The 230686-nt window shown below is 33.3% G+C and carries 208 protein-coding genes and 2 other RNA genes (2 of these 210 cut by a window edge); 123 read left to right on the top strand and 87 right to left on the bottom strand.

The features are described 5' to 3' along the window. Positions 1 to 149, bottom strand: partial view of a T9SS response regulator signal transducer PorX gene (porX, locus tag LB076_RS09030; protein ID WP_066331174.1) — the 5' end (the start) only. Its footprint begins 1405 nt before the window's first position; only the first 149 of its 1554 coding nucleotides appear in the window; it begins with the start codon at positions 147 to 149; its stop codon lies off the left edge, out of view. A gap of 329 nt (positions 150 to 478) precedes the next feature. Here porX and LB076_RS09035 point away from each other — a divergent pair, with 329 nt between their 5' ends. Beyond that, complete coding sequence (locus LB076_RS09035; RefSeq protein WP_066331167.1) at positions 479 to 1048, top strand: DUF1697 domain-containing protein; 570 nt, start codon at positions 479 to 481, stop codon at positions 1046 to 1048. Between the two features lie 48 nt (positions 1049 to 1096). Here the strand turns inward: LB076_RS09035 and LB076_RS09040 are convergent, their stop codons facing one another. Beyond that, positions 1097 to 1837 (bottom strand): Dph6-related ATP pyrophosphatase, encoded by a 741-nt coding sequence (locus LB076_RS09040; RefSeq protein ID WP_066331774.1) that lies wholly within the window; start codon positions 1835 to 1837, stop codon positions 1097 to 1099. A 138-nt stretch (positions 1838 to 1975) separates the two neighbouring features. Here LB076_RS09040 and LB076_RS09045 point away from each other — a divergent pair, with 138 nt between their 5' ends. After that, complete coding sequence (locus tag LB076_RS09045) at positions 1976 to 4042, top strand: M1 family metallopeptidase (RefSeq protein ID WP_066331771.1); 2067 nt, start codon at positions 1976 to 1978, stop codon at positions 4040 to 4042. Between the two features lie 30 nt (positions 4043 to 4072). Here LB076_RS09045 and LB076_RS09050 read toward each other — a convergent pair whose 3' ends face one another. Continuing rightward, positions 4073 to 4594 (bottom strand): DUF7935 family protein, encoded by a 522-nt coding sequence (locus LB076_RS09050; protein WP_066331164.1) that lies wholly within the window; start codon positions 4592 to 4594, stop codon positions 4073 to 4075. 134 nt (positions 4595 to 4728) lie between these two features. Between LB076_RS09050 and LB076_RS09055 the strand changes: the two genes are divergently transcribed. The 3 genes from LB076_RS09055 (at position 4729) to LB076_RS09065 (ending at position 8678) form a co-directional block, all read left to right on the top strand. After that, positions 4729 to 5499: a sulfite exporter TauE/SafE family protein gene (locus LB076_RS09055; RefSeq protein ID WP_066331161.1), complete on the top strand. Its 771-nt coding sequence runs from the start codon at positions 4729 to 4731 to the stop codon at positions 5497 to 5499. Between the two features lie 138 nt (positions 5500 to 5637). Continuing rightward, a complete protein-coding gene (locus LB076_RS09060; RefSeq protein ID WP_066331159.1) occupies positions 5638 to 7968 on the top strand; it encodes an ATP-dependent helicase in 2331 nt (776 codons plus the stop codon). Between the two features lie 89 nt (positions 7969 to 8057). Beyond that, a complete protein-coding gene (locus tag LB076_RS09065; RefSeq protein ID WP_066331158.1) occupies positions 8058 to 8678 on the top strand; it encodes an L-threonylcarbamoyladenylate synthase in 621 nt (206 codons plus the stop codon). 343 nt (positions 8679 to 9021) lie between these two features. Here the strand turns inward: LB076_RS09065 and LB076_RS09070 are convergent, their stop codons facing one another. The 4 genes from LB076_RS09070 to LB076_RS09085 form a co-directional block, all read right to left on the bottom strand. Beyond that, positions 9022 to 10269 carry a T9SS type A sorting domain-containing protein gene (locus LB076_RS09070; protein ID WP_066331156.1) on the bottom strand — a complete coding sequence of 416 codons (1248 nt, stop codon included), beginning with the start codon at positions 10267 to 10269 and terminating at the stop codon, positions 9022 to 9024. A 304-nt stretch (positions 10270 to 10573) separates the two neighbouring features. Continuing rightward, positions 10574 to 11407, bottom strand: a complete 834-nt coding sequence (locus LB076_RS09075; protein WP_066331154.1) for an OmpA/MotB family protein — start codon at positions 11405 to 11407, stop codon at positions 10574 to 10576. Positions 11408 to 11451: 44 nt separating this feature from the next. Next, on the bottom strand, positions 11452 to 12444 hold the full coding sequence (locus tag LB076_RS09080; protein ID WP_066331152.1) for a glycosyltransferase family 2 protein: 993 nt from the start codon (positions 12442 to 12444) through the stop codon (positions 11452 to 11454). Positions 12445 to 12499: 55 nt separating this feature from the next. Continuing rightward, positions 12500 to 12943, bottom strand: a complete 444-nt coding sequence (locus LB076_RS09085; protein ID WP_066331150.1) for a type I restriction enzyme HsdR N-terminal domain-containing protein — start codon at positions 12941 to 12943, stop codon at positions 12500 to 12502. A gap of 98 nt (positions 12944 to 13041) precedes the next feature. On the opposite strand from LB076_RS09085, the gene holA reads away from it, so the two are divergent. The 3 genes from holA to ettA are packed head-to-tail and all read left to right on the top strand — an operon-like array spanning position 13042 to position 15998. After that, on the top strand, positions 13042 to 14046 hold the full coding sequence (gene holA / locus LB076_RS09090; RefSeq protein WP_066331147.1) for a DNA polymerase III subunit delta: 1005 nt from the start codon (positions 13042 to 13044) through the stop codon (positions 14044 to 14046). Positions 14047 to 14098: 52 nt separating this feature from the next. Then, positions 14099 to 14275: a CAL67264 family membrane protein gene (locus tag LB076_RS09095; RefSeq protein ID WP_232505644.1), complete on the top strand. Its 177-nt coding sequence runs from the start codon at positions 14099 to 14101 to the stop codon at positions 14273 to 14275. 28 nt (positions 14276 to 14303) lie between these two features. Beyond that, positions 14304 to 15998, top strand: coding sequence for an energy-dependent translational throttle protein EttA (gene ettA, locus LB076_RS09100; protein ID WP_066331145.1), 1695 nt, complete (start codon positions 14304 to 14306; stop codon positions 15996 to 15998). Positions 15999 to 16053: 55 nt separating this feature from the next. On the opposite strand, the gene LB076_RS14125 is transcribed toward ettA, so the two are convergent. After that, the gene (locus LB076_RS14125) at positions 16054 to 16182 is read right to left on the bottom strand and encodes a hypothetical protein (protein ID WP_257785929.1); all 129 of its coding nucleotides are present in this window, start codon (positions 16180 to 16182) and stop codon (positions 16054 to 16056) included. Between the two features lie 316 nt (positions 16183 to 16498). Here LB076_RS14125 and LB076_RS09105 point away from each other — a divergent pair, with 316 nt between their 5' ends. Further along, on the top strand, positions 16499 to 17641 hold the full coding sequence (locus tag LB076_RS09105; protein ID WP_066331144.1) for a hypothetical protein: 1143 nt from the start codon (positions 16499 to 16501) through the stop codon (positions 17639 to 17641). Between the two features lie 115 nt (positions 17642 to 17756). Here LB076_RS09105 and LB076_RS09110 read toward each other — a convergent pair whose 3' ends face one another. From LB076_RS09110 to LB076_RS09130, 5 genes are all read right to left on the bottom strand, one after another. Next, a complete protein-coding gene (locus LB076_RS09110) occupies positions 17757 to 17945 on the bottom strand; it encodes a YgaP family membrane protein (RefSeq protein ID WP_066331138.1) in 189 nt (62 codons plus the stop codon). A 17-nt stretch (positions 17946 to 17962) separates the two neighbouring features. Next, complete coding sequence (locus LB076_RS09115) at positions 17963 to 18268, bottom strand: hypothetical protein (RefSeq protein ID WP_066331135.1); 306 nt, start codon at positions 18266 to 18268, stop codon at positions 17963 to 17965. Positions 18269 to 18281: 13 nt separating this feature from the next. After that, positions 18282 to 21518: an efflux RND transporter permease subunit gene (locus LB076_RS09120; RefSeq protein WP_066331132.1), complete on the bottom strand. Its 3237-nt coding sequence runs from the start codon at positions 21516 to 21518 to the stop codon at positions 18282 to 18284. A 147-nt stretch (positions 21519 to 21665) separates the two neighbouring features. Then, complete coding sequence (locus tag LB076_RS09125; RefSeq protein ID WP_066331125.1) at positions 21666 to 22745, bottom strand: efflux RND transporter periplasmic adaptor subunit; 1080 nt, start codon at positions 22743 to 22745, stop codon at positions 21666 to 21668. 116 nt (positions 22746 to 22861) lie between these two features. Beyond that, positions 22862 to 24175 carry a TolC family protein gene (locus tag LB076_RS09130; RefSeq protein ID WP_066331122.1) on the bottom strand — a complete coding sequence of 438 codons (1314 nt, stop codon included), beginning with the start codon at positions 24173 to 24175 and terminating at the stop codon, positions 22862 to 22864. A 392-nt stretch (positions 24176 to 24567) separates the two neighbouring features. Between LB076_RS09130 and LB076_RS09135 the strand changes: the two genes are divergently transcribed. Then, positions 24568 to 27987 carry a PAS domain S-box protein gene (locus tag LB076_RS09135; RefSeq protein ID WP_066331121.1) on the top strand — a complete coding sequence of 1140 codons (3420 nt, stop codon included), beginning with the start codon at positions 24568 to 24570 and terminating at the stop codon, positions 27985 to 27987. Positions 27988 to 28018: 31 nt separating this feature from the next. Here the strand turns inward: LB076_RS09135 and LB076_RS09140 are convergent, their stop codons facing one another. From LB076_RS09140 to LB076_RS09205, 14 genes are all read right to left on the bottom strand, one after another. Next, the gene (locus tag LB076_RS09140; protein ID WP_066331119.1) at positions 28019 to 29143 is read right to left on the bottom strand and encodes an ABC transporter permease; all 1125 of its coding nucleotides are present in this window, start codon (positions 29141 to 29143) and stop codon (positions 28019 to 28021) included. Positions 29144 to 29255: 112 nt separating this feature from the next. Beyond that, a complete protein-coding gene (locus LB076_RS09145) occupies positions 29256 to 30362 on the bottom strand; it encodes an ABC transporter permease (RefSeq protein WP_066331109.1) in 1107 nt (368 codons plus the stop codon). Positions 30363 to 30372: 10 nt separating this feature from the next. Then, positions 30373 to 31113, bottom strand: a complete 741-nt coding sequence (locus LB076_RS09150) for an ABC transporter ATP-binding protein (RefSeq protein WP_066331107.1) — start codon at positions 31111 to 31113, stop codon at positions 30373 to 30375. Then, positions 31110 to 32027 (bottom strand): ABC transporter ATP-binding protein, encoded by a 918-nt coding sequence (locus LB076_RS09155; RefSeq protein WP_066331104.1) that lies wholly within the window; start codon positions 32025 to 32027, stop codon positions 31110 to 31112. The genes LB076_RS09150 and LB076_RS09155 overlap by 4 nt, the downstream gene beginning before the upstream one ends. A gap of 25 nt (positions 32028 to 32052) precedes the next feature. Beyond that, positions 32053 to 32949, bottom strand: coding sequence for an HlyD family secretion protein (locus LB076_RS09160; RefSeq protein ID WP_066331101.1), 897 nt, complete (start codon positions 32947 to 32949; stop codon positions 32053 to 32055). Between the two features lie 54 nt (positions 32950 to 33003). Further along, positions 33004 to 34278, bottom strand: a complete 1275-nt coding sequence (locus LB076_RS09165; RefSeq protein ID WP_066331099.1) for a TolC family protein — start codon at positions 34276 to 34278, stop codon at positions 33004 to 33006. Then, positions 34275 to 34868 carry a TetR/AcrR family transcriptional regulator gene (locus LB076_RS09170; protein ID WP_066331098.1) on the bottom strand — a complete coding sequence of 198 codons (594 nt, stop codon included), beginning with the start codon at positions 34866 to 34868 and terminating at the stop codon, positions 34275 to 34277. Before LB076_RS09170 ends, LB076_RS09165 begins: the two co-directional genes overlap by 4 nt. A gap of 76 nt (positions 34869 to 34944) precedes the next feature. Further along, a complete protein-coding gene (trxA, locus tag LB076_RS09175) occupies positions 34945 to 35244 on the bottom strand; it encodes a thioredoxin (protein WP_066331096.1) in 300 nt (99 codons plus the stop codon). Then, positions 35237 to 35443, bottom strand: coding sequence for a hypothetical protein (locus LB076_RS09180; RefSeq protein WP_066331094.1), 207 nt, complete (start codon positions 35441 to 35443; stop codon positions 35237 to 35239). Before LB076_RS09180 ends, trxA begins: the two co-directional genes overlap by 8 nt. Continuing rightward, positions 35440 to 36276 (bottom strand): methyltransferase domain-containing protein, encoded by an 837-nt coding sequence (locus LB076_RS09185; RefSeq protein WP_066331088.1) that lies wholly within the window; start codon positions 36274 to 36276, stop codon positions 35440 to 35442. The genes LB076_RS09180 and LB076_RS09185 overlap by 4 nt, the downstream gene beginning before the upstream one ends. After that, a complete protein-coding gene (locus LB076_RS09190; RefSeq protein WP_066331085.1) occupies positions 36269 to 36568 on the bottom strand; it encodes a DUF202 domain-containing protein in 300 nt (99 codons plus the stop codon). The genes LB076_RS09185 and LB076_RS09190 overlap by 8 nt, the downstream gene beginning before the upstream one ends. An 89-nt stretch (positions 36569 to 36657) precedes the next feature. Further along, entirely contained in the window at positions 36658 to 38076 is a 1419-nt protein-coding gene (locus tag LB076_RS09195; RefSeq protein WP_066331082.1) for an MBL fold metallo-hydrolase, read from the bottom strand. Positions 38077 to 38165: 89 nt separating this feature from the next. Further along, a complete protein-coding gene (locus tag LB076_RS09200) occupies positions 38166 to 38951 on the bottom strand; it encodes a sulfite exporter TauE/SafE family protein (RefSeq protein ID WP_066331079.1) in 786 nt (261 codons plus the stop codon). A 70-nt stretch (positions 38952 to 39021) separates the two neighbouring features. Further along, positions 39022 to 39648: a Crp/Fnr family transcriptional regulator gene (locus LB076_RS09205; protein WP_066331770.1), complete on the bottom strand. Its 627-nt coding sequence runs from the start codon at positions 39646 to 39648 to the stop codon at positions 39022 to 39024. A gap of 275 nt (positions 39649 to 39923) precedes the next feature. Here LB076_RS09205 and LB076_RS09210 point away from each other — a divergent pair, with 275 nt between their 5' ends. Further along, positions 39924 to 40229 (top strand): rhodanese-like domain-containing protein, encoded by a 306-nt coding sequence (locus LB076_RS09210; RefSeq protein ID WP_066331076.1) that lies wholly within the window; start codon positions 39924 to 39926, stop codon positions 40227 to 40229. 257 nt (positions 40230 to 40486) lie between these two features. Here LB076_RS09210 and LB076_RS09215 read toward each other — a convergent pair whose 3' ends face one another. Together LB076_RS09215 and LB076_RS09220 are read right to left on the bottom strand one after the other, a co-directional pair. Continuing rightward, positions 40487 to 41536 carry a response regulator gene (locus tag LB076_RS09215; protein ID WP_066331075.1) on the bottom strand — a complete coding sequence of 350 codons (1050 nt, stop codon included), beginning with the start codon at positions 41534 to 41536 and terminating at the stop codon, positions 40487 to 40489. Next, positions 41533 to 42720 carry a PAS domain-containing sensor histidine kinase gene (locus LB076_RS09220; RefSeq protein ID WP_066331071.1) on the bottom strand — a complete coding sequence of 396 codons (1188 nt, stop codon included), beginning with the start codon at positions 42718 to 42720 and terminating at the stop codon, positions 41533 to 41535. The genes LB076_RS09215 and LB076_RS09220 overlap by 4 nt, the downstream gene beginning before the upstream one ends. A 199-nt stretch (positions 42721 to 42919) precedes the next feature. Between LB076_RS09220 and LB076_RS09225 the strand changes: the two genes are divergently transcribed. The 13 genes from LB076_RS09225 (at position 42920) to LB076_RS09285 (ending at position 54985) form a co-directional block, all read left to right on the top strand. Continuing rightward, a complete protein-coding gene (locus LB076_RS09225; RefSeq protein ID WP_066331069.1) occupies positions 42920 to 43378 on the top strand; it encodes a BON domain-containing protein in 459 nt (152 codons plus the stop codon). A gap of 383 nt (positions 43379 to 43761) precedes the next feature. Further along, positions 43762 to 44802: a glycoside hydrolase family 130 protein gene (locus tag LB076_RS09230; RefSeq protein WP_066331066.1), complete on the top strand. Its 1041-nt coding sequence runs from the start codon at positions 43762 to 43764 to the stop codon at positions 44800 to 44802. After that, positions 44799 to 47165, top strand: a complete 2367-nt coding sequence (locus LB076_RS09235) for a glycosyltransferase (RefSeq protein WP_066331063.1) — start codon at positions 44799 to 44801, stop codon at positions 47163 to 47165. The genes LB076_RS09230 and LB076_RS09235 overlap by 4 nt, the downstream gene beginning before the upstream one ends. Before the next feature lie 162 nt (positions 47166 to 47327). Beyond that, positions 47328 to 47603, top strand: coding sequence for a hypothetical protein (locus LB076_RS09240; protein ID WP_232505645.1), 276 nt, complete (start codon positions 47328 to 47330; stop codon positions 47601 to 47603). Positions 47604 to 47705: 102 nt separating this feature from the next. After that, a complete protein-coding gene (locus LB076_RS09245) occupies positions 47706 to 48464 on the top strand; it encodes an MlaE family ABC transporter permease (RefSeq protein WP_066331059.1) in 759 nt (252 codons plus the stop codon). A gap of 4 nt (positions 48465 to 48468) precedes the next feature. After that, positions 48469 to 49209 (top strand): ABC transporter ATP-binding protein, encoded by a 741-nt coding sequence (locus tag LB076_RS09250; RefSeq protein WP_066331057.1) that lies wholly within the window; start codon positions 48469 to 48471, stop codon positions 49207 to 49209. Positions 49210 to 49260: 51 nt separating this feature from the next. Next, positions 49261 to 50199: an MlaD family protein gene (locus tag LB076_RS09255; protein WP_066331054.1), complete on the top strand. Its 939-nt coding sequence runs from the start codon at positions 49261 to 49263 to the stop codon at positions 50197 to 50199. Between the two features lie 248 nt (positions 50200 to 50447). Continuing rightward, positions 50448 to 50909 carry a BON domain-containing protein gene (locus LB076_RS09260; protein ID WP_066331050.1) on the top strand — a complete coding sequence of 154 codons (462 nt, stop codon included), beginning with the start codon at positions 50448 to 50450 and terminating at the stop codon, positions 50907 to 50909. A 49-nt stretch (positions 50910 to 50958) separates the two neighbouring features. Further along, complete coding sequence (locus tag LB076_RS09265) at positions 50959 to 51177, top strand: SHOCT domain-containing protein (protein ID WP_335583355.1); 219 nt, start codon at positions 50959 to 50961, stop codon at positions 51175 to 51177. A gap of 23 nt (positions 51178 to 51200) precedes the next feature. After that, entirely contained in the window at positions 51201 to 51407 is a 207-nt protein-coding gene (locus LB076_RS09270) for a YgaP family membrane protein (RefSeq protein ID WP_066331046.1), read from the top strand. Positions 51408 to 51571: 164 nt separating this feature from the next. Then, entirely contained in the window at positions 51572 to 51949 is a 378-nt protein-coding gene (locus tag LB076_RS09275; RefSeq protein WP_066331044.1) for a hypothetical protein, read from the top strand. 73 nt (positions 51950 to 52022) lie between these two features. Next, entirely contained in the window at positions 52023 to 52334 is a 312-nt protein-coding gene (locus LB076_RS09280) for a hypothetical protein (protein WP_066331042.1), read from the top strand. 146 nt (positions 52335 to 52480) lie between these two features. Beyond that, on the top strand, positions 52481 to 54985 hold the full coding sequence (locus LB076_RS09285) for a cation-translocating P-type ATPase (RefSeq protein WP_066331039.1): 2505 nt from the start codon (positions 52481 to 52483) through the stop codon (positions 54983 to 54985). A gap of 211 nt (positions 54986 to 55196) precedes the next feature. Here the strand turns inward: LB076_RS09285 and LB076_RS09290 are convergent, their stop codons facing one another. The 14 genes from LB076_RS09290 to LB076_RS09355 form a co-directional block, all read right to left on the bottom strand. Continuing rightward, a complete protein-coding gene (locus LB076_RS09290) occupies positions 55197 to 55883 on the bottom strand; it encodes a hypothetical protein (protein ID WP_066331037.1) in 687 nt (228 codons plus the stop codon). Next, positions 55883 to 58858 (bottom strand): HsdM family class I SAM-dependent methyltransferase, encoded by a 2976-nt coding sequence (locus LB076_RS09295; RefSeq protein ID WP_066331035.1) that lies wholly within the window; start codon positions 58856 to 58858, stop codon positions 55883 to 55885. The genes LB076_RS09290 and LB076_RS09295 overlap by 1 nt, the downstream gene beginning before the upstream one ends. Before the next feature lie 371 nt (positions 58859 to 59229). Further along, positions 59230 to 59865 carry a nitroreductase family protein gene (locus LB076_RS09300; protein WP_066331033.1) on the bottom strand — a complete coding sequence of 212 codons (636 nt, stop codon included), beginning with the start codon at positions 59863 to 59865 and terminating at the stop codon, positions 59230 to 59232. A 39-nt stretch (positions 59866 to 59904) separates the two neighbouring features. Then, the gene (locus tag LB076_RS09305) at positions 59905 to 60792 is read right to left on the bottom strand and encodes a F0F1 ATP synthase subunit gamma (RefSeq protein ID WP_066331027.1); all 888 of its coding nucleotides are present in this window, start codon (positions 60790 to 60792) and stop codon (positions 59905 to 59907) included. Then, positions 60792 to 62342 (bottom strand): alternate F1F0 ATPase, F1 subunit alpha, encoded by a 1551-nt coding sequence (locus LB076_RS09310; RefSeq protein WP_066331025.1) that lies wholly within the window; start codon positions 62340 to 62342, stop codon positions 60792 to 60794. Before LB076_RS09310 ends, LB076_RS09305 begins: the two co-directional genes overlap by 1 nt. A 52-nt stretch (positions 62343 to 62394) precedes the next feature. Further along, entirely contained in the window at positions 62395 to 63183 is a 789-nt protein-coding gene (locus LB076_RS09315) for a F0F1 ATP synthase subunit B family protein (RefSeq protein ID WP_066331022.1), read from the bottom strand. Between the two features lie 11 nt (positions 63184 to 63194). Continuing rightward, positions 63195 to 63461 carry a F0F1 ATP synthase subunit C gene (locus LB076_RS09320; RefSeq protein WP_066331020.1) on the bottom strand — a complete coding sequence of 89 codons (267 nt, stop codon included), beginning with the start codon at positions 63459 to 63461 and terminating at the stop codon, positions 63195 to 63197. A 2-nt stretch (positions 63462 to 63463) separates the two neighbouring features. Next, a complete protein-coding gene (locus LB076_RS09325) occupies positions 63464 to 64174 on the bottom strand; it encodes a F0F1 ATP synthase subunit A (RefSeq protein WP_066331013.1) in 711 nt (236 codons plus the stop codon). Beyond that, a complete protein-coding gene (locus LB076_RS09330) occupies positions 64158 to 64472 on the bottom strand; it encodes an ATP synthase subunit I (protein ID WP_066331768.1) in 315 nt (104 codons plus the stop codon). Before LB076_RS09330 ends, LB076_RS09325 begins: the two co-directional genes overlap by 17 nt. Then, the gene (locus LB076_RS09335) at positions 64465 to 64785 is read right to left on the bottom strand and encodes an AtpZ/AtpI family protein (protein WP_066331010.1); all 321 of its coding nucleotides are present in this window, start codon (positions 64783 to 64785) and stop codon (positions 64465 to 64467) included. Before LB076_RS09335 ends, LB076_RS09330 begins: the two co-directional genes overlap by 8 nt. Positions 64786 to 64787: 2 nt before the next feature. Beyond that, positions 64788 to 65177 (bottom strand): F0F1 ATP synthase subunit epsilon, encoded by a 390-nt coding sequence (locus LB076_RS09340; RefSeq protein WP_066331008.1) that lies wholly within the window; start codon positions 65175 to 65177, stop codon positions 64788 to 64790. Between the two features lie 14 nt (positions 65178 to 65191). After that, positions 65192 to 66649, bottom strand: coding sequence for a F0F1 ATP synthase subunit beta (gene atpD, locus LB076_RS09345; RefSeq protein WP_066331006.1), 1458 nt, complete (start codon positions 66647 to 66649; stop codon positions 65192 to 65194). Positions 66650 to 66836: 187 nt separating this feature from the next. Beyond that, positions 66837 to 67916 (bottom strand): AI-2E family transporter, encoded by a 1080-nt coding sequence (locus tag LB076_RS09350; protein WP_066331005.1) that lies wholly within the window; start codon positions 67914 to 67916, stop codon positions 66837 to 66839. A gap of 371 nt (positions 67917 to 68287) precedes the next feature. Then, entirely contained in the window at positions 68288 to 69199 is a 912-nt protein-coding gene (locus LB076_RS09355) for a sterol desaturase family protein (RefSeq protein WP_066331002.1), read from the bottom strand. Positions 69200 to 69823: 624 nt separating this feature from the next. On the opposite strand from LB076_RS09355, the gene LB076_RS09360 reads away from it, so the two are divergent. Genes LB076_RS09360 through LB076_RS09370 form a run of 3 tightly spaced genes read left to right on the top strand, consistent with a single transcriptional unit; the run spans position 69824 to position 72847 of the window. Next, entirely contained in the window at positions 69824 to 70915 is a 1092-nt protein-coding gene (locus LB076_RS09360; protein ID WP_066331001.1) for an efflux RND transporter periplasmic adaptor subunit, read from the top strand. Further along, positions 70912 to 72168, top strand: a complete 1257-nt coding sequence (locus LB076_RS09365) for an ABC transporter permease (protein ID WP_066330998.1) — start codon at positions 70912 to 70914, stop codon at positions 72166 to 72168. The genes LB076_RS09360 and LB076_RS09365 overlap by 4 nt, the downstream gene beginning before the upstream one ends. Position 72169: 1 nt before the next feature. Further along, positions 72170 to 72847 carry an ABC transporter ATP-binding protein gene (locus tag LB076_RS09370; RefSeq protein WP_066330995.1) on the top strand — a complete coding sequence of 226 codons (678 nt, stop codon included), beginning with the start codon at positions 72170 to 72172 and terminating at the stop codon, positions 72845 to 72847. 95 nt (positions 72848 to 72942) lie between these two features. On the opposite strand, the gene ssrA is transcribed toward LB076_RS09370, so the two are convergent. Together ssrA and LB076_RS09380 are read right to left on the bottom strand one after the other, a co-directional pair. Continuing rightward, positions 72943 to 73339, bottom strand: a transfer-messenger RNA (tmRNA) gene (ssrA, locus tag LB076_RS09375). Between the two features lie 66 nt (positions 73340 to 73405). Next, positions 73406 to 74602 carry a serine hydrolase domain-containing protein gene (locus LB076_RS09380; protein ID WP_066330993.1) on the bottom strand — a complete coding sequence of 399 codons (1197 nt, stop codon included), beginning with the start codon at positions 74600 to 74602 and terminating at the stop codon, positions 73406 to 73408. A gap of 228 nt (positions 74603 to 74830) precedes the next feature. Between LB076_RS09380 and LB076_RS09385 the strand changes: the two genes are divergently transcribed. After that, the gene (locus LB076_RS09385; protein ID WP_066330990.1) at positions 74831 to 76033 is read left to right on the top strand and encodes an NAD(P)-dependent oxidoreductase; all 1203 of its coding nucleotides are present in this window, start codon (positions 74831 to 74833) and stop codon (positions 76031 to 76033) included. 292 nt (positions 76034 to 76325) lie between these two features. Here LB076_RS09385 and LB076_RS09390 read toward each other — a convergent pair whose 3' ends face one another. Both LB076_RS09390 and LB076_RS09395 read right to left on the bottom strand, forming a co-directional pair. Continuing rightward, positions 76326 to 77444, bottom strand: coding sequence for a GTP cyclohydrolase (locus tag LB076_RS09390; protein WP_066330988.1), 1119 nt, complete (start codon positions 77442 to 77444; stop codon positions 76326 to 76328). 38 nt (positions 77445 to 77482) lie between these two features. Beyond that, positions 77483 to 78424 carry a transporter gene (locus tag LB076_RS09395; RefSeq protein WP_066330985.1) on the bottom strand — a complete coding sequence of 314 codons (942 nt, stop codon included), beginning with the start codon at positions 78422 to 78424 and terminating at the stop codon, positions 77483 to 77485. A 117-nt stretch (positions 78425 to 78541) separates the two neighbouring features. Between LB076_RS09395 and LB076_RS09400 the strand changes: the two genes are divergently transcribed. The 6 genes from LB076_RS09400 (at position 78542) to LB076_RS09425 (ending at position 86400) form a co-directional block, all read left to right on the top strand. Then, positions 78542 to 78823: a DUF4834 family protein gene (locus tag LB076_RS09400; RefSeq protein WP_066330983.1), complete on the top strand. Its 282-nt coding sequence runs from the start codon at positions 78542 to 78544 to the stop codon at positions 78821 to 78823. A gap of 49 nt (positions 78824 to 78872) precedes the next feature. Next, complete coding sequence (locus LB076_RS09405; protein WP_066330981.1) at positions 78873 to 81299, top strand: YfhO family protein; 2427 nt, start codon at positions 78873 to 78875, stop codon at positions 81297 to 81299. Between the two features lie 72 nt (positions 81300 to 81371). Next, positions 81372 to 82658: a glycosyltransferase family 4 protein gene (locus tag LB076_RS09410; protein WP_066330979.1), complete on the top strand. Its 1287-nt coding sequence runs from the start codon at positions 81372 to 81374 to the stop codon at positions 82656 to 82658. A 36-nt stretch (positions 82659 to 82694) separates the two neighbouring features. After that, the gene (locus LB076_RS09415; RefSeq protein ID WP_066330976.1) at positions 82695 to 84155 is read left to right on the top strand and encodes an oligosaccharide flippase family protein; all 1461 of its coding nucleotides are present in this window, start codon (positions 82695 to 82697) and stop codon (positions 84153 to 84155) included. 413 nt (positions 84156 to 84568) lie between these two features. Beyond that, positions 84569 to 86005 carry an MBOAT family O-acyltransferase gene (locus tag LB076_RS09420; RefSeq protein WP_066330974.1) on the top strand — a complete coding sequence of 479 codons (1437 nt, stop codon included), beginning with the start codon at positions 84569 to 84571 and terminating at the stop codon, positions 86003 to 86005. 2 nt (positions 86006 to 86007) lie between these two features. Then, entirely contained in the window at positions 86008 to 86400 is a 393-nt protein-coding gene (locus LB076_RS09425; RefSeq protein ID WP_066330972.1) for a hypothetical protein, read from the top strand. A 42-nt stretch (positions 86401 to 86442) separates the two neighbouring features. Here LB076_RS09425 and LB076_RS09430 read toward each other — a convergent pair whose 3' ends face one another. Then, positions 86443 to 87288, bottom strand: coding sequence for an IS3 family transposase (locus tag LB076_RS09430; protein ID WP_099092434.1), 846 nt, complete (start codon positions 87286 to 87288; stop codon positions 86443 to 86445). A 50-nt stretch (positions 87289 to 87338) separates the two neighbouring features. Continuing rightward, the gene (locus LB076_RS09435) at positions 87339 to 87650 is read right to left on the bottom strand and encodes a transposase (protein ID WP_066337192.1); all 312 of its coding nucleotides are present in this window, start codon (positions 87648 to 87650) and stop codon (positions 87339 to 87341) included. Positions 87651 to 87666: 16 nt separating this feature from the next. Between LB076_RS09435 and LB076_RS09440 the strand changes: the two genes are divergently transcribed. Together LB076_RS09440 and LB076_RS09445 are read left to right on the top strand one after the other, a co-directional pair. Then, positions 87667 to 88305 (top strand): DUF1574 family protein, encoded by a 639-nt coding sequence (locus LB076_RS09440; protein ID WP_141672794.1) that lies wholly within the window; start codon positions 87667 to 87669, stop codon positions 88303 to 88305. Between the two features lie 383 nt (positions 88306 to 88688). Then, positions 88689 to 88985, top strand: coding sequence for a hypothetical protein (locus LB076_RS09445; protein WP_066330743.1), 297 nt, complete (start codon positions 88689 to 88691; stop codon positions 88983 to 88985). 77 nt (positions 88986 to 89062) lie between these two features. Here LB076_RS09445 and uvrA (LB076_RS09450) read toward each other — a convergent pair whose 3' ends face one another. Further along, the gene (uvrA, locus tag LB076_RS09450; protein ID WP_066330746.1) at positions 89063 to 91846 is read right to left on the bottom strand and encodes an excinuclease ABC subunit UvrA; all 2784 of its coding nucleotides are present in this window, start codon (positions 91844 to 91846) and stop codon (positions 89063 to 89065) included. Between the two features lie 398 nt (positions 91847 to 92244). Between uvrA (LB076_RS09450) and LB076_RS09455 the strand changes: the two genes are divergently transcribed. Next, positions 92245 to 92829 carry an RNA polymerase sigma factor gene (locus LB076_RS09455; RefSeq protein WP_066330747.1) on the top strand — a complete coding sequence of 195 codons (585 nt, stop codon included), beginning with the start codon at positions 92245 to 92247 and terminating at the stop codon, positions 92827 to 92829. A 308-nt stretch (positions 92830 to 93137) separates the two neighbouring features. Here LB076_RS09455 and LB076_RS09460 read toward each other — a convergent pair whose 3' ends face one another. The 4 genes from LB076_RS09460 to LB076_RS09475 form a co-directional block, all read right to left on the bottom strand. Then, positions 93138 to 94070: a transglutaminase-like domain-containing protein gene (locus LB076_RS09460; RefSeq protein WP_066330748.1), complete on the bottom strand. Its 933-nt coding sequence runs from the start codon at positions 94068 to 94070 to the stop codon at positions 93138 to 93140. 22 nt (positions 94071 to 94092) lie between these two features. After that, a complete protein-coding gene (locus LB076_RS09465) occupies positions 94093 to 94944 on the bottom strand; it encodes a substrate-binding domain-containing protein (RefSeq protein ID WP_066330749.1) in 852 nt (283 codons plus the stop codon). A 136-nt stretch (positions 94945 to 95080) separates the two neighbouring features. Then, positions 95081 to 95410, bottom strand: a complete 330-nt coding sequence (locus LB076_RS09470; protein ID WP_066330751.1) for a translation initiation factor — start codon at positions 95408 to 95410, stop codon at positions 95081 to 95083. 68 nt (positions 95411 to 95478) lie between these two features. Continuing rightward, positions 95479 to 96429 carry an isopenicillin N synthase family dioxygenase gene (locus LB076_RS09475; protein ID WP_066330754.1) on the bottom strand — a complete coding sequence of 317 codons (951 nt, stop codon included), beginning with the start codon at positions 96427 to 96429 and terminating at the stop codon, positions 95479 to 95481. A gap of 203 nt (positions 96430 to 96632) precedes the next feature. On the opposite strand from LB076_RS09475, the gene LB076_RS09480 reads away from it, so the two are divergent. Beyond that, positions 96633 to 96854: a hypothetical protein gene (locus LB076_RS09480; protein WP_066330757.1), complete on the top strand. Its 222-nt coding sequence runs from the start codon at positions 96633 to 96635 to the stop codon at positions 96852 to 96854. Between the two features lie 3 nt (positions 96855 to 96857). Here the strand turns inward: LB076_RS09480 and LB076_RS09485 are convergent, their stop codons facing one another. From LB076_RS09485 to LB076_RS09530, 12 genes are all read right to left on the bottom strand, one after another. Then, positions 96858 to 97304, bottom strand: coding sequence for a hypothetical protein (locus tag LB076_RS09485; protein ID WP_066330759.1), 447 nt, complete (start codon positions 97302 to 97304; stop codon positions 96858 to 96860). A gap of 196 nt (positions 97305 to 97500) precedes the next feature. Further along, positions 97501 to 97758 carry a hypothetical protein gene (locus tag LB076_RS09490; RefSeq protein ID WP_066330762.1) on the bottom strand — a complete coding sequence of 86 codons (258 nt, stop codon included), beginning with the start codon at positions 97756 to 97758 and terminating at the stop codon, positions 97501 to 97503. 246 nt (positions 97759 to 98004) lie between these two features. Beyond that, positions 98005 to 98595 carry a hypothetical protein gene (locus tag LB076_RS09495; RefSeq protein ID WP_066330765.1) on the bottom strand — a complete coding sequence of 197 codons (591 nt, stop codon included), beginning with the start codon at positions 98593 to 98595 and terminating at the stop codon, positions 98005 to 98007. Positions 98596 to 98612: 17 nt separating this feature from the next. Beyond that, positions 98613 to 99173: a hypothetical protein gene (locus LB076_RS09500; protein WP_066330767.1), complete on the bottom strand. Its 561-nt coding sequence runs from the start codon at positions 99171 to 99173 to the stop codon at positions 98613 to 98615. A 147-nt stretch (positions 99174 to 99320) separates the two neighbouring features. Next, the gene (locus LB076_RS09505; protein WP_066330769.1) at positions 99321 to 99875 is read right to left on the bottom strand and encodes a hypothetical protein; all 555 of its coding nucleotides are present in this window, start codon (positions 99873 to 99875) and stop codon (positions 99321 to 99323) included. Beyond that, positions 99868 to 100029, bottom strand: coding sequence for a hypothetical protein (locus LB076_RS13865; protein WP_157776677.1), 162 nt, complete (start codon positions 100027 to 100029; stop codon positions 99868 to 99870). The genes LB076_RS09505 and LB076_RS13865 overlap by 8 nt, the downstream gene beginning before the upstream one ends. A gap of 1 nt (position 100030) precedes the next feature. Next, positions 100031 to 100489: a hypothetical protein gene (locus LB076_RS09510; protein ID WP_066330774.1), complete on the bottom strand. Its 459-nt coding sequence runs from the start codon at positions 100487 to 100489 to the stop codon at positions 100031 to 100033. Positions 100490 to 100654: 165 nt separating this feature from the next. Next, positions 100655 to 101128: a hypothetical protein gene (locus LB076_RS09515; RefSeq protein WP_066330781.1), complete on the bottom strand. Its 474-nt coding sequence runs from the start codon at positions 101126 to 101128 to the stop codon at positions 100655 to 100657. Position 101129: 1 nt separating this feature from the next. Beyond that, positions 101130 to 101852, bottom strand: a complete 723-nt coding sequence (locus LB076_RS09520; RefSeq protein WP_066330788.1) for a hypothetical protein — start codon at positions 101850 to 101852, stop codon at positions 101130 to 101132. Between the two features lie 101 nt (positions 101853 to 101953). Then, on the bottom strand, positions 101954 to 102118 hold the full coding sequence (locus LB076_RS13870; protein ID WP_157776678.1) for a hypothetical protein: 165 nt from the start codon (positions 102116 to 102118) through the stop codon (positions 101954 to 101956). 266 nt (positions 102119 to 102384) lie between these two features. Next, positions 102385 to 102672 carry a hypothetical protein gene (locus tag LB076_RS09525; RefSeq protein ID WP_066330792.1) on the bottom strand — a complete coding sequence of 96 codons (288 nt, stop codon included), beginning with the start codon at positions 102670 to 102672 and terminating at the stop codon, positions 102385 to 102387. Beyond that, positions 102669 to 103832, bottom strand: a complete 1164-nt coding sequence (locus tag LB076_RS09530; protein WP_157776679.1) for a protein rep — start codon at positions 103830 to 103832, stop codon at positions 102669 to 102671. Before LB076_RS09530 ends, LB076_RS09525 begins: the two co-directional genes overlap by 4 nt. Positions 103833 to 104234: 402 nt before the next feature. Here LB076_RS09530 and LB076_RS09535 point away from each other — a divergent pair, with 402 nt between their 5' ends. Then, positions 104235 to 106151, top strand: a complete 1917-nt coding sequence (locus tag LB076_RS09535; RefSeq protein ID WP_066330797.1) for a DUF294 nucleotidyltransferase-like domain-containing protein — start codon at positions 104235 to 104237, stop codon at positions 106149 to 106151. Positions 106152 to 106153: 2 nt separating this feature from the next. Beyond that, the gene (locus tag LB076_RS09540; protein ID WP_066330800.1) at positions 106154 to 106750 is read left to right on the top strand and encodes a 3'-5' exonuclease; all 597 of its coding nucleotides are present in this window, start codon (positions 106154 to 106156) and stop codon (positions 106748 to 106750) included. 107 nt (positions 106751 to 106857) lie between these two features. On the opposite strand, the gene acs is transcribed toward LB076_RS09540, so the two are convergent. The 7 genes from acs to LB076_RS09575 form a co-directional block, all read right to left on the bottom strand. Continuing rightward, positions 106858 to 108765, bottom strand: a complete 1908-nt coding sequence (gene acs / locus LB076_RS09545) for an acetate--CoA ligase (protein WP_066330803.1) — start codon at positions 108763 to 108765, stop codon at positions 106858 to 106860. A 337-nt stretch (positions 108766 to 109102) separates the two neighbouring features. Beyond that, the gene (gene ilvC, locus LB076_RS09550; protein ID WP_066330805.1) at positions 109103 to 110572 is read right to left on the bottom strand and encodes a ketol-acid reductoisomerase; all 1470 of its coding nucleotides are present in this window, start codon (positions 110570 to 110572) and stop codon (positions 109103 to 109105) included. Positions 110573 to 110581: 9 nt separating this feature from the next. Further along, positions 110582 to 111109, bottom strand: coding sequence for an acetolactate synthase small subunit (ilvN, locus tag LB076_RS09555; protein WP_066330806.1), 528 nt, complete (start codon positions 111107 to 111109; stop codon positions 110582 to 110584). A 4-nt stretch (positions 111110 to 111113) separates the two neighbouring features. Beyond that, on the bottom strand, positions 111114 to 112808 hold the full coding sequence (gene ilvB, locus LB076_RS09560) for a biosynthetic-type acetolactate synthase large subunit (protein WP_066330809.1): 1695 nt from the start codon (positions 112806 to 112808) through the stop codon (positions 111114 to 111116). 125 nt (positions 112809 to 112933) lie between these two features. Then, the gene (gene ilvD, locus LB076_RS09565) at positions 112934 to 114607 is read right to left on the bottom strand and encodes a dihydroxy-acid dehydratase (RefSeq protein WP_066330965.1); all 1674 of its coding nucleotides are present in this window, start codon (positions 114605 to 114607) and stop codon (positions 112934 to 112936) included. Positions 114608 to 114888: 281 nt separating this feature from the next. Further along, positions 114889 to 116010 carry a 3-isopropylmalate dehydrogenase gene (gene leuB / locus LB076_RS09570; protein ID WP_066330812.1) on the bottom strand — a complete coding sequence of 374 codons (1122 nt, stop codon included), beginning with the start codon at positions 116008 to 116010 and terminating at the stop codon, positions 114889 to 114891. 37 nt (positions 116011 to 116047) lie between these two features. Next, entirely contained in the window at positions 116048 to 117211 is a 1164-nt protein-coding gene (locus tag LB076_RS09575) for a 2-isopropylmalate synthase (RefSeq protein ID WP_066330817.1), read from the bottom strand. Positions 117212 to 117366: 155 nt separating this feature from the next. Here LB076_RS09575 and LB076_RS09580 point away from each other — a divergent pair, with 155 nt between their 5' ends. Further along, positions 117367 to 118911 carry a hypothetical protein gene (locus LB076_RS09580; RefSeq protein ID WP_066330819.1) on the top strand — a complete coding sequence of 515 codons (1545 nt, stop codon included), beginning with the start codon at positions 117367 to 117369 and terminating at the stop codon, positions 118909 to 118911. A 79-nt stretch (positions 118912 to 118990) separates the two neighbouring features. Here LB076_RS09580 and rnpB read toward each other — a convergent pair. Next, positions 118991 to 119310, bottom strand: an RNA gene (rnpB, locus tag LB076_RS09585) — RNase P RNA component class A. A 125-nt stretch (positions 119311 to 119435) separates the two neighbouring features. Here rnpB and LB076_RS09590 point away from each other — a divergent pair. The 3 genes from LB076_RS09590 (at position 119436) to LB076_RS09600 (ending at position 121594) form a co-directional block, all read left to right on the top strand. Further along, a complete protein-coding gene (locus LB076_RS09590) occupies positions 119436 to 119747 on the top strand; it encodes a hypothetical protein (RefSeq protein ID WP_066330822.1) in 312 nt (103 codons plus the stop codon). A 126-nt stretch (positions 119748 to 119873) separates the two neighbouring features. Then, positions 119874 to 120947 carry a DNA polymerase III subunit gamma/tau gene (dnaX, locus tag LB076_RS09595; RefSeq protein ID WP_066330824.1) on the top strand — a complete coding sequence of 358 codons (1074 nt, stop codon included), beginning with the start codon at positions 119874 to 119876 and terminating at the stop codon, positions 120945 to 120947. 167 nt (positions 120948 to 121114) lie between these two features. Next, positions 121115 to 121594: a DNA polymerase III subunit gamma/tau gene (locus LB076_RS09600; RefSeq protein WP_232505646.1), complete on the top strand. Its 480-nt coding sequence runs from the start codon at positions 121115 to 121117 to the stop codon at positions 121592 to 121594. Positions 121595 to 121612: 18 nt separating this feature from the next. Here the strand turns inward: LB076_RS09600 and LB076_RS09605 are convergent, their stop codons facing one another. Together LB076_RS09605 and LB076_RS09610 are read right to left on the bottom strand one after the other, a co-directional pair. Continuing rightward, on the bottom strand, positions 121613 to 123385 hold the full coding sequence (locus LB076_RS09605; protein ID WP_066330834.1) for a MutS-related protein: 1773 nt from the start codon (positions 123383 to 123385) through the stop codon (positions 121613 to 121615). Positions 123386 to 123556: 171 nt separating this feature from the next. Beyond that, on the bottom strand, positions 123557 to 124396 hold the full coding sequence (locus LB076_RS09610; RefSeq protein ID WP_066330837.1) for a universal stress protein: 840 nt from the start codon (positions 124394 to 124396) through the stop codon (positions 123557 to 123559). A 291-nt stretch (positions 124397 to 124687) separates the two neighbouring features. Between LB076_RS09610 and mnmE the strand changes: the two genes are divergently transcribed. The 11 genes from mnmE (at position 124688) to LB076_RS09670 (ending at position 134615) form a co-directional block, all read left to right on the top strand. Continuing rightward, entirely contained in the window at positions 124688 to 126088 is a 1401-nt protein-coding gene (mnmE, locus tag LB076_RS09615; RefSeq protein WP_066330967.1) for a tRNA uridine-5-carboxymethylaminomethyl(34) synthesis GTPase MnmE, read from the top strand. A gap of 148 nt (positions 126089 to 126236) precedes the next feature. Then, positions 126237 to 127364, top strand: a complete 1128-nt coding sequence (locus LB076_RS09620; RefSeq protein WP_066330840.1) for a site-specific integrase — start codon at positions 126237 to 126239, stop codon at positions 127362 to 127364. A 410-nt stretch (positions 127365 to 127774) separates the two neighbouring features. Beyond that, entirely contained in the window at positions 127775 to 128080 is a 306-nt protein-coding gene (locus LB076_RS09630; RefSeq protein ID WP_066330847.1) for a hypothetical protein, read from the top strand. Between the two features lie 101 nt (positions 128081 to 128181). Beyond that, positions 128182 to 128469 (top strand): helix-turn-helix transcriptional regulator, encoded by a 288-nt coding sequence (locus tag LB076_RS09635; RefSeq protein ID WP_066330849.1) that lies wholly within the window; start codon positions 128182 to 128184, stop codon positions 128467 to 128469. 88 nt (positions 128470 to 128557) lie between these two features. After that, complete coding sequence (locus tag LB076_RS09640) at positions 128558 to 129772, top strand: primase-helicase family protein (protein WP_066330852.1); 1215 nt, start codon at positions 128558 to 128560, stop codon at positions 129770 to 129772. A 202-nt stretch (positions 129773 to 129974) separates the two neighbouring features. After that, on the top strand, positions 129975 to 130838 hold the full coding sequence (locus LB076_RS09645; protein ID WP_066330854.1) for a toprim domain-containing protein: 864 nt from the start codon (positions 129975 to 129977) through the stop codon (positions 130836 to 130838). A gap of 176 nt (positions 130839 to 131014) precedes the next feature. After that, on the top strand, positions 131015 to 131566 hold the full coding sequence (locus LB076_RS09650) for a BfmA/BtgA family mobilization protein (RefSeq protein ID WP_141672795.1): 552 nt from the start codon (positions 131015 to 131017) through the stop codon (positions 131564 to 131566). Further along, a complete protein-coding gene (locus LB076_RS09655) occupies positions 131563 to 131973 on the top strand; it encodes a hypothetical protein (RefSeq protein ID WP_066330864.1) in 411 nt (136 codons plus the stop codon). Before LB076_RS09650 ends, LB076_RS09655 begins: the two co-directional genes overlap by 4 nt. After that, positions 131973 to 133703: a DUF5712 family protein gene (locus tag LB076_RS09660; protein WP_066330867.1), complete on the top strand. Its 1731-nt coding sequence runs from the start codon at positions 131973 to 131975 to the stop codon at positions 133701 to 133703. The genes LB076_RS09655 and LB076_RS09660 overlap by 1 nt, the downstream gene beginning before the upstream one ends. A 48-nt stretch (positions 133704 to 133751) precedes the next feature. Next, positions 133752 to 134342 carry a ParA family protein gene (locus LB076_RS09665; protein ID WP_066330873.1) on the top strand — a complete coding sequence of 197 codons (591 nt, stop codon included), beginning with the start codon at positions 133752 to 133754 and terminating at the stop codon, positions 134340 to 134342. A 42-nt stretch (positions 134343 to 134384) separates the two neighbouring features. Beyond that, the gene (locus LB076_RS09670; RefSeq protein ID WP_066330875.1) at positions 134385 to 134615 is read left to right on the top strand and encodes a hypothetical protein; all 231 of its coding nucleotides are present in this window, start codon (positions 134385 to 134387) and stop codon (positions 134613 to 134615) included. 159 nt (positions 134616 to 134774) lie between these two features. Here LB076_RS09670 and LB076_RS09675 read toward each other — a convergent pair whose 3' ends face one another. After that, on the bottom strand, positions 134775 to 135284 hold the full coding sequence (locus tag LB076_RS09675) for a hypothetical protein (RefSeq protein WP_066330877.1): 510 nt from the start codon (positions 135282 to 135284) through the stop codon (positions 134775 to 134777). Positions 135285 to 135825: 541 nt separating this feature from the next. Between LB076_RS09675 and LB076_RS09680 the strand changes: the two genes are divergently transcribed. The 19 genes from LB076_RS09680 (at position 135826) to LB076_RS09770 (ending at position 158955) form a co-directional block, all read left to right on the top strand. Then, the gene (locus LB076_RS09680; protein ID WP_066330879.1) at positions 135826 to 139158 is read left to right on the top strand and encodes a helicase-related protein; all 3333 of its coding nucleotides are present in this window, start codon (positions 135826 to 135828) and stop codon (positions 139156 to 139158) included. Beyond that, positions 139158 to 142814, top strand: coding sequence for an Eco57I restriction-modification methylase domain-containing protein (locus tag LB076_RS09685; RefSeq protein WP_066330881.1), 3657 nt, complete (start codon positions 139158 to 139160; stop codon positions 142812 to 142814). Before LB076_RS09680 ends, LB076_RS09685 begins: the two co-directional genes overlap by 1 nt. Next, positions 142814 to 144688 (top strand): AAA family ATPase, encoded by a 1875-nt coding sequence (locus LB076_RS09690; RefSeq protein ID WP_066330883.1) that lies wholly within the window; start codon positions 142814 to 142816, stop codon positions 144686 to 144688. The genes LB076_RS09685 and LB076_RS09690 overlap by 1 nt, the downstream gene beginning before the upstream one ends. A gap of 178 nt (positions 144689 to 144866) precedes the next feature. Further along, positions 144867 to 145001 (top strand): hypothetical protein, encoded by a 135-nt coding sequence (locus LB076_RS14130; protein ID WP_255308024.1) that lies wholly within the window; start codon positions 144867 to 144869, stop codon positions 144999 to 145001. Between the two features lie 144 nt (positions 145002 to 145145). After that, positions 145146 to 145643, top strand: coding sequence for a helix-turn-helix transcriptional regulator (locus LB076_RS09695; RefSeq protein ID WP_066330895.1), 498 nt, complete (start codon positions 145146 to 145148; stop codon positions 145641 to 145643). Positions 145644 to 145696: 53 nt separating this feature from the next. Continuing rightward, positions 145697 to 145948 (top strand): nucleotidyl transferase AbiEii/AbiGii toxin family protein, encoded by a 252-nt coding sequence (locus tag LB076_RS13985; protein ID WP_198402039.1) that lies wholly within the window; start codon positions 145697 to 145699, stop codon positions 145946 to 145948. 76 nt (positions 145949 to 146024) lie between these two features. Next, a complete protein-coding gene (locus LB076_RS14175; protein WP_425598071.1) occupies positions 146025 to 146183 on the top strand; it encodes a hypothetical protein in 159 nt (52 codons plus the stop codon). Beyond that, positions 146180 to 146644: a hypothetical protein gene (locus LB076_RS09710; protein ID WP_066330908.1), complete on the top strand. Its 465-nt coding sequence runs from the start codon at positions 146180 to 146182 to the stop codon at positions 146642 to 146644. The genes LB076_RS14175 and LB076_RS09710 overlap by 4 nt, the downstream gene beginning before the upstream one ends. 207 nt (positions 146645 to 146851) lie before the next feature. Beyond that, complete coding sequence (locus tag LB076_RS09715; protein ID WP_066330910.1) at positions 146852 to 147502, top strand: hypothetical protein; 651 nt, start codon at positions 146852 to 146854, stop codon at positions 147500 to 147502. A 598-nt stretch (positions 147503 to 148100) separates the two neighbouring features. Then, positions 148101 to 148298 (top strand): type II toxin-antitoxin system Y4mF family antitoxin, encoded by a 198-nt coding sequence (locus LB076_RS09720; protein WP_066330912.1) that lies wholly within the window; start codon positions 148101 to 148103, stop codon positions 148296 to 148298. A 1-nt stretch (position 148299) separates the two neighbouring features. Then, positions 148300 to 148635: a HipA N-terminal domain-containing protein gene (locus tag LB076_RS09725; RefSeq protein WP_066330914.1), complete on the top strand. Its 336-nt coding sequence runs from the start codon at positions 148300 to 148302 to the stop codon at positions 148633 to 148635. Further along, complete coding sequence (locus LB076_RS09730; protein WP_176699263.1) at positions 148628 to 149581, top strand: HipA domain-containing protein; 954 nt, start codon at positions 148628 to 148630, stop codon at positions 149579 to 149581. The genes LB076_RS09725 and LB076_RS09730 overlap by 8 nt, the downstream gene beginning before the upstream one ends. A gap of 195 nt (positions 149582 to 149776) precedes the next feature. Next, complete coding sequence (locus LB076_RS09735; RefSeq protein ID WP_066330917.1) at positions 149777 to 150121, top strand: hypothetical protein; 345 nt, start codon at positions 149777 to 149779, stop codon at positions 150119 to 150121. A gap of 281 nt (positions 150122 to 150402) precedes the next feature. Continuing rightward, positions 150403 to 151911: a type I restriction-modification system subunit M gene (locus LB076_RS09740; RefSeq protein ID WP_066330919.1), complete on the top strand. Its 1509-nt coding sequence runs from the start codon at positions 150403 to 150405 to the stop codon at positions 151909 to 151911. Further along, on the top strand, positions 151908 to 153140 hold the full coding sequence (locus LB076_RS09745) for a restriction endonuclease subunit S (protein ID WP_066330922.1): 1233 nt from the start codon (positions 151908 to 151910) through the stop codon (positions 153138 to 153140). Before LB076_RS09740 ends, LB076_RS09745 begins: the two co-directional genes overlap by 4 nt. A gap of 4 nt (positions 153141 to 153144) precedes the next feature. Beyond that, positions 153145 to 154161 (top strand): virulence RhuM family protein, encoded by a 1017-nt coding sequence (locus LB076_RS09750; RefSeq protein ID WP_198402041.1) that lies wholly within the window; start codon positions 153145 to 153147, stop codon positions 154159 to 154161. Beyond that, positions 154154 to 157279 (top strand): type I restriction endonuclease subunit R, encoded by a 3126-nt coding sequence (locus LB076_RS09755; protein WP_066330928.1) that lies wholly within the window; start codon positions 154154 to 154156, stop codon positions 157277 to 157279. The genes LB076_RS09750 and LB076_RS09755 overlap by 8 nt, the downstream gene beginning before the upstream one ends. 54 nt (positions 157280 to 157333) lie before the next feature. After that, entirely contained in the window at positions 157334 to 157573 is a 240-nt protein-coding gene (locus LB076_RS09760) for a hypothetical protein (protein ID WP_066330930.1), read from the top strand. 392 nt (positions 157574 to 157965) lie between these two features. Next, positions 157966 to 158955 carry an alpha/beta hydrolase gene (locus LB076_RS09770; protein ID WP_066330936.1) on the top strand — a complete coding sequence of 330 codons (990 nt, stop codon included), beginning with the start codon at positions 157966 to 157968 and terminating at the stop codon, positions 158953 to 158955. 5 nt (positions 158956 to 158960) lie between these two features. Here the strand turns inward: LB076_RS09770 and LB076_RS09775 are convergent, their stop codons facing one another. Further along, on the bottom strand, positions 158961 to 160385 hold the full coding sequence (locus LB076_RS09775; RefSeq protein ID WP_066330939.1) for an ATP-dependent DNA helicase: 1425 nt from the start codon (positions 160383 to 160385) through the stop codon (positions 158961 to 158963). Positions 160386 to 160544: 159 nt separating this feature from the next. On the opposite strand from LB076_RS09775, the gene LB076_RS09780 reads away from it, so the two are divergent. Next, complete coding sequence (locus LB076_RS09780; RefSeq protein ID WP_066330943.1) at positions 160545 to 162713, top strand: endonuclease MutS2; 2169 nt, start codon at positions 160545 to 160547, stop codon at positions 162711 to 162713. After that, entirely contained in the window at positions 162713 to 163129 is a 417-nt protein-coding gene (locus LB076_RS09785; RefSeq protein ID WP_066330945.1) for a thiol-disulfide oxidoreductase DCC family protein, read from the top strand. The genes LB076_RS09780 and LB076_RS09785 overlap by 1 nt, the downstream gene beginning before the upstream one ends. A gap of 63 nt (positions 163130 to 163192) precedes the next feature. On the opposite strand, the gene glmM is transcribed toward LB076_RS09785, so the two are convergent. Next, a complete protein-coding gene (gene glmM, locus LB076_RS09790) occupies positions 163193 to 164590 on the bottom strand; it encodes a phosphoglucosamine mutase (protein ID WP_066330949.1) in 1398 nt (465 codons plus the stop codon). A gap of 102 nt (positions 164591 to 164692) precedes the next feature. Between glmM and LB076_RS09795 the strand changes: the two genes are divergently transcribed. The 11 genes from LB076_RS09795 (at position 164693) to LB076_RS09845 (ending at position 178271) form a co-directional block, all read left to right on the top strand. Further along, a complete protein-coding gene (locus tag LB076_RS09795; protein WP_066330955.1) occupies positions 164693 to 165280 on the top strand; it encodes an acyl carrier protein phosphodiesterase in 588 nt (195 codons plus the stop codon). Positions 165281 to 165437: 157 nt separating this feature from the next. Beyond that, positions 165438 to 167222, top strand: coding sequence for a chloride channel protein (locus tag LB076_RS09800; protein WP_066330957.1), 1785 nt, complete (start codon positions 165438 to 165440; stop codon positions 167220 to 167222). Between the two features lie 287 nt (positions 167223 to 167509). Then, positions 167510 to 170362, top strand: coding sequence for an excinuclease ABC subunit UvrA (uvrA, locus tag LB076_RS09805; RefSeq protein ID WP_066330959.1), 2853 nt, complete (start codon positions 167510 to 167512; stop codon positions 170360 to 170362). A 110-nt stretch (positions 170363 to 170472) separates the two neighbouring features. Beyond that, a complete protein-coding gene (locus LB076_RS09810) occupies positions 170473 to 171513 on the top strand; it encodes a tyrosine-type recombinase/integrase (RefSeq protein WP_066330961.1) in 1041 nt (346 codons plus the stop codon). A 195-nt stretch (positions 171514 to 171708) separates the two neighbouring features. Then, positions 171709 to 172248, top strand: coding sequence for a GNAT family N-acetyltransferase (locus LB076_RS09815; RefSeq protein ID WP_066330963.1), 540 nt, complete (start codon positions 171709 to 171711; stop codon positions 172246 to 172248). A gap of 198 nt (positions 172249 to 172446) precedes the next feature. Further along, entirely contained in the window at positions 172447 to 172830 is a 384-nt protein-coding gene (locus LB076_RS09820; protein ID WP_070786770.1) for a helix-turn-helix domain-containing protein, read from the top strand. Further along, positions 172782 to 173690 (top strand): IS3 family transposase, encoded by a 909-nt coding sequence (locus LB076_RS09825; protein ID WP_083319328.1) that lies wholly within the window; start codon positions 172782 to 172784, stop codon positions 173688 to 173690. The genes LB076_RS09820 and LB076_RS09825 overlap by 49 nt, the downstream gene beginning before the upstream one ends. Before the next feature lie 269 nt (positions 173691 to 173959). Further along, positions 173960 to 174955, top strand: a complete 996-nt coding sequence (locus LB076_RS09830) for a hypothetical protein (RefSeq protein ID WP_066336571.1) — start codon at positions 173960 to 173962, stop codon at positions 174953 to 174955. Between the two features lie 157 nt (positions 174956 to 175112). Beyond that, on the top strand, positions 175113 to 175883 hold the full coding sequence (locus tag LB076_RS09835; RefSeq protein ID WP_066336564.1) for an HNH endonuclease: 771 nt from the start codon (positions 175113 to 175115) through the stop codon (positions 175881 to 175883). A gap of 200 nt (positions 175884 to 176083) precedes the next feature. Beyond that, positions 176084 to 177010 carry a glycosyltransferase family 2 protein gene (locus tag LB076_RS09840; RefSeq protein WP_078055253.1) on the top strand — a complete coding sequence of 309 codons (927 nt, stop codon included), beginning with the start codon at positions 176084 to 176086 and terminating at the stop codon, positions 177008 to 177010. 766 nt (positions 177011 to 177776) lie between these two features. Further along, positions 177777 to 178271: a hypothetical protein gene (locus tag LB076_RS09845; protein ID WP_066336573.1), complete on the top strand. Its 495-nt coding sequence runs from the start codon at positions 177777 to 177779 to the stop codon at positions 178269 to 178271. Positions 178272 to 178475: 204 nt separating this feature from the next. Here LB076_RS09845 and LB076_RS09850 read toward each other — a convergent pair whose 3' ends face one another. Beyond that, a complete protein-coding gene (locus LB076_RS09850; RefSeq protein ID WP_066336575.1) occupies positions 178476 to 178709 on the bottom strand; it encodes a hypothetical protein in 234 nt (77 codons plus the stop codon). Positions 178710 to 180170: 1461 nt separating this feature from the next. Between LB076_RS09850 and LB076_RS09855 the strand changes: the two genes are divergently transcribed. The 6 genes from LB076_RS09855 to LB076_RS09875 all read left to right on the top strand — a co-directional run bounded on the left by LB076_RS09855 (position 180171) and on the right by LB076_RS09875 (position 186301). After that, positions 180171 to 181139: an alpha/beta fold hydrolase gene (locus LB076_RS09855; protein WP_066337197.1), complete on the top strand. Its 969-nt coding sequence runs from the start codon at positions 180171 to 180173 to the stop codon at positions 181137 to 181139. Between the two features lie 826 nt (positions 181140 to 181965). Then, complete coding sequence (locus tag LB076_RS09860; RefSeq protein ID WP_066335153.1) at positions 181966 to 182505, top strand: GNAT family N-acetyltransferase; 540 nt, start codon at positions 181966 to 181968, stop codon at positions 182503 to 182505. A gap of 824 nt (positions 182506 to 183329) precedes the next feature. Beyond that, a complete protein-coding gene (locus tag LB076_RS09865; RefSeq protein ID WP_070786777.1) occupies positions 183330 to 183908 on the top strand; it encodes a hypothetical protein in 579 nt (192 codons plus the stop codon). Beyond that, positions 183905 to 184063 (top strand): hypothetical protein, encoded by a 159-nt coding sequence (locus tag LB076_RS13875; protein WP_157776680.1) that lies wholly within the window; start codon positions 183905 to 183907, stop codon positions 184061 to 184063. The genes LB076_RS09865 and LB076_RS13875 overlap by 4 nt, the downstream gene beginning before the upstream one ends. Before the next feature lie 242 nt (positions 184064 to 184305). Beyond that, positions 184306 to 184869: a hypothetical protein gene (locus LB076_RS09870; protein WP_066331949.1), complete on the top strand. Its 564-nt coding sequence runs from the start codon at positions 184306 to 184308 to the stop codon at positions 184867 to 184869. A 145-nt stretch (positions 184870 to 185014) separates the two neighbouring features. Beyond that, on the top strand, positions 185015 to 186301 hold the full coding sequence (locus LB076_RS09875) for an HNH endonuclease (protein WP_066331947.1): 1287 nt from the start codon (positions 185015 to 185017) through the stop codon (positions 186299 to 186301). Between the two features lie 146 nt (positions 186302 to 186447). Here LB076_RS09875 and LB076_RS09880 read toward each other — a convergent pair whose 3' ends face one another. Continuing rightward, positions 186448 to 186693, bottom strand: a complete 246-nt coding sequence (locus LB076_RS09880) for a hypothetical protein (RefSeq protein ID WP_066331944.1) — start codon at positions 186691 to 186693, stop codon at positions 186448 to 186450. 2715 nt (positions 186694 to 189408) lie between these two features. Here LB076_RS09880 and LB076_RS09885 point away from each other — a divergent pair. The 3 genes from LB076_RS09885 to LB076_RS09895 all read left to right on the top strand — a co-directional run bounded on the left by LB076_RS09885 (position 189409) and on the right by LB076_RS09895 (position 191280). Continuing rightward, entirely contained in the window at positions 189409 to 189981 is a 573-nt protein-coding gene (locus LB076_RS09885) for an isochorismatase family protein (protein ID WP_066336521.1), read from the top strand. Between the two features lie 174 nt (positions 189982 to 190155). Further along, positions 190156 to 190665: a Crp/Fnr family transcriptional regulator gene (locus tag LB076_RS09890; RefSeq protein WP_066336517.1), complete on the top strand. Its 510-nt coding sequence runs from the start codon at positions 190156 to 190158 to the stop codon at positions 190663 to 190665. A gap of 54 nt (positions 190666 to 190719) precedes the next feature. Beyond that, positions 190720 to 191280, top strand: coding sequence for a DinB family protein (locus LB076_RS09895; RefSeq protein ID WP_066336515.1), 561 nt, complete (start codon positions 190720 to 190722; stop codon positions 191278 to 191280). A gap of 132 nt (positions 191281 to 191412) precedes the next feature. Here LB076_RS09895 and LB076_RS09900 read toward each other — a convergent pair whose 3' ends face one another. The 4 genes from LB076_RS09900 to LB076_RS09915 form a co-directional block, all read right to left on the bottom strand. Further along, entirely contained in the window at positions 191413 to 191625 is a 213-nt protein-coding gene (locus LB076_RS09900) for a hypothetical protein (protein WP_066336513.1), read from the bottom strand. A gap of 809 nt (positions 191626 to 192434) precedes the next feature. Beyond that, the gene (locus LB076_RS09905; RefSeq protein WP_070786771.1) at positions 192435 to 192659 is read right to left on the bottom strand and encodes a hypothetical protein; all 225 of its coding nucleotides are present in this window, start codon (positions 192657 to 192659) and stop codon (positions 192435 to 192437) included. A 543-nt stretch (positions 192660 to 193202) separates the two neighbouring features. After that, positions 193203 to 194048, bottom strand: a complete 846-nt coding sequence (locus tag LB076_RS09910; protein WP_099092434.1) for an IS3 family transposase — start codon at positions 194046 to 194048, stop codon at positions 193203 to 193205. 50 nt (positions 194049 to 194098) lie between these two features. Further along, positions 194099 to 194410, bottom strand: a complete 312-nt coding sequence (locus tag LB076_RS09915; protein ID WP_066337192.1) for a transposase — start codon at positions 194408 to 194410, stop codon at positions 194099 to 194101. 1261 nt (positions 194411 to 195671) lie between these two features. Between LB076_RS09915 and LB076_RS09920 the strand changes: the two genes are divergently transcribed. From LB076_RS09920 to LB076_RS09950, 7 genes are all read left to right on the top strand, one after another. Further along, entirely contained in the window at positions 195672 to 196628 is a 957-nt protein-coding gene (locus tag LB076_RS09920) for a hypothetical protein (protein ID WP_066336600.1), read from the top strand. Between the two features lie 42 nt (positions 196629 to 196670). Beyond that, the gene (locus LB076_RS09925) at positions 196671 to 197969 is read left to right on the top strand and encodes an alpha/beta fold hydrolase (RefSeq protein ID WP_066336601.1); all 1299 of its coding nucleotides are present in this window, start codon (positions 196671 to 196673) and stop codon (positions 197967 to 197969) included. A 3844-nt stretch (positions 197970 to 201813) separates the two neighbouring features. After that, positions 201814 to 202659, top strand: coding sequence for a hypothetical protein (locus LB076_RS09930; protein WP_070786772.1), 846 nt, complete (start codon positions 201814 to 201816; stop codon positions 202657 to 202659). 741 nt (positions 202660 to 203400) lie between these two features. Next, positions 203401 to 204219 carry a hypothetical protein gene (locus LB076_RS09935; protein ID WP_232505647.1) on the top strand — a complete coding sequence of 273 codons (819 nt, stop codon included), beginning with the start codon at positions 203401 to 203403 and terminating at the stop codon, positions 204217 to 204219. 3221 nt (positions 204220 to 207440) lie between these two features. Further along, complete coding sequence (locus tag LB076_RS09940) at positions 207441 to 208613, top strand: hypothetical protein (protein WP_070786774.1); 1173 nt, start codon at positions 207441 to 207443, stop codon at positions 208611 to 208613. Between the two features lie 150 nt (positions 208614 to 208763). Beyond that, entirely contained in the window at positions 208764 to 209510 is a 747-nt protein-coding gene (locus tag LB076_RS09945; protein WP_066333652.1) for a DUF6602 domain-containing protein, read from the top strand. A 9-nt stretch (positions 209511 to 209519) separates the two neighbouring features. Beyond that, complete coding sequence (locus tag LB076_RS09950; RefSeq protein ID WP_066333651.1) at positions 209520 to 210146, top strand: DUF4145 domain-containing protein; 627 nt, start codon at positions 209520 to 209522, stop codon at positions 210144 to 210146. 647 nt (positions 210147 to 210793) lie between these two features. On the opposite strand, the gene LB076_RS13880 is transcribed toward LB076_RS09950, so the two are convergent. Further along, positions 210794 to 210940 carry a hypothetical protein gene (locus LB076_RS13880; protein ID WP_157776681.1) on the bottom strand — a complete coding sequence of 49 codons (147 nt, stop codon included), beginning with the start codon at positions 210938 to 210940 and terminating at the stop codon, positions 210794 to 210796. A 48-nt stretch (positions 210941 to 210988) separates the two neighbouring features. Here LB076_RS13880 and LB076_RS09955 point away from each other — a divergent pair, with 48 nt between their 5' ends. From LB076_RS09955 to LB076_RS09970, 4 genes are all read left to right on the top strand, one after another. Beyond that, positions 210989 to 211234, top strand: coding sequence for a type II toxin-antitoxin system ParD family antitoxin (locus LB076_RS09955; RefSeq protein WP_066335192.1), 246 nt, complete (start codon positions 210989 to 210991; stop codon positions 211232 to 211234). After that, on the top strand, positions 211234 to 211533 hold the full coding sequence (locus tag LB076_RS09960) for a type II toxin-antitoxin system RelE/ParE family toxin (protein WP_066335188.1): 300 nt from the start codon (positions 211234 to 211236) through the stop codon (positions 211531 to 211533). Before LB076_RS09955 ends, LB076_RS09960 begins: the two co-directional genes overlap by 1 nt. Positions 211534 to 211718: 185 nt before the next feature. Next, positions 211719 to 212546 carry a DUF2971 domain-containing protein gene (locus tag LB076_RS09965; RefSeq protein WP_066335187.1) on the top strand — a complete coding sequence of 276 codons (828 nt, stop codon included), beginning with the start codon at positions 211719 to 211721 and terminating at the stop codon, positions 212544 to 212546. Between the two features lie 1483 nt (positions 212547 to 214029). Then, positions 214030 to 214332 (top strand): Bor family protein, encoded by a 303-nt coding sequence (locus tag LB076_RS09970; protein WP_198402042.1) that lies wholly within the window; start codon positions 214030 to 214032, stop codon positions 214330 to 214332. A 1023-nt stretch (positions 214333 to 215355) separates the two neighbouring features. Here the strand turns inward: LB076_RS09970 and LB076_RS09980 are convergent. Continuing rightward, positions 215356 to 215676, bottom strand: coding sequence for a hypothetical protein (locus LB076_RS09980; protein ID WP_070786776.1), 321 nt, complete (start codon positions 215674 to 215676; stop codon positions 215356 to 215358). A 197-nt stretch (positions 215677 to 215873) separates the two neighbouring features. On the opposite strand from LB076_RS09980, the gene LB076_RS09985 reads away from it, so the two are divergent. From LB076_RS09985 to LB076_RS10055, 16 genes are all read left to right on the top strand, one after another. Then, on the top strand, positions 215874 to 216452 hold the full coding sequence (locus LB076_RS09985) for a hypothetical protein (RefSeq protein WP_070786777.1): 579 nt from the start codon (positions 215874 to 215876) through the stop codon (positions 216450 to 216452). After that, the gene (locus LB076_RS13885) at positions 216449 to 216607 is read left to right on the top strand and encodes a hypothetical protein (RefSeq protein WP_157776680.1); all 159 of its coding nucleotides are present in this window, start codon (positions 216449 to 216451) and stop codon (positions 216605 to 216607) included. The genes LB076_RS09985 and LB076_RS13885 overlap by 4 nt, the downstream gene beginning before the upstream one ends. 215 nt (positions 216608 to 216822) lie before the next feature. Continuing rightward, positions 216823 to 217701, top strand: coding sequence for a hypothetical protein (locus tag LB076_RS09990; protein WP_066336578.1), 879 nt, complete (start codon positions 216823 to 216825; stop codon positions 217699 to 217701). Between the two features lie 1987 nt (positions 217702 to 219688). Continuing rightward, positions 219689 to 220576: a hypothetical protein gene (locus tag LB076_RS14070; RefSeq protein WP_066334585.1), complete on the top strand. Its 888-nt coding sequence runs from the start codon at positions 219689 to 219691 to the stop codon at positions 220574 to 220576. Then, positions 220576 to 221265, top strand: a complete 690-nt coding sequence (locus LB076_RS10000) for a hypothetical protein (RefSeq protein ID WP_066334583.1) — start codon at positions 220576 to 220578, stop codon at positions 221263 to 221265. The genes LB076_RS14070 and LB076_RS10000 overlap by 1 nt, the downstream gene beginning before the upstream one ends. 781 nt (positions 221266 to 222046) lie before the next feature. After that, positions 222047 to 222469: a hypothetical protein gene (locus tag LB076_RS10005; protein ID WP_066337148.1), complete on the top strand. Its 423-nt coding sequence runs from the start codon at positions 222047 to 222049 to the stop codon at positions 222467 to 222469. 163 nt (positions 222470 to 222632) lie between these two features. After that, positions 222633 to 223883 (top strand): amidohydrolase family protein, encoded by a 1251-nt coding sequence (locus LB076_RS10010; RefSeq protein ID WP_141672850.1) that lies wholly within the window; start codon positions 222633 to 222635, stop codon positions 223881 to 223883. A gap of 170 nt (positions 223884 to 224053) precedes the next feature. Next, the gene (locus LB076_RS10015; RefSeq protein ID WP_066337142.1) at positions 224054 to 224761 is read left to right on the top strand and encodes a hypothetical protein; all 708 of its coding nucleotides are present in this window, start codon (positions 224054 to 224056) and stop codon (positions 224759 to 224761) included. Positions 224762 to 224964: 203 nt separating this feature from the next. Beyond that, positions 224965 to 225549: a Panacea domain-containing protein gene (locus LB076_RS10020; protein WP_157776682.1), complete on the top strand. Its 585-nt coding sequence runs from the start codon at positions 224965 to 224967 to the stop codon at positions 225547 to 225549. Next, positions 225542 to 226075, top strand: coding sequence for a hypothetical protein (locus LB076_RS10025; RefSeq protein ID WP_066337141.1), 534 nt, complete (start codon positions 225542 to 225544; stop codon positions 226073 to 226075). The genes LB076_RS10020 and LB076_RS10025 overlap by 8 nt, the downstream gene beginning before the upstream one ends. A 146-nt stretch (positions 226076 to 226221) precedes the next feature. Next, positions 226222 to 226944, top strand: coding sequence for a hypothetical protein (locus LB076_RS10030; RefSeq protein ID WP_070786804.1), 723 nt, complete (start codon positions 226222 to 226224; stop codon positions 226942 to 226944). A gap of 761 nt (positions 226945 to 227705) precedes the next feature. Next, positions 227706 to 227954: a hypothetical protein gene (locus LB076_RS10035; protein WP_070786778.1), complete on the top strand. Its 249-nt coding sequence runs from the start codon at positions 227706 to 227708 to the stop codon at positions 227952 to 227954. 47 nt (positions 227955 to 228001) lie between these two features. Then, the gene (locus tag LB076_RS10040; protein ID WP_066335167.1) at positions 228002 to 228403 is read left to right on the top strand and encodes a DUF4288 domain-containing protein; all 402 of its coding nucleotides are present in this window, start codon (positions 228002 to 228004) and stop codon (positions 228401 to 228403) included. 203 nt (positions 228404 to 228606) lie between these two features. Beyond that, the gene (locus LB076_RS10045; protein ID WP_066337192.1) at positions 228607 to 228918 is read left to right on the top strand and encodes a transposase; all 312 of its coding nucleotides are present in this window, start codon (positions 228607 to 228609) and stop codon (positions 228916 to 228918) included. Positions 228919 to 228944: 26 nt separating this feature from the next. After that, positions 228945 to 229814 (top strand): IS3 family transposase, encoded by an 870-nt coding sequence (locus LB076_RS10050; protein ID WP_255308385.1) that lies wholly within the window; start codon positions 228945 to 228947, stop codon positions 229812 to 229814. A 748-nt stretch (positions 229815 to 230562) separates the two neighbouring features. After that, positions 230563 to 230686, top strand: the 5' portion of a protein-coding gene (locus tag LB076_RS10055) for an NACHT domain-containing protein (RefSeq protein ID WP_066336444.1). It continues 2033 nt past the right edge of the window; only the first 124 of its 2157 coding nucleotides appear in the window; it begins with the start codon at positions 230563 to 230565; the stop codon falls past the right edge of the window.

Below are 230686 nucleotides of genomic sequence, written 5' to 3' on the forward strand. Positions count from 1 at the left end.
ACATCAAAATTCTCATTTTCAAAAATAGCAATAGCATCCCTACCGTTATTACAGGTAGTTACGGCATAGTTTTTTTTCTCCAGAAACAAAATGTGCGGCTTTAAATAATCAATCTCATCATCCACCCACAGTATTTTTATCATGTTCATATAGTGTATCTACAAAAGGTTTTACCCTGCCAATTTACATTAATTACTTGGCTTTTTTGTTACTATTAGCATAAAATTTGCAACCTAATTTCAGAAAATAATTACAATAATATTTATTTGGGCGTGCCCTACGCAAAAGCTCCGGTCGGGCAGTTCACTACAAGTCCTCGTCCCGCAACAAAAGCGGGACTGTGGGCTTTTCGTTACCGTCCCTCACGCAATGGCGTACAAAACCATACCCCAATAATAAAATTGTAAATGGAAACAGAAACAAATACCTTTGAAAACCCAAAATAAAACCCAAAATAAAACCCAAAATAAAACCAACCATGACAACACACCTTGCATTACTACGTGGCATCAATGTTTCCGGACACAATAAGATTAAAATGGAGATTTTAAAAACCACCTTACAAAACATAGGCTTTCAGAATGTGGTAACGTACATCCAATCCGGAAATGTTTTTATAACCACCCCCGAACAAAGCCCAGCCAAAGTAGGTTTTATCATCAAACAAGAACTCTTTAAAGCATTTGGTTATGATGTTCCAGTTATTGTTTTAGGCATTTCGGATTTACAAAAATGTTTTACCAACAATCCTTTTTTGAAAGAAAAAGAGGTAGATCTAAAAAAATTATACGTCGCTTTTGTCTCCAAAGAACTACAACCCCAAAGCAGCAATGATTTAAAAATCAGCCAATTCAAGCCCGATTTAGCCAGTATTGATAGCAACAGGATTTTTATAAAATATGCCGTAGGAGCCGGAAAAACAAGATTGGATCAAAAATACATAGAAAAAAAACTCCAGCTCACCGCAACCATTCGCAACTGGAATACCGTTACTAATTTGCTAGAATTATACCAAAATATCCAAAATAACCCAGCAGAACAGGTATAAATTATGTCCCGACTTTTATAGCGCACTATTGCGCCTGTTTTTTGGGACTTAAGCAGGCAGTAAATCGCAATACCAAAAACCATACTCCCAAGCCTCATCCGAGGTATTGGTAGTACAAGCGGCAGTGCTGGTTTGTTGTGTTTTGGGTTTTTCGTATTTTCGATACACCGTTTCGCCAAGTGTAAAAGCAATTGGAGTCGCAAAAATAGGGCCGTCAAAGCTAAAGGTATGAAATTCGCCATTTTCGCCACAAACATCCACACCTTCAGGCAAATCAGCAATAAATTGAGAATCAATTATTCTGCCTACAAAACTTTTATCCAAATAGCGTTCATTAACACAAACAACTATAGTTTTAAAACCAAGATTCAAAAACTCCTCTAACAAATCCAGAGTAGGTTTTTTCCATAACGGAAAAACAGCTTTAAAACCCAAAATAGCCAGTTTGTCTTCGCGATAGCGGCGCAAATCTTCCAAAAATATATCTCCAAAGATAGAATAGTTAATCCCCTGTTGTTGTAGTTTAGTAAGGGTTGTGGTCATTACTTGCTCATAAACCTCCATGGTCGGCATTTCAGGAATTTGCATGATTTCAAGCGGTAAGCCAATGCTGGCTGCTTGTTGGTGTAATAACTCTACCCGAACCCCATGCATGGATATACGCTGCAATGGTTGGTTTACGCTAGTTACTAACGTACAGACTTCAAAATCTGGGTCTTGTAGTATTTTATATAAGGCCAAAGTAGCATCTTTTCCGCTACTCCAGTTAAATAAGGCTTTCTTTTTCAATAGGATAATATTACTTTTGAGCAGTAAATTTACAAAATTAGACTGGATCTTGCCCAATTTGGTTTAGTAATCCAAAAGCAGTACTGTTTTTTAAATTTGTACAAATCTCAAATAAGCACCCAGCAAACACCCCTTAAAATGAAATATCTTTTAGTATTAATCGCCACAGCAACTTTTGCGCAACAAACCCAATGGGTAGATTTTAAATCCGTAACCGCAAAAATCAGCTTAAACCCAATAGAGAAATCCGTTTCGGGATTGGTGGCCTATACTTTTGATGTTTTGCAGCCCACAGATACCATAAAAATAGATGCCCAAAATATGCAATTGGATCACGTAATGCTAGACAACCATGCCGTTACGTTTGTAAACACCAAAAAACAACTACTATTGGTTCAGGCTTTTCCAAAAGGGAGCTACAGCCTTAGTTTTAATTATACAGCCCAGCCCAAACAGGCATTGTACTTTGTGGGATCTACCCAAAATACTAATTTACAAATTTGGACCCAAGGACAAGGACGGTACACCAGCAACTGGTTTCCTAGTTTTGATGATGTTAATGAGAAACTCGTATTTAATTTAGAGGTGGATTATGATTCGGATTATGAGGTAGTTTCAAACGGAGTTTTGACCTCCAAAACGGCACACAACGGCACATGTTCTTGGAAATACACCATGAAAAACCCAATGAGTTCTTATTTATTAATGCTTGCTGTAGGAAAATACCAGATACACCATCAAAAAGCCAAATCAGGCGTGCCCTTGGATTGGTATCTAGAACCAAAAGACAGCAGCAAGTACGAACCCACTTACAGACATGCTACTGCGATTTTTGATTTTTTAGAAAAAGAAATCGGCGTGCCCTATCCGTGGCAAATTTACAAACAACTACCAGTTCGGGATTTTTTGTATGCTGGAATGGAGAATACCTCGGCCACTCTTTTTTCGAGAAGGTATGTAGTAGACAGCATTGGTTTTGAAGACAGAAATTATACCAACATCCACGCCCATGAATTAGCGCACCAATGGTTTGGAAACCTCATCACTGCCCAGAGCGGAAAACACCATTGGTTGCAAGAAGGTTTTGCGACCTACTACGCTTGGTTAGCAGAGCGAGAAATATACGGAGACGATTATTTTTACCACCAATTGCATCAAGCAGCACAACAAATTAAATACGCCTCCAGAACCGACAGTATTCCGGTATTGCACGCCAAGGCTAGTTCGTTGAGTTTTTATCAAAAAGGTGCTTGGGCACTTTTTGTTTTGCACCAAAGCATAGGAGATAGGGCATTCCAAAAAGTGGTACGAAATTACCTAGAAAAATATGCTTATAAAACGGTAACTACCGCAGATTTTTTTGAAGAGATCACCAAGGTTACCAAATTTAACACCCAAGCCTATAGTAAAGTATGGCTTGAGTCTGTAGTGTTTAATACCCAACAAGCCAATGAATTGCTGCTAAAAAATAAAAGCATACAAAAACTATTTGAAGTAGAAAAACTAAAAAATAAACCCCTAGCGGATAAAGCGGCTTTGTTTGCAGAGATACTACAAGGAGATGCCTATTTTGAAGTAAAAAAAGCAATTGTAAACCAATTAAAAACAGAAAAAATAGAAGCTAAATCCGGTTTGTTATTAGCTGCCTTGGCTACAAATAATGTTCCGTTGCGCCAAGCTGTTGCCCTGACTTTGCCTATAATTCCAGCAACGTTTAGATCCGCATACCAAACCTTGTTGCAGGATAAATCCTATCAGACTCAAGAAATTGCATTGTATTATTTATGGCGTAATTTTCCAGAAATGCGGGTGGTTTATTTAGAGCAAACACAAGATGCCATAGGGTTTAATGATTATAATTTAAAGATACTATGGTTGTCTTTGGCGTTGGCTACTCCAGAGTATTCCGCAGACAAAACCATGCTGTCCGAGGCATTGGTTGCTTTTTCTTCGGCAGATTATGAGACTATAACCAGACAAAATGCATTACAAAAATTATTAGCCTTAGAGATACTAAACAATACGGTTTTAAAAAATTTAGTAGGTGCAACAACACACCACACATGGCAATTTTCAAAATTTGGTAGAGATAGCATACGGTTGTTGCTCCAAAAACCAGCAATCCGAGCTTCATTTGAGGCCATACTACCCAGCCTAGACCCTAAGGAACAATTCCAGCTTAATCGTTTGTTGCTCGAGCGTTAATTTTGAACGCTTGGCTTAAGGATGTAATAATTACCACAATTGGCCAACTTCATTTTTTAAGAACGATAAAGCAGCATTGCTTGGAGAGGTTTTTTCTATCAAATTGGTTAATATAGATTCTCTCAGAGTATCTGCATTAGTAACCGACTCTTTTTTGGCTGCCAACCGAATCATTTGTATGGTTGCATTTTTGGCTGCCAGAATAATAGACCAACACTCTTCGGTAAGGTATATTTGTTGGGACAAATTATGTTCAAACTCTTGTTCTATTTGTGCAATCACATAATCTGCATAGACTGCTTTATCTTCAGATACGGGGGTTATTCGTACCATTAATTGGGATGGATTAATACGTTCCATAAATAAGGTCATCCGTTCGTAGGCTTGCAAACGCAGAGGCAATGTGGCAGATTGGTTGTCTTTTTGTAACAACCAACGGCGGGTATTTTGTTGGTCTTTAAAATGCGAATCAAATAAAAAATACGCCACAGCACCAGTAATTATTGAAGGAATGGTGTAGGCAAGTATTTGGGTTATTGTTGTAGAATCCATGGGGTGTTTTTTTTGAGAAACAAAAATATACTTTTTGAAGCAATTACCTATAATTTATACCATAATTTACCATAAGAAATGGTATTTTTGTGTATTAAATTGGTCTGTTTTGGACCATTAAGATTACCACTTTGATGGAAACATACCTATTGATTTTACTTTGTTTAGCTGCTTTTGCAGCTGGTTTTATTGATGCTATTGTAGGTGGAGGTGGGCTCATCCAAACTCCAGCAGGGCTTATTTTGTTGCCTAATTTACCGGTTTCGACCGTTATTGGCACCCTCAAAATCCCGGCCTTTAGCGGTACGTCTTTTGCAGCATACCAGTACCTCAAAAAAGTAAATCTAAATTGGCGTTTGCTCTTTATAATGATGGGCTTGGCAGTGCCTGCAGCTTTTTTGGGGTCGACCTTGCTCACCTATGTTAGCAATGATTTTATGAAACCCTTGTTGCTTTTTGTTTTGTCTTTATTGGCTGTTTATACGTATGCCAAAAAAAACTTTGGCCAACAGCTTACGCAAACTATTTCGGACTCCAAACGTTTGCTTCATGCAGTACTAATTAGCTTTATAGTAGGTTTTTATGATGGATTTATTGGTCCCGGAACCGGAAGTTTTTTTGTAGTAGCCTTTATTTCCTTAATGGGATTTGATTTTCTTCATGCTTCTGCAAATGCCAAAATGGTAAATCTAGCAACCAATTTTGGGTCAATTTGTCTTTTTATGTTCAAAGGAAAAATTATTTGGACCATAGCCTTACCCATGGCAGCAAGTAATGCTATTGGTGGTTGGTTGGGAGCCAAATTGGCTATAAATAAAGGCAATGGATTTATCCGAATCTTTTTTTTGGTGGTTGTGGTCGGAACCTTACTTCGGTTTGCGTATGATATTTTTTGGAAATCCTAATGCTTATTTTACTTGGGTCAAATGCGATCAAAACCGGTTGTTTGTTGCAAAACAAATGCTACTAAGCCGTTAAAACTTGAGTACTAGAGATTATATTGATTGATAAATTGTTATTTTTGCATAAATAGATACATTTTCATGCAACAATATATTTCTCAACTTAACGAAGCGCAGCGCGAACCCGTTTTACAAAAAGAAGGGCCAATGATTATTATTGCTGGTGCGGGTTCCGGTAAAACACGTGTACTGACCATCCGAATTGCCTATTTAATGCAACAAGGCATTGATGCTTTTAATATTCTATCGCTAACCTTTACCAACAAGGCCGCACGTGAGATGAAAAAAAGAATTTCGGATATTGTAGGCTCTGGTGAGGCCAAAAACCTTTGGATGGGAACGTTTCACTCTGTTTTTGCAAAAATTCTTCGGTCCGAAGCTGCCTTATTGGGCTACCCATCTAATTTTACCATCTATGACTCACAAGATTCTCTACGAGCAATTTCGGGTATTATCAAAGAAATGCAATTGGATAGAGATGTATATAAACCCAAACAAGTTTTGGGGCGGATTTCTAATTTTAAAAACAATTTAATTACCGTAAAAGCCTATTTCAAGGATAAAGAACTGCAAGAGGCAGATGCCATGTCCAAAAAACCTCGGATGGGCGAAATTTATGAAAAATACGTAGAAAAATGCTTTAAATCTGGGGCGATGGATTTTGATGATTTGTTGCTAAAAACCAATGAATTACTCACTCGATATCCAGAGGTTTTGTCTAAATATCAAAACCGTTTTAGATACATAATGGTAGATGAGTACCAAGATACCAACCACTCCCAATACTTAATTGTGAGGGCTTTATCGGATAAATTTCAGAATATTTGCGTGGTAGGAGATGATGCCCAAAGTATTTATGCCTTTAGAGGGGCAAATATTAACAATATTTTGAATTTTCAAAAAGATTACGAAGGCGTAAAAACCTTTAAATTAGAACAAAATTACCGATCTACTCGCAACATAGTAGAGGCAGCCAATACCATTATAGATAAGAATAAAATAAAACTAGATAAAATTGTTTGGACCGCAAACGAATTTGGACCAAAAATAAAAGTACACCGCAGCATGACAGATGCTGAAGAAGGCCGTTTTGTAGCCAGTACTATTTTTGAACAAAAAATGCAAAACCAACTCACTAACGGGCAATTTGCTATTTTATATAGAACCAATGCCCAATCCAGAGCCATGGAAGATGCATTACGCAAAAGAGACATACCGTATCGGATCTACGGCGGATTGTCTTTTTACCAACGAAAAGAGATCAAAGACGTACTCTGTTATTTAAGACTAGTGATCAACCCCAAAGACGAAGAGGCTTTGATGCGAGTAATTAATTATCCTACAAGAGGGATAGGAGATACTACACTAGAAAAACTAGTAGTGGCTGCCAACCATTACAAACGATCTATATTTGAAATCATGCAAAATATAGATAAAATAGACCTTAAATTAAATGCCGGAACCAAACAAAAACTCAAAGATTTTGTGTTGATGATTTTGAGTTTTCAGGCTATAGATCAAAATCACGATGCTTTTTATGTTACAGAACATGTTGCCAAAAAAACCGGATTAATTCAAGAACTAAAAAAAGATGCAACGCCAGAGGGAATGGCTAAAATTCAGAATATAGAAGAATTATTAAACGGACTAAAAGATTTTATCGAAGGACAAAAAGAAATTGATGGCGCTCGAGGTGCTTTGGCTGAATTTATGGAAGATGTGGCCTTGGCTACAGATTTAGATAAAGATACCAATGACGAAAATAGAGTAGCCCTAATGACCATACATCTTGCAAAAGGCTTGGAGTTTCCGCATGTATTTGTGGTAGGTATGGAAGAAGATTTGTTTCCGAGTGCCATGAGTATGAGCACCCGAAGCGAGTTAGAAGAAGAACGCCGTTTGTTTTATGTAGCCTTAACTAGAGCAGAACATCAAGCATATTTAACGTATTCACAATCCAGATACCGCTGGGGAAAATTAACAGATAGTGAACCTTCCCGTTTTATTGAAGAAATAGATGGACAGTTTTTAGAATACCTCACTCCTGCAGAATCCAATTACCGCTACAATCCTTTGATTGACAAAGATATTTTTGGAGATGTGGATAAGTCTAAAATGCGATTATCAAAGCCATCCAGTGGTATTCCACCCAAAAAAATGGCACCCAAAGATCCCAAATTAGAACCTTCTGTGCGAAAATTAAAACCACTTGCAGCAAATGCTCCCTCTGGACCCAATTTGTTTGACAATAACTTGGCCATGGGTAATATTGTATTGCACGAACGTTTTGGTAAAGGACAAATAATTAGCATTGAAGGAGTAGGAGCAGACAAAAAAGCCGAAATAAAATTTGAAGTTGGCGGCATCAAAAAATTGCTTTTACGGTTTGCCAAACTCGATGTTATAGGATAAATAGCCGTTTTTAAAGAGTTTAAATCAAAGCAATAGCAATTAGCTAAAGAGTATTCTAAGCAATTTCTAAAAAAAAATAAAAAAATAAAATGGCACAGTTTATAAAGATTTATCAAGACAAACCCAATGAAGCGGCCATAGCCAAAGTAGTTAAGGTTTTAAAACAAGGCGGTTTAATTATTTATCCTACAGATACGGTGTATGGTTTGGGGTGCGATATTACAAATACCAAGGCTTTAGAACGCATTGCAAAAATTAAAGGAGTTAAGTTAGATAAGGCTAATTTTTCTTTTGTATGCCATGATTTAAGCAATATTTCGGATTATGTGAAGCAAATTGATACCGCTACTTTTAAAATTTTAAAAAGAGCATTACCAGGGCCATACACTTTTATTTTGCCCGGAAATAATAATTTGCCTAAAGAGTTCAAGAAAAAAACTACAGTAGGAATACGGGTGCCCAACAACAATATTGCTTTAGAGATCGTACGGCAATTAGGCAATCCTATTGTTTCGACCTCTATCCATGATGAAGATGCTGTTATTGAATACACCACAGATCCTGAACTTATTTTTGAAAAATGGCAAAATCTAGTAGATTTAGTTATTGATGGCGGCTATGGAGACAATGTAGGTTCTACAATAATAGACTTATCTGGCGAAGAAGCGGTGGTAATTAGAGAAGGAAAAGGCGCTATAGATATAATTTAACAATCTGTCTTGTGTGGTACTCTATAAAGGATTTAGCAGATAATTTCTCTCAAAATCAAAATATAGACTATGAAAATTTAGATTAAATTTCTTTTCTTTTTCTCCAATTTTTTAGTACCTGCTCAAACTAATTTGTCAGAAGATAGTATTTCTTCAAAACAAATAAATTATATTTTTGACTGATACAAATATTTTGTTTCAGTCAAAAATATAATTTACGTCATAACTAAAAATAAGGGTTTAGTTGATTTTGATTTTAAAAGGATAAATTTAAAATCATAAAAAAGAATAGTACTATAATTGCAAAAATAATGAATGAATAATTTTTGGTAGTTATGACGACTTATTTTTTGATTATTTTTTTAGTTGTTATATTGCCGTTTACATCAATTAAACTTGCAAAATAAATTCCGTTTTGTAAATTGCCTAAAAATATTTTATTATTTGCAAAATCTACATTTTTTTGTATTCTACCATTTGCATCCAAAATTTTTATTTCTTTTATTTCAATATCGCTATTTACAAATAAATAATCCGATGTTGGATTTGGAAATATAGATATAGATTTCATTTGATTCTCATCAACACTTAAATTTCCATTTGTAATTATTACTACATTATTATCAGATGTATTAAATGCATAACATCCATTTCCGCAAGAAATTATACTTTTAGCTTGACCAAATGCATTTGAAATTGGTAATGAGTCAAATAATAAAAAAGTATTTGGGTTATATCTTTTAAGTGTTATGGCTCCACTGTTTGAATTAGCATAGCAAACTAAATTGGTGTAAGTATCATAAACAACTGGTCCATTTGCATTTGGAAAAACACCATTTACATATGGTAAAGTTGTTGTATCCACAACGCTACCGTTTGTAAAATAGGCATTATTATTATTGTATGTAAAATCTAAAGAAAAGGGGTATCCACTTGGTATACTTCCAGCTGTTGAAACTAAATTTACACCACCAGAATTTACAGCTAATCTATTAAAATTAAAACCCGTAGTTTCATTATTATATCCAAATAATGTAGTGTTATTTTTAAATTCTATTTTATTACTAATTTCTCCGGAACCAAACTTATCAGAAATAGTAGGCCTTTGAACACCATCGTCATAAATTGCTAATCCTGCAAAACGTGGCGAAATGCCTGAATACTTTCGTGTAACTGCTATGGAGTTTGGTTGTCCTGGTATTACTTCAATATCTTCTGCATAATATGGTCCCAAAAAAGAGTCTGCTCCTAATTGAAATTGCAAACTTGCAGATTGAGAGGCAACATCAAATCGCCTAATTTTAGAGGTACTGCTAAACCCACAATAAATATATTGTCCATTATCCGATATTGCTAAAACGGATGGTTCGCTTCCCATAAAAATAGTGTTTTCCAACAAATATGTATTGGGATTTATTACACCAATACTATTTCCATTTGAGCCATTTGAACTCGGAATAGATACATATATTCTATTTGTATTAGAGTCATAAATCAAATCGTTTGTGGTAACTGGAACAGTATGAACTTGCAGTTGAGCATTCATAATTATTGAAGTTCCAAAAAGTAAAAAAAGTAAAAATTGTTTCATATTTATTTAAATTTATAAATTAATCTATTTTATACGTTAAGGGTGTAACTGGTCTATAACTCCTATGTCTTAATCGGTTTGTGGGTTCTAGAAAAGATTATTTTTAGGCGTAACAAATATATAATTAAAAATGCTAATTCTACTAAATATTCAAATTGCTTGAGACGTGTGTTATAGGGCGTAGCAATAGATATAAAAACACTTAGTGACAAAACGTCCCTACCGCTGCGTTAATCCATTTAAGGCCAAAAAAAACGTCTCGGTGCAAACCGAGACGTTTTTAATTATAACCAAAGGGTGCGAACTATTTGGTTTGTTTTTTCATTTCTTTTTCAATCATTTCATAAAACTGATCAATTTTTGGTAAGACCACAATGCGGGTTCTTCTATTACGTGCTTTGTTCTCTGCGCTGTCATTGGCAACTAATGGTACATAAGAACTTCTACCAGCAGCAATAAGTTGTTCTGGTTTTACACCCAACTGGTTGGTCAATACACGGATAATTGCCGTAGAACGTTTTACACTCAAATCCCAGTTATCCAACAAAACTCCGGATCCGTTATAAGGAACGCTATCGGTGTGCCCTTCAACCATGCACTCAAAATCAGGTTTGTCATTCACTACTTTGGCTACTTTTGCCAATACGCCTTTTGCTCTGTCGGACACTTCGTAGCTTCCGGTTTTAAATAATAATTTATCTGCAATAGAGATAAATACCACTCCTTTTTCTACATTAATTTCAATGTCTGGATCGTTCAATCCTACGGCACTTTTTAAACTAGTAACCACCGCAAGCGTTACACTGTCTTTTTTGGTTAGAGCATCTTGCATTCTGCTTATTTTTAAATCTTTCTCTTTGATAGACTCTAAAGCTTTTTCAATGTTTTCGGCCCCTTTTGTAGTCAATACCGTCATGTCTTTTGAGGTACTAATTAAGGTTTGGTTGTGCTCTCTTAATCCTGCAACAGTAGCTGTAAGACCTGCTTTATCTTCCAAACAATTGTTCAGTTTTACTGTGGCAGAGTTTAATAAATCTTGGGTTTCTTTATTTTTTGATTCTAGATCAGCATATTTCTTTTTAGAAACACAAGAACTCAACAGTCCCAATACAGATAAGGCAATTACTATTTTTTTCATAAATTTAATTTAAAGGATTCTACAAAGAGTTTGTTTATGTTAGGTTATGATTTAGCAAAAATCTTGCCACACTTTATATAGTAGGTATAAACGATGCTTTTTGTATGGTAGTATTTTTCTGTTTGTTCACTACCTCTTTTGGAATACATTTTATAAAACATACCATAAAAACTATAGTGTGCTTTTAGAATGGCTATAAAATGAACAAATTGTCTTTTAAAAATAAAATGAATCCCTGCTATTCCATCCAAAACCATGCGGCTAAGGAGTATCGAGAACAATTTTTGTTTGGGCAAATTTTTGGTTAGCATCAACAAAGAATTTCTAAAATTTAAATAGGTTTTTTGGGGACTTCCTTGCTCTAAGGTGGCGCCACCTACATGATAGACCACAGAATAGGGATTGTATTTGATAGTATAGCCTTTGTTACTGGCTCTCCAACACAGGTCTATTTCTTCTTGGTGTGCAAAAAAGGAAGCGTCAAACCCTTCTAACTCTTTATAAACGGCACTGCGGATAAAAAAACAAGCCCCAGAGGCCCAGGCTATTTCTATACTATCGTTGTATTGTCCAAAATCCTGTTCGACGGTTTCAAATATACGTCCTCTACAATACGGATACCCATATTTGTCTATAAACCCTCCGGCTGCCCCTGCATATTCAAAATACGATTTGTTTTTATAATCCAATATTTTAGGCTGTTGTATGGCCGTATTGGGTTCTTTATCAAAAGTGTCTAGTATGGGTTGTAGCCAGTTTGGAGTTACTTCAATATCCGAGTTTACTAAGGCATAAATCGCAGCATCTACTTGCTCTAAGGCCGTGTTGTAGCCTTGTGCAAAACCATAATTGGCAGCATTTAGAATAATTTGAACCGTAGGATAATGGGTTTTTATAAAATCTATAGAGGCATCCGTAGAGGCATTGTCTGCCACATAAATAGTTGCCTCTGGAGAGTGTGCTAGCACCGAGGGTAAAAATTGTTCCAATAAAGATACCCCATTCCAGTTGAGTATAATGACTGCTATTTGTTTCAAAATTAGTGTAGTATTAATGTTTAGCCCGACAATTTAATGGAGCAAACGGACGTATTTATTTAAAATCGGGCAATTCTTTCAAGAAAACATATTTTTCATTTTCAAAATCCATTTGGCAAAAGTAATGATTCAATCCATTAGTAACCATTAAATACGTTGCCTTTAGAGTGGTATTATAACGGGCTATTTGATCAAAGGTGGCTTGGGCTATTTTGATTTGTGGCGCCTTACATTCTACCAATAAAAAAATAGAACCATCGCAGTGGTACACCACAATATCGTATCTTTTTCTTAAATCATTGACGTGTAGTACTTTTTCAACATTAATCAAGGATTTTGGATACTTTTTTTCTTCTAATAAAAAACGCACTACATGCTGGCGTACCCATTCTTCGGGTGTGAGAAGGATAAATTTTTTCCGAATTTCATCAAAGATAGCTACTTTATTTTCGCTATTTTTGAATCGGAAAAGATAAGGAGAAAAATTCAGTTTTTGCATGGCGCAAAATTAATAAATTGTTTAAAATTTAGGTTGCCAAAACCTACTTATTTATACTACAGAACCACAGGCTATAAACCGACCCGATACCCTAAAAAATGGATGAAGTAATTAAAATAGTAAACGATATCAAGGCAGGAAACATCAAACCTATTTATTTTTTGATGGGAGAGGAGCCCTATTATATTGACAAATTATCGGATTATATTGAAAAAAATATTTTATCTGAAGAAGAAAAAGGCTTCAATCAAACCATTTTGTACGGTAGAGACGTAACCATAGAAGATATTATTTCTACAGCCAAAAGATATCCCATGATGGCAGAGCGTCAGGTAGTGGTAGTAAAAGAAGCACAGGATCTCAGCCGCACGATAGACAAACTAGAGGCCTATGCCAGTCAGCCGATGGCTACTACGGTTTTGGTTTTTTGTTATAAATACAAAACGTTAGACAAGCGCAAAAAAACCACCAAATTACTGGCAAAAGCCGGCGTAGTCTACGAAAGCAAAAAACTCTATGATAATCAAGTAGGAGAGTGGATTAAACGGGTTTTGGCTGGAAAAAAATATGCCATTGAACCCAAAGCTTCGGCTATGTTGGTAGAATTTTTGGGTACCGATTTAAGTAAAATAAATAACGAGCTAGAAAAGTTGCAACTAATCCTATCCAAAGGCAGCACCATATCTGCCAAAGATATTGAAGAAAATATTGGATTTAGCAAAGACTTTAACATATTTGAATTACGAAAAGCCATAGGAGAGCGTCAGCAGCTAAAAGCCTATACAATTGCTGCCAATTTTGCAAGCAATCCTAAAGACAATCCAATGGTAGTAACCACTAGTTTGGTATTTACTTTTTTTGTTCAATTGCTCAAATACCATGGTTTAAAAGACCGTAATCCCAAAAATGTTGCCGCAGTTTTGGGAGTAAATCCCTACTTTTTGAAAGATTATGATCTTGCCCTAAAGAATTATCCTATGCGAAAAGTAAGTCAAATTGTAGCTACCTTGCGAGAGATTGACGTAAAAAGTAAAGGAGTAGGCGCACAAGGCATGACTAATGCGGATCTTTTAAAAGAAATGCTGTATAAAATTTTTAATTAACCATTAAAAATTAGCGATATTTGCACCATAAAAATAAAGCAAAATTATGGGAATGAATAAGAACACCATCTTAGGATGGGCTACTTTAATTATGGTACTAATGGGTTTGCTGTTAATTGGCCTAGGCGCTTTTCGTTACAGTGAGGTATCTGGCTGGGGTTTTGCCGCAGTAGGAGTTGGTTTTTTGGCAAATGCCTGGGTATTTAGTTCTCTAAAAGGAAGGTTATAAATTAGTTTTAAATTTTAAATTATAAAAAATGTCAGACGATAAAAAAGTAATTTTTTCGATGTCTAAATTGAGTAAAACATACTCAAGTAGCGATAAACAAGTATTAAAAAATATTTATTTAAGTTTTTTTTATGGAGCTAAAATAGGTATTTTAGGTCTTAACGGATCCGGAAAATCTTCTTTGCTAAAAATAATAGCAGGAGTAGACAAAAACTATCAAGGCGATGTTGTTTTTGCGCCAGGATATAGTGTAGGATACCTGGAGCAGGAGCCAATTCTGGATGACAACAAAACCGTTATTGAAATTGTACGCGAAGGGGTTGCCGAAACAATGGCAGTCTTAGAGGAGTACAACAAAATTAATGATTTGTTTGGTCTTCCTGAAAACTATGAAGATGCAGACAAGATGGACAAATTAATGGATCGTCAAGCAGCATTGCAAGACAAAATTGATGCCCTTGGTGCTTGGGAAATAGACACCAAGCTTGAAATTGCAATGGATGCCCTACGCACACCAGATGCAGATACACCCATCAAAAACCTCTCCGGTGGTGAGCGTCGTAGAGTAGCTTTGTGCCGTTTGTTATTGCAACAACCAGATGTATTGTTATTGGATGAGCCTACCAACCACTTAGATGCCGAGAGTGTATTGTGGTTAGAACAACACTTAGCCCAATACGCAGGAACCGTAATTGCCGTAACACACGATAGATACTTTTTGGATAATGTAGCCGGTTGGATACTAGAACTAGACCGCGGAGAAGGCATCCCGTGGAAAGGAAATTATTCTTCTTGGTTGGATCAAAAATCCAGTCGTATGGCCTTAGAAGAAAAAGTAGCCTCTAAACGCAGAAAAAACTTAGAGCGAGAGTTGGACTGGGTGCGTCAAGGCGCAAAAGGCCGTCAAACCAAGCAAAAAGCACGTTTGCAGAATTATGACAAATTATTAAACGAAGACCAAAAAGCATTGGACGAGAAATTAGAAATCTATATACCAAATGGCCCTCGTTTGGGTACCAATGTTATAGAATCTAAAGGAGTAGCCAAAGCCTTTGGAGATAAATTATTGTATGATAATTTAAACTTCACCCTACCACAAGCAGGAATTGTTGGAATTATAGGCCCAAACGGTGCCGGTAAATCTACTATTTTTAGAATGATAATGGGAGAAGAAAAACCAGATGCAGGAGAGTTTGCTATTGGCGAAACCGTAAAAATAGCCTACGTAGATCAAGCGCACTCCAACATTGATCCCAATAAAACCATTTGGGAAAATTTCTGTGATGGCCAAGAGCTAATCATGATGGGAGGACGTCAAGTAAACTCCCGCGCATACCTAAGCCGTTTTAATTTTGGCGGAAGCGATCAAAACAAAAAAGTAGCCACACTTTCTGGAGGAGAACGCAACCGTTTGCACTTAGCCATGACCCTAAAAGAAGAAGGAAACGTACTGTTATTAGATGAGCCTACCAATGATCTTGACATCAATACCCTACGTGCCTTAGAAGAAGGTCTGGATAATTTTGCAGGTTGTGCCGTAGTAATATCCCATGATAGATGGTTTTTGGATAGAATTTGTACCCATATTTTGGCCTTTGAAGGAGATTCAGAAGTTTACTATTTTGAAGGTGGTTTCTCGGAATACGAAGAGAACAAGAAAAAACGATTAGGTGGTGATTTGACCCCAAAACGTTTGAAATACAGGAAATTAATTAGAAGCTAAACACTCTAATTTTAAATTATAAAAAAAAGGATATCCCACTGGGATATCCTTTTTTTTATGGTTTCTTTTTGTCATTATTCATCAGTAATAAAACCGCAGCAACCAAGCCAATAATTACCAATCCAAAAACAAAAACAATTATTATAGACCCATTATCCCAGTTTATCTCTATAGCGTTTTTCATATCCTTACAGTTCATTTAGTTTAGATTTCAAAAGTAAAAAACACCCTTTAGATAAAATATGATAAAAGTCAGTTGTGTAGCTAGTTCCGTTTTTTTATAAACTGGTGCCATTTTGTAGTAAAATACTTTTAGAGAATAATTTAGTATAAGTATAAGGTGTTGATAAAGAAAGTTTTATTTTTTATTTTTAAATACTAGTAATTTTTTATAACAAAATGTAATCTAATTGTTATGTTTTTATTAAATTTGCCCTAGTTATTTATATTTATAATAAATATAAATAGCAGTATAAATACTTATAATAAATTATTTTACCATGAAAAAATTAAAGTTAGCAGCCATTACGGTAGCAATTTGTTTGTTGGGCTGCAGCAAAGACGATCCAATTATTACGAGCAGTACTTCGGCTGAACCAAACGCAGTTACTCCACCAAAAGTTACAGATGCTACTACCGCTACCACAGAACAAGAAGTTACAACACAAGTTGTGGTTGTGCCACAAAAGCCAAATGATTATGCTATGGGCAGCCGTAGTTACGCAGTATCTAAAGTATCCAAAGAGATCTATTACAAAGCCTTAGATATTGATGAGCTAACCTCAAATCCGTCAAAATTTACGGCAGATTACCTCAAATCTTTTATCTCCATACATGCTTCAGATGTAGGAGGAACCAATTTTTATCAGTTTACTGACGAAGATTTAAAAGAAGTAGTTATAAAAGAATTTAGCTTTAGTCCTTTAAAGGATCAAATTACTTTTAAAACCAGTTATAAGGGCGTGACTAGTACCGTTTTATCTAGAATAGAATTTAGACCAGAGACCTATTATGATTATAAGATAGTGGTAAATACCGATTTTGTTTCCAAACATTACATGCGTGGTATTTACGAAGATTTAGAAGGATTTATAGGTCATTTACTGATCTATGATCCTAACAAGTTCGACATTGAATTTCATGGAGATAACAACAGCTTTAAGGCAGATTACTCGGATATGTTACGTTTTAATTTTGAATTAATTGATAGAAAATCCAACAAAACAGTAGCGAATATAACCAAAGAGATTACAGGCTTCAAAAAAATAAGTTCTATAGGTACTGAGATGAAAATTTTCACCACGTTTAATTTTGAAAAAGCAGTTAGAGAAAAAATTAAAACCATAAAAAACATAGACGATACTACGGTAGATTTAGCCACTAAGTTGCAAGGTGCTTTTACCAATGCAAAATGGATGCAACTAACACGAGTGGAGGTTAATGGTAACAAATTAACTTGGCGCGATGATTATTTATCTGGTTCGGGTTTAAATTCGGATGTTTATCTAGACTCTCCTATGTTTGTTTTAGAATCGGTGACTCGTAATGGCAAAGACGCCACCCTGCATATAAAGCTAATTCAGGCCAATAACGAGAATATTATCAACGCTCATTTTGCTTTAGTGGTTAGAGATATTAAATAATTTTTTTAAAAAAAATGCTCAAACTAATTTAAATTAGTACCCATACTATTTAACAAAAAAAGCTACTAGAGACTCGTTTTCTAGTAGCTTTTTTGGTATTAATAACCCATAGGTTTTAGTCGTCTTTTAGCCCTAATTTGGACAAAATAATTTCTAGCAAACACCATTTCGTAAAGGCAGATTGTAGTAGATTTACGCCAATAAAGACCGTAAACCACAACCAATTTTGGCTAACATAATTGGCTAACAACACGCTTATTAGTATAAAAGAACCTACGACTATTCTAAAAACTTTATTTTTCATTTTTTTGGGTATTTTAATTAATTTGATTTTTCGATGTTTAGTACTGCAACATGAACTTGGGACCTACTTTCTTGTTTTTTATTGAAATCCATAACGAGATCAAAAAATAAATCCACATTTTCTTTCTTTACAAAAGCATAATACAAGATAGAATCGTTTTCATTTCTTTCGCTTCCAAACCAATTATTTTCAATAGCTTCTGCAGATAAGTCTGTAAATCCAGTAACTGTTTTGTAGGTAAAGGTTTTTACGGCCGCTTGTTTTAGCATCTTTTTGATGTCTAGGTCAAATGCCGCTATGGCTGTTAGGATAAGTAATTTCATTAGAGTATATGGTTTATAGTTCAGTATTGGTGTCCTTTTGTTTTGCAATGGGTTGGGTAGCAGATTCCCATTTTTTTCTCTCTGTGATGTAATAAATTAACGGCACCACAATTAATGTAAGAATTGTCGAAACAATAGCGCCAAACACCAAAGAGATAGCTAGTCCCTGAAACAACGGGTCAAACAATATGATGGAGGCACCAATAACCACCGCTCCAGTTGTCAATAAAATAGGAGAGGTTCTAACCGCCCCAGCCTCAATGATGGCTTGTTTCAATGGTATTCCATCCTGCAATCTAATTTCTATAAAATCAATCAGCAAAACAGAATTTCGTACCATTACTCCAGCCAAGGCAATCATACCAATGAAAGAAGTTGCTGTAAAGTATGCACCCAATAACCAGTGGCCAAATACAATACCTATTAAAGAAAGCGGTATGGCAAGCATCATTACTATTGGAGTTTTAAAATTCTGAAACCAACCCACAATTAGCATATAAATAATCACAATGGCTACCATAAATGCCACTCCTAAATCACGGAATACCTCTAGGGTAATCTGCCATTCTCCGTCCCACTTTACAGTAAAATCACTTTCGTCGGTGGGTTGTTCCATATACAACTCGTGGATTGTATACCCTTTTGGAATTTTCATTTTATCCAATTTTTGGGTCATTCCCAAAATTGCATACACCGGACTCTCCAGAGCACCAGCCATATCAGCAGTTACATAAACCACCCGTTTTTGGTCCTTTCTATAAATAGTTTTTTGTAGCGTATCTGTTTTTACTTTAACTAAATCACTAACCGGAATCATATTTCCTAGACTACTTTTTATCTTTAAGTTCTGAATGTCTTGCAGGCTCGTTTTGTCTTTATCTTCCAAAGACAGAACAATCCCCACAGGGTCATTAGAGTTCTCGGCATACAAATTACCAACCGGATATTCTTGCAATAAATAAGTCAAATTACCCACTATTTGCTGCGGTGCAATTCCGTTGAGCATGGCTTTTTCTTTATCTACCTCGAGTTTGTATTCTGTTTGGTTGTCTTCTACGGTCCAATCAATATCTACCACACCATCGGTTTGATGCAAGATAGTTTTTACTTGCTCGGCCACGAGTATTTGTTGTTTGTAATCCGGACCATATACCTCAGCAACCAAGGTAGACAAAACAGGAGGTCCAGGTGGTACTTCAATAATTTTTATATTGGCACCATATTGCTTAGCAATAGCCTGAATTGCAATACGCACCGTTTTGGCAATGTCGTGGCTTTGTAATTTTCTATCTTCTTTAGGCAGCAAATTAACCTGAATATCTGCCATATTGCTACCGCCACGCAAATCATAATGCCGCACCAAGCCATTAAAGGTAATAGGAGCAGAGGTTCCAATATAGTTTTGATACGTAACCACCTCCGGAACCGTAGTCAAATAATTGGCAATTTCTTTGGTAACCACTGCCGTTCTTTCAAGAGTAGTACCTTCTGGCATATCAATAACCACCTGAAATTCATTTTTATTATCAAAAGGCAGCATTTTGACCAAAACAGATTGCGTAAAAAACATGCCAATAGATCCCAAAAGCAATAAAACGGTTACCGCCACAAGCAACCGTCTTTTGGTGCTACTTTCTAATAAAGGGCGTTCTATTTTGTTGTAAATTTTATAAATAAAATTAGTTTCAAGTCCTTCGGCAGCTTTGTGTTTTTGTGTATCTTTTTCTTGCAACAAATGGTAGCCCAAATAAGGCGTAACAGTCAAGGCAACAAACAGAGACAAAATCATGGCAATCGAAGCCCCAATAGGCATCGGACTCATATAAGGCCCCATCATTCCAGACACAAATGCCATAGGTAATATAGCAGCAATAACCGTAAAGGTGGCCAAAATAGTAGGGTTTCCCACTTCGTTGATAGCATAAATTGCAGCTTGTTTAAACGGCAACCGTTTCATCTTAAAATGGCGGTGCATGTTCTCGGCAATAATAATACTATCATCCACCACAATACCCACCACAAAAACCAACGCAAAAAGCGTAATTCTGTTCAACGTATAGTCTAGCATATAATAACTAAACAACGTTAAGGCAAAGGTCAGCGGAACCGAAAAGAAAACCACCAAACCACCACGCCATCCCATGGCCAACATCACCAATACCGTAACGGCCAGAATAGCAATACCCAAATGCAACAACAATTCGCCCACTTTATCCGAAGCCGTTTCGCCATAATTACGAGTAAAATCCACATGGACCTCCGCAGGAATCAAATTAGACTTTAAATGCGTTACTTTTTCAATAATTTTTTCCGAAATTTTCATCGCATCCGCCCCCTTTACCTTACCAACAGCAATAGTAACCGCAGGATATTCAGAAGGCAATTGCGCATAGTTTTTATGGGCTTTACTATACCCAAAAGACACATAACTCTTGGCCCTAGCAGCACCATCCTGTATAGTTGCCACTTGTTTTAAATAAACTGGTCGGTTGCCATGAATCCCAACTACCAAATTTTCGAGATCCTCGGCAGAGGTCAAAAAAGTACCAGTAGTAACCAAATACTCTTGGTCTTGATTGACAAAACTACCAGACTGTGCACTCCCATTATTGGCCTGTATCATTTGCAGAATAGCCAAAGGGTCAATACCATTTTCGGCCATTTTATCCTTGTCCAAAATCACTTTCATTGCCCTGCTTTGGCCCCCAATTTCTTTGGTAATGGCCACATCTTTCACTTTTTCAATTTCCGAAGTTACCTCTTCTGCAATTTGACGCAACTGCAAATCATCCATTTTTTCGCTCCAAAGCGTAATCCCCAGCATAGGCACATCATCAATAGAACGCGTTTTTACCATCGGTTTATACACCCCTCTTGGAAACATATCCTCATGTTTAGCCAACTCATCGTATAGTTTTACATACGAGCGCTCCACATCTTGCCCCACATAAAATTGCACAATCAACATAGCTTGTCCATTCATAGCCATGGTGTGCACGTGTTCCACCCCTTTAATATTAGAGATAATTTTCTCCAAAGGTTTGGCCACACGGCTTTCTACCTCCGTAGGACTAGCACCAGGATAGCCTACCATAATATCTGCCATAGGCACATTAATTTGCGGTTCTTCTTCTCTGGGAATAAGAAACGAGCTATACACCCCAATAATCATCAAACCCACCATCATCAAAATGGTTAGTTTGGAGTGTATAAAAAAGTGGGCAATTTTGCCTGAAATTCCTTCTTGCATACTATTTTATTTATTTGGGCGTGTCCCTCCCCAAAAGTCGGGTCGGGCTATCCGCTACAATCTTTTTGTTTTTAAAGAAAAAACAAAAAGGATTTTCACTACTATCCCTCACGCCACGATTGCTATTAAACTCTAGTTACTCTATTATTACTCCACACGAACCTTGGCACCATTAAACAATTTGCCTTGTGCAGAAACAATGTATTTTTCATTGGCAGCCAATCCCGAGAGAACCTCTACTTGATTGCCAAAAGTTTTGCCAGTACGCAACCACCGCAATAAAGCCACATTATCCTTCCCGATGGTATACAACCCAGTCAATTGGCCTTGTTTTACCAGCGCACTCTGCGGCACCAAAATTCTGTTGTTAGCACCCGACAACACTTTGTTAGCACCCGGAAACTGCACATTGACAAACATTCCAGACAAAACCGTACTTTCAGACGGATCCAAATTTATCTTAACCAAATACTGTCCACCAGAATTTTTTGCCGACGTGCTCACCTCGCTCACCTTTCCGGTAAGTTTTTCCTCAGACGATTTTACCAAAACCCGTACTGGCATTCCTTTTTCAATAGCCGTAATATCTCCCTCAGAGACCATTGCAGTGACCTGCAATTTAGAACCTCCTTCCATAGCAATCAAAGGCATTCCAGGGCTAGCCATAGCACCTTCTTTTACAAAAGTAGTAGTTATCACACCAGCAAAGGGAGCCGTAATATTGGCATAATTAAATTGCGCCACAACCTCCTCTCGCATTTGTTTGGCTCCTTCCAAACCAGCTTTGGTTGTTTCATAACGAGCCGTGATGTCGTCTAGCTCTTTTTGCGAAGCACTTTGTTCCTGGAACAAGTGTCTAAACCTGTCGTAATCCTTTTTTGCATTTTTATATGCTGCCGTTGCTTGCAGCACACTGGCATCTACTTGTGCTTTTTTGGCTTGCAAATCGGTATTATTGATACGCAATAGCAATTGTCCAGCATGCACTTTTTGGCCAACCACCACATGCACTTTGGTAACATAACCCATCATGCGGGTACTTAGATCGGCACTATTTTGGGCCTCAATCTTTCCGCTAGCACTTATAAATGTGCCAGCAGTGTTTTTAGAAACCTCACCTACCTTTACAGCAATGGCGGCAGTGGCTACAGCAACCTCTTTTTTCTCGCCATTACAAGAGGTTAAACTTAAAATAGAGATTGCAATTAGGGTTATTATTTTTTTCATAAGTAGTATTTAATTGGTTTTTTCTTTCGTTTTAAAAATCGGGTTTTGTTTTTGGCACTACACAAAAAGAGGGTATGGGCACTCTTTTAAAAAAACAACCCAAGTATTAGGATATTTTATTTTGTCAAAAATTGTAGGTATTGTTGCGTAAACTGGTAGTTAAACACCGCTTGCAGGTATTCCAATTCTTTTTGGAACATTTGCGTTTGGGATTGCAACAAATCGGTAGTTTTTTCTAGACCTTGCATAAAACGATTGTTTCGTATTCTATAGGCTTCTTGGGATTGTTCTAAATCCAACTCCGATAGCTGCACATTATTCTCAGCATCCTGTAACTGGCGGTTGGTTTTAAGTAACTCCAACTGACTCTTGGCCTTATACTGTTGGGTTTCTATCTGGGCTTTTTGCCAATCTGCTTTTGCTTTTTCGAGCTTTCCAATAGATTTAAAGCCATCAAATACATTCCATGCCAATTGCGCTCCAACCACATATCCTTTGGCAGCGGTACCAAATAGCGTAGCATCGTACCACTCATAACTTCCAAAGGCATTTAATCGAGGCAAAAAATGCATTTTGCTAGACCACATCATTTTTTGGTAGGCCGTGCTAGATAAATCCATGGCCTTAATGTCTTTTCTGTCCAGAGAGAGTTGCGTGGGCGTATTGTCTAACCTAATGGTGTTTTCTAACGCTTCTGTGGGTTTGTAGACCGTATCTCCCATAGTTTCATCTAGCAAAAAGGCCAAATAATCGGACGTATTTTGTACATTACTTTTGGCATATTGCAATTGGTTTTTTACTTCGTTTACACGTACTTGTACCAATAGCAAATCTGTTTTTTGAACCATCCCTTGCTTAAAATACCCTTCAATTAACTTCCAATTAGCCTGTGCAGTAGCGGTTGCTTTTTCTAGAACTGCCACGGCTTTATAGGCCAGTTGTAATTGCATAAAAGATTTATTTACCTCCAACTCCAAATACTCTTGAGTACGCTCCGCTTGCAGCTTATAAACCTGCATTTTAGTTCCAGCGGCTTGTCTGGCATAAATGCCGTCAGGATTTATCAAAGGCTGTAAAACTTCTATTTTGGTGGCAAAATTTCGGGTAGTTGCAGGATCATTCAACAAAGACGGATTAAAATCCGAAACCGTTAGTATTTCTTGATTTAATTTGGATCCAAAAGCCATCAAGGGGTTATTGGTAACAAGTGCAGTATGCGAAACCGAAATACTCGGTAAAAATACTGCGCTGGATTGTCTGTATTCCGCCCGTGCAGCTTTAAACTCTTGGTTGGCAATTTTAAGTTGTAGGTTTTTGCTGGATATTTTTTGCCAAAGCGCGCTTTTAGAAAGTGCCAGCGTATCCTGGCTGTAACCAAAACTGCTGCTCAAAAATAAAATAGCCAGTAAGATAGAATGTAGTTGCTTCATAATTTCTGTTTCTAATTAGTAAAGCAAAGGTAATCCAGCCATAAAGCCTACACAGTAACAAATGTCACATTCCCAAAAGTAAACCAATACAGTAGTAATCTGCACCTAGGTAGGAACGCACCAAAAGCCCTCTTGTAATTGTAAGAAAAGTATGGATATAGTAAGAAAAATTGGCATAATTGTTACCAAATAGTTTACATAATGTAAAATTAATCACTAGAACGTATTTTTTTGTTTAAATTTAGGAGTACTAATCCTAAAAAGAGAAACCATTGAAGCTACATTTTGTAGGTAGGAGCATTGGTTCTGGCTTTAATTTTTTTGGTTTAAAAAAAACAATTCTAAATAGTAATTATTTAATAAAGAACAATACTGCTAATTAATTTATTTTTATGAGTATAAATTTTTCAGAACTTAGTCATGAAAAACTAGTAGAGGTTGCTAAAAATCAAGCAGAATTACTGGATCGTTTGCAAAAAAAAGAAGCTCAAAAGAAGCCCGTAACCACACTTTTCAAAAACAAAAAGGTATCTAAATTAGAAAAAAGCGAAAAACGCTTTCGGGCTTTGGTAGAAAACAACGAAGGGATTATTACAGTTCTAAACAAAGATTTTAAAACTATTTTTCGGAGTGTTTCTTCTGCTCGCATAACTGGATATTCTGATGAAGAGTTCAATGCCATCCAAAAAGAAGATTATTTTCATCCAGATTACTTAAACTATGTTGCGGTATTATTCCAAGCAGTATTGGATAATCCGGGGCAGTTATACCCTGCTTTGTTTCAAATAAAACACAAAAAAGGGCATTACATTTGGCTAGAAGGAGTACTCAATAACAAACTGAACGACAAATACGTTGCTGGTATTCTAGCCAATTTTAGAGACGTTACCGAAAAAATGGCTTTTAATAGAGCCTTACAAAAAGAACGAGATATATTTGCTAAAATTGCCGCAACCTCGCCAGGGTTGATTTATTCTATGGCCCAAAATTTAGATGGCTCCTTGAGCTATTTGTATGCTAGCGAGGCGATAAGTGAAATTTATGGTTTTACTTTTGAACAAATTAAAAACCATACCAATAAGGTCATGGAGTGCATCCACCCCGAAGACGTTACAGAAATAAATCAAAAAATAACCAATACCAAAACCAAACTCGTCCCTCTAAAAGGGGTTTATAGGTATTTTCATCCTACCAAAGGATTGGTTTGGCACGAGGTCAACTCGTTGCCTGTAGTAGCCCCAGATGGAACGGTGGTTTGTCATGGAATTATTACCGATATTACGGAGCGCATCCGTGCAGAACAAAAAATTATTAAAAGCAATAGGCTCTACTTGTTTATCAGTCAAATCAACCAAATGATTGTACGGACTACACAGGAAGAAACCCTATTTAAGGAGGCTTGTAAAATTGCAGTAGAGTACGGCAAATTTAAAATGGTCTGGATTGGTCTGTTAGATCCCGAATCCAACAAAATAACCCCCACGGTAGTGGCGGGAGAGGATCTTGGCTATATAGAGATCATCCAACAAAAATTAGCAAACCCAGTATTAGAATCCAGAGGCCCCGTAGGCACAGTGATCCGAAGCAATAAATATGTAGTTTGTAATGACATTGCCAAGGATAAAATAATGCAACCATGGAGTCAAGAAGCCTTAGCTAGAGGTTACCATTCTTTAATGTGTTTGCCTATTAAAAAATTTGGAAAAACAATAGGGGTTTTTAATTTTTACTCCAGTGAAAAACTATTTTTTGATCTGGAAGAAATTAATTTACTCCAAGAAGCCACCCAAGATGTTGCTTTTGCTTTAGAAATCATAGAAAAAGATCAAAAAAGCAAAAAAGCAGAAGCGGCTATTTACCAAAGTGAAAAAAGATACTATACCCTGACAGAGGCATCCCCAGTGGGTATTTTTAGATCCGATACTTTAGGAAACACAACGTATGTAAACCCAAGGTGGACCCAAATATCGGGATTGACACAGCAACAAGCTTTAGGTACTGGTTGGTTGCATGCAGTACATAAGGAAGACAAAAGACTTTTGCTGAAAAATTGGAAAAAAGCAATTGCGAACCATGAAAATTTTTCTTTCGAGTTTCGGTTCATCAGACCAGACAATACCATTACTTGGGTTATGGGGCAGGCTATTGCCGAAAAAAATGCCCACAAGGAGGTTGTTGGCTACATTGGTACAGTTACAGAAATTACCAAACGAAAAATTACTGAACAAGCACTCCAACGAAGCGAGGAACGCTACAGAGGCTTACTCAATAATTTGGATGCAGGTATTGTAGCCTACAAGCCAGATTATTCTATAATTATGAGCAATTTAAAAGCCTCTGAATTGTTAGGGTTCGATGTTCAGGAAATGATTATAAACAAAAAATGTGTCAACTATTGGGAGTTTTTGAATGACGATGGAACTGTAATGGCAAAAGAAAATTTTCCGATAAATCAAATTCTGGGCCATGCGAAACCCCTAAAGAATTTTATTATTAGAATTAACCATTCTAAAGAACTACAAAATAAATGGGTTTTAGTCAATGGGTTTCCTATTTTGGATGAAAAAGGTAAAATAGTAGAGGTAGTTATCAGTTTTATTGATATTACTCTAAAGCGGCAAATGGAAATAGAAATAAACAAGTCAAAAGAAATAGCAGAATCTGCAAACAAGGCCAAAACAGATTTCTTGGCCAATATGAGTCACGAGATACGAACCCCTCTAAACGGTATTATTGGTTTTACCCATTTATTAAAAAAGTCCAAATTAGATGCCGATCAATCCAAATACATGGCTACGGTTCATGAATCTGCTAAATCATTAATGCAGATTGTTAATGATGTTCTTGATTTTTCTAAAATAGAATCTGGCAAACTAGAGTTACATCTCGAAAGGGTGCATTTGAGCCAACTTTGTAGCCAGGTTATGGCTTTATTTCAGCATGAGGCAAATACCAAAAACATAGTTTTAGAACTTGCCCTTTCTAACGAACTACCCAAACAAGTCTTGGTCGATGTAATGCGGCTAAAACAAGTCTTGGTCAATTTGCTGAGTAATGCTTTAAAATTGACCGACTCCGGAACTATAAAACTAGACGTCTCTGTGATAAAACGTTCTAAAAACAAACGGTGTACCATTATGTTTTCGGTACAAGATACCGGAATAGGAATACAAAAAAACAACACCCAAAAAATATTTGATTCTTTTGTACAAGAAGACAATTCCACCAGCCGGAAATTTGGAGGTACTGGTCTTGGTTTGACCATTTCCAACCAATTGTTGGCTTTAATGGGCAGCGTTCTGTCTGTGGAGAGTGAGTATGGTCAAGGGAGTAATTTTTTCTTTACCATTCAATTGCAGGTAGAAAGCAGTAACAACTCCAAGTCTAGTTCCAAGAAAATTAAAAAGGCAGTCCCAAAGGCGGCATTGCTTAAAACACTAGGGCCAAAAAATATTCTTATTGTAGAAGACAACAAAATAAACATGTTATTGGCCAAAAAATTATTAAAAAGAATTTTGCCAAATGCCACCATTTATGAAGCAGTTGATGGTAATGAAGCAGTTGATAAATTTAAACAACTAGCCATAGATATTATATTTATGGACATACAAATGCCCAATAAAAATGGCTACCAAGCCGCTACAGAAATTAGAGCCATGCAAAAAGAAATTCCGATACCTATAATTGCTATAACAGCAGGAATACTGGCAGGCGAAAAAGAAAAATGCTTTCAATCAGGTATGAACGACTACTTGCCCAAACCCATTAATATTTCGGACTTAAAAAAAATAACTACAAAATGGATGTATTAAAACCGAATACTTAGCAGGCTTTACGTTGTCTTTAATTGGTTTTTTTATAACTCCAAATAGCCAATAAATTACTAACAAAAGCATAAAAAACAATGCTATAGAATGGCGTTGCAATAGCATCAAAAGAAGCTCCTTTGAGTAATACCATTCGGATAACTTGCACGTAATACCGAATAGGGTTTAATAAAGTAAGTTGCTGCGCCCAATCTGGCATGCTTTCGATGGGAGTAAACAAACCACTCATTAAAATAAATAACACCGTAATAAACCAAGCAATAAACATGGCTTGTTGTTGGGTATTGGTAAAATTAGAAATAAACAAACCAATACCCAAAATAACCAATAAATACACGGATGTAAAAAGGTAAAGCAACCCGATACTACCTAACATTGGGATTGCAAAAACTATTTTGGCAAGAACCAATCCTACGCTCAAAATTAGCAAACCTAATAACCAGAACGGAAATAATTTTCCTATAATAAATTGGTATTTTTTTATGGGAGTGGCATTAATCTGCTCTAGGGTTCCCATCTCTTTTTCACGTACTATATTCATGGCAGACAAAAACAAAGTAAGCATGGTTACCAGCAAAACCAAAATACCCGGTACCATAAGCGTTTTATAATTTAAGCTGTTGTTATACCAAAACAGAGGTATGGCAATACTGTTTTTGGGTGGTGCCAATACCTGGGATTTAGCGCTATTCCATTTGGTGGATACCATTGGATCAAAACTTCGAATAATCTGCGTTACATAAGCACTTTGTACTCCTGCTGCTGCTCCATCAATAGCGTTGATACGCACAGATAGTGGAGATTTATTTTGGGTTACCAATTGACGTTCAAAATGATTTGGGATTTCGATAACTACTGCTATTGTGCCTTTTTTCATTGCTAAATCGGCTTCTTTTTTAGTATCAAAAGGAGGGAACATTACAAAATAATCCGAAGATTGAAACTTGTGGATCAACGCTCTAGAGGCCGCAGAGTGGTCATGGTCTATATAGGATATGGCTATGTTTTTTACCTCAAAACTAGCTGCATTGGATAGTATTATTAATTGTAAAAATGGCAAAACAAACAGAATAGGCAACATGGCCTTATTCCTGAAAATTTGTTTAAATTCTTTTTGTATTATAAATAATATAGTTCTCATTTTTGTATTTTTATAAAAATTAGCTAAAAGTATTGGAGCCCAACAAAGCTTTTGGTATTGTTTTTTTAGAACTCAAAATGGGGGAGTACCAAGAGGCAGGTAGCCTTAAAACTTATTCTAATCTAATTTTATATTTTTGGATGCTCCATCCTATAAAAAAAAGCATCATTACAAATAGTATAAGGGTTTCTTTCCAGATGAGTGCAAAAGAAGCTCCCTTTAGCATAATGGCTTTTAGAATGATAATAAACCACTTTGCAGGAATAATATTACTGATTAACTGCAAAGGTAATGGCATGCTGGATATCGGAAAAATAAATCCCGAAAGAATAATTACCGGTAGCATCAATCCCATTAACGAAATCATCATGGCCGTTTGCTGCGAGTTGGATAGCGTGGATATTAGGATACCTAAAGAGAGTGCCGTAAGGATAAAAAGAATACTCTCAAAGGCCAATAATAAAAGACTTCCTTCTATCGGCATCCCAAAGACAAACACCCCCAAGGTTACAATCACAATTGCATTGATTATAGATAGAAATAGGTACGGAAACACTTTTCCTAAAATAACCTGTACGGGGTTAAGCGGGGATACCAAAAGTACTTCCATGGTGCCTAATTCTTTTTCTCGGGTGATGGATATTGAGGTCATCATTGCCGAAATAAGCATCAAAATAACGGTCATTACACCAGGCACAAAAGTAAATACGCTTTGTAGTTCCGGATTGTAATACAGTTGGGTTTCTATGGGTATTGAGGCACCAATTTGGACCTTAGAATTGCTCTGTTGGTTATAATTCTGCAAAATTGACTGAGTGTAAGTGGTTATAGCATTGGCCATGTTGGGATCTGTGGCATCTGCGATGAGGTGTATTTTTGCTTGTTTTAGGGTTTCTAAATTTTTTATATAATCTTTTTCAAAAACCAATACTGCTTTGACTGTTCCTTTCTGGAAAGTAGGTTCTATTTGTGCCTCGGAATAAATTTTTTGTTCTATATAAAAATACTTAGAAGCACTTATTTTCTGGATTATTTTTTGAGTTTCGGTATCGTTAGATTTATCCATAATAGCAATCGGAACTTTATTAATCTCGTTAGTTATAGCAAAACCAAACAATAAAATTTGAGCAATAGGCATCCCAAATAAAATAAACATGGAGCGTTTATCTCTAAAGATGTGGTAAAATTCTTTTGTTACAAAACCTAAAAATCGTTTCATCAGTAGGGAGTTAAGAGTTATTTTTTTTACGGGCTAATTGCAAAAAGACTTCGTTCATAGAACGTGCCTGGTAGTGTTGTTTTAGGTTTTTGGGAGTATCTAAGGCTGCAATTTTTCCATCCACCATTATAGACACCCGATCACAATATTCTGCCTCATCCATATAGTGCGTGGTCACAAAAATGGTAGTTCCTTTGTGGGCTTGAGCATAAATCATTTCCCAGAATTGTCTTCGAGTAATGGGATCTACGCCACCGGTTGGCTCGTCCAGAAATACAATTTTGGGATCGTGTAATAATGCCACCGAAAAAGCTAATTTTTGTTTCCAGCCCAAGGGCAAATTTCCTACTAATTCGTTGGCCTTATCCTCCAAGGACAAGGCTAGGAGAAGTTGGGCAGTTTTATGCTTTATTTGGGTATTGCTTAAACCATAAATTCCACCAAAAAATGCAATGTTTTCTTGCACCGTCAAATCATTATACAAAGAAAATTTTTGACTCATGTATCCAATACTTTTTTTGACCTTTTCGGTGTTATTTTGCACCTCATAACCGGCCACCCAAGCTTCTCCAGACGAAGGTTTAGAAATACCAATTAGCATTTTCATTGCGGTGGTTTTGCCTGCGCCATTTGCTCCCAAAAAGCCAAAAATTTCTCCTTTATATACCTCAAAAGAAATAGCATTCACTGCCGTAAAAGTGCCAAATTTTTTGTTGAGGTTTTTTACTTCTATAATTTTTTCGGTTTTCATTGGCTAGAATTTAAAGAGGTTATATCCATAAACACATCCTCTATAGTAGCTACAGAAAGATGGATCTCTATGTGTTGGTGTTGGTTTTGTTGCAAATACGCCAGTAAGTCTTTGGGATCAAAATCTTTTTGGGTATCGCAATAATGTACGTATTCACCAAAGGCATACACACTGTATTGGCTGGGGTATTTTTTTAGATCCTGAATTAATTGGTGGGTGTTTTGAGCCCGCACGTGATAAAGTTGTTTATCATAATCCGAAACAATATGCTGGGGGCTATCTAATTTCACTATTTTTCCTTTTTCAATCCATGCAATTCTATCGCATAATGTAGCTTCATCCATATAGGGCGTAGATACCAATATGGTCATTCCTTTTTGTTGTAATTGTTTTAGTATTTCCCAAAATTCACTTCTAGAAACCGGATCCACTCCCGTGGTTGGTTCGTCCAAAAACAATATATTTGGCTTATGAATCAAAACACAGCATAAGGCTAATTTTTGTTTCATTCCGCCAGATAACGCTCCAGCTCTTCGGTCTTTAAAGGGTTCTAGTTGGGTATAAATGTCTTTAATTAAGGCATAATTCTCTGAAATAGTAGTTCCAAAAATCGTTGCAAAAAAATGCAAATTTTCGGTAACGGTTAAGTCTTCATACAACGAAAATTTTCCGGGCATGTATCCAATTTCCTTTCTGATTTTTTTGTAGTCTTTTACTACATCCAAACCAGCCAGAGTTGCAGTACCTTCATTTGCCAGCAATAGGGTAGTTAGTATTCTAAAAAGGGTGGTTTTGCCTGCGCCATCTGGACCAATTAATCCAAATAACTCGCCTTTATTTACTGCAAAGGACACCGCCGTAAGCGCTGGAGTGCCTTGGTACGATTTAGAGATGTTTTGAACAAGAATACCCATTTTTTTTGGTGTTTTTTTATAAAAATTATAATTTTGATTTGTGCCTCCACATCTCTGCAGGCATTCCTATTTTGAGGTAGCCATCATTTTGGACCAAAACTTTTACGCCATATACTAAACTCACGCGTTCTTCTTTTGTTTGGATAATTTTTGGGGTAAATTCTGCCACAGACGAAATCCAGGAAACAGTAGCTGGATAAGATTTAAGCCCGTTCTCAACATCTACTTTGACTGTTACTGCTTGCCCAATTTTTATTTGAGATAATTGGTTGGCACTCACATAAACCCGAAGTATCATTTGATTGGTATTGGCAATCTTGTAGAGTGGTTTTCCAAATGTAGTAATTTCGTTAGGTTCAGCATATTTAGCCAAAACGGTGCCATCTATAGGGTTAATAATCTTACTTTTTTGGATTTGATCGGCAATTTTATCTATTTGAATACCAATAGCATTTGCCTCAGCAAGTATTGGCGCATTTTGTGTCTGGATGCTTTTTATTTGTTCCTGGATTACATTTGCTTGGCCATTGATTGCATCGAGTTGTTGTTGGGTGGCCGCATTTGCATCCAATAGATTTTGTATTCGGGTTTTTTCTGTTTGAATGGTTTTGCGCTGTTCTTGCAGGATAGTAACTTGGGATAGTACATTTTTGGATTTCAAAAAAACCGCATTTTTGGTAGCCTCTAATTGTTGTTGGCTGTAATACAACTGGATGGTATCAATTAAGCCTATGGGTTTGTTTGCAGCAATAAAATCTCCTTCATTTAGAGCAAAGGATACAATTTTTCCGGTGGCTTCTGCCGATACGGTAACTTCTGTGGCTTCAAAATTACCATAACCATCTGCTTTGGTGTCCTTTTTATCACAAGAGAGCGTACTTATTGCTAAAACTGCCCACGATAGTATTTTTATTTTTTTCATTTTACACTTTTTTGGATATAGTAAGTCGTTTTTTTTTTAGAATATAGTTTGTACTTATTGGGTATTTAGAATATCCTGTCCTTGCAGTAATTGGTAATTTTCTTGTGCCAAAGCTAGTTGTAGTAAATGGCATTTTTCATTTGTTTTGGCCTCATATAATTCTGTCAAGGCCACCACATATTCTGAGGCCGTAATTACACCATATTTTAGTTGTGCAGCAGCAGATTTTTCGACATATTCTCGTAATCTAATAATTTCTTTATCTGTAGTTACCATCTCTTGTAGTGCGTAGCTTTGGTTTTCTGTTTCTTGCAACTGAACTTGGTTTTGGATTACAAAACGTTCTTTTTCTGTGGCAATAAGTCCCTTAGAGAGCGTGAGGGCTTGTTGTTCTTTTTGAGATTGGTTCCAGTCCAATACCTTCCAGCTGGCTCGGATACCCAATACATAAAAAGTTTGAAAAGAATTATCCAGCATATTCAAACCTGGGTTTCCGTAGCCTATTTGTCCAAAAGCATTTATTTTGGGCAAATTGTTTTTGCCAATAATGTTTTTTTGAAGATCTATTTGTTGGCTTTTTAAGTCCAATAATTGCAGTTCGGGTCTTTGGTTGGTTTTCGCTACTATAGTTTGGATTGTTGGACGAACCAAAACTACATTTTGATCTATATTTAAAACCGTAAGAGTGGCTAGGTTTTCAATCTGGTTTTTTCGTTGGTATTTAATCTCCGTGAGTTGTTGTTTTATGCGCAGACTCTCGGCTTCGAGTGTTTTTTTAGAGGCAATTAAAACAGCACCTGATTGCACACCAGATTGCATTTCGGCACTTTTTAAAGCCAATTGTTTTTGTTTGGCCAGTAGTAGTAGGTTTTTTTCTTGCAATACCAATATTGAAAAAAATAAAGGTGCAATTCTGGATTGTAGTTGGTATAATTGGATGCTAATTTCTTGTTGTTCTGTGGCCATTTGCAAGGCATTTAGTTTTACATTGACTCCAATCAAACCGCCGTGGTATACCAATTGGTTGGCCTGTGCGGTCAACCGGTATTGGTCTTGGTTTGCAGGAGTTATTGCCATATTTGGAATAGCAATCGGCAATTGGGTGACATCCGATTGGTATGTAGCCTGCGCTTGAAGGTCTATTTTAGGTAATTTAGCCCTGTAGAGTGCGGCAGTTTCTAAATGGTTTTTTTGTTGCCACAAATCCCGTTGTTTTGCAATAGGATAGTTTTGAATTGCTGCGGCATAACAAGCCTCTAACGACAACGGTTGCTGTGCTGTGCTCCAAAAAGAAGCCATACAAAGCACCAAAATAAGGATATTTCTCATTTTTTGATGGTATTAATAATTTGTTCGGCAATACTGGTTTGACGTTGTTGCATTAATTGGTTAAATTCTGGATCTGAGATTTGCAGCAAATTTTTAACTAAGGTTTGTGCCGCAAATGGAAATACCGTCATAGAAAAAACATCCAATAGTAGTTGTTTCGGATTCAGTTCTTTAAGGATTCCGGATTGAATTTCGTGCTCTATTTGAGTAATCAAAAAGGAAGGATTGGGCCTGTTGGTGTTTTTTAAAAAAGTAGTAACAAATTCGGGGTTATTATTCATTTCTTGAATTATAAATGGAGGCAAGAAGGGGTTTTTTATCACAAATTCGAGATAACTGTGGGTAAACTCTTTAATTTTCTCAAAAACGGTTGCATCACTATTAAAGATTGCATTTACCTGAGGGGCTAATTGGTTAAAGGCATTATTAAAAACGGCTTCAAACAACCGTTGTTTGCTCTTAAAACAATAGTGTAGCATGGCTTTATTGATGCCTGCTTGGTCTGCAATTTCTTGCATTCGTGCACCGGAGAACCCTTTTTTTTGAAATACAATTCTGGCGGCATTAAAAATTTTTTCTTCGGTTGTCATGAGTTTAACTTTTTGGTTTAACCATTTGGTTAACAAAGATACCAAAAAAAAAGCAATGGGTATTGCTTTTTTGTGTTTAATGGCTTTTTTCTAAAATAATTTGGATCAGCTCTGTTTTTGACAAAACACCAGACTGTCTCCATACTTGTTTTCCATTTTGGAATAAAATCATGGTAGGAACGCCTTTAACTTGGTATTGGGAGGCTAGTTGCTGGTTTTTGTCTACATCAATTTTGATAATGGAGATGCCGTCTGCTAAATGGTCTTTGACTTCTTTTAAAATAGGTCCAAGTACTTTGCAAGGCCCACACCAGCTGGCAAAAAAATCTACTAGTACGGGTTTGTCGGATTGAATTAGGGTAGTAAAATTACTCATTTTTATTTTTTTTATACGATGGAACGGCGCATCCATTTAGACCACAGCCGATATTAAATAGTGCCTGAAAGATAAAAACTAAAGCCATAACACCCAACAAATAGTGTCGGTATTGTATGGTTTGTTGCATAAAAAACACACCAATGCCTAAACGAATCCAGCGCATGCTGTGCCAATTGGTAAAGAGAATTTGTTTCATAATGTTATTTTGCTAATGCTATATTGGCCAGAACTGGCAATCGTTTTTTGTAATTGCGCCACTGCTATTTGTTGTTCGGTAACCAATAATAGGGTTTTAAAATCAGTGCTTATACTTGCATTTTGTATCGTATCTAGAGCTTGTAGTTTTTTTAGAATTTCATTTTTGCAATCGATACAACTAACGCCTTCAAGGGTATAAAGGCTAACGGATACGGCACTGTTTTTTTGCAATTCTATAGCCAATTCGGATTGGGATCTTGGCGCAACAGATTCTAACTCTGGAATTGCTTTTAGAGTTCTAAAAGCGCCTTTAAAAAGCATTTCGTATTCTGCTTGGCTACCGCCAAATGGTGGTCCTACGGCAAAGGATCTGTTAAATAAAACTCCAGCAAGTATGCCATTTGGGGTCAAGAGATCGTGCATTTTGTACACATACTTTTGGCGTAGGCTAGGAGGTAGAGCACACAAAAAAGTTTGCTCCAGAATGATATCATAAAGGCCTTGATGGGCAAAAAAATCTCCTAGCAAAACCTGTATATTGGTGTTGGTCATAAATTTTTCTTGAAGAATTTTGACCAAGCTAGGCGCGATGTCTAGAACGGTAATGTTTGTAAAACCTTGTTCTGATAAATAAGCAGCCTCATAGGTATTGCCACAACCAGGAATTAAAATGGCGCTATTTTTATTTTGGATGCGGTCTATATACGCACGCATTGGTGGCGATATTTGCCCCAGATCCCAGCCAGTGGTGTTGGCTTGGTATTGGGCATCCCAATATTTTTGGTCTAGTGGTTGCTCGCAGGCAACGGTACAACAGGATGTGTTATTCATAATATGCTATTTTGTAATCTCCTATGTGTTTTCGGTTTTGGGCAATTCTTTTTTTGTGTCTCCAAAAATTTATAATTCCTAAAACTAAAATCACTACAGAACTGGTGTAAAATCCAATTTCAATTAGTAAACTATTTTGTATTTTTAACACATTATGGGTGCTTAATCCTGCTACAGCAAAGTACATTGCGGTGCGCAAAAATGCCAATAATGTGGTTTGATTGGCTAGGGTTGTTCTTTGGAGCGCTAATCTTTCTCTTAAAATTAAGTCTTTATTGATGGAATTTGTCATTTTATATGCAATAATCTATAATTTAGGGCAACGGATTTTTTTTTGGATATCCAACGTGTTTTTTTTAAATGGCTGTTGGCAGTTAATTATCAAGATTTCAAAACTTTACTTTGGCATACAAAATTAGTTTTGGGAACCGTAGTTTTTGCAATAGCGTTAAAACCACCTTCAATTTCTTTAAAATTTCGAAACCCTCTTGCTTGCAATATCGAGGCTGCGATCATGCTACGATACCCTCCTGCGCAATGTAAAAAGAAGGGTTCTTTGGGATCAATGTCTTTAATCCATTGGTTTATATTGGATAGTGGTTTGCTATAGGCTTGGTCTACGTGTTCGGCAGCATATTCGGTTTCTTTTCGGATGTCTATTACGGTGCTTTGGCCTATTTTTATTTCTTGGGAAAATTCTGTTGCAGTAATTCTATGGATGCTGTCGGTTTCTTTTCCTGCTTTTGCCCAAGCGGCATATCCTCCTTCTAGATGCCCTAGCAGATTATCAAAACCTACTCGGCTCAAACGGGTAACGGATTCTTCTTCTTGGCCTATTTCGGTTACCAACAGGATGGGTTGTTTTACATCGGCAACTAAGGCGCCTACCCAAGGGGCAAAATCACCGTCTATGCCTATGTTTATGGATTGCGGTATAAAGCCCTGGGCAAATTTACCATTTTGGCGCGTATCCAAAATTAAGGCGTTTGTCTCTTGGGCAACTGCCTCGAGTTGGTCTACAGTTATGGCGCGCATTCCGTTGTTCAAAACGGTTTCAAAGCTTGCATAGCCTTGTTTGTTCATGGCTACGTTCATGCCAAAATAGGCCGGAGGTGGTAGCAAACCTTCGGTTACTTCGGCTATAAATTCTTCTTGGGTCATGTTTGCTCTTAGGGCATAGTTGGTTTGTTTTTGGTTGCCAATGGTACTTACGGTTTCTTTGCTCATGTTTTTGCCGCAGGCGCTACCGGCACCATGAGCTGGGTAAACAAGTACGGCATCTGGCAGAGTCATAATTTTGTCTCTTAAAGAATGGTATAGTGTACCGGCTAATTGTTCTTGGGTTAGGTGTGCGGCTTTTTGGGCTAAATCAGGTCTTCCGACGTCTCCAATAAATAAGGTGTCTCCCGAAAAAATGGCATGGTCTTTTCCGTTTTCGTCTCGCAACAAATACGTGGTGCTCTCCATGGTATGTCCAGGGGTGTGCAAGGCTTTTATTGTAATGCCACCCACAACAAACTCTTGTCCATCGGTGGCAATAATAGCTTCAAACTCTGGTTTGGCCGTTGGACCATACACAATTGGAGCGGCAGTGGCTTTGCTTAAATCGATGTGTCCAGATACAAAATCGGCATGAAAATGGGTTTCAAAAATATATTTGAGTTGTACCTTATCTCGCTCTAATCTCTCGAGATAGGGCTGTACTTCACGTAGTGGGTCTATTATTGCGGCCTCTCCGTTGGAAGTGATATAATAAGCTCCTTGGGCTAAACATCCGGTGTATATTTGTTCTATTTTCATGGTAGTGTTTTTAGGTATTGGTTACACAAAGGTACTGGTTGTATTTGTATTATATAGTGACTAATGTTACATATTGGGCTAGAATTTATTTAAAAAAAGAGTTCTTTGGTTATAATGTATATTCCCATAACCAATACAAACCAACCAAAGGCGGGTTTTAGTTTGGCGCCGTCTATTTTTTTGGACAATTGGGTTCCTAGCAACAAACCCAGTATGGCCATAATAGAGATTGTAAAAAGCAATTGGTAATCTAGCACAATGCCAGTTATAATATCTCCTACAAAACCCAGAATAGAATTGATACTGATGATAAAGAGGGAGGTTCCAACGGCTTGTTTTATGGGTAAATTTGCAAAAAACAACAAAGCAGGAATGATTAAAAATCCGCCACCAGCGCCCAGAAAGCCAATGATTAAACCTACCAAAAAACCGATAAAGCCCACCATTTGTAAGTTGATTTCTGGACTTGCTATTTCTTTTTTGGATTTTTGGAGCATGGATATAGAGGCTGCAATCATCAAAATGGCAAAAACCACCATAATCAACAGGTTTTTGGTCAATACCAAATAGGGCAAATCCAATAGTATATCGGGTATTAAATGCAGTACAAATTTTCGAACTAGTAATACCGAAAAGATTGAAGGTATGGCAAAGACCAATGCAAACTTAATCTTTAAATTGCCTAAGCGGTAATGGCTATAGGAGCCTATCATGGCAGTAATACCAACAATAAATAAGGAGTAACTTGTGGCTTGTTCTGGATGTATTTTAAATAAATACACCAATATGGGCACCGCTAGTATCGAACCACCGCCACCAATTAGCCCTAAAGAAAGACCAATAATTATTGAAGCCAAATATCCTAAAATTTCCATTTATACTTATTTGTTACAAAGATGGGTAAATCCAGTATTTGGTACAGTAACATTTATCACACAAAGGCTTTTATTGTAGTAGCGCAATATGGTTTCTGTACAACCGTACCAGATTGCGTTGTTCCATTTTTTTGAGCAAACGAGAAATAACCTCTCTAGAGGTGTTTAATTCTGTAGCAATTTCTTGATGGGAGAGTTTTAGGTCCAAACAGCCGCAAGCCTCGCTATGGCGTTTTAAATAAAATTCCAAACGCTCATCCATGGCTCTAAAGGCAATACTATCAATTACCTCCAAGACTTCTTCAAAACGGCTTCTGTAGGTAAAAATCACAAACTCATACCAACTGCGGTGCTCCATCATCCATTTTTCCATAATAGCAAGTGGTACCAGGATCAACTCTACATCGTCTACGGCTTTGGCCATCACCTGGCTGGTTTGGCTCTTGGAGGCACAAATCATCGAAACGGCACAGGCTTGACCCGGTTGTAGGTAATACATAAAAAACTCTCCGCCATTTTCTCCTTCTCTATAAATTTTTAATTGTCCTTTGGTAACCAATATAGTATGGTTAATGTACTGTCCAGTACGCATGATTGTATCTCCAGACTGGTAACTTTTTACCACAGCATGGGTATGGATGTCTTGGACTAAATCTGCAGAAAAATTAGGAAATGTTTTTTGGATAGTCTCTTGCATGGGGTGTTTTTTAGCAATTATAATAGTAGTAATAACGTAAAAGTACATTAAATTTTGCAGACTAGCAGCAAAGAAATACACTACTGCTACATCTAAAAAAGGATTGTTTTGCCTATAGAATAAATAGACTTTAGCCTTATCTCATCCATCCTTGGTCTATAAAATAGAAGTAATTAAAGTCTATCCAATCTTTAGAAACATAATTATCTAAATAATTCACAAATAGGTAGTTTTTAGTTTCCAAAAAACATTGTATTTTTACAAAAAACAACCACATGAATTTAACACAAACCGATTGGACTACGCAATTAGAGGCAGATACCAATGCAGTAATTTTAGATGTACGCACTGAAGATGAGTGTAATGAAGGCATTATTGAAAAGGCTATTAATATAGACATCCACCAAGGGCAAGCTTTTATAGATGCCATAGGAGCATTAGATAAAAACAAAAACTACTATGTGTATTGTCGTTCTGGAGCCCGTAGTGGTAAAGCCTGCGAAATCATGAACGAATTAGGAATAGCCAATGCTTATAATTTAACTGGAGGTGTTTTGGCCTGGAACGGAGAGCTAGTATAGCCCCAAAAATCAATTGAAATTAAAAACCGTAAGAAGATCTTGTTGTCTCTTACGGTTTTTTTAAATGTGAAGTGAATATGGCTTCAATCGAATGCCTTTTTGCAGTTTTAACTTTTCTGTATGGTTTTGTTCATTGATAATGCTACCTATGTTATAAAAGAATCGGGTTAGTTATACGGCTAAATAATAAGGATTTGTACATAAATACCCTTGACGAATCGGTAAAACATCTTTTTTTTTATGAGATAAATAAATAGCTAATTTTTTAACTTACTCATTTGTTCGAGATTTATAATCTTTATTTTACTGCCTTTTTTTTCAATTAGTCCTTCATTTTTAAATTCCGTAAGAGTACGGCTAACGGTTTCGGAAGCTGTTCCTGACAAAGCCGCAAGATCATCTCTACTGATACTGATGCTGTCAACTTCATTGTGGTTTTGTAAAAACAAACGTAAAATAGCCTCGGCAACTCTTTTTCGTACCGATTGATAAGCCAGTTGTAAAAGATATTCATCTTTATTGCGAATGTCATTGGATAGAATTTTTAGAAACTTTTCGGCAACGTCAGGATATAGCCGCAATAGTTCATCAAATTGTGCTTTAGGAAAATAACATAAGCAACTATCTTCTAGAGCAGTTGCAGTATCATCGTAGGGCTTGTTAGATAATATGATATTGGTTCCTAGAAAATCATCTGATTGGTAAATACCAGTCATTAATTCACGTCCTTCTTGGGTCATTTTGATGGTTTTTATTTTACCCGAAAGGACAAGGTACACTCCCACAGCACTATCGCCTTCATAATATAATATCTGACTTTTTTTGTAGAATCTGCTTTTTCGTTCGGCTATGATTTTTTTTAATTCGTTCAAACCATTATTTTTGGACACAAGCTTATCGAGTTTATCTAAGGACTGGCTATAAAAATGCTGCATTACATCTTTTTTCTTGAGCCTAGTTTCGATAGCGTTTAAGAGTTCTAATCTTCCAAATGGTTTTGTGAGATAATCATCAGCACCCATTTCCATTCCTTTGCGCATATCCATTCGTTCTGATTTTGCAGTAATGAAAATAAAAGGAATATTAGTGGTTTCGGGGTTTTTATTTAGTAGATACAACACACCATAGCCATCCAGTTCTGGCATCATGATATCACAAAGAATGATGTTTGGTAAAATTATTGTTGCCATTTCGACTCCTTGTTTGCCATTTTTGGCCACAGAAACCTCATAATCTGCCAATTCCAGAATTTCAACGATATTTTCTCTTATCTCATTGTGGTCTTCAATTACGAGTACTTTGTTCATTTTAATGAAAATTTTAGTGTAAATAATGTACCTATATTTAGCGTACTGCTATAGGAGATTGTACCTTCCATGAGCGTTATGTATCGAGCAACAATATTTAAACCCAATCCAGTACCTGGAATATTACCTGTATTTTGTGCTCTAAAAAAAGGTTGAAACAAATATTTTTTGTCTTCTTCTGGAATGCCAATTCCTTCATCCTGTACACTTATGGTACAATGATGATCTGTAATTTCTGTTGTAAATACGATGGTAGAATGATCCTTGGAGTATTTTATAGCATTAGTAATTAGGTTTATAACGCAATTTTTTATTAAATTTTTATCTAAATTAATTAGTCTTTGTTCGCCATAATGGGTAAATTGTATGTGCTGTTCTCCATTTGCCAATAATTGCATTTCTTCGGTAATTTCTTCGGCTAATTTTACCAAATCAAAACAAGATAGTTTTACGGGTACTATTCCTACTTCTAATTGTTCAATGTATAAAAAGTCGTTGAGTACTGTGGTCAAGTTGTTTACCGCATTTATTATTTTCCCGGCATGCCTAATGATATTGGCGTTAGCTATTGGTTCGGCATATTTTTCTATAAGTGATGCAGATAGGTGTGCGGTGCTCAAGGGCGTCCGAAACTCATGTGATGCCATGGATAAAAATCGGTTTTTTAGTGTGCTCAGATGTTTTTCTTTTTCTAAAGTTACACTTACTTTAGCTTTAGCTTTTTCAAGGTCTTTAATTGTTTTATTGAGGATCTTCGTTCGTTGTTCAACTAGTTCTTCCAAGTGAGAAGCATATTTTTTCAACTGTTCCTCATTTGCTTTTTGTTGTGTCAGGTCATGTATAAACCCAGCATAAATTCGTCTACCTGCATAGTTAACTTCGCTTACTCCAAGTTTAAAAGGAAACTGGTTTCCCGCTTTTTTTCGACCTGTGAGTTCTCTTCCAATACCTATAATATGAGCCTGACCGGTGGTTTTATAATCCTCAAGGTGTTGGTTGTGGGATTCTTGATCGTCTGATAGCATCAACATCGAAATGTTGTTGCCTATAACTTCTACTTCTGTATAATCAAAGAGTTTACATGCCGATGGGTTGATACTTTCGATCGTTCCAAAATCGTCAATAGTGATAATGCCGTCGATGGCATTATGCACTAAAGCATGTAATAGAGCAGCGTTTTCCATAACTATTTCATAGTCAAATAGTATTGGCTATTTGTAAATGTAATACTAATTAGATGGTTAATACTATCTATAGTGATATAAGTCATATATAATACTGTTGCTGCGCATTTCATTAAGCGGGTTTTGGTGCCAAATTTGCATCGGAACAAAAGAAGAAGAAAGATTCTGTTTTGTATAATTTTTTCAACAATGCATACAAATGGAAATAGATGTAAACAATCAAGAAGAGAAAAGGGATATGGAAATCACAACTGAAATACTTTTTATTTTCAGATGGAATTGGAATACCTTAAACGATACCATTAAAGTGAACGTTATAAAAGGTTGGGTAACGCTCTCAGGTGAAGTAGCATGGAATTATCAAAAAGAAGTTGCTACAAAGGAGGTTGCTAGTCTTATAGGTGTTTTGGGAGTTAGTAATAACATTAGAATACAATCTCAAAAGGATACTATAATAAACCCAACAGCACTCAAACTAGCCTTAGAAAACCATTTAGCTTTGGATTCAAAAAACATCAGAATAACGGTGTTAGGTTCCAATATAATTTTGAAAGGAATTGTTGATTCTTATTATCAAAAGGGAATTGCGGAGTGTATTGCATGGAAAACTCCAGGTGTTGTTCATATTGATAATGAATTGCTGATAGAAGAAGATTAAATAAAAAAATATTCTTTCACAATGAATGACTCATGCCTTTTTGCATCTTTTTAAATGCTCTGTCGAGACTGTATTTTTTTAAAAGTGTTTGACGTCACTTTTGAATGGAAGTAGTATCATTTCAATTAGAAATAAAGAACCTCAACTTTGTTAAAATAATTTATCAAAAATGTCCTAAAGTAAGCTATTAATAAAAACAATTAAAGCACTACAGATATGAAAACAAAAGGAGAATTACAAAAAAAGTTCAGATTGCTATTATAAAAAAGATAAAAGCAGAAAATGCAACCTAGAAACGAAGGAGGAGTAATAATGGTTCTCAAATAATTACTAAAATTCTATTTTCAAGAACGGGCTAAAAACCAATTAAGAAGCAATAAACCATGATACAAGTCAAAAAAGAAGGAGTGCTATTAAGTAAAACCATACTTCCGTTTGAAAATGAAGGCGTTCTAAATCCTGCAGTTATAAGCGAGGGGAATTTTGTCCATTTATTTTATCGTGCTGTGGCTGAAGGAAATCATTCTACTATTGGTTATTGCAAATTTGATGGTCCTTTGAGCTTAAAGAAGAGAAATAGAAAACCACTTTTAGTTCCAGAATTTGACTATGAGAGTCACGGTATGGAAGATCCAAGAATTGTAAAAATAGAAGACCTCTATTATTTAACCTATACCGGTTTTGATGGCATCAATGCCTTAGGATGTCTGGCTATTTCGAAAGACCTGATACATTTTGAAAAAAAAGGAATTATAGTACCGCAAATTACCTTTGCAGAATTTGATCAATTGGCAGAGGAAGAAAGTGCCATCAATGCTAAATATTTTCGCTACAATGAGCACACCAATAGTTTAGAAAAAGACAATAGTAAATACTTGGTTTGGGACAAAAACGTTATTTTTTTTCCTAGAAAAATTAAAGGTAATTTTTACTTTTTGCACCGCATTAGACCTGAAGTTCAGATTGTTGTAGGAGTAAAAGAGTTGAAAGATTTGACGGAAGTTTTTTATCAAGATTATTTAAAGCATTTTAATGACTATGTAGTTCTTACTTCTAAATTTGATCACGAAATCAGTTACGTTGGTGGCGGTTGCCCTCCAATCGAAACAGAACAGGGTTGGCTATTGATATACCATGGTGTTAAAGACGGGCTTGATGGTTATGTTTATTCAGCATGTGCCGCATTGCTTGATCTAGAGAATCCACAAAAAGAGATTGCTCGACTTCCTTATCCACTCTTTAAACCAGAAATTAATTGGGAATTAAAAGGCGAAGTAAATAACGTTTGCTTTCCTACGGGAGCCGTTGTTTTCAAAGATACCTTATACATCTATTACGGCGCAGCTGATGAAAGAATTGCCTGCGCTTCTGTTTCCTTTTCAGGATTGATAAATGAATTAATGCTTTATAAAAAAACAAGATGATAAACAACGTAAGGTCAAAGCAGCATGATGGATATGTAGCGCTAAACGAAACCATTTTTAGCGAAATAAATACTCCAATACAAAAACAAAATAATAATAATAATAAGTCTGAAGTCTTAATTATTACTTCCTATCCACCACGAGAATGTGGTATTGCTACCTATTCACAAGATCTAATTTTTGCATTAAACAACAAATTTGAAAACACATTTGATATAAAAATAGCAGCTTTAGAAACCAAAAACAACAAGTATAGTTATGGTAAGGAAGTGGTATCAATTTTAGAAACAGAAAATGAAAATTCGTATCGTGAACTCGCAGAACAAATTAATAACAATGCGTCTCTAGAGTTAGTTCTGATTCAGCATGAATTTGGCCTATTCAGAACCAATGAAACTGATTTTATTCAATTTTTAAAGAATATAAAAAAAAGTAGCATCATTGTTTTTCATACGGTTTTGCCAAACCCTGATACACTCTTAAAAAAAAATATAGCATTAATTAATGCCAATGTTGATTCTTTTGTAGTAATGACTAATAATTCAGCCAGATTACTACATCAGGATTATGGCATTGCAATGGCTAAAATTAGTCTGATTCCTCACGGCACACATTTAGTGAAGTACACCAATAAGGAAGTCCTAAAAGAAAAACACAATTTGTTAGGCAGGCAGGTAATTTCCACTTTTGGTTTATTGAGTTCAGGAAAATCAATCGAAACAACATTAGACGCCATGCCGGCCATTATTGAGAAAAACCCAGCTGTTTTGTTTTTGATTATTGGTAAAACGCATCCATCAGTCGTTTTAGAAGAAGGGGAAAAATATCGAGATAGTTTAAAACAGAAAATAGAAACCCTTGGCTTACAACAGCACGTAAAGTTTATCAATGCTTTTTTACCGCTTAAAGAATTATTGGAATATTTACAACTTACGGATATTTATCTTTTTACTTCAAAAGATCCTAATCAAGCCGTAAGTGGTACGTTTTCGTATGCTATAAGCTGTGGCTGCCCAGTAATCTCAACACCCATACCGCATGCAACTGAATTAGTAAAGAACAAAGGGGGAATTACGATCGACTTTGGAAACTCAAAGCAGTTAGCTAAGCAAGTAATAGTGTTATTGGATAATCCAGTTTTGTGTAAAGAAATTTCAAATAATGGGATTCATAAAATGGCTCCAACGGCTTGGGAAAACTCAGCTCTAGCACATGCAACATTATTTCAAAGATTTCTTAACAAAAAAATAAAACTACAGTATATCAAGCCCAGTATTAACTTGAACCATTTGAAAGAATTGACTACTTCATTTGCCATGATACAATTCTCGATAATCAACAAACCCGATTTAAAAAGTGGGTATACGCTAGATGATAATGCGCGAGCCTTAGTAGCAATGTGCCAACATTTTGAGTTGACCAATGATCCTGAAGATTTAGTTTATATCCATCGATATTATGAATTCATACATTTTTGCCAACAAAAAGACGGTACTTTTTTGAATTATGTAAATACCGATAAAAAATTCACGTCACAAAATAGCGAAAACCTAGAAGATTCGAACGGTAGGGCGATATGGGCTTTAGGTTTTTTGATTTCGATGTACCAATTATTACCCGAAGTATTAATCCTAAAAGCAAAGAAAACCATGCAGGATGCAATAGCAAATGCCACCGCAATGCATTCAACAAGAGCAATGGCTTTTACCATAAAAGGAATTTATTATAGTAATAAAAGAGCAATGGTTTTTGAAAACAAGAAAATAATTAAGACTTTGGCTAACAGGTTAGTACAGATGTATAGGCATGAATCTAAACCAACTTGGCTATGGTTTGAGAGCTATATGACTTATGGTAACAGCATTCTTCCCGAAGCGATGCTTTGTGCTTATTTGGCTACTGGCGAAATGAAATATAAGGAAATTGCAAAGACTTCATTTGATTTTTTATTATCCAAAATAGTTTCTCAAAACAGTATTAATGTTATTTCTAATAAAGGATGGTTACACAATGACATCGTAGTAAATAAAAAAGTAATTGGTGGCGAACAACCCATTGATGTGGCGTATACCATACTTGCATTGGCTAAATTCTTTGATACCTTTAGAACTGCTCACTACCAATACAATATGGAAACCGCATTTAGTTGGTTTTTGGGCAACAATCATTTGCGCCAAATTATTTACAATCCTTGTACAGGTGGTTGTTACGATGGATTGGAAGAAAACTATGTCAATCTTAATCAAGGAGCCGAGTCAACAGTCAGTTATCTGATGGCAAGGTTAACTATCGAAAAATACACAAGAGAAATACCAAGCAATAGGTTGCCAACTAAAAACAGCAATTTAGCACTAACCAATTGAAGTTGTGTTGCTACTAATAGAAAAATTTAAAGGAACACAAGTCCAGAAATTACCTAAAAAGCGTTACTAATAACCTAATCATTTATCAAAAACAACAACAGTATGAAACCAAAAAAATATATTTCGAAAGTATCAGAATCAGAAAGTGATAATTTAGATCGAATGAACTATCCACCTAGCGACGATATTTTTAATAAACTTACAGAAGAGCAAGATATCAATCCTGAGGATATTTCGAAAAAGAAGTTCCGCATTAAACCTAGAAACAATAAGTGGAATGAAAAGGATTTTGAAGAAGATGTTTCGGGTTCCGATTTAGATATTCCAGGTGCCGAACTCGATGATGCCATGGAACAAATTGGAAGTGAAGACGAAGAAAATAATGGTTATAGTTTAGGGGGCGATGCTCACAACAATCTGGACGAAGACCATGGCTAACATAAATCTTGGATTGAATGGTCTAAAGAATATGTACCTGAAAACTTCAAATCAATCGGTTTCTAACCAAATAATATTTTCTAGTTATTAAAAAAAATAATCATGATAGCTTTTATAAAAGAGCAATTTAATCAGGCTGGAAAATTCTCCTTATTTGTGGGAAGATTTTTTAGAGAACTACTTGTTGCTCCTTTTCAATTCAATGAATTTATTAGGCAATGTTATACCATTGGACACAAATCACTACCCCTTGTTGGTATTACTGGATTTATTATGGGGTTAGTGCTTACTATACAGTCCAGACCAACAATGACAAATTTTGGTGCAGAATCGTGGTTGCCTAGCATGGTGTCGCTTTCACTGATCAGAGAAATTGCACCTGTAATTACAGCATTAATTTGTGCTGGAAAAATTGCGTCGGGCATTGGTGCTGAACTAGGTTCTATGAAAGTAACCTCACAGTTGGATGCAATGGAAGTATCGGCTATAAACCCATATAAATATCTTGTGGTTACCCGAATTTTAGCCACAACTTTAATGGTTCCATTATTAGTAATTATTGCTGATTTAGTTGGGATTTATGGGGGTTATATTGGATATAATGTGCATGGTAAGATTGGCTTATTGCGTTATTTCTCAGAAGTTATCGAGCATCTTGATTTTCTGGATCTTTTACCAGCAACCATAAAAACGTTTTTTTTTGGTTTTTTTATAGGTGTTATAGGTTGTTACAAAGGATTTAATGCTTCAGGCGGAACCGCAAGTGTGGGTCAAGCCGCTAATTCTGCGGTAGTAACTGCTTCACTTTCAATTTTTATTTTGGATATGGTAGCAGTTCAAATAACCGATTTATTTTTCTGAAACCATGCAAGAACAAGTGCTCATAAATATCGAAAATCTTTCTAAATCCTTCGGGAAAAATAAAGTATTGAGAGGTATTAATCTAACGGTAAATAAAGGCGATAATTTGGTCATTCTAGGTCGTTCTGGCTCTGGTAAATCCGTAACCATTAAATGTTTGGTAGGATTGCTGAAGGTCGATAAAGGAAAGATAGAGGTATTTGGTACCGATGTTACAGAATTAAACTACAAAGAGCTCAATAAAATTCGCTTGAGAATTGGTTTTTTATTTCAAAATGGAGCCTTGTACGATTCGATGTCGGTACGAGATAATTTGGCTTTTACTTTAAAACATCATACGAAGGATTTATCAAAAGAAGAGGTTGAAAAACAGATTTACGAAGCATTAGAAAATGTTGGTTTAGAAGACGCTATAGATAAAATGCCTTCGGAATTATCAGGCGGTATGGTAAAACGTATTGCTCTGGCAAGAACCTTAATCATTAAACCAGAAATTATTCTGTATGATGAACCAACGGCAGGATTGGATACCATCACTGGCAAAGAAATTAGTGAGTTAATACTATCGATTCAAGAAAAATACAAAACCACTTCAATAGTTATAACACATGACATTATTTGTGCAAAAATGACAGCCAACAGAATTAGGATTCTAAAAGATGGACTGATACACGTAGAAGGAAGTTTTGAAGAACTCAAAAATAGTTCAGATGATTGGGTACGTTCTTTTTTTGAATATGAATAAGTTGTAAACACAACTATTGCTTAGATAGTACTGTTTTTAAAAATAAACGTAATGGAAAAAACAACAATTAAAACATGGAAATTAGGAATGTTCGTCCTGCTATCGCTTACAGTATTTCTGGTAACGGTATATTTTATTGGCAAAAGCCAGAATCTTTTTGGAAAAACCTTTCACTTGCAGGCAAAATTCAAGAATGTAAGCGGTCTTGAAATTGGTAATAACGTACAACTTTCAGGCATCAACATTGGCACGATAAAAGAAATTGAATTCGTGTCTGATTCTATTGTAATTGTCAATATGATTATTCGTTCAGAAGTACAACAGTATATAAAAACAGATGCTTTTGCGACCATTGGTTCTGACGGGCTGATGGGCGACAAAGTACTGATGATTGCTGCCGGAAGCATGTCACAAGTAAAGGTAGAAGATTACGCATTAATTGCCTCTAGAAAATCTGTTGACATGGAGGACTTAATGAGCGGACTCAAAAAAAGTATCGATAATGCCGAGATTATTACCAAAGAGCTATCAGAATTTAGTTATAAAATTAACAACGGAAAAGGCGCTTTATCAAAATTAGTAACCGATGAAGTATTTGCTAAAAGTATAGACCGAACCTTACAAAATCTCGAAATAGGAACTGATGAATTTGTAGTTTTTACGACGAAGCTAAACGATAAAAACGGCACGCTATCTAAACTGATGACTGACCCGGCTTATGCCAATAGCATCAAAAAAACCTTGTCGGGATTTGAAAAAAGTGCTGCCGATATAACTGTTTTTACGGCAAAGCTTAAGAATGATAAAGGGATTGTGTCCAAATTGCTTTCGGATGAAAAAATGGCCAATGCTTTAGACTCAATACTAATAAACACGCAAACAGCTACAGAAAAATTAAATGAGATTGAGGAGGCAGCAAAGCATAACTTTCTTTTAAGAGGCTATTTTAGAAGACAAGAAAAAGCTAAACAAAAAAGAGAAGATCGATAAAATAAATAATAAAAGCATTGAACAAAAATTTTAAAAAAACACATAAGGCCATGGTATTGATGCAAAGGAGTTAATAATTTAATTCATTTAAAAACAATATTGAGACTAAAAATGAAAATTAGATTTAATTGATTTATTGTTTTTGTTTTAAATAGATTAAAGTAATGAGCATCATTTTTTTACCCACGTTTCATCATTTCAATAACAGCCTTTAAGGCGCATCTTTGTTCAGAATCTAAAAGCAAAAAATGAAAAGCAATGAAGAACTAATGAAAAATGTTTTAAATGCTATCAATTGGGAACCACTTTTGCACGCTGCCGAAATAGGGGTAATGGTAAAATATGGAGTCGTAAAACTAACAGGCTCAGTAGATACGTATGCAAAAAAAGTAGAAGTCGAGAAAGCTGCTAAAAATGTAACTGGTGTCAAAGAAGTATTTGAAGATATTATTGTGGTTTGTAGAACCATGGACAAAAGAACAGATGCTGAAATCAGTACTGCTATCGAAAAAAAATTCCGTTTGAATTGGGATATTCCTACAAAAAAAATTAAAGTGATCGTAAAGAGTAGCTGGGTATTTTTGAGTGGTGAACTGGAATGGGAATATCAGAAAGAGGTTGCTACAGAGGCAGTCAAAAACCTCATAGGAATTACAGGGATTACTAACAATATCACTGTTGTTAGCTCAGCAGAAGATACCATTTTTTAGCATAATCCAAATAGCTTGGCTTTTACGCTCACACTTAAATAACTAAATTATGATGAATTATAACAATTACAGTTTTGTAGGGATGCACCTAGTATGGTGGTTTGTTTGGATGGTATTACTATTTTGGATTTTTGCGATCCCATATAATATTCCAGGACAAAAGGCAAAAAAAGATACCCCACTTGATATCCTAAAAAAGCGATATGCTTCTGGGCAAATTAGTATTGAAGAATATCAGGAAATAAAAAAAACACTTGAATTTAAATAATTTAAAATTCTAAAATCCATCGAATGAAAAAAAATATGGGATCAGTTGATAAAGCAATACGAGGCCTTTTTGCGATAGTTTTTATAGGATTGTATTTAGCAAATGTAATTACAGGAACAGTCGGGATAGCTCTTTTAATGCTTGCTGGGGTTTTTATTCTTACAAGTTTTGTGAGCTTTTGTCCATTGTATTATCCATTTGGATTCTATTCTAATAAAAAAATAAAATAGGGAAATTAAAGTTCTACTATTAATTAAAAAATTTTAGTAGCAAGATTGGAATGGTAATCACATTTTTAAATTCCAAAACCAATACATTATTACTCTAGGTTACAATTTTATAGGATTAACTACATTAAGAGCAGCTCTTTTTATTACAATTAAACAAAAAAAAAATGGCAACACAAAAAAACTTAGGCATTTGGATGGATCATGCAACTGCTAATTTAATAGATTTGAATTCAGAGAAAAACAGTAATTCTATTGATTCAAAATTCACAACAAACACAAAAGAAGAAGTACTTGCTAGAAGTGAATTTACGATGCACAACAAAGAAGAACAAATGACCGAAGCCTTCTATAAGGAAATATCAGAAAAAATTTTGAATTACAATCACGTGCTTTTATTTGGTCCAACCAATGCAAAAACAGAATTGCAGAATTATTTAAATAAGGATTTACATTTTAAAGAGATACAAATTGATGTTGAAGCAGCAGATAAAATGACGGACAACCAACAAAATGCATTTGTTCGAGAATATTTTAAAAAATAATGAAATAAGACTGTTTTAAAATATGGAATAGAGATTTCTCTGTTCCATATTTTAATGTTTAAAAATAACCATTATGGAAAAAACAAATATGGATAGTTTAGTTACTGTTTTGGCTGCGGTTGAAAAACTAGGCTTTCAATCGCAATTCGAGGTCAATGGAAAAAATTTAGTTTCCTTAAAAACAGATCAACATTTTCTATCAACCGAAGTGAAAATAGCACATTATTACCGTTTTGAAGGCGAATCCAGTCCTGATGACAGTTCCATCATGTATGCTATTGAATGTAATACAGGAGAAAAAGGAACGCTAATTGATGGCTATGGACCTAGCGCAAACCTTGAAACAGCTAATTTTATAACGACTGTAAACAGCATCAAAAAATAGTATGCAATAAAACAGTAGCCGTTGTTTTTTTAGAAAAATAGCAACTTTTTATTGAAGGTATTTTACAAATATTCAACTGTATTCTAGAAAATTAAAAGTAATATTTTAGCAATACATCAGCCTAGTCTATGAAAAAATAAAACTTTATGTCCCTCAATAAATTTAAAATTAAAGGTCTAACAGATGCCCAAGTAATTGAAGCCAGGGAAAAATACGGACAGAATAAAGTTTTTTACAAAAAGACCAATCAATTTTTAAAAGGTTTATTTATAATTGTCACAGAACCCATGACAATTTTATTATTTGTTGCTTCAACCATTTATTTTGTTAGTGGAAAAACCTCTGACGGAATTTTTTTAGCTTCAGCAATTATTTTGATAGCAGTAATTTCATCATATCAAAAAGCGAGAAGTCGCAATGCATTAGATAAATTAAAAGATTTTACAAAGCCCAAATGCAAAGTCATTCGAAATGGAGTTGTAATCAAAATTAAAACAGAAAAATTAGTACTAGGCGACAGTTTATTGGTAGAAGAAGGCGATGCAATTGCAGCGGACGGAATCATTGTACATTCGAATGATTTTTCGGTAAACGAATCCATTCTCACCGGAGAATCAATGGCTGTTACCAAAGACAAATCTAAAAAAGAAAACACTATTTTTCAAGGAACTATGGTTGCTAGCGGATTAGCCATTGCAACCATTTCGGCTATTGGTTGTGCAACTAGTTTGGGTAAAATTGGTGCTAGTCTTCAAGAAATTAAAGAAGAAAAAACTCCATTAGAATTACAGATTAACAATTTTGTTAAAAAGATGACTATTGCGGGAGCTTTGGTCTTTTTTATTGTTTGGGCAATAAACTATTTTAATTCCCGTCTATTGTTTGATAGTTTGCTAAAAGCATTAACGCTCGCTATGAGTGTTTTGCCCGAAGAAATTCCGATTGCCTTTGCCACCTTTATGGCACTTGGTGCTTGGCGTATGATGGAAAATGGAATCATTGTCAAGCAAATGAAAACGGTCGAAACCTTAGGAAGCGCAACCGTAATTTGTGTGGATAAAACAGGAACAATTACCGAAAATAAAATGAGTTTGGCCAAAATATTTACGCTAAAATCTCAAAAAACAACCCATATCGGAAATGATTTGTCAGCCGATGAAAAGCAATTAATTTCAATCTCCATGTGGGCGAGTGAGCCTGTTCCGTTTGATCCTATGGAAATAGCATTGCATGACGTATATGCAACTGAAATTGAAAAAGATCAACGTTCTCAATTTAAAATGGTGCATGAATATCCATTGTCAGGCAAACCGCCTATGATGACCCACATTTTTGAAAATAAAGCTGGAGAACGTATTATTGCCGCCAAAGGAGGTTCTGAAGCTATACTGGCAATTTCAAACATTTCTGCAAAAGAAAAAGCAGCAATTGAAGCAGCAATACAATCATTATCAACAGAAGGTTACCGTATTTTGGCTGTTGGAAAGGCATTATTTAAAGGAGATAATTTTCCTGAAAAGCAACAAGAATTTTTATTTGAATTTATAGGACTATTGGCCTTTTATGATCCACCGAAAAAGAATATTAAATCGGTTTTACAAGAGTTTTACAAAGCAGGAATAAAAGTAAAAATAATCACAGGAGACAACGCTGAAACCACTGCTTCAATAGCCAAACAAATCAGATTTATTGGTTATGAAAAATGTATCTCTGGAGATGCATTACTGCAGTTGTCCGACGAGGAACTTCAGAAACAAGTGGGAGAAATCCATTTATTCACCCGAATGTATCCCGAAGCAAAACTTAAAATCATCAATGCCTTAAAAGCGAATCAAGAAATTGTGGCCATGACTGGCGATGGCGTCAATGATGGTCCAGCACTCAAAGCAGCACACATAGGCATAGCCATGGGCAAAAAAGGAACAGAAATTGCCAAACAAGCTGCCTCATTAATTTTAATAAATGATGATTTGGCCAAGATGGTTGCTGCGGTTGCTGCTGGTCGAAAAATTTATGCCAACCTAAAAAAGGCCATACAATTCATCATTTCTATTCATATTCCGATCATCTTTACCGTATTTATACCATTGGCTTTAGGCTGGATTTATCCTAACATTTTTTCACCGATACATATTATATTTTTAGAACTAATTATGGGGCCTACTTGTTCTATCGTGTACGAAAATGAACCGATAGAGAAGAATGCAATGTCATTAAAACCAAGACCTTTTACAAATACCTTCTTCAGTTGGAAAGAACTCTCCACCAGTATTATTCAAGGAATAGTGATCACAATAGGGACATTATTTATTTATCAGTTTTCGGTGTATCAAGGTTTTAATGAACAAGTAACACGAACTATGGTTTTCTTGGTTTTAGTGACTGCCAATATTTTTCTAACCTTGATCAATCGTTCGTTCTATTATTCCATTTTTACTACTTTGCAGTACAAAAATAATTTAGTGTTCCTCATTACAGGTATTACCATTTTCATTACTGCACTATTGCTAACCGTGCAACCATTACTTGATTTTTGCTTATTCACAAAACTAAATTTGCAGCAAGTAGGCCTCGCTATCGGAGCAGGAATTGTTTCGGTACTTTGGTATGAACTGGTTAAAATTTGGAAGCGAAATTTTAAAAGGGCTTAGAAGCTAATTAGTTTTAACGGGAATGCGCAGTCCGCTTGTTTTGAGTGGACTGTTGAGAAAATTTAATATATGTTATAGCGAGAGCACATTAACAGATACCGTAACTAAAATAGATAGTGCAATTTGTTAGCGAAAACACTTTGGTTATTAAGTAAAACTTTAATCGACACTAGAAAAGGTAAAAATAAAACGTAACTAGTGAGTTCTATGTTTATTTACATAAATTAATAAAATAGTGATTAAGTTTTATTGTCGTTTGATCTAATTTTTGATTTTTAGAAATAGATTTTACTAGTCTCAAATCTTTAAAGTTACAAGTATTGAAAAGTAAATCCTTTGAAAACCAGTTCAAGGGAGATTCTATTTTTCCATCAATCAATTCTTGAATCCAATTGTTAATAGTCGAATGCCAGTATTTTCCATCTACATTCTGAACATAACCAATTATTGCACTATAATCTAAATTTACTCCATGAACATTGTGCTTAAATCGTTCAATTCCTCCAGAAAATTTAGTTGGATCACTACCCAAAACATATTCTTTTTCTCTATTACTAGGCATTGAAGTTGTTAATCGTTTAGCTTCAATAGTAAAAAAAGGAGTAGGGTCAGAAAAATGCTTAAACACACCAATATCAACTCGTCGATCTATTCCTTTTTCTTGCTTTTGTTTGGTTTCCGCTTGGAAAATAAAAGCTTGATTTTTGGAAAAATAAGTTAATGTTTTACCAAGTTGTTCATTTAAATATTCTTCAGATTCATTTACTTTACCTTTAAAATGTTTCTGAAACGTATATAAAGTTTCTTCCAGAAAAATAAGTAGCTTTTCTTTAATTGAACCTTTCTTTATTGAAGGATTTGGAACATTAGCTATTGAATTATAGTTGTCTTTTAGCATTAGTATCCAGCATTATAAAGATCAACAATAGTTTCATCAGCGTCTCTTAAAGCTATAGACTGAAGCCAGTATCTCAATTCTTTAGGTTTAATCAAATAAATTAAATTTCCATCATAAATTTTTACCACTCTATTTATCCTGTAACTAGTTCCTATCTTATTATAAACCAATTGAGCGATATGCTTTTCAATTTCATCTTCCGTTTTAAGTGTTTTAGAAAAAGTAATTTCATTTCCATATTCAAAAATATTACAAATAAAGGATTCCGTTTGATAAATACTTTTTTGAACGTATCTTTTTGATTCAGTTTCAAATAATAAATTTAAAACTTCACAAAATATTTCTCCAAAACTTATTAATTCCTTTTCAGAAGTCGATTCTAAAACTTTTACATTGGTATCTTTTCCTAAAAACTCTAAACTATAATTTAATGTATCGCTTATCAAAATTTCATCAAATTTCGTCAATTCAATTTCTCTCTCATCTTCTGGAAATGGGATACCTAAAATATCTTTCTGTAATGTGGTTTTGGTTGAACGGCTTACTCCGCTTCTAGCACTTGTAGTAAGAATATAAAATCTATAAAGCGAATTTTCTTTAATTCTATTATATACATTAGTTAATTGTTCTGTTTGATCGATAGAAGCGTGTATTCCAATAACCTCATTTTTAAAAATCATATCATAATCAAGCAAAATACAAGGAATAGAATTCTTTCCAATGTTCTTTTTAATTAATAAATGATTTTTTAAAAATATTTCTTTTTTAGTATTTCTGCTTCTTTGAAAATATTGCCTTTCACAAATATATGTTTCGTGAATTCCATTCTCATCAAAATCTGATGGATTAAATATTCTTTTATTAGTCAAGAATTCTGCAGATTTATATTTCTTTTCTTCTAAATCTTTTTGCGTAATTTGATTGTCTGTTTTTTTTCCTTCAATAACTCCATCACCATAAATCCATCCTTTTTCCTTTCTCTTGTCTAAAAAATCTTTTAAACTTTGAAAATTAGTTAGTCTATTGATAAAAGGGACTAATCTTCCGCCTCCAAGTAAATTAGATTTCCAAACAAAAGGATTTTCTAAAGCATCTGATTTAGCTACTTTATGAAAATCATAGTGGTCAATTTCAAAGTACTGACGTTCTTTGGCAGTTTTTAATTTTTTTACTGTAATGTGATAAACAGGATCGCTATCTGGTACTTTGTTCTCTAGAAAAAAGGCCGAAACTGCTACATTTTTTTCGTTTCCTTTATTTTTAAAAAGGGTATTACTCAAATAAGTAAAATCAATTATTTGAGGAATGTTATATTCAGCAAACAACCACTTTCTAAAGTTTATAGGCTTTTGAGAGTTATTATACAATAAAGGTCCAGAGGGTAAAATAAAAGATAGTAATCCTTTCTCTTTTTTTAAAAGGTTCATTCCAAGAATAGTAAATAATAAGGCGCTTTGATTATTTGGCACTTGTTCTACCAAACCTAACCCTGTTATTAAACTATTAATTTTAGGTACTTTTAGTCCATACTCTACAAATGGAGGGTTTCCTATAACTAAATCAAATTTTTTGTCTGTATTTTGAGGATACCAATCAAAAAAATCGGAGGCCACTACGTTATCGCTTAAATTATCAAATCGAAGGTTTTCCCAAATAACCTTTGGTGATAAAATATCACACAAGGTTAAACTCAAACTAAAAATAGCTAAATCAACTGCTTCATCAGCAATGTCAATTCCATAAATACTTTCCTTTAAAAGTTTTTTCAGTTCATTTAAGTTGTCTTTTCCTGGCTGAATCCATTCTCCTGTTTTTTCATGATATGATACTCTCCACCAGTCGATAATTCTCTTATAGGCTGAAACTAAAAATATTCCAGAGCCACAAGCTGGGTCTAATATTTTAAAATTCTCTTTTGGTTGATTGATAGGCATACACTCATCAATCATAAAGCTTACCAAGTAAGAAGGTGTATAAGCAACTCCTGTACTATTATCAGCCTCTAAAAACATTTCATAAATACTACTGATTAACTCAATAGGTAGATAATTAAAGGAATATAATCTCCAAAAAACAAATTGATTTTCATCTAATACTCCTGATAAAAAATCAGCTAAAGGAGATAAGTCTTTGCCTTTTATCTGCTCTTTAGAAATATCTGATAAATAAAATATTTTACCATTAAAATGATTGCTAAGGTATTCAAATAGGTTTAGCGTATATTGATTACCTTTACGAATTGTTTCTGTAAAATCAGTTGCGTATCCAAATTTTTCTTGATTGAAAAAATCAGCAGCAAAAACTCTTGTTTCATTTCTGTTTTCATCAATATCAACTCTCTCTTCTAAGTATTTAACTAAAATCCCTAAAACTAAAAGTTTACTCGCAATTGTTTTATCTAATTTTATTTTATCCAGAAATAAATTTCTTGTTTTTTTGAGTTCAGAAATAAGTTTTTCATAAGCGGTTTCACTATAACCAAAATCATATTTGGTTTGTTCCCAAAAAGAACCATTGTCAAATTTCTTAGCTGAATATTCTTTATATTTTTTTACAGCATCACCTGCAATTTTTAGCGTTTCAAAAGGAGAGACTTGTAAATTTCCACTTTTAGTGTGCTCTACAGGTTTAGATGAATTATAAAATTTTATTTCAGTTTTAGTAATTACAAGGTACAAACGAACTTCTGTACTACTCCAAACATTTTTATGTATTTCTACAACATCTTGTTCTTTTGTGGTAAAATCAAAGATATAAAGTTGTGGCTTTGAGGGTCTATTTTGATTCGGAAAATTCCTAAAATAAACAGCATCAGCTCCAATCTTTTTTGCTTTTTCAAGAGACAAGCGTTGATAATAGTTTATACTTGAATTTTCAAAATCAGATGTATGGATTAATCCAAAATATTTTCCATCAGCATTGAGCATCTCTAGCTGAGATAATCCACTAATATATTCATTTGATTGTATATCCATTTAATGATTTTTCTTTAAATACAAAAATGCAATAATTTAATTAATATTTGGATATTTGGATATGAATATTTTTTGCTTCGTGTAGTTTTATAAACCCATTTTACAATCGTATTTAGAAAACAAAAAGTTCTAACTAGCCCCGATAGTAGTGAAAATCCTCTAGTGCTGGGGTTCAGCACTAGAGATTGTAGCGAATAGCGGGACAAAAAGTTCTTATGAAAAACAATCATTCTGCTCCTAAAAAAAAACACCAATCTCTCGACTGATGTTTTCGTTACTATTTTTTCGGGTCTACATTTTTGTACTACTTTTTAGGAAAAAAAAGGGATTAGGAAATGGAACTGGTTGATTTTGGGAATCGAGTTGCTGTATTATTTAAATTCAATTAGAAATTCTTTTTTTGGAGTTCTCACTTTTTTCATGGGTGCAATCCAGTCGTTGGCTGTGTCGGCATAGCCTACATACATGAGTGAAACACTCTTTAAACCATGACTTTGTAAGCCTAATATTTCGTCCGTAACGGCATTGTCAAAACCTTCTACGGGGGTGCTGTCTATTCTAAGTTCGGCTGCTTGCGCCAACGCCAAACCTAGGGCAATATAGGATTGTCTGGCCGTGTGCGCAAAATTTTCTTCGGCAGGTTGTTTGAGATAGCTGGCTTTGAGTTGGTCTGTGTAACTTTCGAACCTTCCTTTGGGTAAGCCTCTTACTTCTGTGGTGTGATCGTAGACCTTATCAATTCGTTCAGCAGTGTAGCGATCCCAAGCGGCAAATATAATTACATGGGAACAATTGCGCATGCAATCCGGATTCAAGGCGGTTAACGCTAATTTTTCTTTGATTTCTTGGTTCTCGATCACTACCAATTGAAACGGTTGCAAACCAGACGAACTCGGGGCCAAACGTGCGGCTTCTACAATTTTATCGATGTTTTCTTGGGATACTTTTTTGTTGGCTTTATAGGCTTTTACGGCATGTCTCCAATTTAAATTTTCTAGTAAATTCATAGTTTTTCGTATTTGTTAGTATTTAAAATTCGTCTAATATTAATCTTCTTTCATTACTTCAAAACCCGAAACGACATCAAAGAGTTCTTCGTCAATGGTGCTTTGGCGCAAACTGTGGAATTGTAGACTGAGTTCTTCTAGCAATTCGCCTATATTTTTTTCGGCACGTTGCATCGCAGCCAAACGACTGGCATTTTCGCTAGCCAAAGATTCGGCACAGCCTTTGAATAAAGAGGTGAAAAGATAGGCATGAATGAGCGCCAATAGGGTAGACTCATTCCCGCCGATAAGTTGCGGAATTCGTTTTGTAGGCCATTTTATGGCTGTATAGGATTGTCGCCATTTTTCATCCAAAGGCAATAAGCGTTGCATCGCAGGCTTGTAGGCCGCGCCCGATAAGGGTTGGTTGTGAAAGATGTAAATCTCATTGGTTTTGTTTTTATTGAAAATCGCTTCACTTTGCACTAAAATTTTTTCTACCAATGGGGTTATGGCATTCACAGATCCAGGAACCGAAAAGGTTTTTGCGGTATCATACCCCATATCCGAAAGCAACAATTGCACTCGTTCGCCTACGGCCCATATTTCTTTTCGGCCTTCGATTTCTTGAAGGGATTGGGATACAAATTCGGCAAGAGAATCGTTAAACCGCCCCACCAACCCTTGGTCTGAACCAAAAACTAGAGCACAAACAACCTTGTCTTTGTTGGCGATGGGGGCGTTATTTTCGATTATGGGATTGCTTTTTTCTTTTCCCAAATACGCAACGATGCCCAACGAAACCGTTTGATAATAATCACCAAGGGAACGCACTGCCGTTTCGTATTGCCCGATATTGGAAGCTGCTACTGCTTTCATGGTTCGTACCACCGATTTAAGATCTTCGGCACCACTCAATTTTCTGCGTAAACTTTCCTGTGTATCCATTAGTTTCTGTTTTGGTCCGTCTGTGTTTTTTCTTGAAAAGGGGCAATGGCCTCTTTTGCTAGTTTTAAAATTGCTTCGTGGTCTGCATTACTTAATTCGTTATCTGAAAATAAACGTTTTACTAAATCAAAATTTAGTTCTGTACCTATTTTTCGCAAGATCGTTTCGGCTTCTTGCATTTTGGCAATGGGTACGGTATCAAAAAGTTCGGCTGTCAAGGCCAACAAAACGACCATTTGTTCGGGTACCGATAGCGGTTGTAATTCTTGTTGTTTGAAACAAATTCGGATTCGTTTTCCGTGCTCGATGATTTTCTTGGTGTCTTCATCCATGCGTGTACCAAAGCGCGAAAAAGTTTCTAATTCTTCAAACTGTGCGTAGGCCAATTTTAGATTTGCTGTTATGGAACGATAGGCTGCTAGTTGCGCTTTGCTTCCCACACGCGAAACCGATTTACCCACATCAACAGCGGGTAGAATCCCTAGTTCAAACAAGGTAGGCGAAAGATAAATTTGACCATCAGTAATCGAAATCAGGTTGGTGGGAATGTAGGCCGAAATATTTTGAGCTTCGGTCTCAATAATCGGCAAAGCCGTCAGTGAGCCGCCGTTGAGTGCATTATTTAAATGCGTGGATCTTTCTAATAATCTCGAATGGATATAAAAAATATCACCCGGAAAAGCTTCACGCCCAGGAGGTCTTCTTAGCAAAAGAGAAAGTTCACGATAGGCACGTGCATGATGCGTAAGATCGTCATACACAATGAGTACATCACGACCTTGTTCCATAAAATATTCGGCGATGCTGGTGGCGGCATAAGGCGCAATGTATTTTAGTCCAGGGGCATTGTTTCCTTCGGTTGCCACGACAATGGTATATTCCATGGCTCCTTTTTCTTCCAGATTGGCAATTACTTTGGCAATGGATGATGCGCGTTGCCCGATGGCACAATACACGCAAAGCACATTTTTACCTTTTTGGTTTATAATAGTGTCAATGGCGATGGCTGTTTTGCCTGTTTGGCGGTCGCCTAAGATCAATTCGCGTTGCCCACGACCAATGGGAATCAAAGCATCAATCACTTTAAGTCCGGTTTGTAAAGGGACCGAAACTGTAGCCCGTTCCATAATCGCATGAGCCGGACGTTCGATAGGCAGGCGTTTTGTAAAACCAATAGCCTTTTTGCCATCTACGGGCTCTCCTAACGGATTAATCACTCTCCCAATTAAGGTATTGTCTACCGGAATATCCGTGACTCGGCCAGTACGTTCTACTTCATCACCCACATTTATTAGGGAATCTTCACCCAAAAGAATCACGCCAATTTCATCTTCGTCAATATTATACGCTATTCCGAATATACCATTTGGAAATTGCAAGAGCTCTTCGAAACCAACACCCGGAAGCCCAGAAACTTTGACAATACCTGCCGATACCCTGATTACTGTTCCTATTTCGCGAGGGGTAAATGACAAGCTGTGTTGTTCTCTGCCTTCGTTTAATAGCTCGAATGTAGTATGGATCGTTTTAGTAAATTGATTGAGAGGCATCGTGGAGGAAGTTTAAAAGTTTAAGGTTTCTGGTTTGAAGTTGGTTACCATTTTAGTCTTTTACTACTTTATCATTTAGTGTATCTGAAATACTTTTTTGAAGTGAATTCAGATAGGCTGCAATACTCCAGGCCACTTTATAGCCGTTGGAGGATAACTCAATACCGCTAATGATTTCGGGAGCGGTTTTAAATTGAAATGGAGTTGTCGTGCCTAGTATTTCATTTACCATATTTTTAATAGCTGTTTGTTGCTCTTCTGGCAAGTCAAAAGCACTTTGAATAAGAACAGTATCTTGTTTTTCAGGTTGGTTGGAACCCATTTTGAAGGCTTCTAGAAATTGTTCCTTTTCTTCTTTTTGCAACTCTTTTAATCGGGTGATAAATACCTTGGTAGATTGTTCTTCCAAACTAAGCGAAGCAAGATCGTTAAGTGTTTTTTTGGCTATAGCAAAAACTTCTTTTTGTGCCTTTTGCGCAAGATCACGATTTAGGTTTTCTTGCATTTCGGCTACTGATTTTTCGAGTTTAGAACGCAATTCTGCGGCTTCATTTCGTGCCGATTCAAGGAGTTTTTCTTTTTCTTTATTGGTTTCTGCAATCGCTTGATCCATCAGTCCCTTTTTTTCTTTATCGAAAGACTCGTTTTTCTGCTTGAATGCCGTTTGTTCTTTTTTAGCCAAGGCATCTTTTGCTTCAGCGGCATTAATTTTTCCAGCTATATTTTTTTCGCGTTCGTCAATAGCTTTCAGTATCGGTTTGTATAGAAATCGTTTCAGCAACCACACCAATACGATGAAGTTAACGAGCTGTGCTAGTACTGTGAACCAATTGATTTGCATTTTTGTTGGGTTTATTTAATAATGAAATTCCAAAACGGATTGGCAAAAATGAGAATCATCGAAACCACAAAACAATAGATGGCTGTTGACTCTATCATGGCTAATCCCACAAAAAGTGTTCTGGTAATGGTAGGAGCAGCATCGGGCTGCTGTGCAATTGAGGTTAAAGCCGTTGCTAAAGCTTTTCCTTCGCTTAGGGCAGGGAACATGCAACCAATTCCGGTTGTAAGTCCAGCAGTAATAATTGAGACTACTGCAATGATTGAAATACTATCCATTTTTAATTCTTTTTATTATTTATACTAGTTTTTTGTTTCTTCTTTTTTCTGCCTTCCTCCACGGCAGCTGCAATGTAAACAGTTGCCAAAATGGCGAATATATACGCTTGTACTACACCCGTAAGTAAACCAAGAACTTTCATTACGATTGGGAACAAAAACGGCGTTATGCTTAATAAAATCGCTATGATTAAGCCACCGCTCATCATGTTTCCAAACAGTCGTACTGCTAGAGCCAATGTTCGGGTTATGTCGCTAATGAGGTTAAATGGCAACATGATAAATGTGGGTTGGATATAGGTCTTCAGATATCCTAACACGCCTGTTTTTGCAATTCCAAAATAGGGCACAGCTAGAAACACACAAATTGCAAGGGCTGTTGTAGTAGAGAGCGAACCCGTAGGCGGCTCATACCACGGCAATATGATGAGCACATTGGAAATGACAATAAATAAAAACAGCGTACCAATAAATCCGATATACTCTTTTGGATTCTTCAGACCGATTTCTTCAATCTGATCGTTAATCCCTACTACCAACATTTCAAAAAAACATTGCCAGCGCGAGATTTGAATACCGGTCTTCAGTTTTCGAGTTATTAAAAGTGCCGCAACAACCAACAATACCATTACGGCCCATGTCGTTACGATGGTCAGGTTGATGGTTATAAAACCATACTCCCAAAAAATAGTTTCGTCAGGGCTTAGCTTCATGATATACCTCCTTTATTTTTCGTTTTTTGTCTCTTGATTTTGTGTAATAGGTAACCAAAATTCGGGCTACGATAAAACCAATTAGACTCATAATAATGCGTTCCAAACCTCCTTGTACAATGAGATAAAAACCAATTAATACCACAGCTAAGCGTAAAAATAAACTGCTAAAAAACCATATTGCTGGTGTTTTTGCACCAACCGCTTTTTTGACGGTAAACCAAAGTCCGCCAAAGAAAATAATCCCTAGTAATGTGCCTTCTATAAAAGCTAAAATCTGGTGTAAAATATCACTCATCGTCATTGTTTTGATTTATTTCTTTATGTTCTTTGTTTATCCAATTCCAAGCAATGATGCATCCCACAAACAATCCTATAATCAATCCGCTTAACGTCCATGAAAAGGTTTCTGGATATGCTTTGTCTAACCATACCCCAAATAAAGCACCCAACAAGGTAGGAACAACAACCGCCCAACCGACAATTCCCATCATGCCTAGACCCATCCAAATCCCTCGATTGTCGTTGTGTAAAGCTTTCAACTTGCGCTGGGCTTTTTCACCCACTTTTTTGCTAAAATCTGCCGCTTCTTTATCTTCGTTGGGTTGCATAATTATTCTTTTTGAAATTGCTTCATACTGTATAAAAACCCACTCTCCATTTTTGCCATAGAGACCCGTAAATCTCTTTCGCTATCATCTAACTTCTTGAATTCTTCTTCGACCGATTCATGAAGTTTTGCTAAGTCGGTTCCTCCAAAAGCATTTCGCACTGATACTGTTACCAGGTTTCCTGCTTTAACCAAAATCCCTTCATTTACTGCCAGGTAATGTTTCTTTTTGGATTCGGTTTCATACGAAAATATGCTAGGAACAATAGCCGCTACACAGTCCAATCGATTTGGCAATAAGCCAAAGGAGCCTTCGCTTGTTTCTGCAACAATGTTGCTGACGTTTTTAATTTTAGCAAAAATGCGGTAGGGTAGTAGAATTTTTAGGTCCATGTTCTATTCTATTTTTAGTTTGTTTGTATCTCCGTTTCTTTTTCAGGTTTTTCTTTTGATATTGTATGTCCTTTTTTAATTGCATCATCAATGGTTCCAACCATATAAAAAGCACGCTCCGGCAAATCCTTAAACTCATCCAAAAGGATGCGCTCACAGCCGTTAAGGGTGTCTTCCAAACTAACCTCTTTCCCTTTTATACCACTAAATTTTTCGGTGGTAAAAAACGGTTGGGTAAGAAAACGTTCCAAACGTCTGGCACGGTTTACTACATTTCGATCGTCGACTGAGAGTTGTTCCATACCAAGCATGGCAATAATATCTTTGAGTTCCTCGTATTGTGCGAGGGTTTGTCGTATTTCTTGCGCTAGTTCATAATGCCTCTGACCGATAATTCCGGGAGTTGCCATTTTTGAATTGGATTGTAATAAATCTATGGCCGGATAAAGTCCTTCGCTCGCTTTTTTTCTCGAAAGGACAATAGATGCCGAAAGGTGTGAAAAAGTATGTACTGCAGCAGGATCGGTCAAATCATCGGCAGGAACATAAACGGCCTGAATAGAAGTAATGGCTCCGGCTTCGGTATTGGCAATGCGTTCCTCTAATTTGGATAATTCTGTTTCTAAAGTGGGTTGGTATCCCAAACGCGAAGGCATTTGTCCCATTAGACCAGAGACTTCCATTCCGGCTTGTATAAACCTAAAAATATTGTCAATGAGTAGCAAAACATCCCGATGTTCATCATCCCGAAAGTATTCTGCCATCGTCAAGGCGGCGTGGCCAACACGAAAACGAGCGCCAGGAGGTTCATTCATTTGACCAAAAAGCATCACCATATTATCAAGTACGCCTGCTTCTTTCATATCATGATATAATTCATGTCCTTCACGAGAGCGTTCGCCAATACCACAAAACATACTTACCCCTTTATTATGTCCTACCATATTGTGAATCATCTCGGTAAGCAAAACGGTTTTACCCACACCAGCGCCGCCAAACAAACCGGCTTTTCCACCACGTTCCAGAGGTATCAATACATCAATTGCTTTAATTCCGGTCAAAAATACCTCAGATTTGGTAGATCTTTTTTGTAATAGCGGTGGTGATTGGTGAATGCTACGTCTTTCCATTTCGGTAGATAGAGGAACTTCAAGGTCAATGGTATTGCCAAAAACATCAAACATTCGCCCCATAATGTTTTTCCCAACGGGAACAGTCAATTGTTTTCCGTCGCTTTCAACGAGCATTCCTCGGGCTAACCCCTGTGTTGGATTCAATGCAATGCCTCTTATGCGATGGGCTTCAAGTTGAGTGAGTACTTCAATGGCTATTTCGTTATTTTGCCCAGTGTGAAGTAGAGTATAAATAGGAGGTAAGTTATCTTCGAACCATACATCCACAACACTTCCTCGGACTGAAATAATTTTGCCTCTGTACAAAGAGTATTTGTTATGTTTTGATGCTGATTCCATTTAATATTTTTATTAAAATTTAAATAGTAATTATCTCTTTCAAAGGTAGATAACTAAAAAGGGATAAGTACTGTTTATATCATAAAAGAGTTGTAATATTCCTAAACTATGCTACAAGTTACTTTCAAAAAGATTGGCTTTTGTCTCTTATCCATTTTTGTTGGTTTTAAAGGGTAAAGGCAAGCAATTATTTACTTTTTAATTTACTTTTCAATGTTTCTATAAACACATTTTTTTTAGATCGTTCGATTTCGCCAATCAAAAATCCATAAGGTTTTAAAGGCTCGATGTAATCGCAAACAATTTTAAACATTGCAGTGATTGGGATTGCTAGAATAATTCCTGGAATTCCCCAAAGCAATTCTCCCAAAACCAAAGCGATAATAGTAAATAGAGAGTTAATTTTGACTTGTGGCCCAAGAATTAAAGGTTCTAGAATCCAACCTTGAATGAGTTGCACAGTGCCATAAACGATTAAAATACCTATTATTATTTCTATATTTGCGCCATGTAAAGTTGATACTAATACCGTCAACGTTGTGCCTGTAATATTCCCAACAAATGGTATGATTTCTAATAATCCACACAAAACGGCAAAGAAAATAGCATTTTCAACACCAATAACACTAAAACCGATACCATACATTATCCACAAAAGAAAAATCATTTTTGATAATCCGAGTAAATATTGTTGGGAAATAGATGTTACTTTCTGGATAACTTTTTGCATTTCTGCTTGTTCCGATTTTGCAGTCAATTTTACTAGAAAATTTTTGATGTGGTTTCGATAGTATAACAGAAATACAAAATAAACCAGCAATAAAACAAAACTGGATAAAAAGCTCGTAATCGAACCGATCATTACTTGTATAATATTGGCATACGATGGTTGCTCGTTTTTTAGAATTGTATATTGTTCATCAATAGAAATATTAAAATGATTGAAAATGTAGCTCTGTAATTGAGTAGAAATTTCTATCGCTTTTTGTTTTAAAACGGCAATATCGTTAATGAGTTCTGAAATTTTGTAACCCAAAAGCGAAACCAGCATAAAAAGTAACAACAATAAACCTAAAAAGCATATAAAAACAGCCAAACCTTTTGGTAATTTTTTCTTTTCCATCCAATTACAAAAGGGCAAAAATAAAGTAGCAAGGATTCCTCCAATACAAAGTGGTATCAAGAAATCTTTAGCAAAATATAATCCTGAAATAATTAGAAAAACTAGCGTTATTTTTTTAATTAAGGATGTTACTGATGTTGTCATGAATACTTTTTTTTAGTATTTTTAATAATATTTAAACAGTTTTTTTACTGAATTATAAGTCTTAATTTATGGTTGTATCCGTTCTGCAAACAATACCGTATTGCGAAGATTCTGCTTCTACTAACATTTCTACAATTTGATCCGATACGTTTTTTGACATAAGTCGATTGATTTTTAAATTTAATTTATTCTTATAAAATAGGTTGCACCGATTGCGCCAAGATTAGGCTAAATAATATTGCTCACGATACTGTTGGGAGCAATAAAAACTTCTTGAGCTTTGGTTTCATTTATTAAAATTTAATCGTTTGCTATAGTGCTATCACTTTACTTATTCAACATTATTTTCCTTTATTAAACAAAAATAGTTTCTAATTTAAAGACTCCTTTTTCTTTAAATAAATAGAATTAAATTTAATCTTAGAGGCTTCTAATTTAGATGGACTTATAAACAACATCACATATGCCTCTTTTAAGGACCTACTTTTAATCACGTCAAAGAAAATATCCTTCCATTCATGAAAATTTAAAGTAATCGGGTTATAAGAATTAATTGGTGTGGTAATGCCATAAAGGGTTTGCTCTTCCTCTGCTTGGAATGTTCCAAATAATCTGTCCCAAATAATAAGTGTTGATCCAAAGTTCTTATCTAAATATTTGTCATTACTGGAATGGTGAACTCTGTGATGGGAAGGGGTCACAAAAACATATTCAATCGGAGCCGGCAATTTTCTAATATATTCGGTATGAATCCAAAATTGATATAGTACTTCAATTTGATGACATATAAAAAAAAGTACAGGGTTGAAGCCCATTAAAATGACAGGGATAAAGAAGATAAATTTAATATGCTGTGTCCAACCCAATCTAAAGGCCACAGATAAATTGTATTTTTCTGAATTGTGATGTGTAACATGAGTTGCCCACCAAAAACGATTGACATGGGTTAATCTATGAGACCAGTATCTAAAAAAATCTATAGCAATAATGCAAAGAACATAGGCCCACCATTCGCTTGGGATACTCCACGGTATAACATTATAAAAAAAAAGCATAACACCAAAGATTCCTATTTTTAATAAAGCGGAGATACCTACATTTACAAGACCAATAAATGTGGCTGATAACGTGTCTAAGCTGTTGTAATAATCTTTTTTTTGAATAATTGTAAGAATCCATTCGAGCATAACAAGTAAAATCAGTGGAATGGCTGCAATTTGAATAATATTCAATCCTACTAGTTGATTTAACAGCATTTCCATAGTCAAAGGATTTTCTTTCATAGCATAAAATTATAATAGCGTTGTTTGTTGTTGTATAATTTCTAAGCATTTTAACGTCTCAAAATTAAAAATGAATGCGGAGCATCTATCCGAATATTTTTATTTTCATAAGGTAGTTTTTTAAAATTTGATAACCATCATTAAGGATTTATTTAACTAATTATAAAGTACTTAAGTGGTAGTGATTCGTTGTTTAAAAGCGATAGTTTTCTGTCAATACTCTCGGAAGTGGCGTTGTATTTCTACTATTTATTTTTATAAAGAAATGAGGTTTAAAACGTTAGTTATCAATACTATAATTTATAATATTTCGGTAGATCGGCTTCATAAATAGCACTTGGTTCTAGGTTGGATCACTTTATGCTCGAATACTTTTTCAAAGCAACTATCTTTTTAAAACAGAGGCAACCTTTACATAGCTTCCTCACATCTTTTGAAGACCCTAAATTTCTAAATCCAAAATTTTTTCTCAAAATAGAAGTAGAATAAAGATTGGCGGTTGATTTGATAAAATTCAGTGGAATAGCTATAAAATATAATCTGGTATTGTGCTTCCTAAAACAGAAAAAAGTGGTAAGTTTATACGATTAATTCTGCACTTATTTTTATTAAATAGATAGTTAAATGAAATTCCAATACTACTCTTATTTCACCCTTTTATTTTTGGTGTTTTCTTGTTCAAAAAAAGCAGAAGCAATACAACCTACAGTTGGGGATGTAACCGAAAGTGTCTATGCATCTGGAGTGATTAAGGCGGACAATCAATATACTGTTTTTGCAACAGTAAATGGTATATTACAAACTATAAAAGTCACTGCTGGACAAACCATTACTCAAGGACAATTATTATTCGAAATAGAAAATAAAAAAGCCGACCTTGATACTCAAAATGCGCAATTGACGTATCAATTGAGTACAGAGAACAGTCGTTATATTCAGGATCGAATTGCTGAAATGGAAATGAAAGTGCAAGCTGCCAAAAACAAACTGATTCTTGACGAATCTCTTTGGAACAGAAATAAAAAAGTTCGAGCTCTGGAAGGTATTTCTGAGGTGGATTTTGAAGTGATAGAACTGACTTATAAAAGTTCGAAACTCAATTATGAAAGTACTAAAAAACAATTGGCACAACTCAAGGCACAATTAGCAAACGATCAAAACCGCAATAGTAATCGACTCAAATATTCACAGGAGTCGCAAAGTGATTATAATATAAAAAGTGCTTTTGCAGGACGTTTATTTGATGTTTTGGTCAAAGAAGGTGGCTTGGTAACCATCCAAACGCCGCTTGCCATTATAGGTAAATCGGATTCGTTTTTATTGGAATTAGAAGTAGATGAAAATGACATGGCTCGAGTAGCCATTGGTCAAAAAGTGGTGCTAACGATGGATAGTTACAAAGGACAAACCTTTGAAGCTAGGGTGGGTAAAATTTATCCCATTATGGACGAGCGATCTCGTACTTTTAAAATCGAAGCGCACTTTGTAAAACCACCACAAAAACTCTATCCTAATCTAACGGCCGAAGCCAATATCGTTATCAAAACCAAGAAAAACACCATTACTATTCCCAGAAGTTATTTGATAGATAACCAATATGTGCTTGTGAATGAGGATGAAAAAAGAAACGTAAAAATAGGCTTGAGTGATTACGAAAAAGTAGAGATACTAGAAGGATTGAAAAAAGAGGAAACTATTTATACGCCAAAACAGTGAATTATAGACTGATTTTAAATATCGCTTTTCACTTACTTAGAGCCAGACTCAAACAAACAATTGTTGCCGCTGTGGGGGTTGCTTTTAGTATTGCTATGTTTATCTCTTTGGTCAGTTTTATGAGCGGATTAAATGGTTTGCTAGATGGATTGATGCTTAATAGGACGCCTCATATCCGAATGTTTAATGAAGTAAAACCATCGGAAAACCAACCTTTGTACCTGTCTGAGGACTACAAAGGGAATACCATTTTCATTCATTCGATAAAACCGAAAGATAGAGGAAAATCGATCTACAACAGCATGTCTATTATTAGTACTTTGAAGCAAGATAAACGTATCATTGATGTTGCCCCAAAGGTAACTGCGTCTGTTTTATTTAATTCTGGAACAATTGAAATTTCGGGATTTATAAACGGGATCGATGTGGTTGCAGAAAACACTCTTTTTAAGATTAGTGATTATATAAAAGAGGGTAAATTATCTGATTTGAATCAAAATAACAGCATTATTATCGGAAAAGGGTTGTCGGATAAGATGTTGCTTTCAAAAGGAGATATTATAAAAGTATCTACTTCAAACGGAAATTTAGCATCTTTAAAAATAGTAGGAATTTTGGAAACAGGTATCGCAGATATTGATAATATGTCGAGTTATACAGCATTGAACACGACGCAAACGTTATTGGGGCAACCTAAAAATTATATTACGGATATTCAGGTTAATCTTTATAATAAAGAATTGGCTGTGGCGATGGCTAAAGAATTCCATAGTACGTTCAATTTGGACACAACAGATTATTTGGCTGCCAATTTGCAATTTGAAACCGGAAGTACCGTTCGAAGCATTATTTCTTACGCAGTAGGAATCGTCTTGTTGATCGTAGCTGGTTTTGGGATTTACAATATATTGAATATGATGATCTACGAAAAAATGGATAGCATCGCAATTCTCAAAGCAACAGGGTTCTCTGGTAAGGATGTAAAATGGATTTTTATATCCCTATCCATAATCATAGGTGTTACGGGAGGTTTTTTCGGATTAATTTTCGGTTTTATTTTTTCGAGTATTATTGATATTATTCCTTTTTCATCACCATCAGTGCCTTCGGTAACCACTTATCCAATTGATTATAATAGTAGTTATTATGGCATTGGAATTGTGTTTGCCCTTTTTACAACCCTTATTTCTGGTTTGTTTCCAGCCATGAAAGCCAGTAGGGTAGATCCTGTGGAAATTATTAGAGGAAAATAAGATGAAAGAAACCGTTTTAGAAACCAAAGGCCTAATTAAATATTTTTATAATCCCGCCAAATTTCAAGTGATTAAAAATATTAATTTAAAGATACAACAAGGAGAATTTGTATCCATTGTTGGTAAATCTGGTTGCGGCAAATCGACTTTGTTGTATTTATTATCTACCATGGATACCGATTATGAAGGACAATTATTAATCCATGATGAACTAATCACAGGACAATCAGATACGGATTTAGCTAAAATTAGAAATGAGAAAATTGGTTTTGTTTTTCAATTTCACTACCTATTGCCCGAATATAATGTGCTCAATAATGTCATGCTTCCGGGACTGAAATTAGGAAAATATTCCAAACAAGAACTAGAGCAAAAAGCGTTGAAGCATTTAAAAACGCTAGAGATTGATCAGCATGCTCTAAAAATGCCTAATCAATTGAGTGGTGGAGAAAAGCAGCGCGTTGCCATTGCTCGTGCCTTAATTAACGACCCCATAATAATCATGGGCGATGAACCTACGGGAAACTTGGATAGAAAAAGTGGGGATGTTGTATTTGATATTTTCAAAAAATTGGCAACAGATTATAAGCAAACCATACTCATTGTAACACATGACCCCGATTTTGCACAAAAAACAGATAGAATCATCACCATGGACGATGGTAAAATTATTTCTTAATAGCTATTTTAATATTCCAAATCAATAAAAGTAATCGGGAAAGCGGCAAAATAAAAACCGTAACTACTTAGTTAATAAGTGATTACGGTTTTTTAAAGTGGAGTCGCCGAGAATCGAACTCGGGTCCAAACAAGCAACTAAAGAGCTTTCTACACGTTTATTTTCTGATTGGATTTTCGATATAAAGTTAGGCCAGAAACAGCCACTCCATACGTATCTTCTTAATTTTGAAAACCACCCGAAGCTTATGGTAATCTAGGTTTATTTTTACGGTTCTCCTGAATAGAACGCCACAAACCAAGGCTTTCAAGGAGAATCCAGCTTTCCTATCTGATAGGAACGTGGCGTAATCGTACTATAATTCGGATTATGCAGCTAAAGCGTAGTTATTTTCGCCGTGTAAAATGGTAAGATCTTATATTTACGAGCAAGGTCTCAATGCTCGACGTGCTTACTGTTCAATTCGACTTGCTGTCAAAACCAGTCGACCCCAATGTCAAAATAATATAAACTTTGAGACTGCAAAGGTATTCTTTTTTTCTTACAATAACACAAAAACTATTCCTCTTTTGCATTGTCCTCTAATTGGAACGGATAGGCACCAAAAAGAACGGCTAAATTGCGTACTTTATACGTTTTTCGAGTCATCTTGTTAGACAAAGCAACAATCGTTACTGCCTCTTTAGGTAGTGTAATGTAAGAAGAAGTGTTGCCATGCCACCAGCCATTATGAAAATAAAAATTTTGTCCTGTAGGCCAATTAATCATTCGTATTCCTAATCCATAATTGTTTTTGCCCCGGTGCTCGTTGCTATAGCCTATAAAGGCTTGTTGCAAAAGTTTGGGATCCAAATAAACCGCAGCATTGCGGCCTTGGTCAAATTTTAGCAAATCTCTAGGGGTAGAGTATATATTTTTGTCTCCATATATTGCATCCAAATAATCTAAATTAACTTTAGAAAAATTTCCTCTATAAGAAGGTACCGCTACATCTTTATCCCTATCATAATCAAAAACATAGGTATTGTGCATCTTTAAAGGTTTAAAGATAAGATTAGTCATGGCCTGACTGTAAGACAAACCGGTTATTTTTTCAATAATAAGCGCCAATACTGCATAATTGGTATTGCAATAACTAAAACGAGTATTGGTTTTAAACTCTAATGCAATGGCTTTGGTTGCCATAATAGTTACAATGTCTGTGTTTCGGAGTATTTTATGGCGGTCCCAAACACCTTTTTTTTCGGTAAAATAAGCATAATTGCGCATCCCAGACCGGTGGTTTAATAACGTTTGAATAGTAATCTCCGGGTATGGAAAGTTTTTTAATATAGAATTGACTTTTTGGTCTAAGCTAATTTTATTTGCTCCTATAAGTTGCAATACCGCCGTAGCAGTCATAACCTTGCTAACCGAGGCAATGTGCAATGCAGTAGTACTGTCCATGGGTTGTTTAGTACTATAATTTGCTATTCCTTGGTATTTTTCATAAATTATATGTCCATTTTTGGCTACCAAAACACTCCCATTTAAGCTATTGTTAGGCCAATTTTTGTTACAAAAATGCGCTATTGCTTGGTGGGTAGCCATCGTGTAGGTATCGGAGAGTTTAGGCCCTTTTTTGAGGGCATCCTGAATTGGTTCTTCGGTAGTTTTGGCAGTTTTCTCAATCGACTTGTTTTTTTGGTTACACGCATTAAATACGAGTGCCAACAAGAGTAATTGTAGTATATTTACTTTTTTTATAAAAATCATCTGTTTTTTTGTAATGTAGCGCAAATGTATCGAATTATACTATTTAATTATTTGCATGCGTTTTTAAATGCAAACCATCAGTAACGGATTTAAGTATCTTTTATTTTGTATCTTTTTGAAATTCAGTAACTAAAAAAATAGATAATAATAATTATAAAAAAATTTAACAAAATAATATTAAATTGTTATATTGTCAATACTATTTATAAAAAACAAACCCACTACACTATGAAATTTGGAATCATCAAAGAAAGAAAGACCCCGCCAGATAGAAGGGTAGTATTTACCCCTGATGCGCTAGTTACCATTACAGAAACGTATCCCGATGCTCGTGTAGCGGTAGAATCTTCGGATATTCGATTTTTTTCGGACCAGCAATATCGTGATGCAGGTATAGAGGTCTGTAGTGATCTCGAGGATTGTGCCGTTTTATTTGGTGTAAAAGAGGTTCCTGTGGCTAATTTGATACCCAACAAAGCCTATTTCTTTTTTTCGCATACCATAAAAAAACAACCCTATAATCGGGATTTATTACGAGCTATTCTGGACAAAAAAATTGATCTATATGATCACGAAACAATTGTAGATAGCGCCAACAAACGCTTAATAGGTTTTGGGCGTTACGCTGGTATTGTGGGTGCCTACAACACTATTAGAGCCTTTGGTATTAAGTTTGAATTGTTTAAGCTACCCAAGGCAGAAACCCTTTCGGGAAAAGATGCCTTAATCACGCAATTAAAACGTATTGTTTTTCCGCCTATAAAATTTGTAGTTACCGGTAGTGGCAAAGCAGGGGGCGGCATACAAGAGGTTTTAGATGCCATAAAAATCAAACGAGTTACCGTTACAGATTATTTGACCAAAAATTATGACCAAGCAGTCTATGCACAAATAGATGTTTTAGACTACAACAAGCGTAAAGATGGGCAGCTACTTGATTTTAAAGATTTTTATACCAATCCTAAAGATTACGTTAGTGATTTTGAACGTTTTACAAAAGTATCGGATATTTTAATAACAGGACATTTTCACGGAATTAATGCCCCAGATATTCTGACCAAAACCATGCTACAGGCTAGAGATTGCAAACTAAAAGTAGTTGGAGATGTTTCGTGCGATATTGCGGGTCCAATTGCCTGCACTCTTAGAGCCTCTACAATTGCAGAACCTATATACGGCTATTTGCCCGATACCCATCAAGAAGTAGATTTTTTTCACCCTGCAGCAATTGTAGTTATGGCAGTAGACAATCTGCCTTGCGAACTGCCTAAAGATGCTAGTGAAGGCTTTGGTGCTATGTTTATGCAACACGTAATTCCAGCATTTTTTAACGGAGATGCAGACGGAATTTTGGCACGAGCAAAAGTAACAGACAAAGGAAAACTGACTCCAAAATTTAGTTACCTGCAAGAATATGTAGACGGATTGTAACCTTTTGATTGTATTATAGTTGAGCGTATTCTAGGCCATCTAAATGGAGGGCAAAGAGTCTGTTGAATTTAAAAATTGGAGTTTTTAAGGACAGCAGTTACTACTATAGATCCGTTAGGCGAGATCTCTAAAAACGCCAAAAAAAGGGATCGCTTTAGGCTATCCCTTTTTTTGATTTATGGTCTATTAAATTAGTTGCTAATTAGATAATACCAATTTTAGTTTCAAGGCAAAACAAAGGAGAACTAAATTGCCAAAGCATTAACTCATAGCCGTACGTTTTGCCAGAAAATTAAAGGTCTTTTCGGAAAGTTTTTCTGCGGCAGTGAACCTCTGGGTTAAAATGCTTCCAGAGATTATGTACAGCGGTATTATCGGCCAATTCTGGAGTTCTAAAACAATTTTGAATGCCTTTTTCTTTAAAGGTGTGGTAGTATTCGTTAAAAATTATTGCAGTAACGGCTTTATTTTGAAAATCAGGATGTACTCCAATAAGATAAAACAATACGTCTTTACTGTGTTTTTTGGCTTTTAATAAATGCAGAAAACCAAATGGAAATAGTTTTCCTTTAGCTTTCTGTAAAGCTCTAGAAAACGAAGGCATAACAATACTAAAGGCTACAATATTGTGGTCTTTGTCTTCCACAAATTTAATATATTCGGGATTAATTAAACTAATGTATTTTTTTTTGAAATAGTCTTTTTGTGTATCCGATATGGCTACAAACGAAGACAAATTAGCATAAGAGGCATTAAAGAGGTCAAACATTTTGTCTACATGCGGCATTACCTCTTGGGTGGTTTTAAAATTAAGAGGACTTAATTGGTATCTTTTTTTGACCAAATCATTGGCTTTCTCAAAAAACTCGGGTTTAACATTTTTAAACGGAAATGTACTCTCAATATATTCTTTTTCGGTGGTGTAGCCTAGTTCTTCAAAGTGCTTGGCATAATACGGGTGGTTGTACCAAGTAATCATGGTGCCTAATTGATCAAAACCTTCGGTTAGAACGCCTACTTTATCTAAATTAGAGAATCCCATTGGGCCTTCAACGTAGGTTAAATTGTTTTTGAGCCCTAATTCATAGACTTTATTTAATAGGGCTTTGGTTACTTCTATGTTGTCTATAACATCAAACCATCCAAACCGTACTTTCTTTTTTGCTTGGCCATTAACTTCGCTCCAATTTATTATGGCAGCAATTCGGCCAACTATAACCTCATTTTGATAAGCAATATAAAAATAAGCTTCGGCATTTTCAAAGGCCGGATTTTTTGTTTTGTCAAAAGACTCTAACTCATCGGCAATAATAGGCGGCACCCAGTACGGATTGTCTTTATATAATGAAAATGGAAATTTTATGTATTGCGTTAACTCTTTTTTGGTTATTGCTTCTTTTATTGTAATCATGTTTTTTTGCTAAAATTGTATCCTTAGGGTTGCCCTTTTTATTTCTTTTTAGATTTGGATTTTTTGTTGTTTCCTTTGTCTTTATTGATTCTTACCTCTTTATACTTGGCATCATAACGCCAAGAAAAACCAATACCTCCGTACAAAATAGAAGGAGTGTCTTTGAGACTACTACTTATAGAGGCATCTATTTGCATGTCTTCATTTAGTAAGTAGGCTGCTCCACCTCGGACTATGGCATCACTATAAACATCACTTTTAAAGCCTTGGTTTTCTAAAAATCCAGACCATTTTTCATTAAATCCTTTGGTTAAGGTCAATACATAACCATAACTAGGATAGTCTGTTGTGATGTAGTCTGCAATTAGGTTGGTCACAAAAACCCAGCTTCCGTCACCAAGGTGGTTTTGGGTTATCAGCATAATTTTGGGAGAGATGCCCCCATTGTAGTTATTCAATAAAGGGGTTTTGTTGGAGTAGGCGTAGGGGTTGTTATCGGAGGTAAAATTAGCTCCTGCAAATACTGAAACTGCCGGAATAAGCTGGCGCCATTTAAAACGGTGGTTTGCTTTCCAGCTAAATAGGTTTGGTTTTTCTTCGTAATTTTTAAATGGATCATAAAACAAATATTTTGCTCCCAAAACGGTTTGTTTTAATGCGGATCTATTGCTTTCTACAAATTGAGAGCTAAGTTTTTCGTTTTGATATTGCAAATCTACAACCAACTCTAGGTTTTCTTTAAAAACACCCCATCTAAGTGTGGCATCCAGACCAAAGCCATTGGCATCATAATTTAATAAATTATGGTGTTGTTTGATACCATAAATACCTACTTCTGCCTGAATTACTGTTTTACCTACGGCATAGGCAGACATGGTTTCTCCAGGTCTATTGGAGTTAATGATGTCTGTGTGTTGGGCATAAGAGACGCCAGAAGCGGTCAGAAGCGTTAGCAGGAGTTTAAATTTATTTTGGAACATGGGTTTTGTATTTAAAAATTGTATCGTTTTTCAAATGTACTATATTTTATTATTTATTTAAGAATGATAGTTTAGTTTTGAACGTTTGATTTGTTAATTTTGTAAAAAATTTTGATTATGCAAACAGCTTCTTTTGTAGGTTTTATTAGAACCTTATTTTATATACTAGCATTTTATTATATTTTTAAGTTTTTGGCTAAATTATTTTTACCTTTTTTGTTAAAAAAAGTAGTTCAAAAAGCCGAAACAAAATTCCAACAACAGCAACAATACCGACCAGATAATTCTTGGAACAAGACTACAACCGAGCAAGAGGTGTTTTATAAACCGCCAACCTCCCAAAATAGATCTTCAACCAAAAAGGTAGGAGACTACGTAGATTACGAAGAAATAGATTAAGTTTGCCTGTGTTTTGTATCTAATTCCTATCTCTTAAAAAGTTTTAAAATTGAAAATTATAAATAAGTTATACCCACACGCAATTGCTATTTTTGGTTTTGTTATTGTTTCTTTACTTTACTTTTATCCTGTATTGCAAGGCAAACAAATTTTTCAGTCTGATATTGTTCAATACACCGGAATGGCCAAAGAACAAAATGATTTTAGAGCAGTAACACACACAGAACCTTACTGGACCAACAGCTCTTTTGGAGGAATGCCCACGTATCAATTAGGAGCAAAATACCCGCACGATTATATAGGCGCTATAGATGATGCTTTGCGTTTTTTGCCCCGGCCTGCAGATTATTTATTTTTGTATTTCTTGGGTTTTTATGGTTTGCTTTTGGTGCTAAAAATAGATCCTTTAAAGGCATTTATTGGATCCTTGGCCTTCGGTTTTTCTACCTATTTAATCATCATATTAGGAGTTGGGCATAATGCCAAAGCCCACGCTATTGCGTATATGCCACTTGTAATTGCAGGATTTTTATTGGTATTTAAAAAAAGATATTTATTAGGTGGTTTGCTAACCATGTTTGCCAGTGCATTGGAGATTAATGCCAACCACTTTCAGATGACCTATTATTTATTACTTTTTTTGCTACTACTCTCGGGCTATTTTATATACCAAGAGCTCAAAAATAAAGCGTACCAATCCGTACTAAAATCTTTAGGATACCTAGCCATTGCCGGAATTTTGGCCGTTGGAGCCAATGCAACCAATTTATTAGCCACGGCAGAATATGCAGGATTTAGTATCCGGTCTAAGAGTGAATTGACCTACAATCCGGATGGCTCTCCAAACACTACCAGTAGTGCCATGACCAAAGACTATATTACAGAATATAGCTACGGAGTTTTAGAGAGTTTTAATTTAATTGCACCCAGAATATTTGGTGGCTCCAACAGTGAAGCCGTAGGTAAAGACAGCCAAATGTATACTTTGATGTTAAATAACGGAGTTCCAGAGGCGCAAGCAGCAGATTTTGTTTCAGGAATGCCTACCTATTGGGGAGACCAACCCATTGTAGCGGCACCAGCATATATAGGAGTAGTGGTTTTCTTTCTGGCTGTTTTGGCCTTGTTTGTAGAGAACAGAAAAGTTAGATACGTTTTTGCTGCAGGAGCAATGGCATCCTTGATGCTTTCTTGGGGCAAAAATTTCCCGTTATTGACGGATTTTTTTATTGACTATGTCCCAATGTATGATAAATTTAGAGCCGTTTCGTCCATACAAGTTATTCTAGAACTATGTTTGCCTGTGCTTGCAATAATGGGGTTACAATCTTTTTTTAGGTTAGAAAAATCCCAGCAATGGAAACCATTATGGCAAACCAGCGCCATTAGTTTTGGAATTATACTAATTTTATTTTTAAGCAAAAGCATGTTCCGTTTTTCGGGAGCCAATGATGGTTATTATTTAGAAAGCTATGGGCCGGAATTTGTGGACGCATTAGTGAGCGATAGAAAGAGCTTGTTTAGTGCAGATTTGTTGCGCTCTGCTTTTTTTATAATGCTTGCGGGTGGTACTTTATGGTTTTTTATTAAAAATAAAATTGCTCAAAATACCGCCATCATTCTAGTGGGGTTGTTTTTAGTTTCGGATTTGTTTTTTGTAGATAAAAAATACGTTTCAAACAAAGATTTTGTTTCCAAACAAAATGTAGAAACGCCTTTTCAGGAAACCCCGACAGACCACCAAATTTTAAAAGATACCACGGTATACCGCGTTTTTGAAGTTCAAGATTTGATGGGCGCCAGAACCTCTTATTTTCATAAATCTATTGGAGGATATAGTGCCGTTAGACCACGCAGAGTACAGCAATTGTTTGATTATCAGTTGGCTAAAAATAACTTAGAGATGCTTAATATGCTCAATGTTAAGTATGTGATACAAAAAGATAAAGAAGGAAAAGATTTTCCGGTACGTAATCCAGATGCAAACGGTAATGCATGGTTTGTAAAAGAGGTAAAGTTGGTAAATAAAGCCAACGACGAAATGCGCCTTTTGGATAAAATAGATACCAAACAACTGGCTATTTTTAACATTCATTTGCATGGAGATAAGTTTAAAAACGCCCGATTAAAAAGAAATTTAGACACCACTGGAACCCTACTTTTAACTACCTACAAGCCCAATTATTTAAAATATAACTCCAAAAGCAATAGCGAAGGATTGGCTGTTTTTTCTGAAATTTATTATGAAAAAGGATGGAATGCGTATGTAGACGGCATAAAGACATCGCATTTTCCGGTTAATTATGTGTTAAGAGCCATGATGGTCCCTGCTGGAAACCATACTATTGAATTTAAATTTGAACCCGAAGTAGTAAAAACCGGTAGCACAATTACCCTAATTAGTACTATACTTATGTTGCTGCTTTTGATTGGAGGTATTTATTTAGAAAAAAAGAAAAAATTAGACTCTCTCTAGATAACTAATTTTTGGTTACTATTCTAAACAACAAATACTATTTTTTAATCTTAGCATGCAATAAACATTATTTTGAAGAACAAAAAAATACTAATTATCACCTATTATTGGCCTCCAGCGGGTGGTCCAGGAGTACAACGCTGGCTAAAATTTGTTAAATATTTGCCCGAGTTTGGAGTTACGCCTGTAGTCTACATTCCGGATAATCCAACCTATCCTATTTTGGATACAGAGTTACAAAACCAGGTTTTAGATACAACAACCATTATTAGACAGCCAATTTTTGAACCCTACCAACTTGCTTCTTATTTTTCTAAAAACAAAACACAAAAAATAAGTTCTGGAATTATTCCTAACCCAAAAAAACAATCTTTTTTGGATGCTGTTTTTTTATGGATCAGAGGAAATTTATTTATTCCTGATGCTCGTGTTTTTTGGGTTAAACCCTCGGTTGCTTATCTTGAAAAATATATAGCTACACATAATATTGAGACTATTATCACCTCAGGACCACCACATAGTTTGCATCTTATTGGCCTAGAATTAAAGAAAAAATTAGCCTTAAATTGGATTGCAGATTTCAGAGATCCCTGGACCACCATTGGTTACCATAAATCCTTGCGTTTGTCTGGTTTTGCGGCTGCTAAACATAAAAAATTAGAGAAAAAAGTTCTCCATGCTGCGGATACCATTTTGGTTACCAGCAAAACCACCAAGCTAGAATTTCAGGCAATTACAACCAAACCCATTGCGGTGCTAACCAATGGATATGATGTGGAGCTGGTTCAAAATGAAGCTTTGGATACTGCGTTTTCTTTAGCGCATATTGGTTCGTTTCTCTCGGAGAGAAATCCTATGATTTTGTGGGAATCCATACAAGAATTACTTACCGAAATACCGAATTTTAAAAACCATTTGGAAATAAAATTAATTGGCGCTATTAGCCAAGAGGTTTTGGCTACAATAGCGCGTTTTGATTTAAATACCTATGTAAATAATTTAGGATATGTGTCTCACTCAGAAGCAATTGCGCATCAAAAAAAATCCCAAGTTTTGTTGCTCATCGAAATTGACTCTCCAGATACCAAAAGCATTATCCCAGGCAAATTATTTGAGTATATGGTTTCTAACCGTCCTATACTTGCTTTAGGTCCCAAGGGTTCTGATTTTGCCGAAATCATTACCAACACCAATACGGGTGTGTTTTTGGAATATTCTGAAAAACAGAAGTTAAAAAATGTAATTTTGGATTATTATACCCAATTTCTGTCCGGAAAATTACAATCAAATGCGGTTGGCTTACAGCAATATTCCAGAAAAAATATAACCAAACAATTGGTAGAATTACTAAATAAATAATATAAAGAGACTGCTTGCATCTCACCACAACCTCTAATGGGAATAGTATTAAATCAATCTTTAAAAAACACCATAATTACCTATATCGGTTTTGGTGTTGGTGCTATCAATACGCTTTATTTGTATCCCATTTTTCTTGGAGCAACTTACTATGCTGTAACCAATTATATATTGTCTGCGGCCAATGTTATAATGCCCTTGTTTGCTATTGGTATGCAAAATACATTAGTCAAATTTTATTCGCAATATAATACAGAACAGGAGCGAGAGCAATTTTTGTCATTTACAGTGTTGTTTCCGTTACTGTTGTGCATTCCGTTGGTATTGTTGGGACTTTATTTCTTTGAGGATTTGGTGTTTTTTGTGTCCAAAAAAAACCCTGTAGTCCAGACCTTTATTTGGCTAATCCCTTTTACGGGTTTGTGTATGGCTTATTTTGAAATATTTTATGCCTGGGCACGGGTACACATGCACTCCGTATTTGGAAATTTTATTAAAGAGGTTGGTTTGCGTTTGTTTTCTTTATTTGCTCTTATTGGAGTATATTTTAAATGGATAACCGTTGTGGATTTTGTGTATGTTACCTCCGGGATTTATTTTTTGGCTTTACTAGTTACCATGTTATATGCCTTTAAGATTAAAGCACCTAAATTTCAGTTCCTTCTACCTCAGAATGTTAAGGCAATTCTAGAGTACACTTTTTATATTATTTTATCTGGTAGTGTAGCCAATCTACTCTTAGATGGAGACAAGTTAATGCTCAACCAATATATGGTTATTGAAAACATTGCCTACTATTCTGTGGCAACGTACATTGCCTTAGTAATTTCGGTACCTAGTAGGTCCATGCATCAAATTGTATATCCTATTACGGCCAAATTAATGCACGAAAATAAATATGTAGAGCTCAATGCCTTGTACCAAAAAACGTCAATCAATCTCCAGGTTGTTGGAGGTTTTGTAATGCTTTGTATTTTTGTAAACATTAACCAATTGTATCAATTGGTGCCCAAAGAATATAGTGGTGGGATTGTAGTGGTATTTATGATTGGTTTGTCTAAATATTTTGATTTAATTCTAGGAAACAATAATGCTATAATTTTTAATTCGAAGTACTACAGAATGGTGTTGTTTTTAGGATTGTTTTTGGTGGTTATCACCATAGTTTTGAATATTATTTTTATACCAACCTACGGAATAATAGGCTCTGCATTTGCCACCTTGCTATCTATAACCTTGTATAGCTTGGCTAAATTAATGTTTGTAGTAAAAAAAATGCACTTATATCCATTTACAAAACAAACCTTAGTATCCTTGAGCGTAACCATGGTATTGTTTTTGGTATTCTATTTTTGGGAGTTTCCTATGCATCCTATTATAGCCATTGGTTTAAAATCGGTTTTAATAACCGTAGCTTATGTGTATTTGAATTATAAATTAAAGGTTTCTAAAGAAATTAACGGCGTATTAGATGGTTTGCTTAACAAATTAAAATAAAGTGGTTTTTAGAGGGGCTATTTTTTTTAAAGGTTTTACAATATTAATCCCAATAGTCATTTATTCCGTATTCTTTCAGTACTTCTTCCCATTTAAACGCTACTTTATTTGGAATCAAAATACTTTCCTCATTCGCTATTTTTTGTCCTTTCTCTTTATTGAAAGATAAAAAATTGAAATTCCATTTTTTAAAGAAAAAACAACAAGCTGGAAGTGTTTATTGGCTATTGCTACAGGGCGTAGCAAACGTCTTAATCAATTTGCAAGTTTTGTGGAATTACCGTTTTTAATTGTATATTCGTCACACAGAAAATACTCGTCTCCAAAACTTGCAAACTGGTTAAGGTGCGGGAAGTTATGCGTTTTGCTAAAAGTCCGACAAATAACAAACACTATAAAAATAGACAGATAATATGTTTTTTAACTCATTAAATTTTGCAATCTTCTTACCTATTGTCTTCTTACTCTATTGGTTTGCAACAAAAGGAAATTTAAAACTTCAAAATGTTTTATTACTTGTTTCAAGCTATTTCTTTTATGCCTGCTGGGATTGGAGATTTTTATTTCTTTTAATCTTTTCAATACTACTAGATTATTATACCGGAATAAAAATGTCGGACGCTAAAAATAACAATTCTAAAAAGTTTTGGTTTTGGTTAAGTATATCTGTAAATCTTGGCTTTCTTGGTATTTTTAAATATTATAATTTTTTCGCTGAATCCTTTGCAAGTGCTTTGGGTAATGTAGGATTAAATGTTAATCCATGGACATTAAAAGTTATTTTACCAGTAGGTATTTCATTTTATACATTTCATGGATTGTCTTATGTAATCGACATTTACAAAGACCGAATTAAGGCAGAAAAGAATTTCATTGATTATTCTGTCTTCGTTAGTTTTTTTCCATTATTAGTTGCTGGTCCAATAGAACGTGCGACTCATCTTTTGCCTCAAATTCAAAAAAAGAGAACTTTTGATTATGCCAAAGCGGTTGATGGCTTAAGACAAATTTTATGGGGATTATTTAAAAAAGTTGTAATTGCTGACCAATGTGCTGAATATGCAAATCAAATTTTTAATAATTCAGCAGATTATTCAGGAAGTACGCTTCTTTTAGGTGCTATATTTTTTACTTTTCAAATTTATGGTGATTTTTCAGGATATTCTGATATTGCTTTAGGGACAGCTCGTCTTTTGGGTATAGATCTATTAAGAAACTTTGCTTTCCCATATTTTTCAAGAGACATTGCCGAATTTTGGAGACGATGGCACATTTCACTTTCTTCTTGGTTTAAAGACTATCTCTACATTCCATTAGGCGGCAGTAAAGGAGGAATGTGGATGAAGATTAGGAATACCTTTATTATTTTTCTTGTAAGTGGTTTTTGGCATGGAGCAAATTGGACATTTATTATTTGGGGTTTTCTAAATGCTTTGTACATAATGCCTTCAATAATATTTAATACAAATAGAAATAACCTTGAAATCGTTGCGAAAGGAAAATACATACCTAATCTAAAAGACTTATTTTCAATTTTAATTACATTTAGCTTAACTGTATTTGCTTGGATTTTTTTTAGAGCAGAAAATCTAGGTCACGCAATACAATATATTTCTCAAATATTTTCAAAATCAATATTTTCAACTCCTATTATAATACCGAATCGTTTATTCATTTTGCTTATACTATTTATAATCATCGAGTGGATTGGAAGAGAAGAACAATATGCCCTCGAAAAAACTTGCTTACAACTGCCTACTTTTATTAGATGGGGTTTTTATTACATACTAGTATTTGCAATATTTTATTTTGCAGGTTCTGAACAACAATTTATCTATTTTCAATTTTAGTTATGTCAAAATTCATAAAACTATTTGCATTATTTTTAATCCCAATTTTAGTTGTAATGACTTCATTTGAATTACTTTTAAGAAATATTCCTAATGATTATTCATATAAAAAAAAATATTTAGATGCCAAATCTGACGGTATTGAAGTATTATTTTTAGGTAGCTCTCATATTTATTTTGGAATTAATCCAGAATATATCACGAAGAAATCTTTTAATGTAGCACATAGTTCTCAATCCTTGAATTTTGATTTAGAAATTATTAAAAAGTATAAAAACCGATGGAAAAACTTGAAGTATATTATTGTTCCAATAGATTACTTTTCAATGTATACAACACTTGAAGATGCTATTGAAAAATGGCGTGTTAAAAATTATAGTATTTATTTGTTTTGACCCCTATAAAACAAGAGTATTATTGTAAATTTCGATTATTATTTATGCGGTTAATTTTTTCATCAAAATTAGATGCTTATCCTGGTTCCATTTCTCTATTGGGGTAATGCGTCCTAAAAGTCCATGTAGCCTAGTATTATTATAGAAAATCACATATCTTTTTAGTATTAGTTCAATTTCTCCAAAAGTTCTATAATCAACTCTTTGGAACACTTCTTTTTTTAGTATTCCATGATAGGCTTCAATATGTGCATTTTCTTCTGGTGTTGCTACATGGGTAAATTCTTGCTGAACTCCAATGAGTCCAAGGTATTCCCGAACTCTTTTGGCAATAAATTGACTTCCATTATCACTTCTTATCACAACATTTTCAGGGTATTGGTATTCTAAAAATAAATCAGAAAGCAAAGCGATTACTTTGTTTTGTTTTATAGAAAAAGAGAAAAAATCCTTTAATATTCTGCGAGTATGAACGTCTATTATAGATAGTAAATAAGCGTTTTTACCTACCTTTGGGATCCAAACCATCTTAATATCCATTTCTAAACATTCAAAAGGTTTAGTGGTTTTAACTTTTCTATATTTTACAAATTTACGACCAGAACCACTCCTGTTTATTCGGTTTTCTAGTTTCAACAAACCCTCTTCTCTCATAATTCGATACAACTTTTTAGGATTAATTAAGTACCCCTCTCGTTGTAAATAGGAAGTCATTAAACGGTAACCGCAGTCAATAAACTCATTACTTAAAACATCTTTAACAGATTCAACAACAGTATCTTGACTTACATATCCTTGATGTTTATTAAAGGTAAATTCACTAGGTTTAATACCTTTCTTACCTGAGCTTGGTCTTCTATAATAACTACTTTGAACCATGCCTACCATAGCAATAATTTTAGTTTTACTAATCTTATGTTTACTATAAAAACTATCTACTAAATCTTTCTTGGATCGGATGTCCCAAACTTTTTTTTTAAAAGTTCACGCCCGATTTCTAATTCGATTTCCTTGTTAGCTAATAATTTGCGTAGAATTCTGTTTTCTTCCTCAGCTTGCTTTAGCTCTTTACTACTAGTGTCATAAGTTACTTTTAAACCTGCTTCTCCCTGCTTCTCGTGTTTCTTCTTCCAGCTATACAAAGTGCCAGTGCTAAGGCTGTATTTACGGCAGGTTTCAACGGCTCCTAATTCTTCTGAAAAGGATAGGATTTCTAGCTTTTCTTCTAAACTCCATTTCTTGTATTTCATATCTCAAATGTACTATTTGAAATTTAAAATATCACTCCGAACTATTAAGGGGCTAAAATATTATTATGGTATCTCTACAAATGAAAGTTATTGGAATAACTTTGAAATATTTAGCGGGAAATTACCCAATAATATCTCAAGAGCTAAAGCATATTTATTTAAACAAAGAACAGATGTTACTTGTACTGAATTGGGTTTTGGGACTGCATATAACTCAAAAGATAGTAAAGACTTAATCGAAACTGGTAAAACTGCTGCTAAAAGACATACTATAGAACTAGATAATAACCAATTTATTTTTTCTAAAAATATTAAGACTGTTAATTCGATAATTGAATTTTCTAAAAATCATAATATAAAAATTATTTTTATTACTTGTCCTGCATATTCAACATACCGTGAAAATCTAAATCCAATTCAACTTGACAATTCTCTAAATATTATTAAACAATTATCTGCAAAAAATAAAAACACAACTTATTATAATTTTTTGACAGACAAAACATTTATTGCAGATGATTATTATGACGCAGACCATTTAAACGAAATTGGTGCTAAAAAATTAACTTTAAAAATAGACAGTATAATTAACAATATAGAAAGCACGAACGTACAACAGTCGTTTGTTAAAAAAGCGGGTTCTGTGCTAAAATGAAGTTTTGTGCTTCGAGATCCGCTTCTTAGTAAAACTTTAAAAATATTGTTCTTGGCTTAATGTTGCAGAAATACCAAAGTCTAAAATCATTTAATAATATTAGTTTTTTAATTTAACTACAACTTTTTTTATTGGCATCTATGCGAAAATAAAAAAAATAAATGTATGTTTTTTACGGTTTTCCACATTTGTTAAACGTATTAATTATTGCTAATAAGTTTGTTATAAATGGTTTGTTGCGCCATATAACAATAAAGTTTAAAAAGTCAAAACCCAAATATCACTAAAAGTGGGTATTGTAGGATGGACTTAAAGAACTTAATTTTGTGGCATCAATATTGTTATTAAACATATTATTATTGCAATTAAATCAGAAGGTTGTTATGAATAAACCAATAGCTGTTAAGGACGAAAATTCTAATAAATTTTCTGAAATCGTACAAGAAAAAATTAGTAAAGGATTTGTAATAGAAGAGCGTAATGACAAACTGCCTTTTGCGGTTATGTCAAAGAAAAAGAAAAAAATAAACCATAATATCTATTTTTTAGTGTCCTGTATAACTTTAGGTATTGGTTCTATTGTTTGGATTTATACCAGTTTTATCTCCTCCAAAGAAATAAGAATACTTGTGGGTCTGGATGAAGATGGCAACGTATTTGAAGACAAATGTTATAATTAATTTTATTTTTATTTAGATAAAAAAACAGCCTACTATTGATACGTAGGCTGTTTTTTTTTGAAGTAAATTATAACAAGTTATAATTTATCTTTTAAATACGGGCCAGTAACGGATTCTTTATTGGCAACAATGGTCTCTGGAGTGCCATAGGCCAATAATTTACCTCCATTTTCTCCACCTTCAGGGCCGAGATCAATAATCCAATCTGCGCATTTAATAAGGTCTAAATTGTGTTCAATAACCAATATAGAATGGCCTTTTTCAATCAAAGCATTAAAGGAGGCTAGTAATTTTTTAATATCATGAAAATGCAAGCCTGTTGTAGGCTCGTCAAAAACAAATAGTGCTTTCTCTTTGGTGGCTCCTTTGACCAAAAACGAAGCTAATTTTATTCGTTGTGCTTCTCCTCCAGACAATGTAGACGAAGATTGGCCTAATTGTACATAACCCAAGCCCACTTCCTGTAGGGGTTTTAGTTTTTGGGTGATTTTGGTTTGTTTGTTTGTGTCAAAAAACAACAGTGCTTCATCAATGGTAAGGCAGAGTATGTCGTGAATGTTTTTACCTTCAAATGCAACTTCGAGTATTTCTTTTTTAAAACGTTTTCCGTGACAGGTTTCGCAAGGTAGTTGTACATCGGCCATAAAAACCATTTCTACATTAATAGTACCTTCGCCCTTGCAGGTTTCGCAACGGCCTGCATCTACATTAAAAGAAAAATGCTTAGGCAGATAGCCTCGCAATTTGGATATTTTTTGTTTGGCAAATAATTCGCGGATATCGTCATAGGCTTTTATGTAGGTTACTGGGTTAGATCGAGAACTTCTTCCAATAGGGTTTTGATCTACATATTCAATGTGTTTAATGTGAGAGAAAGAACCACTTAGTTCCCTAAATTGACCGGCTTTTTCTCCAGCATTTTCAAGCTTTTTTTGCATAGCCGGAAACAATATTTTTTTGACTAGTGTGCTTTTACCGCTTCCTGAAACTCCGGTTATAACCGTTAGTACATCTAGCGGAAACAGAACATCAATGTTTTGCAAATTGTTTTCTCTTGCGCCTTTTATTTCAATATAATTGGTGTATTTGCGTCTTTTTTTGGGTACGGATATTTCTAAATTGCCATTCAAATATTCTGCCGTAAGAGAGTTAGATTCGAGGATTTCAACATAAGTTCCTTCTGCTACTAATTCGCCGCCAAAAGTACCTGCTTCTGGACCAATATCAATAATTCTATCGGCAGCTTTCATGATATCCTCATCGTGTTCTACCACAATAACGGTATTGCCTAAATCTCTTAAATCCAGCAGTACTTTTATTAATCTTTGGGTATCTTTGGGATGCAAACCAATACTTGGCTCATCCAAAATATACATAGAACCCACTAAGCTGCTTCCCAAAGAGGTGGCTAAATTGATACGTTGGGATTCTCCTCCGGATAGCGTAGCAGAGTTTCGGTTTAAGGTTAGGTAATCTAAGCCTACATCTGTCAAAAAAGAAAGACGGTTGTTGATTTCAATCAATAAACGCTTTGCAATTTGTTTTTCGTAGGTATCGAGGCTAATGTTTTTAAAAAAAGTTGCCAGATGTTGGATAGGTAAATCTACTAATTCAGAGACTGTTTTAGAATTAATTTTTACATAAGAAGCCTCCACTCGCAAACGTTTTCCTTTACAACTGTGGCACTTTGTTTTTCCTCGGTAACGAGAGAGTAAAACTCTGTTTTGTATTTTGTAATTTTTTTCTTCTATTTCTTTAAAAAAAGCATGCAAACCCTGAAAATAACTGTTTCCTGTCCAGAGCAGCTCTTTGTGTTCTGGAGATAGCTCAAAATAAGGTTTGTGGATCGGAAAATCAAATTTATAAGCATTGTTTACTAATTGGTCTCTAAACCAACTCATGCTTTCTCCGCGCCATGGATAAATAGCATTTTCAAACACCGAAAGACTGGTATTTGGGATAACTAATTCGGAGTCTATACCTATAATGTTTCCGTAGCCCTCACAAACCGGACATGCTCCGTATGGATTATTAAAACTAAATAAATGAACATTTGGTTCCAAAAAAGAGATACCATCTAGCTCAAAATTATTAGAATATGCCTGTCTGGTATTGGTTTGTAGGTCTTGTAGATAACAACTGCCTTTTCCTTCATAGAAAGCCGTTTGTACCGCATCTGCAAGCCGATTATAAAAAGCATCTTCCTCTTTGACTACAATTCGGTCAACAATCAAAAAGAGTTCTTTTTGGTTCCAACCAGCTGGCAAATCATCCAAACGAACCATTTGATTGTCTACCAAAATTCTGGCAAAACCTTGTTGCAACAAGACCTTAAGTTTGTCTTCTAGTTTTCTGCCTTTTTCCAGTACAATTGGTGCTAACAAAAGCCATTTGCTATCCAGGGGCATTTTTTTTACCTCAGTCACCACATCGGTCACCGTATCTTTTTTTACCTCTTGGCCAGAAATAGGAGAGAAGGTCCTGCCTATACGCGCATACAATAATTTGATATAATCGTATATCTCTGTAGAGGTTCCTACGGTAGAACGGGCATTGGTGGTATTGACTTTTTGCTCAATAGCAATTGCAGGAGCTATGCCTTTGATGTATTCTACCTTTGGTTTGTCTAGTCTGCCCAAAAATTGTCTGGCATAAGAGGAAAGACTCTCAACATAACGACGTTGGCCCTCAGCATACAGTGTGTCAAAGGCTAAACTAGATTTTCCGGAACCCGAAAGCCCCGTAATGACCACTAATTTGTTTCTAGGTATGGCCACATCTACACTTTTTAGATTGTGTACTTGGGCCCCTTTTATTAGGATGTTTTTCTTTGGATCTAATTCAGAAAGCGCAACTTGCATAAGTTTTTTTGTTTATACAAAAGTAAGCAATTTTAAATACAGAGAAGCCGTTGAACAATCCTTAAATAGAGTTCTTTTTAGGACCATCAAATTATAGTTAGTGCCTTTGTGGTATTTAGAAACCAGTGCTATGGTGTATTTTAGGCAGCTTATTTATATGTTTATAAATAGATATTTTGTTGTAAATAATGGTGTTTTATAGTACTATAATTGGTTGGTAACACTAAAAAAAAGGTTTAATGTAAAATAATTGTTAATTTTTTTTAATACTTATGGTTTGTTTTAAAATAAAATTAGTAAATTTGAATAAATATTAACAATAAATTATACTTTGCCTATATAGAAAAATTACTTTTTTAGAAATACCCAAATTAATTCAAAAACTAAAAAGTATAACTATGGCTAATTTAGAACTTCCAGATGCGTTATTGGTACGTAATTATGTTGCAGGAAACGAAAATTCTTTAGCAATATTAATCCAAAGGCATGAATCCCGTATTTTCGGTTTTATCTATTCTAAAGTTTTAGATAGAGACCTATCTAATGATATTTTTCAAGACACATTTATAAAAGTCATAAAAACCTTAAAGTCTAATTCGTATAATGAAGAGGGCAAATTTCTTCCTTGGGTAATGCGTATAGCACATAATTTAATTATAGATCATTTTAGACGCAATAAAAAAATGCCTTTGTATAGAGAGACCGAGTCGTTTTCTATTTTTTCGATACTATCGGATGATAGCCCTACTATTGAAAATAAAATAATAACCGAACAAGTTGAAGAAGACGTTAGAAAGCTATTGGAACAATTGCCAGCAGATCAAAAAGAAGTAATTGTAATGCGCATGTATCAGGACATGAGTTTTAAGGAAATATCTGAGGTAACAGGAGTGAGTATTAATACCTCTTTGGGAAGAATGCGGTATGCCTTATTAAATTTACGAAAAGTAATTGATAAGCACCAAATTGTTTTAAATAACTAACAATATATACCCAAGGACTGCGTTATCATGGTATCTTAAATCCTGTATAACATGTCCAAAAATTACATTAGAAATTCCTCGGTAGCTAAGGTGTTTAAGCCTAAAAAAGAAATTGTTTCATTTATTTTAAATTACTCTAAAGCCTGTTATGCTATTAAGACAGAGCACAAAGTTTTTGATATTATGATTAATTAAAGCATGGTTTTGGTGCTTTAAGATAAAAACCCGTAACGTATACTGCATAAGTCACGGGTTTTTTTATGGTTTAGATTTAGCACGTATTGATTTACTCTATGTAGCCATTATTTTTAATTTAAAGTCAATGCTCCCAAAATTTCTTCGGACAAAAAAGGACCTCCAGGGTATCTAGCGGTGTAGTCTAGGTTGAGCCAAATTTGGTCCCGCTCGTCGATGTGGTAATGCAGTTGTTTGTGGTAACTTTCTTTTGGAAACAATACATTTTTGATCAAAAAATTGACCGTTTCGAGATCACTCAAACTCCCTATGAGTATTTCAGGATAAATATGTCCTTTGGTGTGTATTAGTCTAGGTGTGCCTCCAATTGCTCTTACGCTTGCAGCCATCAATATGGAGTGGTCATCACAATCTCCCGAAAAGTAACCTAAAGATTCGCTGGCTGTTGCAATATAATCGGTGTCTTTGGGATCATTGACATAATTCCAGCGGCTGTTAATTTCTTTAAAAACGGCAAAACATTGTATTATGGTTCTGTAGTCAGAATAACCTTTGATGTCTTTAAAGTTTTTAGAAGTGGCCATTATGGCAAAATTGCGCACTTTAGGATTTTTGTACTCAATGGCTTTAAGTATTTTGGATTTGTTTGGAAAGGGCAATAATTTGGAAATGATTATATCTTGTGGATAGGGATTGTCTGACATGGTGTAGATCATAGAATCATAATCTTCGTAAACGCTATTGAATCCATAATTACCAAAAACGGTTCCGTAGAATAAAACCAACATATATAGCGCAATGCATATAATAATTATGGTTCTCAAAAGGCGCAATACTAGTTGTATGCTTATAATGATTAGCAAAAATAAAAGGATACGATCTAAATTAAATGCCCAATTTAGTTCTATTAGGTTTTGATGTGCAATTATAAATAATGGAATAGCTATTAAGATATTCAGAATAAATATAATTACATCGTCCCAGGGTTTTTGGACCTGTAGCTTTTGTTTTATATCCTGAAAAGAAATAGTTGTGATCTTTGCCATGTGTGTTAAAAAATGCAAAAAACTATAGTGCTTTTACAATTTCTTCAAAAGTACCTATTTTATCAATGATTTTTAGTTCTAATAATTGATTTTGAACATTGTTTAACACTTTTTTAGATAATGGATTTGCGGACCATTGGGTTAAGGAGAGCCATTGTTGTATATCCTGCTTTTTTAGATGGTATTTTGTAGCTAATTGGGTATCAATATTGGGTATTTGTTTAAAGGTTTTTGTTTTGGCGTTGATGATGCGCAGGATGGTTTGGATGGCTTCTGGGTTTTTTTCTAAAATTTCTTCTCGAACGGCAATCACAAAACAGGGCCAAGGGGTAGGGCAAGTGTCTATTTTTCTAAAAATACCGCTATCGACTAAGGGTTTGGTCATAAATTGCTCCCACATGAAATAGTCTGCGGTGCCTGTAGTTAGGGCGTTTACTGCGCCATCGATGGTGTGGACTATTTCAAATGGTATTTGATCTGTTTTCCAGTTTTGGTTTTGGGCATTTACATAGGTCATTAATTGGGATCCGGATCCTAGTCTGGATATGGCTGCTTTTTTGTTTTGTAATGCTGCAATGGTGGTATAGCTGGAGGTGGCTGCTACATGAATACCCCAAATTAGTGGGCTCTCTACGTATATTTGCACAATTTTGCTGGGGTTTCCGGCGGTAATGTCTTTTATAATTCCTTCGGTTAGCAGTACGGCTATGTCGGTTTGGCCGGATCGTAGCATTTGACACATTTTGCCGGTGCCTTCTGGAACATCGGTCCAGTGTAATTGGATGTTTTGGGTTTCAAATTCGTGGTTGTCTAAGGCTAGTTGCCAGGGTAAATTAAAGTGTTCTGGTACGCCAACGATGTTTATTGTGGTCATGTTTTTGGGTTTTGTGTAGGGGTGTTGTTCTGTTTTTTTGTAGCCCTGATAGTAGTGAAAATCCTTTTTGGAGGCTTTTTTGGCCTACAAAAAGATTGTAACGGATAGCAGGAAATAGCTCCTAAAAATTTTAAATTTAGCCTCCAACGCGTTTTACTCGAAATCCTTTGTGTTGTAGTAGTTCCATGATTTTGTCTCGGTAGTCTCCTTGGATGATTATTGCTTCTTCTTTGAAGCTGCCTCCGACGCTGAGTTTTGTTTTGATTTCTTTGGCTAGTATTTTAAAGTCTTCGTTGGTTCCTTGGTATCCCTCAATTATGGTGGTTGCTTTGCCTTTTCGTTTTTCGAATTTGCAAATCATGGGTTCTTTTTGTAGGTATAATTGGTGTGGGGTTGCCGCTGGGGCTTGGTCGGGTAGGGGTTGGTGGTCTGGAAATAGGTTTTTTAATTGGTCTTGTAAATCCATGTTTTGGGGTATTTGGTGGTAATTATTGGTGCAATTTTGTTTTTAGGGTTTGCTGTAGCGCAATTGGGTTATTTTTTTAATAAACCTAATTCTATGAGTCGTTCTTGCAAATAGGCGCCTGCGGTTGTGTTTTCGAATTCTTTGGGATGTTTGGCATCGATGCAATTGGCCAAAGAGTCTAATGGCATATCACTCACGGGATGCATAAAAAAGGGTACGGAGTATCTGGATGTTGCCCATAATTCTTTGGCTGGGTTGACTACTTGGTGCAGGGTTGATTTTAATTTATTATTGGTTAGGCGTGAGAGCATGTCTCCTACATTGATAACCAATTCTTCTGGTTGGGCAATGGCGTCTATCCATTGGTTGTTATGGTTTTGAACTTGTAGGCCTTTTCCTTGTGCTCCCATCAATAGGGTTATTAGGTTGATGTCTGCATGGGCTGCGGCACGGATGGCGTTGGCTGGTTCGGAGGTGATGGGCGGGTAGTGTATGGGACGCAAGATGGAGTTGCCTTGTGTTAGGTATTGGTCAAAATAAAATTCGTCTAGTTCTAAACCTAAGGCGAGTGCTCTTAGGACATAAACGCCTGTTTTTTCTAGCATTTGGTAGGTTTTTTGGCCTACGGAATTAAAATTTGGTAGTTCTTTAACGGTTACATTTTCAGGATATTCTGAGGCGTATTTGGAGTTAGTTGGTAGGTATTGTCCAAAGTGCCAAAACTCTTTTAAATCGGCTTCTTTTTTGCCTTTGGCATGCTCTTTTCCAAAAGAAACATAGCCGCGTTGTCCGGCAATGCCAGCTATTTCATAGGTTTTTTTGGTGGCTATTGGTAGGGCAAAAAAAGCTCTAATTTGTTCGTATAGTGCTTTTTGTAACGATTCTTCTAAAAAATGTCCTTTTAGGGCTACAAAGCCGATGTTTTCGAAGGCGTTTTTGATTTCGGTAACAAATTTTTGTTTACGTTTTGGATCTTCGGACAGAAAATCCCGCAAGTCCACACTAGGAATATGTTGCATAGTTTAAAATTTTATAGGAGACACAAGGCCTTTAAAAACGTTGTCTATACAAAGGTATTGAATATTTTAAGAAGGTTATTTTAAAAATGGAGCAATTAAAAAATTTCAGGATACTAATTGGTATATAGCCTTTAAAAAATGCTTGATTTAATTTTTTAGAGCGTAATTTTGTCAAAAATTATTGGGACTAAAATTTATTTTGAATGAAGCCATTAAAGGAAAATTTATTACGTAAGGATGCTACAATAACTAAAATTCAATTTGATAAAGAATGGTTTTATAAATTGAAAGATATTGTTTGGTATCTCAATGAAGATCTCTCTGCTATTGAGAGTATTTATTTGCCCATTACAATAGACGGAAAATCAGAATTAACACAATGTGTTACTTTTGAAGATATTTTGAGGGCTAGAAAAGAAAAATGATTTTTAATTACTGTATTCATGGATTAGTTTTCCATCAATATAGAACTGAATTATTCGTATATTATTTTTGCTTTTATAAACCGTCCGTATAAATTTTCCATTAAATTTTTTGACACTTCCGGAAATGGAGGTTTTATCTGAAAGCATATAAGAATAATTTAAAGAATGACTGTTGTTATCGATAGACACAAAATAATATTCACAATCTTTTGGTAGATCATATATAAAATCGGATGTTAAAATTTCTTTTTCTTTGAATGTTGTTTTATAGTTATTTTTAATACGTTTTGAAACTAAAATATCTGGATAAAATCTATTGATATCTTTGATCAAATCATATTGTTCAAATGATACAGTTTCTTTATTTTCAAAATACATAGTTAAATCTGAATCTTGAGAGAAAACGGGGATTGTTATTAATACAAAAAACAGTAAAGTGTATTTTTTCATAATTTTTTTAAATTCTAAAACGAAGCAAATATACTAACATAATCGAAATACGATAAAAAATAATTATAATATATTTTTGAACTATAATTTATAGTATGTAAAGAATTTTTTATTATATTTGTCATAGATTTTTTTTCAATAAGAGCCGAGGTATTCCAGTACCGTTTGAGGCTCTTTTTTTTTGTTTAAATTTTAATTACCAACCTTGTTTTACTCTTCCTTTTATTTCGTAATCGGGAAATTTATGTAAAAAATCTCCATTTTTATAATAACATAAAACCCCCCTTGTTCTTCTAATGTATACTAAGATATAATTCCATTCTATTGATTGTTTTTTCAACCATTGCGTATAAGAATATATATTATGCACGTATTCGGTAAACAAGCGCTTTTTACCATCAAAAAAAACTGTTACGGAATAATCATTTTTGCCTTTTAAACCTTCATAGTTCATAAAAAAAAGGGGTAAGAGATAAAAAAAATTATCAACAGGGAGCGAAAAAAGGGGTAAGAGATAAAAAAAATTATCAACAGGGAGCGAAAAGAGGGCAAAAAAAATAGCATGTTCAATTGAATGAACACGCTATCTATATAGTTATTTGTTGTTGTCATGTATTTTGATTTTTTTTCTAATAAGAGCCTTCCAGAGCTATAATCTTATTACGAAGTTTTGACAAATATACATATTTTTTTTAATTGTTTATATTGGTTCGAAAATATTTGAAATTAAATTACCTGCCATATCTTCAATTTTTACCCTTGTCATATTCGTTAATTGACCTAACGGAAGAGAAAATTTGGTTTGATTTTCGGTAAAATAAAGTAGGTACATTGAACCAACTGGAGGAGCTTTTGGCGGCTGAGTTCTAGAACTTAATTCAAAATAATACCTTGTTTTTGTGTAGGTTACACCCCCATCATTTGAAAAAAACAAATTAAAATCTGTTTTTGGTCTAAAACTAAAATCGACATTAACAGCAGAAGCAGGAAGATAGGGGGAGGACAAAATTAAATTTGGGAAAGGTTCTATTTGGCAAGTTGCAGTTAATAGGGTGTTTTCTCTTCGGAAATATGCCGTTTTTAACATGGAAATATCGGTAAACTCGGAATTAAATATTAAGCGTTCGATATGGGTTAATTGGAGGCATTCGTGGGGCTCTTTTATAAAATTAATACCTTTACGTAGAGCGCAAAATATAAGCCTTTCAGGCACTACAATTGGTATATCTAGGGTAGGGCGTTCAATTGTGCCTAATTGTAGATTTTCGTTTAGATAGTATAATATGTACATGGTGTTTTTTTTTTAAATTAAAGCCAGAAATAATTGCGTTTTTTGTAAAAATTAGAAAGTTCTTGGGATTGTTCTTTCGATAAGTATTTCAAAACATCGGCTTTTAGGTTTCTTGAACGTGTGGCGGTTGTGTAATAGAAATCTTCCAAAATAGGGAAAGTTCCAAGGTGTTGTTTTAAAAGCCTAATTGCTGTCTCCTCGTCTTCTGTCCAAGCCTTGACATTAAAAAACTCAAAATTTCCTATTTGATGGTTATCGTCAACGTTTGTACCAAATGCGGTGGCTATTTTTAAAGCATTGGTGTTTATTTGATTGATTGTTTTTTGGTTTAAATTTGGATACTTTTTTTTGACTTGCTCTACTTTTTGTTTAATAATTGCAGGGTTTCCAGTGGCATTTTCTGCTGTGTTTCTGTCTTTTTTTGCTTCGTCGGTTGCTTGTTCAATTTTATTTTTGAATTTTAAAATGTACTTATACAGGTAAGGGAAGAGCAAAAAAAACAAAACGATAATAACCCCATATTTCTTTAAAAATGGGGTTATTTTGTTGGATATATTAATTTTAGCGTTTTGTGCCATTATTTTTTATTTTGGTGTAAATAAAATAGGTAAGTAGTACGCCAACGACGATTAAAACAGTTTTTTGGTGTTCTTGGTAAAATTCTTTGATTTTTAACATTTTGATTTTGATTTAAAATTTTTTATAATTTGGTTTTTGGGTTTGGTTTAGGTAAAAAAAAACAAGGAAATAGCTAGTATAGAGGTAAAAAGCAAGCGTTTTAAAAGGTCTTTGTTGCTTGTTTTAGTATCGACAATTAAAACATCATCCGATACAGTGCCTAACATCGCTATTGCCTCCTTTATATGGCTATCCGTTACTAACTTTGCATTTTGTTTGCCGTTTTCGTGCTCAATGATGGCACGTGCTATATTAAATAAAAAAACGGCATCAATTTTTTTTAGTTGCGAATCAGGATTTAAAACGAGTTTTTTTGCTATTGTTTGAACGTATAAATCCGTGTTGTTTTCGTTTGGCGGGGCATATTCAGTAATTAATTTACGAATGGTGTTTTTACCTTTTTTTATATCGGTTATCACATCCCGAAGCATTGCACGTATACCGTATTGTATGGTGGTAAATTGTTCAAATTTGCGTTGAAAATCGGTATTGTTTTGTGCCGGTATTTTACCTTGCCAAGCAATATTGGTAAAAATTAAATTACCCGGGTTGTTGTTTCTGATACCTCGACTAAGGTCTTTTTTGCCTAAAAAACTATTCATTGGTTTCTATTTTAGGGGTTTGTTTTTCTTGGAGTGTTTCAAATCTTTCTTTCGCGAACTCCAAAATTTCCATAAGTAGTATAAAATAGGCACCATATTTGACTGCAATTTGTAGGAACTTTCCGACTCCTGAGATGATATTTATTTTTTTCATTTTATCGTTTTTTCTTTATATATTCTGGCGTTAGAAATGAAAAGTATTTCTTTTTGTGATTTACAATACATTTTGTGTTTCCTAAGTCAAAATAGAGAGCCCCTTTTCGTACATCGTACATTCCAAAGAGTGTTTTTGTATCTTTGTTATCTTTGTACTTTATTACCCACTTTTCGAAGCCATCCTTTACACTTTCGCCATTTAGGTTGGTTTGGTTCAACATTCGCCTTGCATTAACGGAAATCAAGCCAAAACGCTTGGTAGTCTTCCATGCAAATATTGTTTCAAAGGGTTCGAAATTTTGGGTACTTTTCGGTCGCACTGTCTGTAATTCCGCATCACTTTTTGAGGTGTAATTTTTCTTTGATGAAGTACTGGAAGAAGAGGAAGAAAACATAACGCTTTTGCCTTCTTTGTCCGTATATCCAATTTTTTTGCCTTCCTTGTTGTATATATCCATTTTTTTATGGGTTTTTTGGTTTTTTTAACATTTTTACTATTCCTACTATTCCTACTATTATCTGAACAGCCAACTTGATTATATCTATTGTCTGAGTAGGGGAGGGCACAAATTCGATACCCTCAATTAGTCCTACCGTTGTCCCTGATGTTAACAATGTACTCATTAGCGGTAACTACGTTTTACTGGTTGTTTCTTTGCGTTTTTTCTGATGAAATAAATGGCAATTCCAAGGGTTAAAATAGCTATTGCTAGTTGTTTCCAATGTTGGCTAAACCATTCTTTTATACTCATGTCAATTAAGCTAGAACCGCCTTTTGAAAGTGCTTTTTTAGTACCTTGGTTCATTCCATCAATTGCGCCATCAATTACCGCACCGCCTAACATTTCTACAGCGGAAGAAGTGACTACTTTTGTAACTTGATTAATATCATGGTTATTTTGTTGTCGTAAAATTTCGGCATCATACGCCCGCTGGTCTCTTTTTGCTTGGGCTTGGTCTTGCAAGTTTTGGGCGGTTGACTGAAGAACCCCGCCAAATCCAGGTATCACACCTAATGCGGGGGTAGCTATTTTTGCAAAATTTTTAAACGAAACGTTTTTTTTGATTGATTTACCTATTTTTTTAAAAAATCCCATATTAGATGTGGTTTCTAAGTATTAAATTAATTGTTTTACCTTGTGTTTTTCTGATGTTTACATTTACTACAGCGATTAGTGGTAATTGTATTTTGTCGGGAAAACTTGATTGTATGCTATTGTTAGATTTCACGTAAGCCACTGGGTCGATTGACTTACTTAATACCTCTAGCTCGAATAACGAGTACTTAACAATTTTGCCGTTGTCAAATGAATAGTTTATCTCTTCAATGCTATCGTCTTTATCTAGCACCAAGATGTCGTACCCCTCCACGTTAAAATCTTTGTTGGTATCTTCCGACCCCATGCTTTTATGTTCGAATGAAAAAATTTGAGTAGTGGTTAAAGGCTCTTCAATACCATTAATTTGATATTTTTTTGTTTCGTCTAAACCTTTTAATTCCACCTTAATTACGTCTTTTTCAAATAGATGGATAGCACCATTTAAAGCTATTTCGCAAGTGGCTACTAATCCAAAACCTCGGGGTAAATCGGAAACGAGGGCGTCCTCTCCGTATGTTGTAGCTAGTAAAAAATCCTTTAGAGACATTAAGCCTTTCGTGATTTCAAAATTAGTACCGTTTGCTCTTTCAATTTCCACCCTGATAGTTTCGGTAGTTAAATCTTTGTATTCTTTTTCAAGTGCTAAAATTAAAGTTGAAACGCCTTTTGTTACTGGAATAATACCGCTTTCTTTTACACCTGTTTTTTTGAAAATTTCCATGTTTTTTTTTTATAGTTTTACATTATTTGTTTGGCAAAAATTGGCATAAAAAAAACCGTAATTTTTGAAAATTACGGTTTTTGGGGTTTTTGGCATGGTTTTTACTCTATTTTAAAGTACTTTTTAAAATGAAAAAAAAGGACTATATTTATTTCATACTGTTGTTTTATATCCTTAAAATATTTTTCGGCGGTTGCTAGTGATACTGCTAATAATTCGGCTACATCTTTAGCCGTTAGTTTTTGGGTTTCCTTTTTTTCGTTCATTGGAAGCTTTTTTAAGAGCGGGAGGGCTGAAACTCCCGCTTTTTTTTATTAAATTAAGTTTATATTATCTTTTAGGCTTTGTTTCTTCAATAAAAAAATTTGGATTTAAAAAACGCTCTTTTTTTGGCTCGTAAAAAGTGCAGTCTTTTCTTGTTTTATACTTCCATCGTTGTGGTATTATACCACAAACACCTTCAATTGTTTTATTTTCACTGGAAGTTAAAGGTATCCAATTTTCGCATTTCTTACACGTATATATCATATTGTTAAAATAAAGTTAATTGTTCTTGTTTTGGTTGTTCTTGTTTTGGGTCTTGTTTGTGTTTTTTATACAAATCTAATTCGGGTAAAATCAACACTAATTTATTAGCTTTTAGTTGGTTGACGTGGTAATCTTGTTTTTTTTCGTGAGGTTCGAAGCCGTGACAGTTGGTTTCATCAAATTCAACTAATTGAGTAAAACGAGAGCAGAACCCCAAATGTTCGGTTCTTACATTGGAAATGTAACCTTGTGGGTTAAATTTTACGCAGTTTTTGCAGATGTTATTTTTCATATCAAAAGGGGTATATTATGTTTGTCAATTTCTATTTGTAAATCTTTAAAATCGTTAAAGTAGGTTAGTAGGTTGTATACCGAATTTAAACCGTTTTCTTTGTATTTGTTCAAAACGAGAGGTTGCAAGTCATTTAATGCTATTTTGCGCCATACAGGGAGGGAAATTTTTAATAAAATTTCATCAATATTGGTTTCATCTACTATTTCTTGGTCGGTTTTGTTAAACTCTTCTATTTGTTCCGCATATTTTTTTAGTAAGCTTCTGGATATATTAACATAGTGCCTGCCTTGTGTGTATTCGACGTAAGTTGCGTATACCCAGTATAAAAGCCTTTTTTGTTGGTAATCTTCATAGTCTCCTAATGCTATTTTGGCTAGACAGGTAAAAGGGGTCAATCCTTTAGACCCTTTTATATTTCCTTTAGTCATTTCATGCGTTATATCGTATTTTGCGAGATAGTCGGATATATCGGTTGTTAAAATTTTTTGATTTTGAGCCGAAACCAAACCGTTATTATCCCGAAATTTTGACCAGCGGGAAATAAAACGTTTTTGAAATTCAATTGAGGAAGCACCTTTTGAATTATCGTAAAAAAAAAGTACGTGTAAATGCGGATGCCATCCATTTAAAAAACTGTAGGTAATTTCAAGCGTTTTAACCATGCCAAAGAGCTCTATTTCTTTTTTATTGTCTTGATACCAGCGAGTGTTTTGGAATGCTTTAAAATTGCTTAAAAGCTTGTCTAACGTCTTAATTAAAGGGTCTTTTGCAGAATGCCTAACCGTAAGCGTTAAAAAGCCAATTGTTTTGCCCTCTTTTTGATGAGAAGTGATTAAAGCGCTTAATAATTCTTGTTTATTGTTTGCTATTTTCAATGCACAAACGGGACATCTCCAGTAACCGCCACAATTCGCAAGCCCCGAAAAAAACAAGTTTCCTTTTTCGCTGCTGCATAATTTAATAGGGTTGTTATCGTTTCCGTGGGGTTTGTAACCGCAGTATTGAATGCGTGGACGTCGGTGTTCCTTTGTTTCTTTTACCGTGTAATTCTTTTTGGCAACATTCCGCATTGAGTGCAGGAGGGTTTTATACATTTCCACTTTTTCGGAAGATTGCTTTAATTCTTGGCGTACCAAAACCGTATCATTATCAAGCAAATCGGACTTTTTACGTCTTTTGGTGTTAAAGTATTGATTATCAAAGATATTTGCTATTTCTTCCGAACTATAATTTATATTATGTAAAATAGAAAACAATTCAAATCCCTTAAATTACTATTTTTAGTTCCCCTTTTTGGTACAATTGCTACAGTATGGCCTTTAAAGTATCTCAAAAAACACTTAATCGATAAATTATGTCTCTAGGACAGATTGTGTACTATTTCCGTTTATAATTTATTAAATTACTATTTTTAGTTCCCCTTTTTGGTACAATTGCTACAGTATGGCCTTTAAAGTATCTCAAAAAACACTTAATCGATAAATTATGTCTCTAGGACAGATTGTGTACTATTTCCGTTTATAATTTATTAATTTTGCGAAACTAAAACCAGAATCGCTATGAATACTATTGCCAATCAAATTGCAGATTTTTTGAAAGTGTATGCTCCCTTTAAATATTTAACATATGAAGAATTAAGCAACATAGCCTCTACTATCCGCGTACTTAATTTAGAGGTCAATACCACTCTTTTTCAAGTGGAAGAAACCTTGCACGATTGTTTTTATGTGGTAGCCTCTGGTTTGGTTAATTTGTCTGTGATTGTAGATGCCGAAGAAACCATTTTGAATAAATGCCATGAAGGAGCATTATTTGGACTGCGCCCTTTTTTTGCCAAAAATAACTATACCATGACCGCCAAAGCGCGCGAAGAAAGTATTGTTTATGCCATTCCGATAGCAGTTTTTAGACCATTTGTGGCAAATAATACGGAGGTTTTAAATTTTATGCTCGAAAATTTTGCGGTAAACACCCACAATTCTAAAGATAAAGAAAGCATGCACAACAACCAAATCTCGGATACGGTTTATTATACCGGACAAACCTCAGAGATGCAATACTTTCAAACCCTATCTTACAATAACCAACCTATTATTGTCTCGCCTTTTAGTTTGGTACAGGATGTTGCTCAATTAATGGCCGAATCTAAAAATACTAGCGCAATTATTTGCAAAAATAACCTTCCGGTAGGGATTGTAACGGATAAAGATTTTTCGTCCAAAATAGCCACCGGAAGGGTTGCTATATCTGCAATGGTAGATAAAATCATGGTTGCTCCGGTGCTTACTGTTCTAGAAAACATATCCCTTGCCGAAGCCCAACTTTTGATGCTAAAAAATGGCGTTACTCATTTATGTGTTACTAAAGATGGCTCAGACCAATCGGTTGTAAAGGGAGTTATCTCTGAGCATGATTTGGTGGTTGCTCAAGCAAATAATCCAGGGGTTTTAATCAAAGAAATTAAACGTTCACAGACGGCTTTAGAGTTAAAACAAATTAGATTGCGTATGGCAGATTTGATACTAACCTCGATTCAAAAAAACATACCCCTGACACACCTAACCAATATTGCTAGCGAAATAAATTTTGCACTCTTAAAACGAGCCATTGAACTTTCTATTTTAGATATCGGCTCCGCTCCTACTCGTTTTGCTTGGTTTAGCATTGGTAGTCAAGGCAGAAAAGAACAACTATTATTCACAGACCAAGACAGTATTTTAGTTTTTGAGGATGTTGTTCCTGAAAAATATAGAGAAACCAAAGATTATTTTTTAAATTTAGCACAAAAAACCACGTCTATTTTAGAAACAGTGGGCTACCCATTGTGCCCTAATGGCCACATGGCAAGTACTATTTTGTGGTGTAAATCGCTATCGGATTGGATAAAACAATATACCAATTGGATCCATACTCCAGGAGAAAATAGCAAGGATTTAAGTAGTATCTTTTTTGATTATGAAATTGTTTTTGGAGAACAAAAAATGGAAGATGCACTCAATGATACCATATTCAAAAATGGAGATAAAAATACTTTATTTTATGATTTTTTGGGTAACGATGCTTTAAGAAAAAATACGCCTTTAACTTTCTTTAAAAATTTTCATGTTGAAGAAGAAGGCCCCAACAAAGATAAATTTGATATCAAAACTCGAGCCCTAATGCCGCTAATTGATGGTGCACGTTTGTTTGCTATTAGCCATGGTATACGCGGAATCAATAACACCTATATGCGTTTTAAACAATTAGCCATTAAAGATCCAAAGCACGCAGAGGTTTATTTAGAATGTGCCGAAGCTTTTTTGTTTTTATCCAAGTTACGAACCCTAGAAGGCGTAAAAAATGATACTTCTGGGCAGTATATTAATCTTGAAGAGTTGTCAAAAATAGATAAAGAAAAGCTAAAAAATGCCTTGGCACCAATGCGAGATTTAGAGCACTTAATAAAAGATACGTTTCAATTAACACAATTTTCTTAATTATGCTAGACTGGATTAAAAACATCAATAAAGAATACCCAGAGTTCTGGAAAACCTACCTATCTAAATTTGAAAAAAAATCTAAGAGATATGTAGTTTTATCTACTGAAACTACGGGTTTAAATATCACAAAAGACGTTATTATTAGTATAGCTGCCTTTGCAGTGGTGGATAATAGTATTTTTATTGAGGATAATTTTGAAAAAATAGTATTGCAATACAAATATTTTCATGAAAACAAGCTTACCAATGAGTTTACCATCGAAAGTAAAATGGAAAAATTAGGAGAGTCTGAGGCCATCCAAAAACTAATAGACTATTTAGGCAATGCAATTATTGTGGGGTATCATGTAGATTTTGAAGTAGAAATGATTAATGCCGCTTTAGAAAAATTGGGGTGTGGCCGTTTAAAAAACGAAGCATTAGATATTGAAATCATGTACCAAAAACTACAAGAAGTGACCGACAAATCGTTTACTTTAAAAGAATTAGTGGATGCTTTTAAAATACCTGTCAGAGACCGAATTTCTGCGGCAGACGATGCCTATACTATTGCATTATTGTTTTTAAAACTTAAATCTAGATTAAAGATTGCTTAAAATTAAATCCATTGCAATTTAGTAGCAATCAATTATATATTGAATAGGATAAAAAAACTGCTTCTGGAGAGAGAAGCAGTTTTTTGAGTTTAAAAACCAAAGGGTATTTATATTTTTCCGTCTTTAATTTGGTCAATAATTTCGGGGTTTAATAACGTAGAGGTATCTCCAAAATCGGTAAAATCTCCTGCGGCAATTTTACGCAATATTCTGCGCATAATTTTTCCGGAACGAGTTTTTGGTAATTCACATACAAATTGAATTTTATCCAATTTAGCGATCGGCCCAACATGATCCGTAATGTGTTGGTTGATTTCTTTAAAAAGATTTTCTTTGTTTCTATATTCTCCGGTTTCTTTTAAGATTACAAAGCCATACAATGCATTTCCTTTAACCTCATGTGGAAAACCTACAATTGCGCTTTCTGCAACGGCAGGATGTTCGTTGATAGCATCTTCAATGGGAGCAGTACCTAGGTTGTGTCCCGATACAATAACCACATCATCGACACGCCCTGTAATTCTATAATAGCCTACTTCGTCGCGCAAAGCGCCATCTCCGGTAAAAAATTTTCCAGGAAAATCAGAAAAATAAGTGTCTTTATACCTTTGGTGGTCTCCCCATATTGTTCTTGCAATTCCGGGCCACGGAAACTTGATACACAAACTACCGACTAATTGGTTTCCTTCAATTTCATTACGTTTTTCATCCATCAAAACCGGTTGGATGCCCGGCAACGGAAGCGTTGCATAGGTAGGCTTGGTTGGCGTTACAAAGGCTATTGGCGCTATCATAATACCTCCTGTTTCTGTTTGCCACCAGGTATCTACTACGGGACATTTTTTGGCTCCTACATGGTCATTGAACCAGTGCCAAGCTTCTTCATTTATAGGTTCTCCTACTGAGCCAATAACTTTTAGAGATTGCAGTTGGTAAGAATTGACATACTCTAAACTTTCTTTTGCCAAAGCTCTAATTGCAGTTGGTGCGGTATAGAATTGGGTTATTTGATGTTTTTCAATAATTTGCCAAAAACGACTAAAGTCAGGATACGAAGGGACTCCTTCAAAAATCACGGTTGTTGCGCCATTTAATAAAGGGCCGTATACAATATACGAATGACCCGTTATCCAGCCAATATCTGCCGTACACCAAAAAATATCGTTTTCTTCGTAATTAAATACGTTCTTGAAGGTATAGGCTGTATGTACCATATATCCTGCTGTGGTATGTACCATCCCTTTTGGTTTGCCGGTAGATCCAGAGGTATAGAGTATAAAAAGAGGGTCTTCGGCATCCATTATTTCTGCCACTGAATTATCCGAAGCTTCTTCTAAAAGTGGTTGCAACCATTGGTCTCTACCTTCTTTCATTTGTATAGGCGTGTTGGTTCTTTTGGTTACCAAAACGCGGGTTACAGAAGGGCATTTTTCTAAAGCTTCGTCAATTATTTCTTTTAATTCGATCGTTTTGTTTCCTCTAAAACCACCATCGGCTGTAAGTACCATTTTGCAGGCGCTATCCATTATTCTGGTAGCTACCGCAGATGCTGAAAATCCAGCAAAAACTACAGAATGAATCGCTCCTATTCTGGCACATGCCAAAATACTAACGGCCAATTCGGGTATTATGGGCAAGTAGATACAAACCCGATCCCCTTTTTGGATGCCTTGTTCGCGCAATACATTTGCCATTTTGCATACTCTTTGGTGTAATTCATTGTAGGTAATATGCAACGCTTCTTCGTTGGGATCATTAGGTTCAAAAATAATAGCGGTTTTGGTTCCTCTTTTATTTAAATGTCTATCAATGGTGTTTTTGGTAATGTTTAATTTAGCTTCGGTAAACCATTTAATATCTGCTTCGGCCATATTAAAATCGACTACTTTTTCCCATTGTTGGTACCATGTGAAATTTTCTTCGGCAATTTTTCCCCAAAATTTTCTGGGTTCTCTAACCGATTTATTGTAATGTTTAAAATATTGTTCTAAATTATCCACTTTATAGTAACTCATTCGTATATTTTTTTATAAAAGTATTAAAATGCACCCAATACTTAAAATTATTTAGATTATTAAATGGATATAAAAATACATTTTATTGTATTAATATTCTAAAAATTATAAGTTTAATACCATCTGTTTTGTATTAAAAATAAAGCTAAAAAAGGTGAAATAGAAACTCTATTTCACCTTTTTAACGGGTATTGTTGTTTACCATTAAGAAAATGTAACAAGCGCGCCTGCACTTTAAAGCCTTTTTATTTATTTGTTTACTAATTCAAAATATTTAAAAACGATGCCACGCGCCTGTTACCAACACACCGTTGGTGTGTTCTTTCTTAATCTTGATTTATCCTATTTTTTTCATAGCTGTCATAGAAGCACGCAACCATTCTCCTACTTCTTCAATTGGGTGTGCTTGGATGCTTTTGTTTACAGCAATTAATACTGCATTGTCTACACTATTGGAGTTAGAAAATGGGGTACCAATAATGTTGGTTTCAACGGTTTTCATAAACTCGGTTAATAATGGTTTGCAAGCATGGTCAAATAAATAACAACCGTATTCTGCAGTATCTGAAATGATTCGATTCATTTCATATAATTTTTTTCTGGCTACTGTATTTGCAATCAATGGCAATTCGTGCAACGATTCGTAATAAGCCGATTCTGCAATAATTCCGGTTTCGGTCATGGTTTCAAATGCCAATTCAACACCTGCTTTTACCATTGCAATCATCAGAACACCATTGTCAAAATATTCTTGTTCAGAAATTGGCGCTTCTTGTGCTGGTGTTTTCTCAAAATTAGTCTCTGCAGTTGCAGCTCTCCATTTAAGTAAATTAGCATCGTTATTATTCCAGTCGATCATCATGTTTTTAGAAAATTCTCCAGAGATAATGTCATCCATGTGTTTATGAAATAAAGGACGCATAAGGTCTTTTAATTCTTCGGATAAACGGTATGCTTCAATTTTTGAAGGATTAGACAAACGATCCATCATATTGGTAATTCCGCCATGCTTTAATGCCTCTGTGATGGTTTCCCAACCGTATTGAATTAATTTAGAAGCATATCCTGGTGCAATTCCTTTTTCGATCATTTTATCAAAACATAAAATAGATCCTGTTTGCAACATACCACAAAGTATGGTTTGCTCTCCCATTAAATCGGATTTTACTTCGGCTACAAAAGAAGAGTTTAAAACCCCTGCTTTGTGACCACCTGTTGCTACTGCATAGGCTTTTGCTTGTGCAAAACCAACTTTTTTAGGGTCATTTTCAGGATGTACTGCAATTAAGGTCGGTACTCCAAATCCTCTCTTGTATTCTTCGCGTACTTCAGATCCTGGACATTTTGGTGCACACATAATTACCGTAAGGTCTTTGCGTATTTGCATGCCTTCTTCTACAATATTAAATCCGTGGGAGTAGGATAACGTTGCCCCTTCTTTCATCAATGGCATGATGGTATTCACCACAGCAGTGTGTTGTTTATCTGGAGTTAAGTTACAAACCAAATCTGCGGTTGGGATTAAATCTTCAAAGGTTCCAACAGTGAAACCGTTGTCTGCGGCATTACTATACGAAGCTCTTTTTTGATCAATAGCTTCTTGACGTAAAGCATAAGAAATATCTAAACCAGAATCTCTCATGTTTAGTCCTTGGTTTAAACCTTGTGCTCCACAACCTACAATTACTATTTTTTTGCCTTTTAGGGCAGCTATGCCATCCACAAATTCGGATTGATCCATGAATTCGCAAACGCGTAATTGTTCTAATTGTAATCTTAGTGGTAATGAATTGAAATAATTTGCCATTTTTTAATTTTATTTATGTTTTAATTCTTCTAATAAAGCGGAAATTTCCATTTTGTCTTTGGAAATAGATATTCTTCCAGAACGCACAAATTGCATGATCCCAAAAGGTTTTAATTTGTTGTATAAATCTTCTATATCGGAGCGTTTTCCAGATTTTGAAATCACAAAGAAATTTCTAGAAACGGTAACAATCTCGGAGTTACTTTCTTTAATTATGTTTTGGATTTTTCGTTCATCAAACAACAAACTAGATTCAATCTTGAATAATGCGTTTTCTAAAAAGATGGTTTCTTCATCCACATGATAAAATGCTTTGATGACATCAATTTGTTTTTCTAATTGGCCTACAATATTTTGCACCCATTTTTCGGTAGTATCCACTACTATAATAAATCTAGATACTGTTTCTATCTCTGATTCTGAAACATTTAGACTCAGTATATTAATGTGTCGCTTTAAGAATATACCGGATATTCTATTTAATAGGCCAACGTTATTTTCTGAATAAACAGAAATGGTGAATGTTTTATTTTCCATAATATTAACTTAATCGGATATCAGAAACGGACGCTCCTGTTGGAATCATTGGGAATACATTGTTTTCTTTCTCTACCATAACTTCCAGAAAGTAAGACTCTTTGGATGCCATCATTTCTGCAACGGCTGCGTCTAGATCTTCTCTTTTGGTTACTTTTTTTGCTTGGATGTAATAGCCTTGGGCAATGGCAACAAAATTAGGATTGGTCATCTCTGTGGAGGCATATCTTTTGTCAAAAAACAATTGCTGCCATTGGCGTACCATTCCTAAAAATTCATTGTTAAGTACTACTATTTTTACGGGTACTTTGGTCTGAAATATAGTGCCTAGTTCTTGAATTGTCATCTGAAACCCACCATCGCCAATAATTGCTACTACTTCGCGATCTGGTCTACCCATTTTGGCGCCTATAGCTGCCGGCAAAGCAAATCCCATGGTACCTAAACCGCCTGAGGTTACATTACTTTTGGATTGGTTGAATTTGGAGTAACGACAAGTAAACATTTGGTGTTGTCCTACATCGGATACCATTATAGCATCTCCTTTGGAGTGTTTGTTGATCATTTCGATGGTTTCGCCCATAGAAATTCCGTTTTTGCTTGGTTTTAGCTCCTCGTCAATAACTTTTTCGCATTCTATTTTGTATAATTCTTTAAACTCGTTATGCCACGAATTGTGTGCTTTTTTTTCAACCAAAGGAAGTATTGCCGCCAAAGATTCTTTTACGTCTGCCAGAACAGCAACATCTGTTTTTACGTTTTTGTCAATCTCAGCTGGATCAATGTCAAAATGAATTACTTTGGCTTGTTTGGCATAGGTGTCTAAATTTCCGGTCACACGGTCATCAAAACGCATTCCTAAGGCAATTAGTAAATCGCATTCGTTGGTAAGTTTGTTGGGAGCATAATTTCCGTGCATACCTAACATTCCTACGTTTAGAGGGTGGTCTGTAGGTAGGGCCGAAAGTCCTAATATGGTCCAAGCAGCAGGTATCCCGGTTTTTTCGATAAATTCTTTTAATAACGCTTCGGCTTGCCCCAAAATAATGCCTTGTCCAAAAACAATTAATGGTTTTTTGGCTTTATTAATTAGTGTGGCTGCTTGTGCTACTTTGTCTAAATTTAATTTTGGAACCGCAAGATAACTTCTAATTCCGGTACATTTTTGATAGCTAAAATCTAACTCGTCAAATTGTGCGTTTTTGGTAATGTCTACCAATACAGGACCCGGACGACCAGATCTAGCGATATAAAAGGCTTTGGCTAAGATGGCTGGAATTTCTGAAGCTTCGGTTATTTGGTAGTTCCATTTGGTTACTGGGGTAGATATCCCGATAATGTCTGTTTCTTGAAAAGCATCCGAACCCAATAGATGTTTGCCTACTTGTCCTGTAATACAAACCATTGGAGTGGAGTCTATTTGGGCATCTGCAATTCCGGTAACTAGATTTGTAGCTCCTGGTCCTGAGGTAGCAATTGCAACCCCTACTTTGCCAGTTACTCGTGCAAAACCTTGAGCGGCATGTGTGGCTCCTTGTTCGTGACGTACTAATACGTGTTGCAATTGGTCTTTGAATTTATATAATTCATCATAAACAGGCATTATGGCTCCACCTGGGTAGCCATAAACTAAGTCTACTCCTTCTTCTAATAAGCATCTTATAACGGCTTCGGCACCGGATATTCTATTTGTTTTCATTTTTTCTATCTTAAGGTTCTCTCTTTATTCCCTAAAATTTGGGTTGGCATTCTATAGGAGAGGGTGTTTTTTATACATTCTAACTAATAACTAGCTTTCTATTTTAAAGAATTAGTTATGGTAAATTATTTGTCGGTTACACATCCGGTTGATGCGCTAGATACGGATCGGATGTATTTTAATAAAACGCCTTTTTTAAAGCTAGATTCTGGTTGTATCCAATTTGCTTTTCTTTGGGCAAACTCTTGCTCAGAAATTTTAAGATTAATGGTATTGTTGACCGCATCAATGGTGATTATATCGCCATTTTGGACTAGTGCAATACCGCCACCATCATAGGCTTCGGGGGTAACGTGACCTACAACAAAACCATGGGAACCTCCTGAGAATCTACCATCGGTTATCAAAGCCACACTTTTGCCTAAACCTGCACCCATTATGGCAGAGGTTGGTTTGAGCATTTCTGGCATTCCTGGACCACCCTTTGGACCACAATATCGAATAACTACTACGTTTCCGGGTTTAACTTCGCCATTACGAACTCCAGTAATTACATCGTGCTCGTTCTCATAAACAATAGCATCTCCTTCAAAATACTCTCCTTCGTTACCGCTTATTTTTGCTACACAGCCTTCTTGGGCAAGGTTTCCGTACAAAATTTGGATGTTTCCGGTAGCTTTTAGCGCTTTTTGGATTTCATGAATCACCTCTTGGCCATCATTTAAATCGGGTACTGCTGCTAGATTTTCGGCTAGGGTTTTTCCGGTTACGGTTAGACAATTTCCATGAAGCAATCCTTCTTTTAATAAATATTTCATTACCGCCGGAACACCTCCTACTTCGTGTAGGTCTTCCATTAAATATTTACCACTAGGTTTTAAATCAGCCAATAATGGCGTTTTATCACTAATGTCCTGAAAATCTTTCAGAGTAATTTCAATATCTACGGCATGTGCCATGGCGATTAAATGCATTACTGCATTGGTAGAGCCTCCTAAAACTGCCACCATGGTAATTGCATTTTCAAATGCTTCTCGAGTCATGATGTCTCTAGGTTTGATGTCTTTTTCTAATAGTATTCGGATTGCTTTTCCGGCGTCAAGACATTCTTGTTTTTTTTCTGGGCTCAAAGCAGGATTTGAGGAGCTATACGGCAAACTCATTCCGAGGGCTTCAATTGCCGAAGACATGGTGTTGGCAGTGTACATGCCGCCACAGGCTCCTGCTCCAGGGCAAGCATTTTTGATAACTCCCTTAAAATCATCTGGTGCAATGGTATTGTTAAATTTTTTGCCTAAGGCTTCAAATGCAGAAACAATATTGAGGGATTCTCCTTTCCATTTTCCGGAGTGTATCGTTCCGCCGTAAACCATAATTGCTGGACGGTTAACTCTCCCCATAGCAATTACAGAACCTGGCATGTTTTTGTCACAACCCGGAACTGCAATCATGGCATCATACCATTGTGCTCCCATTACGGTTTCGATAGAATCTGCAATTACATCTCTAGATACTAAGGAATAACGCATTCCGTCAGTACCGTTAGAGATACCGTCACTCACTCCAATGGTATTAAAAATAAGCCCGACTAGATCTTGTTTCCAGACTCCGGTTTTAATGTCTTTGGCTAGATCATTTAAATGCATGTTACAGGTGTTTCCTTCGTATCCCATACTTACAATACCTACTTGGGCTTTGTTTAAATCTTCTTCGGTTAAACCAATTCCGTACAACATAGCTTGTGCAGCAGGTTGTGTTTCGTCTTGCGTTATGGTTTTGCTGTATTTATTTAATTCCATTCTATATCTGTTTGTGTAATTTATTTTTTTTATAAAAAAACCTCCTAAATGATTTAGGAGGTTTTTAATATTTTTAATCATATCAATATACTTCCCTATGCAATAATCACATTGACAACAAGTACGTTGACAATGATAATAGAAGAAATAATAGTAGATACTTGCATGTGTTTTTTTTTGAGGTCACAAAGGTATAAAAAACTATTGAAACAAAAAACACAATTTAAACAAAAAATTATCTCTCTCTTAACTATTTAATGCTTTTGTTGCTTATTTAGCTATTAAACAATAGTGGACTGCCCTATATGAACATTATTTGTGTTAAAATATAACAAATCATCTTTGTTTAGTATAAAATTTGAAATAAAAGTTCCTACTTCGTGGGTACCAAAATTAGTGCCTGGGTTTAAATCCATGGTTACAACATTGTAGTCAATGGCTTTTTGTACTGCTTGATAAACTAAATTGGCTTCGGTTTGCAATCCAAAATGCTCCAGCAACATGGCTGCCGAAACGATAGATGCAATTGGATTTGCTATGTTTTTATCTTTTGCCAAAGCGAAAGAACCATGTAAGGGCTCAAACAATGCCTTGGTGGTGCCAAAACTTGCAGAAGCCAATAGACCAATTGTACCGGTTATTGCACTGGCTTCATCCGATAGGATGTCTCCAAAAAGGTTTTCGGTCAACAAAATGTCAAATTGTTTGGGGTTTACCACCAATTGCATTGCGGCGTTGTCTACATACAAAAATTGCAACGCTACCTCTGGATAGTCCAGACTAATTTGCTGCACTACGTTGCGCCATAATCTGGATGTTTCTAGAACGTTGGCTTTATCAACTAGGGTTACTTTCTTTTTTCTTTTTTGGGCAGCTTGAAATGCCAAATGGGTAATTCGGCTTATTTCTTCTTGGGTATATTGACACAAATCGGTTGCTTTGGTTTTGTCTTTGTTTAAGGTTTTGTCACCAAAGTAAATGCCGCCGGTTAGTTCTCTAAAAATTATAAAATCCGTACCGTCTATGATTTCTCTCTTTAATGGAGAAAAAGGCACTAGACTTGAATAGGTTTTGATGGGTCTTTGGTTGGCAAATAACCCCAATTCTTTTCTTAATTTTAAAACACCTTGGGAGGGGCTTTTTTCAGAATTTAGATTCGTATCTTGGTTGTCTTTGTTGTCGACGGTTCCAAATAATACGGCATCAGTGTTTAAACATAAATTTAGGGTTTGTTCTGGTAGAGCGGTTCCGGTTTTGTCTATAGCAACTGCGCCTACTAGAGCTTCTTCAAAAATAAAGTCATGGTCAAACATCACCCCAATAGCGTGTAGTGCCTTTTTGGCCTGCAAGACTACTTCTGGACCAATACCATCTCCTGCTAAAACGGCTATTTTTAGATTCATAATTTAGAGCTTTAGGTTGTGTTATTTTGCTGGCTGACTATACGGATATTGTTTTGCAAGCTTCTATTATTTGATGGATGTCGTCGTCCACGACTTCTTTTTTAATATCTGCAAATTTTAAAAATTCGATATAAACAAGATCCAATTGTACTTTAGTTAGTTCGTAACCTACTTTTTTGGCTCTATAGGCTAGGGCGGCTCTTCCGCTACGGGCTGTAAGTATTATAGAAGATTCGTTCACGCCTACATCTAATGGATCCATAATCTCGTAGGTGGCTCTATTTTTGATAACGCCATCTTGATGGATTCCAGAACTGTGTGCAAAAGCATTTGCTCCTACAATGGCTTTGTTGGGCTGTACCAACATGCCCATACTCTCGGACACCAACCTACTCATTTCGTTGAGTTGTTTGGTATCTATATCGGTGTATAAATTAAGGTATGGGTGTTGTTTAAAGATCATTACCACTTCTTCTAAAGCGGTATTTCCGGCTCTTTCTCCTATTCCGTTAATGGTACATTCAATTTGTCTAGCTCCATTTGTTGCTCCTGCTATAGAGTTGGCTGTTGCCATACCCAAATCATTATGACAATGACACGACAAGGTAACGTGGTCTATACCTTTAACGTTTTCTTTTAAATACTTAATTTTTGCACCATATTCTTCGGGCAAACAATATCCTGTGGTATCGGGAATGTTTAAGACCGTTGCTCCAGATTTGATAACCTCTTCACAGACTCGAGCCAAGAACTCGTTATCGGTTCTTCCGGCATCTTCGGCATAAAATTCTACATCTTCTACATACGATTTGGCATGCGCTACGGCAAATTTTGCTCGGGCTATAATATCTTCTCTAGTGGTGTTTAGTTTGTGTTTTATATGGGATTCTGAAGTACCTATTCCGGTATGTATTCTTGGTTTTTTGGCATATTTTAAAGCTGCAGCAGCTACATCAATATCTTTCTCCACAGCTCGGGTTAAGCCACAAACAGTGGCGTTTTTTACCAATTTACTGATTTCAGTAACTGACAAAAAATCCCCTGGACTAGATACCGGAAAACCAGCTTCAATAACATCCACACCCATTTGATCTAATCGATTGGCAATGAGGAGTTTTTGCTTGGTGTCTAATTTACATCCTGGTACTTGTTCCCCATCTCTTAAGGTTGTGTCAAAAATTTGAACTTTCTCTCTATTCATTATCCATTTATTTAATGTAATTTCACATTTCAATAACAAAGTTAGATTTGATTGCTTTAAAATAAAACCAAATCCTTCCAAATATACTGCTCATAAAGCAAAACAAAACTAGTTAAGTTATTGATTTATAATAAATTAAGCTTTACTATTTTACAATGGCTAACCATCAAAAAGATTTTTTATTTGTATTGATTAAATCCCTTTCTAAGTCAGAAAAAAGGCAATTCAAAATTTTTGCCAGCAGATTAGAAACCAGTTCTCATACAAAATTTATGGAACTCTTCACTATTTTAGATAAATCCGAGAATTATGACGAAAAACTCATTCTAAAGAGTGGCGTTATTAAAAAAGTGCAACTCTCTAACCTAAAATCGTATTTGTACAAACAAATATTGGTTAGCATTCGGTTGAACATCCCTAGTCAAAATATCCGATACCAACTCCGAGAGCAAATTGATTTTGCAAGTATTTTGTATAATAAAGGATTGTACAAACAGAGTTTAAAAATTTTGGACAAAACCAAAATTCAGGCATTAGAAAATGACGAGAAATATATGGCTTTTGAAATTGTAGAATTCGAAAAATTAATAGAATCTCAATACATCACCCGAAGCATCCAGGGCCGTGCAGACGAACTAGTCATTCAGGCCAAGGAGCTAAATTATCGCAATACCATTTCGAGCAAGTTATCTAATTTGTCGCTGCAATTATATGGCATTATGCTAAAAACAGGCTATGTTAAAGACGATACCGAATACCAACAAATAGACGATTATTTTACCAAACACATAGCACATCTAGAAGAAAGTAAATTTGGGTTTAGAGAAAAATACTGGTTTTATAACGCCAATTTATGGCGCAGTTTTTTGGTGCAAGATTTTTTGAGTAGTTATAAATATGCCTACAAATGGGTTGCCTTGTTTTATGATAATCCAAAGATGATCCATCTCAATCCAGTATTTTTTTTAAAAGGGAACCATTATTTGTTGGAGTCGTTATTTATGTTAAAATACAAATCTAATTTTAAAAAATACTTACTGCAGTTAGAACAAACCATTCAAGACCCCCGTTTTCCTGTAAACGATAATATTGCTTCTTTGTCGTTTTTATATTTGTATAATAACAAATTAAATTACCACATTTTAGAGGGATCCTTTAAAGAAAGTGAGTATTTAATACCCGAAGTTTTACATAAAATAAAAATCCATAGTGAACATCTAGATGAACACCATGAAATGCTTTTTTATTACAAAATAGCCTGTATTTATTTTGGTACCGAAAAATATGCCGAATCGATCTATTATCTAGAAAAAATTATAAACAACAAAAACCTTAGCATGCGCGAGGATTTGATGTGTTTTGCCCGGTTGTTGTATTTGATTGTACATTATGAAATGGGCAAAGATTTTAACCTAGAATCTCAGTTAAAGAACACCTATAAGTTTCTTTTGAAAATGAATGATTTGCAAGAGGTTCAAAAAGAAATTATCCGCTTTTTGAAAAATTTAAACACCCTATACCCTGCCGATATTAAAAAAGAATTTATTAAAATGCGTGCCCGTTTTATAGAACTCGAAAACAATACCTACGAAAAAAGAGCCTTCTTATATTTGGATATCATTTCGTGGTTAGAGAGCAAAATTGAGAACAAAAAAATAGCCGAAATTATACAAGAAAAAGCCCAATTAAATAACCGCTAAAACAGCTCGTTCTAGCCAAAGGTTTCTCGGCCAATTATCTAAAACAATTTTAGTTGCAGAAGAAATGCAATAAAATACTAAAAAAAACAGACCTATAAGCCGGATTCTGTATTTGCAAAAGCAAACCCTTATCATTTATCTAGGTCTCAAATTACTCTGAGACTCCAACTATCTACCCTTCAGCAACAAACGAGAAGCTTTTAAATGCTGATATACTTGATATTTCACCGCATAGAGTTTACCTGGTTTCACTACAGCATTACCTGTACATACTTTCTGTTGCACTTGTCCTAATTTCAATACATTGAAACCGACGGGTGTTACCCGCTATGCTTCTCTATGGTGTCCGGACTTTCCTCTCTCTTGATTGCTCAAAACAGCGATAAGGCGGTCTGTTGGCTACAAATTTACATTATTTATTGGTTCGGTTGGTGTTTTCTGTTCGGTACTTTAACAACACTTTTGCAATGTCTTAAGTACAAAATAGTTACCTTTAAGAAATAAACCAGTACCCTTCTTAATTTATGAAAAATAAAATGTACCACTACGCCACGGTTTCTAAAGCATTAGATGATTTGCATGAAAAGGGATATACCTTTGATTTTAACATTCATGAGCAAGACATTGTCCAAAATCCACACAACTACCAAATAGAACATATCTATAGGTACGAAGGCAATACCGATCCAGGAGATGCGGCTATTGTATATGGAATAAAAGCAACCTCCGGAAAAAAAGGCGTGTTTGTGGCTGGTTTTTCGGCTAATTCTATTAATGATGCCGGCCAAACTCTAATTCAATTAAGTATCAAAAACAGACACAAAGACAGAGCCTAGATGGAGACTTTAAGAACTTAGTATGCAATTGGTAATAAAGCTATAAATTATAATTTTTAGAATTATACAAACTATCCTTTTTATAATATAAAGGCATTGCCTATCTTTGCTATCCAATTAAAATCTATGGAACAGTTTGTTGTATCAGCTCGTAAATACCGCCCACAAACATTTAAAGATGTGGTGGGGCAAAAAGCGATTACCAATACGTTATTGAATGCTATAGAGAGCAACCATTTGGCATCTGCATTATTGTTTACCGGACCTCGTGGTGTAGGCAAAACAACCTGCGCCCGTATTTTGGCCCGCAAAATTAACCAACCTGGTTATGATGATCCTACAGAAGATTTTGCCTTTAATGTATTTGAATTAGATGCTGCCTCCAACAACTCCGTGGACGATATCCGAAATTTAATTGACCAAGTTCGTATTCCGCCCCAAACAGGCAAATACAAAGTATATATAATTGACGAGGTGCACATGTTGTCTTCGGCGGCATTCAATGCGTTTTTAAAAACACTCGAAGAGCCACCTAAGCACGCAATCTTTATCTTGGCTACCACCGAGAAACACAAAATTATTCCAACTATTTTATCGCGTTGCCAGATTTTTGATTTTAAAAGAATCACCGTCAAAGATGCCAAAGAACATCTAGCAGAAGTAGCTACCAACCAAGGGATTACCTTTGAGGATGATGCCTTACATATAATTGCCCAAAAAGCAGATGGTGCCATGCGAGATGCCTTGTCTATTTTTGATCGAGTAGTATCGTATTGCGGCACCAATTTGACCCGTCAAGCCGTTACCGAAAATTTAAATGTACTGGATTACGAAACCTATAGCAACATAACCTACTTGTTGTTAGAGAACAAAATTCCAGATGTATTGCTGGCATTTAACACCATACTCTCCAAAGGATTTGATGCCCATCACTTTGTATCTGGGTTGGCGTCACACTTTAGAGATATATTAGTGAGTAAAACCCCAGCAACACTCCTTTTGTTAGAAGTTGGGGAACAAGCACAAAAAATATATGCAGAACAAGCACAAAAATGCAGTGCTGCCTTTTTGCTACAAGCGATAGAAATTGCTAATGATTGTGATTTAAAATATAAAGTAAGCCAAAACCAACGCTTGCTTGTAGAGCTTTGTTTGATGCAATTGGCTTCTATGGATATTGATGGCCAAAAAAAAAAGTAGTATCGTATATACTACCACCTAGTTATTTTAAAAAACAAGAAGACTCTATAGCCGAGGTTCCAAAACCAGCTACAACAAATACTACCCAAGCACCGCCTGTTGTACCCACACAAAAACCTGTCGAAGTAGTCCACACACCACCAGTAGAACGCACGGTTTCTAACCCATTGCCTACCACAGATGGGCCAAAGGTTTCTGCGTTTTCATTAGCAAGTATCAAAGCCAAAAAAGCCTTAGAAGAAAGTAGCAAAAACTTTGTAAAACCTACAGAGAACTTGCCCACCAAAGCATTTACCGAAACCGAAATGAAAATCCAGTGGACAAACTACGCTACCAAATTAGGAGTCAAAGGATTTAAGATAATGGAATCGTTGCTACTGATCAATGATCCAGTATTAAACGGCACTACAATTAGCATTGAGTTGCCCAACGAAGGTTCTAAATTGGATTTTGAAGGACAAATCAACGGATTAGTTGGGCATTTGCGAGGGCATTTGCACAACCATGACATTACTATAGAAGTAACCGTGAACGAAAGCATAGAAAGCAAACGAAGCTTTAACGACCAAGATCGATACAACCGTCTGCACGAAATAAACCCAAATATAGAGCTGTTGCGAACCACCTTTGGATTAGATATTAGCTAACCAAAATACGGATATACTTTAGATTACTCCCATTTTTTGCATCAAAAAAGTAGCACTTTTATTTTTGCAAACCCCCTCTCTAAGGGTATAATCAAAATGCAATTCATTGGCAACTATAGTTACTTCAAAACACTGGTTTGTCAAAATATCTGGATAGTCCTTGGTCGTTAAGCAAACCTCAATATCGTGGGTGGCTATTGCTCCTATGGCATTTTTGGCAAGTATTTTTTTGACCACTTCAATGGTACCATTGCGTTTGTCGTCCGAGTTGGTGCCTCTCAAGATTTCATCCAATAATACAAAAGCGGGTTTTTGATCTAAGGCATCCATAATTTGTTTCAACCTTTTGATTTCTGCAAAAAAATACGATTCACTATCCGACAAAGAATCCGATAATCGCATGGATACCAAAATAGGCATTGGATGCAATTGTGCTTCTTTGGCGCAGACCACAGAACCCATTCCGGACAAAACCATATTTACGCCTAAACTTCTCAAAAAAGTACTTTTTCCGGACATATTGGATCCAGTCAAAATTATAAATCTTTGTGGATGAAAATGGACCGTATTGCCCACTCTCTTTTCAGAATTTAGTAGCGGGTGGCTCAACTCTTTAAAATTAATTTTGTAGTCCGAATTTAATTCCGGATATACAAATTCTGGATTGTTGTATGCAAAATTAGCAAGACTATTGAGCATTTCAAATTCACCAATAATAGCCAACCAGGTTTCCAAAACAGTAGCATGAGCTTTTTTCCAAGCTATTAATTTTTTCAGAACATGTAGGTTAAATAGAAACGTACCATTAAATAAGGAAGCTGCCACTAAATTTCCGATGGTGTCCATGTTGGCAAACAATCCAGATAGTTTCTGGAGGTGTGAACTTGCTGGTGTGGTTTCAAAAACCAGTTGTTGTTGTAAGTCGATTAGTTTTTGAGATACAAAAGTTTCTTTTTCAATTTTATGGAGCAACAAACCATAGTGCTCGATCACTTTGTCCATAGATTCTGCATTGGCAATTTCTATTTGGATACGTTTTAAAAACAGCCCTAAAATAACCAAATTAAGGGCAAAAATAGAACCCAAATAAGACAAAAGCCCCATATTGCCCGTAAAGATGTAAGCTACCAAAACTCCCAAAAATAAAGCAGGCAAAAGGTATGAGGCAACATGTGTCCATTTAGGCAGTGCCGTACTCGGAAATTTGCTCCAAGTCAGCAAACCTTGATAAGACAACTGGGTATCCTTGCTCATTTTTGCGTAAGCCAAAAACTCCTGACGCCAATCTAATTTTTGAGACAACTCCTTTATGGCTTCTTGATTTTCTATAATTTGCTGGTTGGGCAACAGCGACAAAAGTTGGTTGGCAAGCGTTTTTTTGCCAATATAAGTAGCTGTTCGGTTTAGATTTTGAAACAACGAATGCTCCCCAAAAATATCCAAATCATAGGCATACGGGTGCTGAAAATCGTTAAAACTAGCACCATTTGCAAATGACAAACGGTTTTTTTCTAAATACTCGCGCTCGTTTTGGTTAATTTCTATAAGCGTTTCAGTAAGTATTTTCTTATGCAAGAGTGCAGCGTGCAAGCGCATCAAAACTATAAAAACGGCAAAAAAAACTACCGCCAAAACCCCATACAACAGGCTGTTTTGTTGCAAATATACATACCCAAAAGCCAAAAACAAAAAGATACTCACCAGTCTCAAAAAACTTATTGTGGTATATTTTTTATGGATTAAAGCCAGTTTTTGCGAGTACTTATTTTGATTGGATTGGTAACGGTTCATGGTATAAAGTATAAAATACAAATATAGAATTATGGCACAAAAAGAACCCTAATAAAAACTTAAATTGCCAGTATTTTTTCTAAAAATAAAGCAGTCCAAATTTTTGAAATTCGGACTGCTTTATTAAAGGCATAAACACGGTTTACTCCTTTTTAAAACCATTTTAATAGACTAAGCTTTTATGGCAATGGACAAAATGGGAATTTCAAAAGTTTTAGAGAATTTTTTGGTCAAACTAGGATTCATGATTCCTTCAAAAAAACCTCTTTTGTAGGTTAACATAGTCAATACATCAACCTCTTTGTATGCTATAAAGTCCAAAATAGACGCTTTTATTTCGTCACTAGGTACCACAAAAAAAGATACCGCTTCGTCCTTAAAATCCTCTTCCCATTTTTGGATAGTTGTTTTATCCACATCCGATTCGGAGGTTTGTACATACAAACACTTTACCTCTGCACCAGCAAATTTGGCAATTTTTAAAACTTTTTTGAGTGCTTTTTTATCTTTTTTTCTAAATCTAGTAGTAAATCCTATAGTATCTATTGGCTTGTAAACCGCCTCAGATGGCACGCTCAACAACGGCACCTCAATATTGGTCAGTACATTGGCCGTGTTGGTCTCCGAGAAAAAAGAAGTCCAGCCCGTAGAGCCACCTTCGGTTCCCATAACCACATAATCAATTTGGTCTTCCTTAATTGCTTTTTCGATGGCATACACCAAACCACCCTCCATCAAACGATGCGTCATTTTAATTCCATCCAGATTGCGCTGCGCAGCAATAGCCCGTAATTTCGGAATCTCCTCTTTAAACATATCAAACTGAGACAACTCTAAAGACTCATAAAGCACCATATAATTTTGCGGAAAAAACTGACTATCATAAACAGGCAACTCAAAGGTATGTAACAAAATCAGCTCCCCTTGCACCATTTTGGCAAACTCTAGAGCATGAACAAAGGCGTTAGTAGCCGTTGGAGAAAAATCAGTCGGAAAAAGAATGCGTTTCATAGTAGCGTTTTTTTAGGATTAATAAACCAAAATTAAGTCTAAAAATACACCAATACTATGATAAAAATCACTTCTTTATCAAAAATTTAAGAAAAAATTAGGGCGTGCCACCAGCCCTAAAAATGGGCTATTTAGATTCTCGTCAGGGCCCATTTTTAGTCCTGCTGTCGGGCTATACGCGCTACTTTGGTAGCTAGCTCCTATCCCTCACGCAAATACAGCCCAGAATCCCTCAAAAATCCTTTCCATCCCTTAGTAAGATTTAGTACCTTTGCACCCAATCCAAACAAAATGCTAAACAACCAAACCATAGTAGCACTAGCCACCGCATCTGGAGCTGGCGCCATAGCCATTATCCGAATATCCGGACCAGAAGCCATTGCAATCAGTGACTCCGTTTTTCGATCCATCAAAAACAAACGCTTGCTCCAACAAAAAACCCATACCTTACATTTGGGGCATATAGTCGAGAACCACAAAACCCTAGATGAAGTATTGGTATCCCTGTTCAAAGGGCCCCACTCCTACACCGGCGAAGATACCATCGAAATCTCCTGCCACGGTTCTACCTACATCCAGCAACAAATCATTCAATTATTGCTCCGCAAAGGTTGTCGTATGGCCGAGGCAGGAGAGTTTACCTTACGCGCCTTTTTGAACGGAAAATTAGATTTATCCCAAGCCGAAGCCGTGGCAGATCTAATTGCCTCAGACAACGAAGCCTCCCACCAAATAGCCATGCAACAAATGCGTGGTGGATTCTCTAACGAAATTGCCAAACTCCGCGAAGAATTATTAAACTTTGCCTCCCTAATAGAATTAGAATTAGACTTTGCCGAAGAAGACGTAGAATTTGCAGACAGAACCCAATTTCAGGAACTCCTAAACCGAATCGAACTGGTGCTCAAACGCCTAATAGACTCCTTTGCAGTAGGTAATGTAATCAAAAACGGTATTCCGGTAGCCATTGTAGGAGAACCCAACGTTGGCAAATCCACACTATTAAATGCTTTATTAAACGAGGAGCGCGCCATTGTCTCCGAAATAGCAGGCACCACCCGAGACACCATAGAAGACGAATTGGTCATTGGAGGCATTGGTTTTAGATTTATTGACACCGCAGGAATTAGAGAAACCAAAGACATAGTAGAAAGCATTGGGATCAAAAAAACTTTTGAAAAAATAGAACAAGCCCAAGTGGTTTTGTATCTATTTGATAGTTTAAAATTTCAGGTACAAAGTTCCGAATACATCCTTGAGATCGAAAAAATAAAAAACCAATTTCCTCTAAAACCTTTGGTGGTTGTGATCAATAAAATAGAATTGTTAAGCACCGATACCGTTACACAAATAAAACACCAACTACAGCCCTTAAATGTAATTCTGCAAACTATTTCTGCCAAAGAAAACATAGGCATTGAGGATCTTAAAAATCAACTACTCTCTTTTGTCAATACTGGAGCATTGCGCAATAACGAAACAATTGTTACCAACACAAGGCATTATGACTCCTTACTTAAAGCATTAGACGAAATACAAAAAGTAAAATATGGCCTAGAGATACACCTATCGAGTGATTTAATGGCCCTAGATATAAAAGAAGCTTTGTACCAATTTGGCACCATTACAGGTCAAGTAACCAATGATGAATTGCTAGGTAATATTTTTGCTAATTTCTGTATCGGGAAATAAATATACTTTCTTTAAGCTTCTTTAACTTTCTATAGCTTGACTGCCATTGATTTAGTTGTATTTCGACTTTCTTATATTGTCTTTAATTCATACATTTGTTACACTCTATGTACACCTTAAAGCAAAAAAGGTGTAAAAATGTACACCTATGAATATTACTTTAAAGAAAAAGAAATTACAAAATGGCAAGTTCAGCTTATTCCTAGAATACTACAAAGGCTCTTCCATAAATACAGAAGGCAAAAGAATCCATCTAAGAGATTTTGAGTATTTAAAACTATATCCGCATCAGGATCCAAAAACTGCTGCTGAAAAAAAAGAGAATAAGGAAATTGATACTTTAAGCGAGCAAATTTTATCAATTAGAAAGGCAGAATACTTTCAAGGTAAATTTGATATAAAAAACACAGCTAAGTCAAAAAGATTGTTTTTAGATTATTTCATGGAGAAAACGGAAGATAAAGTTGATTCTCCTAAAAATTACGGCAACTGGACGGCTACCTCACTTCATTTAAAACGATGTATTTCAGCGAACTTAACCTTTGATGAAGTTAATGAAGATTTCGTTAAAAGAGTACGGTTGTATTTCGAAAAAGAAGCCAAAACAAAAAGCAACCTTTCTTTATCTTTAAACTCAAAATATTCTTATTTCAATAAATTTAAAGCAGCACTTCGCAGTGCCTTTGATGATGGCTATATTTCTATTAATTATGCTTCCAAAATAAAATCATTTGAGCAAGCAGAAAGCCAGAGAGAATACTTAACCTTTCAAGAACTTCAGCAATTAGCTCAAACAGAATGTAAATATGAAGTGCTAAAACGTGCATTTATATTTTCCTGTTTAGTAGGGTTACGCTGGTCAGACATTAATACCTTGGTTTGGTCAGAAGTTAGAGATGAAGGAGAAGTAAGCAGGGTGAATTTTAGACAAGAAAAAACCGATGGTGTTGAATATCTTTATATTTCTAGTCAAGCCCGTGAGCTATTACAAACTAGACAATCACCAACAGACAGAGTTTTTGTTGGCCTAAAGTACAGTACGGTTTATAATAATGAAATTGTAAGATGGTGCAATCGTGCCGGAATCTCTAAACACATTACTTTTCACAGTGCCAGACATACTAATGCAGTTCTATTATTAGAAAACGGAGCAGACATCTACACCGTTTCCAAAAGATTAGGACACCGTGAAATACGCACTACGGCAATTTATGCCAAAATTGTTGATCAAAAAATGAAAGAAGCTTCGAACCTTATACCTACTATCAAACTTTAAATTATGGAAAATATTAGCTACATTATTGTAATCTCTATATTAATCAACTTATTAATTCAAGCTGGATTAATATTCAGATATTATTACCCTCTACTTATAGAATATTTTAACAATAAAAAAATTACTTGGAATTCAAATCACGACAGAATAGTTACAGTTGCATTTATGATGTGTTTACTCTTAAGTGTTTATTTTAGCCAAATATTATTTCAATTTTCCAAAGGGTCATATTTTATAACTCTTTACCTAAGTGTACTTGTTATTTTGACAATTTTCATCTTTTTAATTCAAAAAATGGGGAATACAAAAAGAACCAAGAACATCCTGATTATACCTAACCAAGAAAAAAAAACTTAGATTTTGAAAACCTATTTACTCAAGAAGAACTAGAAAAAATATTTAATAAATTAATGGAAAACGATTTTATAGAAGTAATAAAAAATAATGAAGACATTTTAGATAAAAATCTTTTTATAAAAACACTTAGCGAAGGAATTTTGCCAAACGAACCAATTTTTAAATTAAATATGGATAATATTCAAACAAAAGAGTTTCATAAATTATTTAAAAGAAAATGCAAGAGATTATCTATACCTATGTTTTTGAAAATATTTAATATAAAAAATGAAACAGCCACTCCAGCATCAATCAGTTCTTCAAATAGTAAAAATCTAAACGGTGCTAAAAAGAAAGATATAATCGAATCTATATTTTAGGTTAACATTTTGAGATAAATAGGTTAACCGTATTAACACATTAACCTTTGCCCCCTTGCTTTTAGTGACATTTGTTCCCATAACAATAACACATATCACTTATGGAAAGCAATGCAATCATTCAGAAATTAACCCAATTAGAAAAACTTATTATTGGGACAAACAAACAAATCTTCACAGTAGATGATGTTGTAAACTACACAGGGTTCTCTAAAAGTTATGTATACAAACTTGTACATCATAACATACTCCCCTATTCAAAACCTAACAATCGAACTTTGTTTTTTACTAAGACAGAGATCGATGAATGGTTACTTCAAAACAAATCAAAATCAATCTCTCAGATTGAAAAAGAAGCTATCAATTATACAAATGCTGTAAAAAAATAAAAGCGTCCAATTCCGCCGAATTGTAACGCTCTATTTAAACACTAACCTTGTTGTATCTCACAAAGATACAATAAAACCATATTGTATAATGAAAAACTTGTATTTAAGAATAGGAACATCCTATTTTAAGAAATCCTTATATCCTTTATCTTCAGGAGACCGCATTGAAATTTTAGTCATTTGGTCAGCCGAATTGATCCGACAAGACCACGGTAAAAATATCTTATCCGAAATCGAACGGTTTGACGGTTTTATATGTATTCCTGAAAATAGACCAGAATATTTTAAAAAAAGAGTCCAGGACTACTACAATACGTACCACCAAATTAGTAAATCGCCTATAGAAGGCGATATTACCAATACTCTTAGTTTTTTGTCTCATATTTTTGGTGAGCAACTTGAATTAGGTCTTGATTATTTGCAGTTAATTTATTTAAAACCAACTCAGATTTTGCCCATTCTTTGTTTAGTCAGCAAGGAGCGTTCTACTGGTAAATCAACCTTTTTAAAATGGCTAAAAGAAATTTTCGAATACAACCTCACTTTCTTAACCAACAGTGATTTTACATCAAACTTTAACTCTGACTGGAGCTCTAAACTATTGATCTGTATTGATGAAGTTTTATTTAAGACGGATGAACTCACAGAACGTATAAAATACCTGTCTACAACTAACACGCACAAGACCGAAGCCAAAGGAAAAGATAAAAAAGAAGCTTCCTTTTTTGGCAAATTTATTCTTTGTTCTAATAATGAAACTTCATTTATAAAAATAGATTCTGATGAAATTCGATTTTGGATTATTAAAGTGAATCGTTACAAAAAGGAAGATGTGAATGTTTTAAAAAAGCTAATTACTGAAATCCCCGCCTTTTTACATTTTCTTACCAATAGAAAATTAGCAACCGAGAACCAAACTAGAATGTGGTTCACTCCTGAACAAATTAAAACCAATGCCTTAATGAGGTTAGTGAGGCATAACTCAAACCAAATTGAGAGAGAAGTGGCTAATGTCATATTGAATACAATGGAAAGCTTAGATATAGAAACATTAGATTTTTGTTTCTCTGATTTATTGAATATTCTAAACAAATTTAAGATCAAATATGATGCTGTTGAAATAAAAAATATAGTTCGCAAAAATTGGAAATTAGAACAGGCAAAAAACTCAAATCAATATCAAAAAGTAACCATTACAAACGACCTAGATTTTTATCAAAATTTAACCAAAGGACGCTATTACTCAATTACCCGAGATTTTTTATTTGATTTTAGTGACGAATTGATGACAGACCATGATTAAGTCAACAACAGTAAGGCTTTAGCTTGTCATCACTTTGTCATCAAAAAATAAAGTGATGACAAAAAAATGATGACAGCAATTCAAAAGTGATGACGTGATGACAAAATGATGACACGTCAACCCTTGTAAATATTAATGCTCCCGCTGTTTGTCATCAATTCATCACTTTTTTCACTTTTTTTAACCCCCTAAAAACACAGCCATGAATACGACCCAAGCAAGAGAAATTCCAATAGAAAAAGTACTCCAAAATTTAGGATGTGAACCTACCAAAACAAATGATAATGACAGTTGGTATTTGTCTCCTTTTCGGATAGAAAAAACAGCTTCATTTAAGCTCAATAAGAAACTAAATCGATGGTATGACTACGGAGAACAAAATGGTGGTAATGTGATCGATTTTGTGATTCTAAAATTTGGATTCAGTGTTACTGAAGCTTTGGATTATTTAAAAAAATTTGAAACTTTTTTTTCTTTTCAAAAGCAAATATCCGAAGTCGTTGACATAAAAAACGAAAATAGTCCGACTATAATTAAAATAATTCCTGTTCAACATTCTGCTTTAATTGAGTATTTAAACCAAAGAGGAATTACAAAATTTAGGAGTGTAAAACAACTAAAAGAAATTCATTATACGATTCAAGAAAAAAAATATTTCGCCCTTAGTTTTGAAAATAATAGCGGAGGATTTGAAGTCCGAAATAAATATGCAAAGCTCTGTTTAAACAAAAAAGACAGTACTACAATCTTAAATAACGGAACTACAATAAGAGTATTCGAGGGCTTTTTTGATTTCCTATCTTTTAATGTTTTTGAAAATTTAGTGATAGATAAAGCAGACTATTTGATTTTAAATTCAGTGGCTTTATTAAACAAAAACACCGCTATTTTATCTAATTATACCGCTATTGAATTGTACCTCGATAATGATGAAGCAGGAGACAAATACACAAGCTTAATTCTAAACCAATTTTCTACAGCTCAAGATTGTAGAACAATATATAACGGATTTAAGGATCTTAACGAATACCATATGTCAGCATGTTTAAAAGAGGATTCTATATAAAGATTAGAAAGAGCAAGAGGGATTCACGCAGTAGCGTGAATATTTTATAAAGTACTGATTTTCAAGGTGTGTTTTTATTTTGTTTTTTAATAATACCACACTTTATACCACAATTGAGCAATGAAGGCAATAAAACAGCTGGTTATTATAATAAACGTACCACAAAATGGATGACAATGAGAAAAGACATAAGAATAAGTGTAGAAGCTAAAAATAAATTTGATGTATTAAATACTAAAGAAAAATTTAGTACAGCCAGTGAATGTATTATACAAATCTGTAATTTTTTTGAAGAAAACAACCTTTCTCCCAAGGATAAAATTGGAGTAAAAACTGCCAATTCTTTCAATGAACTTGAAAAGGTTTTTAAAGTAGAATTAATGTTATTAAAAGAATTTATAAAGACCGATTCTCAAAGTTTACGCAAGCGTCATGGAGCAATTGAAAAAGAATATTTCATACCGCTGAATCGAAAAATTTCTGAAATAGATTCCAAACTCAACATCAAAGAAAACCTCAATACAGAAAATAAAAACGAATTAGAAAAACTTTATTTAAAACAAAAAGAGATAGACGAACTTCAAAAAACGCTTCGAGAAACTTCACGGATTTTAAAAAGAATTAGTGAGAATTTATCAATTGAAAATTTACAAGGGAAGAATTATCCCGTTATTAATTTAGAAGAGTACGAGTTAGAAAACATTGTCAAATACACCGCATTATTATGAAATTAAAAAGAGGGGTTTTGTTTCCCGAAAATCAAAAAGAAGAACCAATTGTAATTTCAGAACAAGAAAGCAATAAAGCAAAAACAAAATCAACTTCAGTTTTTTTTAGCGATACTTTTTCCAATGTAGATTATCAAAAAATGTGGAGGTATATTGGAATTTTCATTATCACACTATTGCTTTTTATAGTTCTAATTTTTGTAATAAACGAATTTAAAAAGGGACAAGAAGAGCAAGTAAAGGAAAAAGCAACACTAGTTCAAGAAGAAATAAACGATTGCTATGGAATGCTGAATGCCCTTAAAACATATAAAGCTTCACGCAAAAGGAAAGAATTTATAAAAAGTAGAATAAATACTAAACTTGATAGCTTGATTTTTGTTCGAGATAATTTAAAAGCACAATAATGCATATTTCATTTACAGCACATCAAGCTTCGGGAAGCACATCGTGTTCGAATTTGATTGAATACTTGGAAAAGGAAAATCAATTACAAGAATCAAACGAAAAATTTTTCAATTCAGAATTCCAATGTACTGATGCTAGTAGTGGAATTGATGGGACAAAAGTACTTAGGGACATTGATACCAATCGTGGTTCTCAAAATTTTGAAAGTTCTAATTTTTATATGCTTAATATTTCACCCAGTGCTAAAGAACTCACACACATGGAAAGTTTGGCCGTTGATACACTAACCAAGAGAGGATTTGATGAAGATTCTAATCGGGAAAACGTATACTATATCGAACAAAAAGATGAACTGATGAAAATTCAGATGAAGCTTTACACACAAGATCTCATGAATGAATATGCCACTAATTTCGGTAGGGAAATATATTGCAATGAAGAAAAGCTCCCTAATGCCGTGGAGAAAAAAGAATTGAATTTAGAAACGGATCAAATATTTGCAGACTATCTTAAAGAAAAAGGAATTGAAGTTGACTCTAAAGAAGAAACAAAATCCAAACAATGGATTGAAGTTAATAACATTCAAATCATTGAACAGAAAGGGAAATCAGCTTTAATTCAATTGGATTTAGAAGAAGGAGGAAAAGCAACTGTTTTTGTTCCTAAAACCGCTTTGCAACTTCAAGAAAACGGAAATTACAAGCTACCCGAAAACGTATACCATGCCAAAGTAAACGAAGTGATTGACAAAAACACTTTGAGTACTATAAATGCTGATTTTAAAAGTGTTTCAGAATTAAAAAACAAAGAGAAGGTTTTTAATTTTTCCATCCAAGACCAAAGATTTAAAGAACCACTCACTTACTCTATTAATCAAAAAGACCTGACTATAAAAAAAGGCGAATATTTTACCTCCGAACATTTGTTAAAAGAAAAGACAAACAAGGCAATACAGAAAGCGATTGACAAAGAATTTGGAAAGGACAAAGAAAGAATCTATCAGGAATTAGCACACAAAAAAGGATTTGATTTATCCACCAGACCATTGACAGGAGATGATTTGCTTTGGTATGGAAAAATTGAAAGTTCAAGAACCTACAAGGCGAATGATAAATTTGCTGTTCAAAATAAAAACACCCTTGATCTAATCAATAAGCTAGAGCAAACCAAGGGAGATAAAAAGGAAATTAAAACACTAAAGGAGAATCTGCATAGAGATAAAGAAACAGGAAAAATTATTGAAGGTGGCGATAAGAAAGGCGGGATGCAAATTCACGCTCACGTAGTCGTTTCACGCCATGACAAAACCATGAAGAATCCACGAAATAAACTTTCTCTTTCGCCACTAGCTAATGCAAAGGAGAGCAGAACCCAGCACGGAGAAAAAATAGGCTTTGATAGAACTGTTTTTTTTCAGAAAGGAGAAAAAGTATTCGATACCAAATTTGAATACGACAGACCCAAAGAGCAAACGTTCAATCATTACAATCAGGAGAAAAAAGAGCTTAAAGGATTGAAAAACGAAATAACAGGACAGGTAAAAGGAAAAGCTACACAATTCTTATTGGAACACTCAGGACTTTCGGAAATCAAACAACAAATAAGCCCTGTAGCCTCTATAAAAAAAGAACTTGGTATTGTGGCAAATATCCCTACCAATTTACCAAAAGGAGTGATTGATTTCGCTTTTAAAACCGTAAGAGCAATGGGTCAAGATATGGGCTATTAATTGCAGTACTAACTTTCAAATAAACAACAACCTTATAAATTTTAAAACATGCCGAAAATTATATTAATAACACACCAAAAAGGAGGCGTTGGTAAAAGCACTCTTACTTTTAATCTTGCACAAAATTTTGCTACAAATTCTAGAGTTGCCGTATTAGATTTTGATTTACAAGGAAGCTTGAGCCAATTAGAAGAATTGGTTACAGATTTTAAAATCATTCCCTATCAAGATAAATTGGAAAGCATTTCAGAGCTGAAATATGATTTTATATTTATAGACACTCCCCCTTATTTATCTAATCATTTAGCTAAATTAATTTCAATATCGGATTTAATTATTGTGCCAACTAAAGCAGGTATTCTAGACCTGCTGGCCATAAAAAGCACTCTTACAATTATTGAACAAGAGCAAAGAACTGCAGATACCTTGGTTGTTTTTAATATGACAAAGCCAAACACGACTTTAACCCTAGACATTTTGATTGGCTTAGAAGAATACAAGGTAAAAATTGCTACTACACATATTAGTGATTTGGTTGCCTTTACCCGCTCAGTGCTGTTAAAAGGGGTTTCAAATGATAAAAATGCACAAAATCAGATTGACCAACTTACAGCAGAAGTTTTAACCAAGCTAATATAAATATAGAAAAATACAATTCTATAAAAATACAAATCTATCATTATGGAAAAACAAAACATCAATGACCTCATTAATAAGGCAAAATCAAGCAATCAGCAAAAAGCAATTCAAAAGATTGTGCCCATTCTTAACAAAGAAGTCGATGAAGTACAATTCTCTTTTTACATAGAAAAAGAGCTTCTTAAAAAATTAAAAATGAAGGCTTTGCAAGAAGACACCAGTATGAAGCAACTGGTAAATGATGCTGTAAAATCATTCCTTGCAGAGTTGTAAAATAAAAAATATGAATTCTATAAAATATTTTCAATTGATGTTAAAGTTCGTGAAGATCTTGTTGAATACTATTTTAAAGTAGAGTAAAAATGAACTAAAATTTCAACCATAAATAGCCAATCATTCATTGGCTATTTATGGTTGATCTTATAAAAGGTTTTAAAAAATAAAAAGATCTTTCAAATCCCTTTTAATAGAATGGAATTCTATTATTTTTTCATAATCGTTTTTCGAAATTTTTCCATTTAAAATATTAGTTGTTGCAATGCTTTCGATATAAAAATATATTGACAACGTGAGTATGTGATGAACCTGTCCTTTAATAAGGAAATTTAATATCACAGAATCTATCGTATCGGGAGAGTTATTTGGATTTGACGATTTAGAGTTTGCTATCAGTCCATTTACTAATGATACTCCGTGTAATAAATCTTCATTTTCACAAAGAACTTTAATCACATTAACTTTTTCTTCTTTGCTGCAGCTGCTCAAAAAATTCTCTATGCAGCTTAAAAAATACATATTATAATTACCATCGATGTTGATTAAAGAATTTACTAATTCCTGTGTTATTGGGATAAATTCAACATCTTGATTTATTTTCTTTTCACCAGTTAAAATTAAATTTACTAATGATTTAATTGGGCTGTAAAATTTTTTGTTTTTCATAATGCCTTATTTTAAGTTAAAAAAAAGGCGCGAGTCTAATGTCAATCGTAACTGAGGCTTGCGACGGCCCGACAACCAGAAAGACTTAGCCCACGCCAATATAAGGCACGGGCGTAAGTCTATCATAAATTGGTTGTCAAATGAAGGTCGCAATTTCAGTTAACCAATACGATAGCTTACGCTTGTTTGTTTGGCAAATTTACAAAATGTTAATGGTTGAAAAAGCTTCTTGATATAATTTAATTCCTCAATTAAATTTTTAATCAAATTCATCTATTAACAAAGTTATTTCCAAAAAATTCTTTAGAGCTTTTTAAAAGAGCTCAAGAATTTTTTAGAATAACTTTTATAATTAAAATTTCTAAGTAACTATTTTGAAAACTTCAATAAATCAACATAATGCATTTAAAATTAATAATTTTATTACGATTAAAATATATTACACTAATTTAATTTTATTCACAATAGCATTAAAAGAAACTAAAGACAAAAAAATCTAGTTTTAAAATACTATTTTTGAAGATTAACAGAATTATATTTAATGTCAACAAAGTTTTTTACGAATAAAGAGACTAATAGTCTAATTAACAAATTTGAAGGAGTTTTTAAAAACCAAAATGTACATTATTTTGATGCACTAATTGGCTATTTTAGAGCTTCCGGTTATTTCAATTTAAGACCTTTTCTTGAAAATGTACCCGAAATTAGAATATTAGTTGGTATAAATGTAGATGATTTATCAGCTGAAGCACAAAGAAAAGGGCAATTATATCTTGAGAATACTGATAAAACCAAAGAAGAGTATCTGAAATTTGTGGCAGAAGATATCGCCAAAGCGTCTTATAAAAAAGAAACAGAAGAAGGTATCATCCAATTTATTGAAGATATTGTTTCTAAAAAAGTAGTTATCAAAGCTCACGGAAAAAGAGCATTGCACGCTAAAATATATATTTTCAGACCTAATCCATTCAACGAACATACAAACGGAAGTGTGATCACTGGCTCGTCAAATTTGACAGAAGCGGGACTTGGAACGAACACAACCTCAAACTATGAATTCAATGTGCTTCTAAAAGACTACGAGGATGTTGTTTTTGCTACCAATGAGTTTGAAGAACTTTGGAGTGAAGCAACAGAATTACTCCCAATTGACATAAAGGGTTTAAAAAAGAAAACATATCTAAATGAGGAAATAACACCTTATGAGGTTTATATCAAGATGCTAATTGAGTATTTTGGAGATTCGATTATTCGTGATAAAATTTCAGGTAAAGATTTACCAGAAGGATATACCAACTTGCAGTATCAAGCAGATGCAGTTGTTGAAGGTTTTGACAAATTAATGAAGCATAATGGTTTTATCCTTGCCGATGTTGTTGGTTTGGGAAAAACAATTATTGCAACCCGTATTATTAAGAAATACATCGAGAAAAACGGATACAATACTAAAGTATTGGTTGTATATCCTAATGCTCTCGAAATCAACTGGAAAACTACTGTGAAAGATTTTGGTTTGAATAACTATATTCAATTTGTTTCAAATGGTAGTTTACATAAAATAATTGATGGTGATAATTTGAATTATCAAAATCCCGAAGAATTTGACTTAATTGTAGTTGATGAATCCCACAAGTTTAGAACTTCTAATTCTAATATGTATGGTCTTTTGGAGTTGATTTGTAAAACACCTAGAATATCTGTTGGTAACGATATTAACCGCAAGAAAAAGGTAATTCTTATTTCTGCAACACCACTGAATAACAAACCGGATGATATCGCTAACCAAATTTATTTATTTCAAGATGCAAGAAAATCGACTATTGAAGGTGTTCCTAACTTACAATCATTTTTTTCACACAAAGCAGAAGAGTATAAAAAATTATATAAAATAAAAAATCACGATGAACTGATTAGAAAGGTAAAAGAAATCTATCTGCCAATTAGAGATAAAATATTCACTGAATTAGTCATCCGTAGAACCAGAGCCGATATAAAAAGTATCAAACGATATAATGAAGATGTTGAAGCACAAGGAATGTCATTCCCTGAAGTAAAAGACCCTCAGAAGATAGAATATGTTTTTGATGACAAACTGGAAAAATTGTTTTTTGAAACGATTAGTAAATTAGTAGAAGATTTAGGATATTATCGATACAGAGCGGTAGAATTCATAAATGAAGAACACGCCGATTTATATGATAATGCTCAGTTAATTTCTAAGCAATTATCAATGATAATGAAGACCCAAATGGTGAAGCGTTTGGAAAGTAGCTTTTTTGCATTCAAAAGTTCTTTGAATAGGTTTTGTGTTTCAAATCAGCGAATGATTGAAATGTTCGAAAAAGATAAAATTTTTATAGCACCAGATATTAGTATTAATAAGTTATATGAAGATGGTAAAGAGGACGATATTGAAAGCATAATTGAAAAGTTAAATGAAAAATCGCCTAAAAACAATACATACGGTGCTTCCGATTTTGACCCACAACTTTTACAAGGATTAAAAAGAGACCAAGAGATATTGAATGATCTTTTTAGTCAATGGAATGTCATTGAATACGATCCGAAAACAACCAAATTTATTGCAACATTAAACGAAACACTGTTAGGTCCAAACAACTTAGAAAAGAAAATAGTTATTTTTTCAGAAAGTAAAGAGACTGTAAATTATTTAGCTAGAGAATTAGAAAATGTTGGTAGAACGGACGTATTAGCTATTAGCGCTGCAAACCACAAACAGAAGTTCAATACCATTCGTAAAAATTTCGATGCAAATTATCCCGAAAAACACGAAAACAATTATAACATAATTATTACTACCGAAGTATTGGCAGAAGGAATCAACTTGCACCGTTCTAATGTAATTTTAAATTATGATATTCCTTGGAATGCAACCCGATTAATGCAACGTATAGGTCGTGTAAATCGTATTGGTACAAAAGCAAAAGAAATTTTAGTCTATAACTTCTACCCAACAGCACAATCAAATGATTTAATTCAATTGAATGAAAAAGCACTAAAAAAATTGCAGGGCTTTCACACTGCTTTTGGAGAAGACAGTAAAATCTATTCTGAACAGGAAGAGTTAATTGAAAGTACTTTAGGTAATTTACAGCCTAAAGAGGAAGTAGATGAGCGTTTACAATACCTTGAAATAGTAAGAGAATTGTTTAATGACAATCATAATGAATACAAGCGTTTACGTGATTTACCAATGAAAAGCCGCGTTGGTCGTTTGGCAGCTACTAAAAATGAAATGGCACTAAAAGTAATGGGGCAAACCATTGAAAACGGAGTGTTGTGTTATTTAAGAAATAACATCAAAGAAGGCTTTTATGTTTGCAATGAAAAGAACTGTGTAGAAATTACTTTTATTCAAGCAGTTAAATTATACGAAGCAACTCCAAAAGAAAAAAGAACGGAATTAATACCCAATCATTTTGACGCTGTTAATTTAGCAACAGCACATTTCAAAAAGGTATATAATACCATTTTTACTACAGATGAGTATGATACTTCTAATCTTTCTGTACAAGAACGAAATTCAGTATTATTTTTAAGCAGTGTTATTGATTTAAAGAGAAGCTTCTCTAACGAGATTTCAGATGATTTTGAAGAGTTGTTAAAAACAGCTCTTAAAATTATCTATATGGGAGTATTTAGAAAATTCAGAAACGAAATAGCCACACTAGCCGCACGACAAAAAAAGAAAAAATTGCCTTTAGCAAAAATAATTTTAGAATTAAATGCGGTAATGAACAATTACCCTATCAAGCAGATTGCTAGAATGGATGCATTACGTTGGGAAAACGAAAAAGAAGAAAACAACCAATTCGAAGAGCCTAAAATTGTAATTACAGAAACCTTTGCCTAATGAAGAGAGAAGAACTTAAAGCCATAGTACAAAACGCATACACTCCAGAAAAGTGGATTAAAACCTTGCAGTTTCTTTCTGGGAGCAAAAACCTATTAACCATTTTATTAGAGCCAAAAGTGGTTGAAATAAAAAGTGCTAAAGCAAAAGAAATAGTTTCTGGAATAGTACAATTAGGGACATTAAAAACTACAGATGGTATTACTTTACCAATTTTTGATGTAACACTACAGGATGGTATAAAAATAGAATACAATCGTGTTGGAGTAAATGATTTACTTAAAAATCATATTCTAAAGGATGCTATTAAAGGGGCTATTGTTACTTTTCATTACAGACAAGAATACAATAAACCTGAATGGCGTTTCTCTTTCATAAGTAAATTTGGTAGTGATTATTTTGCTGAAGCCGAAAGTGTAGAAACCAACCCCAAAAAATACACTTACATTTTTGGAACTTCCGAAGAGCACAGAACGGCTTTAGAAAGACTATACAATCTTGAACAATCACTTTTCAAGTTAGAAAATTTCTTCGAAGCTTTTAATGTAGAACCAGTTTCTAATAATTTTTTTAAAGAATACAAGAATTTCTATAAAGACTTTGTACACGAATTAAACTCTAATCCTGCAAGTAGAGCTGTATTTGAAAGCAAAAAGCTTTCAGATGATGAAGTAGAAAAAAGGATAAGTAATTTTGTCAAACGATTACTTGGTCGCTTGGTTTTCTTGTATTTTCTTCAAAAGAAGAATTGGTTAGGTGCAAAGAATAAAAATTATGATGATGGAGATACTAATTTCCTATTTAATCTTTTCAATTATAATGATAATAGTAAAGATAATTTCTATCAAAAATGGTTAAGTAAATTATTCTTTAATGCACTCAACACACCTAACAGGACAAATGATGGTTTTAAAATGCCTAATGATGACAGCGTTTGGATACCATTTTTAAACGGTGGTTTGTTTGAAGAAAACCAAGAACCAGAAAAACACAGAGAATTAAAATTTCCACCAACTTTATTTGAACTACTTTTTAAGTTTTTCAATAGTTATAATTTTACCATTTACGAGAATAGCCCCGAAGACCATACAGTAGCGGTTGACCCAGAAATGTTAGGCCACATTTTTGAAAATCTGTTAGAAGACAATAAAGACAAAGGAGCTTTCTATACGCCAAAAGAGATTGTGCATTATATGACACAAGAAAGCTTGATTGAATTCCTAAATAACAATTTATCCCAATCAAGGGAAGACGTCGATGATTTAATAAAAAATCATAACTACGAACCTTTTAAGCAAGATTTAAAAAAAATAGACAAACTAATTGACAAAGTAAAAATTTGCGACCCTGCTATTGGTTCGGGTGCCTTCCCAATGGGTTTGTTACAAGAAATTTATACTTTAAAATCAATTCTGCATTATGCTTTAGATAAAAAAACAAAAGATTGGGAACCTGCCAAAATAAAAAGGAACATTATTCAAAACTCTATTTATGGTGTTGATTTAGAACCTGGTGCTGTTGACATTGCAAGGTTACGGTTTTGGTTATCATTAGTAGTGGATGAACCAATTCCACAACCATTACCAAATTTAGATTATAAAATTATGCAAGGAAACAGTGTTGTTGAAAGTTTCAATGGCATTGATTTAAGCAAAGTGGTTTATGGTTATACAACAAATATCACGGAACTTAACCGAGATTTGTTCGGCAATGTCAAAGAAGAACAATTAAATATAACATTTGGTAAAGCCGACATTAGCAACACTATTCAAGAGAAAACTAAAAAGTATTTTACGGCTTCTGTAGTAGAAAAAATAAAATTAAAGGATGATATAAATAATCTTGTTAATGAATTTATTGAGTATAATATTGAATTAAAAGAAAATCAAATAGACCGATTTATTCTTCAAATTGAAACCGAAAATAAAGACATTAATAAAAGAACAAAAACACAGGAACGTAAATATACCGAATGGTTAACCACTAAAGAAAATTTATTAGAAAGCAGAAAGAAACTAAAAGAAATATCAAAAACGGACGACAAACCATATTTTTTATGGCATCTGTTCTTTGCTGATGTATTTGAGAATGGTGGTTTTGATATTGTTATAGGAAATCCACCTTACATAAAAGAATACACCAATCGAAATGCTTTTGACGAATTTAGAAACACACCATACTACCAAGGTAAAATGGACTTGTGGTATGCATTTGCTTGCAAAGGATTAGATTGGCTTAAACAAGGCGGTATTCAGTGTTACATTGCACAAAACAACTGGATAACAAGTTCTGGAGCGTCTATATTACGGAATGAGGTTTTGGCTCATTCTGAAATAAAGACGTTTGTTGATTTTGGAAACTATAAAGTATTTCAAAGTGCTGGTATTCAAACGATGATTTATGTATTGAGAAAAACTATACCAAACGAAAAATATACCACTCGATATTCTAAATTAAATGTTGATAATTTAGATAAAATAGCATTAGACCTATTTTTAACATCAACAGATACTAATATAAAACACGATAATTTTGAAAAAATTGATTTTGAATTTATAACTGAAAATTATGTAGATGGATATATTTCGTTTTCAAATGATATTAATGTTAACATATTAAACAAGATTGAAAGTGTAAACCATTTCAAATTAAATGAAAAGGAAATTGCTCAAGGAATTGTACCAAATCCTGACATTGTTAATTCCCGAAACATAAAGAAGTTTTCGGAACTTGAAGTAGCTAATGGAAAAATTAATGTTGGCGATGGAGTTTTTGTTGTGAAAAAGAACACATTTGAACATTTAACTGAAACTGAAAAAAAATACATAAAGCCAATATTTGAACCTAAAGAAGTAAGCAGATATAAGTTTATTGAAAATTATGAATATGAAATATTATACATAACTAAACACAATTATAAAAATGATGCGCCAAATCTTCTTAAACATTTGCATAAATATAAAAGCATAATGGACGAGAGAAGAGAAAATCAAAATGGTAGATTAGACTATTATCATTTACATTGGTCTCGTGATGAAAAGTTTTTTAAAAGTGGAGAAAAAATATTGTGTGTTAGAAAATGTGACAAACCGACTTTTATTTATACTGAAGAGATGGCTTATGTTATGATGGCTTTCAACATCATAAAAACAGAAAGAGCTAATTTAAAGTTTTTGACAGGATTACTAAATAGTAAACTTGTTGCTTTTTGGTTGAAAAACAAAGGTAAAATGCAAGGACACAATTATCAAGTTGACAAAGAACCTATTTTAAATATTCCAATTATAAATACCGATAAACAAAAAACGGTAGCAACTTTAGTAGATTATATTTTATTAGTACATCAACCAGAACAAGCCGAGTTAATTAAATATATTGGAAATGATTTAATAATACACTCTATTGAAGAGGTTATAAATCAAGTAATTTATGAGTTGTATTTTAATGATGAAGAAGAAATACAAGAATTAAAAGTTTTAAGCTATTTAGAAGACCTAAAACCAATTTCAGCAAAATATACCAAAGCCGATAATCAAATTGTAATCGACTTTTATCATTGGTTAAACGAACAAAGAAACCCTATTAGAACCGTACTTTTAAAGGCAAATATTGTCAGTAAAAATATCATAGGAATAATTAATTCAATCGTTAGTTAATGAAAATAACAGAACTAATATTACACAATTTTAAGTTTTTTACCGGAACAGAGAACATATTAAAAATAGACTCAAAAAATGTACTTATTTGGGGAGAAAACGGAAGTGGTAAGTCATCAATATATTGGGCGATTTATACATTGCTTCAATGCAGTTATAAAAATAAGGATGGTATTGATGCCTATTTTACAGATGGTCACGAAAAAAACTTAATCAATATTCATGCAGATGCTGGCGACCCATCGTTCGTTCAAATGAATTTAGACAATGGTGCTAATTATAAAATAGCACTTGGCGACAGAAGCGTTATTGATGATGAAACAATTCAATTAAGTGCAGTCAGTAGTGACTTTATAAATTACCAAGTATTAGCAAGTTTTCTTAATTTTTACCACAGAGACAATCCTGTTTTATTTGGTATGTTTGAAGAAGAAGTTTTTAGATATTTACAGTTTGCTACAATCCAACCTTATGAATTTGCTTTTTATGATGAAGCTTGGGCAGAATTAGAAAAAGAATTAGAAAAAGATCCTGATACCAATCGTTATCCAAACAGACAATCAACAACAATACTCAATAAAACCAATCTAAAAAATGCTTTTAATATTCAATTAAAAACATTGATTGGAAATGCCACAACTACCGCAAACAGAATACTAAAAGATAATTTCAATTATGATATTGAAATCGAATTAGAATATCGAGAATATGATTTTGAAGTGCTAAAAGGTAATTCAGAAGTTGTCTATACTCGACCAGAAATATTTCTTAAAATCAGAAAGTATTATGGGAAAGAAGATGCTGTAAAAAAACCACATTCCTTTTTAAACGAAGCCAAAAAAACAGCTATTGGTTTAGCTATTAGATTGGGTATATTAGAAAGAAGATTACTTGATGACAAATTAAATGTATTGGCTTTAGATGATTTATTAATTAGCTTGGATATGAGCAATAGAGAAGTTGTTTTAAAATTACTTTTAGAGGAATATCAAGAAAGATATCAATTGTTAATTTTTAGCCACGACAAACAATTTTTCAATATAGCCAAACACAAGATTGAAAATAGTGCAGATAAAGCCAAGTGGCTATTTTGGGAGTTTTATGTAAACGAAAAAGACCCTGCAAAACCACAACCTAAATTTTTTGATAGTAAAAGTCAGTTAGCAATTGCTTACAGCCATTTACAAGAGAATGATTATCCAGCAGCAGCAAATTATTTAAGAAAGTATTGTGAAGAGATTATTGAAAAGTATATACCTGAATATTGTTATGCAGTCATTACTAAAGAAAAATCAAATAAAAACAATACGTTAGATAGTATGTTGACTAATTCAGCTATTTTTTTAGATAGAATAAATCAACCAATTGCAAAGGCTCTAATCGTACATATAAAACAATTTGTTGAAATGATGTTAAATCCTTTATCTCACACAGAAAGAGGAATTGATAGACATAAGGGTGAAATTAAAGCTGTTATAGCTATTTTAGAAAACTTAGAAGTAATCTTATCACAGATAAATTTTAAAAAGACTAACATTTTGCCAATAAATACGGAACTTTTTTTAAATCTAATTAAGGATGCAAATAATACTTTTAAAATTCAAATCAATTTAAGAGAAGATTTATTCATTTACGATGACAACGGAACAGTTAAATTATCTAAATGTTTGACAGATAGTATTCAATATTCGCATTACGAAACTGGACAAGAAGATAAAACCGGGGAATTCAAAATGCATCAAAATAAAGAGCTGGAAGCATCATATAATGATATTACAACATTCCATGCAATAAATGTTCCGTTAATCGCTAATTGGGAAACATTATTCACATTAAGTGATGGCACAACATTAGTAAATTTAATGGTATTATGATTAAAAACACAAATACTTTAATCGATTTTTCTAATCTTGCTCAAACTATCCTAAACCAAGAAACGAGGTATCAAGCCAATAAAAAGATGATTCAAGCTATTTTTAAAACACCAAGTGTTACTTTTAAGATACTATTCAGTTTCGGTTAACGGTTATTGATAGTTATTATTCTACTCAAATGAGTAAGCGTTTGTATGGTATTGAAGATATTGCAAACGAATTACTTAAATACAGCGATGATACTTTAATACTTGAAATTGCTATATTTTTACAAAACCCAACAGAAGGCATAATAAAAGCTTCTTCTTCATAATTTTATCATACTCAGAAGAATAGTCGTTTGAAGCTATTTCAACCAAAATCCCAGCTCTTTTTCCGTGTACTAATACAATTGCTTCTCTAATGATTATTGGGTTAGAGTTTAAAAAATATAAACAAAATTGTTTACATTTGTAGTATGAATACATTAATAGAAAAATACAAAGGCATCCACCCAGGAATACTATTGGAACGCTTACTTAAGAAAAAAGCGATTTCACAGCGTCCTTTTGCAATTTCTATTGGTGAACATCCGCAAACATTAAATGCCATCACTAAAGGCAAAAGGAAGCTCAATATAGCTCTGGCTTTAAAGATTGAGGAAAAATTAAGTTTAGAAGAAGGATCTCTTGCTCTTTTACAGACCTATTTTGACATCAAAGAAGAAAAAAGCAAAACAAAGCAAAATACTCCAGATCTAACGCTTTTAAGAAAATCTTTATTTTGGGATACTGACATTTCTAAAATAGATTGGCAAAAACAAAGCATAGCAGTTATCAAACGAGTATTTGAACGTGGTAATGCTATTGAAATGAAAGAAATTAAACGTTTTTATAAAAGTGATCAAATAAAAAAAGCACTTGATGAAACAATTCGTAAGCCTTACACTATTTACAAAAATAAAGAAAACATCTAATGCTATATTATAATACTGTAAACGGTTTATTGAAAAATAGTTTAATAAAATTAATGCAATCTGATGTATTCAATGATTTTAGGCTTGTTGGTGGTACAGCATTGAGTTTACAAATTGGTCACAGAGAATCGATTGATATTGATCTATTTAGTGATTCAGAATATGGAACATTAGATTTTAATGCCATTGAAAACTATTTAAAAGCAAACTTTGAATATGTCGATTTTTCAAATACAATTCCAGCAATAGGAAAGTCTTATTTTATTGGAGAAAACAAAGATAACACGGTAACACTTGATGTGTAATTACACTGATTCATTTATCCAATCTCCTATTGAAGTTGATGGTATTAGAATGGCAACTATTGAGGAAATTATTGCAATGAAAATTGATGTTGTACAACGAGGAGGAAGAAAAAAAGATTTTTGGGACTTACATGATTTATTGCAATCATACAATACCAATCAAATGTTAGATTTATATGAACTTAGATATCCTTATACACATGTTGTATGCTATAATAGAAAAACTGAACGATGAAAAAATATTTATTAATTATTTGTATGTTAATTGCAATTTCTTGCCAGAAGAAAGCAAGCGTCAAGGAAACAAACATTGAGAATTCAACATTACCAAAAAATGAAAATAGAATTGTAGAAACAATTTCCGAAAAGAATACAGATATTGAAAGTGTACAAAATATTGACCGACCAAAACAGAGTGAAATAATAAAATCGAAATATGATTCTAAATTACTTTTTGGAATTTGGACATATGACCCAAAAGGTCCACATGCAGATTTTGAATTGACTAAAAAATCATTTTATGTTGTAGACTATGATGGTGATGGAGATATGCCTTACATAATAAACCAAGATACAATCAGAGTTTACTACAATGATTATGTTAGTGTTGGTATAATTAAAAATGCTACAAAAGACACTTTGAAAATTGACTGGGACGAAAGCGGAATAACAAATTATGTTAAGTGGAAAGGATAATTACAGCATACAACAGCCATTTAGCAATATTGCGAATTTTGTGGTGAATTCACGTTTACGTTTCGCAAGAAATTTTATCTTTAACAGAAAATAATCCGTTACGAAGTTCGCAACATCGCTAAGTGGCGAAACGTTAGTGGCAAGTTTGGCGCAGAAGAAGAACGAATATATATATGGTTAAAATACAAATGATTAACCACCTGAAAAATGCATAATATAACTCTTATTTCAACTAATCATAAGGAAAGTGGAAAATGTAATTCTGATGAATTATATAAAATCATCGAATCTATAAATCCAGAAGTGATTTTTGAAGAACTGCCAAGCGAAAGGTTTGATGACTATTACAATGGTATTCTGACTTATGAAAGTCTTGAAGTAAAATGTATCAAAAAGTATTTACAAAACTATAGAATTAAACACCTCCCAGTCGATATTGCTAATCCAAATCGGTCTTCCATTGAAATTTTGATGTTTGAAAAATTTGAAAGAGACGCTGAATATATAAAATTAAAGAGCGAACACAACTTATTAAAATCACATAAAGGTTTTGGTTATCTCAATAGTGATAAATCTATAGATTTAGTTAAGAAATGGACTCTTGTAGAAAAAAGAATTTTAGAATCTGCTACAAACAAAGATATGTTTCTTCATACATACGAATTATTTTTCGAAGATGTTTATAATCGAGAAAATGCAATGCTTCAAAATATTTACAATTACAGCAAAGAAAATGAGTATAATCAGGCTGTATTTTTACTTGGTTGCGGTCATAGAAAATCAATAATCGAAAAAATTATAGAATGTGAAAAAAAGTCAGAAATTAAATTGAATTGGACGATATTTGGTAACGAATAAAAAAACTGCCACTAATAGCCGTTACACGAGATTTGGGCATTTGGCTTAATTTAAAAAAGGTTCTATATTTGGAAAATTTGTGCATAATGAAAAAAACTTGCATCTTTAATCCCAAACCTCGTGTAGCGCCAGAACGATAGGGAATTAATCATCCAAAACTTCACATCCTTTCAACAAGCGGAAGAAGATTTTAATCCTATTTGTTTCAAAGGTAAATATTGGGAATTTATAAAGGAAGATTTTGAAGAAGTCATTAATGAGTTTAAAAAAGCATAATTTCTTTTTGACAGCTTTAATACAGTTTTTCTATTATGAAACATCCCCAGTCTACTTTTCATTAACTTCAAATACCTGGCTTTCATTTCAGTAGAAAGAAAAGAAATATCAAGCAGCCCCTTCCATTTAGGAGTTGCTTTTATCTTTAAATTTACTTTCCATATACTCCTGATAAAATCAAAACGACTTTTTTACTTTTATAACAATAAAACACCCTTAAATTATATTGAAACACATATAATTTAGGTCTAAAAAATTATTTTATATTGAAATACATATAATATATATTTTTTTACTATTTTTATATCCAAAAGCATATAATATGGATTCAATTGCCAATTTTGTAAAAACAAGACGTAAACAAGCTAATCTTACTCAAGAAGAGTTTGCTATGAAAGCAGGTGTTGCATTAACAGTCATTCGAAAAATAGAACAAGGCAAAGAGAATTTAAGCTTGTCTAAAGTGAATCAAGTTTTAAAAATGTTTGGTCATTCTGTAGGTCCAATAATTGAAAAGTAAGATGAGACAAGCTATAATAAAATATAATAATCAAAGAGCAGGGGTATTAAGCGAACAAGATAGTGGAGAATATAATTTTGTTTACGATACTGAATATTGTGCAAATCACCCCGACGACTTTATTACTTTTAATATGCCCGTACGCACACAAACCTATACAAGCAAGTATTTATTTCCTTTTTTTGATGGGTTAATTCCTGAAGGCTGGCTGTTGAATATAGCTGCAGAAAGTTGGAAAATTAATAAAAATGACCGAATGGGATTGTTATTGGCTTGTTGCCAAAATAGTATTGGTGCGGTAAGTGTTCACCCTTTAATTCAAAGTGAAAATGCGTAGATGTTTGTATTGCTATCAGGAACTTGAAGATGATAATAACGACTATTATCACGCAAAATGTAATAAAGCATTTTATGGTACAAGTAAAGCTCCAAGTCTTCCCTACCGATTAGAAGATATGGCTAAACTTGCAAAAGAAGCCATTGAACTATCCATAACCGTTCCTGGTGTACAGCCAAAATTATCTTTGAGTTTAATACAATCAAACTTAGAAGAGGGACAATCAGGACGTTTAACTATAATGGATGCTCTGGATGGAAATTACATTTTAAAACCACAAAATCAGTTATATGAGCAAATGCCTGAGAACGAGCATTTATCTATGAAATTAGCTGAATTATTTAACATTAACGTAGTTCCTCATAATTTGATTCCCTTGGCTTCGGGCGAATTGTGCTATATAACAAAGCGTATTGACCGACCAGCTCCCAATGCTAAAATACATATGATTGATTTACTGCAAATAGCAGAGCTTGAAGACAAATATAAAGGAACAATGGAAATGGTAGCTAAAACAATAGGAGAATTATCTGCAAATACCCTGCTAGACAAATTGCGCTTTTTTGAATTGGCAGTTTTTAATTATATCATTGGAAATAATGATATGCACTTGAAAAATTTCTCCATGTGGCATCCAAATTTAAGCTGGGAACTATCGCCTGCCTATGATCTATTAAATGTAAAAATCATATTACCAAAAGATGATGAAGATACAGCTTTATTGTTTGGAGGAAAAAAGAAAAATTTTACTAAAAAATATTTTGATCGATTTGGAGCTGTTTTAGAATTAAATGAAAAACAAGTTAATTTTGTCTACATGAGATTAGAAAAATGGCGTCTAAAAGCAATTGAACTTATTCAACAATCTTTTTTGGATGATGAAAAAAAGGACAATTACACTGCATTAATCGAGAAAAGGACACAACTATTTCTTTCTGAAAAATAAATTATAATTTATTTTCACTAGCACTAAATAACACAATAACGACAAACAACTACACCTTTCGTACACCTCTACCTCTCCCATTCCTTTAATTATAAGGATTATTACTTATTGTATCGGGAAGTAATAAGCACTTTTGTTAGTGATGATGCCCAAAGTATAGCAAAGCGATTAGGAATCATTTTATTTCGCTTATGTATGATATTTACAGCCATCCGTAAGTTTGACACAAAGGACCATCACATAGAAGTGTATTGCTCGGATAGTGATTTTGAAACCGCTTTAACGCTAATAAAAACCTATTTGCAGCACAGTATCATTATGTTCGAAAACTTACCAAAACAAGAAGAAGGCGGTGTTTTTAAATCAGGGCAAAACAAAAAATTATTCTTTGATGCCCTACCCCAAAGATTCAGTCGTGGAGAAGCAGTTGAGATAGCTAAAAATTTTAATATAGCCGAAAGAACAGCGGGCACTTTTCTAAAATCCTGCTTAGGTAAATACTTACAACAGCCTGAATATGGGGTGTATGAAAAAAATTAGTTATTCAAGACACAAAAAAACACTACAAATTAATTCAAATTTTATATACAATCACCCATTTTTTAAATGATAAATATCACTAAAAGTAGGTATAGTAAAATCCTACAAAATAGTGTTAATTTGCTTTTCACCTACAAAAACAAATTAAATACTTAATAAATCAATTCAAAAAAGGAAGCGCTTTATGGTTTCCATCATTAATGCTAATAAAATATTCAATACTTTAGCAACTGAATTTGTAAAAATTCGTAAAAACATTTCTTAAATACCAAACAATACCAATGGCTAAAATAGATACTAGCACTTTTGAACAAAAACTCTTTAAATCAGCAGATAAACTGCGTAAAAATATTGATGCTGCCGAATACAAACATGTAGTTTTAGGTTTAATTTTCTTAAAATACATCTCTGAATCTTTTGGAGAATTATACGAAAAACTTCAAGCCGACCAATATTCAGACCCTGAAGACAGAGACGAATATCTAGCGAAAAATACATTTTTTGTGCCTAAAGAAGCACGTTGGAGCCACATTCACGCCAATGCGAAGCTTCCAACCATTGGGCAAACCATTGACGAAGCCATGCAAGCCATTGAGAACGAAAATAAAGAACTAAAAAACGTACTCCCTCAAGTTTACGGTAGAGCCAATCTCGACAAAACATCCTTAGGGGAATTGATTGATTTGATTTCGAACACCGAGCTTGAAGCCGAAAACCTAAAATCGAAAGACCTTTTTGGGAGAGTGTACGAATACTTTTTGGGAGAGTTTGCCAATGCCGAAGGTAAAAAAGGCGGACAATTCTATACCCCAAAATCAATTGTGAAATTGATGGTCGAAATGATCGAACCCTACAAAGGCCGTGTCTATGACCCTGCAAGCGGTAGCGGTGGTATGTTTGTTATGAGCGAAAAGTTTGTTACAGAACACAGCGGAAACATCCAAGACATTACCGTTTATGGACAAGAAAGTAACCAAACTACTTGGAAACTGTCTAAAATGAATCTTGCCATTCGCAACATCAACTCCAAATTTGTGGCGTGGAATACCGAAGGTACATTCCTGAAAGATGCCCACCCCGACTTAAAAGCCGATTTCATATTAGCCAACCCACCTTTTAACCAAAGCGAATGGGGAATGGATATTTTGCAAGAAGACGGTCGCTGGAAATACGGCACACCACCAAGCGGAAACGCCAATTACGGCTGGATGCAGCACATGTTGTACCACCTTGCACCACGAGGCGTTATGGCAACGGTTTTATCTAACGGTTCGTTGAGTTCTAATACCTCTGGCGAAGGCGAAATTCGTAAAAACTTAATAGAAAACGATTTAGTAGAATGTATTGTAGCCTTACCGAAACAATTGTTTTACAACACCGGTATTCCCGCATGTATTTGGTTTTTACGCAGAGAAAAAGCCAACCACAGCCGTGAAGTACTGTTTATTGACGCTAGTGAACTAGGTTTTATGAAAGACCGAGTACACCGTGATTTGGCTCATGAAGACATGGACTTAATTACAACTACGTATCACAATTGGCGTAAAAGTGAAAACTACCACAACATCAAAGGTTTTTGCAAATCTGCAACTATTGCCGAAATAGAAAAACACAACCATGTTTTAACACCAGGGCGTTATGTAGGCATTGAAGCCGTAGCAGACGACGGAATCCCTTTTGAAACCAAAATGGAAGCATTGACTACTACCTTAAAAGAACAAATGGACAAAGAAGTAGCACTGAATAACGAAATAGCTACACAATTAGCTAAAATTGGATTATCGTTATGAGTGAAGTGAAAAACATACCTGAGGGTTGGGTGGAATCATCCTTGAGTGAAATTGCCCTAGTAAATCCAAGAGAATCAATATCTAAAGGATCTATTGCAACAAATATTCCAATGGACTGTATAGATTCATTTTCAAAAAAGATTCAACGCTATTATTCAAAAGGATTTGAAGGCGGTACAAAATTTAGAAACGGTGATACTTTATTAGCAAGAATAACACCTTGTTTAGAAAATGGAAAGACCGCTTTTGTAGATATTCTTTACGAAAATGAAATTGGATTTGGATCAACTGAATATTTAGTTTTTAGAGAGATTAAAGAAAAAAGCGATAAGCATTTTATATATTATCTTTCTATTTCACCAAGATTTAGAGAAATTGCAATAAAAGCAATGAGTGGAACTTCTGGAAGACAGAGAGTTCAAACAGATATGCTAATAAATCACAAATTTTATCTTCCAAAATATGAAGAACAAAAATCCATAGCCGCAATCCTAACCGCTTTTGATGATAAAATTGAATTACTACAAGCCCAAAACAAAACCCTAGAAGAAACGGCACAAACTATTTTTGCTGAATGGTTTGGGAAATATCAAATTGAGGATGAATTGCCTGATGGTTGGAGAGTTGGGAAGTTATCAGAAATAGCAAATTTAAAATCTGGTTTTGCATTTAAAGCAGAAGATTTTATTGAAGAATCAAATTATAAAGCAATAAAAATTAAAGATTTAAAAGGAAATGGAAACATTAGTTTAACTGATGTTTCAGCAATTACCGAAGAGATTACAAAATTGGACAGAGTTCAATATTTCAAATTAAATGAAGGAGATATTTTGTTAGCAATGTCTGGAAATACTACAGGTAAGATTGGTGTTTTACCATCATCAGACAATGAAATTTATTTAAATCAGCGAGTTGGTAAATTTTTTATGAAGCAAAATAAATACAATAGCTTCTTGTATAATTTTTTAATGTCTGGTTCTTTTGAAGAGAAAATATTAGCTATGGGATACGGAAGTGCTCAACCAAATATCAATCCAAGTCAGATTGAAAATATTGAGATTATATATCCTGATGAGACCAAAATGATTGATTATTTAAATATTTCAAATCCAATTTTTGAAAAAGTATTAAAAAACAACACCCAAATCCAAACCCTCACCAAAACCCGTGATGAATTATTACCAAGATTAATGAGTGGAGCCGTGCGGGTAAATGAATTTAAAAAATAAACCTATGAAAGATAAATCTATAATTCGTTCTTCATCGGCAGAATATCTAACATTTATTGCCGCAACTGGCCAAGGTGGTGTAGAGGCAGTTTATGCAGATGAGAATATTTGGCTTTCCCAAAAAATGATGGGAGCGTTATATAATGTAAATGTAAGAACCATTAACGATCATCTTCAAAAAATATTTAACGACAGTGAATTGCAAAAAGATTCAGTTGTCCGAAATTTTCGGATAACTGCCACAGACGGTAAAAACTATAACACACAGCACTATAATCTCTCTGCAATTATTGCAGTGGGTTACAAAGTAAATTCAGAACGAGCCATACAATTCCGAAAATGGGCAACAACAATCGTACAAGAGTTTACCATAAAAGGGTTTGCCATGGACGACGAGCGGTTGAAAAACGATGGCACTATCTTGGGTAAAAAATATTTTGAAGAGCAATTGCAACGCATCAGAGAAATACGGTTGAGTGAACGAAAATTTTATCAAAAAATAACCGACATATATGCAACTGCCATAGATTATGATTTGAATGCAATAAGTACCAAACGTTTTTTTGCAACGGTTCAAAACAAACTACATTGGGCAATACACGGTAAAACCGCAGCCGAAGTTATTGTAGATAGAGCTAACCACCAAAACGAAAACATGGGATTAACCACATGGAAAGATGCTCCAAAAGGTAAAATTCAAAAATTTGATGTAAGTGTTGCTAAAAATTATTTATCAGAAAGCGAAATGCAACAATTACAACGTTTAGTGTCTGCTTATCTTGATATTGCTGAAGATATGGCAATTAGACAAATACCCCTAACTATGGAAGATTGGGAAAGTAAATTGAATAAATTTATTGAAGCTACCGATAGAGAAATATTGCAAAACACAGGCAAAGTAACCGCAGAAATTGCAAAAGCGCATGCCGAAACCGAATTTGAAAAATACAGAATAATTCAAGACCGATTATTCGAAAGTGATTTTGATAAGGCAATAAAACGATTACAAGACAATGAATAATTTAACCGAAAACCACATAGAACAAGCACTAATTGGGCAATTGCAACAGCAAGGCTACACCTATTTTTATGGTCCTGATATCGCACCTTACAGCAACAATCCCCAAAGAGAAAACTTTGCTTCGGTTGTTTTAGAGAATCATTTTAAGGATTGTTTGAAAAAACTAAATCCTAACGTACCTGAGTCGGCTCGAGTGGAAGCATTTCAAAAAGTCATAAACTTGGGTACCGAAGATATTATGGAAAACAACGAACGTTTCCATAACCATCTAACCAATGGCGTTACAGTAGAATATACAAAAGGCGAAAATACTATTGGTATTCCGGTTACATTATTAGATACTGAAAATATAGAGAATAATAGTTTTTGGGTTGTCAATCAATTAGTAGTCAAAGAAAACAACACCGAAAAACGGTTTGATGTTGTACTATATATCAACGGTTTACCCTTAGTTTTTATAGAATTAAAAAATGCTGCCGATGAAAAAGCAACAGTACTAAAAGCATTTCAACAAATACAAACCTATAAAAAAGCGGTTCCTAGTGTTTTTTATTACAATGCACTTTGTATCATTTCTGATGGTATCGATGCCAAAGCATCAAGCGTCTCTGCTCCTTTTTCCAGATATTTACCTTGGAAAGCGCCTAAGCATAATGACAGCGAAGTAAAAACCGAGTTGCAAATTCTAACGCAATATATGTTAGATAAAAAAACGTTGGTAGAACTCATTCGCTACTGTACTGTTTTTGAATCGGACGAAATAAAAGACCAGAAAACAGAATTAATTTTTCAAACAAAAGTTAAAAAAGTAGCGGCTTATCATCAATATTACGCAGTGCAAAAAGCCGTAGCACAAACCATACGAGCGACACACAGTACAGATGGCGACAGAAAAGCAGGTGTAGTTTGGCACACACAAGGAAGTGGAAAGTCATTAACAATGGTTTTTTATAGCGGACAAATTATTACGCATCCACTAATGGAAAACCCAACCATTGTAATGCTTACAGACCGCAACGATTTAGACGACCAATTGTTTGGCACCTTTGGTAATTGCGTGGGTTTACTGCGTCAAAAACCCATTCAAGCCCAAAATAGAGAACACATTAAGGAACTATTAAAGGTTTCGGGTGGTGGCGTAATCTTCACTACTATTCAAAAATTCTCTCCAGAAACAGGTAATGTTTACGATACTTTATCCGAACGAACTAACATAGTTGTAGTTGCTGACGAAGCGCACCGCAGTCAATATGGTTTTGCAGGAAAAGAAGTTGAGACCGAAAAAGGTATGGAAACCCGCTATGGCAATGCAAAGTATTTGCGTGACGCCTTGCCTAATGCTTCTTACATAGGGTTTACGGGAACGCCAATAGAAAAAGAAGATAAATCAACACCAGCAGTTTTTGGGGATTATATTGATGTTTATGACATCAAGCAAGCCGTTGACGATGGAGCAACAGTGCCTATTAGTTATGAATCCCGTTTAATAAAAATTAAACTAGACGATGCGACCACAGCAACCATCGATGCTGAAATTAATGCCATCGCTGATGCTACTGAGGAACAATTAGAAAAAGCCAAACAGAAAGTGGCTACTATTGATGCAGTTGTAGGGCATCCAGACCGTTTGAAGGATATTGCCAAAGACATCGTTACCCATTTTGAAAAACGTCAAGAAGTGTTTGAAGGAAAAGCGATGATCGTTTGTATGACAAGAACGATTTGCGCCAAGCTTTATCAAGAAATTATAACCTTAAAACCAGATTGGCATAATACCGATCAAGACAAGGGGAAAATAAAGGTTGTAATGACCAGCACTTCAGATGATGTTGCATTGTTACAACCACACCATACCACAAAAAAACAGCGTAAAGATTTAGCAACAAGGATGAAAGATCCTAGCGATGAACTAAAACTCGTTATTGTTAGGGATATGTGGCTTACTGGATTTGATGCACCAAGTTTGAATACGATGTATGTTGATAAAAAAATGCAAGGTGCTAATTTGATGCAAGCCATTGCAAGAGTAAACCGAGTTTATAAAGACAAACCAGGAGGATTGATTGTAGACTACATTGGTATTGGTCAAGATTTAAGAAATGCGATGGCAATTTATTTGCAAAGTGGCGGTGAAGGAACACCAATATTTGATATTAAGGAAGCTATTGCAGGGATGAAAGAGAAGTTTGAAGTGGTAGAGCAAATGTTTAATGGCTATGACTTTAAAGTGTATTTTAAATCAGAAACCGCTCAAAAGCTACAAGTATTATTAGGAGCTCAAAACTTTATTCTTTCGAGTGAAAAATTAAAAGAACGATTCTTAAAAGAAGTAACTTTGTTATCAAGACTATTTGCAATGTCTATCCCTAGTCCTGATGCTGACAGGATTAAAAATGGTGTAGCGTTTTTTCAAGCCGTAAAATCAAGAATAAATAAGTTTTCTAGTAATGGCGTGAAATCAGATTATGAAGTAGAAACCGCTATAAAACAAATCGTAGACGAGGCACTTTCAAGTGATGGCGTTATTGATATTTTTGAAGCTGCAGGAATCAAAGCGCCATCTGTTGGTATTCTATCCGATGAATTTTTGTTGGAAGTAAAAAACATGCAACAAAAAAATGTTGCGTTTGAACTACTCAAAAAATTATTAAGTGACGAAGTAAAAGTTCGCAAAACAAAAAATCTAGTTCAAGGAAAAAAGTTTTCTGAAATGCTAGAATCAGTTGTAAAGCGGTATCACAACAATCAGATAGACTCAGCACAAGTTTTAGCAGAGCTCTCAGATATTGCCAAAGAAATGCAATTAGAGGATAAAAAGTCAGATGATTTAGGTTTAACAGCTGCCGAATATGCTTTTTACAGTGTTTTAAAAGACAATGACTCTACATCTTTCTTAGAGGATGACAAAATGAAAGATTTGATTCATACTATAGTTGATGTAATCAGAAAAAATGCAACAGTAGATTGGAGTAAACGAGATGACGTAAGAGCGCAATTGCGATTAACAGTAAAGAAAATCTTAATGCGTTATGGTTATCCTCCAGACGTTGCTAAAATGGAAGCGGACAGAGTAATTGCTCAAAGCGAAAGCTTGGCAGATGTTTTTTCCAGACAATAATATTCAACAAGTTTAGATTTATCACAATCGGATTTGATTCGTAATTTCATATTAATGGACTTACCTCCAAAAGACCAAAACAGAATTTTTGAAACCATCTGGAACCCTATTGAAGAAAATGCAAAAGACCTAATAAAACAAAGCTCCTTAGTTTCAGAATTCATAAGAGATTACCTAACGCTACGCAATAAGAAAATACCCAATAAAAACAAAGTTTACGCAGAGTTTAAAAGCCTGTATTCAAACAAAAAAGAGGATGCTTTTTTGACCCCTATAAAACAAGACTATTATTGAAAAGTAAACGTTAAGTTTCTATATTACATAAATTAAATGCGGTGAACAACAACCCTATTCATCGCATTTTTTTGGCAGAAATTATAAAAACATCCCCATTCTACTTTCCAACAAATCCAAATATTTCTCCTTCATTTCAATGGAAAGAAAAAAAATTTCAAGCAACTCCTTCCATTTTGGCGTGGCTTTATTGATTTGTTTCAAAATAGTTGCTAGTATCTTTTTATAAAAACAGGATCGAATATAAATTAATATTAAAATACTTTGTATTCCAGAAACTATTTTAAGAAGAAAAATCAAAGAAAACAAACGGAATTATGCTTATATTTAGAACTTTTGTTTGGAAGTCGGATATATTAAAAATTACAACCACTAGATTTAAACCATAAAAAATGACCACTAAAAACACCAATACTACCAACTACACTGCGGATATCTTGGGTTCAGGTTTTGAAAAATTAACGCTACTATTTCCAGACGATTATGAGGGCAAAGTACACGCCACGCTAGTTAGACGCAAGAGTAACTTGCAAACTACCAAAGCAATATTGTACATCCATGGGTTTAATGATTATTTCTTTCAACAACAAATGGCCTTAAAATTCAATGAACAGGGCTATCATTTTTATGCTCTAGATTTAAGAAAATATGGCCGTTCTTTGTTGCCGCATCAAAAACTCAATAACGTGCGTTCTCTCTCAGAATATAATGCCGAGATAGATACTGCCTTACAAATTATCCAATCCGAGAACAACCAACAACTTATCCTAAAAGGCCATTCTACCGGCGGTCTCATAATAACCAATTATGCTATAAACCATCCAAATAGCATTTTGTTTGATGCCTTGATATGTAACAGTCCATTTTATGAATTTAATTTAAATTACATAGAACGAAAAATAGGCATTCCGTTGCTATCCTTTTTGGGCAAGTATTTTCCGAATATTGCAGTAGATGCAGGTTTATCTAATTTGTATGGCTATAGTTTACACCAAAAAAAGCATGGCGAATGGATCTATTCTCTCGCTTGGAAACCTCATGCTATTCCAAAAGTCAATTTAGGTTTTTTGAGAGCCATACATCTAGCCCAAAACAACATCCAAAACCACCCTAAATTAGGGGTTCCTATGTTGGTTCTGTACAGCAGCCGTTCTATTTTTGAAAAAAAATGGTCCGAAAATTTCTTGAAAAGCGATGCCGTTCTAAACGTGAAACATATTGAAAAATACGCCAAGCAAATTAACGGAAACGTTGCCACTTGTGAGATACAAAATGCCTTACATGATGTACTATTGTCTGCTAAACCAGTACGAGAAAACGCCTACCAAAAAATAGCTGCTTGGTTAGAAACACTACCCAATACAACTCCAAAGACCCAGTAGAGGCTTTATTCCAAAAAGCTATCCTCTTTAAATCCAATTAAATACAGTTTGCTCTTGGCACGGGTCATGGCGGTATACAACCATCGGATGTAGTCCCGATCTATACCATTGGGCAAATAGGGTTGCTCTATAAAAACCGTATTCCACTGTCCTCCTTGGGATTTGTGACAGGTTATGGCGTAAGAAAATTTGACTTGTAGCGCATTAAAATAGACGTTAGCTTTTACTTTCTGGAATTTTTTATATTTGGTAGTTTCAGATTCGTAGTCCTTCATAACCTCTTCGTACAATCGGTTGGATTCTTCGTAGGTCATTGAGGCAGATTCGCTGGAAATGGTATCCAGCAACAAAACGGTTTCTAAGGGTTTTTGATTAGGATAATCGATCATGCGTATTTTTACACTCGCAAATTTAAAACCATATAATTCCTGAATTTTAAATATTTCGAGTATTTCAATAATATCGCCATTGGCAATAAAACCAGCTTCGTCTGCATCTTTGAGCCAAAAATAATTGTTTTTGACTACCATCAAAAAATCTCCAGTGGCAAGAGCACTTTCTTTGTCCAGAATTTTAGTTCTAATTTGTTCATTATATTGGTTGGCTCTTTTGTTAGAACGCACAATAAATGCAGTGTCTTCAATACTGTAGTTGCCATAAGCAGCATGGATTGCATCCTGAATGTCGTACCCATCGGTCAAACGCACAATATCCTTAAACCGCTTGACATCAAATTTAAAATCTGTTATAAAAGCCTCGTTCAACACCAATCGCAGCTCTGTAGCATTGTATAATATGCCCGAATCTTGTTCTTGACGCATCACTTCATCCAACTCAATATGTGCTATTTCTTTGTTATAATGCAACCCTAGTGATTGGATGTCTAAGGCAGGACTAAGGTCTAAATTTACTGGTGGAAGTTGTGCGGTATCTCCCAGCAAAATCATTTTGCAATTGGTGCCAGAATACACATAAGTGATCAAATCCTGTAACAAAGAACCATTTTCATATAATTTAGAATCCGAGTTAGAATCCGAAATCATAGAAGCCTCATCTACAATAAATATGGTGTTTTTGTGCTTGTTAGCTTGTAAAATAAATGAGACTCCTCCGGTAGAGGATTTTTTTGGAAAATAGATTTTTTTATGAATCGTAAAGGCTGGTTTTTCGGAATAATTTGCAATCACCTTGGCCGCACGACCTGTAGGTGCCAGTAAAACATACTTTTGATGGAGCTCCAATAGGTTGTTTACAATAGTAGAAATAACTGTAGTTTTGCCCGTTCCAGCATAGCCTTTGAGCACAAAAATGGTGTCGTTGGAGGTGTCGGTCAAAAAAATAGCGATTTTTTGAAAAAAAATATCCTGGTTATAGGTAGGAATAAACGGAAATTTTTTTTGCAAAAGGCTATAAAACGCAGAAGAATTCATGGTATTTGGGTTAGGGCAAAGTGAGGCTCAAATATAGCAAGTAATTTTGCAGCAACCACCTAATTTGGGTATAAATCCCCTCAGAAATGCCATAAAACTATTCCTGAATTTAACGCAGAATCTTTGTAACTTTGCTACTTTACTTTTTTACCATAAAGAATGATATCCATTACAGAAAAAACATTACAAGATTTACAATTTCCGACCGTTCTTGAAACCATTTCAGCCATATGCAACACGGATTTAGGAAAACAAAAAGCTTTAGAAATAACCCCATTTAAAGACCAAGAAAGTTTGATGGAGTCTTTAATGCAAACCTCAGAGTATGTTTCTTCTTTTGAGAACAATAACGCCATACCCAATCATGGTTTTGATGCCATCACACACGAAATAAAATTTCTAGCCATTGAGGATAGTTTTTTAGAAGTGGGCAGTTTTAGAAAAATTGCTACCCTATCTAGCACCGTAAACTTTTTGTTGCTCTATTTTAAAAAATTTGCAGACTACTACCCCAATTTACATAACCGTGCCCAAAAGGTAGCATACACCAAAGATATTCTTACTCAAATTGATAGTATTGTAGATAAATATGGAGAGATCAAAGACAATGCATCGCCATTATTGCTAGATATCCGAAGAAATATCAATATGGTTCGAGGCAAAGTGAACCAAAGTTTTGGGTCTGCACTAACCCAATACAATGGTTTAGGATATCTAGATGATATCAAAGAGAGTTTTGTACAAAACCGGCGGGTGTTGGCAGTTTTGGCCATGTACAGACGTAAAGTAAAAGGATCCATTATGGGCAGTTCCAAAACCGGAAGTATTGCCTATATAGAGCCCGAAGCTACCCTAAAATATTCTAGAGAATTAAGCAACTTAGAATACGAAGAAGCAGAAGAAATTACCCGTATTTTAAAAACACTATCCAATAGTATCCGTCCTTATTTGCCGTTACTAATCGAGTACCAAGATTTTTTGAGTACCATAGATGTGATTGCTGCTAAGGCAAAATATGCCAATAAAATTAATGGTATTCTGCCTCAAATAACTACAAACAGACGCTTGTATTTTAGAGATGCCTACCACCCTATTTTGTATCTAAATAACAAACAAAAAAAAGAAATTACCCATCCGCAAACCATAGAATTACAACAAGAAAACAGAATTATAGTAATCTCAGGTCCCAATGCAGGAGGAAAAACCATTTCGTTAAAAACCGTAGGATTGTTGCAACTAATGCTACAATCCGGAATGTTGATTCCGGTGCACGAACGTTCCGAAACCTTTTTGTTTGATCGCATACTTACCGATATTGGAGACAACCAATCTATTGAAAATCATTTGAGTACCTACAGTTACCGCCTCAAAAACATGAACTACTTTTTGAAGAAGTGTAATGCTAAAACCATGTTTTTAATTGATGAATTTGGTACGGGTTCTGATCCAGAATTAGGAGGAGCCTTGGCAGAGATTTTTTTAGAAGAATTTTACCATAGAGAAGCTTTTGGAATTATTACAACGCATTATTCTAACCTGAAGATTCTTGCAAACGAGCTGCCTTTTGCAACCAATGCCAACATGCTTTTTGACGAAAAAACACTAGAACCCATGTACAAATTAGTATTGGGTCAAGCCGGTAGTTCTTTCACCTTTGAAGTAGCCCTGAAAAATGGTATTCCGTTTAGTTTAACCAACCGAGCCAAAAAGAAGATTGAAGTCGGTAAAGTACGTTTTGACAAAACCATCGCCACCCTTCAAAAAGAGCGTTCCAAGATGGAAAAAACTTCTCAAACACTCAAAGAAGAAGAAACCAAAGCCCGAGAGGAAGGCAAAAAAATGGAGACCATCAATACCCGAATAAAACAAAAACTAGAGAGCTACCAAGAGCTATATGATAGCAATCAAAAAACCATTTATATAGGCCAAAAAATTGAAGATATAGCCGAGAAATATTTCAATAACAAGAATAAAAAAGATTTAATTGGAGAGTTTTTAAAAATCATTGAAATAGAAAACTCCAAACGCAAAATAGCCACTCCAAAACAAGTAAAAGCTATTGTTGCCAAGAAAAAAGAAATAATTCAAGAAGCAGAAGTCCTTGTAGAGGAAATACGCAAAGAGAAAAAAGAAAAAAAACACCAACCAATCCTTGAAAAACCCAAAGCAATTATCCGTTTAGGAGATCGAGTCCGAATGTTAGAGGGCAAAGCCGTGGGTACTCTAGAGGCAATCGAAAAAAACAAAGCTACCGTAAATTATGGCATCTTTACCTCCAAGGTAAGCATGGACCAACTAGAATTGGTAGAGGCAATCAAAAAGAAATAATGCAAAACCTACCCCAAAACAAAAAAATTATACTCTTTGATGGCGTATGCAACCTCTGCGATACAGCAGTGCAGTTTATCCATAAGCGCGATACTAAAGATATTTTTAGATTTGCATCTTTGCAGTCCAAAATGGGTCAGGATATTATCCAATACCTTGGAGTAGCTGCAACCGCACCAGATAGTATTATACTCTATGAGCCCGGTATTGCGTACTATTATAAGTCCCAAGCCGCTCTACGTATTGCCAAAGAGTTACGAGGGTTACAAATTCCGGCGCTAATTTTCAGTATTTTTCCGAGCAGTTGGATGGATTATGGCTATACTTTTATTGCCAAAAACAGGTACCGTTGGTATGGTCAAAAAGCATCTTGTGAGCTAGCCAATCCAGAGTTAAAAGCTAAATTTATAGACTAAAAAATACCCCTTTGGACTCTAAAATCCAAAGGGGTACTGGTTGTGTATATCCTAAAGCCGGTTTTAGATTCCGGCAATAGCTTTAATTTCTAAAATGAAGCGTTCTGCCAAAAGATCTGCTGCCTCTTGTGATCCTGCTTCGGTATAAATACGAATAATAGGCTCTGTATTGGATTTTCGCAGATGTACCCACTCTTTAGCAAAATCAATTTTTACACCATCAATGGTAAGAATGTTTTCGGTGCTATAGGTATTGGTTATTGCACTCAAAATAGCATCTACATCAATTTGCGGTGTCAATTCAATTTTGTTTTTACTCATATAGTATTCTGGATACGAAGCTCGTAAGGCAGAAACGGTTGTTTTTTGTTTTGCCAAATGGGTCAAAAACAAGGCTACACCTACCAAACTATCTCTACCATAATGGGATTCTGGATAGATAATTCCGCCATTGCCTTCGCCACCGATAACGGCGTTGTTTTTTTTCATTAATTCGACCACATTTACCTCTCCTACTGCAGAGGCCTGGTAGGTACTGTTATGCTGGTTGGTAATATCTCGTAAAGCACGAGAAGAAGACATGTTCGAAACCGTATTTCCAGGTGTGTTGCGCAATACATAATCTGCACAAGCTACCAAGGTGTACTCCTCTCCAAACATTTCACCATCTTCGCAGATAAAAGCCAAACGATCTACATCTGGATCCACTACTACTCCCAAATGCGCTTGCTCCTTTAGTACCAGTGCCGAAATATCGGTTAAATGTTCTTTTAATGGTTCTGGATTATGCGGAAAGTGTCCGTTAGGTTCGCAGTATAGTTTTACGACCTCTACTCCCATTAATTCTAATAACTTTGGAATAATAATCCCACCAGAGGAGTTTACTCCATCTACAACCACTTTAAATTTTGCCGCTTTGACGGCTGCAACATCTACCAAGGGTAGGTTTAATACTTCATCAATATGGATGTCCATATAGGCATCGTTTATGGTAATTTCGCCCAGATGGTCTACCTCTGAGAAATCAAAACGTTCTTCGGCGGCAATGAGTAGTATTTTTTCGCCCTCTATTGCGTTCAAAAATTCGCCTTTATCATTTAATAATTTCAGAGCATTCCATTGTTTTGGATTGTGCGAAGCTGTCAAAATAATTCCACCATTGGCTTTCTCCAAAGGGACTGCAATCTCTACAGTAGGTGTGGTAGACAAGCCTAAATCGATTACATCAATTCCTAGACCTATTAGTGTATTTACTACCAAGTTGTGAATCATTGGGCCAGATATACGGGCATCACGACCTACAACCACTTTTAATTTTTCGTTGCTTGGAGTAGCTAAACTGTTTTTTAGCCAAGTACCATAAGCCGAAGCAAATTTTACGGTATCTAATGGGGTTAGGTTATCCCCTACTTTGCCTCCTATGGTTCCACGGATTCCGGATATTGATTTTATTAATGTCATTATTTAAATTGTATTAAAATATGGGTAAATCGGTATTAAGTTTGTACAAATATAATAATTGTGGTTTTAAAATAAGTCATTTAGATTTCCTAATTTAGGCGAATGAATTTTTTAGCACACATCTACCTTTCGGGTAACAATGCCCATATCCAAATTGGCAATTTTATGGCTGATGGTATTAGAGGCAAACATTTGGATCATTTTCCTTCGGATATCCAAAGAGGAATTATACTGCATCGGGCCATTGATACCTATACAGATGCGCATCCTGTTTTTAGAAAAAGCACCAAAAAATTGCACGCCAATTACCACCATTATGCGGGCGTAATTGTGGATATTTTTTACGATCATTTTTTGGCCAAAAATTGGTCTGCTTATTCGGATGAAAATCTTGAAGAATATATTGCTTCTTTTTATGACTCCTTAAAAGAAAATGAATCCCATTTGACTCCAAAAACATTGGGTTTAATGCCATATATGGTCCAGCAAAATTGGTTATCTAGTTACCAAACCATTGCCGGAATTAAGGGTATTTTGACCCAAATGGATCGGCGTACCCAAAATGCTTCTCGAATGCGTTTTGCAACTCAAGAATTGGTGTTGCATTATACTGAATTTGAACAAGAATTTACTGCGTTTTTTGAAGATTTAAAACAGCATGCCCAAGCGCACTTAGCCGCAAATTTTTAGCCTTATACGCATTAAAACTTTTGTCTGAGATGCCTTAGTTGTTGTTCCGGGCGTATTTTTGATTGCAAAGCGAAGTGTTTTTTTAGCAAAAAGAAGCTTCCAAAAGTTGACTTACCGCCTAAAATAGTAGTAATTTAGCGCTTTCAAAAAAAAATAGATGTTCAAAAAATATATTTCTAAACTAGAAAGTATACTTGCTTGGTCTCAATCCATACTTACAGAGAAGCAATTTATTTTCTTATCTAGTATTTTGGTTGGGATTACGGCTGCCTTTGCGGTGATTGTTTTAAAAACCTTTGCCCACTGGGTGTTTTTGTTTGCCACTTACATTAACGGGATCCTAAAATTAAGCTTTATAAACAGTATTTTGCCCATTGCTGGTTTGGTTTTGACAGTTTTGGTGGTCAAACGTTTTTTGGGAGGATCTATTGAAAAAGGAACTTCTCAGATTTTGTATGCTGTGGCCAAAAAAGCAAGCATCATTCCGAAGAAACAAATGTATGCCCAAATTTTTACTAGTTCCTTAACCGTTGGTTTGGGAGGTTCTGCGGGTTTAGAGAGCCCTATTGTGGTTACAGGAGCGGCTTTTGGATCTAATTATGCTCAAAAATACAAATTAAGCTACAAAGATAGAACGTTGCTCATTGGTTGTGGGGTTGCTGCCGGAATTGCTGCAGCCTTTAATGCTCCAATTGCAGGGGTTTTGTTTGCTATTGAATTTTTGCTTGTAGATGTGAGCATTTCGGCCTTTACACCTATTATGATTGCTGCTGCAACTGGAGCCTTAGTTTCGGTAATTACGCTAGACGAAACTATTTTGTTGAACTTTAAACAACAACAGGTATTTGATTACCACAAAATTCCGTTTTATGTGCTTTTGGGTATCATAACTGGTTTTTTGTCTATTTATTACACCCGTAACTTTCAGAGAACCGAACATTTTTTTCAAAAATTAAAACTAAATCCGTACAAAAAAGCATTGTTGGGAGCTTCGGTATTGGCGGTGTTGATTTTTGTTTTTCCGACTCTTTTTGGAGAAGGTTATGAGAGTATTAAAACACTATCGGATAACAATCCCGGAAAAATATTAGAAAACACCTTGTTTAGCAAATACAGCACCAACAACTGGGTTTTAATTGCTTTTGTGGGACTAACGATGATGCTCAAGGTGTTTGCCACGGGTATTACTTTGGGTGCTGGTGGTAATGGAGGAAACTTTGCTCCGTCGTTGTTTGTGGGTTCGTATGTTGGTTTTGTTTTTTCTAAAACTATAAATTTAACCGGATTGACCCATTTGCCGGTAAGTAACTTTACTATGGTAGGTATGGCGGGGATATTGAGTGGCTTGTTTCATGCTCCCTTAACGGCTATATTTTTAATTGCCGAAATAACTGGAGGATACAGTCTGATGCTTCCGTTGATGCTTGTTGCCTCGATTAGTTTTGCTATTTCTAAACGGTTTGAAAAACACTCTATGGATGTTAAAGATTTGGCACAAAAGGGCCATGCTTTTACCAGCAATAAGGATACCAATGTGCTTTCTACTCTGGAGACCAGTGCCATCATTCAGACGGATTATCTTACGTTATCTCCGGATGAAAATTTAGAGAAATTGGTGGATTTGATTTCGCATTCTAATCAAGTTATTTTTGCGGTTGTAGATAAAGAGAAACAGTTGTTGGGTGTGGTACATTTTAATAATATTAGAGAAATTATCTTTAATACCTATCGGGTCAAATATACGTTGGTCAAAGATATTATGACTACTCCTTTAGAGATTGTTTATCCGTTTCATAGTATGGAAACGGTTATGAATAAATTTGAACGCTCTAAAATGGCTTTTTTGCCGGTGATTAAAGACGAAAAATATTTTGGTTTTATCTCTAAATCTGTAGCCTTAGAGGCCTATAGAAGCAAATTAAAAGCCATGACTATTGAATAATGGTTTGGTGTAGACTTTTTTTTTGAACAGCCTGCTTGGTATGCTTTATTTGGAATACTAAACACTCTCTTTAGCCCCGATTGTAGCAAAAATCCGTATTTGGCAGGGGTTCTGCCAAATACTATTGTAGCGTAAAGCGGGACTGCTTTTCATTGGGATTGTTTGGTTGCTGCTGCTGCAAAAGGGAATTGTTTTGGTGTTTTTAGGTAGGGATTTTAACATAAAGTTCTAAAGTGTTCTATCAAAAGAATAAATCAAAAGAGTAACTTTGCTTTTTTGCAAAAATTATGTCAGATAAAAACAGTTTTATTGAAGTTCAGGGTGCCCGTGTGCATAATCTCAAAAATATAGATGTTTCTATCCCTCGGGAAAAACTTGTGGTCATAACGGGACTTTCGGGTTCTGGAAAATCTTCTTTGGCCTTTGATACCATTTATGCCGAAGGACAACGCCGGTATGTAGAAACGTTTTCGGCCTATGCCAGACAATTTTTGGGTGGTTTGGAACGCCCGGATGTGGATAAAATTGATGGCTTGTCTCCGGTTATTGCCATTGAGCAAAAAACTACCAGTAAGAGTCCGCGATCTACGGTGGGAACCATTACGGAGATTTATGATTTTTTGCGTTTGCTCTATGCTCGCGCCGCCGATGCATATAGTTACAATACGGGCGAAAAAATGGTTTCATATTCCGATGAGCAGATCAAGGATTTGATTACTCAAGATTTTGATGGAAAGCGGATCAACATTTTGGCCCCAGTTATTCGAGCCAGAAAAGGACATTATGGCGAATTATTTCAGCAAATTGCCAAACAAGGCTTCTTGAAAGTACGTGTGGATGGACAAATTCTGGACATTAGTAGTGGCATGAAATTGGATCGTTACAAAACCCACGATATTGAGATTGTAATTGACCGTCTCGAAATTACTCCTCCTACGCAGGCTGGTGGACTTGATAATCAAAAAAGACTCAGCGAAAGCATCCATACAGCCATGCACCATGGAGAAGATGTGTTGCTGGTTTTGGACCAAGATACCCAAGAGGTGCGTTATTTTAGTAGAAATTTGATGTGTCCTAGTTCGGGGATATCGTACCAAAGTCCGGAGCCTAATTTGTTTTCGTTCAACTCCCCTAAGGGCGCTTGTGATGCTTGCAAAGGTTTGGGTACGGTAAATGAGATTAATCTTCAAAAAATAATTCCGAACCCTAAATTGTCTATCAAAGCCGGTGGTTTTGCTCCCTTGGGAGAGTATAAATCGTCTTGGATTTTTAAGCAATTAGAAAGTATTGGCGAAAAATTTGATTTCAAATTAACGGATCCCATTGCATCTATTCCGGACACGGCCATGGAAATGATTTTGAATGGTGGAAAAGAAAAATTTGCAATCCAATCCAAAGTTGCTGGAATTACTAAAGAATACAAAATTGATTTTGAAGGCATCTCTGCTTTTATAAAAAACCAATATGATGCAAGCGGATCTGCAACGATCAAACGTTGGGCTAAAGAATTTATGGACGAAATTAGTTGTCCGGTTTGTGCGGGTTCTCGTCTAAAAAAAGAAGCGTTATTTTTTAAAATTAATCAAAAAAATATTGCCCAATTATGCGCTATGGATATCTCGGATATAACGCTTTGGTTTGAAGAACTAAACCAGCATTTGTCGGATAAACAAAAACGCATAGCCACTGAGGCAATCAAAGAAATTAAAGACCGTTTGCATTTTTTGATGAATGTTGGTTTGGATTATTTGGCCCTCAACCGAAGTTCTAAGTCACTCTCTGGCGGTGAGGCGCAACGCATTAGATTGGCTACGCAAATTGGTTCTCAATTGGTGGGTGTGTTGTATATTCTGGACGAACCCAGTATTGGTTTGCACCAAAGGGATAATGCCAAATTGATTCATTCTTTAGAACAGTTGCGCGATCTTGGTAACTCTGTTATTGTGGTCGAGCATGACAAAGACATGATAGAACAAGCAGATTATGTGATTGATATTGGCCCCAAAGCCGGAAAATTTGGAGGAGAAATCATTAGTATGGGTACTCCTGCCCAAACCTTGGCATCCAATACCATTACGGCACAGTATCTGAACGGAAAAATGCGGTTAGAAATTCCGGAAAAACGCCGAGAAGGCAATGGCAAATTTTTGAAATTATCTGGAGCCACAGGAAATAACCTCAAAAACGTTAGTATATCCTTGCCTTTGGGCAAATTGATTTGCGTAACGGGAGTTTCTGGAAGCGGCAAATCTACTTTGATCAACGAGACGCTCTACCCTATTCTGAACGCGTATTATTTTAATGGGGTCAAAAAACCACAGCCTTACAAAAAAATAGAAGGACTGGAGCATATTGATAAAGTAATTGCTATAGATCAAAGTCCAATAGGTAGAACACCTCGTTCTAATCCGGCTACATATACCGAAGTTTTTACCGAAATTAGAACCTTGTTTACCAAAACCTCCGAAAGCATGATTAGAGGCTATAAGGCTGGACGTTTTAGTTTTAATGTTAAAGGCGGACGTTGTGAGACCTGTCAAGGCTCCGGAGTGCGCACTATTGAGATGAATTTTCTGCCAGATGTTTATGTAGAATGCGAAACCTGCCAAGGCAAACGTTTTAATAGAGAAACTCTAGAGATTAGATATAAAGGAAAATCCATCTCGGATGTATTAAATATGACGGTAGATGAGGCGGTTCCGTTTTTTGAAATGATTCCTAAAATTTATCGAAAAGTAAAAACAATTCAGGATGTTGGTCTGGGGTACATCACCCTCGGACAACAAAGCACTACACTATCTGGTGGCGAGGCACAACGCATTAAATTAGCCGGAGAACTAGCCAAAAAAGATACCGGTAACACTTTTTATATTCTGGATGAACCCACAACAGGGCTCCATTTTGAAGATATTAGAGTACTCATGGAAGTGATCACTAAATTAGTAGATAAAGGCAATACCATCTTAATTATAGAACACAATATGGATGTTATAAAACTAGCCGATTATATCTTAGATATTGGTCCAGAAGGTGGTAAAGGTGGTGGATTGCTTGTAGCCAAAGGAACCCCCGAAGAGATTGCTACCAACAAAAAAAGCCATACTGCCAAGTTCTTAAAAAAAGAACTAGCAGCTCTTTAAATATCCCAAAATAAAGCTTTTTTTTTGGATGCTTGGTCCTTGAATTGTTTTTTGTAACATGGCTAAAGGTATTCTGTTTTTTATATCTTTAGGCACGAAATCAATACATTATGAATTGGACAGGAAAACTCATTGAATATAAATCTCAAAAACGCATTGCTGTATTGTTTGCAAAAGATCCAGAATTACTTTTGGAAGTGCGGAAAATAGATGGCGCAAAATGGAGTCCACAAAAAGTGTTTTGGCATATTCCGGATACCCTCGAAAACCGAATTAAATTTGAAATTGTACCAGATATCTCTGCACCCAAATCCGAAGCAATAGCCCAAATAGAAAAATTCAGACAATGGCTGCGCTCCAAACGCTATAGCGAAAATACGGTTGCAACCTACTGTGATGCCTTAAAATCGTTCTTGCTTTTTTATCAAGACAAACCCGTTAGTCAAATAACAAACGAGGATGTTATTATTTATAACAACCAATATATTTTAAAAAACAATCTATCGGCATCGTACCAAAATCAAATTGTGAACGCAATTAAATTGTTTTTTAAAACCGTTAGAGAAACCAAAATTGAAATCGACAAAATTCATCGTCCTAAAAGAATCAAATTATTGCCCAATGTATTGAGTAAAGAAGAAATTAAAAGTATCTTAAATGCACACCGTAATCTTAAACACAGAGCCATGCTATCTCTGATTTATAGTTGTGGCTTGCGCCGAAGCGAACTTTTGAATTTAAAACCCGCCGATATAGACTCCAAAAGAGGAATCGTAATTATCAAACAAAGCAAAGGAAGAAAAGACCGTATTGCTCCATTATCTACCAAAATATTAGAGATTCTCCGAGAATATTATACCTATTACAAACCTAAAATATGGCTCTTTGAAGGACAAATTTCTGGAACGACTTATTCCGAAAAAAGCTTGCAATCCATTTTAAAACAAGCCTTGCATAAAACCAACATACAAAAACCAGTAACTCTACATTGGCTTAGACATAGTTATGCCACCCATTTGTTAGAAAACGGCACCGACTTGAGGTATATTCAGGAATTATTAGGACATTCTAGCAGCAAAACTACCGAAATTTATACCCATGTAAGCACCAAAAATTTACAACAAATAAAGAGTCCCTTTGATGATTTATAACCAGAATATTTCTATATTTGGTATAGAATACCCTCACAACACTATTAGACCTATCCCACCAAATTGGGTGCGATAAGGATGATTTTGTTATACGTATTCGCTAGTTGTGCGTCATTTTGCCCGAACAGAATAGAAAAAAACGAACCCAAAAAAATAAATTTATAGTTGTATAAATTGTAGAATAAGAATAACGGAATGAAATATACATTAGAAGGAGAAGAAACGGAAAGGTTAAAATTTAGGCTATTAAATATTGAGGATTTTGATGATTGTATTGAATTGTTCAAAGACAATGAAGTTTGTCGTTTTTTAGGAGTTGACAAAATTGAAACTCCAAATGAAAGATGTAAACTTTGGTTTGAAATGACATTTGATAGATATAAAAACGATTTAGGCGGACAAAATATATTGATAGAAAAAAATACAAATAAAATTGTTGGACAAAGTGGACTTTTAGTAAGAGAAATTGAAGGAAAACAAGAAATTGAAATTGCATATTCAATTTTGCCAGAATACAGAAAAAAGGGATTTGCAACAGAATCAACTGAAAAATGTAAAAATTTTGCATTTGAAAATAAATTTACTGAAAGTTTAATTTCAATAATTCATACTGAAAATATTAATTCTGAAAAAGTTGCAGACAGAAACGGAATGAGGAAAGATAAAACCACCGAATTTAAAGGAATGTCAGTAACCATTTATAGAATAAATTCCAGTGAATGGAAAAATAAATAAAAAAACGAACGCACAACAGCCATTTTGAGCTAGCTGGAGTTTAGTGGAATTACCGTTTCGCATCAAGTTTTCGTTAAGCCGAAAATTGAGCGGTTACGAACTTCCAGCCATCTCAAAGTGGCATAACGTTGGCAGATATTATCCCAAATGTCGAGTCCTAAAATAGGTTGACTAAAACTTAAACACCTTTAGCAACCAATGGAAACACCCGAAAATCAGCCCGTCCGAAGAAGAAACGGAAAACAAGTAAGTTTTGAATACAAACTTTCTGTAATTCAACAAATCAACAATGGACAAATTTCTTTAAATTACGCTTCTAAAAAATACGCTATTTCTAAAAGCACAATCGAATACTGGATGAAGAAACTAACCAATTACGAGCAAACCAATAAATCTATTAGTAAAGACGATGAAATTCGTTTGCTAAAAAATAAAATAGAAGATTTAGAAGGAATTAAAGCATTTCAACAAGAGGTAATCATTGAATTTGAGTCTGTTACTGGGGAGGAACTTTCAAAAAAGTACTTGCCCGATTGGTTAGCAAACGAAATTCAGAAAAAGAAGAAAAAGCTTTTAAAATAAAATGGATTTACGAATCAATCGGGATTAGTAAACAAGCTTATTATCAAAGAATTGAATCCTATAAAATCAAAGAAATACGCAATAACATTGTGATTGATTTGGTCTTGGAAATACGCGAAAGAATGCCAGGAACAGGAACAAGAAAACTCTTAGATCACTTAAAAGAAAAGTTTGTTCAACATAACATAAAAATGGGCAGAGATGCACTGTTTGATTTGCTCAGAGTTAGAGGTTTATTCATAAAGAGAACCAAACGTTTTCACATCACAACGGACTCTAAACACTATTTTTACAAGTCTCCTAACCTACTCTATAACTTAGCAATAACACACGCTGAACAAGTTTTTGTTGCAGATATAACTTATGTAAAAACCGATGCAGGACATGCTTATTTAGCCTTGGTTACAGATGCCTATTCTCGAAAAATAATGGGTTGGTCATTAGAGAACAATATGCGGGTAGAAATGGTTAAAAACGCACTTAATATGGCTTATAAAAATTGTATTTTTAATCCTAAAAATATCATTCATCATAGCGATAGAGGCATACAATATTGCTGTCCAGACCATAGTGAATTTGCTGAAAAAAAGGGGTTTATATTAAGTACAACGCAAAAATATGACCCTTACGAAAATGCAATTGCAGAGCGTATTAACGGAATTTTAAAATATGAATTTGGACTAAAAAAAACAATTAAATCCATTCAAATAGCAAAAGCAATGACCAAAGAAGCTGTAGAAATTTACAATAACGAAAGAACTCATTGGAGTTTAGACTTAAAAACACCACAATCTGTTCATTTACAATACAATAAACAGAAAAATAAATCTTATAAAAAGACAAAAAAAATTGCTATTTAAACACCGATTTACTACTATTGTAATGCTATGTGAGGATGGAAACGAGCAATACTGAGGAGCAACTCGAAGAGTGCCAAAATCATAGTCAAAGAAAATGAAGATGGCATTTTCAAAATGCCACTTCTTTAATCTTCATTTTTTTTGAAGAAAAAACTAAAAAAACCTAAACCAAAATTGGCAAACCGATTTGGTTATTTTTAACCTAATTTTTAACAAAAAAAAGGTCAACCTAGGCTAGGACAAGACAAAAAAAGACGAAAAAACGAAAAATGATAAAAAAATTAGTAATAATAGTTTTAATATTTTCTTTAACTTCTTGTGCAACAATTTTCACAAAGAAAACATATAAATTAGAAATAAAATCATTTGCAAATACAAAGGTAAAAGTATATGATAGTATTTATAATTTACCAGCAAAAATAGAAGTTAAACGGTCAAAAAATGTTTTGCCAATTGTATTAATTTCAGACACTATAAAGAAAAATTATTCTTTAAAACCATCAATAAGTCCAAAATATCTATATGGAAACTTATCTTTTGTACATTTTGCTCCAGTAAGTTATTTGGTAGATTTAACAACAGAAAAAAGATTTTATTATGGTAAATCTGTATTCTTAAACATTAGTGACACGATTACTCAAATTAAAACGCCAATTACAAAATCATATTTAGATTTCAAAAATGATTTTTCAAATTATTTTACTAAAAAGCACATTACTTATAAAGGACAAATAAATTTCACATTTTCAATTCCTTGGATAAATAATTTTGATTTTAAACCAAATGGAGAAGATCAAAAAACTAGCACTGGATTTTTAGGTATTTCAACAGGAATAGAATATTATCATAGTGAATATAAATTTATAAATTTAAATGCAAGTGCGGTAATGAATTCTATTGCACCAGTACCTGCACCAGTTTCATACGAGGGAGAAGTAGAATTTTTAAGTGCGTTAGCCATTAGTTTAACCGAAAATCATAAATTTAATAGATTTACTTTTGGATACGGACTTAATTTTTCTAAAAACAATTGGAAGTTCGATAATACAGAATATGATGAAAATGTTCCAAACTCAAAAAAGCCAATTTTTAAATCAAACTACGGAATTGGATTTATTACTAATGGGTATTTTAGAGCTGGTGAAAATTTTTATATTGGCATAAATTATAAACCAACATTATTAAATATAAAACCTGTAAGTAAATTTCAATATGAACACGTAATAAGTTTTGATTTAATGTGGAAAATTAGGTTAAAAAAATAACATCTGCCAACAGCCGTTTGGCAAGATTGCGAATTTTGTAGTAAATTCACGTTTACATTTCGTAAGAAATTTTATCTTAGCCGAAAATACTCGGTTACGAAGTTCGCAACCTCGCCAAGCGGCGGAACGTTAGCTGTAACCTTACAAAAAAAATCGTGTGAAGAAATGTATATGGTGTTCTAAAACAGAAGAAAAAGTAGAATTTAAAAAATTGGCTCACACAATTCCTCAAACACTTGGTGGTAAAAAAACTTGTCAAAATGTTTGCGATGAATGTAATTTATATTTTGGAAGCTATAATAATAAACTACCTCCAATTGAAACTGTAATCAAAGAAACTTTCAACATTTCTAGAGCAAGATTCTTGCAGACGGATAATCAGATTGGAAAAAACAAAGCATTGCCGAAGTTCTCATCAATTTATTTTAATGTTGATTTTGTTAAGAACAAATTAGCACTAAAAGCAGGTTATAAATACAATGCCCACTTTCAAGAGAAAATATCTAGACAATTGAAAAAAGGTTTATATAAAATATTTCTAGAAGAAACGGAAAGACAAAATCAAGATGGACATAACGAAAAATATGATTTTATCCGAGAATTTAGTCGTTATGATTTAGGTGATTATCCTGTCTTCTATTTTGAACGTAATCACGGAATAATTTTGATGACAAAAGATTGGGCAAAAACACCTGAATTATTTTTACACGATGATTTTAAATTAAAGTATTTAATTAACGAACCTTGTTTCTTTGAATTTGAACTTTTAGGTCACGTTTTTGGTATTGCAACATCTAGACATTGGCAAATTGCTTTTGATAATTATATAAAAAAAACGAAAGAAGCAAAAAAAGACCATTTTAAAAGCTTTAAAATAGTTAAGAATTTTAATGACATTGATTTAACATTATCAATTTTAAATGGATAAAAAGGCTACAGCTAACACACGCTACAAGCAATTTGGGTATTAGGCTTAATGGAAAAATGGTTTTGTATTTGGAAGATTTGGCAAATCCGAATAATGGGCTTAATTTAGTCCCAAACTGCTTGTAGCGCGGGAACGTTGGCAGTAATCTTGCCTCGAAAACCGCAAAAAATTAAAATTTATAAAATTTATAGATTGGATTTATGACAATGATAAGTAGGTTGGGATTTAAACCAACCAAAACAAATAATATAAAATCTGAATTACTGAAATCAACAAATGAAATCACAATCGTAATTCCAGTTAAAAATAATCAAAATGGAATTGAATTATTTTTAGAACAATTTTTCAAAACTCATAAATCAGAAAATTATCCGAAAGAAATAATAATAGTCGACAATAATTCAAAACCAAGTTTGAAAATTGAAACTAAAAAATATCCTCTAACTATAAAAATTTTAAGTTGCTCTAAAATTGGACCTGCAAGTGCAAGAAATTTTGGCGTTGAAAGTGTGAAATCTGAATGGATACTTTTTACTGATAGTGATTGTATTCCTACTGCAAATTTACTAACTGGATATTTGAAAAACCAAAATTATTCTATCGGCTATGCTGGAAATATTATTTCTGAAAGTAAAGATTTAATTTCAAAGTATTACGAAGAGCAAGAAATATTAATTCCACCAGAAGTTTATCAAAACGGAAAGAAACCACGACCAGATTATTTAGTAACTGCAAATTGTTTAGTTTGGAAAAAAGCGTTTGAAATTGTCGGAGGATTTAATGAAGAAATCAAAATTGCTGGCGGTGAAGATATTGATTTGGGTTTTAAATTTCTAAATATAGGCGAACTTTCGTACGCTTTTGATAGCGTTTCAAAACATAATTTTGGTGGTGGAATTTCCGATTTTAAAAATAGATTTATTAGATATGGGCTTGGCAACAAAATAATAAGTGAAATTTATAATTTAGATTTAGAACCAAAATTATTTAAACCAAATAAAAAAACTATTGTAAATTATTTATTAGCATATTTGCAATATAAATGGTTGAAAAAAGGTTACAGAATGAAACAAAATATTAAAAAAAAGACTACTGCCAACAGCGGTTTGGCGCAATTGGGGTTTTAGGCAAACTCATAGGTTGGTTTTGTACTTGGAAGTTCGGTCTTAAATCGATACATTTGGCTAACCAAATCCCCAACTGACGCCAAGCCACGAGACGTTATGGGCTAGTTTTGCCCATTTTGCGCAGATAAAGCCGTTTTTATAAGAAAAAAACTGTTTAAAATTTTAAGGTTTAGGGTTCTTAATTCCTAAAAAAACGCAATAAAATGGATTCTTAAAAGCCAAAAAAAATATTTTGTTGTTTAAAGAGTATTACTTAAAAACAGAAAATAATCCAAAACAAAATAATGACATAAAACAGCGTGATTTGCGGTTTACAGAGTGATTTTTTAAAATAAGAAAATCCCCAAGTTGAAGCGCAAACGGCATTTTATCATCGTGACGCAAAAAATTAAATGAGTGTAATTTGTGTTTTACAAAGTGATTATCCAAATAAGAAAAATCTCGGATTTAAATCTTAAAACGGGATTTTATCAGCGTTACGGGAAAAATTAAAAAAGAGTGATTTATTCTTTACAAAGTGAGAATCTAAATAAAAAAATCTCGAATTTAAAGCAGAAATTTGTTTGTGTTTTTAGGTTTGTGAAGAAAAAACCAGCCCATAACAATCGTCTTAACTAATTTGCAGATTCTGTGGAATTACCGTTTTTAATTGTATATTCGTTATGAAGAAAAACATCCGTATCCAAAGCCTGCAAACTAGTTAAGGCGGGAACGTTGGCAGACAGTTTGGTAGAACTGAATAAGAAAATTATTTAATTGAAAACTTATGAAGAATCAAATTCTAATTTTAATCACTTTAATTCTACTTTCTTGTTCAAAAAGACAAGAAAATATTGATTTATATATTTCCAATTCAAATTATGAATTGAATTTGAAAACTGGAGATTTTAAAATTAACTGGTATAATAATTATAAGGATAAAATAGAATTATCTAAAAATGAGAAAAACCAAATAAGAAAATTGATTTTTAAATATAATGTTGACACTTTTAAAGGCGAAAAAAATGTTTTTGGTGAAGAACTGTTAATAATGCCAAATTTTAACGACAAATTTACTCTAGTTATAAATAATAAAATAGAAAGCGAAATTTCTATCTCAAAACAAGTAAAATTAGAAAAATCAAAGCTGAATAAAATTGATACAGATATTTATAATTTTAAAACAGAAATTTTTAAATTGCTAAGTCAAAATAAAGATTTTGAAAGAAATATGGACACTGTGAAACTTGCAAATAAAAAAATAAAACGATTATTTCTATAAATTCACAATGTTCTGAAATTGAAAAATCCGTTTCAAAAGAAAAACCGATCTGCCAACAGCCATTTTGAGCTAGCTGGAGTTTAGTGGAATTACCGTTTCGCATCAAGTTTTCATTAAGCCGAAAATTGAGCGGTTATGAACTTCCAGCCATCTCAAAGTGGCATAACGTTATATTCCAGCTTGCTTGGAGTCGATATGCGTTACTTAATTCCATTTAAACGGATTTCTCAAATCAGCTTCTTTCCAAAATCCAATAAAACCGAAACAAAATATTCCTACTATTAAAGTAATAGGAATAAGAATGTAACTTAACGGGTTGTAAGGATTAATTCTGTGAGCTTCAAAATATCCTCTACCAAGTCTTTTTAAACCGTTTTTATGTCTATTTTCGTTTGAAACTGTTTGTATTATTTTAAATAATTTTAATGCTTTTCTCATAGTTTTAATTTTAATTGTGGCGAATTCGCCGTAATAAGAATAATTTCGTTTAAAAAGCCGAGAATATAACAGCCATTTTGAGCGATAGCCGTTTAGTTTTCAATGATTGATACTCAGTTAGTTTTAATATTTTGTTTTACAATTTTTGTTTTGTGATCGCCTACCCCTCAAACTGGCAGGACGTTGTAGGCAAGTTGCGCCCAAATCGCGCATAATTAACCTTTTAATTAAGAAAAAACTGTTTATAATTTTAAAGTTTAGGGTTCTTAATTCCTAAAAAAACGCAAAAAAATGGATTCTTAAAATCCAAAAAAAAAGATTTTGTTGCTTAAAGAATATTATTTCCAACCTGAAAATAATTCAAAACAAAATAATGACATAAAACAGCGTGATTTGCGGTTTACAGAGTGATTTTTCAAGCAATAAAATCCCCAAGTTGAAGCGCAAACGGCATTTTATCAGCTTTACGGAAAAAATTAAATGAGTGTAATTTGTTCCTTACAAAGTGATTATCCAAATAAGAAAAATCTCGGATTTAAATCTTAAAAAAAATCAATAAGGAAAATTAAAAAGCTGAAATAGAGTGATTTGTTTTTTAAAGAGTGAGAATCTAAATAAAAAAATCTCGAATTTAAAGTAGGAATTTGTTTGTGTTTTTAGGTTTATGAAGAAAACAACCAGCCTACAACAATCGTCTTAACTAATTTGCAGATTCTGTGGAATTACCGTTTTAAATTGTATATTCGTTATGAAGAAAAACACCCGTATCCAAAGCCTGCAAACTAGTTAAGGCGGGAACGTTGTAGGCAAGTTGCGCCCAAATCGCGCATAATTAACCTTTTAATTAAGAAAAAACTGTTTAGAATTTTAAGGTTTAGAATTCTAAATTCTTAAAAAAATGTAAAAAACGGATTCTTAAAAGCCAAAAAAAGCGTTTTGTTGTTTAAAGAATATTATTTCCAACCTGAAAATAATCCAAAACAAAATAATGACATAAAACAGCGTGATTTGTGGTTTAAAGAGTGATTTTTTAAAACAAGAAAATCCCAAAGTTTAAGCGCAAACGGCATTTTATCAGCTTTACGGAAAAAATTAAATGAGTGTAATTTGTTCCTTACAAAGTGATTATTCAAATAAGAAAAATCTCGGATTTAAATCTTAAAAAAAATCAACAACGAAAATTAAAAAACTGAAATAGAGTGATTTGTTCTTTAGAAAGTGAGAATCTAAATAAAAAAATCTCGAATTTAAAGTAGGAATTTGTTTGTGTTTTTAGGTTTATGAAGAAAACAACCAGCCTACAACAATCGTCTTAACTAATTTGCAGATTCGGTGGAATTACCGTTTTTAATTGTATATTCGTTATGAAGAAAAACATCCGTATCCAAAGCCTGCAAACTAGTTAAGGCGGGAACGTTGTGCGTCATTTTAGAACGACAGAAAACCGAAAGAAAATTTGAAATGAAAAAAACAAGCTTTTTACTGATTTTGCTTTTAACATCTTTTGTTTGTCAAAGTCAAAAATTTGAAAATATTAATGTTCTCAAAATCGACACTACCGAAATTGTTCAAATCGGTGGAATTAAACAATTTATTAGCATAAAAGGAAATAACAAAGAAAATCCAATTCTTTTATTTTTACACGGTGGACCTGGAACTTCTTTAGTAGAAAGTTCAGAAAAATTCACTGAAAAACTAAAAAATGAATTTGTAGTTGTAAATTGGGATCAAAGAGAAACTGGAGAAACAGGAAAAATAAATTCAGTAAATGAAAATTTAACTCCTGAACTTTTTAAAAATGACGCTTATGAATTGATTAAGTACGTTTTAGATAAATTCAAACATAAAAAATTATACTTGGTTTCGCATTCTTGGGGTTCAGTTCTTGGCTTTGACATTGCAGAAAAACATTCCGAATTATTATATGCTTACATTCCAATAAGTCCAATTGTAGACCAAAATAAAGCATCAAAATTAACTATGGAAATGTTGAACAATTGGGCAATAAAAACTAAAAATAGTAATGCAATAACCGAACTTAACTTGGTAAAAATTCCATTTGAAAATCAAAATGATTTGTTTTATTCTCAAAAATGGTTGTTTATTCATAATGGAGTAGAATTTGCAAGAAAAGAGGATTTCAAAACCAACTATTATAAATGGTTGGCAACTTGGTTTCCAATTTGGAAAAAATCGACAGAAAACAATCTTTTTGAAACTTTACGGAAAATTAATTGCCCAATATATTTTATCGAAGGAAACGGAGATAAACTTAAATCTCATTATATCGTAAAAGATTACTTTGAATTTATAAAAGCACCAAAAAAGAAGATGTTTTGGATGAAAAAATCTGGACACACAGTTTATAATTCAGAACCAGAAAAATTACAGAAAATAATAATCGAAAAGATTAAACCAGAAACATTGTGAAAAAAAACGAACGCACAACAGCTAGTAAGCAATAGTCGGGAATTAGGCTTAATGGAAAAATGGTTTTGTATTTGGCAAATTAGTGATAATCCGAAAATAATTGCTTTATTTAGCCCGACCATCGCCTACTAGCAAGACGTTATGGGCTAGTTTTGCCCATTTTGCGCAGATAAAGCCTTTTTTATTAGAAAAAACTGTTTATAATTTTAAGGTTTAGAGTTCTTAATTCTTAAAAAAACGCAAAAAAAATGGATTCTTAAAAGCCAAAAAAAACATTTTGTTGTTTAAAGAGTATTACTAAAAAACAGAAAATAATCCAAAACAAAATAATGACATAAAACAGCGTGATTTGTGGTTTTCAGAGTGATTTTTTAAAACAACAAAATCCCCAAGTTGAAGCGCAAACGGCATTTTACCAGCTTGACGAAGAAATTAAATGAGTGTTATTTGTGTTTTACAAAGTGATTATTCAAATAAGAAAAATCTCGGATTTAAATCTTAAAACAGGATTTTACCAGCTTTACGAGAAAAATTAAAAAAGAGTGATTTGTTCTTTAGAAAGTGAGAATCTAAATAAAAAAACCTCGAATTTAAAGCAGAAATTTGTTTGTGTTTTTAGGTTTGTGAAGAAAAAACCAGCCCATAACAATCGTCTTAACTAATTCGCAGATTCTGTGGAATTACCGTATTTAATTGTATATTCGTTTCGAAGAAAAACATCCGTATCCAAAGCCTGCAAACTAGTTAAGGCGGGAACGTTGTGCGACAGTCAAAACCAAAATTACGCAAGAAATAGAATAATAAAAACTGAATATTTAAATCAAAAATGAACAACGTAAATTTTAAAACTGAAAGACTGAATTTAAGACCAATTTCAGAAAATGATATTGAAAATATTCATAAATTACATAGTTTAGCCGAAACCGATAAGTTTAATACTTTAGGAATTCCAAAGGATATAACTGAAACAAAAATTATTGTCGAGAAATGGATTTCTGATAATAATTTAGAGAATAATAAAAGTTACACCTTTGCAATTGAACTAAATGAAGAAAAAGAATTTATTGGATTAATTGGAATTAATTTAGGAAAAGAGAAATATAAAAATGCGGAGGTTTGGTTTAAATTTGATTACGCTTTTTGGAATAAAGGTTTCGCTACAGAAAGCTTGAAAAAGATTATAGCTTTTGGTTTTGAAACCTTAAATCTTCATAGAATTGAAGCAGGTTGTGCAATTGAAAATATTGGATCAATAAATGTTTTAGAGAAAGTTGGAATGTTGCGAGAAGCGCACACAAGAAAATTATTACCACTAAAATCAGGTTGGTCTGATAATTACGGTTACGCAATTTTATCAACAGATTAAGAAAAAAAATAACAAAAAGTAGAAATAGAAATCAACATTTCGTTCCAAATGACCGATCGCACAACACACGCTACAAGCAATTTGGGCATTAGGCTTAATGGAAAAATTAGTTTGTACTTGGAAGATTTGGCAAATCCGAAGAATGGGCTTAATTTAGTCCCAAACTGCTTGTAGCGCGGGGACGTTATGTGGCATAGCTCCGAAAATTCGTTTTTAAAATAGAAAATTAACGTTTTTAAGCATCTATTTTTTAAAAGTAATGTAAGTCAAACTCCCCTCCTTTTCTCTTAGAAACGGCTTTTTATTGCCGAAAAATCGGGCGAATTAGTATAATTTTTTACCAAATAATATTTAAGGAAAATAAAGTATAAAAGGAATAAATGTTGCGATTTAAAACCGAAAAAATCAATCAAAATAAGTTGCATAAAAGAGAGTGACCAGAAATTTAAGCCCAAAAGAGAAAAAGGTTAGACGGAATTGAAACGGATCTTTTTTGCAACGTCAAAAGTGTGTAATGATATTTTCAGAGTGTTTATTTTACAAAAGAAAATCTTTAATTTTATAAGAAAAACTACTCAATAATGTGTTTTTTAAATGGAAAATGTTTCTGTTTTTAAAGAGAATTTCCGCCAATAAAAGCTAGATAGAAGTACTTTGTGGCTATTGCTACGCCACATAACACACGTCTCAAGCAATTTGCAGATTCTGTGGAATTACCGTTTTTAATTGTATATTCGTTACGAAGAAAATAATCGCATCCAAAAGCTGCAAACTGCATGAGGCGCGAAGACGTTACCTGCAATTTTACCGAAAAACCGACTAAAATGAATATTTTAATTTTTTCAATCTTTCTAAATATTATAATTTTAGCTGTTATGTATTTATCATCAAAAGAGAAAACTAATAGCTTTAAAATAATAACATATTTTGGAATTTTTATCGGAATTACTTCTTTAAGTTTTAATTTTTTATTTAAATCTTGTTTCGGTGCATCAACACCAATTGACATCAAAACAGAAAATTTAACCAAACAGAACTTAAAAATATATGGAATTGCATTTTTCGAAGATTACGGAAATGGAACCGGAAATTATGTGGAATATAATGCTGAATTAAAACCTAACGAAATTTCAGAATTTTGTATTGATAGCGATGGAGGAAAATTTTGGGTTGTTGCTAAAAATACAGAAAATGAAATAGTTTACCTTGAAGAAACAGAAAATAAGAAAACAAATTTTAAAATAATTGCAAACCAAAACACCAAATGCAATGAAAGTGAAATCGCAAAAGAATTGACTTTTAAAAAAGACAAAAGTGTGGAATTTGAAAAGTATTTAGTTTGGACAAACGTAATTTTAATAATTTTGCTAGTGTTGAATTGTTGCAAAAAGCCTGAAAAATGAAAAAAGTAAAGACAATTTTAATCGCAATCTTAATTATAGGCTTTGTATGTTTTGCAATTTTAAAAGTTAACCAATTTATTGAAATAGATAAATGCTTAGATAATGGAAATAAGTGGAATTATTCTGCTAACAAATGTGAATGTGAAAATAAATAAAAAGTACAAACTAAAAAAAAACGATTTTAAAATAGAATATTAACAAAGAAAAAACTGCAGGTAACACACGCTACAAGCAATTTGGGGATTTGGCATAATGGAAAAATCGGTTTGTATTTGGAAGATTTGGCAAATCCGAAAGATAACGCTTCCTTAATCCCAAACTGCTTGTAGCGCGAGAACGTTACCTGATATTTTGAGAACCGAAAACGACCAAAGACAAAAAATACAATCATCTAAATATGTTAAAGAAACTCTCAATAATCAGTTTTTTGATTCTATTCCTTCCTTTTTTTCAAACTTGTTCTGACAAAAACATTTCTGAAAATAAAATTCTAAAAAATAGTCCATTATGGGAAGAAGTAAAAAAGGATTCTAAAACTGAACTTAATGGAAAAGAATATAATTTAACTTTCGAAGAATTAACTTTAAAAAAGCAAAAAGCAATTACAGATTTTGTTAAACTCAAAAAAGAATTAACGTTAAATGGCTACCAAATTGGAAGATTATTCATTGAGGATATTGAAACACCTCAATGGCCACTAATGCCATTTTCGATGTCGATTTTAGTGAATATATTTTTAGTTATTTATTCGTTTAAAGAACAACCAAAAATGACTTTTATTTTAGGTATACTAAACATATTCTTATTATTAATCCCTCTAATAATGTTATATTTCGGGAAAATATTTGAAGAAATTGAACAACTAAAAAGTGGCTATTATTTACTAACATTTAATCTGATAATAATTATTTTTGAATCATATTCCCAAATGAAACCAAAAAAAACATCAGGTAACAGCTAGTAAGCAATAGTCGGGAATCAGGCTTAATGGGAAAATGGTTTTGTATTTGGAAAATTAGTGATAATCCGAAAATTTGTCTTTACTTAGCCCGACCATCGCCTACTAGCGGAACGTTGTGCGATATTATAGAAAACCGCAGTGAAAAATGATAAAAAGAGAAGGATTAAGTAAAAAAATTAGATTTGAAATTTTCAAAAGAGATAAATTTATTTGTCAATATTGCGGTGCGAAATCTCCAGAAGTAATTTTAAATGTTGACCATATTAATCCAGTAGCTAAAGGTGGAAAAAACGAAACTTTAAACTTAATTACAAGTTGCTTTGACTGTAATAGTGGTAAAAGTGATAGAATTTTGAATGATAGCTCTATATTAGAAAAACAAAGAAAACAGTTAGAAAATTTACAAGAAAGAAGAGAGCAAATTGAATTAATGTTAGAATGGAAAAAATCACTTTCCAATTTTGACAACGATATAAGCGAAATGATTACTGAATATGTAGAAAGTAAAATGAAACCGTATATATTAAACGAAAATGGAAAAAAATCTATTTCTGAATTGAGTAAAAAATTTGAAGTAGGGAAAATTTTAGACGCAATAGACATTTCAGCAAATAAATATATCAAATATGGAAATGAAGAACTTGAAAAAGAAAGTATTGAAGATTTCGTAAATAAAATTTCAGGTATAGTTTATGTTCAAGGTTTATCTCCAATAAAACAAAAACTCGCTTATATTAAAGGAATAGCTCGCAATAGGTTTTATTGGGATGACAAAATAGGTTCTATAATTTTATCAAATTATTTAAAACAACTTGAAAAGCATTACAACGAAGAACAGATTCTTGCAGATTTAGAAAATGAAGTTATTAAATTAACTAAAGAAGCTAAAAATTGGTCAGAATGGCGAAATACGTTAGAAAATTGGACTTCACATATTGAAAATCAATGGGGAATAGAATCAGAACCAGAACAAAAAAACATTTCTAATTCTGAAAAAGAATATACAACTGAATATTTAGAAAGTATAGCTTATAACAATTCCTGTGATCAAGAAGATTCCATTAAAGCAGTAGAACATATTGCAAAAATATTTCCAAAATTTACAAAATCAAAATTTAGAAAACTTTTAAAAAAACACTTATTAGATTTTATAAAAACAAAAAATGATTTTGAAAATGGCGCAACAGAAAGAACTGATGCAAGAGAATTTATTGATAAATATATCCAAGAATCAGAAATCATAAATTTGTTTGATATTGATTATCAAAATGACAATATCAATTTAGGAATTTTAATTGTTTTAGAACCTAAAATACTTGAAATTATAACTGAAATATTTATGTTTTTCTACTTTCCAGTTTGGGGAATGAAAAAAGAATACTTGAAAATAATTATTGAAATTCATATTAAAGAATTAACCGTAAAAAAATAACATCGCACAACAGCTGTTTTGAGCTAGCTGGAGTTTAGTGGAATTATCGTTTCGCATCAACTTTCTGCAAAGCCGAAAGTTGAAAGGTTACGAACTTCCAGCCATCTCAAAGCAGCGAGACGTTATGACCAATGCGGTTGGAGTCGCTAAACAGACTCTATTTCCTTTCTCACATCTTCCCAAAATTTAGTTCTTCTTTCGTTGTACGGAATCCTTGGTAAACCTGATAGTTCATAAATTATTTCGTTAATAGAAATTAACGCCATTTCTTTTGCGTTTTTGTCAATTTGTTCAGGATATTCTGTATTTGTCAACATAGAACTTCCTACATATCCATTTGCATAACGAGTGTATTTTAACACTAATTCTTTTGCTTTTTCTTTTGGTGTCATAAGTTTTGTTTTTGTGAGTAAAAGCACTGCTCATAACAGCCATTTTGAGTGATAGCCGTTTAGTTTTCAATGGTTGATACTCGGTTAATTTTAATGTTTTGTTTTATAATTTTTGTTTTGTGATCGTCTACCACTCAAACTGGCAGGGCGTTATGGGCTAGTTTTGCCCATTTTGCGCAGATAATGCCGTTTTTATAAGAAAAAACTGTTTATAATTTTAAGGTTTGGAGTTCTAAATTCCTAAAAAAAAGCGCAAAAAAACTGGATTCTTAAAAGCCAAAAAAAATATTTTGTTGTTTAAAGAGTGTTATTTAAAAATAGAAAATAATCCAAAACAAAATAATGACATAAAACAGCGTGATTTGTGGTTTAAAGAGTAAATCTGAAAATAAGAAAACTCCCAAGTTGAAGCGCAAACGGCATTTTATCAGCTTTACGAAAAAATTAAATGAGTGTAATTTGTGTTTTACAAAGTGATTATTCAAATAAGAAAAATCTCGGATTTAAATCTTAAAACGGAATTTTATCAGCGTTACGGGAAAAATTAAAAAAGAGTGATTTATTCTTTACAAAGTGAGAATCTAAATAAAAAAATCTCGAATTTAAAGCAGAAATTTGTTTGTGTTTTTAGGTTTGTGAAGAAAAAACCAGCCCATAACAATCGTCTTAACTAATTTGCAGATTCTCTGGAATTACCGTTTTTAATTGTATATTCGTTACAGCGAAGGTAATCGTATCCAAAGCCTGCAAACTAGTTAAGCCGCGAAACGTTATGGGCTAGTTTTGCCCATTTTGCGCAGATAAAGCCGTTTTTTTTTTAAGAAAAAACTGTTTATAATTTTAAGGTTTAGAGTTCTAAATTCTTAAAAAAGCGCAATAAAAATGGATTCTTAAAAGCCAAAAAAAAAGATTTTGTTGTTTAAAGAATATTTTTCCAACCTGAAAATAATCCAAAACAAAATAATGACTTAAAACAGCGTGATTTGTAGTTTACAGAGTGATTTTTTTAAACAAGAAAATCCCCAAGTTGAAGCGCAAACGGCATTTTACCAGCTTGACGAAGAAATTAAATGAGTGTTATTTGTTCCTTACAAAGTGATTATCCAAATAAGAAAAATCTCGGATTTAAATCTTAAAACAGGATTTTACCAGCGTTACGGGAAAAATTAAAAAAGAGTGATTTGTTCTTTAGAAAGTGATTATCCAAATAAGAAAAATCTCGAATTTAAAGCCAAAAAATGTTTGCTTTTTTTAGGTTTGTGAAGAAAAAACCAGCCCATAACAATCGTCTTAACTAATTTGCAGATTCTGTGGAATTACCGTTTTTAATTGTATATTCGTTTCGAAGAAAAACATCCGTATCCAAAGCCTGCAAACTAGTTAAGGCGGGAACGTTACAGGGCATAGCTCCGAAAAAATCGATTTTTAAATAGAAAATTAACGTTTTTAAGCATATATTTTTTAAAAGTAATGTAAGTCAAAACTCCCCTCCTTTTCTTTTAGAAACTGCTTTTTATTGCCGAAAAATGGGGCGAATTAGTATAATTTTTCACCAAATAATATTTAAGGAAAACAAAGTATAAAAGGAATAAATGTTGCGATTTAAAACAGAAAAAATCAATCAAAATAAGTTGCATAAAAGAGAGTGACCAGAAATTTAAGCCCAAAAGGGAAAAAGGTTAGACGGAATTGAAACGGATTTTTTTTGCGACGTCAAAAGTGTATAATGGTATTTTCAGAAAGTTTATTTTACAAAAGAAAAACTTTAATTTTATAAAAAAAACCACTCAATAATGTGTTTTTTAAATGGAAAATGTTTCTATTTTTAAAGAGAATTCCCGCCAAAAAAAGCAAGATGGAAGCGTTTTGTGGCTATTGCTACGCCCTGTAACACACGTCTCAAGCAATTTGCAGATTCTGTGGAATTACCGTTTTTAATTGTATATTCGTTACGAAGAAAATAATCGCATCCAAAAGCTGCAAACTGCATGAGGCGCGAAGTTGTAGGCAAGTTGCGCCCAAATCGCGCATAATTAACCTTTTAATTAAGAAAAAACTGTTTATAATTTTAAGGTTTAGAGTTCTAAATTCTTAAAAAAAAGCAAAAAAAACTGGATTCTTAAAATCTAAAAAAACAGGTTTTGTTTTTTAAAGAGTATTACTAAAAAACAGAAAATAATCCAAAACAAAATAATGACATAAAACAGCGTGATTTGTGGTTTGCAGAGTGATTTTTTTAAACAATAAAATCCCCAAGTTGAAGCGCAAACGGCATTTTATCAACTTGACGGAAAAATTAAACGAGTGTAATTTGTTCCTTACAAAGTGATTTTGCAAATAAGAAAAATCTCGGATTTAAATCTTAAAAAAAATCAATAAGGAAAATTAAAAAGCTGAAATAGAGTGATTTGTTTTTTAAAGAGCGAGAATCTAAATAAAAAAATCTCGGATTTAAAGTAGGAATTTGTTTGTGTTTTTAGGTTTATGAAGAAAACAACCAGCCTACAACAATCGTCTTAACTAATTTGCAGATTCTGTGGAATTACCGTTTTTAATTGTATATTCGTTATGAAGAAAAACATCCGTATCCAAAGCCTGCAAACTAGTTAAGGCGGGAACGTTAGCAGCAAGTGTCCAAAATTGCGCCAAAATTACTGCGACTATTAGAAATTATTACACTTACAAAAAAATGCAATTACAAACATTTTGAATTTTATGAAAAATAGAAAAGCACTATTGATAATCGATATGCAAAAAGGTTCATTCACGCCTAAGACGCCTAGATTTGACACGAATGGAATTGTAAATCGAATTAATTTACTTGCTGAAATTTTTAGAGAGTCTAACTTACCCGTTATTTTCATTCAACATGACGGTACAGAAATGGGTGAATTCAAACCAAACACAATTGAATGGGAATTATTAGATGAATTAAAAGTAAGTCCAAATGATATTACTATCAACAAGTATGCTAATGACGTGTTTTACAATTCTATACTTCAATCAAAACTAACCGAACTAAATATAAATGAATTATTTATCACAGGTTGCGCAACTGACTTTTGTGTTGAATCAACAATACAGTCAGCCTTAACTAAAGATTATAATATAATAGTGGTTGAAGATGCTCATACAACTGGAGAAAGACCACACTTAAAAGCTGAAAAAGTAATTGAACATTATAATTGGGTTTGGCAAAATATGATCCCGACAAAGGGTAAAATAGAAGTTAAAAATTTTGAGGATATAAAAAAAAGCGCTGATTTTTTAATAAGAACCGAACAATAAAAAATTACACCAGCTGCTAACAGGCGTTTGGCAAGATTGCGAATTTTGTAGTAAATTCACGTTTATTTCTCGCAAGAAATTTTATCTTTGATAGAAATTAATCGGTTCCGAAGTTCGCAACCTCGCCAAGCGCCGGGACGTTAACGGCAAGCAGAAAAAAACGAAACTGCAAAAATGACAGAAATCATAGATTTATTCGAAAAAATTTTAATATTAGAAAGAAATGAATATCTAAAAGTTAAAGGAAGTATTGATACAAATATTTATTTTATCGAAAGTGGAAGTTTGCGAATCTTTATTTTGGACGATTACGAAGAACAAATTATTCGATTCGGTTATGATAATGATTTAATTGTTTCTTTAGACTCATTTTTAACTGAAAAACCTTCTGATTTTTATATTCAAGCCATAAAGAAAACTATAATAAAGGTAATTCCGAAGAAAAAAGTTACAGAATTAATAAATCTGAATGAAACTAATAAACAAAATTGGATTAAAATTTTGGAAGATTTGATTTTACAACAAATTGAAAGAGAAAAAGATATATTGACAAGTTCGCCAAAAGCAAGATTTGAAAGAGTTCTGAAAAGAAGTCCGAAGTTGTTTCAAGAAATACCAAATAAACATATTGCCAATTATTTGAGAATGAGTCCAGAAACTTTGTCAAGATTAAAAAAATCTTGATTTGTATCAAGTTTTTTGAAATTTAAAAAACTGAACTTTGAAAAAATAATAAATATGAAAACGCTATCAGAAACTTTAATATTAGATTTAATTGAAACAACTAGACAAAATCTAAACTTTGTAGAATTACTAAAACAAAAAAAAGATGCTGAATTAAACTGGAAAGAGAATTCAGAAAATTGGAGCATTTTAGAATGTTTGCAACATCTAAATTTATATGGACATTTTTATATTCCAGAAATTGAAAAAACAATAAAAAACTCCAACCATAAAAGTGAAACAAAATTCAGAAGTGGATTATTAGGAAACTATTTTGCAGAAAGTATGCTTCCAAAACAGAAATTAAATAAAATGAAAACTTTTAAGGACAAAAATCCTTTGAATAGTCTTCTGGACAGAAAAGTTATTGATGAATTTATAAATCAACAAATTAAACTTATCGATTTATTGAATAAATCAAAAACGGTAAGTTTGAACAATAATAAAGTTAAAATTTCTTTGACAAAATGGATAAAACTGAAACTTGGAGATATATTTAGAGTTGTAATTAATCATAATTTTAGACATATTAAACAAATAGAAAATAATATAAAAACCGAAACTGCCAGCCGTTAACAGGCGTTTGGCAAGATTGCGAATTTTGTAGTAAATTCACGTTTATTTCTCGCAAGAAATTTTATCTTTGATAGAAAATAATCGGTTCCGAACTTCGCAACCTCGCCAAGCGCCGGAACGTTATAAGCCATTTTAATCGACCTTTTCCGCATAATCATTTCCGTGTAAGTTATCAAACATTACATTATTACACTCAGGACAACAACTTTGGTCATAACCAAAATCATATTCATTTTTACATTCTTCTCTTGTTCCTATCCATCCACATTCATCACACAAAAAACGGCTTATAACAGCGGTTTTGTCGAATTGTGGCACTTGGGTATTTTTTGAAAGTTTAGTCATAATTTTAAATTTTAGTTATTATTTGTTAAGTTTGGTCTTAAATCGCCACAACGACGACAAAGCCACAGGACGTTATGGGCTAGTTTTGCCCATTTTGCGCAGATAAAGCCGTTTTTATAAGAAAAAACTGTTTATAATTTTAAGGTTTAGGGTTCTTAATTCCTAAAAAAGCGTAAAAAAACTGGATTCTTAAAAGCCAAAAAAAACATTTTGTTGTTTAAAGAATATATTTCTAACCTGAAAATAATCCAAAACAAAATAATGACATAAAACAGCGTGATTTGTAGTTTACAGAGTGATTTTTTAAAATAAGAAAACCCCCAAGTTGAAGCGCAAACGGCATTTTACCAGCTTGACGGAAAAAATTAAATGAGTGTAATTTGTATTTTACAAAGTGATTTTGCAAATAAGAAAAATCTCGGTTTTAAATCTTAAAACAGGATTTTATCAGCGTTACGAGAAAAATTAAAAAAGTGTGATTTGTTCTTTACAAAATGAGAATCTAAATAAAAAAATCTCGAATTTAAAACCAAAAAATGTTTGCGTTTTTAGGTTTGGGGAGAAAAAACCAGCCCATAACAATCGTCTTAACTAATTTGCAGATTCTGTGGAATTATCGTTTTTAATTGTATATTCGTTACAGCGAAGGTAATCGTATCCAAAGCCTGCAAACTAGTTAAGGCGGGAACGTTAGCGGTCAGTTGAGCGCACCTGATGAAAATAAGCTGAAATTACGACTAAAAAGAAATGTGTACAGAAGTAAAAAAGATTAATACCGAAAAAAGAAATGCTTTATTATCATTGCTTTTTTATGCAATTTCTGCAATAGCAATAGCTATTTTTAATTCGTCTGCGGAGTATAAATCTGGACCTTGCACGCCGAATTTAGATTTGTTATCTGTCTTCTTAATTGCAATTATAAATGTTATTCTATTAATTATAAATGGAATATTATCTTTTGGTTTGAATAAGGAAACAAAGTATTCATTCTTTATACATTTATTTGTGTTTGTAATTTGGATATCTATTTTCATATTTAATAGTCAATGAAAAATGATTTAACTCAAAAATTAAATTAAGATAATTCGAAAAGAATTTAAAAAACTAAAATGTTTAAAAATAGAAATTTTAACAGCAGAATATTATTTAATTTTTAATAAGCAGAAGTTTCACAAAATTTACTGATTACAATAATCGAAAACAAAAACTTGAAAAGTAATTTTTATTCGTAAAATTTTATAGTAAGAAAAGGAAAATAAGAAAGAATTAAAAAGCAAAATCATTTTAAATTCTAATAGAAAATTGTATTAAATAGAACAACCGAACCGCTAACAGCGGTTTGCATAAATGGCGAAATATGTGGTAAATTCACGATTATCTTTCGCAAGAAATTTTATCTTAGCCGAAAAATCTCGGTTACGAAGTTCGCCACTTCTGCAAGCCGCGAAACGTTATGGGCTATTTTTGCCCATTTTGCGCAGATAAAGCCGTTTTTATAAGAAAAAACTGTTTATAATTTTAAGGTTTTGTTTTGACCCCTATAAAACAAGAGTATTATTGTAAATTTCGATTATTATTTATGCGGTTAATTTTTTCATCAAAATTAGATGCTTATCCTGGTTCCATTTCTCTATTGGGGTAATGCGTCCTAAAAGTCCATGTAGCCTAGTATTATTATAGAAAATCACATATCTTTTTAGTATTAGTTCAATTTCTCCAAAAGTTCTATAATCAACTCTTTGGAACACTTCTTTTTTTAGTATTCCATGATAGGCTTCAATATGTGCATTTTCTTCTGGTGTTGCTACATGGGTAAATTCTTGCTGAACTCCAATGAGTCCAAGGTATTCCCGAACTCTTTTGGCAATAAATTGACTTCCATTATCACTTCTTATCACAACATTTTCAGGGTATTGGTATTCTAAAAATAAATCAGAAAGCAAAGCGATTACTTTGTTTTGTTTTATAGAAAAAGAGAAAAAATCCTTTAATATTCTGCGAGTATGAACGTCTATTATAGATAGTAAATAAGCGTTTTTACCTACCTTTGGGATCCAAACCATCTTAATATCCATTTCTAAACATTCAAAAGGTTTAGTGGTTTTAACTTTTCTATATTTTACAAATTTACGACCAGAACCACTCCTGTTTATTCGGTTTTCTAGTTTCAACAAACCCTCTTCTCTCATAATTCGATACAACTTTTTAGGATTAATTAAGTACCCCTCTCGTTGTAAATAGGAAGTCATTAAACGGTAACCGCAGTCAATAAACTCATTACTTAAAACATCTTTAACAGATTCAACAACAGTATCTTGACTTACATATCCTTGATGTTTATTAAAGGTAAATTCACTAGGTTTAATACCTTTCTTACCTGAGCTTGGTCTTCTATAATAACTACTTTGAACCATGCCTACCATAGCAATAATTTTAGTTTTACTAATCTTATGTTTACTATAAAAACTATCTACTAAATCTTTCTTGGATCGGATGTCCCAAACTTTTTTTTTAAAAGTTCACGCCCGATTTCTAATTCGATTTCCTTGTTAGCTAATAATTTGCGTAGAATTCTGTTTTCTTCCTCAGCTTGCTTTAGCTCTTTACTACTAGTGTCATAAGTTACTTTTAAACCTGCTTCTCCCTGCTTCTCGTGTTTCTTCTTCCAGCTATACAAAGTGCCAGTGCTAAGGCTGTATTTACGGCAGGTTTCAACGGCTCCTAATTCTTCTGAAAAGGATAGGATTTCTAGCTTTTCTTCTAAACTCCATTTCTTGTATTTCATATCTCAAATGTACTATTTGAAATTTAAAATATCACTCCGAACTATTAAGGGGCTAAAATAGGTTTAGAGTTCTTAATTCCTAAAAAAACGCAAAAAAATGGATTCTTAAAATCAAAAAAAAAAAGATTTTGTTGTTTAAAGAATATTATTTCCAACCTGAAAATAATTCAAAACAAAATAATGACATAAAACAGCGTGATTTGCGGTTTACAGAGTGATTTTTCAAACAAGAAAATCCCAAAAGTTGAAGCGCAAACGGCATTTTACCCACTTGACGAAAAATTAAATGAGTGTAATTTGTGTTTTACAAAGTGATTTTACAAATAAGAAAAATCTCGGATTTAAATCTTAAAACAGGATTTTACCAGCGTTACGAGAAAAATTAAAAAAGAGTGATTTGTTCTTTAGAAAGTGAAAATCTAAATAAAAAAAATCTCGAATTTAAAGCCAAAAATATTTGCGTTTTTAGGTTTGTGAAGAAAAAACCAGCCCATAACAATCGTCTTAACTAATTTGCAGATTCTGTGGAATTACCGTTTTTAATTGTATATTGGTTATGAAGAAAAACATCCGAATCCAAAGCCTGCAAACTAGTTAAGGCGGGAACGTTATGGGCTAGTTTTGCCCATTTTGCGCAGATAAAGCCGTTTTTATAAGAAAAAACTGTTTATAATTTTAAAGTTTAGGGTTCTTAATTCCTAAAAAAACGCAAAATAACTGGATTCTTAAAAGCCAAAAAAAAATATTTTGTTGTTTAAAGAATATTATTTCCAACCTGAAAATAATCCAAAACAAAATAATGACTTAAAACAGCGTGATTTGTAGTTTACAGAGTGATTTTTTTAAACAAGAAAATCCCCAAGTTGAAGCGCAAACGGCATTTTACCAGCTTGACGAAGAAATTAAATGAGTGTTATTTGTGTTTTACAAAGTGATTATTCAAATAAGAAAAATCTCGGTTTTAAATCTTAAAACGGGATTTTATCAGCGTTACGGGAAAAATTAAAAAAGAGTGATTTATTCTTTACAAAGTGAGAATCTAAATAAAAAAATCTCGAATTTAAAGCCAAAAAATGTTTGCGTTTTTTAGGTTTGTGAAGAAAAAACCAGCCCATAACAATCGTCTTAACTAATTTGCAGATTCTGTGGAATTACCGTTTTTAATTGTATATTCGTTATGAAGAAAAACACCCGTATCCAAAGCCTGCAAACTAGTTAAGGCGGGAACGTTGTGCGATATTTTGACCAAAAAAACCGAAAAATGAAAAACATAATAATTTTTGCATTAATTTTTAACCTTATATCTTGTAAAGCACAAGAATTTGAGAAAATATCCATTTCAAAAACTGATATTTCCGAATTGTATGTTAACGATGAAAATTCAACAGAACTATTTTATTATAAATATCTGCCGAAAAACAATATTATAGGAGTTTTAGTTGTAATTCCTTCTGGTGGAGAACTTGTTGAAAACACATTAAAACAAATAACTCTTCAAAAAATAGCAGTTGAAAAAGGAATTATGGTAATTGTTCCATCAATAAATTGGGGAACAGATAATCGAGAAGCAGAATTCAAATTACTTGATAAAATTTTCAGTGAAATTGTCGCAAAGCATCAAGTATCAAAAGATAAATTTATAATCGGTGGACTTTCGAGTGGCGCAATGATTTCTTTAACGTACGCTGAAAAGGCAACTAAAAATCCCGAAAAGTATTTTATAATTCCAAAAGGTATTTTTGCATTAGACGCACCTTTAGACCAAGCAAGATTTTATAAATATTGCGAAAGAGAAATCGAAAGAAATATTTATGAGCCAGCTGTAGATGAGGCAAAATGGATGAAGAATAATTGGGACAGTATTTATGGAGGATCGCCAGAAAAATTTCCTGAAAAATATATAGAAAACTCTATTTACTCCTATGGAGCAAAAGATGGCGGAAACGCAAAGTATTTAAAAAAAATGCCTCTTTTAATGTTTACTGATTTGGATACAGATTGGTTAATTAATGAAAGACATCGTGACTTAAATGATTGGAATGGAATTGATATAATCTCAATGATAAACCAATTAAAAATAATGGGAAATAAAAACGCTAGAGTAATCGTTAGTCAAGGAAAAGGAGTTCGATTAGACGGAACTAAAAATCCACATTCTTGGTCAATTATGGATTCCGAAATTTGTCTGAATTGGATAATAGAAACATTTGAAAAATAAAAAAACATCGCACAACCGCCATTTTGAGCTAGCTGGAATTTAGTGGAATTACCGTTTCGCATCAAGTTTTCGTTAAGCCGAAAACTGAAGAGTTACGAACTTCCAGCCATCTCAAAGTGGCATAACGTTAGCCGTTATTTTGGCGCTACAGAAAACCAAGAAAAAGAAAAAGAAAAAATAAAAATGAAATTATTCTTAAAAATTGTTACGTTCTTCATAGTTTTTAGTTTTCAAAAAACTCAATCTCAAATAATTGATACTTTGGTAGATGTTGGAAATCATAAATTACATTTCAACATTATAAAAGGAACAGGTATTCCAATTCTTTTTGAGGCTGGTGGCGGAAGTGATGGTACAGTTTGGAGTTCTATTTTAAAACCAATTGCAGAAATTACTGGAGCAACTTTAATTACTTATGACAGAGAAGGTTTTGGAAAAAGTACAATAAATACTTTAGAAACTGAAATTTCAAAACACGGAATAACAAACAGCATTTTGGATTTAGAAATAGGATTAAAAAAATTGGGTTATAACAAACAAATTATGTTAGTTTCCCATTCTTTTGGCGGTTACTTTTCAACTTTATATTCGGTAAGAAATCCAAATCTTGTAAAATCGATTGTGTTGATCGATGTGAACCATAATTTTATGGAAAAGTTTGTGGAAAGTGATTTAAAAAAACAAGAAAAACTTATTCCAGAATGGAAGAAAACCAATCTTGGTTTATTTTATATGGCTTCAAATATTCGTGAAACCACAAAAATGATGAGTGAATTATCAATTCCACAAAATATTCCCGTAGTAGATTTAATAAATGGAATTTCACCATTTAAAGAAACTGAAAAAGTAGAATATTGGAAAGAATGTCATAAAAAGTTTGTTGAAAGTCATCCAAAAAGCATTGGAATTACAGCATTTGAATGCGGTCACGGAATTTGGTTTGACAATCCAAGTTTGGTAATTACAACAATTGCTAAAAGCTATGCTGAAACATTAAATAAAAAACAAAAAATAGAAGTTTATGAACGTATTCTAAATTATGCCATTAGTTCATCAAATAATGTAAAGAAAGAAAATAAGACATATTTACATTCAGAAGATAATCTAAATAATTTAGGCTATGAATATTTAAACAAAAATGAAAATGAAAAAGCTTTAGAAACCTTCAAACTTAATGTTTTATTATATCCAAATAGCGGAAATGCTTATGATAGTTATGGAGAAATATTATTAAAACTAAATAAAAAAGAAGATGCAATTAAAATGTATAAAAGGTCGATTGAATTAAATCCCGAAAATGAAAATGGGAAAAAAGTAATAATTGAACTTTCAAAACAATGATAAATAAAAAAACAACGGCTAACACACGCTACAAGCAATTTGGGCATTAGGATTAATTTGAAATTGGTTTTCTATTTGGAAGATTTGGCAAATCCGAAAAATGGGCTTAATTTAGTCCCAAACTGCTTTTAGCGCGGGGACGTTATGTGGCATAGCTCCAAAAATTCGTTTTTAAAATAGAAAATTAACGTTTTTAAGCATATATATTTTAAAAGTAATGTAAGTCAAAACCTCCCTCCTTTTCTCTTAGAAACGGCTTTTTATCGCCGAAAAATCGGGCGAATTAGTATAATTTTTTACCAAATAATATTTAAGGAAAATAAAGTATAAAAGGAATAAATGTTGCAATTTAAAACCGAAAAAATCAATCAAAATAAGTTGCATAAAAGAGAGTGACCAGAAATTTAAGCCCAAAAACGAAAAAGGTTAAACGGAATTGAAACGGATTTTTTTTGCGACGTCAAAAGTGTGTAATGATATTTTCATAGTGTTTATTTTACAAAATAAAATCTTTAATTTTATAAGAAAAACTACTCAATAATGTATTTTTTAAATGGAAAATGTTTCTCTTTTTAAAGAGAATTCCCGCCAAAAAAAGCAAGATAGAAGTATTTTGTGGCTATTGCTACGCCACATAACACACGTCTCAAGCAATTTGCAGATTCTGTGGAATTACCGTTTTTAATTGTATATTCGTAATGAAGAAAATAATCGCATCCAAAAGCTGCAAACTGCATGAGGCGCGAGGACGTTATGTGGCATAGCTCCGAAAATTCGTTTTTAAAATAGAAAATTAACGTTTTTAAGCATCTATTTTTTAAAAGTAATGTAAGTCAAAACTCCTCTCCTATTCTCTTAGAAACGGCTTTTTATTGCCGAAAATCGGGCGAATTAGTATAATTTTTCACTAAATAATATTTAAGGAAAATAAAGTATAAAAGGAATAAATGTTGCAATTTAAAACCGAAAAAATCAATCAAAATAAGTTGTATAAAAGAGAGTGACCAGAAATTTAAGCCCAAAAGAGAAAAAGGTTAGACGGAATTGAAACGGATTTTTTTTGCGACGTCAAAAGTGTGTAATGATATTTTCAGAGTGTTTATTTTATAAAAAATAATCTTTAATTTTATAAGAAAAACTACTCAATAATGTATTTTTTAAATGGAAAATGTTTCTCTTTTTAAAGAGAATTCCCGCCAAAAAAAGCAAGATAGAAGTACTTTGTGGCTATTGCTACGCCACATAACACACGTCTCAAGCAATTTGCAGATTCTGTGGAATTACCGTTTTTAATTGTATATTCGTAAAGAATAAAATAATCGCATCCAAAAGCTGCAAACTGCATGAGGCGCGAGGACGTTATGGGCTAGTTTTGCCCATTTTGCGCAGATAAAGCCGTTTTTATAAGAAAAAACTGTTTATAATTTTAAGGTTTAGAGTTCTAAATTCTTTAAAAAAGCTCAAAAAAAATGGATTCTTAAAATCTAAAAAAACAGGTTTTGTTGTTTAAAGAGTATTACTAAAAAACTGAAAATAATCCAAAACAAAATAATGACTTAAAACAGCGTGATTTGTGGTTTTCAGAGTGATTTTTTTAAACAAGAAAATCCCCAAGTTGAAGCGCAAACGGCATTTTATCAGCGTGACGTAAAAAATTAAATGAGTGTAATTTGTTCCTTACAAAGTGATTATCCAAATAAGAAAAATCTCGGATTTAAATCTTAAAAAAAATCAATAAGGAAAATTAAAAAGCTGAAATAGAGTGATTTGTTTTTTAAAGAGTGAGTATCTAAATAAAAAAAATCTCGTATTTAAAGCCAAAAAATGTTTGCGTTTTTAGGTTTGGGGAGAAAAAACCAGCCCATAACAATCGTCTTAACTAATTTGCAGATTCTGTGGAATTACCGTTTTTAATTGTATATTCGTTATGAAGAAAAACATCCGTATCCAAAGCCTGCAAACTAGTTAAGGCGGGAACGTTATGTGGCATAGCTCCGAAAATTCGTTTTTAAAATAGAAAATTAACGTTTTTAAGCATCTATTTTTTAAAAGTAATGTAAGTCAAAACTCCTCTCCTATTCTCTTAGAAACGGCTTTTTATTGCCGAAAATCGGGCGAATTAGTATAATTTTTCACTAAATAATATTTAAGGAAAATAAAGTATAAAAGGAATAAATGTTGCAATTTAAAACCGAAAAAATCAATCAAAATAAGTTGTATAAAAGAGAGTGACCAGAAATTTAAGCCCAAAAGAGAAAAAGGTTAGACGGAATTGAAACGGATTTTTTTTGCGACGTCAAAAGTGTGTAATGATATTTTCAGAGTGTTTATTTTATAAAAAATAATCTTTAATTTTATAAGAAAAACTACTCAATAATGTATTTTTTAAATGGAAAATGTTTCTCTTTTTAAAGAGAATTCCCGCCAAAAAAAGCAAGATAGAAGTACTTTGTGGCTATTGCTACGCCACATAACACACGTCTCAAGCAATTTGCAGATTCTGTGGAATTACCGTTTTTAATTGTATATTCGTAAAGAATAAAATAATCGCATCCAAAAGCTGCAAACTGCATGAGGCGCGAGGACGTTATGTGGCATAGCTCCGAAAATTCGTTTTTAAAATAGAAAATTAACGTTTTTAAGCATCTATTTTTTAAAAGTAATGTAAGTCAAAACTCCTCTCCTATTCTCTTAGAAACGGCTTTTTATTGCCGAAAATCGGGCGAATTAGTATAATTTTTCACTAAATAATATTTAAGGAAAATAAAGTATAAAAGGAATAAATGTTGCAATTTAAAACCGAAAAAATCAATCAAAATAAGTTGTATAAAAGAGAGTGACCAGAAATTTAAGCCCAAAAGAGAAAAAGGTTAGACGGAATTGAAACGGATTTTTTTTGCGACGTCAAAAGTGTGTAATGATATTTTCAGAGTGTTTATTTTATAAAAAATAATCTTTAATTTTATAAGAAAAACTACTCAATAATGTATTTTTTAAATGGAAAATGTTTCTCTTTTTAAAGAGAATTCCCGCCAAAAAAAGCAAGATAGAAGTACTTTGTGGCTATTGCTACGCCACATAACACACGTCTCAAGCAATTTGCAGATTCTGTGGAATTACCGTTTTTAATTGTATATTCGTAAAGAATAAAATAATCGCATCCAAAAGCTGCAAACTGCATGAGGCGCGAGGACGTTGTAGGCAAGTTGCGCCCAAATCGCGCATAATTAACCTTTTAATTAAGAAAAAACTGTTTATAATTTTAAAGTTTAGGGTTCTTAATTCCTAAAAAAACGCAAAAAAATGGATTCTTAAAATCCAAAAAAAAAGATTTTGTTATTTAAAGAATATTATTTCCAACCTGAAAATAATTCAAAACAAAATAATGACATAAAACAGCGTGATTTGTGATTTACAGAGTGATTTTTCAAATAAGAAAATCCCCAAGTTGAAGCGCAAACGGCATTTTATCAGCGTGACGTAAAAAATTAAATGAGTGTAATTTGTTCCTTACAAAGTGATTATTCAAATAAGAAAAATCTCGGATTTAAATCTTAAAAAAAATCAACAACGAAAATTAAAAAGCTGAAATAGAGTGATTCGCTCTTTAAAGAGCGAGAATCTAAATAAAAAAATCTCGAATTTAAAGTAGGAATTTGTTTGTGTTTTTAGGTTTATGAATAAAACAACCAGCCTACAACAATCGCCTTAACTAATTTGCAGATTCTGTGGAATTATCGTTTTTAATTGTATATTCGTTATGAAGAAAAACATCCGTATCCAAAGCCTGCAAACTAGTTAAGGCGGGAACGTTGGCAGTAATAACTTTGAAAATCAGACGGATATGGAATTACCAAATAATGAAGAATCAATTAATTTATATAATAATACTTCTCAAGAGAAATTATCCGGACTTTCGCCATCTCAAACATTTGAAATAATCCATAATCCTTTGGGTGAAAAATCACCTATAAAATTCAGAGATGGTATAAATAATGAAACACTTAACAAAATCCCTTTCTTTAAAATTACGGAAGAGTTTCTTAAAATTATTCAACGTGATAAATTTATAAAACTTACTCCACTTGGCGCTTTACCAAAGAAAATAATGGTAGAACTTTATGCTTACAAATTTATTCCTGAAGATTTCATAGAATCAGGAATAACCAAACTTTGGAAAGAAGATGATAGTATTTCAATTAAGTCTGCAAAAATTGTATGTGAATTAGCAAAGCTTACAAAAAAAGTTAATGGAAAAATTTTACTTACTAAAAATGGAGAAAAATTTTTAAAGGAAGAAAGTCGGTTATTTTTATTTAAACAAATTTATTTGACATTTACGGAAAGTTTCAATTGGAGTTTTAATGATGGTTTTGTCGAGGAACCAGTTGGTCAATACGGTTCATTATTTTCAATTTATTTACTTCTAAAATACGGAGAAAGTGAAAAGAAAACTCTCTTTTATTCCGAAAAATATCTTTCCGTTTTTTTTAACTTCCTTCCTCTTTTCGTTGATGATTATGCAACTCCAGAAGAACAATTTAACAATTGTTATTCTGTTCGTACATTTGAAAGATTTACTAATTGGTTTGGATTAACTTATTTTTCAGAACCCAAAAACAACTATGATAATAAAAACAACAAAATTAAATCAACCGAATTATTAACAAAGCTTTTTATTATGGAATAACGGAAAGGTAATTGTTACTACTGCCAACACACGCTACAACGGATTTGGGCAATTAGCATAATGGAAAGTTGGTTTTGTATTTGGAAGATTTGGCAAATCCGAAAATAGGGCTTAATTTAGTCCCAAACCCGCTGTAGCGAGAGAACGTTACAGGGCATAGCTCCGAAAATCCGTTTTTAAAATAGAAAATTAACGTTTTTAAGCATATATATTTTAAAAGTAATGTAAGTCAAAACCTCCCTCCTTTTCTCTTACAAACGGCTTTTTATTGCCGAAAAATGGGGCGAATTAGTATAATTTTTCACCAAATAATATTTAAGGAAAACAAAGTATAAAAGGAATAAATGTTGCAATTTAAAACAGAAAAAATCAATCAAAATAAGTTGCATAAAAGAGAGTGACCAGAAATTTAAGCCCAAAAGGGAAAAAGGTTAGACGGAATTGAAACGGATTTTTTTTGCGACGTCAAAAGTGTATAATGGTATTTTCAGAAAGTTTATTTTACAAAATAAACTTTTTTAATTTTATAAGGAAAACCACTCAATAATGTATTTTTTAAATGGAAAATGTTTCTGTTTTTAAAGAGAATTCCCGCCAAAAAAAGCAAGATGGAAGTGTTTTATGGCTATTGCTACGCCCTGTAACACACGTCTCAAGCAATTTGCAGATTCTGTGGAATTACCGTTTTTAATTGTATATTCGTTACGAAGAAAATAATCGCATCCAAAAGCTGCAAACTGCATGAGGCGCGAAGACGTTAGGCGTCAGTTTAGCGGAACGCAGAAAAAATTGAACAAAATGAACATATGTAATTATTCCATTTACTTTTTTATATTCCTAATAATAATTAGTTGTTCTGAAAAGAATAATAAAAATGTTGAAAAATCAATTCAAAATACAATCGAAAGATTTCCTCAACTAAAAACTGATAAGAAAAACTTTGACAATGATTACAAACTTGTTAAAAGTGTAAAAAACGGAGAACTTAATTTTGAAATTCAATTATTTTCTGAAGCAGACAGTATAGAAAATAAACAACAAATAATTGTTCTGATTAATTCAAAAAAAGAATGTTCGTCAATTCCATTCTTTAATAATAAATATAAAGACTATTGGGAGTTTCCATTTGATAAACCAATAAAAAATGTTCCCCATATAGCTTCAACTTTTAGAGTTGAATTAAATAATGCGTTGAATATATTTCAAACACCCAAAAACAGAAAAGAAAAAAACTTAAAATATGAAGTTGTAAATGAAATTTTGAAGTCATTGTTGATTTGTAAAAATTTACAAGAGAAGGACAGTCTGCTTATTTATAGTACGATAATTCCAAATTCAAATATTCCAAACGAAGATTCTGATTCTGCTTTTGTAAGACTTCGCAAAAATTATAAAAAAATGAAAAGTGAATGGCATCCAGAAAATTATGTAATTAATTATAACTGTTATTTAGATGAAAGAAATGGGAGAATATATCAATTAAATTACAACGAAAAAACCAAAAGTTATGATGTGAAAAGTTATAGACAAGATTGGGGATTCACTCCATTGAGTTTGTGAAACCGAACGCCTAACAGCTGTTTTGAGCTAGCTGGAATTTAGTGGAATTATCGTTTCGCATCAAGTTTTCGTTAAGCCGAAAATTGAGCGGTTACGAACTTCCAGCCATCTCAAAGCAGCAAAACGTTATGTGGCATAGCTCCGAAAATTCATTTTTAAAATAGAAAATTAACGTTTTTAAGTATATATTTTTTAAAAGTAATGTAAGTCAAAACTCCCCTCCTTTTCTCTTAGAAACGGTTTTTTATCACTGAAAAATCGGTCGAATTAGTATAATTTTTCACCAAATAATATTTAAGGAAAATAAAGTATAAAAGGAATAAATGTTGCGATTTAAAGCCGAAAAAATCAATCAAAATAAGTTGCATAAAAGAGAGTGACCAGAAATTTAAGCCCAAAAGCGAAAAAGGTTATACGGAATTGAAACGGATTTTTTTTGCGACGTCAAAAGTGTATAATGGTATTTTCAGAGTGTTTATTTTACAAAATAAAATCTTTAATTTTATAAGAAAAACTACTCAATAATGTGTTTTTTAAATGGAAAATGTTTCTGTTTTTAAAGATAATTCCCGCAAATAAAAACGAGATAGAAGTACTTTGTGGCTATTGCTACGCCACATAACACACGTCTCAAGCAATTTGCAGATTCTGTGGAATTACCGTTTTTAATTGTATATTCGTAATGAAGAAAATAATCGCATCCAAAAGCTGCAAACTGCATGAGGCGCGAAGACGTTATGTGGCATAGCTCCGAAAATTCGTTTTTAAAATAGAAAATTAACGTTTTTAAGAATGTATTTTTTAAAAGTAATGTAAGTCAAAACTCCCCTCCTTTTCTCTTAGAAACGGCTTTTTATTGTCGAAAAATCGGGCGAATTAGCATAATTTTTCACCAAATAATATTTAAGGAAAATAAAGTATAAAAGGAATAAATGTTGCGATTTAAAACCGAAAAAATCAATCAAAATAAATTGCATAAAAGAGAGTGACCAGAAATTTAAGCCCAAAAGAGAAAAAGGTTAGACGGAATTGAAACGGATTTTTTTTGCGACTTCAAAAGTGTATAATGATATTTTCAGAGTGTTTATTTTATAAAAGACAATCTTTAATTTTATAAGAAAAACTACTTAATAATGTGTTTTTTAAATGGAAAATGTTTCTGTTTTAAAGAGAATTCCAGCAAATAAAAACAAGATAGAAGTACTTTGTGGCTATTGCTACGCCACATAACACACGTCTCAAGCAATTTGCAGATTCTGTGGAATTGCCGTTTTTAATTGTATATTCGTTACGCAGAAAATAATCGCATCCAAAAGCTGCAAACTGCATGAGGCGCGAAGACGTTACAGGGCATAGCTCCGAAAAAATCGATTTTTAAATAGAAAATTAACGTTTTTAAGCATATATTTTTTAAAAGTAATGTAAGTCAAAACTCCCCTCCTTTTCTCTTAGAAACTGCTTTTTATTGCCGAAAAATGGGGCGAATTAGTATAATTTTTCACCAAATAATATTTAAGGAAAACAAAGTATAAAAGGAATAAATGTTGCGATTTAAAACAGAACAAATCAATCAAAATAAGTTGCATAAAAGAGAGTGACCAGAAATTTAAGCCCAAAAGGGAAAAAGGTTAGACGGAATTGAAACGGATTTTTTTTGCGACGTCAAAAGTGTATAATGGTATTTTCAGAAAGTTTATTTTACAAAAGAAAAACTTTAATTTTATAAAAAAAACCACTCAATAATGTGTTTTTTAAATGGAAAATGTTTCTATTTTTAAAGAGAATTCCCGCCAAAAAAAGCAAGATGGAAGTGTTTTGTGGCTATTGCTACGCCCTGTAACACACGTCTCAAGCAATTTGCAGATTCTGTGGAATTACCGTTTTTAATTGTATATTCGTTACGAAGAAAATAATCGCATCCAAAAGCTGCAAACTGCATGAGGCGCGAAGACGTTATGGGCTAGTTTTGCCCATTTTGCGCAGATAAAGTCGTTTTTATAAGAAAAAACCGTCTATAATTTTAAGGTTTAGAGTTCTTAATTCTTAAAAAAACGCAATAAAATGGATTCTTAAAAGCCAAAAAAAAGGTTCTATTGTTTAAAGAGTATATTTCTAACCTGAAAATAATTCAAAACAAAATAATGACATAAAACAGCGTGATTTGTGATTTACAGAGTGATTTTTCAAACAATAAAATCCCCAAGTTGAAGCGCAAATGGCATTTTACCAGCTTGACGAAAAAAATTAAATGAGTGTTATTTGTATTTTACAAAGTGATTATCCAAATAAGAAAAATCTCGGATTTAAATCTTAAAACAAGATTTTATCAGCGTTACGTGAAAAATTAAAAAAGTGTGATTTGTTCTTTACAAAATGATAATCTAAATAAAAAAATATTGAATTTAAAACCAAAAAATATTTGCGTTTTTAGGTTTGTGAAGAAAAAACCAGCCCATAACAATCGTCTTAACTAATTTGCAGATTCTGTGGAATTATCGTTTTTAATTGTATATTCGTTATGAAGAAAAACACCCGTATCCAAAGCCTGCAAACTAGTTAAGGCGGGAACGTTATGGGCTATTTTTGCCCATTTTGCGCAGATAAAGCCGTTTTTATAAGAAAAAACTGTTTATAATTTTAAGGTTTAGAGTTCTTAATTCCTAAAAAAACGCAAAAAAATGGATTCTTAAAATCAAAAAAAAAAAGATTTTGTTGTTTAAAGAATATTATTTCCAACCTGAAAATAATTCAAAACAAAATAATGACATAAAACAGCGTGATTTGCGGTTTACAGAGTGATTTTTCAAACAAGAAAATCCCAAAAGTTGAAGCGCAAACGGCATTTTACCCACTTGACGAAAAATTAAATGAGTGTAATTTGTGTTTTACAAAGTGATTTTACAAATAAGAAAAATCTCGGATTTAAATCTTAAAACAGGATTTTACCAGCGTTACGTGAAAAATTAAAAAAGAGTGATTTGTTCTTTAGAAAGTGAAAATCTAAATAAAAAAATCTCGAATTTAAAGCCAAAAAATATTTGCGTTTTTAGGTTTGTGAAGAAAAAAACAGCCCATAACAATCGTCTTAACTAATTTGCAGATTCTGTGGAATTACCGTTTTTAATTGTATATTCGTTTCGAAGAAAAACATCCGTATCCAAAGCCTGCAAACTAGTTAAGGCGGGAACGTTAGGCGTTATTTTGCCCAAAAACACGAAAATTTGAATCGAGATAATATTTTTAAAGGACTAGATTTTTCTACAGATTTTACTGTTGAAGATTGGAACGCCTTAATAAAACTTAAATTCAAAAAATACCTAACAAATGAAGATTTAATAGAACAAAACAAAGAAGTTTTAAAAACCGAAATTGTAAATTATATTAGAGTTTCAGCAAAAAAAGAGTACTTAGAACTTTTTGAATGGACATTAAAAATTTTTGCTGATTGCATAATTTTTGATAAGGAAAAAACAATAAATATTATTTCAGAATCATTTGATGAAATTTGTAATACTGACTATAAATGGATGACAAATGTATTAACTCAACCAAATTTTGCAGACTTTTCTGAAAGAGATAAAATTACTTTTTATTTTAAAATTATAGATGAAACTTTAGAGGGAGTTTTTAAACCACGCTTCAAACTATTTGATAAATTAACTAACTTCTTAATAACCCAAAATGTAATTGATAATTCGAATTATGATTTTGGAAAAATTATTTCAGATTTTCCAAAGCAATATGAAAATAATGCAAAACTTTTTTTAAAAGATCCAATACATTCTATTTCAACAAGTCAGTGGCGAAATATTTCAGCACATAAATCCTTTTCAATAAGCAAAGAGAATATTAAAGTTGAATACGGAAAAACAAACAAAAAAACTGTTTTTATAAAATTTGAAGATTTTTATAAAATCGTATTTTGGACACAAGACATATATCGAGTAATCCGATTATCTCAAGTTATTACTTGTATAAACCATATGAAGGAAATTGTTGACATAATTGGTGATTCAGAAAAATCTAATCATCGTTTTGAATCTTCACTTTTAAATTTAGTGCATAATATGCAAATAGTAGGTTTTGAATTTATTTCGACTGAAATTGAAAATGAAACATTTTGTTTAAAACTGAAAGAAAAAAAAGAACACGATTTGAAATCTTCACTTATTCACGCATCGCAATGTTTAGACCAACTATCTTGTGCTATTTACGATGATGTTTTCATTAGAGATAACTATAATAAAACAAAAGTTATAATCTACAACGAATATACTAATGAAATTGGTTCTGCCACAATTCCAATAGATGTAGCATTAAAAAAAGTTAAAAGTGAAATAAATATGAATGAATATCTAGACAATATGGAATTTGAAATAAAAAACAACGCCTAACAGCGGTTTTAAGAAATTGGGGTTTTAGGGCTTAATTTAAAGTTTGTTTTGTACTTTTGAATTTGGGTGTTTAATCGAAAGTTTCGGGTTTACAAATCCCCAACTTCTTAAAGCCGCGAAACGTTAGCACCAATTTAAAAAAAAAACGAAATGGATACAATTGAATTTCATAAATCAACCGCAAAAGAATTACTAGCAATTAAAGATAGAGTAAGAAACTTAGTAAATCATTGGGGTGAAGATGGACGCCATCAAGAAGCTGTAATAAAAACAATGATTCAAAGATTTTTACCTGAAAAATTTAGAATAGGTACTGGTTTTATTGTTAGACAAACTAGACAAAGAGGAAACCACGAACCTTCCAAGCAAATTGATTTAATAATTTATGATACTTCATACCCTGTTTTGTTTAAAGACAATGATTTTGTTATTTTAACTGCTGATTCTGTTTTAGGAATTATAGAAGTCAAGGCAAATGCTACAAATCAAGGCTTAAGTGATATTGTTAAAAAAGCAAATGAAAATGGAAAATTTATTTTTGATGGTAGAGTTAACAAATCAAAGCCATTATTTAATGGAATTTTTTCATATGAATCTACCGTAAATAATGTTGATACAATTGCTAATCATATAAAAAATCCTTGGGACGAATTAGGTGAAAACCGACAAAAATATAGTGTTAACCATATTTCTCTCACTCAAGATTGGTTCTATAAGTTTTGGGAGCACGAATTTATTGATGGTAATTTACCTCATTATTTATATAAAATAAAAGAGCTTTCCTTTTCTTTTTTTATTTCAAACCTAATAGACTGGATTAGTGAGACATCAGTAATTGAAAACAGTAACTTATGGTTTCCCGTTGACAAATCAATAGAAGTAAAAAAATGTTTTTAACTTACAATTATGAAATATATAAAACCTGTTGTTTATGGAAATTCATTTTCTTGTCCGCATTGTGGTGCAATTGCAAAACAAGACTGGTGGCATTGCAATTGGAATGGTTCACAATATCCAGAAAATTCTTCTAATCCGTTGAAAGTAGCGAATTGTCAGCATTGTAATGATAACTCTGTTTGGATTGAAAATAAAATGTATTTCCCTGATTTAGGAAATTCACCCTTCCCTAATCCCGAAATGCCAGATTCAGTGTTAAAACTATATACTGAAGCTTCGGGTATATGTTCTAAATCTCCAAGAGGTGCCTCAGCGTTATTACGTTTATCAATTCAAGTTTTATGCAAAGAACTTGGTGAAGATGGTAAAAACATAAATACCGACATTGGGAACCTTGTAAAAAAAGGACTTCCAGTCATAGTCCAACAATCACTTGACATCGTTCGAGTGACAGGAAATGACGCTGTTCATCCTGGACAAATTGATACAGACAATCCATCAACGGTTGGACAACTTTTTGACTTGATTAATATTATCGTTGAATATATGATAGCTTTACCGAAAAAAGTTAACGGTATTTACAATGCGCTTCCAGCTGACAAAGTTAAAGGAATAAATAATAGAGACGGAAAGTAAAAAAACTGGTGCTAACCGCTGTTTTGATATAGCTGGAATTTAGTGGAATTATCGTTCCGCATCAAGTTTCCGTTAAGCCGAAAATTGAGCGGTTACGAACTTCCAGCCATCTCAAAGCAGCATAACGTTATGGGCTAGTTTTGCCCATTTTGCGCAGATAAAGCCGTTTTTATAAGAAAAAACTGTTTATAATTTTAAGGTTTAGAGTTCTAAATTCTTTAAAAAAGCTCAAAAAAAATGGATTCTTAAAATCTAAAAAAACAGGTTTTGTTGTTTAAAGAGTATTACTAAAAAACTGAAAATAATCCAAAACAAAATAATGACTTAAAACAGCGTGATTTGTGGTTTTCAGAGTGATTTTTTTAAACAAGAAAATCCCCAAGTTGAAGCGCAAACGGCATTTTATCAGCGTGACGTAAAAAATTAAATGAGTGTAATTTGTTCCTTACAAAGTGATTATCCAAATAAGAAAAATCTCGGATTTAAATCTTAAAAAAAATCAATAAGGAAAATTAAAAAGCTGAAATAGAGTGATTTGTTTTTTAAAGAGTGAGTATCTAAATAAAAAAAATCTCGTATTTAAAGCCAAAAAATGTTTGCGTTTTTAGGTTTGGGGAGAAAAAACCAGCCCATAACAATCGTCTTAACTAATTTGCAGATTCTGTGGAATTACCGTTTTTAATTGTATATTCGTTATGAAGAAAAACATCCGTATCCAAAGCCTGCAAACTAGTTAAGGCGGGAACGTTAGGCATCACTTTGGCACGACGCATGGAAAAACAGAAATAAATCATATTTTTTTTAATACCATTAATTGGTATATTTGTATAAAATTGAAAATTATGGCCCGAAATACATCAATTCTAATTGGAGAATATTATGAGAATTTCATAAACAGACAAATTGCTACAGGAAAATATAATTCTGTAAGCGAAGTTGTCAGAACTGCATTGAGACATTTTGAAGAAGAAGAAATTCAAAAAAAATCTTTGATTATCGAATTAGAAATTGGAGAAAAAAGCCGAAAAATTAAAAATTTTGACAGAAAAGAAAACTTAGATATGCTGAATAATAACTTCCAAAAATAATGGCGGAATATATAATCAGTGAAAAAGCTCTTGAAGATTTAAATAATATTTGGATTTACACTGCCGAAAATTGGTCTGTTGAACAAGCAAACAGATATTACAACTTAATTGTTGATGAAATAGAATATGTATCAGGAAATTTTGAGGTAACTAAAGATTTCGACAATATTAGAAAAAATTATAAATTTTCAAAAGTTAAATCTCATTTGGTGTTTTATAAGAAAACAGAAAATACAGAAATGGAAGTCGTGAGAATTTTACACGAAAGAATGGACTTAAAAAATAGAATTAACGATTAAAAAAGAAAAGCGAATGCCTAACAGCCATTTTGAGCTAGCTGGAATTTAGTGGAATTACCGTTTCGCATCAAGTTTTCGTTAAGCAGAAAATTGAGAGATTACGAACTTCCAGCCATCTCAAACTGGCGAAACGTTAGTGGCAACTCAAAAAAAAAAGCAGAATTCACCTATAAAAAAACTTGCTGATGATGAATGAAGGATATGAATTTGACTCTAAATATTTTATAGAATGGAACAGAGAGTTAAAACAATGGGATTATTTAGAAAATGGTGAATTAATACCCGAAACAACTGAAACACTATACAAATATCTGTCGTGGAATGAAAAGACGATTGCATCTTTAATAGGGAATTATTTATGGTTAAGTAATCCTGTGCATTTTAATGATCCTTTTGATTGTAACAGAAGTATGATATTTAACTATAATTTCTCTGATGAAGAGCGTTTAAAAAAAAGAAACTATTTTGATGACATTGGAATAATATCATTCACAGAAAATAAATTCTGTCCTTTAATGTGGGCTCACTATACAGGAAATTATAATGGAATTGTATTAAAATTCAAAGCAAAAGAGTTTAATAAATTCAAAAATGAAAATCAATTTAACCAAATAAAATTGCGAAAAGTATTGTATCCAGAACAATTTAAATTATTCCCATTAGGACATACTTTTTCAAAAGAGTTAATGCTTTTCATTAAATCAAAAAACTGGAATTATGAAAAAGAATGGCGATTAGTAGCGGACTTAAAACAACCATACAATAGATTCTTGAGATTTGATCCTCTATCTTTAGAAGAAATTTATATTGGTCATAATCTTTTTGAAAATCTAAATAGCAGTGCTATTCAAATTTTGACTCAAATTAGAGATTCTTTTTATCCTAAAACTAAATTAATAAGAATATTTCCGGATAGTAAAGTTTTTGGAAAAATCGTATTCCGTGATTGGGACAAAGAAATGGACAAAAATTCAAGAGGAAATGAGCAGCCACTAACAGCCATTTTGATATAGCTGGAATTTAGTGGAATTATCGTTCCGCATCAAGTTTTCGTTAAGCTGAAAATTGAGCGGTTACGAACTTCCAGCCATCTCAAACTGGCAAAACGTTATGGGCTAGTTTTGCCCATTTTGCGCAGATAAAGCCGTTTTTATAAGAAAAAACTGTTTATAATTTTAAGGTTTAGAGTTCTAAATTCTTTAAAAAAGCTCAAAAAAAATGGATTCTTAAAATCTAAAAAAACAGGTTTTGTTGTTTAAAGAGTATTACTAAAAAACTGAAAATAATCCAAAACAAAATAATGACTTAAAACAGCGTGATTTGTGGTTTTCAGAGTGATTTTTTTAAACAAGAAAATCCCCAAGTTGAAGCGCAAACGGCATTTTATCAGCGTGACGTAAAAAATTAAATGAGTGTAATTTGTTCCTTACAAAGTGATTATCCAAATAAGAAAAATCTCGGATTTAAATCTTAAAAAAAATCAATAAGGAAAATTAAAAAGCTGAAATAGAGTGATTTGTTTTTTAAAGAGTGAGTATCTAAATAAAAAAAATCTCGTATTTAAAGCCAAAAAATGTTTGCGTTTTTAGGTTTGGGGAGAAAAAACCAGCCCATAACAATCGTCTTAACTAATTTGCAGATTCTGTGGAATTACCGTTTTTAATTGTATATTCGTTATGAAGAAAAACATCCGTATCCAAAGCCTGCAAACTAGTTAAGGCGGGAACGTTATGGGCTAGTTTTGCCCATTTTGCGCAGATAAAGCCGTTTTTATAAGAAAAAACTGTTTATAATTTTAAGGTTTAGAGTTCTTAATTCCTAAAAAAACGCAAAAAAATGGATTCTTAAAATCAAAAAAAAAAAGATTTTGTTGTTTAAAGAATATTATTTCCAACCTGAAAATAATTCAAAACAAAATAATGACATAAAACAGCGTGATTTGCGGTTTACAGAGTGATTTTTCAAACAAGAAAATCCCAAAAGTTGAAGCGCAAACGGCATTTTACCCACTTGACGAAAAATTAAATGAGTGTAATTTGTGTTTTACAAAGTGATTTTACAAATAAGAAAAATCTCGGATTTAAATCTTAAAACAGGATTTTACCAGCGTTACGTGAAAAATTAAAAAAGAGTGATTTGTTCTTTAGAAAGTGAAAATCTAAATAAAAAAATCTCGAATTTAAAGCCAAAAAATATTTGCGTTTTTAGGTTTGTGAAGAAAAAAACAGCCCATAACAATCGTCTTAACTAATTTGCAGATTCTGTGGAATTACCGTTTTTAATTGTATATTCGTTATGAAGAAAAACATCCGTATCCAAAGCCTGCAAACTAGTTAAGGCGGGAACGTTGTCGGACAGTTACAAAAAACTGAAGTAAATTGAAAATCAAATATTTAAATCAAGAAAAATCAAAATGAAAATTCGGAAAAGCATAGAAACCGAACAGAAAAATAATGCTTAAATAAAACTCAAAGTGGGTAAACAATAATTTTTTAAATGAAAAGAATGAAAAGAACATTCAAAGTTTTGTCGATTGCTTTTGCAATGTCAATTATGTTAACGTCTTGTTTTTCTTACACAAGCGTAGTTGGAAAAGGTGCACAAGGTAGCACCGAAGTTACTAAATGGAATCATTATGTAATTGGTGGATTAGCACCAGTTGGAGTTTCAGATTCTAAAGAAATGGCTGGTGGAGCAACAGATTACACTGTATTTACGAGACAGAGTTTTGTAAATGGGTTAATTGCTGCATTGACATTCAGTATTTATACTCCTACTACAACAACTGTAACAAAATAACAGAACTAAAAGCGGTAATAGTAAAATATTACCGCTTAATTTTAAAGAAAATGAAAAAAATTTTATTTTACGGCTCTATAATTATCCTAATATATTTGATTTACATTGTAATAAATATTTTCACTTATCACTATGAAAATCTTAATAACTATGGAAATGGATTCTTAATTGGGAAAATATTATTGATATTAATTTTTGGATTTGTAATTTACAAAACAAATCCGTTTAAGGAAAAAACAAAATATTAGAAATTCAAAAAAATAACCGCTCCGACAACAGCGGTTTTAAGAAATTGGGGTTTTTGGACTTAATTTAAAGTTTGTTTTGTACTTTTTTTTTTCGATGTTTAATCGAAAGTTTTGGACTTACAAATCCCCAACTTCTTAAAGCCGCGAAACGTTATGGGCTAGTTTTGCCCATTTTGCGCAGATAAAGTCGTTTTTATAAGAAAAAACTGTCTATAATTTTAAGGTTTAGAGTTCTTAATTCTTAAAAAAACGCAATAAAATGGATTCTTAAAAGCCAAAAAAAAGGTTCTATTGTTTAAAGAGTATATTTCTAACCTGAAAATAATTCAAAACAAAATAATGACATAAAACAGCGTGATTTGTGATTTACAGAGTGATTTTTCAAACAATAAAATCCCCAAGTTGAAGCGCAAATGGCATTTTACCAGCTTGACGAAAAAAATTAAATGAGTGTTATTTGTATTTTACAAAGTGATTATCCAAATAAGAAAAATCTCGGATTTAAATCTTAAAACAAGATTTTATCAGCGTTACGTGAAAAATTAAAAAAGTGTGATTTGTTCTTTACAAAATGATAATCTAAATAAAAAAATATTGAATTTAAAACCAAAAAATATTTGCGTTTTTAGGTTTGTGAAGAAAAAACCAGCCCATAACAATCGTCTTAACTAATTTGCAGATTCTGTGGAATTATCGTTTTTAATTGTATATTCGTTATGAAGAAAAACACCCGTATCCAAAGCCTGCAAACTAGTTAAGGCGGGAACGTTAGTAGCTATGCGGTTGGAACGTATAAACTAGCGTCTTCGTTATTTGCTTCCCAGTAGAAAATTTCCCAATATCCAAATAAAGAATAACCCATATCTCTATATAATTTTCTGTATAGCTCTGAATTTTTATCGTAACCTAATTCTGTAAGTAACGGCAGCAAATCATTTAAACTCATTTTTTCAGTCAATTTGTTGACTGTAGCATTTTCTTTCCATCTTAAAACACCATTATCAGTTAAGATAATTTCGTGATTATGGTGTGTTTCTACATCAAGAATTTCTCTATAAGTTTCATCAGTAATTTCATTTCTATTTATTGTCTTCATTTTTATGTTTTTTAGTTAATTATTAATTGTTAAGAAAAAGCACAGCTACTAACACACGGTTGTAGTTATTGTTTTATTTAGTGGAATTACCGTTTTTTAAGTCATTCACGTTTAGCCGAAAAGTTCCGTTTTCATAAGAAAACAACAACTACAACCGCGATAACGTTACCTGCAATTTTACCGAAAAACCGACTAAAATGAATATTTTAATTTTTTCAATCTTTCTAAATATTATAATTTTAGCTGTTATGTATTTATCATCAAAAGAGAAAACTAATAGCTTTAAAATAATAACATATTTTGGAATTTTTATCGGAATTACTTCTTTAAGTTTTAATTTTTTATTTAAATCTTGTTTCGGTGCATCAACACCAATTGACATCAAAACAGAAAATTTAACCAAACAGAACTTAAAAATATATGGAATTGCATTTTTCGAAGATTACGGAAATGGAACCGGAAATTATGTGGAATATAATGCTGAATTAAAACCTAACGAAATTTCAGAATTTTGTATTGATAGCGATGGAGGAAAATTTTGGGTTGTTGCTAAAAATACAGAAAATGAAATAGTTTACCTTGAAGAAACAGAAAATAAGAAAACAAATTTTAAAATAATTGCAAACCAAAACACCAAATGCAATGAAAGTGAAATCGCAAAAGAATTGACTTTTAAAAAAGACAAAAGTGTGGAATTTGAAAAGTATTTAGTTTGGACAAACGTAATTTTAATAATTTTGCTAGTGTTGAATTGTTGCAAAAAGCCTGAAAAATGAAAAAAGTAAAGACAATTTTAATCGCAATCTTAATTATAGGCTTTGTATGTTTTGCAATTTTAAAAGTTAACCAATTTATTGAAATAGATAAATGCTTAGATAATGGAAATAAGTGGAATTATTCTGCTAACAAATGTGAATGTGAAAATAAATAAAAAGTACAAACTAAAAAAAAACGATTTTAAAATAGAATATTAACAAAGAAAAAACTGCAGGTAACACACGCTACAAGCAATTTGGGGATTTGGCATAATGGAAAAATCGGTTTGTATTTGGAAGATTTGGCAAATCCGAAAGATAACGCTTCCTTAATCCCAAACTGCTTGTAGCGCGAGAACGTTAGCAGTAATAGCACGTAAAAAAGGAAATTATGGACTTTAAAGAATATTTAAACAGCTTATCTCCTGAAGAAATTCAGCGAATGAACGAACAGCAAATTAAAGAAAATGATGAAATTTACGAAGATTTTAAAAATGCTTATCGAAAAGAATGTTGTTCTTTATGCGGAAATAAACTAGATTATTTTAATAAAATAGAAAAATGCTTTCACTGGTTCCTTTTACCTACAGGAATTAGAAAAAAAGACTTTGACAATTACTTAAACGAACCTATTGGATATTTTGCTTTAGAAAGTTATTTCCGATGGATTTCGAACCTTGAAAATCCATTAGTAAATATCAATGATTTAAATGACGAGATTTCAGATACTAAAATAAAAGAAATAACGATTAAATATAAAAATATTGAGTGGTCATTAAATTTTGGAATAACTGATTTAAATGGTCATTTAGATTCTAAAAATGCTAATTTTCCACATTTTCATTTACAGATGTTAGTAGATAATAAGCCATATATTATGTTTAATAATTATCATATTCCTTTTTCCAAACAAGATTTATTTAATCTTAAATTATTGAATGAAGATAAAGGTTTAGTTGATTTTAGAAATGATCACGGAGAAGGAATGTCTTTTATTGAATCTCCTGAAAACCTTGCAGAACTAGATAAAATTCTAAAACTTTCACAAGATGAAAACACAGCTCCTTTTCATACAACATCAATGATTCAAATGCCTGAAGGCAAAACAATGTCGGGAGAAATGTTACAAAAAATACTTACTGAAAGCAATGAAACAAAAACATTAATAAGGCATTTAGTTCCTCAATATTTTCCCGAGGCTAAAATTGTTACTCAAGTTTCACCGGGAAAAAGTGTTCCTGAAATGAAGAAAAGGACGAAAAGAAAATAGCTACTACTGCTAACAGCCGTTTGGCAAGATTGCGAATTTTGTGGTAAATTCACGTTTACGTTTCGTAAGAAATTTTATCTTAGCCGAAAATACTCGGTTACGAAGTTCGCAACCTCGCCAAGCGGCGGAACGTTATGTGGCATAGCTCCAAAAATTCGTTTTTAAAATAGAAAATTAACGTTTTTAAGCATATATATTTTAAAAGTAATGTAAGTCAAAACCTCCCTCCTTTTCTCTTAGAAACGGCTTTTTATCGCCGAAAAATCGGGCGAATTAGTATAATTTTTTACCAAATAATATTTAAGGAAAATAAAGTATAAAAGGAATAAATGTTGCAATTTAAAACCGAAAAAATCAATCAAAATAAGTTGCATAAAAGAGAGTGACCAGAAATTTAAGCCCAAAAACGAAAAAGGTTAAACGGAATTGAAACGGATTTTTTTTGCGACGTCAAAAGTGTGTAATGATATTTTCATAGTGTTTATTTTACAAAATAAAATCTTTAATTTTATAAGAAAAACTACTCAATAATGTATTTTTTAAATGGAAAATGTTTCTCTTTTTAAAGAGAATTCCCGCCAAAAAAAGCAAGATAGAAGTATTTTGTGGCTATTGCTACGCCACATAACACACGTCTCAAGCAATTTGCAGATTCTGTGGAATTACCGTTTTTAATTGTATATTCGTAATGAAGAAAATAATCGCATCCAAAAGCTGCAAACTGCATGAGGCGCGAGGACGTTATGTGGCATAGCTCCAAAAATTCGTTTTTAAAATAGAAAATTAACGTTTTTAAGCATATATTTTTTAAAAGTAATGTAAGTCAAAACTCCCCTCCTTTTCTCTTAGAAACGGCTTTTTATTGCCGAAAAATAGGGCGAATTAGTATAATTTTTTACCAAATAATATTTAAGGAAAATAAAGTATAAAAGGAATAAATGTTGCAATTTAAAACCGAAAAAATCAATCAAAATAAGTTGCATAAAAGAGAGTGAACAGAAATTTAAGCCCAAAAGCGAAAAAGGTTAAACGGAATTGAAACGGATTTTTTTTGCGACTTCAAAAGTGTGTAATGGTATTTTCAGAGTGTTTATTTTACAAAAGAAAATCTTTAATTTTATAAGAAAAACCACTCAATAATGTATTTTTTAAATGGAAAATGTTTCTGTTTTTAAAGAGAATTCCCGCCAAAAAAAGCAAGATAAGAAGTACTTTGTGGCTATTGCTACGCCACATAACACACGTCTCAAGCAATTTGCAGATTCGGTGGAATTACCGTTTTTAATTGTATATTCGTAATGAAGAAAATAACCGTATCCAAAAGCTGCAAACTGCATGAGGCGCGAGGACGTTATGTGGCATAGCTCCAAAAATTCGTTTTTAAAATAGAAAATTAACGTTTTTAAGCATATATTTTTTAAAAGTAATGTAAGTCAAAACTCCCCTCCTTTTCTCTTAGAAACGGCTTTTTATCGCCGAAAAATCGGGCGAATTAGCATAATTTTTCACCAAATAATATTTAAGGAAAATAAAGTATAAAAGGAATAAATGTTGCGATTTAAAACCGAAAAAATCAATCAAAATAAATTGCATAAAAGAGAGTGACCAGAAATTTAAGCCCAAAAGAGAAAAAGGTTAGACGGAATTGAAACGGATTTTTTTTGCGACTTCAAAAGTGTATAATGATATTTTCAGAGTGTTTATTTTATAAAAGACAATCTTTAATTTTATAAGAAAAACTACTCAATAATGTGTTTTTTAAATGGAAAATGTTTCTGTTTTAAAGAGAATTCCAGCAAATAAAAACAAGATAGAAGTACTTTGTGGCTATTGCTACGCCACATAACACACGTCTCAAGCAATTTGCAGATTCTGTGGAATTGCCGTTTTTAATTGTATATTCGTTACGCAGAAAATAATCGCATCCAAAAGTTGCAAACTGCATGAGGCGCGAAGACGTTAGCAAATATTATACAAGACCACGAAAATGAGACATTTAAAAATTCTAATTCTACTATTACTAAACCTAAGTTTACAAGCACAAAATTACTGTGTAAATTTTACAGACTTTGTTAACGATTTCTCAGACTCAAAGTTTCCTATCGAGCTAAAAAAATTGCTAAAAGAATCTGATGCCGACTATCTAACAGCTTGGAATCATTTGAAACGTGGAGGTCTTGATTTTGAGACTAGAACGAATCCTGAATTATTAAAAAAATTACGTGTTGACCTCGACAATACAAAATATGGACTTCAAGAAATTTTTGAAGCAGATACAGAAGAAATTCTCATTTGGAAACAACTTAAAGACGACCCTTTTTACAATGGCGAACTTATAAAGGAAACCACAGACCCAAAGCTATTAAAATGGAAAGACCGAGAATTCTTTAAAGCTGTAACTAAAAAAGGAGATGATTTTGAAATAGCAATGCTTAACAAAGTTAAAGCTAGAACTGGTCCAGAATACGAAAAACTGAAAGAACTAATACCCGATATTGACCAAAGAAAATTAGTAAGTCAAATGCAATTTTGTTTGCCAGGTTTTTTACCACCTTGTAATGCTAAAGGCGAATTTTTTATTGCCGACCAAGTTTGGATTAAGTACGATGAATTTGATGAGATTGAAAACATGATTGTCGTAGACGCTAAACTAAGTGAAGGAACAGCACTTACTAGCGGACAAACTACTGCTAAAAACCAAGCAGGAAAAGGAAGTTTAGCGTTTAAACCCCAAAAAGCAAAAACAGTTGATGAAACTACAAGCCTTGACTTACCCGATGAAATAAACCAAGGAACTCTTATTGAAATCAAGAGTTTTTATAAACTATTTGGAGATGGAAATGATACATTTAAAAGCGTGAAAAAGTTAAATTAATGACAATAGATAAAAAGATATTACAGACAAAAATATTAGAGAAATTAAAAGATAATTATCAATCCAAAATAATAGATAGTGACTACATAACCTTTAAAATCAATAAAAACAGCATCGATATTGAGTTTAGCTTTAGAATACAATTTCATAATCGTATTTCGTTCGAAGGTTTTAAGATATGTTTAATTGAAATTGAAGACAAAATTTATCCTTTAATATTAAAAGAATTAAACAATTTTTATAGCAAGTATTTTGGGATTTCTTTTATGAGATTCTATAAACCTGAAATTGAGTTTTCTTTATATGAAATTAACAATGAAGAAGATATCAATATATATATAAACCAAGTTATACAATGTTTAAAATACCACGAAAAAGAAGTTTTCCCAAAATTATTAGACATTAATTTTTTAGCTGAATATGTAGGTTCTGTTCCATTTGAACGGCAAACTGAAATTCCTGTTGGAGGTAATTTTCCTGTCTTTTTGTTTAAAAAACTCGCAATTCTAAAATGGGGAAATCAAGAAGAGAGATATTTAGAATATAAAACAAATACAGAAAAATTAATTAAAAGTTATTCTATTAAAAAACCTGAAAAATATAAACCCTCATTTAAAATTGGGTTTGAAAATTTGATTAATCATTTAGAAAACGAACTTAATCCATTAAAGAAAAATAACATTTGCTAACAGCGGTTTGCATAAATGGCGAGTTATGTGGTAAAATCACTTTTATCTTTCGCAAGAACTTTTATCTTAGCCGAAAATAATCGGTCACGAAGTTCGCCACTTCTGCAAGCCGCGACACGTTATGTGGCATAGCTCCGAAAATTCGTTTTTAAAATAGAAAATTAACGTTTTTAAGCATCTATTTTTTAAAAGTAATGTAAGTCAAAACTCCTCTCCTATTCTCTTAGAAACGGCTTTTTATTGCCGAAAATCGGGCGAATTAGTATAATTTTTCACTAAATAATATTTAAGGAAAATAAAGTATAAAAGGAATAAATGTTGCAATTTAAAACCGAAAAAATCAATCAAAATAAGTTGTATAAAAGAGAGTGACCAGAAATTTAAGCCCAAAAGAGAAAAAGGTTAGACGGAATTGAAACGGATTTTTTTTGCGACGTCAAAAGTGTGTAATGATATTTTCAGAGTGTTTATTTTATAAAAAATAATCTTTAATTTTATAAGAAAAACTACTCAATAATGTATTTTTTAAATGGAAAATGTTTCTCTTTTTAAAGAGAATTCCCGCCAAAAAAAGCAAGATAGAAGTACTTTGTGGCTATTGCTACGCCACATAACACACGTCTCAAGCAATTTGCAGATTCTGTGGAATTACCGTTTTTAATTGTATATTCGTAAAGAATAAAATAATCGCATCCAAAAGCTGCAAACTGCATGAGGCGCGAGGACGTTGTGCGTCACTTTCGAGCGACGGAAAACAGAAAATTAAATTAAACTAATCGTTTTGAAAAAAGAAGAATTAGAAAAAATTATAAAAAAAATTGAAACTGAAAATTCGACAGAAAAGGCATTTTTTGGAATTCACAGTTTAGAAGCAGGAGACGAATTATTTATAAGAGCAAATAAGGGTGGGTTAGAATTGTTTGCTGCACAACTTCTCAAAGCATCAAAAAAAGCTGAAGAAATTATTGAGCAAACTGAACAAAGTATAATAACATTTGATCCGAAAGAAAAGTGGATAACTGGTGATATTTGGATTGCATATATTGAACCTAAACCAGAAGACAGAATTGATATAATAGAAAAAACATATGTTCGAAATTGGAAAGATAAAGTTTTAGAATATACAATTTTTATAATTTTAGGTTTAATAGTTTTGATATTTATCGCTGGAATAAAAGCAGTTTTTAATTGGTTTATATATTAATAAAAAAAAAGCGAACGCACAACAGCTGTTTTGATATAGCTGGAATTTAGTGGAATTACCGTTTCGCATCAAGTTTTCGTTAAGCAGAAAATTGAGCGGTTACGAACTTCCAGCCATCTCAAAGCAGCAAAACGTTGGTGGCAAGTGTAAAAAAAAATATCGTATGAAAAACAAAATATTGATTTTAATAAATTTATTTGCAATAGTTCAATTATTTGGACAAAGAACCGTTGTTAAAAACGTAAATATTATTCCCATAAATCAAAATACAATCTTAAAGAATAAAAGTATTTTAATTGAGAATGGTAAAATTATTGAGATTAAAGATTTTAAAAAATTGAATCTTGATAAAACAGAAAAAATAATAAACGCCAAAAATAAATACTTAATGCCTGGGCTTGCAGATATGCACGTTCACTTACACGAAAAGAAATCTTTAGATACTCTATTATTACTAAATATTTCAGCAGGCGTTACTCAAATAAGAGTTATGAATTCTGATGTAAATCAAGCCGAATTAAAAAATAGTTTGAATCAAAAAATCAAACCTACAATACATTTTAGTTATATTTTCAGCAAACAAAATTCTACAAACCAGATTGACAGCATATTTAATGATGTAGGGAAAAACAATTTAGATTTTATAAAATTATTTTCTGTTAAAGACGAAAATACATTTGATGAATTAATGATGCGTGCAAATCAAGAAAAGAAAATCGTTTGCGGACACTATCCATCTAGCGTTTCGATGAGTAAGGTTTTAAAATCAGGTTTTAAAAGTATTGAACACTTATCTGCTTATCCTAGTGATGAAAACATTAATAATTTAGATGAAAATATAAAATTAACTAAAGAAAATAAAGTTTATAATTGCCCAACATTTGATTATTTTATTACTGTTTTTAACTATCAATATCCTTATGGATATAAAACCAGATTAACGTATCAAAAAGCTCCAAAATCTTATATAGACAAATGGGAAAAAGATTTGAAAGCAAAAATTAAAAAAGTAGGGGAGCAAAAATTTTTAGAATTTGGTGAAAATTACAAGGCAAAATTTGAAAAACAAAAAATAGTTTTTACAAAATTATATAAAAACGAATGTTTGTTGCTTGTTGGAAGTGATCCATCGGGTTTGTTTCAAATGAGTGGATTTTCAATGCATGATGAAATGTTATTTTGGTCAAAGTTAGGAATTGATAATTATACTATTTTAAAATCTGCAACCTTAATTCCTGCTCAATTCTTCGATGAACAAAATGAATGGGGAAGCATCGAAGTTGATAAAGTTGCAGATTTAATAATTTTAAATAAAAATCCACTTGAGGATATTAGAAATCTATCAACAGTAGAAACTATAATTAAACAAGGAAAGGTATATAATCAAAAGGAGCTATTAAATACACTAAAATAACACCAGCCACCAACAGCCATTTTGAGCTAGCTGGGATTTAGTGGAATTATCGTTTCGCATACAAGTTCTCGTTTAGCCGAAAAATGAGCGGTTACGAACCTCCAGCCATCTCAAACTGGCGAAACGTTAGGCGTCAGTTGACCGCAAAACTGAAAAAAAACTAAAATGATATGATAGAAAGTTTACCTGATTTTATTTCTATAAGTTTTGCAATTATTACAATTGTAACTCTATATTTTTTTTACGATATATTGAAAAAACCTAATTCAGAAAATATTCGAAATAAATCAAATTTAATTTTATTTGGGTTATTTATTTGGCTAATAATCCAGGGAATTTTAACTTTAAAAAATATTTATAATTCCGACGGTAATTCAATTCCACCTAAAATTTTAATTTTTGGAATTGCTCCACCTATTTTTACAATTATGTTACTTTTTATCACAAAGAATGGAAGAGATTTTATTGACTCTTTAGATTTGGCAAAAATAACCTATTTAAATATAGTAAGAATTCCTGTCGAAATAGTCCTATTTTATTTATCTGTATATAATCTTATTCCTGAGCTTATGACTTTTGAAGGGAGAAATTATGACATATTAGCAGGGATTTCAGCTCCGTTCATTGCTTATTATGGAATTAAAACCCAAAAATTAAGTCGAAATGGAATTTTAATTTGGAATTTTATTTGTCTCGGTCTTTTAATTAATATAATTATAAATGCATTACTATCTACTCCTTCCCCGTTTCAAAAATTTGCATTTGAGCATCCAAATATTGCAATATTAAATTTTCCATTCAGTTGGCTACCAACTTTTATAGTTCCTATTATTATATTTGGCCATTTAGTATCAATAAGAAAACTAACTAAAAAATAAAAATCTTAAATAATAATAAATAAACAACCGAACGCCTAACACACGTTTGTGGCTATTGCGGAATTTGGTGGAATTATCGTTTTTAAATTGTATTTTCGTTTAACCAAAAAAACTCGTCTTTGAAGTCCGCAACAGCCACAAGCGTGGGAACGTTACAGGATATTGTACCAAAACTGTGCGTTAAAAAACAACTCAACAGAAAAATGGAATATTTAATTATAGCAGTTTTGCTAATTGCCTTATTTTTAGTAGCTTTGCGGAAACTTAATAATCAAATGGAAACTTTACTAAATAGAATGTCAAACTTCGTTATACTTTACTGTCAGAATATGGGAGTAAGTGTAAACCCTTTAAAGTTGCAAAAACTTCTTTATTACATTCAATCTTGGCATATTACGAAGTTTGAAAAAGATATTCTATTTGAAACTATGCCAGAAGCTTGGGTAAACGGGCCAGTATACAGACCTATATATGACAAATACAAAGCAAATTTCTTTAGAAATGTAAATTTTCCTAACACATTAGATGAAGAAGAGTTAACTAAACAAGTAGCAAGTAGTTTGCAAAATTTGAATTTAAGTGAAGAAAAACAAGATTTATTATTTTCAGTGTTAAATGCTTACGGTGTTATGAGTGATGAAAGACTTGTTTTAATGACACATAGTGAGGAACCGTGGAACGAAGCAAGAAAAGGGTTATCTCCAATTGAAAGGTCTGAAAATAAAATATCAGCAGATACAATATTTAATTATTACAATAGAAGAATAGCTGAAAGAACTAATGCTTAATGAACTACAGCAACAAATCAAAGACTTAACTGAATTTGATGAAATCGATTTAAAAGTTAAGCACGGAGATGAGATATTTCCTATAATAGAAAAATCTACCCTTTTTATTTCTTATGATTACCTACTAAACGACGACTCAGAATACTCATTTTTAAATGAAGAGTTTTATCAAAAAAATAGTGAGTTTCACAATAACCGAACTGATTATCAAATCTATTTTGAAAAAGTAAAAACCATTTGCTCTACAAAATTTAACACTGTAAGTAAAGATACTTTCAATTTTAAAGTTGTTTCACTAAATAAAAATCTAAAAGAGATTTTAAAGAGTGTTTATGATGTTAGTGGACTAAAAGCGGAACAAACTCCAACTTTTATAGAAATAATACTTTACACAAATAAAAAATCAAATAGAGCACCAAGAGTTTTTGGTTTTATTGGTAATGCGAACGTTATTTATATACTTTTTTATGACCCCTTTCATAAAATATTTGACGCAACAACACCGAAAAACAACAACATCCTGTAACACACGCTACAAGCAAGTTGGGCAACAGTGTTCAATTTAGAATTTGTTTTGTGACGGCAAAAAACAGTAATAAACAGAAAAATAAATAATTTTAACCCCAACCTGCGTGTAGCGCGGGAACGTTGGTAGCAATTAAACATAAAACAATGGAAATAAGCACTTTATCTGGACTCTTAATTGGAATTTTTGGAATTGTTTTGTCAATTATTTTTTACTTAAAAGGTTCGAGAAAGAAAAATCCTGCTTTTGAAATTTCTGGTCTAAATATCATATCCGAAAGTATAAACAACAAAGTAAATGATATAAAAATAATTTATAAAGACAGTGAAATTAAAAACCTTACAGTTACTAAAGTAGCTATTTGGAATGCAGGCAATGATACTATATGGGAAAAAGATATTCCTAACTCGAATAAATTTAGAATAAACCTAAGCCGAATTAATACAATATATGAAAGTGAAATAATTTTAAAAGATAAAGATTCAACTTTAGAATTACATAAAATTGATAATTCTATAATTTGCAACTTTAACTTTTTAGAAGCTAACTCAGGTTTTATTATAAAAATAATACATTCTGGAATTAATTCGGACTCTATAAGTGTTATGGGAAAAGTTATTGGTGGCGGAGAAATGAAAAGAATAAATGATTTTGGGCGTAAGTCAGAAAAAAGAGAAAAAGAATTTTGGAAATATATAGGAATTGGATTTTTCTCTATTTTTGGGTACTTCTCTTTTATTTCAACAATGCCATTTTTTTTGAAAATTATGGTTCTATTCACTTGTGGATTAATGTTAACACTTGTAATCACACAAATATTTCAAAAGAAAGTTCCAAACAGATTAAAAGAAAAGTTCTATCAAGATTAACTGCTACCAACAGCCGTTTGGCAAGATTGGGGCTTTAGTGGAATTAACGGTTTTTATCATATCTTCGTTTAGTCGAAAATACACGGTTTAAAAATCCCCAACCTCGCCAAGCGACGGGACGTTGTAGGCAAGTTGCGCCCAAATCGCGCATAATTAACCTTTTAATTAAGAAAAAACTGTTTATAATTTTAAAGTTTAGGGTTCTTAATTCCTAAAAAAACGCAAAAAACTGGATTCTTAAAAGCCAAAAAAAAACATTTTGTTGTTTAAAGAATATAACTAAAAAACAGAAAATAATCCAAAACAAAATAATGACATAAAACAGCGTGATTTGCGGTTTACAGAGTGATTTTTCAAGCAATAAAATTCCCAAGTTGAAGCGCAAACGGCATTTTATCACCGTAACGTAAAAAATTAAATGAGTGTGATTTGTGTTTTACAAAGTGATTATCCAAATAAGAAAAACCTCGGGTTTAAATCTTAAAAAAATCAATAAGGAAAATTAAAAAGCTGAAATAGAGTGATTTGTTTTTTAAAGAGTGAGAATCTAAATAAAAAAATCTCGAATTTAAAGTAGGAATTTGTTTGTGTTTTTAGGTTTATGAAGAAAACAACCAGCCTACAACAATCGCCTTAACTAATTTGCAGATTCTGTGGAATTATCGTTTTTAATTGTATATTCGTTATGAAGAAAAACATCCGTATCCAAAGCCTGCAAACTAGTTAAGGCGGGAACGACGTTAGCAGTAATACGCCAAAAAATGGAGAAAAACACATTAATTAAATTAAAAACTTTTCACGGAACTTTAAAACCGACAAATAAAGTAAAAATTGGGGAAAATTATTGGAGATTAATTGGTGAAAAAGGCATAGTAGTTGAAATTGCTGATTTCAATCCGGAGAAAATTTTGGTAATATTTGAAAAAAATCTTGATGATTTTGATTTAGTAAACCATAATCCAATTAAGAATTCTTTATATATCGATAAAAAAGATCTGGACTTATATTAATTTGCTAGCAGTAATGCGTTCGTAGAATCAGAAATTTAACGATCAAAATGAAAGAAATTGAGAAAATATCTAACGAAAAAGGAAATTGGTTTATTGTAGAAATTATTGAAAAACGTGAACCTGTTGAACGTAAAAAAGATAATGATTTACGCCGAGTTGTCACTTGGGGAAATTTTCATTTAATAAAAGCTGAAAATCCAAAGCTAGCCTATGAAAAAGCGGTTAAAATTGGAAAAGATGCAGAAATTAAATTTACTAACTCCGACAATATTGAAATGGAATATACTTTTGTTGGAATTGCAGATTTAATTCCAATCTATGACGATAATATTGAAGATGGATGCGAAATAATGTGGACAGATTATGGATCGATAAGTAATCAAAAAGCTGAAAAATTCGCACGTACTGAAAAAGAAATTTTAGCAAATATTAAACTGAAAAACAAATAAGTACTACTGCTAACAGCCATTTAGCAATATTGCGATTTTTGTGGTAAATTCACATTTACGTTTCGCAAAAAGTTTTATCTTTAACGGAAAATAAACGGTCACGAAGTTCCCAACATCGCTAAGTGGCAAAACGTTATGGGCTATATTTTAGCCCCTTAATAGTTCGGAGTGATATTTTAAATTTCAAATAGTACATTTGAGATATGAAATACAAGAAATGGAGTTTAGAAGAAAAGCTAGAAATCCTATCCTTTTCAGAAGAATTAGGAGCCGTTGAAACCTGCCGTAAATACAGCCTTAGCACTGGCACTTTGTATAGCTGGAAGAAGAAACACGAGAAGCAGGGAGAAGCAGGTTTAAAAGTAACTTATGACACTAGTAGTAAAGAGCTAAAGCAAGCTGAGGAAGAAAACAGAATTCTACGCAAATTATTAGCTAACAAGGAAATCGAATTAGAAATCGGGCGTGAACTTTTAAAAAAAAAGTTTGGGACATCCGATCCAAGAAAGATTTAGTAGATAGTTTTTATAGTAAACATAAGATTAGTAAAACTAAAATTATTGCTATGGTAGGCATGGTTCAAAGTAGTTATTATAGAAGACCAAGCTCAGGTAAGAAAGGTATTAAACCTAGTGAATTTACCTTTAATAAACATCAAGGATATGTAAGTCAAGATACTGTTGTTGAATCTGTTAAAGATGTTTTAAGTAATGAGTTTATTGACTGCGGTTACCGTTTAATGACTTCCTATTTACAACGAGAGGGGTACTTAATTAATCCTAAAAAGTTGTATCGAATTATGAGAGAAGAGGGTTTGTTGAAACTAGAAAACCGAATAAACAGGAGTGGTTCTGGTCGTAAATTTGTAAAATATAGAAAAGTTAAAACCACTAAACCTTTTGAATGTTTAGAAATGGATATTAAGATGGTTTGGATCCCAAAGGTAGGTAAAAACGCTTATTTACTATCTATAATAGACGTTCATACTCGCAGAATATTAAAGGATTTTTTCTCTTTTTCTATAAAACAAAACAAAGTAATCGCTTTGCTTTCTGATTTATTTTTAGAATACCAATACCCTGAAAATGTTGTGATAAGAAGTGATAATGGAAGTCAATTTATTGCCAAAAGAGTTCGGGAATACCTTGGACTCATTGGAGTTCAGCAAGAATTTACCCATGTAGCAACACCAGAAGAAAATGCACATATTGAAGCCTATCATGGAATACTAAAAAAAGAAGTGTTCCAAAGAGTTGATTATAGAACTTTTGGAGAAATTGAACTAATACTAAAAAGATATGTGATTTTCTATAATAATACTAGGCTACATGGACTTTTAGGACGCATTACCCCAATAGAGAAATGGAACCAGGATAAGCATCTAATTTTGATGAAAAAATTAACCGCATAAATAATAATCGAAATTTACAATAATACTCTTGTTTTATAGGGGTCAAAACAGGCTAGTTTTGCCCATTTTGCGCAGATAAAGCCGTTTTTATAAGAAAAAACTGTTTATAATTTTAAGGTTTAGGGTTCTTAATTCCTAAAAAAGCGTAAAAAAACTGGATTCTTAAAAGCCAAAAAAAACATTTTGTTGTTTAAAGAATATATTTCTAACCTGAAAATAATCCAAAACAAAATAATGACATAAAACAGCGTGATTTGTAGTTTACAGAGTGATTTTTTAAAATAAGAAAACCCCCAAGTTGAAGCGCAAACGGCATTTTATCAGCTTTACGAAAAAATTAAATGAGTGTAATTTGTGTTTTACAAAGTGATTATTCAAATAAGAAAAATCTCGGATTTAAATCTTAAAACGGAATTTTATCAGCGTTACGGGAAAAATTAAAAAAGAGTGATTTATTCTTTACAAAGTGAGAATCTAAATAAAAAAATCTCGAATTTAAAGCAGAAATTTGTTTGTGTTTTTAGGTTTGTGAAGAAAAAACCAGCCCATAACAATCGTCTTAACTAATTTGCAGATTCTCTGGAATTACCGTTTTTAATTGTATATTCGTTACAGCGAAAGTAATCGTATCCAAAGCCTGCAAACTAGTTAAGGCGGGAACGTTAGGTGTTATTTTGAAGAAAAATCGTATTTACAAGAAAATTTTGTTCAAACATTAAGAATTAAATCAGAAAATAATAAACCTTTTATGACCGAAAAACTAAATTTAGTTGATAGATTATTTGAATCATATAACTATAAAATATCTAAGAATTCAACTAAAGAAGTTAGAATTTATACTTTACAATATGGAATGTATCACGCTGCCGAGA

Source organism: Flavobacterium crassostreae (assembly GCF_001831475.1).
GTDB classification, from domain to species: domain Bacteria; phylum Bacteroidota; class Bacteroidia; order Flavobacteriales; family Flavobacteriaceae; genus Flavobacterium; species Flavobacterium crassostreae.

Excerpts from the sequence above, each read along its gene's own strand:
- LB076_RS09300 (WP_066331033.1), bottom strand. The coding sequence starts at position 59,865 with ATGAATTTACTAGAAAATTTAAATTGGAGACATGCCGTAAAAGCCTAT.
- LB076_RS09490 (WP_066330762.1), bottom strand. The coding sequence starts at position 97,758 with ATGAACTATGAAGGTTTAAAAGGCAAAAATGATTATTCCGTAACAGTT.
- LB076_RS09930 (WP_070786772.1), top strand. The coding sequence starts at position 201,814 with ATGGAATTACCAAATAATGAAGAATCAATTAATTTATATAATAATACT.
- dnaX (WP_066330824.1), top strand. The coding sequence starts at position 119,874 with ATGGAACAGTTTGTTGTATCAGCTCGTAAATACCGCCCACAAACATTT.
- LB076_RS09915 (WP_066337192.1), bottom strand. The coding sequence starts at position 194,410 with ATGAAATACAAGAAATGGAGTTTAGAAGAAAAGCTAGAAATCCTATCC.
- ilvB (WP_066330809.1), bottom strand. The coding sequence starts at position 112,808 with ATGAAAACAAATAGAATATCCGGTGCCGAAGCCGTTATAAGATGCTTA.
- LB076_RS09495 (WP_066330765.1), bottom strand. The coding sequence starts at position 98,595 with ATGTACATATTATACTATCTAAACGAAAATCTACAATTAGGCACAATT.
- LB076_RS09910 (WP_099092434.1), bottom strand. The coding sequence starts at position 194,048 with ATGGTAGGCATGGTTCAAAGTAGTTATTATAGAAGACCAAGCTCAGGT.
- LB076_RS09620 (WP_066330840.1), top strand. The coding sequence starts at position 126,237 with ATGAATATTACTTTAAAGAAAAAGAAATTACAAAATGGCAAGTTCAGC.
- LB076_RS09815 (WP_066330963.1), top strand. The coding sequence starts at position 171,709 with ATGAAATATACATTAGAAGGAGAAGAAACGGAAAGGTTAAAATTTAGG.
- LB076_RS09435 (WP_066337192.1), bottom strand. The coding sequence starts at position 87,650 with ATGAAATACAAGAAATGGAGTTTAGAAGAAAAGCTAGAAATCCTATCC.
- LB076_RS09315 (WP_066331022.1), bottom strand. The coding sequence starts at position 63,183 with ATGCAAATCAATTGGTTCACAGTACTAGCACAGCTCGTTAACTTCATC.
- LB076_RS09640 (WP_066330852.1), top strand. The coding sequence starts at position 128,558 with ATGAAAAACTTGTATTTAAGAATAGGAACATCCTATTTTAAGAAATCC.
- LB076_RS09475 (WP_066330754.1), bottom strand. The coding sequence starts at position 96,429 with ATGCAACATATTCCTAGTGTGGACTTGCGGGATTTTCTGTCCGAAGAT.
- LB076_RS09115 (WP_066331135.1), bottom strand. The coding sequence starts at position 18,268 with ATGAAATTACTTATCCTAACAGCCATAGCGGCATTTGACCTAGACATC.
- LB076_RS09330 (WP_066331768.1), bottom strand. The coding sequence starts at position 64,472 with ATGAGTGATATTTTACACCAGATTTTAGCTTTTATAGAAGGCACATTA.
- LB076_RS09270 (WP_066331046.1), top strand. The coding sequence starts at position 51,201 with ATGAAAAAAAATATGGGATCAGTTGATAAAGCAATACGAGGCCTTTTT.
- LB076_RS09955 (WP_066335192.1), top strand. The coding sequence starts at position 210,989 with ATGGCCCGAAATACATCAATTCTAATTGGAGAATATTATGAGAATTTC.
- LB076_RS09865 (WP_070786777.1), top strand. The coding sequence starts at position 183,330 with ATGAATATTTTAATTTTTTCAATCTTTCTAAATATTATAATTTTAGCT.
- LB076_RS09520 (WP_066330788.1), bottom strand. The coding sequence starts at position 101,852 with ATGGAAATTTTCAAAAAAACAGGTGTAAAAGAAAGCGGTATTATTCCA.
- LB076_RS09645 (WP_066330854.1), top strand. The coding sequence starts at position 129,975 with ATGAATACGACCCAAGCAAGAGAAATTCCAATAGAAAAAGTACTCCAA.
- LB076_RS09695 (WP_066330895.1), top strand. The coding sequence starts at position 145,146 with ATGAATACATTAATAGAAAAATACAAAGGCATCCACCCAGGAATACTA.
- LB076_RS09135 (WP_066331121.1), top strand. The coding sequence starts at position 24,568 with ATGAGTATAAATTTTTCAGAACTTAGTCATGAAAAACTAGTAGAGGTT.
- ettA (WP_066331145.1), top strand. The coding sequence starts at position 14,304 with ATGTCAGACGATAAAAAAGTAATTTTTTCGATGTCTAAATTGAGTAAA.
- LB076_RS09845 (WP_066336573.1), top strand. The coding sequence starts at position 177,777 with ATGAAGAATCAAATTCTAATTTTAATCACTTTAATTCTACTTTCTTGT.
- LB076_RS09065 (WP_066331158.1), top strand. The coding sequence starts at position 8,058 with ATGGCACAGTTTATAAAGATTTATCAAGACAAACCCAATGAAGCGGCC.
- LB076_RS09105 (WP_066331144.1), top strand. The coding sequence starts at position 16,499 with ATGAAAAAATTAAAGTTAGCAGCCATTACGGTAGCAATTTGTTTGTTG.
- LB076_RS09445 (WP_066330743.1), top strand. The coding sequence starts at position 88,689 with ATGAATAAACCAATAGCTGTTAAGGACGAAAATTCTAATAAATTTTCT.
- holA (WP_066331147.1), top strand. The coding sequence starts at position 13,042 with ATGGATGAAGTAATTAAAATAGTAAACGATATCAAGGCAGGAAACATC.
- LB076_RS09240 (WP_232505645.1), top strand. The coding sequence starts at position 47,328 with ATGAACTATCCACCTAGCGACGATATTTTTAATAAACTTACAGAAGAG.
- LB076_RS09060 (WP_066331159.1), top strand. The coding sequence starts at position 5,638 with ATGCAACAATATATTTCTCAACTTAACGAAGCGCAGCGCGAACCCGTT.
- LB076_RS09215 (WP_066331075.1), bottom strand. The coding sequence starts at position 41,536 with ATGAACAAAGTACTCGTAATTGAAGACCACAATGAGATAAGAGAAAAT.
- LB076_RS09130 (WP_066331122.1), bottom strand. The coding sequence starts at position 24,175 with ATGAAGCAACTACATTCTATCTTACTGGCTATTTTATTTTTGAGCAGC.
- LB076_RS09985 (WP_070786777.1), top strand. The coding sequence starts at position 215,874 with ATGAATATTTTAATTTTTTCAATCTTTCTAAATATTATAATTTTAGCT.
- LB076_RS09795 (WP_066330955.1), top strand. The coding sequence starts at position 164,693 with ATGAATTTTTTAGCACACATCTACCTTTCGGGTAACAATGCCCATATC.
- LB076_RS09610 (WP_066330837.1), bottom strand. The coding sequence starts at position 124,396 with ATGAAACGCATTCTTTTTCCGACTGATTTTTCTCCAACGGCTACTAAC.
- LB076_RS09110 (WP_066331138.1), bottom strand. The coding sequence starts at position 17,945 with ATGAAAAATAAAGTTTTTAGAATAGTCGTAGGTTCTTTTATACTAATA.
- ilvN (WP_066330806.1), bottom strand. The coding sequence starts at position 111,109 with ATGGAAAATAAAACATTCACCATTTCTGTTTATTCAGAAAATAACGTT.
- LB076_RS09120 (WP_066331132.1), bottom strand. The coding sequence starts at position 21,518 with ATGCAAGAAGGAATTTCAGGCAAAATTGCCCACTTTTTTATACACTCC.
- ilvD (WP_066330965.1), bottom strand. The coding sequence starts at position 114,607 with ATGGAATTAAATAAATACAGCAAAACCATAACGCAAGACGAAACACAA.
- LB076_RS10030 (WP_070786804.1), top strand. The coding sequence starts at position 226,222 with ATGGAAATAAGCACTTTATCTGGACTCTTAATTGGAATTTTTGGAATT.
- LB076_RS09735 (WP_066330917.1), top strand. The coding sequence starts at position 149,777 with ATGATATTTACAGCCATCCGTAAGTTTGACACAAAGGACCATCACATA.
- LB076_RS09670 (WP_066330875.1), top strand. The coding sequence starts at position 134,385 with ATGGAAAAACAAAACATCAATGACCTCATTAATAAGGCAAAATCAAGC.
- LB076_RS09690 (WP_066330883.1), top strand. The coding sequence starts at position 142,814 with ATGAAAATAACAGAACTAATATTACACAATTTTAAGTTTTTTACCGGA.
- LB076_RS09580 (WP_066330819.1), top strand. The coding sequence starts at position 117,367 with ATGGCTAACCATCAAAAAGATTTTTTATTTGTATTGATTAAATCCCTT.
- LB076_RS09085 (WP_066331150.1), bottom strand. The coding sequence starts at position 12,943 with ATGCAAAAACTGAATTTTTCTCCTTATCTTTTCCGATTCAAAAATAGC.
- LB076_RS09245 (WP_066331059.1), top strand. The coding sequence starts at position 47,706 with ATGATAGCTTTTATAAAAGAGCAATTTAATCAGGCTGGAAAATTCTCC.
- LB076_RS09960 (WP_066335188.1), top strand. The coding sequence starts at position 211,234 with ATGGCGGAATATATAATCAGTGAAAAAGCTCTTGAAGATTTAAATAAT.
- LB076_RS10035 (WP_070786778.1), top strand. The coding sequence starts at position 227,706 with ATGGAGAAAAACACATTAATTAAATTAAAAACTTTTCACGGAACTTTA.
- LB076_RS09220 (WP_066331071.1), bottom strand. The coding sequence starts at position 42,720 with ATGGAAAACGCTGCTCTATTACATGCTTTAGTGCATAATGCCATCGAC.
- LB076_RS09880 (WP_066331944.1), bottom strand. The coding sequence starts at position 186,693 with ATGACACCAAAAGAAAAAGCAAAAGAATTAGTGTTAAAATACACTCGT.
- LB076_RS09875 (WP_066331947.1), top strand. The coding sequence starts at position 185,015 with ATGATAAAAAGAGAAGGATTAAGTAAAAAAATTAGATTTGAAATTTTC.
- LB076_RS09945 (WP_066333652.1), top strand. The coding sequence starts at position 208,764 with ATGGATACAATTGAATTTCATAAATCAACCGCAAAAGAATTACTAGCA.
- atpD (WP_066331006.1), bottom strand. The coding sequence starts at position 66,649 with ATGGAATCAGCATCAAAACATAACAAATACTCTTTGTACAGAGGCAAA.
- trxA (WP_066331096.1), bottom strand. The coding sequence starts at position 35,244 with ATGAGTAATTTTACTACCCTAATTCAATCCGACAAACCCGTACTAGTA.
- leuB (WP_066330812.1), bottom strand. The coding sequence starts at position 116,010 with ATGAATCTAAAAATAGCCGTTTTAGCAGGAGATGGTATTGGTCCAGAA.
- LB076_RS09390 (WP_066330988.1), bottom strand. The coding sequence starts at position 77,444 with ATGATTACAATAAAAGAAGCAATAACCAAAAAAGAGTTAACGCAATAC.
- LB076_RS09185 (WP_066331088.1), bottom strand. The coding sequence starts at position 36,276 with ATGAATAACACATCCTGTTGTACCGTTGCCTGCGAGCAACCACTAGAC.
- LB076_RS09685 (WP_066330881.1), top strand. The coding sequence starts at position 139,158 with ATGAAGAGAGAAGAACTTAAAGCCATAGTACAAAACGCATACACTCCA.
- LB076_RS09710 (WP_066330908.1), top strand. The coding sequence starts at position 146,180 with ATGAAAAAATATTTATTAATTATTTGTATGTTAATTGCAATTTCTTGC.
- LB076_RS09900 (WP_066336513.1), bottom strand. The coding sequence starts at position 191,625 with ATGACTAAACTTTCAAAAAATACCCAAGTGCCACAATTCGACAAAACC.
- LB076_RS09480 (WP_066330757.1), top strand. The coding sequence starts at position 96,633 with ATGAAGCCATTAAAGGAAAATTTATTACGTAAGGATGCTACAATAACT.
- LB076_RS10015 (WP_066337142.1), top strand. The coding sequence starts at position 224,054 with ATGATAGAAAGTTTACCTGATTTTATTTCTATAAGTTTTGCAATTATT.
- LB076_RS09755 (WP_066330928.1), top strand. The coding sequence starts at position 154,154 with ATGAATAATTTAACCGAAAACCACATAGAACAAGCACTAATTGGGCAA.
- LB076_RS09255 (WP_066331054.1), top strand. The coding sequence starts at position 49,261 with ATGGAAAAAACAACAATTAAAACATGGAAATTAGGAATGTTCGTCCTG.
- LB076_RS09340 (WP_066331008.1), bottom strand. The coding sequence starts at position 65,177 with ATGGACCTAAAAATTCTACTACCCTACCGCATTTTTGCTAAAATTAAA.
- LB076_RS09335 (WP_066331010.1), bottom strand. The coding sequence starts at position 64,785 with ATGCAACCCAACGAAGATAAAGAAGCGGCAGATTTTAGCAAAAAAGTG.
- LB076_RS13870 (WP_157776678.1), bottom strand. The coding sequence starts at position 102,118 with ATGAACGAAAAAAAGGAAACCCAAAAACTAACGGCTAAAGATGTAGCC.
- LB076_RS14130 (WP_255308024.1), top strand. The coding sequence starts at position 144,867 with ATGAGTAAGCGTTTGTATGGTATTGAAGATATTGCAAACGAATTACTT.
- LB076_RS09525 (WP_066330792.1), bottom strand. The coding sequence starts at position 102,672 with ATGAAAAATAACATCTGCAAAAACTGCGTAAAATTTAACCCACAAGGT.
- LB076_RS10010 (WP_141672850.1), top strand. The coding sequence starts at position 222,633 with ATGAAAAACAAAATATTGATTTTAATAAATTTATTTGCAATAGTTCAA.
- LB076_RS09535 (WP_066330797.1), top strand. The coding sequence starts at position 104,235 with ATGAATACTATTGCCAATCAAATTGCAGATTTTTTGAAAGTGTATGCT.
- LB076_RS09745 (WP_066330922.1), top strand. The coding sequence starts at position 151,908 with ATGAGTGAAGTGAAAAACATACCTGAGGGTTGGGTGGAATCATCCTTG.
- LB076_RS09775 (WP_066330939.1), bottom strand. The coding sequence starts at position 160,385 with ATGAATTCTTCTGCGTTTTATAGCCTTTTGCAAAAAAAATTTCCGTTT.
- LB076_RS09260 (WP_066331050.1), top strand. The coding sequence starts at position 50,448 with ATGAAAAGCAATGAAGAACTAATGAAAAATGTTTTAAATGCTATCAAT.
- LB076_RS09425 (WP_066330972.1), top strand. The coding sequence starts at position 86,008 with ATGTCAAAATTCATAAAACTATTTGCATTATTTTTAATCCCAATTTTA.
- LB076_RS09780 (WP_066330943.1), top strand. The coding sequence starts at position 160,545 with ATGATATCCATTACAGAAAAAACATTACAAGATTTACAATTTCCGACC.
- LB076_RS09320 (WP_066331020.1), bottom strand. The coding sequence starts at position 63,461 with ATGGATAGTATTTCAATCATTGCAGTAGTCTCAATTATTACTGCTGGA.
- LB076_RS09155 (WP_066331104.1), bottom strand. The coding sequence starts at position 32,027 with ATGGGTATTCTTGTTCAAAACATCTCTAAATCGTACCAAGGCACTCCA.
- uvrA (WP_066330746.1), bottom strand. The coding sequence starts at position 91,846 with ATGCAAGTTGCGCTTTCTGAATTAGATCCAAAGAAAAACATCCTAATA.
- LB076_RS09920 (WP_066336600.1), top strand. The coding sequence starts at position 195,672 with ATGAAAAACATAATAATTTTTGCATTAATTTTTAACCTTATATCTTGT.
- LB076_RS09305 (WP_066331027.1), bottom strand. The coding sequence starts at position 60,792 with ATGGATACACAGGAAAGTTTACGCAGAAAATTGAGTGGTGCCGAAGAT.
- LB076_RS09760 (WP_066330930.1), top strand. The coding sequence starts at position 157,334 with ATGGACTTACCTCCAAAAGACCAAAACAGAATTTTTGAAACCATCTGG.
- LB076_RS13985 (WP_198402039.1), top strand. The coding sequence starts at position 145,697 with ATGCAATCTGATGTATTCAATGATTTTAGGCTTGTTGGTGGTACAGCA.
- LB076_RS09990 (WP_066336578.1), top strand. The coding sequence starts at position 216,823 with ATGGACTTTAAAGAATATTTAAACAGCTTATCTCCTGAAGAAATTCAG.
- LB076_RS09885 (WP_066336521.1), top strand. The coding sequence starts at position 189,409 with ATGAAAAATAGAAAAGCACTATTGATAATCGATATGCAAAAAGGTTCA.
- LB076_RS10025 (WP_066337141.1), top strand. The coding sequence starts at position 225,542 with ATGCTTAATGAACTACAGCAACAAATCAAAGACTTAACTGAATTTGAT.
- LB076_RS09500 (WP_066330767.1), bottom strand. The coding sequence starts at position 99,173 with ATGGCACAAAACGCTAAAATTAATATATCCAACAAAATAACCCCATTT.
- LB076_RS09230 (WP_066331066.1), top strand. The coding sequence starts at position 43,762 with ATGATACAAGTCAAAAAAGAAGGAGTGCTATTAAGTAAAACCATACTT.
- LB076_RS09980 (WP_070786776.1), bottom strand. The coding sequence starts at position 215,676 with ATGAAGACAATAAATAGAAATGAAATTACTGATGAAACTTATAGAGAA.
- LB076_RS14175 (WP_425598071.1), top strand. The coding sequence starts at position 146,025 with ATGAAAATTGATGTTGTACAACGAGGAGGAAGAAAAAAAGATTTTTGG.
- LB076_RS09285 (WP_066331039.1), top strand. The coding sequence starts at position 52,481 with ATGTCCCTCAATAAATTTAAAATTAAAGGTCTAACAGATGCCCAAGTA.
- LB076_RS09250 (WP_066331057.1), top strand. The coding sequence starts at position 48,469 with ATGCAAGAACAAGTGCTCATAAATATCGAAAATCTTTCTAAATCCTTC.
- LB076_RS09605 (WP_066330834.1), bottom strand. The coding sequence starts at position 123,385 with ATGAACCGTTACCAATCCAATCAAAATAAGTACTCGCAAAAACTGGCT.
- LB076_RS09395 (WP_066330985.1), bottom strand. The coding sequence starts at position 78,424 with ATGTTCCAAAATAAATTTAAACTCCTGCTAACGCTTCTGACCGCTTCT.
- LB076_RS09665 (WP_066330873.1), top strand. The coding sequence starts at position 133,752 with ATGCCGAAAATTATATTAATAACACACCAAAAAGGAGGCGTTGGTAAA.
- LB076_RS09630 (WP_066330847.1), top strand. The coding sequence starts at position 127,775 with ATGGAAAACGATTTTATAGAAGTAATAAAAAATAATGAAGACATTTTA.
- LB076_RS09170 (WP_066331098.1), bottom strand. The coding sequence starts at position 34,868 with ATGACAACCGAAGAAAAAATTTTTAATGCCGCCAGAATTGTATTTCAA.
- LB076_RS13865 (WP_157776677.1), bottom strand. The coding sequence starts at position 100,029 with ATGAAAAAAATAAATATCATCTCAGGAGTCGGAAAGTTCCTACAAATT.
- LB076_RS09860 (WP_066335153.1), top strand. The coding sequence starts at position 181,966 with ATGAACAACGTAAATTTTAAAACTGAAAGACTGAATTTAAGACCAATT.
- LB076_RS09725 (WP_066330914.1), top strand. The coding sequence starts at position 148,300 with ATGAGACAAGCTATAATAAAATATAATAATCAAAGAGCAGGGGTATTA.
- LB076_RS09750 (WP_198402041.1), top strand. The coding sequence starts at position 153,145 with ATGAAAGATAAATCTATAATTCGTTCTTCATCGGCAGAATATCTAACA.
- LB076_RS09310 (WP_066331025.1), bottom strand. The coding sequence starts at position 62,342 with ATGCCTCTCAATCAATTTACTAAAACGATCCATACTACATTCGAGCTA.
- LB076_RS09840 (WP_078055253.1), top strand. The coding sequence starts at position 176,084 with ATGACAATGATAAGTAGGTTGGGATTTAAACCAACCAAAACAAATAAT.
- LB076_RS09850 (WP_066336575.1), bottom strand. The coding sequence starts at position 178,709 with ATGAGAAAAGCATTAAAATTATTTAAAATAATACAAACAGTTTCAAAC.
- LB076_RS09680 (WP_066330879.1), top strand. The coding sequence starts at position 135,826 with ATGTCAACAAAGTTTTTTACGAATAAAGAGACTAATAGTCTAATTAAC.
- LB076_RS09800 (WP_066330957.1), top strand. The coding sequence starts at position 165,438 with ATGTTCAAAAAATATATTTCTAAACTAGAAAGTATACTTGCTTGGTCT.
- LB076_RS09515 (WP_066330781.1), bottom strand. The coding sequence starts at position 101,128 with ATGGGATTTTTTAAAAAAATAGGTAAATCAATCAAAAAAAACGTTTCG.
- LB076_RS09830 (WP_066336571.1), top strand. The coding sequence starts at position 173,960 with ATGATAAAAAAATTAGTAATAATAGTTTTAATATTTTCTTTAACTTCT.
- LB076_RS09650 (WP_141672795.1), top strand. The coding sequence starts at position 131,015 with ATGAGAAAAGACATAAGAATAAGTGTAGAAGCTAAAAATAAATTTGAT.
- LB076_RS09590 (WP_066330822.1), top strand. The coding sequence starts at position 119,436 with ATGAAAAATAAAATGTACCACTACGCCACGGTTTCTAAAGCATTAGAT.
- LB076_RS09225 (WP_066331069.1), top strand. The coding sequence starts at position 42,920 with ATGGAAATAGATGTAAACAATCAAGAAGAGAAAAGGGATATGGAAATC.
- LB076_RS09470 (WP_066330751.1), bottom strand. The coding sequence starts at position 95,410 with ATGGATTTACAAGACCAATTAAAAAACCTATTTCCAGACCACCAACCC.
- LB076_RS09125 (WP_066331125.1), bottom strand. The coding sequence starts at position 22,745 with ATGAAAAAAATAATAACCCTAATTGCAATCTCTATTTTAAGTTTAACC.
- LB076_RS09210 (WP_066331076.1), top strand. The coding sequence starts at position 39,924 with ATGAATTTAACACAAACCGATTGGACTACGCAATTAGAGGCAGATACC.
- mnmE (WP_066330967.1), top strand. The coding sequence starts at position 124,688 with ATGCTAAACAACCAAACCATAGTAGCACTAGCCACCGCATCTGGAGCT.
- LB076_RS09455 (WP_066330747.1), top strand. The coding sequence starts at position 92,245 with ATGGCTAATTTAGAACTTCCAGATGCGTTATTGGTACGTAATTATGTT.
- LB076_RS09485 (WP_066330759.1), bottom strand. The coding sequence starts at position 97,304 with ATGAAAAAATACACTTTACTGTTTTTTGTATTAATAACAATCCCCGTT.
- LB076_RS09460 (WP_066330748.1), bottom strand. The coding sequence starts at position 94,070 with ATGGCAAAGATCACAACTATTTCTTTTCAGGATATAAAACAAAAGCTA.
- LB076_RS09295 (WP_066331035.1), bottom strand. The coding sequence starts at position 58,858 with ATGGATATACAATCAAATGAATATATTAGTGGATTATCTCAGCTAGAG.
- LB076_RS09415 (WP_066330976.1), top strand. The coding sequence starts at position 82,695 with ATGGGAATAGTATTAAATCAATCTTTAAAAAACACCATAATTACCTAT.
- LB076_RS09890 (WP_066336517.1), top strand. The coding sequence starts at position 190,156 with ATGACAGAAATCATAGATTTATTCGAAAAAATTTTAATATTAGAAAGA.
- LB076_RS09200 (WP_066331079.1), bottom strand. The coding sequence starts at position 38,951 with ATGGAAATTTTAGGATATTTGGCTTCAATAATTATTGGTCTTTCTTTA.
- LB076_RS09280 (WP_066331042.1), top strand. The coding sequence starts at position 52,023 with ATGGAAAAAACAAATATGGATAGTTTAGTTACTGTTTTGGCTGCGGTT.
- LB076_RS09265 (WP_335583355.1), top strand. The coding sequence starts at position 50,959 with ATGATGAATTATAACAATTACAGTTTTGTAGGGATGCACCTAGTATGG.
- LB076_RS13875 (WP_157776680.1), top strand. The coding sequence starts at position 183,905 with ATGAAAAAAGTAAAGACAATTTTAATCGCAATCTTAATTATAGGCTTT.
- LB076_RS09140 (WP_066331119.1), bottom strand. The coding sequence starts at position 29,143 with ATGAGAACTATATTATTTATAATACAAAAAGAATTTAAACAAATTTTC.
- LB076_RS09430 (WP_099092434.1), bottom strand. The coding sequence starts at position 87,288 with ATGGTAGGCATGGTTCAAAGTAGTTATTATAGAAGACCAAGCTCAGGT.
- LB076_RS09505 (WP_066330769.1), bottom strand. The coding sequence starts at position 99,875 with ATGAATAGTTTTTTAGGCAAAAAAGACCTTAGTCGAGGTATCAGAAAC.
- LB076_RS09035 (WP_066331167.1), top strand. The coding sequence starts at position 479 with ATGACAACACACCTTGCATTACTACGTGGCATCAATGTTTCCGGACAC.
- LB076_RS09050 (WP_066331164.1), bottom strand. The coding sequence starts at position 4,594 with ATGGATTCTACAACAATAACCCAAATACTTGCCTACACCATTCCTTCA.
- LB076_RS09205 (WP_066331770.1), bottom strand. The coding sequence starts at position 39,648 with ATGCAAGAGACTATCCAAAAAACATTTCCTAATTTTTCTGCAGATTTA.
- LB076_RS09355 (WP_066331002.1), bottom strand. The coding sequence starts at position 69,199 with ATGAAAGAAAATCCTTTGACTATGGAAATGCTGTTAAATCAACTAGTA.
- LB076_RS09420 (WP_066330974.1), top strand. The coding sequence starts at position 84,569 with ATGTTTTTTAACTCATTAAATTTTGCAATCTTCTTACCTATTGTCTTC.
- LB076_RS09715 (WP_066330910.1), top strand. The coding sequence starts at position 146,852 with ATGCATAATATAACTCTTATTTCAACTAATCATAAGGAAAGTGGAAAA.
- uvrA (WP_066330959.1), top strand. The coding sequence starts at position 167,510 with ATGTCAGATAAAAACAGTTTTATTGAAGTTCAGGGTGCCCGTGTGCAT.
- LB076_RS14125 (WP_257785929.1), bottom strand. The coding sequence starts at position 16,182 with ATGAAAAACGCTATAGAGATAAACTGGGATAATGGGTCTATAATAATT.
- LB076_RS10045 (WP_066337192.1), top strand. The coding sequence starts at position 228,607 with ATGAAATACAAGAAATGGAGTTTAGAAGAAAAGCTAGAAATCCTATCC.
- LB076_RS09350 (WP_066331005.1), bottom strand. The coding sequence starts at position 67,916 with ATGACAACATCAGTAACATCCTTAATTAAAAAAATAACGCTAGTTTTT.
- LB076_RS09465 (WP_066330749.1), bottom strand. The coding sequence starts at position 94,944 with ATGACCACAATAAACATCGTTGGCGTACCAGAACACTTTAATTTACCC.
- LB076_RS09810 (WP_066330961.1), top strand. The coding sequence starts at position 170,473 with ATGAATTGGACAGGAAAACTCATTGAATATAAATCTCAAAAACGCATT.
- LB076_RS09675 (WP_066330877.1), bottom strand. The coding sequence starts at position 135,284 with ATGAAAAACAAAAAATTTTACAGCCCAATTAAATCATTAGTAAATTTA.
- LB076_RS09635 (WP_066330849.1), top strand. The coding sequence starts at position 128,182 with ATGGAAAGCAATGCAATCATTCAGAAATTAACCCAATTAGAAAAACTT.
- LB076_RS09150 (WP_066331107.1), bottom strand. The coding sequence starts at position 31,113 with ATGAAAACCGAAAAAATTATAGAAGTAAAAAACCTCAACAAAAAATTT.
- LB076_RS09275 (WP_066331044.1), top strand. The coding sequence starts at position 51,572 with ATGGCAACACAAAAAAACTTAGGCATTTGGATGGATCATGCAACTGCT.
- LB076_RS09950 (WP_066333651.1), top strand. The coding sequence starts at position 209,520 with ATGAAATATATAAAACCTGTTGTTTATGGAAATTCATTTTCTTGTCCG.
- LB076_RS09970 (WP_198402042.1), top strand. The coding sequence starts at position 214,030 with ATGAAAAGAATGAAAAGAACATTCAAAGTTTTGTCGATTGCTTTTGCA.
- LB076_RS09160 (WP_066331101.1), bottom strand. The coding sequence starts at position 32,949 with ATGAAAAAAATAAAAATACTATCGTGGGCAGTTTTAGCAATAAGTACG.
- LB076_RS09740 (WP_066330919.1), top strand. The coding sequence starts at position 150,403 with ATGGCTAAAATAGATACTAGCACTTTTGAACAAAAACTCTTTAAATCA.
- LB076_RS09510 (WP_066330774.1), bottom strand. The coding sequence starts at position 100,489 with ATGGATATATACAACAAGGAAGGCAAAAAAATTGGATATACGGACAAA.
- LB076_RS09385 (WP_066330990.1), top strand. The coding sequence starts at position 74,831 with ATGAAATTTGGAATCATCAAAGAAAGAAAGACCCCGCCAGATAGAAGG.
- LB076_RS09235 (WP_066331063.1), top strand. The coding sequence starts at position 44,799 with ATGATAAACAACGTAAGGTCAAAGCAGCATGATGGATATGTAGCGCTA.
- LB076_RS09730 (WP_176699263.1), top strand. The coding sequence starts at position 148,628 with ATGCGTAGATGTTTGTATTGCTATCAGGAACTTGAAGATGATAATAAC.
- LB076_RS09660 (WP_066330867.1), top strand. The coding sequence starts at position 131,973 with ATGCATATTTCATTTACAGCACATCAAGCTTCGGGAAGCACATCGTGT.
- LB076_RS09720 (WP_066330912.1), top strand. The coding sequence starts at position 148,101 with ATGGATTCAATTGCCAATTTTGTAAAAACAAGACGTAAACAAGCTAAT.
- LB076_RS09325 (WP_066331013.1), bottom strand. The coding sequence starts at position 64,174 with ATGAAGCTAAGCCCTGACGAAACTATTTTTTGGGAGTATGGTTTTATA.
- acs (WP_066330803.1), bottom strand. The coding sequence starts at position 108,765 with ATGAGTTACTATAAAGTGGATAATTTAGAACAATATTTTAAACATTAC.
- LB076_RS09165 (WP_066331099.1), bottom strand. The coding sequence starts at position 34,278 with ATGAGAAATATCCTTATTTTGGTGCTTTGTATGGCTTCTTTTTGGAGC.
- LB076_RS13885 (WP_157776680.1), top strand. The coding sequence starts at position 216,449 with ATGAAAAAAGTAAAGACAATTTTAATCGCAATCTTAATTATAGGCTTT.
- LB076_RS09180 (WP_066331094.1), bottom strand. The coding sequence starts at position 35,443 with ATGAAACAAATTCTCTTTACCAATTGGCACAGCATGCGCTGGATTCGT.
- LB076_RS10000 (WP_066334583.1), top strand. The coding sequence starts at position 220,576 with ATGACAATAGATAAAAAGATATTACAGACAAAAATATTAGAGAAATTA.
- glmM (WP_066330949.1), bottom strand. The coding sequence starts at position 164,590 with ATGACATTAATAAAATCAATATCCGGAATCCGTGGAACCATAGGAGGC.
- LB076_RS09145 (WP_066331109.1), bottom strand. The coding sequence starts at position 30,362 with ATGAAACGATTTTTAGGTTTTGTAACAAAAGAATTTTACCACATCTTT.
- LB076_RS13880 (WP_157776681.1), bottom strand. The coding sequence starts at position 210,940 with ATGATTTATTTCTGTTTTTCCATGCGTCGTGCCAAAGTGATGCCTAAC.
- LB076_RS09400 (WP_066330983.1), top strand. The coding sequence starts at position 78,542 with ATGCAAACAGCTTCTTTTGTAGGTTTTATTAGAACCTTATTTTATATA.
- LB076_RS09195 (WP_066331082.1), bottom strand. The coding sequence starts at position 38,076 with ATGAAAATAGAACAAATATACACCGGATGTTTAGCCCAAGGAGCTTAT.
- LB076_RS09360 (WP_066331001.1), top strand. The coding sequence starts at position 69,824 with ATGAAATTCCAATACTACTCTTATTTCACCCTTTTATTTTTGGTGTTT.
- LB076_RS09055 (WP_066331161.1), top strand. The coding sequence starts at position 4,729 with ATGGAAACATACCTATTGATTTTACTTTGTTTAGCTGCTTTTGCAGCT.
- LB076_RS09820 (WP_070786770.1), top strand. The coding sequence starts at position 172,447 with ATGGAAACACCCGAAAATCAGCCCGTCCGAAGAAGAAACGGAAAACAA.
- LB076_RS09770 (WP_066330936.1), top strand. The coding sequence starts at position 157,966 with ATGACCACTAAAAACACCAATACTACCAACTACACTGCGGATATCTTG.
- LB076_RS09655 (WP_066330864.1), top strand. The coding sequence starts at position 131,563 with ATGAAATTAAAAAGAGGGGTTTTGTTTCCCGAAAATCAAAAAGAAGAA.
- LB076_RS14070 (WP_066334585.1), top strand. The coding sequence starts at position 219,689 with ATGAGACATTTAAAAATTCTAATTCTACTATTACTAAACCTAAGTTTA.
- LB076_RS09045 (WP_066331771.1), top strand. The coding sequence starts at position 1,976 with ATGAAATATCTTTTAGTATTAATCGCCACAGCAACTTTTGCGCAACAA.
- LB076_RS09905 (WP_070786771.1), bottom strand. The coding sequence starts at position 192,659 with ATGAAAATAGATATCCAAATTACAAACACAAATAAATGTATAAAGAAT.
- LB076_RS09290 (WP_066331037.1), bottom strand. The coding sequence starts at position 55,883 with ATGCTAAAAGACAACTATAATTCAATAGCTAATGTTCCAAATCCTTCA.
- LB076_RS09785 (WP_066330945.1), top strand. The coding sequence starts at position 162,713 with ATGCAAAACCTACCCCAAAACAAAAAAATTATACTCTTTGATGGCGTA.
- LB076_RS09370 (WP_066330995.1), top strand. The coding sequence starts at position 72,170 with ATGAAAGAAACCGTTTTAGAAACCAAAGGCCTAATTAAATATTTTTAT.
- LB076_RS09070 (WP_066331156.1), bottom strand. The coding sequence starts at position 10,269 with ATGAAACAATTTTTACTTTTTTTACTTTTTGGAACTTCAATAATTATG.
- LB076_RS09075 (WP_066331154.1), bottom strand. The coding sequence starts at position 11,407 with ATGAAAAAAATAGTAATTGCCTTATCTGTATTGGGACTGTTGAGTTCT.
- LB076_RS09380 (WP_066330993.1), bottom strand. The coding sequence starts at position 74,602 with ATGATTTTTATAAAAAAAGTAAATATACTACAATTACTCTTGTTGGCA.
- LB076_RS09540 (WP_066330800.1), top strand. The coding sequence starts at position 106,154 with ATGCTAGACTGGATTAAAAACATCAATAAAGAATACCCAGAGTTCTGG.
- LB076_RS09870 (WP_066331949.1), top strand. The coding sequence starts at position 184,306 with ATGTTAAAGAAACTCTCAATAATCAGTTTTTTGATTCTATTCCTTCCT.
- LB076_RS09965 (WP_066335187.1), top strand. The coding sequence starts at position 211,719 with ATGATGAATGAAGGATATGAATTTGACTCTAAATATTTTATAGAATGG.
- LB076_RS09575 (WP_066330817.1), bottom strand. The coding sequence starts at position 117,211 with ATGAATAGAGAGAAAGTTCAAATTTTTGACACAACCTTAAGAGATGGG.
- LB076_RS10020 (WP_157776682.1), top strand. The coding sequence starts at position 224,965 with ATGGAATATTTAATTATAGCAGTTTTGCTAATTGCCTTATTTTTAGTA.
- LB076_RS09190 (WP_066331085.1), bottom strand. The coding sequence starts at position 36,568 with ATGACAAATTCCATCAATAAAGACTTAATTTTAAGAGAAAGATTAGCG.
- LB076_RS10040 (WP_066335167.1), top strand. The coding sequence starts at position 228,002 with ATGAAAGAAATTGAGAAAATATCTAACGAAAAAGGAAATTGGTTTATT.
- LB076_RS09095 (WP_232505644.1), top strand. The coding sequence starts at position 14,099 with ATGAATAAGAACACCATCTTAGGATGGGCTACTTTAATTATGGTACTA.
- ilvC (WP_066330805.1), bottom strand. The coding sequence starts at position 110,572 with ATGGCAAATTATTTCAATTCATTACCACTAAGATTACAATTAGAACAA.
- LB076_RS09935 (WP_232505647.1), top strand. The coding sequence starts at position 203,401 with ATGAGGCGCGAAGACGTTAGGCGTCAGTTTAGCGGAACGCAGAAAAAA.
- LB076_RS09855 (WP_066337197.1), top strand. The coding sequence starts at position 180,171 with ATGAAAAAAACAAGCTTTTTACTGATTTTGCTTTTAACATCTTTTGTT.
- LB076_RS09895 (WP_066336515.1), top strand. The coding sequence starts at position 190,720 with ATGAAAACGCTATCAGAAACTTTAATATTAGATTTAATTGAAACAACT.